The sequence below is a fragment of the Pseudomonas sp. AM8 genome (genome assembly GCF_036346475.1).
Classification (GTDB): domain Bacteria; phylum Pseudomonadota; class Gammaproteobacteria; order Pseudomonadales; family Pseudomonadaceae; genus Aquipseudomonas; species Aquipseudomonas marginalis.
Genome location: NZ_JAOTNX010000001.1, coordinates 791958 through 1022643, shown reverse-complemented (window position 1 = coordinate 1022643; position 230686 = coordinate 791958). Strand labels below are relative to the sequence as shown.

Sequence of the window (230686 nt, the reverse complement as noted above, 5' to 3'; positions counted from 1 at the left end):
CCAGGCTCAATTCGTCGAGCATGACGATGTCGGCGCCCGCCGCCAGCGCTTCGCGCAGTTCGTCCAGGCTCTCCACTTCGATTTCCACCGGCTTGCCGGGTGCAATCTTGTGGGCGGCGCTGATGGCTTGGGCAATCCCGCCGCTGGCAGCGATGTGGTTTTCCTTGATCAGGAACGCGTCATACAAACCGATACGGTGGTTGTGGCAGCCACCGCAGGTCACCGCGTATTTCTGCGCCAGGCGCAGGCCGGGCAGGGTTTTTCGAGTGTCCAGCAGCTTGACCTGGGTGCTGGCGACAAAATCCGCCAGGAACCGGGCGCGGGTGGCGACCCCGGACAGTAACTGCAGGAAGTTCAGGGCAGAGCGCTCGCCACTGAGCAGCGAACGCGCCGGCCCCTCCAGATGGAACAGTGCCTGGTTGGGGCTGACACGTTCGCCGTCGGCCACCTGCCAGTGCACGGCGACCCGTGGGTCCAGTTGGCGGAATACGGCATCCACCCACGCAGTGCCGGCGATGACGGCGGCGTCGCGGGTAATGATGGTGGCCGTGGCCAGCCGTTCGGCCGGGATCAACTGTGCGGTGATGTCGCCGCTGCCGATGTCTTCCAGGAGCGCGCGGCGCACGTTGGCTTCGATTTCGGCGGTGAGGTCGGCTAGACGGAGGTTCGGCATATCAGGCTCCACAAACAAAGTGTCCCGATTATAGGGGCAGCGTGCGTTTGAACCCAGGCTCACCACTCATTTACAGCGCAATGTCAGAGTTTGCTGGCGCAACGGCACTCATTTGCAAGATAATCTCGCGCCTTGCAATTGGCGTCATAGCTTTGACGTCCTGGTGATAACCGGTTATCCACAGCCTTATTGGGCCTGTACCCGATCTTTCCCCAACGCTTTACCGCCGTTTCAGGAGGCCAGGATGCACAATGACGGAAAGGTGGTGCCAATCAACAAGGCACAAGCCACGCCATCGCCGCTCGCGCGCCTGCCGGTGGTGCTGCTGCAGGTTCGCGACAAGGCGGCGCAGCAGTTGCAGCAGGGTTTACAGGAACTGTTCGATAACGCCGACGACACCTTGTTCGAAATGGCCGACAAGGCCCGCAACAACGTGGACCACCATATCTTCTTTGAAGCCATGCGCGACCTGCGCCTCAAGCGCAAGAATTTCGAGCGTGTGTTCATGGAGCGGCTGTTCGAAGCCTTTGGCAACCTGAGGCTGGCGGGCCGTGGTGAACTTCAGTTGGTGCCGGTGGTGTCCTATGACGCGGCCTCAGGCACGTCCAAGGATGACCTGGAAAAAGCCGTCGCGCTTGAAGCCATGCTGGGCCGGGTGCGCCACCGCGACGGTCTGGCGCTGTCGCAACTCACGGCACGCCTGAGTGTCTTGCTCGGCAATCGCCTGGACGACTATGAAAACCCCCTGGGTCCGGCGCTGCTGTGCGAGTTTTTCCTGCGTGCCGGGCGTAGCCTGGGCGTGGAGATCCGCGTCAAGCTGATCATGCTCAAGCTGTTTGAAAAGTACGTACTCAGTGATGCTGACCAACTGTACGGTGAAGCCAATCAGCTGCTGGTCGCGACCGGCGTGTTGCCGGAACTCAAGGCCGCGCCGTCCCGCCGCCCCTGTGGCCGTGCCGCCCGTGATCATCAGCGTGAAGAGGTATTGCCGAGCACCGACCAACACGTCGACGAAAATGGCCAGCAAGCCTTCAGCGCCTTGCAGGCGTTGTTGACCGTCGTGCGCGGTAGCGTGTCGCCTACCCTTGAAGCCAGTGCCGAACCCCAGCCCATCGCCACCCGCGATCTGCTGCGGCTGTTATCCCATTTGCAGCAGTACGTTCCGGAGCCGGAAGCCGAGGATGATTTCGACCTGCGTAACCAGCTCGAGCAGTTGCTTACCCGCGTCAGCGTCAAGAGTGGCAAGTCGCGGGTGGTGGAGGATGCGGATGAAGATGTGATCAACCTGATCGCCCTGCTGTTCGAATTCATCCTCAATGACCGCGCAGTGCCGGACGCCTTCAAGGCCTTGATCGGCCGCCTGCAGATCCCGATGCTGAAAGTGGCGGTGCTGGACAAGAGTTTTTTCAGTCGCCCCGGTCATCCGGCGCGGCGCCTGTTGAATGAAATCGCTACCACCGCCATGGGCTGGAGCCCGGTCGATGACTTCCAGCGCGACAGCCTGTACCTGCGCATAGAGCAGGTGGTTCAGCGTTTACTCAATGAGTTTGTTGAAGACCCGGCGATTTTTTCCCAATTGCTGACTGAATTCACTGCGTTCACTGCCGATGAGCGTCGTCGCAGCGAATTGCTTGAACAGCACACCCGCCATGCTGAAGAAGGGCGCGTGCGCACAGAAGCGGCGCGGGCACGGGTGGCCGAGGTACTGAATCGACGGATGCTGGGCAAGGTTTTGCCGCAGGCGGTGGTGCAGTTCCTGCAACAGGCCTGGAGCCAGGTGCTGTTGCTGGCCAGCCTCAAGCACGGCGAGCAGTCGGTGCAATGGCAAGCAGGGCTGCGCACCATGGATGAGCTGATCTGGAGTGTCAGCCTGCCGGCAGACACTGAAGCCGGGGTGCACTTGCTGGAGCAGTTGCCCGGGTTGCTCAAGGCACTGCGCGACGGGTTGACCAGCGCTGCATTCGACTCCTTCAGCACCCGTGATTTTTTTGTGCGCTTGCAGACCCTGCATGTCCGGCCGCCCGAGGGTGGCGATGGATGGCTCGAAGTGCTTGAACCCTTTGTGTTCAGCGTACTGCCGCTCGATCCCGTCGAGGGCCTGCCGGAGGATGATCCGGACCTGGCCAAGGTGCACCAATTGCGAGTCGGTGACTGGATCGTGTTCCAGCAGGGCCCGGCAGGCACCCTGCGGTGCAAGCTGACGGCGATCATGGCGCCGGCCAACACCTACGTTTTCGTCGGCCGTACCGGGCTCAAGGTTCTGGAGAAAAGTGCGGGCCAACTGGCAATGGCGCTCAAACGTGGCGCGCTGCATCACCTCGACGACGAGCCGCTGTTCGAGCGGGCGCTGGCGGCGGTGGTGGGCAAGCTGCGTCAACTCAATCGCGGCAAGTGATCGCAACCACGGGGTCGAACGCGGCATACTGGTCACACTTAGTCACGTTCAAGGATCCTGTATGCAGTTGGACCCCGCCAGCGGCTGGTGCCAGGGCATTCGCCATTGCCCTTCACCCAACTTCAACGAGCGCCCGGCAGGCGAAATCTCACTGTTGGTGGTGCATAACATCAGCCTGCCGCCCGCGCAGTTCGCTACCGGCAAAGTGCAGGAGTTTTTCCAGAACCGCCTGGACGTCACGGAACATCCCTACTTTGAAGGGATTGCCGACCTACGGGTGTCTGCGCATTTTCTGATTGAGCGCGATGGCACGGTGACGCAGTTTGTGTCCTGTATAGACCGGGCCTGGCACGCCGGGGTCTCGTGTTTCGAAGGGCGTGAGACGTGCAATGACTTTTCCCTGGGCATAGAGCTTGAAGGTACGGATGATTTGCCGTTCACCAACCCCCAGTATGTGTCGCTGATCGACCTGACACGGCAGTTGCTGGCAGCCTATCCAGGTATTACGCCGCAGCGTATCTGCGGCCATAGCGATATCGCTCCGGGGCGCAAGACCGATCCCGGCCCCGCTTTTGATTGGGCGCGCTTTCGCAGCGCCCTGCAGGATGGAGGACACGCACGATGAGTTTTCTGGTGTTGGTGCTGGCCGTGTGGATCGAGAAGTTCTCGGCCCTGCGCCAGCGGTTGCAGCGTGATGGCGGCTGGCTGCGAGAATTGGCCAAGTTGGAGTCGAGCCCGCGCATGGGCAAGCAGCCGTGGCTGATTCTGGTCCTGCTGGTGTTGCTGCCGGTGGCGTTGCTGGCGTTGTTGCTGCTGGTGCTGGAACCGGTGGCCTATGGTTTGTTGGCGCTGCCGGTGCACTTGCTGGTGGTGATCTACAGCCTGGGCCGTGGCGATCTATTGGCTGGGCTGGGGCCATTTCGCGATGCCTGGCGCCGTGGTGACCTGCAGGCGGCCGAACATGTGGCCGAGCGTGACCTGAAGTTGGGCGCCGACAGCGGCGAGCAACTGCTGGAGCGCGTCCAGGGTCATCTGTTGTGGCAGGCCTACCAGAGTTTTTTCGCCGTGATTTTCTGGTACTTCCTGTTAGGGCCGGTTGCTGCGCTGGCCTATCGGCTGCTGGCGCTCGCCAGTGAGCACAGCCAGAACCCGCTGGTGGCCGAGCGCGCCGGGCAATTGCGTCACGCGTTCGACTGGCTGCCGGTGCGCCTGCTGGCGGCCAGTTTTGCGCTGGTGGGCAACTTCGTCGCGGTCAGCCGTGTCATGCTCCACGAGTTGCTGAGCTGGGACATCAGCGCCGCGCAATTGGTGGAAAAAGTCGGTCTGGTCGCCGCTGAAATCCCACCGCCCGTAGTGGGTGCAGACGGTATCAACAGCCTGGATCGCCTGTGGGAACTGCTGCTGCGTGCGGCGGTGCTGTGGTATGCCGCGTTTGCGATCTGGACCGTGCTCCCCTGATTCCTGTGGTGAGCGGGCTTGCCCCGCGACGGGCTGCGCAGCAGCCCCCTGCCACCCTCACTCGTTAACTTTACGTTACAAAACTCCCTTTCAAATTGAGCTATACAGACAGAGCGCCAAATAGTGGCTTTCTGCCGCCGCCCTGCGCCTGAATAAAAATAAAACAAAGGGGAGGTCACCTGTGAAGAGCTTGCTCTATCCCGCCGTCGCGCTGATGAACCGTCTTAGCTTCGGCCTGAAGTTCAGCCTGATCAGCGTGCTGTTCCTGCTGCCGATGCTGGCCACCAACTATTACCTGGTGCGTGATTCCTGGCGCGAATTCCAGGGCACCCGTGTCGAGCTGCAAAGCCTGGATTTGCTCGGCAGCAGCCTGGTCCTGCGCCGTGACCTGGAAACCCTCAATAACCAGGTGCAGATCAACGCAACGCTCGGTCAGTCCGGCAAGGCCGCTGACCTTGAGGGCAAGATCAGCGCCTTGGAGCAGAGCGTGCTCGCCCGTCTGCAAGGCCTCAACCCGATGGCTGCCGAACCTGAGCAAATCGCTGCCTTTGAAGGTAAGCGTGACGAACTGATCACGGCCTTCCAGGCCCAGCAACAGGAAAGCTCGCTGCAGAGCAAAAGTGCGTTGATCGGCAAGTTGCTCAACAAGGCACAGATGCTCAGCCAGATCATTGCCAGCCAGTCCGGCTTGAGCCGCGACCCCCAGAGTGACTTGCGCCAGCTCAGCGAGCTGATCACCAGTGTCACCCCGCAGGTCACCCAGACCCTGGGAGAAGGCCGGGCGATGGGGGCCTACTCCCTGGGCCAGGGTTTTCTCAACTCATCTTCCAGTACCCGCTTCGACGAACTGCTGCAACAGTTGGAAAAGCTCCAGGGCGAATACGCCTTGAAATTGCAGGACGTCCTGGGCTCCAGCAACGCCGCGCACGCGGCGCTCGACAGCCTGGCCAAGGCCAGCAACGCCAGCCTCAAGCACGGCAGTGAATTGTTTGAAGAGCAGGTGGTGATGGCCGAAACCCTTGACGCGCCGTGGCAGGGTTTCTATGACAGCGCCAGCCAATTGATGGAGCACACCTATCAGCTCGATGACGCCACCCTGACGTTCCTCGGGCAGCAGCTGGAGCAGCGCCTGGCGCAGAACCGTACGCACATGGTGGTGCTGGTCTCGGCGCTGACGGCGGTGTTTTTGCTGATCTTCTACCTGTATGCAGGGTTCTACGCGTCTACGCGCACCACGTTACGGCGCCTGGGGGCGATGATGGACAAGGTGGCCGCCGGCGACATGACCGTTACCTTTGTTGCCCAAAGCCGCGATGAGTTGGGCGACCTCGGCCAAGTGTTCAACGGCACCGTGGCGAAAATCCATGATTTGATCGAGCGCGTCGGGCATACCGTCAGCCAGGTCGAGTTGCAGGCCGGCCAAGTGGAAACGGTCTCGGCCCGGAGCAATCAGGCGGTCTCTGGCCAGCGCATGCAGATTGAGCAGGTGGCGACGGCCATGAACCAAATGTCCTCCACCGCCCAGGAAGTGGCGCGCAGTGCCGCGGCGGCGGTCAGCAGTGCCCACAGCGTCAACGATGAAACCGTCAATGGCCGTGGCCTGGTGCAATCCCAGCAGGGCAGCATTGCGCGGCTGGCCTCGGAGATCGACCAGTCGGTTAGGGTGATCAACCAGTTGGCCACCGACAGCCAGTCCATCAGCAGCGTCCTGGAGGTGATCAAGAGCATCGCCGAGCAGACCAACCTGCTGGCACTCAATGCGGCCATCGAGGCCGCACGGGCGGGTGAGCAGGGACGCGGCTTTGCCGTGGTGGCCGACGAGGTGCGAACCCTGGCCCGGCGGACCCAGCATTCCACCGAAGAAATCGAGCAAATGATCAGCCGCCTGCACAGCGGAGTGGCGGCGGCCGTGAAGGCCATGGGCAGCAGCCATGAAATGGCCAGCGGCACCGTGGAGCAGTCGGACAAGGTCCAGCAAGCCTTGGAAAATATCCTCGGTGCCGTGGGCATGATCGTCGATCAGAATCAGCAGATCGCCGCAGCGGTGGAGCAGCAGACCGCCGTTGCCCATGACATCGACCAGAATATCGTCGAAATCAATCGTGCCGGCGAGCATGCTGCCCAAGGCGCGCATCAGACTGAAGCGGCGAGCCGGCAGCTGTCGATACAGGTGATCGAGTTGAAGCAACTGATCGGGGCCTTTCGTGTGTAAGGCGGTGGTGTAGGATTGGTCTTGTGTTGGTGTAGTGCCTGTCCTGATTTCCTGAAGTACCTTTTTTGCGCGGGTGAATGAGTGAAAATTTGTGTCACTCAATCAAGGTCCAAGGGAGGCATGACAATGACCACTGCAGTCGGCGTCAAGGGGCACTGCGCCCATTGCGACATCACGTTCGAACTCAAGCCTTGGCAGTTAAATGCCATCGCCATTGAAGAACCCTTTGATTGCCCGTATTGCCAGCGCGTCCTGGAGCTGAACTGCCCCCGGCAGTTGCGACATTTCAAGGCGCTGGACCATTGGGCGCTGGTACGCCCGAGCATGGCCGTGCTGACGTGCGTGGTGCTGATCGTGGCGCTGGTGACGGAGTGGATTGGCCTGATCAGTGTGGTCGGGCAGCTCAACGTGTCATTGATGGTGCTGCTGGTGCACTTCCTGGTGCTGCGCTATGTCCGTCATCGGCAGCGAATGACCTTGAACCTGCAAGCGGTGACCCCGGTACTACCAATTGAACAGCTCGCACGCATTGCGTGTGCTCGCCTCGGCCAGCGCTAGGGGGCTGGTGCCCATGCGCTCGGCCAGGGCGGTGCAGATCGCCGGCAGGTGCTCCGGGCTGTTGCGCTGGCCCGGGTACATGGCCGGCGCCATGTCGGGGGCGTCGGTTTCCAGTACCACCGCGTTCAGCGGCAGTTGTGCCAGCACCTTATGCATGCGCAGGGCCTGGGGCCATGTGGCTGCGCCGCCCAGGCCGAGCTTGAACCCGAGCTTGATGTATTCGTGGGCTTCTTCCCGGCTGCCGGCAAACGCGTGGATGATGCCGCCCCGTGGCAGGCGGATGCGCTTGAGCGTGGCGATCACGGCCGCGTGGCTGCGGCGTACGTGGAGCAGCGCCGGCAGTTGGAAGTCCACCGCCAGTTTGAGCTGGGCTTCGAACAGGCCCTGCTGGCCTTCGCGATCCAGCTGTTCGAGAAAGTAATCCAGGCCGATCTCACCTACCGCGCAGAGCTGTCGATGGCCGCGCAGGCGGGTCAACCAGTCGCCCAACTCCATCAGGTCGGCGGGCTTGTGCTCATCGAGGTACACCGGATGCAGGCCAAAGGCCGCGAACAAACCGGCATCCGCCCGCACCAGATCCCACAGCCGCTGCCAGTTCTGCTGATACACCCCCAGCACCACCATGCGCCGCACGCCCAACTCACGGCTGTGGACGAGGACTTCCCGGCGATCGCTGTCGAAGTCCGGGAAGTCCAGGTGGGTGTGGGTGTCGATCAGTTCCACGCTCAGGCCTCGTGGATACGCTGCTTGAAGGTCCGGCCGATGGCGTGCACGCCCGGTTGGTACTGTTCTTCTTCAATGGCGGCCAGGGCCAGGCGCAGGGCGGTGTCGGCAATCAGCTGATGTTGCTGGGCCATGGCGTTGACCGGCAGCGGCAGGAAGTCCAGCAACTGGGTGTCACCAAACGTGCCCAGGCGCAGCGGGCGTGACTTGAGCGGGAAGTCATGCAGTGCGTCGAACACGCCTTGCAGCAGCACGTAGGACGTGGTCACCAAGGCGTCAGGCAAGTGCCCCAGTTGATGCAGAAGTTGCTCCATCAGCTGTCGGCCACAGTCGCGGCTGAAGGCTTCGCCGTGTTCGACGATGACCTCGCCGGTGAAACCGTCAAGCGCTTCACGGAAACCGGCCGCACGCTCCTGGCTGATGCTCAGCTCGGGCCGCGCGCCAATCAGCACGATCTGCTTGGGCAACGGTTGCAGCAAGCTGCTGGTCAGTTGCTGGCAGGCCTGGCGGTCGTCGCTGACCACCGAGCAGAACTGGTCCGCCCCCATCACCCGGTCGATGGCAATCACCGGCAAACCCTTGGCTTGCAGCTCGCGGTAACTGTCATCGCTGGCCGGCAGGCAGCTGGCGACGAACAGCGCGTCGCAACGGCGGGCGCGGAACAGTTGCAGCAGTTGGCGCTCGCTGTCGGCTTCATCGTCTGAGCTGGCGATCAGCAACTGATAGCCGCGGGCCCGTGCACCTTGCTCCAGCAGCTTGGCGATGCGTGCGTAACTGGGGTTTTCAAGGTCCGGGAGGATGAACCCCAGGGTACGGGTATGCCGGCTGCGCAGCCCGGCGGCCTGGGGGTTGGGCGTAAAGCCATGGGCTTCGACCACCGCACGCACGCGCTCGACGGTCGCGCTGCTGATGCGTTGCTGTGCGGCTTTGCCATTGATGACATAGCTGGCGGTGGTCACGGACACACCGGCCAGACGTGCGATATCACTGAGTTTCAAACCGGGATTTCCTTGTTTTTTGGAGCTCGCCCCGACATTTTGTCCAATCGTAACCGATTCCTGCACACGACTAATGTCCCAGCTCAAGTGCCGAGTGGTCCTTCAAGGATGCGCAATTAACGCGTAACCTGCCATAAATTCTAGATTAAACGTTTCAGCCAGCGTATTTTTACGACGTTAGCCACTGAGTGCCTACTGCCAATTGACTGCTCAGTCAGCTAGTCCGGAACACCATTACACTGTTTTATTCAAAACAATACCTAGTGCGTCCATCGCACTAACTAGGAGAACGGCATGCTTGAGCTCACTGTAGAGCAGATATCCATGGGCCAGGTGGCTGTGGATAAGTCTGCTGCCTTGCACCTGCTCGCTGACAAACTGGTGGCCGATGGCCTGGTCGCCGAGGGATATCTCAGCGGCTTGCAAGCCCGTGAAGCCCAAGGCTCGACCTTTCTTGGCCAAGGTATTGCCATCCCCCATGGCACCCCCGAAACCCGCGACCAGGTGTTTTCCACCGGTGTGCGCCTGTTGCAGTTCCCCGAAGGCGTGGACTGGGGCGATGGGCAGATTGTGTACCTGGCCATTGGTATTGCCGCCAAATCCGACGAACACCTGCGCCTGCTGCAACTGCTCACCCGCGCCCTCGGTGAAACCGACCTGGGCCAGGCGCTGCGTCGCGCCGGCACGGCTGAAGCCTTGCTGAAACTGCTGCAGGGCGCACCCCAGGAGCTGGCGCTGGACGCGCAGATGATCAGCCTGGGCGTGTCTGCCGATGACTTCGAAGAGCTTGTCTGGAGAGGCGCACGCCTGCTGCGCCAGGCCGATTGCGTCAGCAATGGGTTTGCCGCAGTGCTGCAACAGGTCGATGCGTTGCCCCTGGGTGATGGCCTGTGGTGGCTGCACAGCGAGCAGACGGTCAAGCGCCCGGGCCTGGCGTTTGTTACGCCCGACAAGCCCATGCGCTATCTGGGCCAGCCCCTTAACGGCCTGTTCTGCCTGGCCAGCCTGGGTGAAGCCCATCAGGCCTTGCTTGAACGCTTGTGCGCCTTGTTGATTGAAGGCCGTGGCCAGGAATTGGGGCGCGCCACCAGCAGCCGCGCGGTGCTCGAAGTGCTCGGCGGTGAGCTGCCACCTGACTGGCCCAGCGCCCGCATCACCCTGGCTAACGCCCACGGCCTGCACGCACGGCCGGCGAAGATCCTCGCGCAATTGGCCAAAAGTTTTGAAGGCGACATCCGCGTGCGCATCGTTGACGGCCCGGTAGGCGCCGTGTCGGTGAAGAGCCTGAGCAAGCTGCTGAGCCTTGGCGCCCGGCGTGGCCAGGTGCTGGAATTTGTTGCTGAACCGACGATTGCCGGCGATGCGTTGCCCGCGCTGCTGGCCGCCGTCGAAGAGGGCCTGGGCGAAGAGGTCGAGCCACTGCCGACCGTGAGCGCACAGCCCGAAGCCCTTGATATTGCGCCAGTGATCAGCGCGCCACAGGCCGGCAGCCAGCTCCAGGCCATCGCCGCGGCGCCGGGCATTGCCATTGGCCCTGCACATATCCAGATTCAACAGGTGTTCGATTACCCCTTGCGCGGCGAGTCCTCGGCCATTGAGCGCCAGCGCCTGCAAGATGCCCTGGCCGATGTGCGCCGGGATATCCAGGGCCTGATCGAACGCAGCCAGGCCAAAGCCATCCGCGAGATTTTCATCACCCACCAGGAAATGCTCGACGACCCGGAACTCACCGACGAAGTCGACACCCGTCTCAAGCAAGGTGAAAGCGCACAAGCGGCGTGGATGAGCGTGATCGAAGCCGCCGCCAAGCAGCAGGAATCGTTGCAGGATGCCTTGCTTGCCGAGCGCGCCGCCGACCTGCGCGACATCGGTCGCCGGGTGCTGGCGCAATTGTGCGGCGTTGAAACCGCCCAGGAACCGAGCGAAGCCTACATCCTGGTGATGGACGAAGTCGGCCCTTCCGACGTCGCGCGCCTGGACCCGGCCCGCGTCGCCGGCATCCTCACCGCCCGCGGCGGCGCGACGGCCCACAGCGCTATTGTCGCGCGGGCCCTCGGTATTCCCGCGTTGGTCGGTGCCGGCCCGGCGGTATTGCTGCTGGCCGCCGGCACGCCGTTGTTGCTGGATGGCCAGCGCGGTCGCCTGCATGTAGACCCCGATGCAGCCACCCTGCAACGTGCCACCGTCGAGCGCGATACCCGTGAGCAACGCTTGCAGGCCGCCTCGGCCCAGCGCCACGAACCGGCGCTGACCCGTGATGGTCACGCCGTGGAAGTGTTCGCCAATATCGGCGAAAGCGCCGGTGTGGCCAGCGCCGTGGAGCAGGGCGCCGAAGGCATTGGTTTGCTGCGCACCGAACTGATTTTCATGGCCCACCCCCAAGCCCCGGACGAAGCCACCCAGGAAGCCGAGTACCGCCGTGTGCTCGACGGCCTCGGTGGCCGCCCGCTGGTGGTGCGCACCCTCGATGTGGGCGGCGACAAACCGCTGCCGTATTGGCCGATTGCCGAGGAAGAAAACCCCTTCCTCGGCGTACGCGGTATTCGCCTGACCCTGCAACGCCCGCAGATCATGGAAGCGCAATTGCGCGCACTGCTGCGCTCGGCGGATAACCGCCCGTTGCGCATCATGTTCCCCATGGTCGGCAGCGTGGATGAATGGCGTGCCGCCCGCGACATGACCGAACGCCTGCGCCTGGAAATCCCGGTGGCCGACCTGCAACTGGGGATCATGATCGAAGTGCCGTCCGCCGCACTGTTGGCGCCGGTGCTGGCCAAGGAAGTGGACTTCTTCAGTGTCGGCACCAACGACCTGACCCAGTACACCCTGGCCATCGACCGTGGCCACCCGACCTTGTCGGCCCAGGCCGATGGCCTGCACCCGGCGGTATTGCAACTGATCGACATCACCGTGCGTGCGGCCCATGCCCATGGCAAATGGGTCGGCGTGTGCGGCGAACTGGCGGCGGACCCGCTGGCGGTGCCGGTGCTGGTCGGCCTGGGTGTGGATGAGTTGAGCGTGTCGGCCCGCAGCATTCCCGAAGTGAAGGCGCGGGTGCGTGAATTCAGTCTGAGCGAGGCCCAGGGCCTGGCGCAAAAAGCACTGGCGGTGGGTTCGCCCGCCGAAGTGCGTGCCCTTGTGGAGGCCGTGTAGATGGCAAGGATTCTGACCCTGACGCTGAACCCGGCGTTGGACCTGACGGTACGCCTGGCGCGCCTGGAACCGGGTGAAGTCAACCGCAGCGAAACCCTGCTCACCCATGCCGCCGGCAAGGGCGTGAATGTGGCGCAAGTCTTGGCCGACCTGGGCCATCAAGTGACCGTGGGCGGTTTTCTCGGCGAGGACAATCCCCAAGCCTTCGAGGCGCTGATTGCACAACGTGGTTTTGCCGACGCGTTTATCCGCGTGCCCGGCGAAACCCGCAGCAATATCAAGATTGCCGAGCAGGACGGCCGGGTCACCGACATCAATGCGCCGGGGCCGTTGGTCAGTGAGCAGGCGCAGCAAGCGTTGCTCGACCAATTGACCCGCATTGCGCCGGGCCATGATGCGGTGGTCGTCGCCGGCAGCTTGCCCTGTGGCGTCAGCCCGCAGTGGTTGCAGGGGCTGTTGGAACACCTGAAGCGTCTGGGCTTGAAAGTCGCCCTGGACACCAGCGGCGAGGCGCTGCGTGCCGGTCTCAAGGCGGCCCCGTGGTTGATCAAACCCAATACCGAAGAGCTCGCCGATGCCCTGGGCAATGCCACCAACGTCATCAGCCAACTGCATCAGCAGGGTGTTGAACATGTGGTCGTCTCCGACGGTGCCGCGGGCGTGAGCTGGTACAGCCGGGCCACCACCCTGCATGCCACGCCGCCCAAGGTGACGGTGGCCAGTACGGTAGGTGCCGGCGATTCGCTGCTGGCCGGGATGCTCCATGGTTTGCTTGAGTCTGAAGCGCCTGAACAAACCCTGCGTCGCGCCACGGCAATTGCCGCCATGGCGGTGACACAGATCGGTTTCGGCATCCGCGACGCCGCGCAGCTGGCGCGTCTTGAAAGCGGCGTCGCTGTACGCCCGCTGACAGAACAATAAGAGGGATTGTCATGAAGTTAGCCATTGTTACTGCCTGCCCCAACGGCATGGTCACCAGTGTGCTGTGCGCCCGCTTGTTGGACGCCGCCGCTCAACGCCAGGGCTGGAGCACCAGCGTCGAGGTGGTGGATGTACAGCGCCCGGAGCGCCAGTTGTCCCAGGCCACCATCGACGCCGCCGAATGGGTGTTGCTGGTCAGCAGCACGGCGGTGGATATGCAGCGGTTTGTCGGCAAGCGGGTGTTCCAGAGCACACCGGCCCAGGCGCTGGCGGATGTCGAGGCGGTGTTGCGCCGGGGCGCTGAAGAAGCCCAAGAGTATGTCGTCAGCCAGGCAGCGGCTGCGTCGAAGCATGCCCCGCGCATCGTCGCGATTACCGCATGCCCGACCGGCGTGGCCCATACCTTCATGGCCGCCGAAGCCTTGCAACAGACCGCCAAGCGCCTGGGCTATGACTTGCAGGTCGAGACCCAGGGCTCGGTCGGTGCGCGTACGCCGTTGAGCCCCGAGGCCATCGCCAATGCCGACGTGGTGCTGCTGGCGGCCGACATCGAAGTGGCCACCGAGCGTTTCGCCGGCAAGAAGATCTACCGTTGCGGCACCGGTATTGCGCTCAAGCAATCCGAGGCCACCCTCAACAAGGCCCTGGCCGAAGGCGCGGTGGAAAGTGCGGGCAGCGGTACCGTGGCCAAGAAAGAAAAAACCGGCGTCTACAAACACCTGCTGACCGGTGTGTCGTTCATGTTGCCGATGGTGGTGGCGGGCGGTTTGCTGATCGCCTTGTCATTCGTGTTCGGCATCCATGCGTTTGAGCAGGAAGGCACGTTGGCGGCCGCGCTGAAAACCGTCGGCGACCGCGCCTTTATGCTGATGGTGCCGTTGCTGGCGGGTTACATCGCTTACTCGATTGCCGACCGCCCGGGGATTGCTCCCGGCATGATTGGTGGCCTGCTGGCGGGTACGCTGGGGGCCGGTTTTATCGGCGGGATCTTCGCCGGGTTTCTCGCCGGTTATTGCGTCAAGCTGATCACCCGTGTGGTGAAGTTGCCGCAGAGCCTGGAAGCACTCAAGCCGATCCTGATCATTCCGCTGCTGGCAAGCCTGTTCACGGGCCTGGCGATGATCTACCTGGTGGGACCGCCGGTGGCGCGCATGCTCACGGGCCTGACCGATTTTCTCGCGACCATGGGCACCACCAATGCGGTGCTGCTGGGCATCCTGTTGGGCGGCATGATGTGTGTCGACCTGGGCGGGCCGATCAACAAGGCGGCGTATGCGTTTTCCGTCGGCTTGCTGGCGGCACAGAGCGGCGCACCGATGGCCGCGACCATGGCGGCGGGCATGGTGCCGCCAATCGGCATGGGCATCGCCACGTTCCTGGCGCGACGCAAGTTCGCCCAGACCGAACGCGAGGCCGGCAAGGCCGCGATGATCCTGGGCATGTGCTTTATCTCCGAGGGCGCGATCCCGTTTGCCGCCAAGGACCCGCTGCGCGTGATCCCGGCCAGCATCGCCGGTGGCGCGTTGACCGGGGCGCTGTCGATGTACTACGGCTGCAAACTGGCGGCGCCCCACGGCGGCCTGTTTGTGCTGGTGATCCCGAATGCGATGAACCATGCGCTGCTGTACCTGCTGGCAATCGTTGCCGGTAGCCTGCTGACCGGTTTGGTGTATGCGCTGATCAAGCGTCCGGAAGTGGTGGAGCTTGCTGTCGCACCGGTGTCATAAGCGCATGCTTTAGTGGCCCTTTTGATACTCAAGAGGGCACCTGCATGAGCCACTTCGATCTCGGCCGTCGCCGTGTGATGCAAGCCGTCGGCGCCGGTCTGCTGCTGCCGGGCCTGGCCCCGGCGGTGATCGCGTCGATCAAGGACCGGCCGCAACTCACCGACGGCGTGCAGTCCGGCGACCTGCTCGGTGATCGCGCGATGATCTGGAGCCGCAGCGACCGCCCGGCGCGCATGGTGGTGGAGTGGGACACCCGCAGCGTGTTCAGCAACCCGCGCAAATTCGTCTCGTCCCTGGCCGACAACCGCACCGACTTTACCGCCCGCGTCGAACTCACCGGGCTGCCCGCCGACCAGGCGATTTTCTACCGCGTGCACTTTGAGGACGCCCAGACCGGCGTCGCCAGCGAGCCGTGGTTCGGCCACCTGCGCAGCGTGCCGCAACAACGCCGCGACATCCGGTTTGTGTGGAGCGGCGACACCGTCGGCCAAGGCTTTGGCATCAACCCGGACATCGGCGGTATGCGCATCTACGAAGCCATGCGCCTGCGCCTGCCGGACTTCTTTATCCACAGCGGCGACACCATCTACGCCGACGGCCCGGTGCCCGCGCAGTTGCCCACCGAGGGCGGGCGCATCTGGCGCAATATCACCACCGAAGCCAAGAGCAAGGTCGCCGAAACCCTCGACGAATATCGCGGCAACTACCGCTACAACCTGCTGGATGAAAACGTGCGTCGCTTCAATGCCGAGGTGCCGCAGATCTGGCAGTGGGATGACCATGAAGTGGTGAATAACTGGTCGCCCGGCAAGCAACTCGACGAGCGCTACCAGACCAAGGACATCAACACCTTGGTGGGCCACGCACGCCAGGCCTGGCTGGAGTATTCACCCATGCGCCGGCAAAGCGCGGACGGCGGCGGGCGGATTTATCGCAAGCTCAGTTATGGCCCGCTGCTGGATGTATTCGTGCTCGACATGCGCAGCTATCGCGGCCCCAACGATGACAACCTGGGCGGTGAAAAACCCTTCCTCGGCCGCGAGCAGTTGGACTGGCTCAAGCGCGAACTCAAGGCCTCCCAGGCCCAGTGGAAGGTGATCGCCGCCGACATGCCCATCGGCCTCGGCGTGCCCGACGGCGAAGTCAGCCCCGGCGTACCGCGCTGGGAAGCCATTGCCAACAATGACCCAGGCCCGGCGCAGGGCCGCGAGCTGGAAATCGCCGAATTACTCGGCTTTCTGCGCGCGCAGAAAGTGCGCAACCATGTGTGGCTGACGGCGGATGTGCATTACTGCGCGGCCCATCACTACCACCCGGATCGGGCGGCGTTCCAGGATTTCGAGCCGTTCTGGGAGTTTGTCGCCGGGCCTCTGAATGCGGGCAGCTTCGGTCCGAATCCCTTGGATAAAACCTTTGGCCCTGAGGTGGTGTTCGAGAAGGCCCCGCCTGCGCAGAACACCTCGCCGTTTGCCGGGTTTCAGTTTTTTGGCGAAGTGCAGATTGACGGGCAGACAGCGGAGTTGACCGTGATTTTGCGCGACCTGGATGGGGTCTCGGTATTCGAACAGAAGCTGCAACCCACCTGACTTGAAATGCAATCCAAATGTGGGAGGGGGCAAGCCCCCGATAGCGGTGGATCAGTCAATTCATGGCTCACTGACACACCGCCATCGGGGCATAGGTATCTACACAACTTTGGCTCAACGCTGAACGCCCGGCAGATAGGGCTGTTGTGGCGAGCGGGCTTGTCCCGCGTTGGGCTGCGAAGCAGCCCCAGTAAAGAAGAACGCGGTGTATCAGACACTCTGTAGAGGCTGATTTTGGGGCTGCTTCGCAGCCCAACGCGGGACAAGCCCGCTCGCCACAGGGGAACTCGCCAGTCTCTGGAAATTGTGTAGATACCTATGGCTATCGGGGGCAAGCCCCCTCCCACATTGGATCACATCAATAGACGTCGCGGCGGTAGCGCCCCTGTTCGATCAAGCGCTCCACTGCCTCACTCCCGAGGATGTCGACCAGCGCCTGGTCCACGCCCGTCGCCATCCCCTGCAAGCTGCCGCACACATAAATCGCCGCGCCGTCCGCGAGCCATTTACGCAGGACATCGGCGGATTCGCGTAGGCGATCCTGCACGTAGATTTTCTCCTCCTGATCCCGGGAAAACGCCAGGTCCAGCAGGGCCAGGTCACCACTGGCCAGCCAGCCTTGCAGCTCGTCCCGGCACAGGTAGTCGTGGGCGATGGTGCGTTCGCCGAACAGCAGCCAGTTGCGCTGCTGGCCATCGGCAATGCGCGCCTTGAGCAAGCTGCGCAAACCGGCCAGGCCGGTGCCGTTACCCAGCAGGATCAATGGCACCGGCGCCTCCGGCAGGTGGAAGCCACTGTTACGGCGCAAGCGCAGGCTGATCGCCGAACCAATGGCCGCATGCTCGGTGAGCCAGCCCGAGCCCACACCCAGGCTGCCGTCGGGGTGGCGTTCCTGGCGCACGATCAATTCCAGCACGCCGTCGCTGGCGATCGAGGCGATGGAGTATTCGCGCATGCCCAGGGGCGCGAGCGCGTTCACCAGCGCTTGAGCGTGCAGGCCGACCAGGTGCGCCCGGTTGTCCGGCAGTTGGCGGGTCGCAAGGGCCTGGTTGAGTGTGTGTGGCAGGCCGTCGATCAGCACGCCGTCGGTGCCGATCAGCCCCAGGCCTTCGAGGAAGTGCTCGATGGCCCACGGGCAATTGCGCGGCAGGATTTCCACCAGGTCGCCGGCCAGCCAGTTTTGTTTCGATGGCGATGTGAGGCCCAGCAGGTAGACGTCCGAGCTGGCGCTGCCGGGGTTGAGCAGGGTGCGCTGGCTCAGCGTCCAGTTTTCATACTGGGCGGTCGGCCAGGCGGCGGCGGGTGCCTGGCCCGTCAGCTGTCCAAGCTGTTGTTGCCAGTGCAGCAGGGCGGCACTGTCGCCGCTGTCCACTTCCACCGGCGCGAACAGTGGGTTACCGCCCTGGTGGGTCAGCCAGAAATGCAGGCGCCGGGCAAAGCCACAGAAGTGTTGGTACTGGCGATCACCCAGGGCCAGTACCGAGTAGTTCAGGCCTTTGAGTGACAGATCCTGGCCGAGCACGCTGCGCTCGAAACTGCGGGCGCTGTCGGGCGCTTCGCCGTCGCCGAAGGTGCTGACTACGAACAGCGCATTTTCCGACTGGCGCAAGTCGTCCTGGCTGACACTGCCCAGAGGCTGCACCTTCACCGGCAGGCCGGCCGCCTGCAATTGCCCGGCGGTCTGCCAGGCCAGTTGCTCGGCAAACCCGCTCTGGCTGGCAAAGCCGATCAGCCAGGCCGGGGCATCACTGTGGTTGGCACTGAGGCCTTTGCGCGCGTCGCGCACCTGGCGCTTTTTGCGGCGACGGTCCAGGTACAGCAGCCAGCCGGTGATGAAGAACAGCGGCATGAGCAGCGAGCTGACAGTGAGGATAATGCGCCCCGCCAGGCCGAAATAACTGCCGGTGTGCAGCGCGTAGATGCTGGTGAGTAACTGCGACTTGAAAGTTTTGCCGGCGTACGTGTCATGGGATTTGACCTCGCCGGTGGCCGGGTCCAGGTTGATCTGGTTCAGTGCGCGGTCGTGGGGGGAGTCTTTGAGCAGGTAATAGACGATGGCGGGTTGCCCGGCGACGGCTGGCATGCGGATGTTATAGGCACTCAAGTCTGGGCCGGCGTTGCTGTAGATGCTGCTCCAGATCGCGTCGTAGTTGGCCACCGGTGCCGGGCCTGCGGGCGGTGGGCCGCGCTTGCGCATCCGTTCATTCTGCGGCGCGTCGGACAGCAGTTTGGTCAGGCCCTGGCTGTACCAGTCGTAGGACCAGGACAGGCCGGTCAGCGCCGCCAGCAGGTAGGCCAGCAGGCACCAGGTGCCGAACACCGAATGCAAATCCCAGTTGAAGCTGCGGCCCTTTTTGCGCCAGTCCAGCGTCAGCCAGGCACGCCAGTTGGCGACCTGGCGCGGCCAGCGCAGGTACAGGCCGGACAGGCAGAAGAACACCAGGATCAGCGTGCAGGCGCCGGTGATCTGCCGGCCGGTTTCGCCCATGGCCAGGAAGCGGTGCAGTTGCAGGATAAAACCGAGTACATCCTGGCCGACCGCGTCGCCCATGTAGTCGCCGGTGTAGGGGTCGAAATAGCGCATCTGGCCACGGCGCTCGCCCGGCGGCGGGGTGAAGAACACGCGGGCGGCATTGCCGCTTTCGCTTTCCACCCACATCATGGACACGGCCTTGCCTTCGGTGGCTTCCAGCTTGCGCACCAGCTCGGCGGGCGGCAGCACGCCGGCTTCGCGTTTCTCCACGCTCAACACGCTCGGGTTGAGCGCCCGCAGAATCTCATCCTGAAACGAGACCGCAGCCCCGGTGATCCCCATCAAGGCCAGCACCAGCCCGGCAGTGATGCCGAAGAACCAGTGCAACTGGAACAGGGTTTTCTTCAACACGTCGGACCGCCTCGTCTATCTGAATATGTAGGGCACGGCGCGCATTATGCCGTGGGTTGTCGAGAAACATTCTGTTTGACATGCAAAAGCCCCACGCATCCGATGCGTGGGGCTTTGTGGGCTGCTGACCGTTTAGAAGTGGAAGCTTGTGGACAGCAGCGCCGTGCGGCCCGCCGCCTGGTTGGCGAAGTGCGAGGCGTAGGCTTTGTCGTAGTAGGTCTTGTCTGTCAGGTTCTGCACGTTCAATTGCAGGTCGACGTGTTTGCTCAGCTTATAGCTGGCCATGGCGTCGTAGCGGGTGTAGGAGGGCACATACACGGTGTTGGCCGCATCGCCGTAAACCTGATCGACGTAGAACGCGCCACCGCCGATGGTCAGCTTCGGGGTCAGGTCATAGGTGGTCCACAGGCTGAACGAGTTCTCCGGCGTGTTGGGCATTTGGTTGCCTTTGTTGGAACCGGCCTGGACGACGCCCTGGCGGTTGCCGTTTTTGCCTGGGTCAACCAGTTCGGCTTTCAGGTAGCTGTAGCCGGCGAAGACTTGCCACTGTTCGGTGATCTTGCCGCTGGCGGACAGTTCCAGGCCATCGACCCGCGACTCGCCTGCCGTTTCGTAGGTGTTGGAGTCCACCAGGATGCGGGTGTTTTTCTTCTCTGTGCGGAACACTGCGGCAGACAGGGACAGGCGGTTGTGGAACAGGTCCCACTTGGTGCCCAGCTCGTAGTTGACGGTTTCTTCGGGCTTGAGGTCGCTGGTGTTGATGCCGGTAGGAATCGCATTGCTGTCGACTCCTTCGCCCACCAGTCCACCTGCCGGTGATGCCGAGGTCGCGTAGGAGGTGTAGATGCTGCCGTTCTCCAAAGGCTTCCAGACCAGGCCGGCCTGCCAGTTGAAGAACTGGCTGTCGTCCTTGACCTTGCTGCGCGCCCTGACCGTCGAGGTCGGTACGGCGTTGGTGTTGGCTTCGGTGTCGAAGGTGTCGTAGCGCAGGCCGACGTTCAGCAGCCATTTCGGATCGAGTTCGATGGTGTCGAACACATAGGCGGCACGGCTGGTGGCCTTGGTGTTGGTGCCGTTGTAATTGCGCGCGATGTTGCCGGTCCAGGCGTCGTCCGGATTCGGGTTGCTCAGCGAGGTGCACTGTCCACCCCGGCCGCCGCTGGCCACGGTGCACGTCGGGTTGCTGTTCGGTGTGACGGTGTAACCGCTGACGCGGGTTTCTTCGCCGGTGAATTCCAGGCCGGTGGAGTAGCTGTGCTTGAAGCCAAGCGCCTGGAAATTGCCGAACAGATCTGTCTGGTTGGTGGTGGTCGTGGTGGTGGAGACGCGAGTGTTCGCGCGACGCCACACGGTGCCGAAACGGTTGACGTTGCGTTGGCTATCGTCCGGCTGCGTGAGCACGTAGTCCTGGCCGGTGCTGCCATGGCGCAGGGTGTTTTTCAGCGTCATGTCGTCGTTCAGGTCGTGCTCGATGGAGAACGTGCTGATGTCCGCGCGGGTCTTGCGGAAGTCGCGGTCCTTGAGACCGTAGAAGTTATTGCTGTCGCCGCCGTCGGTGGGTTTGTCGTGCACGTGAGTGGTGGCGGTCGAAGAGCTGTAGCCATACGGAATGCCCGAGTCCGGCAGGTCATTGCTTTCCATATGGTAGTAGCTGAGGTTGACGCGGGTCGGCGTGCCCAGGCCGAAGGTCAGCGATGGGGCCACGCCCCAGCGGTCGTAATTGACCGCGTCACGGCCAGCCACGTTCTGTTCGTGGCTCATCAGGTTCAGGCGGAACGCGGCGCTGTCGTCGAGGAACTGACGGTTCACATCGAGTACATAGCGGCGGGTCTGGTCGGAACCGTAAGTGAAGCCGCCGTTGGTGAAGTCCCGGGCTTGCGGGGTCTTGCTCACCAGGTTGAGGCTGCCACCGGCCGAGCCACGACCGCCGAAGGAGGAGTTCGGGCCTTTGCTGACTTCGATGGACTCGATGTCGAAAATCTCACGGCTCTGGCCGCCGGTGTCGCGCACGCCGTCCAGGTAGGTGTCGCCCTGGGCGTCGAAACCACGGATGAATGGACGGTCGCCCTGGGGGTTGCCGCCTTCGCCGGCGCCGAAGGTAATCCCCGGCACGGTGCGCAGGGCATCCTGCAGCGAGGTGGCGGCGGTGTCCTTGAGGACTTGTTGTGGCACCACGGTCACCGAGCGCGGCGTGTCCACCAACGGCGCGGTGTATTTTTGCGACGAGGCTTTTTCGACCTGGTACGCGGTGTTGTCCTGTTCTTCGCCGGTGATGCTGGTGGCGCCGAGGGCGATGCTGTTGCGCTGGCCTTTTTGTTCAGTGTCTTCGGCCGCCTGCGCCAGATGGGCGACAGAGCTGGCGCTGAGCGCAACGCCGATGGCCGAAGCCAGCATACGGGGTGAGCCAACAGGTGTTTTTGTGGTGGTGCGCGACATGACGTGTCCTTTCCCCAAGGAGGTGAGGCGGCGGAATATAGGGCGAACAAGACTTTCTATCAATTGCGATACATTACTATTCGCACTGAATTTACATTCTTTACACTTTTGCCTTACGGTTTTTACGTTCTCGTTCGTCTCCGGCGTTTTACAGGGCGGATAAGAATCAATACCATTGGCGCCTCTTTGCCTACAGGTATTGCCCCATGCTGCTGCACATTCCCGGCCTGTTCTCTCGCGAGGAAGTGCAGCGCATCCGCCACGCCCTGGAAACCGCCGATTGGGCCGATGGCAAAATCACCGCCGGGCACCAGTCCGCCAAAGCCAAGCACAACCTGCAATTGCCCGAAGGCCACCCGCTGGCCAAGGAGATCGGCGCGGCAATGCTCGAACGGTTGTGGAAAAATCCTCTGTTTATGTCAGCGGCGTTACCGCACAAGGTCTTCCCGCCGCTGCTCAATTGCTACACGGCTGGTGGCAGCTTCGATTTCCATATCGACAATGCCGTGCGCCAGGCCAGGGGCAGCCATGAACGGGTGCGCACGGACCTGTCGTCCACGCTGTTCTTCAGCGACCCGGACGACTATGACGGCGGCGAACTGGAGATCCAGGACACTTTCGGCCTGCAGCGCGTGAAGTTGCCGGCCGGCGATATGGTGTTGTATCCAGGCTCCAGCCTGCACAAAGTCAACGCCGTGACCCGAGGTGCGCGCTATGCCGCGTTTTTCTGGACCCAAAGCCTGGTGCGTGAAGACAGCCAGCGTACGCTGCTGTTCGAGATGGACGGCGCCATCCAGCAATTGAGCCGTGATGTCCCCGACCACCCAGGGCTGATCCAGCTCACCGGCACCTATCACAACCTGTTGCGTCGCTGGGTCGAGGTCTGACATGGGCTTTTTATTGCGCCGCGAAGAAGTGCTCAACGTTGAGCAATTGCAGGGCATGCTCGACGACTCGCCGGTGCGCGCGGCCCAGGCGATTTTGATCGCGGCCAAGGAGGGCGTGGTGGATGCCCAGGCCTTGCTCGGGCAAATCCTGCTGGAAGGCCGCGGTATTGCGCGCGATGAAGCGCTGGCGCTGCGTTGGTTCCAGATTGCGGCGCAGGGCGGGCATTTAATGGCGCGCAATATGGCCGGGCGTTGCCTGGAGCATGGCTGGGGGTGTGCCATCGACGAAGCGGCGGCTGCGCGGGAATACCGCTTGGCGGCAGACGCGGGATTGGATTGGGGCCAGTACAACTATGCCAATCTGCTGGCGACGGGCCGGGGTGTTGCCGAGAACCCGCAGCACGCGCTGGCCCTGTATCGGCAAGCCGCAGAACAGGGGCATGCCAAGTCGATGAACCTGCTGGGGCGCTACCTGGAAGACGCTCAGGTTTGCCCGAGGGACCTGGAGGCGGCTGTGGAGTGGTATCGACGCTCAGCCGAGGCCGGGGATTTTCGCGGGCAGTTCAGTTACGCGGCGGTGTTGGCCGACAGGGGCCAGGTCGAGGCGGCGCTGGAGTGGTTGCGCAAGGCGCTGGCGGGCGGAAATCTCAAGTTCCTGCGAACAGCCCACAAGGCCTTGGCGGCGGCGAGTGATCCGCGGGTTCGAGCGCTGGCCGAGGCCTTCCGCCAACGGGCCGCGAGCCTTGCCTGAGGCATAAAAAAACCCATGACATGTCATGGGCTTCTTGTGTGCGGCCGTCTTACACGTAGAACGACTTCAACGGCGGAAAGCCATTGAACTCAACCGCGCTGTAGCTGGTGGTGTAGGCACCGGTCGACAGCCAGTACAAGCGATCACCGATCGCCAGGTTCAGCGGCAGGCCGTACTTGTAGTTTTCGTACATGATGTCGGCGCTGTCGCAGGTCGGGCCGGCGATGACCACTTCTTCCATCTCGCCTTTCTTCTCGGTCCAGATCGGGAACTTGATGGCTTCGTCCATGGTTTCGATCAGGCCGGAGAACTTGCCCACATCCGTGTACACCCAACGCTCGACGGCGGTACGGGATTTACGTGCAACCAATACCACTTCACTGACCAGGATGCCGGCGTTGGCGATCAGCGAACGGCCTGGCTCGAGGATGATTTCCGGCAGGTCATCGCCGAAGTCTTCCTTGAGGAAGCGGATGATTTCTTCGGCGTAGGTTTCCAGGCTGTTGGTGCGGGTGATGTAGTTGGCCGGGAAGCCGCCGCCCATGTTGATCAGCTTGAGGTGGATGCCGTCTTCTTCCTTCAGGCGCTCGAAGATCACCTTGACCTTGGCGATTGCCGCGTCCCACACGCTGATGTCGCGTTGCTGCGAGCCAACGTGGAACGAAATGCCGTAGGGCACCAGGCCGAGGTCACGAGCGAGGATCAGCAGGTCCATGGCCATGTCGGTCTGGCAGCCGAATTTGCGCGACAGAGGCCAGTCAGCCGTGGTCGAGCCTTCGGTGAGGATACGTACATACACTTTCGACCCCGGCGCGGCCTTGGCGATATTGCGCAGGTCGGCTTCGGAGTCGGTGGAGAACAGGCGCACGCCCTTCTCGTAGAAGTAGCGGATGTCCTTGGATTTCTTGATGGTGTTGCCGTAGCTGATACGGTCGGCGCTGACGCCGCGGTCCATGACCTTGTCCAGCTCGTAGATCGAGGCGATGTCGAAGCTCGAGCCTTTGTCTTTCAACAGGTCGATGATCTCCACGGCCGGGTTGGCCTTGACCGCGTAATACACCTTGGCGAATTCGAAACCGGCGCGCAGGTCATCGTAGGCCTGGCTGATCATCGCGGTGTCGATCACCACGAACGGGGTTTCCTGTTTGTCGGCGAACGCCTTCATTTTGTCAAAAGTGGCGCGCGCGAAATAATCTTCGACGTTGATCGACATGCTGGGAACTCCTAAGGGCAAACTAAATTGATCAATGGGTGCAAATGAACGTCCTCCGTATCCCCACTTTGGTTCGCCTACTTCCCAAGGCATGTCGCCGAAAGCAAAAAGGCCATGGGAATAGTCGCTTCCCTTGGCCTTGCTGTCTCGTCGTCAGTACTTGAGCCGGATGGATCGTTTCCAGCATGGACGTTCGGCGCGAACTTTAGGACGTGAGGGGCCATAGATCAACTAAAAATGTCGCGTTTTTGCACGCGTTCGTCGCGAGACCGCGTGCAGCTACTTATGTAACCGACCGGTGTGACGGATTGATGTTCCCCAAAAGAGGAAATTTGAAGGCGTTTCAGCGCTTTCGAGGCGAAGGAGCAAGTGCCTTCGCCACGAAGGCTAACAGTGTGGGCCAGTCAGCCAACAACCCGTCAGAACGGAATCAGGCTGAAGCTATGGGTCTTCCTAATGTTTGGGTATTGAGTCGTGGAAACGGTAAATGAAACGTTGGTACTGATCTGTACATTCCTTACCGTCAGCGTACCGTTCAATTGCCCCGGACCTGATGTGAAGGTGGCCCCGGATGTGCTTGTACTCCAAGTTGTGGTGACGTTTGGAATCGCGGTGCCGCGTTCGTCCACGAGCTGGGCAGCGATCATCAATGTGAAGTCGTTGCCTTGTTTGACACGCTGTGGATCATCGATTCCACCGATGATCATTTCCGCTGGGGCCCGGGGTTTTTCCCCGGAGATTGGAGTGGCCGATTCTTTCGTACTCATAGGGAGCCTCGTAGGTTCAAGACGTTATGTGCAAGAGCGTTTCGATGTGTCGAGGCGTATTGGAACCTATTCCTAAATACTAGGAACCTGTGAGTTCTGACAGTCTTTAAGGCTTAGTTAGAATGAGATTTGCGCGGCTTATAGCGTCCTGACTCGGCTCATGCACTGCCGGGTTGTGGAAACCTCGAGCAGTGATGGGCCGTTTCAACGTGAATGGGTCTAACTGTGCGTCAGCTCAAGGCTGTTTCAGCCGGCGAAACGATACTGGTCTTGCCCCCACGGGACTTACCGGAACTCAGGTACTCGGCAATCGACTCCTGGGTCACTTCACCCAGGAACACCCGTTCCGCATCCATCACCGGCAACCACGAGCGGTTGAACTCGTACATGCGCGACAACAGGATGCGCAAATGCTCGTCATACGCCGCCGTGGCGTTGAACTCGCGCAGGTACTGGCCGCAAGTGCCGGTCTGACGGTGCAGGTCGCGACGGCGTACATAGCCCAGCGCTTTGTTCTCGGCACAGGTGACGACCACATAACGGCGGTCGGTTTCGTCCATCAGCTCCAGGGCCTCGGCCACCGGGGTTTCCGGGCTCACCGACGGGGCGTTGTCCGCCGCATCTTCAGCCTTCACCAGCAGCAGGCGCTTGAGGGTGCTGTCCTGGCCCACGAAGTTGCTGACGAACTCATCGGCTGGATGCGCCAGCAGGGTGTCCGGGTGGTCGATCTGCAGCAGCTTGCCAGCGCGGAAGATGGCGATCTTGTCACCCAGCTTGATGGCTTCGTCGATGTCGTGGCTGACCATGATCACGGTCTTGTTCAGCGCACGTTGCATCTCGAAGAACTCGTTCTGGATCATCTCGCGGTTGATCGGGTCGACCGCGCCGAACGGCTCATCCATCAGCAGCAGCGGGGCGTCGGCCGCCAGTGCGCGGATCACACCGATACGCTGCTGCTGGCCGCCGGACAATTCACGCGGGTAGCGGTGCAGATACTGCTTGGGTTCCAGCTTGATCATGCTCATCAACTCGCGGGCGCGGTCGTGGCATTTCTGCTTGTCCCAGCCCAGCAGTTTGGGCACGACCACGATATTTTCCTCGATGGTCATGTTCGGGAACAGGCCGATCTGCTGGATCACGTAGCCGATGTTGCGACGCAAGGTCACTTCATCGAGGTCGGTGGTGTCTTCGCCGTTGATCAGGATCTTGCCCGAGGTCGGCTTGATCAGGCGGTTGATCATTTTCAGCGTGGTGCTCTTGCCGCAGCCCGAAGGGCCGAGGAATACGCAAATCTCGCCTTCGTTGACGGTCAGGCTTACGTCGTTCACGGCCGAAACAGTTTTGCCGTTGCTTTGAAAAGTCTTGGTCAGGTTTTGAAGTTCGATCATTTGAGCAGTCCTTTTGGAGTCAGCGAGCGTTGCAGCCATTGCAGAAGCAGGTCGGCGAAGATGGCCAGGAGACTGACCAGCACGGCGCCAACGATCAGCATCGACATGTCGCTGCGGCTGATGGAAGCCAGAATAAGTACACCCAGGCCACCGGCACCGATGGTGGCGGCGATGGTCATGACGCCGATGTTCATCACCACGGCGGTACGCACACCGGCGAGGATCACCGGCACGGCGATGGGCAACTCGACCATGCGCAGGCGCTGGCCGAAGGTCATGCCGATGCCTTTGGCGGCTTCGCGAATGCCCGGTTCAACGCCGGTGAGGGCCAGGTAGGTGTTACGCATGATCGGCAGCAGGGAGTAGAGGAACACGGCGGTGATCGCCGGCATCGGCCCCAGGCCCTGGCCGAATTTTGAGTAGAACGGCAGCAGCAGGCCGAACAGGGCGATGGACGGCACGGTCAGCAGCACCGTGGCGCTGGCTTGCAACGGGCCGGCGAGGGTCGGGAAGCGGGTCATCAGCACGCCGAGGGGCACGCCGACGACAATCGCCAGGATCACCGCGATACCGACCAGGGTGATGTGCTGCAAGGTCAGGTGCAGGACCTGGGCCCAATCAAGATGGGAAAAGGCGTTCAGGAATTCCATGTCTTCTCCTTCTTAGTTGATCGGATGTTGGCGCAGGAAATCGGCGGCAACAGCGGAGGGGCTTTCATGGTCGACGTCGACCCGCGCGTTCAGCCGACGCATGGTTTCGTCGTCGAACAGATTGGCCAGCGGCTTGAGCTCAGCAGCCAATTGCGGGTGCTTGTCGAGGTATTCCTGACGTACCACCGGCGCGGCGGTGTAGTCCGGGAAGTAGTGCATGTCATCCGCCAGCAGCTTGAGCTTGAAGGCGTTCAGACGACCGTCAGTGGTGTAGACCAGGCCCGCAAACACCTGGCCATTACGCAGGGCGGTGTAGACCAGGCCCGCGTCCATCTGCCGGGTGTTTTTGCGCGTGAGGTTCATGTCGTACAGCTTGACCATGCCGGCCAGGCCGTCGGAGCGGTTGGCGAACTCGGTGTCCAGGGCCACCAGGCGGTGTTCCTTGGTATCTGCCGCCATGGCCTTGGTGAGGTCGCTGATGCTGTTGATCTCGGGATGTTCTTCAGCGACTTTCTCCGGCAGTGCCAGGGCGTAGGTGTTACTGAAGCGCGACGGCGACAGCCAGACCAGGCCTTTTTTCGCGTCGAGTTCTTTCACTCGGGCGTAGGACTGTTCGCTGTCGAGCTTCTCATCGACATGGTTGTAGGCCACGAGCGACACGCCGGTGTATTCCCAGATCAGGTCCAGTTGCCCGCTTTCCTGGGCACTGCGCGCCAGGTTGCTGCCCAGGCCGCCGGTCACCCGGGTGTCATAGCCCTTGGTGCGCAGGTACTGGGAGGTGATTTCGGCCAGCAGGGTCTGTTCGGTGAACACCCGCGCGCCAATGCGGATCACGGGTTTTTCGGCAGCTTGCGCAAAACCTGCAAACAGCAGGACGCAGCTCAGTATCAAGGTGATTTTTTTCATGTGTATTCCTTTGCCAAGCCTTAAGACGGACGCAACCCGCGTTCCAGCCAGAGGCGGCTGGCCATGGTCACCAGGCCGTCGAGCAGCAACGCCAGCAACGCGGTGCATGCGGCACCCAGCAGCAATTGCGGCTGATTGTTCAGGGCGATGCCGGGGAAAATCAGGCTGCCCAGGCTGTTGGCACCAATCAGGAACGCCAGCGGCGCGGTACCCACGTTGATCGCCAGGGCCACGCGCACACCGCCGATGATGATCGGCACGGCGCTCGGCAATTCGACGCGAAACAGCACCTGGCGCGGGGTCATGCCGATGCCGGTGGCGGCTTCTTTCAACGAGCCTTGAACGTTTTTGAGGCCTTCGTAGGTGTTGCGCACGATGGGCAACAAGGAGGCGAGGAACAGCGCGAAGATGGCCGGGCCACTGCCGATGCCGAGGACGCCGAGGGCGATGGCCAGTACGGCCAGGGGCGGGACGGTGTTGCCGATGTTGAAGATCTGCATGAAGCGTTCTGCGCGCCCGACCATGTTTGGTCGGCTAAGCAGGATACCGGCGGGGATGCCCACGACGAGGGCGGCCAGCATGGAGACTAGAACCAGGATCAAATGAGCTTGCAGGTAAAACAACAAATCGTCGCGGTACAGTTCGATCGTGTTGATGCCGATCCAGTGGACCAGCAGGGCCAGGAGAGCGACGACAACCACTCCTCCTATCAGCCCTTTGCCATAGCGAATAGCCACAGGCGGACTCCTTTTTTCTTTTGTCGGCGAACACATTTCCGAGCGGCAGTGCCATTCCTGGCTGTCGGCAAATGTGGTCGCGAAAAGCAGCTCGCCAATACCGGCAACGCGGTATCAAATCGAGCCATGAGCGCAGCCTCGTCAGGCTAACTTGCTGATTTTTCAGCCCCTGTTACGAGTGCGGTAGCAGGGGAGTGGACGTCTCTACCTTTTAAAAGGTTCCATACTTGGCAGCATTTAGCCACCCCCAATGGGGTGAACGGTGGTCCGGCACCTGCGGTTTGCGCTATACTCGCCGCCCTTTTTTGACTCACCTGCCAGGCGATTTCCCATGACCCACCAGGCCGCCGAAGTCGCGAAACGCCGCACTTTCGCCATTATTTCCCACCCCGATGCCGGTAAAACCACCATCACCGAGAAGCTCCTGCTGATGGGCAAGGCGATCGCAGTGGCCGGCACGGTGAAATCGCGCAAATCCGACCGCCATGCCACCTCTGACTGGATGGAAATGGAAAAACAACGGGGTATTTCCATTACCACGTCGGTCATGCAGTTCCCGTATCGCGACCACATGGTCAACCTGCTCGACACCCCGGGCCACGAAGACTTCTCCGAAGACACCTACCGCACCCTGACTGCGGTGGACTCGGCACTGATGGTCCTCGACGGCGGTAAAGGCGTCGAGCCACGTACCATTGCGCTGATGGACGTATGCCGGCTGCGCGACACGCCGATCGTCAGCTTCATCAACAAACTCGACCGCGACATCCGCGACCCGATCGAATTGCTGGATGAAATCGAAGCCGTCCTGAAGATCAAGGCCGCGCCGATCACCTGGCCAATCGGTTGCTATCGCGACTTCAAGGGCGTGTACCACCTGGCCGATGACTACATCATTGTCTACACCGCCGGCCATGGTCACGAACGTACCGATGTGAAAATCATCGAGAAGCTCGACTCCGATGAAGCCCGCGCCCACCTGGGTGACGAGTACGACCGCTTTGTCGACCAGTTGGAACTGGTGCAGGGCGCCTGCCATGAGTTCAACCAGCAGGAATTCCTCGACGGCCAACTGACCCCGGTGTTCTTCGGCACCGCCCTGGGCAACTTCGGCGTCGACCACGTGCTCGACGCCGTCGTGAACTGGGCACCGAAGCCGCTGGCCCGTGTCGCCAACGAGCGCACCGTGGAACCGGTGGAAGAGAAATTCACCGGCTTCGTGTTCAAGATCCAGGCGAACATGGACCCCAAGCACCGCGACCGTATTGCCTTCATGCGCATCTGCTCGGGCAAGTACGAAAAAGGCATGAAGATGCGCCACGTGCGCACCGGCAAGGACGTGCGCATCGGCGACGCCCTGACGTTCTTCTCCTCCGAGCGTGAACAGCTCGAAGAGGCCTACGCCGGCGACATCATCGGCCTGCACAACCACGGCACCATCCAGATCGGCGACACCTTCACCGAAGGCGAAGCGCTGGGCTTCACCGGTATCCCGCACTTCGCCCCGGAACTGTTCCGCCGCGTGCGCCTGCGTGACCCGCTGAAATCCAAGCAATTGCGCCAAGGCCTGCAGCAACTGGCGGAAGAGGGCGCCACCCAGGTGTTCTTCCCCGAGCGCAGCAACGACATCATCCTCGGCGCCGTGGGTGTGCTGCAGTTCGATGTGGTCGCCAGCCGCTTGAAAGAGGAATACAAGGTCGAATGCTCCTACGAGCCGATCACCGTGTACTCCGCGCGCTGGATCGATTGCAGCGATAAGAAGAAGTTGGAAGAGTTCTCCAACAAGGCTGTGGAAAACCTTGCAGTCGACGGCGGTGGTCACCTGACCTACCTGGCCCCGACGCGGGTCAACCTGGCGCTGATGGAAGAGCGCTGGCCGGATGTGAAATTCCGCGCGACCCGCGAGCACCACTAAGGTCTGAGCGCCGAAAACAAAATGTGGTAGGGGGCTTGCCCCTCCCCACATTTTTTTCTCCACCAGGCGTTAGATTGGCGAGAACCCGGCATCGGGTCTAGCGTTTATCCACCGACTGCAAAGGAGATCACCGTGCGAAATGCTCAACGCGCCATTCCCCTGGTGTTGCTGGCCGTCCTGGGGCTGACGTCCCTTCCGGCACTGGCGGGCGCAGGAGCGCCGCAGTGGAAAGACACCGGCCCGGTCACCAAGAAAAAGCAGAACGAGGTCAACTCCGGCAGTTGGCAACCCCAGGCCCAGCCTGCGCCCAAGGAAGATGCAGAAAACCCCTATAACGAAGGGGAAGACAGCGAAACCTATGACGACGGCGACAGTTAACCGTGGCCAAAAGAAAGCCCCTCCCACCAGGCTGATGCGCAACCTGACGGGAAGGGCTGTAGAACGCTGTATCACTGCTTACACATTTTTAATCTGATGTTCCGTAGCAGCTGCCGAGCCTTGGCGAGGCTGCGTTCGCGGTGTGTCTGACATACCGCTGACGCAGCCTCGCCAAGGCTCGGCAGCTGCTACGTGGCAGATGTTTTACTCAAGCAACGAACTGCTCCGCGTAGTGGCAAGCCACCTGACGGTTATCCAGCGCGCGCAACTGCGGTTCCTCGCTGCTGCAACGTGCCGTCGCATACGGGCAACGCTTGTGGAACGCGCAGCCAGGCGGCGGGTTCAGTGGATTGGGCAACTCGCCAACGATTTTGATCTTCGGTTTGTTCGGATCCGGATGAATGGTCGGGGTGGCCGAGAGGAGCGCCTGGGTGTACGGATGCAGGGGGCGGGCGTAGATGTCTTCCTTGGGGCCCACTTCCACCGGGCGACCGAGGTACATCACCATCACATCGTCGGCGACGTGCTGCACCACCGCCAGGTTGTGGGAGATGAACACGTAGGCGGTGTTGAATTCCTGCTGCAGGTCCATGAACAGGTTGAGCACCTGGGCCTGGATCGACACGTCCAGCGCCGAGGTGGGTTCATCCGCCACCAGCACTTTCGGTTGCAGCATCATCGCGCGGGCCAGGGCGATCCGCTGGCGCTGACCACCGGAGAACATGTGCGGGTAGCGCTGGTAATGCTCAGGGCGCAGGCCCACTTGCTTCATCATCGCCTGCACTTTCTCGCGGCGTTCGGCGGCGGACAGGTTGGTGTTGATCAGCAGCGGCTCGCCCAGTTGATCACCAACCTTCTGGCGTGGGTTCAACGAGGCATAGGGGCTCTGGAACACCATCTGCACGTCTTTGCGCAATTGCTTGCGCTGGGCCTTGTCGGCACCGGCGACTTCCTGGCCGGCGATTTTCAACGAGCCCGAGGATGGCTCTTCAATCAGCGTCAGCGCACGGGCCAGGGTGGATTTGCCGCAACCTGACTCGCCTACAACCGCGAGGGTCTTGCCGGCTTCCAGTTCAAACGACACACCATTAAGCGCGCGTACCAGCGCATGGCCCTTGAACAGGCCACGGGACACTTCGTAATGCCGGGTCAGGTCGCGGGCAGTAAGAACGACGGCCATTACGCCACCTCCTGGTTCAAGGGGTAGAAGCAGCGCGCAAGGCTGTTGCTTTTCGGATCAAGGCCGGGCCGCTGGGCACGGCAGCTTTCTTGCACATACGGGCAGCGTGGCGACAGCAGGCAACCCTGCGGGCGGTCATAGCGGCCGGGCACGATACCCGGCAGCGTGGCCAGGCGCGTGGCGCCGAGGCTGTGCTCGGGGATTGCCTTGAGCAGCGCTTCGCTGTACGGGTGCGCCGGGATATCGAACAACTGCGGCACCTGGCCGACTTCCACGGCTTGTCCGGCGTACATCACGCACACGCGCTGGGCGGTTTCAGCCACCACTGCCAGGTCGTGGGTGATCAGTACCAGGCCCATGTTCTGCTCTTTTTGCAGGGCCAGGAGCAGGTCCATGATCTGCGCTTGAATGGTGACGTCCAATGCCGTGGTCGGTTCGTCGGCGATCAGCAACTTCGGCTCGCCGGCAATCGCCATGGCGATTGCCACACGCTGGCTCATACCGCCGGACAACTGGTGCGGGTAGGCGTCCATACGGCTGGCGGCGCCTGGGATCTCGACTTTTTCCAACAGCTCGATGGCGCGCTTGCGGGCTTGCTTGCCGGACATTTTCAGGTGCAGGCGCAGCACTTCTTCGATCTGGAAACCCACGGTGTAGCTAGGGTTCAGCGCGGTCATCGGGTCCTGGAACACCATCGCCAGGTCTTTGCCGACGATCTGGCGGCGCTGGCGGTTGCTCAGCTTGAGCATGTCCTTGCCGTCGAAGTTCAGGGCGTCGGCGGTGACGATGCCAGGGTGCTCGATCAGCCCCATCAGCGCCATCATGGTCACGGATTTACCCGAGCCCGACTCGCCAACGATGGCCAGGACTTCGCCCTTGTCGACGGCAATATCGAGGCCATCGACCACCGGCACGGCGGTCTTGTCGCCGAAGCGGACGTTGAGATTCTTGATTTCTAACAGTGACATGGGAATCTCCTCAGGCGGCGTTCTTGAGTTTCGGGTCCAGCGCGTCGCGCAGGCCGTCACCCATCAAGTTGATTGCCAGCACGCTGAGCAAAATGGTCAGGCCAGGCAGGCTCACCACCCACCAGGCGCGTTCGATGTAGTCACGGGCCGAAGCCAGCATGGTGCCCCACTCGGGGGTTGGCGGTTGTACGCCAAGGCCAAGGAAGCCCAGGGCCGCGGCATCGAGGATCGCCGAAGAGAAACTCAGGGTCGCCTGCACGATCAGCGGTGCCATGCAGTTAGGCAGCACGGTGATGAACATCAGGCGGGGCAGGCCGGCACCGGCGAGGCGGGCGGCAGTCACGTAGTCACGGTTCAGCTCGCCCATCACCGCAGCGCGGGTCAGACGTACGTAGGAAGGCAGCGACACGATGGCGATGGCGATCACGGTGTTGATCAGGCCAGGGCCGAGGATCGCGACAATGGCAACCGCCAGCAGCAGCGAGGGCAGGGCCAGCATGATGTCCATCAGGCGCATGATGGTAGGGCCGAGCAGGCGCGGGAAGAAGCCGGCGAACAGGCCCAGCAGGATGCCCGGGATCAGCGACATCACTACCGACGACAAGCCGATCAGCAACGAGAGGCGCGAGCCCTGGATCAGACGCGAGAGCAGGTCGCGGCCCAGCTCATCGGTGCCGAGCAGGAACTGGATCTGCCCGCCTTCCAGCCACGACGGTGGGGTCAGCAGGAAATCGCGGTATTGCTCGCTGGGGTTATGCGGTGCCACCCAGGGGGCGAAGATCGCGCAGAACACGATCAGCAACATGAACAGCAGGCCGGCAACCGCGCCCTTGTTCTTGGAAAAGGCTTGCCAGAATTCTTTGTACGGCGACGGGTACAGCAGGCTTTGATCGACTGCTGACACTTGAGTAGGTGTGGTCATGGTCATGATCTCAGCGCTGGTGACGGATGCGTGGGTTGGCGAAGCCGTAGAGGATGTCCACCACGAAGTTCACCAGGATCACCAGACAGGCGATCAGCAGGATGCCGTTTTGCACCACCGGGTAGTCCCGCGCGCCAATAGCTTCGATCAGCCATTTGCCGATGCCGGGCCACGAGAAGATGGTTTCGGTCAGGACCGCACCGGCCAGCAGGGTGCCGACTTGCAGGCCGACCACGGTGAGTACCGGGATCAGCGCGTTACGCAGGCCGTGCACGAACACCACGCGCGCCGGCGACAGGCCCTTGGCCTTGGCGGTGCGGATGTAGTCTTCGCGCAGCACCTCGAGCATGGATGAACGGGTCATCCGCGCGATCACTGCCAACGGGATGGTGCCGAGCACGATGGCCGGCAGGATCAGGTGGTGCAGCGCATCCCAGAACGCGTCCGGCTCGTCAGCCAGCAGGGTGTCGATCAGCATGAAGCCGGTGCGCGGCTCGATGTCGTAGAGCAGGTCTATTCGCCCGGAAACCGGGGTCCAGCCCAGGCTCACCGAGAAGAACATGATCAGGATCAGGCCCCACCAGAAGATCGGCATCGAATAGCCCGCCAGGGAGATGCCCATCACCCCATGGTCGAACAGGGATCCTCGCTTGAGTGCCGCGATCACCCCGGCCAACAGGCCCAGGACGCCGGCGAACAGCAGGGCGGCCATGGACAGTTCCAGGGTCGCCGGGAAGAGGGCGGTGAACTCGGTCCACACGCTGGTGCGGGTACGCAGGGATTCGCCAAGGTCGCCGTGTGCGAGCTTGCCGACGTAGTCCAGGTATTGCGCGTACAGCGGCTTGTTAAGGCCAAGGCGTTCCATTGCCTGTGCGTGCATCTCGGGGTCGACGCGCCGCTCGCCCATCATGACTTCGACAGGGTCGCCAGGGATCATGCGTATCAACGCAAACGTGAGCAACGTGATGCCGAAAAACGTGGGGATCAATAACCCCAGTCGGCGGGCAATAAAACTAAACATCTTGTGGTGTACCTCAATCAGCCGGTTAGGCAGGTTCGGCACCGTCCTGGTGGGCGGTGCCGAGCGTTTCTCTTATTTACTTCACCTGGGTGGTGGCGAAGTTATTGTTCGTCAGAGGGCTTTGGGTATAACCCTCGACGTTCTTGCGCATGGCGGTGAACATTTTCGGGTACGCCATGGGAATCCACGGTTGGTCCTTGTCGAAAACCTCCAGGGCTTGTTGATAGAGTGCGGCCCGCTGCTGGGGTTCAGCGTCGGCGCGGGCCTTATCGATCAAGTCCTGAAACTCTTTGTTACACCAGCGGGCGTAGTTTTCGCCGTTTTTCGCTGCATCGCAACTCAGGTTCGGCGTAAGGAAGTTATCCGGATCGCCGTTGTCACCGGCCCAGCCGGCGGAAACCATGTCGTGCTCGCCGGCTTTGGCGCGCTTGAGCATCTCGCCCCATTCCATGACCTTGATGTTCACTTTCAGGCCGATCTGCGCCAGATCCGCCTGCATGCGCTGGGCGCCGAGCATCGGGTTGGGGTTGGTCGGGCCACCGCCGTTACGGGTAAACAGTGTGAACTCGGTGCCTTCCGGTACACCGGCTTCCTTGAGCAGGGCGCGGGCCTTGTCCAGGTCGCGTTCAGGGTTTTTCAGCTTATCGTTGAAGCCCAGCAGGGTCGGCGGATACGGCCCGGTGGCGTCCACGGCGTTGCCTTTGCCATACAGGGATTCGTTGTAGCCTTTCTTGTCGAACGCGATGTTGATCGCGTGACGCACCCGCGCGTCGCTCATGTACTTGTGGGTGGTGTTCAGGGCGGTGTATGCGGTGGTCATCGCCGCCAGTTCGGCGACCTTCAGGTTTGGGTCTTTCTTGATGCTGGGAAGGTCGTCGGGCTTGGGATACAGCGCGATCTGGCATTCGTTGGCCTTGAGCTTCTGCAGGCGCACGTTGTTGTCGACCGCAATGGCCAGGATCAACGGATCGGCCGGAGGCTTGCCACGGAAGTACTCCGGGTTGGCCTTGAAGCGCACCTGAGCGTCCTTCTGGTAGCGTGTGAAAATGAACGGGCCGGTGCCGATCGGCTTGCTGTTGAGCTCTTCGGTCTTGCCGGCGGCGAGTAGCTTGTCGGCGTACTCGGCGGAGTGGATGGCGGTGAACGGCATCGCGACATCGGCCAGGAACGGTGCCTCAGGGCGGGTCAGAGTGAAGACCACGGTATGGTCATCGGTCTTCTCCACGCTCTTGAGCAGTTCCTTGAAGCCCATGCTTTCAAAGTACGGGTAGCCCACGCTGGATTTGTTGTGCCACGGGTGTTTCGGGTCCAGTTGGCGCTGGAAGCTCCAGAGCACGTCGTCGGCATTCATGTTGCGCGTGGGTTTGAAGTAGTCGGTGGTGTGGAACTTGACGTCGTCGCGCAGATGAAAGGTATAGGTCAGGCCGTCGTCACTGATTTCCCAGGAAGTGGCGAGCGCTGGCACGATCTCGGTGGTGCCGGGCTTGAAGTCCACCAGGCGGTTGAACATGGTTTCCGCGGCGGCGTCGGCGGTGACGGCGGTGGTGTACAGGACCGGGTCAAAACCCTCCGGGCTGGCTTCGGTGCAGACCACCAGGGGTTTGGCCGATACGCCGATAGCCACGCTTAACAGCGCAGCGGCAACGGCAGCTTGTAGCGGGAGCATTTTCATTCAGAGCCCTCTGCAATCGATGGGACCAGACAAGCGTAGACGGCAGGCTCGTCCTGAGCCTGCCGTCTACCTGGTGCTAGTTAAAGAATGTTGAACGGGATGGTGGTGACCAGACGGAACTCTTTGATGTTGCCGTCAGCCTGTTGTGCGCTGGCGCGGTGAGTCACGTAGGTGCCACGGATGGTGGTGGCCTTGAGTGGGCCGCTCTGAATCGCGTAGGACGTGCCAACCCCGTATTCCTGGTGTTTCTCGCCGTCCATCAGGCGCAGGTCGCTACGCGAAGCGCCGGCTTCACCGTAGGCGGTACCGTTGTAGTGAGTACCGTCGATGCCCCAGCCGCGCGCCGAGTAGACGTTGAACTTCAGGCCCGGCACGCCGTATTCGGCCATGTTGATGCCGTAGGCGATCTGGAAGGACTTCTCGTTCGGGCTGTTGAAGTCGGAGGTCAGGGAGTTGGCCAGGTAGATGCCGTTGGTTTCGTGCAGGTAGTCGAAGTACTCGTCACCGTTAACTTCCTGGTACGAGAAGGTCAGGCTATGGGCCTGGTGGGTCAGCCCCAGGGACAACGAGTAAGTGTCGTTGTCGATGTTGCCCATCTTCTTGCTGCCGGTATCGGTGGTTTTGTAGTAGTTCAGGCCGGTGGTCAGTGCCAGGGTCTGTGCATCACCCAATTCGTGGGTGGCACCGAAGTAGTACTGGTTCCAGAAGTCTTCGACGTTAGCGGCGAATACGCTGGTTTTCAGGCTCTTGAACGGCTGGTAGTTGAAGCCCAGGGTTTTGACCTTGTCGGTTTCCTGGCCATTGCCGTACTCGGAACGGAATTTCGACAGGCTTTGTTCGGTACGCGGCGAAACGCGATCAAAGATGCCGCCCTGGAACGACAAGTTGCTGAACTCTTCGCTGTTGAAGCTCACACCCTCGAAGCTCGAAGGCAAGGCACGGTTGCCGATGGTATCGACGATTCCGCTGCTGAAGTTCTGGCGACCGGCGGTCAAGGTGGTGTTGGACACGCGGAACTTGACGTTCGCCAGGCCCAGTTTGCTCCACTGGCCTACTGCATCGCCGTCGGAGTCAGCCAGGGTACGGTTGGAACCGCCCTTGATATCACGCTTGCTGCGGTCCAGGACCACCGCGTTGTAAGCCGCGACTTCGGTCGCCACACCTACGGTGCCTTGGGTGAAGCCCGAGGAGTAGTTGAGGATGGTGCCTTGTACCCAGTTTGTGCGGTTCGCGTCGGTGCGCGTCTGATTGTGTTTCTCGTAGGAGAAACGCTGGCCACGGAATTTCTTCTCGGTGGAGTACCAGTTACGGGTTGTACCGCCCAGGCTTTGACCGTCGATGAAGCCTTTAGCCTCGCTTTGGGCGCTGGCGCCGGCCAGTGTGGTTGGAACGAAGTCCTGGCTTTGGGTTTCAGCGTAGGCGGTGGCCGTGATGCTGCTGATGGCCAAGGCCAGAAGCGCTGTGCTGCTCAGTTTCATGGGTTGAAGCTCCTTTGGTTCTCTTTTTAATGCCGGTCTTTTTTGGTGATCCGGCTATTGGGTGTGTAACTCGATCAAGCTGTTGCAAACGTTTGCTGTAGGAAAAATCCCAACAAAAGGCTGCGCGTTTGCGAGAGAGCCAACTTCGCTCCCTGCAATCCGGTTATTTTCTTATGGGGTAATGCTGACGCCCGAGAACACGTTGCGGCCGAAGGGGCTTACTTTGAAGCCTTCGACTTTGGCGCTTAACGGCTGGTTGACCGTCGAGTGGGCGACGGGTGTGATCGGCACCTGCTGCTTGAGCAGTTGCTGCGCCTGTTTGTACAGAACAGTCCTTTGTTCGCGGTCGGTCACGACCTTGGCTTGCTTGATCAGCTTGTCGTACGCCGGGTCACACCACATGGAGTAGTTGTTCCCGCCGATGGCGTCGCAGCTGTAGAGGGTGCCCAGCCAGTTGTCCGGGTCACCGTTGTCGCCGGTCCAGCCGATCAGGCTGACATCGTGCTCACCGTTCTTGGTGCGCTTGATGTATTCGCCCCACTCGTAGCTGACGATCTTGACCTTGAGGCCGATCCTGGCCCAGTCGCTTTGCAGCATCTCGGCCATCAGCTTGGCGTTGGGGTTGTACGGCCGTTGCACCGGCATCGCCCACAGGGTGATCTCGGTACCTTCCTTCACGCCGGCGGCCTTGAGCAGTTCCTTGGCTTTTTCCGGGTTGTAGGCGGCGTCCTTGATGCTGTCGTCGTAGGACCATTGGGTCGGCGGCATGGCATTGACTGCCAACTGCCCCGCGCCCTGGTACACGGCGTTCAAGATGCTCTGCTTGTTCACCGCCATGTCCAGCGCCTGGCGCACTTCGAGCTGGTCGAACGGCTTGTGGCGCACGTTGTAGGCGATGTAGCCCAAGTTGAAGCCCGGCTTGGTCAGCAATTGCAGGTTCGGGTCGGCCTTGAGCGCGTCGACGTCGGCCGGGCGCGGGTGCAGGGTGACCTGGCATTCGCCGGCCTTGAGTTTTTGCACGCGTACCGAGGCGTCGGTGTTGATGGCAAAAATCAGTTGGTCCAGCTTGACCTTGCTCGGGTCCCAGTACTGTTTGTTGCCCACATAGCGGATCTGCGAGTCTTTCTGATAGCGCTGGAAGACAAAGGGACCAGTGCCGATCGGCTTCTGGTTGATATCGCTGGGCTTGCCTTCCTTGAGCAACTGCTCGGCGTATTCGGCCGACAGGATGGCGGCAAAGCTCATCGCGATGTTCTGCACGAACGCAGCGTCGACCGAGTTCAGCGTCATCACCACGGTATGAGGGTCGGTTTTCTCGACCTTGGCGATGTTCTTGTTCAGGCTCATCCCGTTGAAATACGGAAACTCGGTGGGGTAGGCCTTGCGAAACGGGTGGTCGGGGTCAAGCATGCGATTGAAGGTGAACAGCACGTCGTCGGCGTTGAAATCCCGCGTCGGCTTGAATTCCTTGTTGCTGTGGAATTTCACCCCTTCACGCAGGTGAAAGGTGTAGGTCAGGCCGTCTTCGGAAATATCCCACTTGGTCGCCAGTCCAGGTACGACGTTGGTCGCTCCCTTTTCAAACTCAACCAGGCGGTTGTACAGCGGCTCGGCCACATCGTTATCGGTGGCGGTGGTGTACTGCGCGGTGTCGAACCCTGCCGGGCTGCCTTCAGAGCAGAACACCAGGCTCTTCTTGTCGGCCGCCTGGCCCATCGTGGCTACAGCCAGCAGGCTGGTGCCAAAAATTGCGGATAGAACGGTGGTATGGCGCATGACGATCCCGATCCTTGTTTGTAGTTGTCATCAGCAAGCAATCACCCTGGCGTAGTGCCAGGGGGACATTACTGATCCCACACACAGCAAGTGCCTTTCCCAGGTTGGAGCCTCTGCTGTCCTACGACGGTATGGGTCGCGGACTGCGCAGTAAATGCGCCAAATTGGACTGACCTTGTAGGCAAAAGAGCTACTTGTCGCAGTTCGCAGCTGTAGGAAGCGGCGATTACGAACGTGGTCTATTTCCTACGGTCGAGGCGGATGCAATAACGGCGACGTTATGAAACGTCGCCGTCATTGGTCCTTACTTGCCGCTTACGCTCACGCCATAGAAGGAGTTCAGGCCAAACGGGCTGATCTTGAAGTCCTGTACGGTGTTGCGCATGGGTTGATACACCGTCGAGTGCGCGATAGGTGTCATCGGGACTGCATCTTTGAGGATATGTTGCGCCTGCTTATACAGCTCGGTGCGTTTGGCGACGTCCGACGTAGCCTTGGCTTCTTTCACGACGCCGTCGAATTTCTTGTCGCACCACTTGGAGAAGTTGTTACCGGCCAGGGAGTCGCAGCCGAACAGCACGTTCAGCCAGTTGTCCGGGTCACCATTGTCGCCGCTCCAGCCAATGATCATGGCCTGGTTCTCGCCGCCTTTGGAGCGCTTGATGTACTCGCCCCACTCGTAGCTGGTGATCTTGACCTTCAGGCCGATCTTGGACCAGTCGTTTTGCAGCATTTCGGCCATCAGCTTGGCGTTCGGGTTGTACGGACGCTGAACCGGCATCGCCCACAGAACGATCTCGGTACCTTCCTTGATACCCGCTTCCTTGAGCAGCGCCTTGGCTTTCTCGGGATCGTACTTGGCGTCCTTGATGGTGGTGTCGTAGGACCATTGGGTTGGCGGCATGGCGTTGACCGCCAGTTGGCCTGCGCCCTGGTAGACGGAGTCGATGATCTGCTGCTTGTTCACCGACATGTCCAGCGCCTGGCGCACGCGCAGGTCAGCCAGCGGGTTGGGCTGGTCGCTGCCCTTGACCTTGTCCATGACGTTGTAGGCGACATAGCCCAGGTTGAAACCGGCCTGGTGCGGCAGTTTCAGGTCCTTGTCTTCACCCAGCGCCTTGAGGTCGGCCGGACGTGGGAACAGGGTGATCTGGCACTCGTTTTTCTTCAGCTTCTGGATACGCACCGACGGATCGGTGGTGATGGCGAAGATCAGGTTATCGATCTTCACGTCCTCAGGTTTCCAGTAGTCCTTGTTGCCGGTGTAGCGAATGTTCGAGTCTTTCTGGTAGCTCTTGAATACGAACGGGCCAGTACCGACCGGCTTCTGGTTGATGTCCTGGGGCGTGCCGTTTTTCAACAGCTGGGCGGCGTATTCGGCCGACTGGATGGAAGCGAAGCTCATGGCCAGGTTCTGGATGAAGGCGGCGTCCACGGTGCCAAGGGTGAACTTGACGGTGTGGGCATCGACCTTCTCGATGTTCTTGATGTTGGTGTCCATCCCCATGTCCGTGAAGTACGGGAACTCGGTGGGGTAGGCCTTACGGAATGGATCGTCTTTGTTGATCATCCGGTTGAAGGTGAACAGGACGTCGTCAGCCGAGAATTCACGAGTCGGCTTGAAGTACGGGGTGGTATGGAACTTGACGCCTTCGCGCAGGTGGAAGGTGTAGGTCAGGCCATCCGGGGACACGTCCCAGCTGGTGGCCAGGCCAGGAACAACGGCGGTGCCGCCGCGTTCGAATTGGCTCAGACGGTTGAACATGGTTTCGGCCGAAGCATCGAAGTCTGTTCCGGTGGTGTACTGGCCTGGGTCGAAACCGGCCGGGCTCCCTTCGGAGCAGAACACCAGGTTAGTCGCCGCTTGGGCGAATGGGGCCGCGGCCATAAGGCCGGCGCTCACTAATAACGGAAGGACTGCGTGTTTAAGCATGTTGGCCTCATGATTTGTTGTCATTTTTGGTGGTGAGGGCGACCTCGTGAGTCGGCCTGCGGATACTTATGCAGGCGCCATACCCATTGCAAGATGCTGAACCGTCGCAAGGCGGAAAGAGTGGTACGAACGTACAGGAATGTCGCAATTATGAAAGTTTTGACATATTTGAGCTTATTTATAGGTTTTTTTCGGTGCAGGAGGTGCACCAGGAAGGGTCAACCGAGGCGTCTGGCGCACTCGGTTGGGGCATTGCTGTTACTTATCTAGACTCACGCCGTAGAACGGTGTCAGCCCAAAGGGGCTGATCTTGAAGTCCTTCACTTCCTTGCGCAGGGGTTGGAAAACCGTCGAGTTCGCAATGGGCGTTATAGGTACTTGTTCCTTAAGAATTTTTTGTGCCTGTTGATACCACTTGATGCGTTGTTCGCGGTCACTGCTGACCTTGGCCTGCTGCACCAGTTTGTCGTAGGCCGGGTTACACCATTTGGCGTAGTTGCTGCCCTTGACCGCGGCACAACTGTAGAGCACGCCGAGCCAGTTATCCGGGTCGCCGTTGTCGCCGGTCCAGCCATAAATCATCGCATCGTGCTCGCCATTTTTGGCGCGCTTGATGTACTCGCCCCATTCATAGCTGACGATATTGGCCTTGATGCCGACTTTCTCCCAATCCTGCTGGATCATTTGGGCCGACATGCGCGCGTTCGGGTTGGAAGCGCGCTGGACGGTCATTGCCCACAGGTTGATGGTAGTGCCCGGTGCAACCCCTGCTTCTTTTAGTAGCGCGCGGGCCTTGGTCGGATCGTGCGGGGCATCCTTGATGGTCGGGTCATAAGACCACTGCGCGGGTGGCAGTGCATTCTGCGCCAATTGTCCGGCGCCCTGGTAAACCGCCTTGATGATCGCCGGCTTGTCGATGGCCATGTCCAGGGCCTGGCGCACCTTGAGTTGGTCCAGCGGTGGGTGGGTCACGTTATAAGCCAGGAAGCCCAGGTTAAAACCGGCTTGCTGCAGCACGCGCAGGTTGGGGTCCTGCTTCATCACCTCGATGTCCGACGGGCGCGGGTAGCCGCTGACCTGGCATTCGCCGGCCTTGAGTTTTTGCAGGCGCGACGCAGCGTCCGGGGTGATGGCGAACACCAGGTTGTCGAGTTTCACATCCTCGGGCTTCCAGTACTGTTTATTGGCCACGTAGCGAATCTGCGAGTCCTTCTGGTAGCGCTTGAACACAAACGGCCCGGTGCCCACCGGCTTCTGGTTGATGTCTTCGGCCTTGCCTTCTTTCATTAGCTGGGCGGCATACTCGGCCGATTGCACGGAGGCGAAACTCATGGCCAGGTTCTGCACGAACGAGGCATCGACGTTGTTCAGGTTGAAACGCACGGTGTGCCCGTCGAGTTTGTCGACGCTCTTGATCGTGGTGTTCAGGCCCATGTCGGTGAAGTACGGCGATTCGGAAGGGTAGGCCTTGCGGAACGGGCTCTCGGCATCCAGCAGGCGATTGAAGGTAAACAGCACGTCATCCGCATTGAAGTCGCGGGTCGGCGTGAAGAAATCGGTGGTGTGGAACTTGACCCCGTCGCGCAGGTGGAAGGTGTAGGTCAGACCATCCTTGGACACCTCCCAGCTTGTGGCCAGGCCCGGTTCGACTTCAGTGCCGCCACGCTTGAATTGGGTCAGGCGGTTGAACACGGTTTCGGCGGACGCATCGAAGTCGGTGCCGCTGGTGTACTGGCTGGGGTCGAAGCCGGCGGGGCTGGCTTCGGAGCAGTAGACCAGGGTACTGGCCGCGTGGGCCGTCGGCATGAAGGCCAGCAGGCCGGCGGCGAGAAGCAGTGGTTTGAAGGCGATTCTTTCCATGGAGACCTCTGAAGTGGCAGTGAGGTAACGCTGCCCGAACGAAAACGGCGGTAACCGAGGTTACCGCCGTTCTGGTTTTTGAGGTAGCCGCAGGGCTAGTTCTGGTCGGTGATAATCGACGTCCTCAGGGTGAATGGCGCGCTTTTATCGATGGCGTATGGATTTGCCGCTTCTTCCAGGTCGTTGCTTTCTCGAATGTGGAACGTTCGCCCCGTGGCGGCGGCGGTATTGGGAATGGGGGCAGCATCTTTGTCCAGATCGAGCAATGTCATTTGGGCTCCGACGGTGACCTGCGCCTCTTTAGTTGTCGGGTCATAGGTGACGATGTAATGGGTGTCCTTGCCTTTGAAACCGACGTGTTCTTGGAGTTGATTCATTTTCAGCTCCACCGATGCTGGGGCGACACTGCCCTGATGAGCGACTTCGGATATGCGCGAGCGCATGTTCGCGTCGGGGATTGCCTCCTCGAACTGCTGCAAGCGCCTACGCAGTGTTTCGCCATCGGCAGTTCCCGTGGCATCCAGTTCAAAAGTGGTGTGCCCTTCGGGCTGCTTTATCCGAACGGTATAACGGTCACGGTTCAGGTCTTTTATAAAGTTTGGCGAATAGTCAGTTGAGCCATATTCGTTGGGTTGCGCCCTTTCGTCGGGGAAAACTTCGAAGTTGTTTTCCTCGACGGTCCAGGACACCGTGAGTTTTCTTTTGAGGACTCCCGCCTCTTCAAGGTTGTTCACCGATTGCTGGTAGGCAGTGTTGCTGTTGTATTTAAAGATCTCATCAAACTTATCGGCACCACTGGTCTTGGGGTCGCCCAGGATTTCGAAGCCGTCTGAAAGTTTTGGCTCTACTTTGAGGTCGTTGCTGGGGTTCGGCGAAGGCGCGCGCTGCCACGGCCACTTGGCTCCGCCATCGGTTTTCATGCGGACCCAGTCGCCCTCGCCGTTAGCGTGCACCGTCATTACCGGCTTACCCGTACCGGGGTCAATGATCTGTACATAGTCATTGCTCAGTTTGAAGTCGCCTTTTATCTCAAACACCTGGCGAATACCTGTCTCGTCGGTATAGCGAATAAACCATTGGTCCAGGCCGGTTGTTGCATCCTTGACCTGGTAAATGCCCTTCGCGTTGCGTACGGCCCTTTCAATGAGCTGCTCACCGTTCGGTACACCATATTGGGTAATGTTGCCCGCTTGGCTGGGCTGCAGGCGGTTACTGCCAGGCAGGGCTCGTGGGCGTTCAATCCACGGGGACTCGTCTGGGGTGGGCGTGAGCGGTTTTTCTCCAGGGGGAATGAAGGGGTCTTCAGCCGAGCCACTGGCGCCCACCGAGAACAGCGTATTCAGCAAGCCATCGAATGCCTTCGATGCACCGTCATTGCGTTCGGCCAGGGTATCGCCGGAGGCTTGTTTTTCCGCCCCAAGCGCCAATTCGGTCAACCCGGTAGCCACAGCGGCGACGGCCACCGGGGCGGCAATAGGCGCCAGCTTTGCCAGCAGGCCCGCCGCCACGGTGATGTCGTTAAGCCAAGTGCCCCGCGTCACCTCGCTGTTGGACTTGATCATTACGTCGGCATCACTGGTCATGCGCTCTTTACTGGCGGACGTCATCGCAGAGAAGACGTCACCCTTGAGGTGTGAGCCGTCACCATTGAACGTCGGGTCTGTCAGTTTTCCATTGGCGAGTTTTTCGAAAGTGCTGTCCAGACCTTCGGTTTTGCTGCCCACGTTGGTAAACCACAATACGGGCATGAACACTTTCGCCAGTTTTTCAATAGTGCCGGGCTCGTGGTCCTGGCGGGCGATCAGTGGGAAATGAGTCATCAAGGATTCGCGCTTTTTCGGGTCCTTGGTTTGGTCGATCACCCATTGATCCAGTTTTTCCAGGGAATCGAACCGCAGAAATGCGGGTTCCGAGCCAGGGATGTAGAGGACCTGGCGGCCACCGTCGGCAGCGCTGAAGCGCACAATATCGTTGGACAAGAAGCCTTTGATATTGAAGGCGTGGGCCTGGACTGCACCTTTTACAGGGGCCTCGGCCTTGAGCTGTTCGACGTTGATCGGTGCATTTTCGTCGAGCGGAAGATTGGACGCCGCGCCCATGACCAAGCGGTAGTCCTCCCGCGTGAACCGATACTCGGGCGCTTGCAGCGCTTGCTCGGCCGGCGGCCTGGCGGCGGCTGTCTTCAGTTGTTTTCGGGCCTGGTAGGCAAACTCGCCTTTGATCGCCGTCTGGTAGTCATTGCTGTGGGTGTTCCAGAAGTCGTCGATTTTTTGTGTCATGACCGATTGGAAGTCGGTTTTCCAGCTCGTATGCATAAGCACCGAAGGGGCCAGCGGGAATTGGTTATGCGCACCGTACCCCCCGGTTTCACTTTTACCGGGGCCGTCTATATATAAACCGGCTTGCGAGTCCAGATTGCCGGGGACCCAGTCGTTTTCAGAGAAGTTTTTCAGCAGTGCATCCGGCAGGCGCAGAGAGGCGGTCGGCTCCTCGCCCTTATGCTCCCAGCCGGTAGCTGTTGAAGCGCTTTGCGAGCCATTGAAACGGTTCAAGTAAAGTGTATCGGCATCCACATGTTTGCCCGTCAGGTTGAAAATGACGGACTCCGCCCATTGTTTTGCTTGTGCACGTACGTTTGGCAGTGTCTCGGCAACCTCCACTGCCAGATGCTTGTAGGCCAATGCCTGAGGTGCATGGGTGTAGAACGTTTCGGCACTGAGCTTGAGTTGTTCAAGGGCTTGCGCCGAGCGCTGGTTGGCGGGGCGTACGGGATCATCCGGCGGGATGGGGTCGAAGGCTTTGTTGTGTTCCAGTCGCCTGATTTGTGTCCGCGCCTCGGCCAGTGATGTGGGAAGGCGCTCACCCTGGAAGTTGGCTACCAGCCCTGCGCGTACTTGAATGTAGTCTTCGCCAAAGCGTACCTGCAACTTCTCAACAGTTCCCGGCGCAATGATTTTGGCCGCCTCAAGAAGCGGGCGGCTGACTTGGCCCCAACCGGAGTTGTCCGTGAGGGAGAACGTTTTCATGTTTCCGTCCGCCATGGCAGTCAGAGTGCCTGTGCGGGGGTTGACGGTTAAAAGCGTGTTCTGGTCGATCTTCTGGTCGCGCATCCAACCTTGAACCACTGGGTGCTGCAACTGCGCCCGATAGACTTCGAGCCACTGGCCCAAATTGCTCTCGGGGGGGACTTTTATAAGCCCGGGATTGTTGCCCAGTACTTTGCTTTGCACCGCTGCCAGGTATTCGTTAAGCAGCGCTGTTTCGTGAGGGGAGGTGGACGGGCCAGGCGTATCTTGTGACGCCCGCGTGACGGCTGATTCGCTGTTGTTTATCGGCCCGCTTGAAACAGGGTCGATGTATTGCCGAATAGGGGAGGTGGTTTTGCTTGAAGGTGCGTACATGGTTTCAGTTCTCGTGAAGTGAATAAGTACTGCCACAGCACTCCCTGTTAGCGTGGGCACTCTTTGCGTAACGAAAACCGGGTGCTTGATTCCGCCGAATATGCCGCTGGATATGACGAGGTCGTGTGGAACAAGCGCAAAAAAAGGCGCAAACCGTGAGGGCTGCGCCTTTGTTTTGTCGAAACCGGGGTTATTGCAACACTTCGATCACCCCATCGGCACTCATGCTCACCTGGCTGGTACCGGCTTCTACTTCTGGTGCCGGCGCCGAATCCATCATGGCGGCTTTCATCATCATCCCTCCACGTGCATAGGGCTGTGGATAACCATTGGTGTTGAAGTTCAGGTTGACGATCTTGTAGCCCTTGCCGCCCAGCGCATCGGTGGCCAGTTGCGCGCGTGCTTTAAACGCGGCGACCGCGTCCTTGAGCAGGGCGTCTTCGCTGGCCTTGCGCGTGGTGTCGGCGATGGCGAAGTCCATGTTTTCCATTTTCAGGGTATTGAGCAACTCGCCGGTGAGTTTGGACAGCGCCGGGAAGTCCGCGCTTTCCAGGCGCAGTTCGGCGCGCTCGCGCCAGCCGGTGATCTTCTGGTTCTTGTTGTCGTAGATCGGGTAGCTGTTACGGCTGCCCTGGCGCAAGGTCACGCCTTGGACTTCGCGCGCCTGGCCCAGGGCCTTGTTCATGGTGGTGGTGATTTCGGCGGCGAGCTTGGCCGGGTCGGCGTTCTGGGACTCGGTGTAGAGGGTGACGATCATCTTGTCGCGGGCCACTTCCTGGCTGACCTCGGCGCGCAGGGAAATCTGGTTGTAATTCAGTGCATCGGCGGCCAGTGCCGGAAGGCTGGCCAGGGCGCTGGCGCTGAGGGTGAGAACAACTGCACTGCGAGTGAAACGAGACATGGAAGCTCCTTAGGGTGTTCGTATCGGTATGACTGTAGACGGTGGTGTCGGGTTCTTCGGGTTTACGAATTAGAAAAAAAGTTTCAAGCGGCAAGCTGCAAGTTAACGGCGAAGAGGTTTCTTGCAGCTTTTGACTTGGGGCTTGCTGCTGCGGCGCCCATGCGTCAAAGAGCCACACACCCAATGCCCGAGGCGCCGCTTCGTTTATACTCCTGCCGATCCGCCTGCAGCGCTCATCGGGAGAGCTCATGCTCGCCGCCGTAAAACTGACTTCCGCCACCCGCCAGAACCTATGGCGCCTGACGTTCATTCGTACCCTGGTACTGGCCGCGCAGGCCGGTTCGGTCGGGCTCGCCTATTGGTTCGACCTGCTGCCGCTGCCGTGGCTGCAATTGGGCGTGACCCTGGGTTTCTCCATCGTGCTGTGTGTGTTTACCGCCATTCGGTTGCGCACCACCTGGCCGGTGACCGAGCTGGAATACGCCCTGCAATTGGCCTGCGACCTGTTTATCCACAGTGTGTTGCTGTATTTCTCCGGCGGTTCCACCAACCCGTTCGTTTCTTATTACCTGGTGCCATTGACCATCGCAGCAGTGACCTTGCCGTGGCGTTATTCGGTGGTGCTGTCGGGTATCGCCCTGACCCTGTACACCCTGCTGCTGGCGCGGTTCTATCCGTTGCAAACGTTCCCCATCGCCCGAGAAAACCTGCAGATCTACGGGATGTGGCTGAGCTTTGCCCTGTCTGCCGCCGTGATCACTTTTTTTGCTGCGCGCATGGCCGAAGAGCTGCGCCGCCAGGAAGAACTGCGCGCCATTCGCCGCGAAGAAGGCCTGCGTGACCAGCAACTGCTCGCCGTCGCCACCCAGGCTGCTGGCGCGGCTCACGAATTGGGCACGCCGCTGGCGACCATGAGCGTGCTGCTCAACGAAATGACCCAGGACCATCACGACCCGGCGCTGCAAGAGGATCTCGGCGTGCTGCGCGAACAGGTCAAGCAATGCAAGCAAACCTTGCAGCAACTGGTACGCGCGGCTGAAGCCAATCGCCGCCTGGCGGTCGAGATGCAGGACGTGACCCAGTGGCTCGACGAAGCCCTGAACCGCTGGCACCTGATGCGCCCCGAAGCCAGCTACCGTTTCCATCTGCTGGGGCAGGGGACCGTGCCGCGCCTGGCGCCACCGCCGGACCTGACTCAAGCTTTGCTCAACCTGCTGAACAACGCCGCCGACGCCTGCCCCGAAGGCCTGGAAGTCCGGCTGGATTGGGATGTGGATGACCTGACGATCAGCATTCGCGACCATGGTGCAGGCGTGCCGCTGGCCATCGCCGAGCAGATCGGCAAACCTTTCTTTACCACCAAGGGCAAAGGCTTCGGCCTCGGCCTGTTTTTGAGCAAGGCCAGCGTGACCCGCGCGGGCGGCTCAGTGAAGCTCTATAGTCATGAGGAAGGCGGTACGCTCACCGAGCTGCGCCTGCCCCGTGTCGCACGAGGAGATATCGATGAGTGACGAGATCCAAGTCGAAGGCGAAGAACTGCCGCACCTGTTGCTGGTAGATGATGACGCCACGTTTACCCGCGTGATGGCGCGCGCCATGAGCCGTCGCGGTTTTCGCGTGAGCACTGCCGGCTCCGCCGAAGAAGGCCTGGCCATCGCCCAGGCCGACTTGCCGGACTACGCCGCGCTCGACCTGAAAATGGATGGCGACTCCGGCCTGGTGCTGTTGCCCAAGCTGCTGGAACTCGACCCGGAAATGCGTGTGGTGATCCTCACCGGTTACTCCAGCATCGCCACGGCCGTCGAGGCCATCAAGCGCGGCGCCTGCAACTACTTGTGCAAGCCGGCGGATGCCGATGATGTGTTGGCCGCATTGCTGTCCGAGCACGCCGACCTCGACACCCTGGTGCCGGAAAACCCGATGTCGGTGGACCGCCTGCAGTGGGAACACATCCAGCGCGTCCTCACCGAACACGAAGGCAATATCTCCGCCACTGCCCGCGCCCTGGGCATGCACCGGCGCACCCTGCAACGCAAACTGCAGAAGCGTCCGGTACGCCGCTGAACCTAAGCTGAACAGCCTGCTTCAGGCCGCACGGAACCCTGAACCGATCACCTATGATCGGTTCAAACGCCTGCCTTCCTCCCTACGAGCCTGAACGATGAATCAGAACGCTGAGTACTCTGCGGTCAATGACGCTGTGCGTGGGCAATTTTTTCGCCGAACCTGGGCGATGATCACGCCTTATTGGCGAAGTGAAGAGAAGGGCAAGGCCTGGTTGTTGCTCGCCGTGGTGATTGGCCTGTCGCTGTTCAGCGTGGCCATTTCCGTGTGGCTCAACCACTGGTACAAGGACTTCTACAACGCCCTGGAAAACAAGGACACCGCCGCCTTCTGGCAACAGATCGTTTACTTCTGCGGTATCGCCACGGTGGCGATTCTCGGCGCGGTCTACCGTCTCTACCTCACTCAGATGCTGACCATTCGCTGGCGTGCATGGCTCACCGAAAAGTATTTTGCCCGCTGGCTTGGCAACAAGAACTACTACCAGCTGGAGCAGGGCGGCTACACCGATAACCCGGACCAGCGGATTTCCGAAGACCTCAACAGCTTTACCCTCAACACCCTGAGTCTTGGCCTTGGGCTGCTGCGCAATGTGGTCAGCCTGGTGTCGTTCTCCATCATCCTGTGGGGCGTGTCGGGCAGTATTGAAGTGTTCGGTATCACCATCCCCGGCTACATGTTCTGGTGTGCATTGGTCTATGCCGGTGTCGGCAGTTGGCTGACCCATCTGATCGGTCGTCGTTTGATCGGCTTGAGCAACCAGCAGCAACGCTTCGAAGCGGACTTGCGTTTCTCCATGGTGCGGGTGCGGGAGAATGCCGAGAGTATCGCCCTGTACAACGGCGAACCTAATGAGCATCAGCGGTTGAGCGCGCGGTTCGGAAAGGTCTGGCATAACTACTGGGACATCATGAGGGTGTCCAAGCGCCTGACGTTCTTCACTGCCGGCTATGAACAGATTGCGATCGTCTTTGCGTTTATCGTGGCTGCCCCGCGCTACTTTTCCGGCAAGATCGAACTGGGCGAACTGATGCAAATCAACTCGGCGTTCGGCAACGTGCAGGGCAACTTCAGCTGGTTTATCAGCGCGTACGCCGACCTGGCCGGCTGGCGCGCGACCAGCGATCGTCTACTGAGTTTTCAGCAGGCCATGCGTGAAAACGAGCAACGCCCAGCTGCCATCGACGTCAGCGCAGAGGGCGAGCGTCTTGTGGTGCAAGGGCTGGGCTTGAACCTGGTGGATGGTCGCCACCTGCTGACCGACGCCAACATGATCGTTGAGCCGGGCCAGCGCGTCATGCTCAGCGGCCGTTCCGGCAGCGGCAAAAGTACCTTGCTGCGCGCCATGGGACATCTCTGGCCGGCTGGTCACGGCAGCATTCGCCTGCCGGCCAGGCGTTACCTGTTCCTGCCGCAGAAGCCCTATCTGCCGATCGGCACACTCAAGGCGGTGTTGAGTTATCCACAGGACGACAGCGTCTATTCGGCAGAACGTTATGCACAGGTCCTGGAAACCTGTCGCCTGCCGCACCTGGTGGGTCGCCTGGATGAAGCCAACCATTGGCAACGCATGCTCTCGCCCGGCGAGCAACAGCGCCTGGCCTTTGCCCGAGCCTTGTTGTTCGCGCCGCAATGGCTCTATATGGACGAAGCGACATCGGCCATGGATGAAGAGGATGAGGCGACGTTGTATCAGGCGTTGATTGATGAATTGCCTGGGTTGAGCATTGTCAGCGTCGGCCATCGCAGCAGCCTCAAGCGCTTCCATGGGCGGCATGTGCGGATCGAGGGTGGGTGGCTTCAAGAGCAACCTGTGGCCTGAGGCCGGACATTGGTCAATGTGGGAGAGGGCAAGCCCCCCTCCCGCAAGAGCGAGGCCAACAAAAAGCCCGGTTGATCAGCGATCAACCGGGCTTTTCTATTGCTTGAAAATAACTTACTTCTTCAAGCCGTAATGCTCATCCAGCATGCCTGGGGCGTTTGGCGTTTTTGGCGCGTAGTCCCGTGGCGGCTCCTGGTTTTCCCGGGGGGGAGTGAGGCGTTCCCGTGGAGTTTGCGGTGCATCGGAATGCAGCGCGGCCAGCAGGCGCTGGCGGGTGATGTCGTCGAGGGCCAGGCGGTTTGCGCCATCGGCGAGGTGATCCTGTACTTCCTGGTAGCTCTGGGTGAGTTTCTTGACCAGGGTCGCGGTGCTGTTGAAGTGGGTAACAACCTCGTTCTGATAACTGTCAAAACGTTCCTGAATGTCATCCAACTGACGCTGCGTGCGGTTAGGCGCGGCATTCGGCAGCAGGCGGGCAACCAGGAATCCAATGGCGACACCGGCAACCAAGGCGAGAGTCGGCAACAACCAAACTAAGAGCGAGTGTTCCACGAGTCCTTCCTCTATAAACGGCTTTGCTTTACGTTAACGGCTCAAACCTGCGCTGTATACCGCGATTAAGCTCGCAATGATGCCATGCACAGACTTTTAGCTAGACGAGTCGACCCTTTGAGAGGTCACGGAGTTCATTCCTTGCTCATGCGTGAAACCCCCGTTTTGATCGATGGCCCGGTAGGCCAATTGGAAGCCCTGTACCTGGATCACCCCGAGCCACGTGGCCTGGCGCTGATCTGCCACCCTAATCCGGTGCAGGGCGGGACCATGCTCAATAAAGTCGTTTCGACCCTGCAACGCACGGCTCGCGATGCCGGGTTGATTACTTTGCGTTTCAATTACCGTGGCGTCGGCGCGAGTGCCGGCACCCACGACATGAGCACCGGTGAAGTGGACGATGCCGAAGCGGCTGCCACCTGGCTGCGTGAAAAGCACCCCGACCTGCCGATCACCCTGCTCGGTTTTTCCTTTGGCGGCTACGTGGCGGCCAGCCTCGGCGGCCGCCTGGAAGCCAAAGGCGAAAAGCTCGCGCACCTGTTCATGGTCGCCGCGGCGGTGATGCGCCTGCGCGATACCGATGTGCTGCCCCACAGCTGCCCGTTGACCCTGATCCAGCCGGAAACCGACGAAGTGGTCGACCCGCAAACCGTCTACGACTGGTCCGCCGCCTTGAAACGCCCCCATGAGCTGCTGAAAGTGGCAGAATGCGGGCACTTTTTTCATGGCAAGCTCACCGATCTCAAGGATCTGGTGCTGCCGCGCCTCTCGAATTGATAGCAGTCTGATAAGCGATTACCCATGACGACTCGTACCCGTATCCTCACCGGCATCACCACCACCGGCACGCCGCACCTGGGCAACTACGCTGGTGCGATCCGCCCGGCGATCCTGGCCAGCCAGGATGCCAATGCCGACTCCTTCTACTTCCTGGCCGACTACCACGCCCTGATCAAATGCGATGACCCGCAGCGCATCCAGCGCTCGCGTATGGAAATCGCCGCGACCTGGCTGGCCGGTGGCCTGGATGTGAACCGGGTGACCTTCTATCGTCAGTCCGACATCCCGGAAATCCCCGAGCTGACCTGGCTGCTGACCTGCGTCGCCGCCAAGGGGCTGCTCAACCGCGCCCATGCCTACAAGGCCTCGGTGGACAAGAACGTGGAGACCGGCGAAGACCCGGATGCGGGCATCACCATGGGCCTGTACAGCTACCCGGTGCTGATGGCGGCGGACATCCTGATGTTCAACGCGCACAAAGTGCCGGTGGGCCGCGACCAGATCCAGCACGTGGAAATGGCCCGCGACATCGGCCAGCGCTTCAATCACCTGTTCGGCAACGGTAAAGAATTCTTCACCATGCCCGAGGCGTTGATCGAGGAAAGCGTTGCCACCTTGCCGGGCCTGGATGGCCGCAAGATGTCCAAGAGCTACGACAACACCATCCCGTTGTTCACCAGCGCCAAGGACATGAAAGACGCCATCTCGCGCATCGTCACCGACTCGCGCGCCCCTGGCGAAGCCAAGGACCCGGATAACTCACACCTGTTCACCTTGTACCAGGCGTTTGCGAGCAAGGCCCAGGAAGAAGAATTCCGCGCCGAACTGCTGCAAGGCCTGGGCTGGGGCGAGGCGAAGAACCGTCTGTTCCAGCTGCTTGATGGTCAGCTCGGCGAAGCGCGCGAGCGTTACCACCAGTTGATGTCGCGCCCTTCGGACATGGAAGACCTGTTGCAGGTCGGCGCCAGGAAAGCCCGTGCCGTCGCCGCGCCATTCCTGGCCGAGTTGCGTGAAGCGGTGGGCCTGCGTTCGTTCGTCGAACAGGCAGCAGCGCCGGTCGCGGTCAAGAAGAAGGCCGCGAAGGCCGCGCGTTTCGTGAGCTTCCGTGAAGACGACGGCAGCTTCCGCTTCCGCTTGTTGGCCGCCGATGGCGAGCAATTGCTGCTGTCGCGCAATTTTGCCGATGGTAAAGCGGCCGGCGCAGTCACCAAGCAACTGCAAAGTGGTGCTGCGCTGGACGTACGCAGCGAGGCCCTGAGCTTCAGCGTATGGCTGGACGGTGCCGCAGTGGCCGACAGCGCCGAGTTCGCCGATGCCGCATCCCGTGATGCCGCCATTGCAGCCCTGCGCATTGCGTTGACCCCAATCGAGGATTAACCCGACCAAGGGTTGATTGCCATTATCCAGGGCCGTCGTTACAGTGACGGCCCGTTTTTGTTGCCTTGCTAACGAAATTATGACGCCCCTAGAACGATACCAAGCTGATCTGAAACGCCCTGAATTCTTCCATGACGCGGCCCAGGAAACGGCGGTGCGTCATTTGCAGCGCCTGTACGACGACCTGGTTGCGGCCTCGCAAAGCAAGCCGGGGATGCTCAGCAAGCTGTTCGGCAAGAAAGACCACACGCCGGTCAAGGGCCTGTATTTCTGGGGCGGCGTGGGCCGGGGCAAGACCTACCTGGTCGATACGTTCTTTGAAGCGCTGCCGTTCAAGGAAAAGGTACGGACACACTTCCACCGCTTCATGAAGCGCGTGCACGAAGAGATGAAGACCTTGCCGGGCGAGAAAAACCCGCTGACCATCATCGCCAAGCGTTTCTCCGATGAAGCGCGGGTCATTTGCTTCGATGAGTTCTTCGTCTCCGATATCACCGATGCCATGATCCTCGGCACCCTGATGGAAGAGCTGTTCAAGAACGGCGTGACCCTGGTCGCGACCTCGAACATCGTGCCCGACGGCCTGTACAAGGACGGCCTGCAGCGCGCGCGCTTCCTGCCGGCCATTGCGCTGATCAAGCAGAACACCGAGATCGTCAACGTCGACAGCGGCGTCGACTACCGTCTGCGTCACCTCGAACAGGCGGAGTTGTTCCATTTTCCGCTGAACGAAGCGGCGCACGAAAGCCTGCGCAAAAGCTTCCGCGCCCTCACGCCGGAATGCACCCAGGCGGTGGAAAACGACAAGCTGATGATCGAGAACCGCGAAATCATCGCCCTGCGTACCTGCGATGACGTGGCCTGGTTCGAATTCCGCCAACTGTGCGACGGCCCACGCAGTCAGAACGACTACATCGAACTGGGCAAGATCTTCCACGCAGTGATCCTCAGCGGCGTGGAGCAGATGAGCGTCACCACCGACGACATCGCACGACGGTTTATCAACATGGTCGACGAGTTCTACGACCGTAACGTCAAGTTGATCATCTCGGCCGAAGTCGAGCTCAAGGATCTTTATACCGGTGGCCGCTTGAATTTCGAGTTCCAACGCACCCTGAGCCGCTTGCTGGAAATGCAGTCCCACGAGTTCCTGTCGCGCGGTCACAAACCTTAAGATCAATGCAGATCAAATGTGGGAGGGGGCTTGCTCCCGATCGCGGAGTGTCAGTCACTGTAGAAGTTGACAGATCCATCGCAATCGGGAGCAAGCCCCCTCCCACATTTACCCTGTGTATACCCCTATTTTATGCGGCTTGCTGAAACTGTTGCCGATATTGATTCGGTGACAGCTCCGTGTGCTGCCTGAACAACCGCGCAAAGAAACTCGCATCGTCGTAACCCACCTCATAACTGATGGTCTTGATGCTCTTGCGGCTGCCCGAGAGCAGGCCCTTGGCCGTCTCGATACGCAGCCGTTGCAGGTAATGCAGCGGCTTGTCGCCGGTGGCGGTCTGGAAGCGGCGCATGAAGTTGCGGATGCTCATGCCGTGTTCCCGGGCGACGTCTTCGAAGCGGAATTTGTCGGCGAAGTGCTCTTCGAGCCAATGCTGGATCTGCAGGATGATCACGTCCTGGTGCAGCTTCTGGCCGCCAAAACCGATACGTCCCGGCGAGTAGCTGCGCTGCACTTCGTAGAGGATGTCGCGGGCCACGGCCTGGGCGATGTTGGCGCCGCAGAAGCGTTCGATCAGGTAGATATACAGGTCGCACGCCGAGGTGGTGCCGCCGGCGCAATACAGGTTGTCGGCGTCGGTGAGGTGCTTGTCCTGGTTGAGCTGGACCTTGGGGAAGCGTTCGCCGAACGCGTTGAAGAAACGCCAGTAGGTGGTCGCCTCCTTGCCATCGAGCAGGCCGGCTTCGGCCAGCCAGAACACCCCGGTGGCTTCGCCGCAGAGTACCGCGCCCCGTGCATGCTGTTCGCGCAGCCACGGCAGCACTTGCGGGTAGCGCGCGCACAGGGCATCGAAGTCATCCCAGAAGGCTGGTAGCACGATAATGTCGGCGTCTTCCAGGCCGCCGTCCACCGGCATGATCACGTCACTGAAGCTGCGCACCGATTTTCCGTCGGGGCTCACCAGGCGTGTTTCGAACGCTGGGGTCAGGCCCAGGCCTTGCTGTTTGCCATAACGCAGGCTGGCGAGATGGAAGAAGTCCTTGGCTTGCATCAGGGTCGAAGCGAATACCCGATCAATGGCCAAAATGCTGACGCGCCGCAATGGCGTGGAGATTTGGTTAGACATAATTTCATTTATTCTTATAGGGGAAAGTGGTCACCAGACGGCTGGATCGTCTTATTTTTTGTCGCATGTGTCCAGTGTCCTGTGACGCCATCGGGGCATAGGCTCTGTGGGCTCGTCCTTGTCCGACAATCCACGCAGGTGACCCATGATTCCGAGAACCTTGTTCAGCCCGGAGCACGAACTCTTCCGCCAGAGCGTGCGCACCTTTCTTGAAAAAGACGCTGCACCGTTTCACGGGCAATGGGAGAAGCAGGGCTACATCGACCGTAACCTGTGGAGCAAGGCGGGGGAGGCGGGGATGCTGTGTTCCCATCTGCCGGAGGAATACGGCGGGCTGGGCGCGGACTTTCTCTACAGCGCAGTAGTGATCGAAGAGATCAGTCGCCTGGGCCTGACCGGCATCGGCTTTTCCCTGCATTCGGACATTGTCGCGCCCTACATCCTGCATTACGGCAGTGAAGCGCTGAAGCACAAGTACCTGCCCAAGTTGATCTCCGGTGAGATGGTCACGGCCATCGCCATGACCGAGCCGGGTGCCGGGTCCGACTTGCAAGGGGTCAAGACCACCGCGGTGCTGGACGGTGATGAGTATGTGATCAATGGCTCCAAGACCTTTATCACCAACGGGTACCTGGCTGAGCTGGTGATCGTGGTCGCCAAGACCGATCCCAAGGCCGGTGCCAAGGGCACCAGCCTGTTTCTGGTGGAGTCCGATACGCCCGGCTTCGCCAAGGGCAAGCGCCTGGAGAAGGTCGGCATGAAGGCCCAGGACACCTCGGAGCTGTTCTTCCAGGACGTGCGGGTGCCCAAGGAAAACCTGCTGGGCCAGGCCGGCATGGGCTTCGCCTACTTGATGCAGGAATTGCCCCAGGAGCGTCTGACTGTCGCGATTGGCGCGCTGTCGTCTGCCGAGGCGGCGTTGCAGTGGACCCTGGAATACACCCGTGAGCGCAAGGCGTTCGGCAAGGCGATTGCCGACTTCCAGAACACCCGTTTCAAGCTGGCGGAGATGGCCACGGAGATTCAGATCGGCCGCGTATTCGTCGACAAATGCATGGCGCTGCACCTGGAAGGCAAGCTGGATGTGCCCACTGCCGCGATGGCCAAGTACTGGGCCACGGACCTGCAATGCAAGGTGCTGGACGAGTGCGTGCAGTTGCACGGCGGCTACGGCTTCATGTGGGAATACCCGATTGCGCGGGCGTGGGCGGATGCGCGGGTGCAGCGGATTTATGCGGGGACCAACGAGATCATGAAGGAGATCATTGCGCGGGCGCTTTGATTTTTGCTGGTCTTGAATGCGTCATCGGGGGCAGGCCCCCGATAGCGCTCTACAGATCAATCAAGGCGCAGGATTCGGATGATCCTTCTGAATCGCCTCAATCCCTTCCAACACCTCTTTCGACAGCTTCAGATCAGCACTGGCGATGTTGCTGTCCAGTTGCTCCAGCGACGTTGCGCCAATAATGTTGCTGGTCACGAACGGTTGTTGGGTCACGAACGCCAACGCCATCTGCGCCGGATCCAGGCCATGCTCCCGCGCCAGTGCCACATAACGGCTGCACGCCGCCTCCGACTGCGGGTTGAAGTAGCGGCTGAAGCGGCTGTACTCGGTCAGGCGCGCCTTGGCCGGGCGTGCGCCACCTTCGTACTTGCCACTGAGCATGCCGAACGCCAGGGGCGAGTAAGCCAGCAGGCCGCATTGCTCACGGATGGCCACTTCGGCCAAGCCCACTTCAAAGCTGCGGTTGAGCAGGTTGTAGGGGTTCTGGATCGATACCGCGCGGGTCCAGCCACGGGCTTCGGCCAGGGCCAGGAATTTCATGGTGCCCCACGGGGTTTCATTGGACAGGCCGATATTGCGGATCTTACCGGCCTTGACCTGCTCGTCCAGGGCTTCGAGGGTTTCCTCCAGCGGGGTGAGGTCGTCTTCGTCCTTGTGCTTGTAGCTCAGTTGGCCGAAGAAGTTGGTGCTGCGCTCCGGCCAGTGCAACTGGTAGAGGTCGATCCAGTCGGTTTGCAGGCGCTTGAGACTGGCGTCCAGTGCCTCGACGATGTGCTTGCGGTTGTGGCGCAGGTGGCCATCGCGGATGTAGTCGATAGTGTTGCCGGGGCCGGCGATCTTGCTGGCGAGGATCCAGTCGCCGCGGTCGCCGCGGCTTTTGAAGTAATTGCCGATATAGCGTTCGGTGGTGGCATAGGTGTCGGCCTTGGGCGGCACCGGGTACATTTCCGCGGTATCGAGGAAGTTGATCCCCGCCGCCTTGGCCCGTTCGATCTGCGCGAAGGCCTCTGCCTCGCTGTTCTGCTCGCCCCACGTCATGGTGCCCAGGGCTATCGCGCTCACGTTCAGATCCGTACGGCCCAGCTGTCGATAATCCATCGGGTACTCCTTCAGGGAAAACAATCATAAAAGCAGGTTGAATTTTTTTTCGCAATCTGCATAATTGCCCACCTCTTTCTGCAGTGGAAGTGATGCGCCGCCTGCCGAAGAATCTTGCCGTTGAACGGACGCGCCGACCCGAGCCCCCGATAGCGTCTGTATCCGGCTGCCTTTGACTTGTCAAAGTAAGCACTATTCAGTAAGATCCGCCGTCTAATTTACAGGGCGGCCCCTGAGGCTATTAAAGAATGACAACTTTTACTGCAAAACCGGAAACAGTTCAGCGCGACTGGTTTGTCGTCGACGCCGCTGGTCAGACCCTGGGTCGTCTGGCCACTGAAGTCGCCAGCCGTCTGCGTGGCAAGCACAAGCCTGAGTACACCCCTCACGTTGACACCGGTGACTACATCGTGATCATCAACGCTGAGCAGGTACGTGTTACCGGCAACAAAGCGCAAGACAAAATGTACTACCGTCACTCCGGTTTCCCAGGCGGTATCAAGTCTTCCAACTTTGAAGGCCTGATCTCCAAGAAGCCTGAAGCCCCGATCGAAATCGCGGTCAAAGGCATGCTGCCGAAGGGCCCACTGGGTCGCGATATGTTTCGCAAGCTGAAAGTCTATGCGGGCGCTGTACACCCTCATGCTGCTCAGCAGCCCCAAGAACTGAAGTTTTAACGGAATAGTTCATTATGTCGGCGACTCAAAATTACGGCACTGGCCGTCGCAAAACCGCAACCGCACGCGTTTTCCTGCGTCCGGGCACTGGTAACATCTCGATCAACAACCGCACTCTGGACAACTTCTTCGGTCGCGAAACTGCCCGCATGGTAGTTCGTCAGCCGCTGGAATTGACCGAGACTGTTGAAAAGTTCGACATCTATGTCACCGTTATCGGTGGCGGTGTAAGTGGTCAAGCTGGCGCAATCCGCCACGGTATCACTCGCGCTCTGATGCAGTACGACGAAACTCTGCGTGGCGCTCTGCGCAAAGCTGGCTTCGTGACTCGTGATGCCCGTGAAGTTGAACGTAAGAAAGTCGGTCTGCGTAAAGCGCGTAAGCGTCCGCAGTACTCGAAGCGTTAATTCGCTTTACGTTCCACAAAAACGCCCAGCCTCCTTACGGAGCTGGGCGTTTTTTATTGGCTGCGATTTATGCACATTTTTCACCGTGACAACTTGCCACATCCGTAGACCCCCTATACTACAAGGCCTGGAGGCGGAGCCCCGGGCAATTCCCTTGTCAGACGTGGGGCTTTTCATTACCATTCGGCAAAATTTTTATAAGTTCAGATTTAATACTTAGTAGACGCCTGATTTAACAGGCCAAAAAGCTGATGGGAGAGGACTGAATGAGCAATGACGGCGTGAATGCAGGCCGGCGTCGCTTCTTGGTAGCAGCCACATCCGTGGTGGGTGCTGCAGGAGCGGTGGGGGCTGCGGTCCCGTTCGTGGGGTCATGGTTTCCCAGTGCCAAGGCGAAAGCCGCAGGTGCACCGGTGAAGGTGAATATCAGCAAGATCGAACCAGGCCAGCAGATGATTGCTGAGTGGCGCGGCCAGCCGGTATTCATTGTTCGTCGTACGGAGGAAATCCTGGGAAATCTGAAAAAGATCGAAGGCCAGCTGTCTGACCCCAAATCTGAGAAATCCGACCAACCCGCCTACGCCAAAAACGAAGCACGTTCGATCAAGCCAGAGATTCTGCTGCTGGTCGGCCTGTGTACCCACTTGGGATGCTCACCCACCTTCCGCCCGGAAGTTGCCCCAGTCGATCTGGGTAAAGACTGGGTCGGTGGTTATTTCTGCCCCTGCCACGGCTCCCACTACGATCTGGCGGGTCGCGTCTACAAGTCCCAGCCCGCTCCCTTGAACCTGCCCGTGCCTCCGCATACCTACGAAACTGACGACCTCATTGTCATTGGCCTCGATAAGGAGAACGCGTGATGAGCAAGTTCATGGATTGGGTCGATGCACGCTTCCCCGCTACTAAAATGTGGGAAGACCATCTCAGCAAGTATTACGCCCCGAAGAACTTCAACTTCTTCTACTTCTTTGGCTCCCTGGCACTGCTGGTGCTGGTCAACCAGATCGTCACCGGTGTCTGGCTGACGATGAGCTACACCCCGTCGGCGGAAGAGGCGTTTGCTTCCGTCGAATACATCATGCGTGACGTCGAGTACGGCTCGATCCTGCGCCTGCTGCACTCCACCGGCGCTTCAGCGTTCTTTATCGTGGTCTACCTGCACATGTTCCGTGGCTTGCTCTACGGTTCGTACCAGAAGCCCCGCGAGCTGGTGTGGGTGTTCGGCATGCTGATCTACCTGGCGCTGATGGCGGAAGCCTTCATGGGCTACCTGCTGCCATGGGGCCAGATGTCGTACTGGGGCGCCCAGGTGATCATCTCGCTGTTCGGTGCCATTCCGGTCATCGGCAACGACCTGACCCAGTGGATCCGTGGTGACTACCTGATCTCCGGTATCACCCTGAACCGCTTCTTCGCCCTGCACGTCGTGGCGCTGCCGATTGTGATCCTGGGCCTGGTGGTGCTGCACATCCTGGCGCTGCACGAAGTGGGTTCCAACAACCCGGACGGCGTTGACATCAAGAAGCACAAGGACGAGAACGGCATCCCGCTGGATGGCATCCCGTTCCACCCGTACTACACCGTGAAAGACATTGTCGGCGTGGTCGTGTTCCTCTTCGTGTTCTGCTCGATCGTGTTCTTTTTCCCGGAGATGGGTGGTTATTTCCTCGAGAAGCCGAACTTCGAACAGGCGAACGCCTTCAAGACACCTGAGCACATTGCCCCGGTCTGGTACTTCACGCCGTTCTACGCGATCTTGCGGGCGATCCCCGACAAGCTCATGGGCGTCATCGCCATGGGCGCGGCCATTGCGGTGCTGTTCGTGTTGCCGTGGCTCGACCGAAGCCCGGTCAAGTCCATGCGCTACAAAGGCTGGCTGAGCAAAATCTGGCTGTGGGTGTTCTGCATAGCATTCGTGATTCTGGGCGTGTTGGGCGTATTGGCGCCGACCCCTGAGCGTACGCTGCTGTCGCAGGTCTGCACCTTCCTGTACTTCGCCTACTTCATTCTGATGCCGTTCTACACCCGGCTCGAGAAGACCAAACCGGTTCCGGAAAGGGTGACTGGCTGATGAAAAAATTATTCGTTGCATTGATGCTTGCGGCGCTGCCGCTACTGTCCTTCGCTGCCGAACACGGCGGCCCGGAACTGGAAAAAGTCGATATCGACGTGTCTGACAAGGCGGCTATGCAAGACGGCGCGCGTACGTTCGCCAACTACTGCATGGGCTGCCACAGCGCCAAGTTCCAGCGTTACGAGCGGGTGGCCGATGACCTCGGTATCCCCCATGAAATGATGCTGGAGAAGCTGGTGTTCACCGGTGCCAAGATCGGCGACCACATGAATATCGGCATGAAGCCTGCCGACGCCAAGACCTGGTTCGGCGCAGCACCGCCTGACTTGACGCTGGTGGCACGTGTACGCGGCACCGACTGGCTCTACGGCTACCTGAAATCCTTCTACGAGGACCCGGCGCGCCCTTATGGCGTGAACAACCGTGTGTTCCCGAACGTCGGCATGCCTAACGTTCTGGTCGGCCTGCAAGGCAAGCAAGTGGTAGGATGCAAGCAGGTTCAGGTCGTCGAAGACGGCAAGAAGCAATATGATCCGTTGACCGGGACGCCTTTGACTCATGAAGCGTGCGATCAACTGAAGATAGAAACCCCTGGTTCGTTGACTGACGAGCAGTTTGACGAGAAGGTCAAGAATCTGGTGACCTTCCTGGCCTATTCGGCCAACCCCGTCAAACTGCAACACCAGCGCATCGGGACGTATGTCTTGCTGTACCTGGCTTTCTTCTTCGTATTCGCTTATCTGCTTAAACGCGAATACTGGAAGGATGTGCATTGATCCAACCGTAAGCAATTGCTGTTAATCTTGCGCGCCCAGCGGCATCTCTAACCCGTAGCGACCTGGACTTTCCAGAGGCTGCAGAGATGCTTTCTGGGCGCGCTCGTTTTTGAGCTTTCCATAATTTCAACAAGCGAGGAGGACCGCCATGGGCGTGACCAATCGGTTGGCCTGTTACTCCGACCCCGCCGACCACTATTCCCACCGAGTACGCATCGTACTCGCAGAGAAGGGTGTCAGCGCCGAGATCATCAGTGTGGAGGTGGGTCGTCATCCGCCGAAACTGATCGAAGTGAACCCTTACGGCAGCTTGCCCACCCTGGTCGATCGTGACCTGGCGTTGTGGGAGTCAACCGTGGTGATGGAATATCTGGATGAGCGTTACCCGCATCCGCCTTTGCTGCCGGTGTATCCGGTGGCCCGTGCCAACAGCCGCCTGCTGATCCATCGGATCCAGCGAGATTGGTGCGGGCTGGTGGATTTGATCCTGGATACCCGCAGCAAAGAAGCCGCTCGGGTGCAGGCGCGCAAGGAATTGCGCGAGAGCCTGACCGGTGTTTCGCCGTTGTTCGCCGATAAACCTTTTTTCCTCAGCGAGGAACAAAGCTTGGTGGATTGCTGCCTATTACCCATACTCTGGCGCTTGCCGATTCTGGGCATTGAACTGCCACGGCCGGCCAAGCCGTTGCTTGATTACATGGAGCGCCAGTTTGCGCGTGAGGCTTTCCAGGCAAGTCTGTCTGGTGTCGAACGCGATATGCGCTAAGGCTTAAGGAGCCGTTGATGAACTCCAGTCGACCTTACCTGGTCCGCGCGCTCTATGAGTGGATTGTGGATAACGATTGCACCCCGCACATGCTGGTCAATTCCGAGTTTCCTGCGGTTCAGGTACCGCAGGGGTTTGCCAGTGACGGGCAGATTGTGTTGAACGTATCACCCAGTGCCGTGCGCCACCTGCACATGGACAATGAAGCGGTCAGCTTCGAAGGGCGTTTCGGCGGTGTGCCGCACACGCTGTACGTGCCGATTGGCGCTATCCTCGGCATCTATGCCCGGGAGAACGGCCAAGGCATGGTGTTCGATCTGGAGTCGCCTTTCGAGGACGACGAAGTGATTGAAGAGGAAGACGGCGATGATGTGCCGCCACCGGATAGCGAGCCACCGCGTCCAAGCGGTCGGCCGAGTCTGAAAGTGGTGAAGTAAGCGGCGTTCGCCTTCGGGTGCGCTGGAAAAATGCCTCGATCCGTATCGAGGCATTTTTTTGCACGCAGGATATGAGTGAAAGTCGCGACTGAACGGTGATCGTACAACCACCATGGGCTATGATGCCTCTTTACCCAACCGAGATAGATGACTCCAAATGGAAAACGCCAGCACCGCCCCTCGTCTTCCCCGCAAGCGCCGCAGCCTTGCCCAGGAATTGGTCACGGTGTTGTCCGAGCAGATCCGCGACGGCCAACTCAAGCGTGGCGACAAGCTGCCCACCGAATCGGCGATCATGGACGCCCATGGCGTCAGCCGCACCGTGGTCCGCGAAGCCATCTCCCGCTTGCAGGCGGCGGGGCAGGTGGAAACCCGTCATGGTATCGGCACCTTTGTGCTCGACACGCCGAGCCCGAGCGGCTTTCGAATCGACCCGGCTACGGTAGTCACTTTGCGTGACGTGCTGGCGATTCTCGAACTGCGTATCAGCCTGGAAGTGGAATCCGCCGGGCTGGCCGCACTGCGCCGTAGCGATGAACAGCTGGCCGCCATGCGCGCGGCCCTCGATGCCCTGAATGAAAGCGCGGCGCACGCCGGTGATGCAGTGGCCTCGGACTTCGCATTCCACCTGGAAATTGCGTTGTCCACCGGCAACCGCTACTTCACCGACATCATGACCCACCTGGGCACCAGCATCATCCCGCGTACGCGCCTGAACTCGGCACGCCTGGCCCATGATGACCACCAGCACTACATGGGGCGCCTGAGCCGCGAGCACGAAGAAATTTATGAGGCGATTGCCCGCCAGGATTCGGATGCGGCGAGGGCGGCGATGCGCTTGCACCTGACCAATAGCCGTGAGCGGCTGCGCCATGCCCATGAAGAGGCGGAGGCGCAGCGCGGTTGAGTTCGTTTCACGGCAGGACTGTTATCGTTAATGGCTTTGACTCTTCGCTTCCCCATTCGGCACGTACCAGGTATCGAACTTGCGTGGTCAAGTTGACGTAGTTCTTCAGGTCGTCGGAGGACAGATAGAGCCTGAGGTCAGCCAGTTTCACAACCTCGTCGTTGTCTGCATCATACCTTCCCGCTGGTGTGAACCTCTTTCTAAGGTTGTCCGATTCAGACTCTGATCCGACAAGCAGGCCTAGTGTGGCGTTAGCCGGAATATCATTCGGCTCGGGAACGGAAAATTCGAATTGTGTGCTTGTCTTCAGGCTCACTTCGGCTGCGTTCGACGAAGTGGAGCCGACAAGGCTTGGGGCTTCATATGGCATGATCGCGTGCTCCTCGGCGTAGAAGTCAGAGAGCCTGACTTCTACGCGGCGTTATCCTCTTCATTGAAGTTCAGCGTAACTGTCAGAACTCACAGTTACGACGAATGGTCGTTAAGGCAACGGCGTATTCGGCTTGTAATCCTTAAGCAGCAAATACGTACTCCACCCCCACCAATCATTGGTCCAGTGCTTGTCGTTGAGGTCATTCACGTCCTTGCGTCGCAGCACCTTGTCGCCCTCCATCTTGAACAGCGGCGAAAAGTTATTCGCCGGGTTCTGCGCGGCATTCAGATCCGGCACATACAGCGGTGCCTTGAAGTTGGCCGGGGAGGGCGCAACGCCACTGATGAAGGTTTCGAAGATCTCATCAGCGGATGCCTGAACGGCGCGTTTGACCGGTGCCCGATTGGCTGCGTCGATACTGTCGAAATAGCGTTTGTCGCCATAGGCATGCCACTCGTCACCCATGGCATTGCGCACCTTGAGCCCGAACTTGCTGTCTTCATCGTGCATGAAGCGGCTGATCAGCGAGCCCAGTTCGCCCGGAGTGACGACCGCCGCCAGCTGTTTGCGCGGCACGCGCAGGTGGCCGGCAGAAAATAGATCGGTCAAGAAGTGATCGGCAAAGCCGTTCATGGCGTAGGCCAGTTCCAATGCCTGATCGGTACCGGTCTGGTGGGCCACTACAGCCTGTTGCAAGGCGGCTGTATGCCCCGCCAGGTAGGCCGCCATCGCCCATTCGCCGAAGTGGTCGGCGTTGTCCGCCGCCAGCTTCAGGTAGCGTCCAAGTGGGATCAATGCCGACACCGCGCTGCCGCCACCGGTGATGCGGTTCCATTCCTCGGACAATGTATCACCCAGGGCATCATAGGCTTCATGGGCTTGCTTGCCGTCCTTGATCGCCTGGTTGACCGCGTTGATCTCTTTTTGCATCACCGCCAGGATCTTCGGCGCTTCGTCCCGCGAGGCCGGCAGCACGGCCAGTGAGTTGAACGCGGCGCTGAAACGTTGCATACGATCGGCAGGTGAGGTGCCCTCGTTGATGGGCTGGCCGGGGATACCATAAAAGTCACCGCCCAGGGCGATCACTTGGCCGTAGGTGAGTGCCAACCCGTTGGGCAGGTGCAGTTCGACTTGCCGCGCGGGGATTGCCGGGGCGTCCTTGCTGAAGCGCAACAGCGTATCGTCGCCGATGGCGGTGTGTTCACCGCCTTCGAAGCGCAGGGTAGGTGGTTTTTTTGCGGGTGCTGCGAGTTCAGGACCTGACATGTTAGCTCCTTGCTATGTCGTAGGAATCTTCCTTGATTGCTGTATGTATATACAGTTATGCCGAGCATAGAGGAATAATTTCCTACGTCAAGAACACCGCTGCCCAAGCCTTTCAACTCCCTCAAGTGCACAACGCCGATGAATTGCAGTTGACGAAATTATTTATAGTTGTACGATGACGTACGACATCAACAAAACCAACAACCTTTCAATAGAAAGTCTTCGCCCAGGGTGTTCGAATAATGAATCCACAAGAACTGAAGTCCATCCTCTCCCACGGTCTGCTGTCTTTCCCGGTGACCGATTTCAACGCCCAGGGTGACTTCCACCAGGCGGGCTACATCAAGCGCCTGGAATGGCTGGCCCCCTACGGCGCCACTGCTTTGTTCGCAGCGGGCGGCACCGGTGAGTTTTTCTCCCTCGCCGCCAGCGAATATTCCCAAGTGATCAAGACCGCCGTTGATACCTGCGCTACCAGCGTGCCGATCCTCGCCGGTGTCGGTGGTTCGACCCGCCAGGCCATCGAGTACGCGCAAGAAGCCGAGCGCCTGGGCGCCAAAGGCCTGCTGCTGCTGCCGCACTACCTCACCGAAGCCAGCCAGGATGGCGTTGCCGCCCACGTTGAAGCGGTGTGCAAATCGGTCAAGATCGGTGTGGTGGTCTACAACCGCAACGTGTGCCGCCTGACCGCTCCGCTGCTGGAACGTCTGGCCGAGCGCTGCCCGAACCTGATCGGCTACAAGGATGGCCTGGGTGACATCGAGTTGATGGTGTCGATCCGCCGCCGTCTGGGCGATCGTTTCAGCTACCTCGGCGGCCTGCCGACCGCAGAGGTCTACGCCGCTGCCTACAAGGCCCTGGGCGTACCGGTGTACTCCTCGGCGGTGTTCAACTTCATCCCGAAAACCGCGATGGATTTCTACCACGCCATTGCCAAGGACGATCACGCCACCGTCGCCAAGATCATCGACGACTTCTTCCTGCCGTACCTGGACATCCGTAACCGCAAGGCCGGTTATGCCGTGAGCATCGTCAAGGCGGGTGCAAAAATCGTCGGCTATGACGCAGGCCCTGTGCGCACGCCGCTGACCGATCTGCTGCCGGAAGAATACGAAGCCCTGGCCGCGCTGATCGACAAGCAAGGTCCGCAATAAATTATCCACAAGGCCGCTGAGCAATCAGCGGCCTTTTGCGTCAGGAGAAGATTCGTGTCCCAAGTAAAGCGTTTTGAGAACTACATCAACGGTGAATGGGTTGCCGGCGCCGACTACTGCGTCAACCTCAACCCGTCGGAGTTGTCCGATGTCATTGGTGAATACGCCAAGGCCGACGTCACCCAGGTCAACGCCGCCATCGACGCCGCCCGTGCCGCATTCCCGGCCTGGTCCACTTCCGGGATCCAGGCTCGCCACGATGCCCTGGATAAAGTCGGCAGCGAAATCCTCGCCCGTCGCGAAGAACTCGGCACCCTGTTGGCCCGTGAAGAAGGCAAGACCCTGCCGGAAGCCATCGGCGAAGTGACCCGCGCCGGTAACATCTTCAAGTTCTTCGCCGGTGAATGCCTGCGGTTGTCCGGCGACTACGTGCCGTCGGTACGCCCGGGCGTCAACGTGGAAGTCACCCGTGAAGCCCTCGGTGTGGTCGGCCTGATCACCCCGTGGAACTTCCCGATCGCCATTCCCGCCTGGAAAATCGCCCCGGCCCTGGCCTACGGCAACTGCGTGGTGATCAAGCCGGCTGAACTGGTACCGGGCTGCGCCTGGGCCCTGGCGGAGATCATCTCCCGGGCCGGTTTCCCTGCCGGTGTGTTCAACCTGGTAATGGGCAGCGGCCGTGTGGTGGGCGATGTGCTGGTCAACAGCCCGAAAGTCGACGGCATCAGCTTCACCGGCTCCGTCGGTGTGGGTCGCCAGATCGCTGTCAGCTGCGTATCGCGCCAAGCCAAAGTGCAGTTGGAAATGGGCGGCAAGAACCCGCAGATCATTCTCGACGACGCCGATCTCAAGCAGGCCGTCGAGTTGTCGGTACAGAGCGCGTTCTACTCCACCGGCCAGCGTTGCACGGCGTCCAGCCGCCTGATCGTCACCGCCGGTATCCACGACCAGTTCGTCGCGGCCATGGCCGAGCGCATGAAGTCGATCAAGGTCGGCCACGCGCTGAAAAGCGGCACCGACATCGGCCCGGTGGTTTCCCAGGCTCAACTGGACCAGGACATGAAGTACATCGACATCGGCCAAAGCGAAGGCGCGCGGCTGGTGAGCGGTGGCGGCCTGGTCACCTGCGACACCGAAGGCTACTACCTGGCGCCAACGCTGTTTGCCGACAGCGAAGCCGCCATGCGTATCAGCCGTGAAGAGATCTTCGGCCCGGTCGCCAACGTCGTGCGCGTGGCGGACTACGAGGCGGCACTGGCCATGGCCAACGACACCGAGTTCGGTTTGTCGGCGGGCATTGCCACCACGTCGTTGAAGTACGCCAACCACTTCAAGCGCCACTCCCAGGCGGGGATGGTGATGGTCAACCTGCCGACCGCAGGTGTGGATTACCACGTTCCATTCGGTGGCCGTAAAGGCTCGTCCTATGGCTCGCGGGAGCAAGGTCGCTATGCCCAGGAGTTCTACACCGTGGTGAAAACCAGCTACATCGGTTCGTAATACGCAACACCCAGTGGGGGCCGGAGGCCTGCCGGTCCCCACGACAAAAAACAGAAAACCATTACCCGCAAAAAAAATAATTAGTGGGAGTACTTCTACATGCAAGCGACCAAGCCGACCCATGTCCGCTATTTGATCCTGCTCATGCTGTTCCTGGTGACCACGATCAACTATGCCGACCGGGCCACCATTGCAATCGCGGGCTCCAGCCTGCAAAAAGACCTCGGCATCGACGCGGTCACCCTCGGTTATATCTTCTCCGCATTCGGTTGGGCCTACGTGGCCGGGCAAATCCCCGGCGGCTGGCTGCTGGACCGATTCGGCTCGAAAAAAGTCTATGCCCTGAGCATCTTCACCTGGTCACTGTTCACCGTGCTGCAAGGCTATGTCGGTGAGTTCGGTGTCTCCACCGCAGTGGTTGCGCTGTTCATGCTGCGCTTCATGGTGGGCCTGGCCGAGGCGCCGTCCTTCCCGGGCAACGCGCGCATTGTTGCCGCCTGGTTCCCGACCGCCGAGCGCGGTACGGCCTCGGCGATCTTCAACTCGGCGCAGTACTTCGCCACGGTGTTGTTCGCGCCGCTGATGGGCTGGATCGTCTACCGCTTCGGCTGGCAGCACGTGTTTATCGTGATGGGCGTGATCGGCATCGTGTTCTCGCTGATCTGGCTGAAAGTTATCCACAGCCCGCGCCAGCACCCGATGATCAACGAAGCCGAGCTCAATCACATCGCCGCCAATGGCGCGATGGTCGATATGGATCAGGACAAGGGCAAGGGTAAGAAAACCGACGGTCCGAAGTGGGATTACATCCGTCAGTTGCTGACCAACCGCATGATGCTTGGCGTGTACCTGGGCCAGTACTGCATCAACGGCATCACCTACTTCTTCCTGACCTGGTTCCCGGTGTACCTGGTGCAGGATCGCGGCATGACCATCCTCAAGGCCGGTTTCATCGCCTCGTTGCCGGCGATCTGCGGGTTTATCGGTGGCGTGCTGGGCGGGGTGATTTCCGACTACCTGCTGCGCAAAGGCCATTCGCTGACGTTCGCCCGCAAGGCGCCGATCATTGCCGGTCTGCTGGTCTCCAGCAGCATCATCGCGTGCAACTATGTAGACGTTGAATGGATGGTGGTGGGCTTCATGGCCTTGGCCTTCTTCGGCAAGGGCGTCGGCGCACTGGGTTGGGCGGTCGTGTCCGACACCTCGCCGAAACAAATCGCCGGTCTCAGTGGCGGCTTGTTCAACACCTTCGGTAACCTCGCGTCGATCACCACGCCGATTGTCATCGGCTACATCATCAGCACCACCGGCTCGTTCAAGTGGGCCCTGGTGTTTGTCGGCGCCAACGCGCTGGTGGCGGTGTTCAGCTATCTGGTCATCGTCGGCCCGATCAAGCGTGTAGTACTCAAAGAGCCGCCAAGCAAGGGGCCTGAGTTGACCAACCTAACCGAAGCGCATTCCTGAGAGGCCCCGTGATGCAGTTGATTGAACATGCCGACTCGCCGCGCTCCATCCGCCTGCACGAGCGCGACAACGTAGTGATCGTGGTCAACGACCAGGGCGTACCGGCCGGGACCGAGTTCCCGGACGGCCTGGTGACCGTGGATTTCATCCCCCAGAGCCACAAAGTGACCCTGGAAGACATCCCCGAAGGCGGTCAGATTATTCGCTACGGACAGACCATCGGTTACGCCCTGGCGCCGATTCCGCGCGGCAGTTGGGTCCAGGAAGATCAACTGCGCATGCCCACCGCGCCACCGCTGGACAGCTTGCCGCTGTCCACCGAGGTGCCTGAAGCCCAGGCACCGTTGGAGGGGTTTACCTTCGAGGGCTATCGCAACGCCGACGGTACCGTGGGCACGCGCAATATCCTCGGCATCACCACCACGGTGCAGTGTGTGACGGGCGTGCTGGACCATGCGGTCAAGCGCATCAAGGACGAATTGCTGCCCAAGTACCCTCACGTCGATGACGTGGTGGCGCTGACCCACAGCTACGGCTGCGGGGTAGCGATCACCGCGACGGATGCCTACATCCCGATCCGTACCGTGCGTAACCTGGCGCGCAACCCGAACCTGGGCGGCGAAGCCCTGGTGATCAGCCTGGGCTGCGAGAAATTGCAGGCCGGGCAGGTGATGCACGACAACGACAGCTCCGTCGACCTCAGCGAGCCGTGGCTGTATCGGTTGCAGGATTCCAGCCATGGCTTTACCGAGATGATCGAGCAGATCATGGACTTGGCCGAAGTGCGTCTGAAGAAGCTCGACCAGCGTCGCCGGGAAACCGTGCCGGCGTCCGAGTTGATCCTGGGCATGCAGTGCGGCGGCAGTGATGCGTTTTCCGGCATCACCGCCAACCCGGCGCTGGGCTATGCCTCGGATTTGTTGCTGCGGGCCGGGGCAACGGTGATGTTTTCCGAAGTCACCGAAGTGCGGGATGCCATTTACCTGCTGACTTCGCGCGCAGAGACGAAGGAAGTTGCCGAAGAGTTGGTCAGGGAAATGGACTGGTACGACCGTTACCTGGCCAAGGGTGAAGCGGATCGCAGTGCCAACACCACGCCAGGCAACAAGAAGGGCGGGCTGTCGAACATTGTCGAGAAGTCCCTGGGCTCCATCGTCAAGTCCGGCAGCAGCGCGATCAACGGCGTGCTGGGCCCGGGCGAGCGCTTCAAGAGCAAGGGCCTGATCTTCTGCGCGACACCGGCCAGTGATTTTGTCTGCGGCACCCTGCAACTGGCGGCGGGGATGAACCTGCATGTGTTCACCACCGGGCGTGGTACCCCTTACGGGCTGGCGATGGCCCCGGTGGTGAAGGTCTCGACGCGTACGGAGCTGGCGCAGCGCTGGCCGGACCTCATCGATATCGACGCCGGGCGCATTGCCACCGGGCGCGCGACCATCGAGGAGTTGGGCTGGGAGTTGTTCCACTTCTACCTGGACGTGGCCAGCGGTAAGAAGCAGACCTGGGCGGAACATCACAAGCTGCATAACGACATCACCTTGTTCAACCCGGCGCCGATTACCTGATTGTGGTGAGCGGGCTTGCCCCGCGCTGGGTGGCGAAGCCGCCCTAAACTCAGGACTTTCAACTCTAACTGAAGGAACTCAGTGCCTGAGATGGGGCGGCTTCGCCACCCAGCGCGGGGCAAGCCCGCTCACTACAGGGATCTGGACCAGACTAACCGGGTTGTAGTGGCTTATCATTAGCCACCTGACGACGTTCACCAAGGTTCTCCCCGGCATGCTGGCTATTTTCCTCACCACCCTCACCATCACTGCGCCGGTATTCGCCATGCTGTTCCTGGGTGTGCTGCTCAAGCGCATCAACTGGATCAACGACAACTTTATCCACACGGCTTCGTCCCTGGTGTTCAACGTCACCATGCCGGCGCTGCTGTTCCTCGGCATCCTCCACGCCGACCTGCACTCGGCGCTCAAGCCGGGGTTGCTGATCTATTTTGCCGTCGCCACGCTGCTGAGCTTTGCCCTGGCCTGGGGCTGGGCGATTTTTCGCTGCAAGCGTGAAGACCGAGGCATCTACACCCAGGGCGCGTTTCGCGGCAATAACGGAGTGATCGGCCTGGCCCTGGCGGCCAGCATGTACGGCGACTACGGCATTTCCCTCGGCGCGATCCTCGCGGCGCTGGTGATCCTGTTCTACAACACCCTGTCGACCATTGTGCTGGCGGTGTACAGCCCGGTGATCAAGTCCGACCCGTGGAGCATCTGCAAAAGTGTGGTAGCCAATCCGCTGATCATCAGCGTGATCGTGGCGGCGCCGTTCGCGTATTTTCAGATTGGCCTGCCGGGCTGGCTGGAAAAATCCATGCAGTACCTGGCGGACACCACCTTGCCGCTGGCATTGATCTGCATTGGCGGCACCCTGTCCCTGGCGGCGCTGCGCAAGAGCGGCAATATGGCGCTGAGCGCGAGCTTGATGAAGATGGTCTGGCTGCCGGTGGTCGCGACCCTGGGCGCGTGGCTGCTGGGCTTTCGCGGGCCGGAGTTGGGGATCCTGTTCCTGTACTTCGGTGCGCCGACCGCCGCGGCGAGCTTCGTGATGGCCAGGGCGGCCGAGGGCAATCATGAACTGGCGGCGGCGATTATCGTGATCACCACGCTGATGGCGGCAGTGACCACGAATATCGGGATTTTCGTGTTGCAGGCGGGTGGCTGGATCTAGCCTTCTTTCTGATAGGTGTCGATGACTTCCTGCGCCGCCCGAAACGCATCAATCGCCGCCGGTACGCCGGCATACACCGCGCAATGCAGCAGCGCTTCGCGAATTTCCTCCACAGTACAGCCATTGTTCAACGCGCCACGCACGTGGCCCTTGAGCTCCTGGGGGCACTTGAGTGCGGTGAGGGCGGCGAGGGTGATCAGACTGCGCGTCTTCAGCGGCAAGCCTTCGCGGGTCCACACGCTGCCCCAGGCATGTTCGTTGACGAAGTCCTGCAGCGGCTGGGTGAATTCGGTGGCGTTGCCCAGGGCGCGGTCGACGAACACATCGCCCATCACCTGGCGACGCATTTCAACCCCGGGCTTTTTCTGATCGGTCATTGCGATTCCCTCTTGTGTTGGCGGCGCCAGGCTCGCAGCGTGCTGAACAACAGGAAAGCCACCAGCACTGGCAGGACGTAATACAGCATCAGTTGTTCAAGCTTGTTGGCCAGGGGCATGCCGGTGGTGAACGACATCACGTGCAGCCCATACGCCAGGTACAGGCCCAGCAGTACCAGGCCTTCGGCGCGGGTGACGCGGTAGCCGGTATAAAACACCGGCAGGCACAGCACCACCACGCCGAGCATCACCGGCAGGTCAAAGTCCAGGGCGTTGGGCGACACCGACAGCGGCGAAGGCGCGAGCAACGCGGTCAGCCCCAATACGCCCAGCAGGTTGAACAGGTTGCTGCCGATCACGTTGCCCACGGCAATTTCCCGCTGGCCGCGCAGGGCGGCAATCAGTGAGGTGGCCAGGCAGGGCAGTGACGTGCCGACGCCGATCAGCGTAAGGCCGATGATGCGCTCCGACAGGCCCAGGTCAGCCGCCACATCCACCGCCGCGCCGAGCAGCAAGTGCCCGGCCAGCACGAGGATCAACAACCCGCCGAGCATCTGCAGCACACTGCTCAGCCAGGGCGCCCGGGCGACGGTATCCAGGGTGCGCGGGCGGCGCGAATGGCGGGTCTGGTAATGCAGCACGCCGAGGTAGGCCAGCAGGGCAATCAGCAGCAGCAGGCCATCGACCGGCGTCAGTTCTTCATTGGCCGCCAGGGTAAACACCAGCAGTCCGGCGAGGATCATCACCGGAATATCCAGGCGCACCAGCTGCCGCGAGACGCGCAGGGGGATGATCAGCGCCGACAGGCCCAGGGTCACGAGGATGTTGAAGATGCTGCTGCCGATCACGCTGCCCACGGCAATGTCGGTATTGCCGGCCAGGGTGGCCTGCAGGCTGACGGTCATCTGGGGCGCGCTGCTGCCGAAGGCGACGACCGTAAGACCGATGATCAGCGGCCGCACCTTGAGGCTGGCGGCCAGGCGCACGGCGGCGCGCACCAGGATCTCGGCGCCGAGGATCAGCAGCACCAGGCCGCTGACCAGTTCGAGCAGGCTCCAGGGCGAGAGGGCGGTTAATCCGAAAATGGCCAGGGCTCCGTCTTCAATTGCTCAGGGCTTGCACGCGAACCCGCGCAGTGCCGCTGCCCAGCATACCCAGTTGCTCGGCCGCCTTGCGTGATAGATCGATCAAGCGCCCACGGGTATGCGGGCCGCGATCGTTGATGCGGACCACGACGGATTTGTCGTTGTCGAGATTGGTGACCTTGACCTGGGTGCCGAAGGGCAGTCGCCGGTGGGCGGCGGTCAGGGCGTTCTGGTTGAAGGGTTCACCGCTGGCGGTTTTCTTGCCATGGTGCCTGGCGCCGTAATAAGAGGCGGTGCCGGTTTCGTCGTAGCCGTTGGGGTCGATGAGGCCGCTGGCGCAGCCGGCCAGCAGTGAGAATAGAGCCCATAGGCCTAATAGACGCTTCATTATCAAGGTGCCCCCATCACAAATGTGGGAGGGGGCTTGCCCCCGATAGCGGTGATTCAGTCAAAACAGCAGTGACTGACACTCTGCTATCGGGGGCAAGCCCCCTCCCACAGGGAGTCCGAGTCAGGCATGAAGTCTCGCCCGGACCATTCATCGCAATCAGCCTTCGAGCTTGCTTTTCAGCAGTTCGTTCACCTGTTGCGGGTTGGCCTTGCCTTTGGAGGCTTTCATCGCCTGGCCGACAAAGAAACCGAACATCTTGCCGCGCTTGGCTTCGTCTGCCGCACGGTACTGTTCGACCTGCTCGGCGTTGGCCGCCAGCATTTCATCCAGCACGGCCGAGATGGCGCCGCTGTCGGTGACTTGCTTGAGACCGCGTTTCTCGATGATCTCGTCGGCGCTGCCTTCACCGCTGGCCATGGCTTCGAACACGGTCTTGGCGATTTTGCCGGAGATGGTGTTGTCCTTGATGCGCAGCAGCATGCCGCCCAATTGCTCGGCCGACACCGGTGCTTCGTCGATCTCCAGGCCCTGTTTGTTCAGCAGGCTGCCCAGCTCGACCATCACCCAGTTGGCCGCCAGCTTGGCGTCACCGGCAATGCTCACGACCTTTTCGAAGTAGTCGGCTTGCTCACGGCTCGAAGCCAGCACGCTGGCATCGTAGATCGACAGGCCGAACTGCGCCTGGAAGCGCTCGCGTTTTTGCGGCGGCAACTCCGGCAGGGTGGCGCGGATGTCATTGAGGAACGAATCCTCAAGCACCACCGGTAACAGGTCCGGATCGGGGAAGTAACGGTAGTCGTTGGCTTCCTCTTTGCTGCGCATGGCGCGGGTTTCGTCTTTGTTCGGGTCGTACAGGCGCGTTTGCTGGATCACCTTGCCGCCGTCCTCGATCAATTCGATCTGGCGCCGCACTTCGGTGTTGATCGCTTTCTCGATAAATCGGAACGAGTTGACGTTCTTGATCTCGCAGCGAGTGCCGTACTCGGCCTGGCCTTTTGGCCGCACCGACACGTTGCAGTCGCAACGCAGCGAGCCTTCGGCCATGTTGCCGTCACAGATGCCCAGGTAACGCACCAGCGCGTGGATGGTCTTGACGTAGGCCACGGCTTCCTTGGCGCTGCGCATGTCCGGCTCGGACACGATCTCCAGCAGCGGGGTGCCGGCACGGTTCAGGTCGATACCGGTGGCACCGTTGAACTCTTCGTGCAGGCTCTTGCCGGCGTCTTCTTCCAGGTGCGCACGGGTGACGCCGACACGCTTGATGGTGCCGTCTTCCAGCGGGATGTCCAGGTAGCCCTTGCCGACGATCGGCAATTCCATCTGGCTGATCTGGTAGCCCTTGGGCAGGTCCGGGTAGAAGTAGTTCTTGCGCGCGAACACGTTGTGCTGGCCGATCTCGGCGTCAATCGCCAGGCCGAACATCACCGCCATGCGCACGGCTTCCTGGTTCAGCACCGGCAGTACGCCAGGCATGCCCAGGTCTACCAGGCTGGCCTGGGTGTTGGGCTCGGAGCCGAACGTGGTGGCGCTACCGGAGAAAATCTTCGATTGGGTGGCGAGCTGGGTATGAATCTCCAGCCCGATCACAACTTCCCATTGCATAGTGTTCTCCTCAGAAGCCGGTAGGGGTGCGAGTGTGCCAGTCGGTGTTCAACTGGTACTGGTGCGCCACATTGAGCAGGCGGCCTTCCTGGAAGTACGGGGCGAGCAATTGCACGCCCACCGGCAGGCCATCGACGAAACCGGCAGGCATGGACAAGCCCGGCAGGCCCGCGAGGTTGGCGGTGATGGTGTAGAGGTCTTCCAGGTACTCGGCAATCGGGTCGCCGGTCTTGGCGCCGATCTTCCAGGCCGGGTTCGGCGTGGTTGGGCCGAGGATCACGTCGACTTCTTCAAAGGCAGCCATGAAGTCGTTCTTGATCAGGCGTCGGATCTTTTGCGCCTTGAGGTAGTACGCGTCGTAATAGCCGGCGGACAGGGCGTAGGCACCGACCATGATCCGGCGTTGCACTTCGGCACCGAAGCCTTCGCCACGGGAGCGTTTGTACAGGTCGGTCAGGTCCTTCGGGTTCTCGCAGCGGTAGCCGAAGCGCACGCCGTCGAAACGCGACAGGTTGGAAGAGGCTTCTGCCGGCGCGATCACGTAGTAGGCAGGAATCGCATGCTGGTTGTTCGGCAGGCTGATTTCCTTGATCACGGCGCCGAGCTTTTCCAGCTCCTTGACGCTGTTGTGCACCAATTCGGCAATGCGCGGGTCGAGACCGGCGCTGAAGTATTCCTTCGGCACGCCGATGCGCATGCCCTTGAGCGAAGCATTGAGGCTGGCGCTGTAGTCCGGCACCGGTTCATCGATGCTGGTGGAGTCCTGGGCGTCGAAGCCTGCCATGCCTTGTAACAAAATCGCGCAGTCTTCGGCCGTTCGGGCCAGTGGGCCGCCCTGATCGAGGCTGGAGGCGTAGGCGATCATGCCCCAGCGGGAAACCCGACCGTAGGTCGGCTTCAGGCCGGTGAGGTTGGTGAAGGCCGCCGGCTGGCGGATCGAGCCGCCGGTGTCGGTGGCCGTGGCGGCTGGCAGGAAGCGCGCGGCAACGGCCGCAGCCGAACCACCGGACGAACCGCCGGGCACGTGTTCCAGGTTCCACGGGTTCTTCACCGCGCCGTAGTAGCTCGACTCGTTGGCCGACCCCATGGCGAATTCGTCCATGTTTGTCTTGCCCAGGGTCACGGCCCCGGCAGCGGCCAGCTTGGCGACCACGGTGGCGTCGTAGGGCGCCTTGAAGTTGTCGAGCATCTTCGAGCCGCAGCTGGTGCGCACGCCCTGGGTGCAGAACAGGTCCTTGTGGGCGATCGGTGCGCCCAGCAGGGCACCGTTTTCACCGTTGGCGCGGCGTACATCCGCGGCCTTGGCCTGGCTCAGGGCCAGCTCTTCGGTGAGGCTGATGAAGCTGTTGACCTTGGGGTCCAGCTCGGCGATGCGCGCAAGCAGGGTCTTGGTCAGCTCTTCGGAAGAAAACTTTTTGTCGGCGAGACCGCGGGCGATCTCGGCCAGAGTCATGTGATGCATGAAAGGCTCTTTCCCTTTAGTCGATGACTTTCGGAACCAGGTACAGGCCGTTTTCGACCGCTGGCGCGATGGACTGGTAGGCCTCGCGATTATTGCGCTCGGTCACGACGTCTGCGCGCAGGCGCTGGCTGGCTTCCAGCGGGTGAGCCAGGGGCTCGATGCCGTCGGTATTCACGGCCTGCATTTGGTCAACCAGCCCGAGAATGCTGTTCAGGGCTGCGGTGGTCTGTGGAAGATCGGCTTCATTCAGGCCAAGCGAGGCCAGATGAGCGATTTTTTCCACGTCGGAGCGTTCAAGCGCCATGGGAATCTCCAGTGGAAAACAGAACGGAGGCTGTCCGTGTGTTAGATTGTCGGAACACTACCGCATTTCTACGGTCTTACGGCCGCGATTGTGGGGGTTGGTGCACAGAAAGTCGGCCAATTTAGCACATTGGCGCCTTGCCCAAAATCCCTGTCGTTGTTAGAGTTTGCCGCACTTTTTTACCCACGCGTTGCCTAGGGTCCTTTCCCCATGTTCAAGAAACTGCGTGGCATGTTTTCCAGCGATCTTTCCATTGACCTGGGCACTGCCAACACCCTTATTTACGTGCGCGAGCGCGGTATCGTCCTGAATGAGCCGTCGGTTGTGGCCATTCGGACCCATGGTAATCAGAAAAGTGTCGTTGCCGTCGGCACCGAGGCCAAGCGCATGCTCGGCCGAACACCAGGTAATATTGCTGCCATTCGTCCGATGAAAGACGGCGTGATCGCCGACTTCAGCGTCTGCGAAAAGATGCTGCAGTACTTCATCAACAAGGTTCACGAAAACAGTTTCCTGCAGCCCAGCCCTCGTGTGCTGATCTGTGTTCCGTGCAAATCCACCCAGGTGGAGCGTCGTGCCATCCGTGAATCGGCCCTTGGCGCCGGTGCCCGCGAAGTGTTCCTGATCGAAGAGCCGATGGCTGCTGCGATCGGTGCCGGCCTGCCGGTTGAAGAAGCGCGCGGTTCGATGGTGGTGGATATCGGTGGTGGTACCACTGAAATCGCCCTGATTTCCCTGAACGGTGTGGTGTATGCCGAATCCGTACGCGTAGGCGGCGACCGTTTCGACGAAGCGATCATCACTTATGTACGTCGCAACTACGGCAGCCTGATCGGCGAATCCACCGCCGAGCGCATCAAGCAGGAAATCGGTACCGCTTACCCGGGCGGCGAAGTTCGCGAAGTCGATGTTCGCGGTCGCAACCTGGCCGAAGGCGTTCCACGTGCCTTCACCCTGAACTCCAATGAAGTGCTGGAAGCTCTGCAAGAGTCCCTGGCCACCATCGTTCAGGCTGTGAAGAGCGCCCTGGAGCAATCGCCGCCGGAGCTGGCTTCCGACATCGCCGAGCGAGGCCTGGTGCTGACCGGTGGTGGCGCCCTGTTGCGCGACCTCGACAAGCTGCTGGCCCAGGAAACCGGCCTGCCGGTGATCGTCGCCGAAGACCCGCTGACCTGCGTTGCCCGTGGCGGTGGTCGTGCACTGGAAATGATGGATAAACACACCATGGACCTGCTCTCCAGCGAATAAGATCGTTGGTTGCACCATGTTTCGCCCGCAGGCAGCACTTTGCAGTGCTGCCTGTTGGCGTTTATCTTCTTCAATCTGCATCCAGGCCGGTTAGATGCCGTATGAATAAAGAGAACATTTGCCTGGGAGGAGCGGCCTATTAAACCGCTTTTCGCCAAAGGCCCCTCATTGGGCGTGCGCTTATTGGTGCTGGTCGTGCTTTCGGTCGCATTGATGGTGGTCGATGCCCGCTTTGCGCTGCTCAAGCCGGTGCGTAGCCAAATGTCGCTGGTGTTGATGCAGACTTACTGGATCACCGACCTGCCGCAACGTCTCTACCAGGGCGTGGCCAGCCAATTTGGCAGCCGCACCGAACTGGTTGCCGAGAACGAAAAACTCAAGACCGAAAACCTGCTGTTGCAGGGGCGCATGCAAAAGCTGGCAGCCCTCACCGAGCAGAACGTTCGGCTGCGCGAGTTGCTTAACTCTTCTGCGTTGGTCAACGAAAAGGTCGAAGTGGCCGAGTTGATCGGCATGGACCCCAACCCCTTTACCCATCGCATCATCATCAACAAGGGTGAGCGCGACGGTGTGGTCCTTGGTCAGCCGGTACTGGATGCTCGGGGACTGATGGGGCAGGTCGTCGAGCTGATGCCCTACACCTCGCGGGTCCTGCTGCTGACGGACACCACCCACAGCATTCCGGTGCAGGTCAACCGTAACGGCTTGCGCGCGATTGCCAGCGGTACCGGTAACCCTGAGCGCCTGGAATTACGTCACGTCGCGGATACGGCCGACATCAAGGAAGGCGACCTGCTGGTCAGCTCCGGCCTGGGCCAGCGGTTCCCGGCAGGCTATCCGGTGGCAACGGTCAAGGAAGTGATCCACGATTCCGGCCAGCCCTTCGCCATTGTGCGTGCCGTGCCCACTGCCGCCCTGAACCGCAGCCGCTACCTGTTGCTGGTGTTCAGCGACAACCGTACTCCGGAAGAACGCGCCAACGACGCCGCCCAGGCCCAGGAAGCGGAAGACAAGAAGAACGGCACCGCGCCGATCATTCCTGCGACCGTGCCCAAGCCTCAGTCGACTACCCCCGCTGTACCGGCGGCAACTCCGGCAGCTACTGCGCCTGTGGCCACACCGGTCAAGCCTGCGGTCCATAGCGTGCACCCGGTGAAACCGACTGCAGCGAAACCGCCGGCCACCACGCCTGCCACTACGACGCCCGCTGCGAAGCCTCCAGCCGCAGCCCCGGCCACCACACGGCAGAGGGAGGAATAATGGCCGGTACTCATTCGAGCAATGGCTGGATCGTCTGGCTGACATTCGCCATCGGCTTGCTGCTCAGCGTTTCGCCGCTGCCGCAGTTCATGGAGATCCTGCGTCCGCTGTGGCTGGCATTGCTGCTGGCATTCTGGTCGCTGAACCTGCCGCATAAAGTGGGCATGGTCACGGCCATGTTCCTGGGCTTGGCGGAAGATGTGCTGTATGGCACCTTGCTGGGCCAGAACGCGTTGATCCTGACCCTGATCACCTTCCTGGTGCTGTCGTTGCAGCAGCGCCTGCGCATGTTCCCGATGTGGCAGCAATGCCTGGTGATCCTGGTGATCTTCGGCCTGGCGCAGTTGGTACAGTTGTGGCTCAGTGCCTTGACCGGCAACCGCCAGCCAACCCTGGCGCTGGTGTTGCCGGCCCTGGTCAGTGCGCTGTTGTGGCCTTGGATCAGCTTCGGCCTGCGTGGGTTACGTCGTCGCTATAAAATCAATTGAATGGATTGCGAGGCTCTGCCTGGTTATCGAACCCTACAGGGAGAGTCTGCAATGAATTCGCTATATCTGGCCTCGGGCTCCCCGAGGCGGCGTGAACTGCTGACCCAGATCGGTGTGCCTTTCACCGTGGTCAGCGCCGCCATTGATGAAACCCCTCTTACAAACGAAACCCCTGTTTCCTACGTCGAGCGTCTCGCTCGCGGTAAGGCCGCAGCGGGTTTTGCTGCGCTCGGGCAACGCTCGGCCGCCTGCGTCCTGGGCGCCGATACCGCAGTGATCGTGGACGGCAAGATCCTCGGCAAGCCCGTAGACCAAGCCGATGCGTTGGCGATGTTGATGGCACTGGCGGGGCGTGAACATGAAGTTCTGACTGCGATTGCCCTGACTGACGGCCAGCGCTGTGAAACCCGATGTGTAAGCAGTCGTGTACTTTTCCGTGGGATTTCTGTCGAGGAGGCTACAAGCTACTGGCACAGCGGCGAACCCCAGGACAAGGCGGGCGGCTATGCTATCCAAGGGCTTGGCTCGGTGTTTGTGGCCGGGCTCAATGGCAGCTATTCCGCCGTGGTAGGCCTGCCGGTGTGCGAAACCGCGCAACTGCTTGCCCAATTCGGCATACCCTGTTGGCAAAACCTTACCGCGCGCTGAACGCGTTACTCCAGCGCCCAGCCTTACAGCGATCGGTCACTATTGTGAAAACGCCTGAACGAGACCCAGCCATGAGTGAAGAGATTCTGATCAATATCACGCCGATGGAATCGCGCGTGGCGGTGGTAGAGAACGGTGTTCTGCAAGAAGTGCATGTCGAGCGCACCCAGAAACGCGGGATCGTCGGCAATATCTACAAGGGCAAGGTGGTGCGGGTGTTGCCGGGGATGCAGGCGGCATTTGTCGATATCGGCCTGGACCGGGCAGCATTTATCCACGCCTCGGAGATTTCCCTGCGCGAAGGGCCGGCGGTGGAAAGCATCAGTGCCTTGGTGCATGAAGGGCAGAGCCTGGTGGTGCAAGTCACCAAGGACCCCATCGGCTCCAAGGGCGCACGCCTGACCACTCAACTGTCGATTCCGTCGCGCTACCTGGTGTATATGCCGCGCACCGCCCATGTCGGCATTTCCCTGAAAATTGAAGACGAAGCCGAGCGCGAGCGCCTGAAAAAGGTGGTCAGCGACTGCGTGGCCGCTGAAGGTATCAAGGAAGCGGGCGGCTTTATCCTGCGCACCGCAGCCGAGGGCGCCGGTGCCGACGAAATCCTCATGGACATTCGCTACCTGCGGCGCCTGTGGGACCAGATCGGCGCACAGATCAAGACCATCGGCGCGCCGAGTGTGATCTACGAAGACCTGGGCCTGGCCCTGCGTACCTTGCGCGACCTGGTCAGCCCCAAGATCGAGAAAATTCGCATCGACTCGCGGGAAACCTTCCAGCGCACCACGCAATTTGTTGCCGAGCTGATGCCGGAAATTGCCGATCGCCTGGAGCATTATCCTGGCGAACGGCCGATCTTCGACCTGTATGGCGTCGAGGACGAAATCCAGAAAGCCCTGGAGCGCAAGGTGCCGCTCAAGTCCGGTGGCTACCTGGTGGTGGACCCGGCGGAAGCGATGACCACCATCGACGTCAACACCGGCGCGTTCGTAGGCCATCGCAACCTTGAAGAGACCATCTTCAAGACCAATCTCGAAGCGGCCACGGCGATTGCTCGTCAACTGCGCCTGCGTAACCTGGGCGGCATCATCATCATCGACTTCATCGACATGGAAGATGAAGAGCACCAGCGCCAGGTGCTGCGCACGCTCGAAAAACAGCTGGAGCGCGATCACGCCAAGACCAATATCATCGGCATCACCGAGCTGGGCCTGGTGCAGATGACCCGCAAGCGCACCCGCGAGAGCCTGGAGCAGGTGCTGTGCGAGCCCTGCAGCAGTTGCCAGGGCCGCGGTAAGTTGAAGACTCCGGAAACGGTTTGCTACGAGATTTTCCGGGAAATCCTCCGAGAGGCACGGGCCTACCAGGCCGAAGGTTATAGAGTGCTTGCCAACCAGAAAGTGGTCGACCGCCTGCTGGATGAAGAGTCCGGTAACGTGGCTGAGCTGGAGGGGTTTATCGGGCGTACGATTCGCTTCCAGGTCGAAACCATGTATTCCCAGGAACAATATGACGTGGTGCTGCTCTGATCCCCATTCGCTTTCTTTTTACGCGACTCGCAGACCTTGATCTGCAGTCCGACTACTGCCTTGAGGGTCGCCTGACATGGAGCGTCTGACACGCTTTTTTGCCGCTTTGACCCGTTGGGGCCTTGGGCTGTGCGCCTTGCTGCTGGTGTTGGCGGCGGTGTATGTGAGCCTGGGGCGTGAATTGACCCCGCTGGTGGCCGAATACCGCGCGGAAATCGAAGCCAAGGCCCAGGCTGCGGTGGACATGCCTGTGCACATCGGCAGCCTTGAAGGCCGCTGGAGCGGTTTTGCGCCCGTGTTGCTGGCCCACGACGTAATGGTCGGCGAGGGCAGCAGTGCCTTGCGCCTGGACCAGGTCGAAGTGGTGCCGGACATGTGGGCCAGCCTGATGGCGCGCGAAGTGCGTATTGCGCACCTGGAAGTCAGTGGCCTGCAACTGAGCGCCAAGGAAGACAAGGACGGCCATTGGGCGCTGCAAGGCTTGCCGATACAGGACGACCAGCCGCTGGACCCGGAGCAATTGCTCAAGCGCATGCAGATGGTCAAGCGCGTATCGCTGCTCGACAGCCAGGTCACCCTGCAACCGTTCGACCAGGCGCCGCTGACCCTGACGTATGTGGGCTTGAGCCTGCACACGGGCGTCACCCGCCAGCGCCTGGACGCTCGCCTGACCTTGCCCGACGGCCAGCCCCTGGCCCTGAGCCTGCGCAGCCGCATTCGCGCGAGCCAGTGGAAGGACGCGGAAGTCGAGGCGTACCTGAGCCTGCCGCAGAGCGACTGGGCCAAGTGGATCCCCGCCAGGCTGACCCAGCAGTGGAAACTCACGCAGTTCAAGGCCGGCGGTGAGTTCTGGCTGAACTGGGGTAAAGGCACGGTGCAACGTGCGGTCGTGCGCCTCAACTCGCCGCAGGTGAAGGGCAGCTACGACGAACGCAAGCCGGTGCATATCGAAAACCTTGCACTCACGGCCTATCTGCAACGCAGCGATACCGGCTTGAAGGTGTTGTTTGATTCCCTGGCGATGAACCTGGGCGAGACCCGATGGGAATCGCGCCTGCAATTGCAGCAGACCCTGGCGACCGACACGGCCCAGGAAGCCTGGAAGCTGCAGGCTGACCGCCTCGACCTGACCCCCATCACACCGTTGCTCAACGCCCTGGCGCCACTGCCGGAAGGCGTCGCCAAGACCGTCGAGCACCTGAAGGCCACCGGCCTGCTGCGTAATGTGCTGGTGGATTTCCGTCCTCAAGACACCACCGATCAAAAAGTCAGCTTTGCCGCCAACCTGGAACGGGTCGGGTTTGACGCCTACTTCGGTGCGCCGGCCGCACGCAACGTTTCCGGCAGCATCAGCGGCGACCTGGGCCAGGGCGAGTTGCGCATGGACAGCAAGGATTTTTCCCTGCACCTCGATCCGATCTTCGCCAAGCCCTGGCAATACCTCCAGGCCAATGCACGCCTGACGTGGAAGCTGGATAAACAAGGCTTCACCCTGATCGCCCCGTATATCAAGGTGCTGGGGGAAGAGGGCAAGATCGCCGCCGATTTCCTGATTCGCCTGCATTTCGACCATAGCCAGGAAGACTATATGGACCTGCGGGTCGGTATGGTCGATGGCGATGGACGCTTTACCCCTAAATACCTGCCGGCCGTACTGAGCCCCGCGTTGGATGAGTGGCTGCGCACGGCAATTCTCAAGGGCGCGGTGGACCAGGGGTTGTTCCAGTACCAGGGCTCGCTGAACCACGATGCGTTGCCCGCCGCGCGCAATATCAGTCTGTTCTTCAAGGTGCATGACGCCGAACTGGCGTTCCAGCCGGGTTGGCCCCATGTGAACAAGGTCAATGGCGAAGTGTTTGTCGAAGAGACGGGCGTACGCATCCTGGCGAGCAAGGGGCAGTTGCTCGACACCAAGGTCAAGGACGTCTACGTCAATATTCCCCACGCGCCGTCCGGCAAGGAAAGCCATCTGCTGCTTACCGGTGGTTTTGCCGGTGGCCTGGGCGATGGGCTGAAGATTCTCCAGGAAGCGCCAATTGGTACGGCCTCCACCTTCGCCGGCTGGAAAGGCGAGGGAGACCTGCAGGGCTCGCTGGATCTGGACGTTCCGCTGGTCAAGGGCATCGAGCCCAGGATCGTGGTGGATTTCCAGACTGACAAGGCACGCCTGCAATTGGCGGAACCGCCTCTGGACCTGACGCAGCTCAAGGGTAATTTCCGCTTCGATAGCGCCAAAGGCTTGAGCGGCGAAAAGATTACCGCCCAGGCATTTGACCGGCCGATCACCGCGCAGATCTTTGCCGATGGCAAGCCAGGCAATATCAGCACCCGTGTCGCTGCCAAGGGGCAGGTGACGGTCAAGCGTCTGACGGATTGGTTGAAAGTCAGTCAGCCGTTGCCGGTGTCCGGTGATATTTCGTATCAGTTACAGCTCAACCTGGACGGTGCCGACAGCCAACTGATGGTCAGCTCCAACCTCAAGGGCGTTGCGGTGGACTTGCCGGCGCCGTTCGGCATGCCGGCCAGCCAGGGACGTGACAGCGTATTCCGCATGACCTTGCAGGGGGCTGAGCGCCGCTACTGGTTTGATTACGGTGAGTTGGCCAACTTCACCTTTGCCGCGCCGCCGGACAAACTCAATGACGGCCGTGGCGAGTTGTTCCTTGGCGATGGCGATGCCGTGCTGCCAGGCGCCAAGGGCTTGCGCATCCGTGGCGTACTCTCGGAGCTGGATATCGACCCGTGGAAAAAACTGGTGAACCAGTATGCTGGCAATGACCCAGGTGGCAGTGCCAAGCAGCTGCTGAGCGGTGCCGAATTCAAGATTGGCAAGCTCACCGGCCTGGGTACCCAGTTCGATCAGGTTAACCTGCAGTTGGATCGAAAGCCCGCTGCCTGGGGCTTACAGTTCGACAGCCAGCAGGCCAAGGGGGCGGTGAACCTGCCGGATGCCAAGGGCGCGCCGATTGCGGTCAACCTGCAATACGTGAAGCTGCCGGCGGTGGACCCGACGGTACAGGCTGATGAAAATGCACCGGACCCGTTGGCCAGTATCGATCCCAAGGATATTCCGGCGCTGGATATCGCCATTGACCAGCTGTTCCAGGGGCCGGACCTGATTGGCGCCTGGTCACTCAAGATCCGGCCAACGGCCAAAGGCCTGGCCTTCAATACGCTGGACCTGGGCCTCAAGGGCATGCAACTCAAGGGCGCCGGCGGATGGGAAGGTGTCCCGGGTGACAGCAGCAGTTGGTACAAGGGGCGCCTGGACGGCAAGAACATCGCCGATGTACTCAAAGGCTGGGGCTATGCGCCCACGGTCACCAGCGAGGATTTCCACCTGGATGTGGATGGGCGGTGGCCGGGTTCGCCGGCCTGGGTCGGGCCTAAACGTTTCTCCGGCAGCCTGGATGCGACGTTCCGTAAAGGTCAGTTTGTCGAGGTGGAAGGTGGCGCCCAGGCGCTGCGGGTATTCGGCCTGCTCAACTTCAACTCCATCGGGCGCCGCCTGCGCCTGGACTTCTCCGACCTGCTGGGCAAGGGCTTGAGTTATGACCGGGTCAAGGGCCAATTGGTCGCCAGCAATGGCGTGTTCGTGACGCGCGAGCCGATCACCATGACCGGCCCGTCGAGCAACCTGGAGCTCAACGGCACACTGGACCTGGTGGCTGACCGTGTCGATGCGAAGTTGCTGGTGACGTTGCCGGTGACCAACAACCTGCCGATTGCCGCGCTGATCGTGGGCGCGCCGGCGATTGGTGGCGCACTGTTCCTGATCGACAAGCTGATCGGTGACCGTGTTTCGCGTTTCGCCAGCGTGCAATACAAGGTGGAAGGCCCATGGAAGGATCCAAAAATCACCTTCGACAAGCCCTTTGAAAAACCAAACTGAGAGCCTGTGGAGTAGCATGGCCCCATGCCTTTTACGGAGTATCGGCCCATGTCCTTTGCAGTAATCCAAATGGTCAGTCAGAGCGATGTGCTGGCCAACCTGGTCCAGGCCCGGCGCTTGTTGGAACAAGCGGCGGCCGGCGGTGCGAAGCTGGCGGTGCTGCCGGAAAACTTTGCCGCCATGGGCCGCCGCGACGTGGCGGATATCGGCCGCGCCGAGGCGCTGGGTGAAGGTCCGATCCTGCAATGGTTGAAACAGACCGCCCGCGACCTCACCTTATGGATAGTGGCTGGCACACTGCCGTTGCCGCCCAAGGATCAACCGCACGCCAAATCCAATGCCTGCTCGCTGCTGATCGATGATCGCGGCGAAGTCGTCGCCCGTTACGACAAGCTGCATTTGTTTGATGTTGACGTGGCGGACGCCCGGGGTCGCTATCGGGAGTCCGATGACTATGCTTTCGGGAGTAACGTGATGGTGGCGGATACGCCGGTCGGCCGTTTGGGCCTGACGGTGTGCTACGACTTGCGCTTCCCCGAGCTGTACAGCGAGCTGCGCGCGGCGGGGGCTGAATTGATTACTGCGCCCTCGGCCTTTACCGCCGTGACCGGTGCCGCCCACTGGGATGTGCTGATTCGTGCACGGGCCATCGAAACCCAGTGTTACCTGCTGGCGGCCGCCCAGGGCGGTGTGCATCCAGGGCCACGGGAAACCTATGGTCATGCGGCGATCGTCGACCCATGGGGCCAGGTGCTGGCACAACAGGATCAAGGCGAAGCGGTGTTGCTGGCCGAACGCGATAGCAGTGAACAGGCGTCGATACGGGCGCGCATGCCGGTGGTCAACCATCGGCGCTTTTTCTCGCAGGGCGCCCAGCGGCCTGCTTCAGAACGATGAATTTAAGGCCAAACCTATGAGCGAGTTGTTGTCCTCAGTCAGTGAACACCTCCTGGCACCCGGTGGCGTGACCATCGAAAGCTTGCAAACCGTGCTCGGCGATCTGGCCGGGCCAGGCATCGATGCCGCCGACCTGTATTTCCAGGGGCAGATCTCCGAGTCCTGGGCCCTGGAAGATGGCATCGTCAAGGAAGGCAGTTTCAATCTTGACCAAGGTGTAGGCGTCCGCGCGCAATCAGGTGAAAAGACCGGTTTTGCCTACAGTAACGCGATCACCCTGGAGGCGTTGGGCCTGGCCGCACGTGCTGCGCGTTCGATCTCCCGTGCCGGCCAACATGGCACGGTACAGGCGTTCAGTACCCAGGACGTGGCGCAGTTGTATGCGCCGGACAACCCCCTGGAAGTGATCAGCCGCGCGGAAAAGGTCGAGTTGCTCAAGCGTATCGATGCGGCCACTCGCGCCCTGGACCCGCGTATCCAGCAGGTCTCCGTGAGCATGGCCGGTGTGTGGGAACGCATCCTGGTGGCGTCCACCGACGGGGGGCTGGCGGCGGACGTACGGCCGCTGGTGCGTTTCAATGTCAGCGTGATCGTCGAGCAGAACGGCCGCCGCGAGCGTGGCGGCCACGGCGGCGGCGGGCGTACCGACTACCGTTACTTCCTCACCGACGACCGTGCCATGGGCTATGCCCGTGAGGCTTTGCGCCAGGCGTTGGTGAACCTGGAAGCCATTCCTGCGCCGGCCGGCACGCTGCCGGTGGTGTTGGGCTCGGGCTGGTCCGGCGTATTGCTGCACGAGGCCGTGGGCCATGGCCTGGAAGGCGATTTCAACCGCAAGGGCAGTTCCGCCTACAGCGGGCGCATGGGCGAGATGGTTGCGTCCAAGCTCTGCACCATTGTCGATGATGGCACCCTGGCCGGTCGCCGCGGCTCGCTGAGCGTCGATGATGAAGGCACGCCGACCGAATGCACCACCTTGATTGAAAACGGTGTGCTCAAGGGCTACATGCAGGACAAGCTCAATGCCCGCCTGATGGGCGTTGCGCGCACCGGTAATGGCCGTCGCGAATCTTATGCGCACCTGCCGATGCCACGCATGACCAACACCTACATGCTCGGTGGCGAAAGCGACCCGGCGGAGATCATCGCCTCGGTGAAGCGTGGCATCTACTGCGCCAACCTCGGCGGCGGCCAGGTGGATATCACCAGCGGCAAGTTCGTGTTCTCTACCAGCGAGGCATACCTGATCGAAGACGGCAGGATTACCGCGCCGGTCAAAGGGGCAACGTTGATTGGCAATGGCCCGGAAGCCATGAGCAAGGTGTCGATGGTCGGCAACGACCTGGCCCTGGACAGTGGTGTGGGCATGTGCGGGAAAGATGGGCAGTCGGTGCCGGTAGGGGTCGGCCAGCCAACGCTGAAAATTGATGCGATCACCGTGGGTGGCACGGGGTCGTAAGGGGGGAGCTTCGGGTGGCTAAGACCGCCACCCGGGGACGGGCATCAACGCAGACCGCGTTGAGTCTCGTCCAGCTCACGGATGTATTTGAAGATTTTACGGCTGGTGGCCGGCGCCTTGTTATGCGCCTGCTCGTGCTGGGCCTGACGGATCAGGGAGCGCAGTTGCTGGCGGTCCGCGTCCGGGTAGTCCAGCACGAATTTCTCCAGCACCGCGTCATCGCCCGAGATCAGGCGGTCACGCCAACGTTCCAGGTTATGGAAACGTTCGTTGTACTGGCGAGTGGAGGCATCGGTTTGATCAAGCAAGGCGAGAATGGCGTCAGTGTCCTGATCGCGCATCAGCTTGCCGATAAACATGATGTGTCGTTTACGCGCGATATTCGCGGTGTGCTTGGGTGCGTCCGCAAGCGCCCGGCGCATTTCGTCGGTCAGTGGCAGTTTTGCAATCAAGTCTTTCTTGAGCGTTGTAAGGCGCTCGCCCAGGTCAACCAGAGCATGCAGCTCACGTTTGACCTGGGTTTTGCTTTTCTCCCCATCGAGGGAGTCGTCGTAAGAATCAACCATGGTGGCAGTCCGCAAAGAAACGCCGCCATGATAACCAGTCGGGGGCCGCTTGTCCGGCCCGGTCGCTCGATGGCCTTAGCCGAAAGCAGAATTTGAGTGGAGAAAACCATGAGTGCAGCCCAAAGCGTCGGTCCGCAAGCGTTACCGGCCCTGCAGGAACAAGTCGAGCAGATCCTTGCCGAGGCCAAGCGCCAGGGGGCCAGTGCCTGTGAAGTGGCGGTGTCGCTGGAGCAGGGGTTGTCGACGTCGGTACGTCAACGGGAAGTGGAAACCGTCGAATTCAACCGTGACCAAGGCTTTGGCATCACCTTGTATGTGGGGCAGCGCAAAGGTTCGGCCAGTACGTCGGCCAGCGGTCCGGAGGCCATACGCGAAACGGTTGCCGCGGCATTGGCGATTGCCCAGCACACTTCCGAGGATGAAAGCTCGGGCTTGGCCGATAAGGCGCTGATGGCCAAGGACTTGAAGGATTTCGATCTGTTCCATGCCTGGGACATCACGCCCGAACGGGCCATCGAGCTGGCGCTGACCTGCGAAGCGGCGGCGTTCGATGCCGATGCCCGCATCAAGAACGCCGATGGCACCACGTTGAACACGCATCAGGGCTGTCGCGTCTACGGCAACAGCCACGGGTTTATCGGCGGGTATGCGTCCACGCGCCATAGTCTGAGCTGCGTGATGATCGCCGAGGCCAATGGCCAGATGCAGCGTGATTACTGGTACGACGTAAGTCGTCAGGGTGAGTTGCTGGCAGACCCGGTCAGCATTGGTCAGCGTGCCGCACAACGTGCCGCGAGCCGCCTGGGCGCGCGCCCGGTGCCGACGTGTGAAGTGCCTGTACTGTTTTCGGCGGAGCTGGCAGGCGGTCTGTTTGGCAGTTTCCTGGGGGCCATTTCTGGCGGCAACCTGTATCGCAAGTCTTCGTTCCTTGAAGGGGCGATTGGCCAGACGTTGTTTCCCGATTGGCTGACCATTGATGAGCGTCCGCACTTGATGCGGGCCATGGGCAGTTCGGCGTTCGATGGGGACGGCCTGGCCACGTATGCCAAGCCGTTCGTCGAAAACGGGGAGCTGGTGTCTTACGTACTCGGCACCTACTCAGGCCGCAAACTCGGCCTGCCAAGCACTGCCAACGCCGGTGGCGTGCATAACCTGTTCGTGACCCATGGTGATGAAGACCAGGCGGCGCTGTTGCGTCGCATGGGACGTGGTCTGTTGGTGACCGAATTGATGGGCCATGGCCTGAATATGGTCACTGGGGATTATTCCCGTGGCGCGGCGGGCTTCTGGGTGGAAAACGGTGAGATTCAGTTCGCCGTCCAGGAAGTGACCATCGCCGGCAACATGCGCGATATGTTCAAGCAGATCGTTGCCGTGGGAAATGACCTGGAGCTGCGCAGCAATATTCGCACAGGCTCGGTGCTGATCGAGCGGATGACTGTCGCAGGCAGCTAATCCCGCTACAGCGGCACAAAAAGGCGCGCCCTCTTACGGAGGGCGCGCCTTTTTTGTGGCCGTGTTTCAGGGGGATTGAGGTGCTGCTCTTGTTTTGATTCTCAATATCATTTAATAATAAATATCATTAACGGATGAGTGTGGATCATGAGTTCTGTCCTGCATGAGGATCCTTACCTGGAAAGCTGGCGCTGGATGAGTCGCCAGATTCGCTGTGGTCTGGATCCCAATGAGCCTCGCCTGATCGAACATTACCTCAATGAGGGCCGATACCTGGCGTGCTGTACCGCGACCCATCCGTGGACCATCGCTGAAACCTCATTCCGCCTGCTGATCGACACCGCCAGCGATATTGCACTGCCGTGGCATTGGCGATCCCTGTGTCTGGATCAAGCCTGGCGCCCACTGCGCGACCTGGAAAAACTCTCTCACTGTGCCTGCCGCCTCAAGCGCTGGCAGACCTTTGCCTGGCAATTGGCGACCTGCGAACTGCTTCCCTCCATTTCCGTTTCTGACCTGGTGCAAGGATCTTCCGATGAGTAACACCCGTATCGAACGCGACAGCATGGGCGAACTGCAAGTCCCCGCCGAGGCCTTGTACGGTGCGCAAACCCAGCGCGCGGTGAACAACTTTCCGATCAGCCACCAACGCATGCCGGCGCAATTCATTCGCGCACTGATCCTGGCCAAGGCGGCGGCTGCCAAGGTCAACGTCGACCTCAAGCAGATCAGTGAAGGGCAGGGCAAAGCCATCGTCGATGCCGCCCAAGGCTTGCTCGAAGGCGATTACATGCGGCACTTCCCGGTGGATATCTTCCAGACCGGTTCCGGCACCAGTTCGAATATGAATGCCAACGAAGTGATTGCGACGCTCGCCAGCCGTTTGCTCGGCGAAGCGGTCAATCCCAACGATCATGTGAACTGCGGCCAAAGCAGCAACGACATCATTCCGACCACCATCCATGTCAGTGCTGCGCTGGTGCTGCACGAGCAAACGCTGCCGGCCCTGCTGCACCTGGTGCAGGTGATCGAGCAGAAAGCCGAAGAGGTTCACCCATTCATCAAGACCGGCCGCACGCACCTGATGGACGCCATGCCCGTGCGCATGAGCCAGGTGCTCAATGGTTGGGCCCAGCAACTCAAGGCCAACATCGGCCATATGCAAGATTTGCTGCCGAGCCTGCAGGCTTTGGCCCAGGGCGGTACGGCGGTGGGCACCGGGATCAACGCGCACCCGGAATTCGCCGCGCGTTTCAGTCAACAGCTCAGTAGCCTGGCGGGTGTGAAATTCACCCCCGGCAAGAACCTGTTCGCGCTGATCGGCTCCCAGGACACTGCTGTCGCCGTCTCCGGCCAGTTGAAAGCCACCGCCGTATCGCTGATGAAAATTGCCAATGACCTGCGCTGGATGAACTCCGGCCCGCTGGCCGGCCTGGGGGAAATCGAACTGGAGGGCCTGCAGCCGGGGTCTTCGATCATGCCAGGCAAGGTCAATCCAGTGATTCCGGAAGCGACCGCCATGGTCGCTGCACAAGTCATCGGCAATGACACGGTGATCACCGTTGCCGGCCAATCCGGCAACTTCGAATTAAACGTGATGTTGCCGATCATTGCCCAGAACCTGCTCAGCAGCCTCGAGTTGCTGGCCAATTCCAGCCGTCTGCTGGCAGACAAGGCCATCGCCAGCTTCAAGGTCAACGAAGCCAAGCTCAAGGAAGCGCTGTCGCGCAACCCGATCCTGGTCACCGCACTCAACCCGATCATTGGTTACCAAAAGGCCGCTGAGATTGCCAAGAAAGCTTATCAGCAGGGCCGTCCGGTGATTGAGGTGGCCCTTGAGCACACCGACCTGCCCCGTAGCCAACTGGAAGTCCTGTTGGATCCGGAAAAACTCACGGCTGGCGGCGTGTAATCACCGACCCTGCTTTGGAGGCTCACCATGGAGCACTGGAAACGCACGATCGAACGGGCCAATCGCTGCTTTATGCAGGGCGAATTGGTTGACGCTCGCGAGGCCTATCTGCAAGCCCTGGCCCTGGCTCAAGTGCTGTTCGAGCGCTGGGCGAATGCCGACGAAGCAGTGGCGGCCTGCGTCATTTCCCATCACAACCTGGCGGATTTGCACCTGCGCCTGAATCAGCCCGAGGAAAGCGCCGAATACCTCTGCGCTATTCACCAGCGCTTGCTCCAGGCCATGCAGGACGTGCGCCTGAGCCCGCAGCTGCGGGAAGCGGCCCTGCGCCAGAGCAGTAAGACTTACGTCGAACTGTTGAATTTCATCAGCGATCACGGTGAGTACCCGCGCACCCATCGCTTGCTGGGCGGTACTGCGGTGCAGCCGACCACGTCTCAATACGGAGCACATTGATATGACCTACACCTTGCCTGCCTTGCCCTATGCCTACGATGCCCTGGAACCGCATATCGATGCGCAAACCATGGAGATTCACTACACCAAGCACCACCAGACCTACATCAATAACCTCAATGCGGCGGTCGAGGGCACCGAGTTTGCGGGCTGGCCTGTAGAGAAACTGGTGTCCAGCGTGCAGCAACTGCCGGAAAAACTGCGTGCGGCCGTCATCAACCAAGGCGGTGGCCACGCCAACCATTCACTGTTCTGGGCGGTGATGTCGCCTCAAGGTGGCGGCAAGCCCGACGGCGCGTTGGGAAAAGCCGTAGAAGAGCAACTCGGCGGTTTCGACAGTTTCAAGGAAGCCTTCACCAAAGCCGCCTTGACCCGTTTCGGCAGCGGTTGGGCGTGGTTGAGTGTCACTCCGCACAAGACGCTGATAGTGGAAAGCAGCGGCAACCAGGACAGCCCGTTGATGAATGGCAACACGCCAATCCTCGGCCTGGACGTCTGGGAGCATGCTTATTACCTGCGCTACCAGAACCGTCGCCCTGAATACATCAATGCGTTCTACAGCGTCATCAACTGGCCGGAAGTTGCCGCACGCTATCAGGCCGCGTTGGCCTGACATTCACCTCGATAACAAGATCTAAGGCCGACTATGGGCACTGAAACACTGGCGATCAGCAGCGTGCGAATGTTTCGTTATGCGTTTGGCTCGCTGCTGCTATTGGCAGGTACTGCATTGCTGGTGGCCCACGGGCTGGCCTGGCTGGATCTGGAACCGCGCATCATGCGCGCTTTGCAGGGCGGGGCGATTTGCGCGCTTGGCACGGCGCTGGGGGCGGTTCCGGTCTTGGTGATTCGGCGGATGCCGGTGGCGTTGAGCGATACCTTGTTGGGCTTCGGTGCCGGTGTGATGCTGGCGGCGACCGCGTTTTCGCTGGTCGTGCCGGGAATTGCTGCGGCCGAAGCCCTTGGTCTTTCGCCCTGGGGTGCAGGTGGGCTGATCAGCTTCGGCATCATGCTGGGGGCATTCGGTTTGTATCTGGTGGACCGCAAGGTCTCCGGCGCCAGTCCGGAAATGTTGGTGGGCACACCGGATAAACCGGTGATTCCACCGCGTATCTGGCTGTTCGTGTTTGCCATCATCGCCCACAACATCCCCGAAGGCATGGCGGTTGGCGTCTCAGCCGGCGGCGGCATGCCGGATGCCGATAGCTTGGCCATGGGCATTGCTTTGCAGGATGTGCCCGAAGGTCTGGTCATTGCGCTGGTATTGGCTGGGGCAGGGATGTCGCGGATCAGGGCGTTCCTGATCGGCGCCGCGTCAGGCTTGGTGGAGCCGGTGTTCGCCGTGCTTTGCGCCTGGCTGGTGACCCTGGCCGAGGTGCTGTTACCGTTGGGCCTGGCACTGGCCGCTGGCGCGATGCTGTTGGTGGTCACCCACGAAGTGATCCCGGAGTCGCGCCGCAACGGTCACGAAAAACTCGCGAGCCTGGGGTTGTGCATGGGGTTCTGCTTGATGATGGTGATGGATACCGCCTTGGGGTGAGGCCTCAGCGGGGATAGGGGTTACTACTCACCCTCATCAAAGAAGTTGTTGATCAGCGCTACCAGGGCGTCCATTGCTTCCTGCTCTTGCTCGCCCTCGGTGCTCAAATGAATCTTGGTGCCCTTGCCGGCCGCCAACATCATCATCGCCATGATGCTTTTGCCATCGACCATGCTCTCCGGTGTACGCCCGGCGCGGATCTGGCAAGGGAACTGCCCGGCAATACCGACGAATTTGGCCGAGGCGCGGGCATGCAGGCCCAGCTTGTTGATGATTTCAATTTCCAGAGCGGGCATCGCGGGGGTGTTCCTTTCAGCTAAGGTCGCGGTGGCGAACCTGGACGTTCTTGAGGGTTTGTTGCAGCACCTGGCCCAGGCGCTCGGTCAGGTAGACAGAGCGGTGGTGACCGCCGGTGCAGCCGATGGCAATGGTGACATAGGCTCGGTTGCTCGCGGCAAAGCGCGGCAACCATTTGAGCAGGTAGCTGGAAATGTCCTGGAACATCTCCTCCACATCCGGTTGCGCGGCCAGGTAATCGGCCACAGGCTGATCCAGCCCCGACTGGTCGCGCAGTTCCGGCTTCCAATAAGGATTGGGCAGGCAGCGCACGTCGAACACCAGGTCGGCATCCACCGGCATGCCACGCTTGAAACCAAAGGACTCGACCAGAAATGCAGTGCCAGGCTCCGGCTGGTTCAGCAGGCGTAGCTTGATGGCATCGCGCAACTGGTACAGGTTGAGGCTGGTGGTGTTGATCTTGAGGTCAGCGAGGTCAATGATCGGCCCGAGCAGCTTGGTTTCATCCTCGATGGCTTCGGCCAGGGAGCGGTGTGGGCTGCTGAGGGGGTGACGTCTACGGGTCTCTGAGAAGCGCTTGAGCAGGGTTTCTTCGTCGGCGTCCAGATATAGCACATCGCAATGAATGTGTTTGGCACGCACCTCTTCGAGCAATTCCGGAAAACGCGTGAGGTGGCTCGGCAGGTTGCGGGCGTCAATCGAAACGGCGACCAGAGGTTGTGCCAACTCGGTATGGATCAGTGCCCGCTCCGCCAATTCCGGGAGCAGGCCGGCGGGCAGGTTGTCGATGCAATAGAAGCCGTTGTCCTCAAGGACGTTGAGGGCGGTACTTTTACCCGAGCCGGAGCGGCCGCTGACGATGATCAAACGCATGATTACTGCCCGTTTTGCTCATCCAGGACAACTTGATACAGCGCCTCGTTGCTACTGGCACTGCGCAGTTTGTCGCGTACTTCCTTGCGGTCGAGCATGCTTGCGATCTGCCGAAGCAGTTCCAGGTGTGCATCGGTGGCGGCCTGTGGGACCAGCAGAACAAACAGCAGGTCTACCGGGGCGCCGTCGATCGCGTCGAAATCGATAGGTGCGTCCAGGTGCAGCAGGGCGCTGACAGGTGACTCGCAGCCTTTGAGGCGGCAGTGGGGAATGGCGATGCCGCTGCCAAAACCGGTGGAGCCGAGTTTTTCACGGGCAATCAGAGCCTCAAAGACATCTTGCATCTCCAGCTCAGGCACTTGGCTGCTGATCAGGTTGGCAATTTGTTCGAGGGCTTTCTTCTTGCTGCCGCCCGGCACGTTCACGAGGGAACGGCCGGGGGTCAGGATGGTTTCAAGTCGGATCATGGGGGGAGAGTTAACGACCTGTGCCCTGAAGCAGGCTCAGATTCTTTTCCTTATGCTTTTTGAGTTGGCGGTCAAGCTTGTCTGTGAGCAAGTCGATTGATGCATACATGTCTTCATGTTCGGCATTGGCGACCACTTCTCCACCGGGTATCTGAAGAGTCGCTTCGATTTTCTGCTGAAGCTTGTCGACCTTCATGATGACCTGCACGTTGGTGATCTTGTCGAAATGACCCTCAAGCTTCCTCAGCTTCTGCTCGACGTAGTCGCGTAGTGGAGGGGTGACTTCTACATGGTGTCCACTGATGTTGACTTGCATACAGCTTCTCCTTCGTTGCCAGTGCATAAAGCGGCGGGTAGGAATACCCACCACTGGAACGCTGTGGCCCGCCCGTCACATCAAACGCTTACGCTCGCTGGAAGGCGCGATCCCAAGGGACTCGCGGTACTTGGCGACGGTTCGACGGGCGACCTGAATGCCTTGTGCCTCCAGTAAACCAGCGATCTTGCTGTCACTCAACGGCTTTTTCTGATTTTCCGCAGCAACCAGTTTTTTGATGATTGCGCGGATCGCCGTGGACGAGCATTCGCCGCCTTCGGATGTGCTGACATGACTGGAGAAAAAGTATTTCAGCTCATATATGCCCCGTGGGGTATGCATGAATTTTTGTGTGGTCACCCGGGAAATCGTCGATTCGTGCATGCCCACCGCTTCTGCGATGTCGTGCAGGACCAGCGGTTTCATCGCCTCGTCACCATATTCCAGGAAGCCGCGCTGATGCTCGACGATCTGGGTGGCCACTTTCATCAGGGTTTCGTTGCGGCTCTGCAGGCTCTTGATGAACCAGCGCGCTTCCTGCAACTGGTTGCGCATGAAGGTGTTGTCGGCGCTGGTGTCGGCACGGCGCACAAAACCGGCATATTGCGGGTTGACCCGCAGGCGCGGCACCGACTCCTGGTTCAGTTCCACCAACCAGCGCTCGTTGTCCTTGCGCACGATCACGTCGGGAACGACGTATTCGGCTTCGCTGGACTCGATCTGCGAGCCTGGACGCGGGTTGAGGCTTTGCACCAGCTCGATGACCTGGCGCAGGTCGTCTTCCTTGAGCTTCATGCGCCGCATCAACTGGCTATAGTCGCGGCTGCCCAGCAGGTCGATATAGTCGGTGACCAGGCGCTGGGCCTCGGCGAGCCATGGGGTCTTGGCGGGCAGCTGGCGCAGTTGCAGCAGCAGGCATTCGCTCAGGGTGCGGGCACCGATGCCGGCGGGCTCGAACTGTTGGATGCGGTGCAGGACCGCTTCGATTTCGTCCAGCTCGATGTCCAGTTCCGGGTCGAAGGCCTCGAGAATCTCTTCGAGCGTCTCGTCCAGATAACCCTGGTTATTGATGCAGTCGATCAGGGTCACGGCGATCAGGCGATCGGTGTCCGACATCGGCGCGAGGTTCAGTTGCCACAGCAGATGGCTCTGCAGGCTCTCGCCGGCGGAAGTACGGGTGGTGAAGTCCCACTCGTCATCGTCATTGCTGGGCAGGCTGCTGGCGCTGGTCTGGTAGACGTCCTCCCAGGCGGTGTCCACCGGGAGTTCGTTGGGAATGCGTTCGTTCCAATCGCCTTCCTCAAGGTTATCCACCGTGGGGGCGGTTTCCTGGTAGGAGGGTTCCTGTACGTCGGAATTGGGTTTTTGCTCGATGTTGTCGGCCAATGGGTCTGCATTATCGAAGTCGTCGCCTTCTTCCTGGCGTTCGAGCATCGGATTGGACTCCAGGGCCTCCTGGATTTCCTGTTGCAGGTCCAGGGTCGACAATTGGAGCAGGCGGATGGCCTGTTGCAGCTGCGGTGTCATCGTCAGCTGCTGGCCCATTCTCAGGACTAGCGATGGTTTCATGGCAGGGGCTTAACACCTTATTCGCCGGCGCAATGCGCCATCCACGACAGGGCGCGTGAGCGCCAAACATAAGCAAATTATATGCCTGATATCGGGGGCTTTGCCTAGAGCGCGGTAACAATAAAAATCCGGAGGTTTTCATTGACTCCCGCGCATCGGGCAAACGACCTGCCGCCGCCTTGTTTTTGCAGGCGGCCTTACAGGCGGAACTCGTGACCCAGGTACACTTCCTTGACCAGTTCGTTGGCCAGGATGGTGGCAGAGTCGCCTTCGGCGATCAGCTGGCCATCGTTGACGATATACGCGGTTTCGCAGATATCGAGGGTCTCACGCACGTTGTGGTCGGTGATCAGTACACCGATGCCCTTGGCCTTGAGGTGGTGGATGATCTGCTTGATGTCGCCGACCGAGATGGGGTCGACGCCGGCAAACGGTTCGTCCAGCAGGATGAACTTGGGGGCAGTGGCCAGGGCGCGGGCGATTTCCACGCGACGACGCTCACCACCGGACAGGCTCATGCCAAGGTTGTCGCGAATGTGGTTGATGTGGAATTCCTGCAGCAGGCTTTCCAGTTCTTTGCGGCGACCGTCACGGTCGAGTTCCTTGCGGGTTTCAAGGATGGCCATGATGTTGTCGGATACCGACAGCTTGCGGAAGATCGACGCTTCCTGCGGAAGATAGCCGATACCGGCACGGGCGCGGCCGTGCATTGGCTGGTGGCTCACATCCAGGTCGTCGATCAGTACGCGACCTTGGTCCGCCTGGACCAGGCCGACGATCATGTAGAAGCAGGTGGTCTTGCCGGCGCCGTTGGGGCCAAGCAAGCCGACTATCTGGCCGCTGTCGATCGACAGGCTGACGTCGCGCACGACCTGACGGCTTTTATAGGCCTTGGCCAGATGCTGGGCTTTCAGGGTTGCCATTACTCGGCCTTCTTCTTCGGCTGGATAACCATGTCGATGCGTGGGCGTGGCGCGGTGACCTTGCTGCCATTGGCGCGGCCGGCGTTGGCGATCTGCTTCACGGTGTCATAGGTGATCTTCTCGCCTTCCGTGGAGTTGCCATCGGGGCTGAGTACCTTGGCCTGGTCGATCAGCACGATGCGATTCTGCTGGGCGTGATACTGGATGGTCTTGCCGTAGCCCTTCATCGGGCCGGTGTCGGTAGCCGACTGCTTCTGTTCGAAGTAAGCCAGGTTGCCCACCGAAGTCACTACGTCGATATCGCCCGCCTGGGTGCGCGTCAGAGTCACCGTGTTGCCGGTGATCTTCATCGAGCCCTGGATGATGATCACGCCGCCGGTATAGGTGGCGACGCCTTGCTTGTCATCCAGCTGCGCATCGTCAGCCGAGATGTGGATCGGTTGCTGGCTATCGTTCGGCAGAGCCCAGGCGCTCACGCTTCCCAGTGCTGCGCCCAGACCGAGCAAAATAGGGAGAGTTTTAACGAGCCTCATACTGTCCTCTTACGTTCGATAGCAGGTGTATCCTGCTTTCTTTCAAATACGCTTTCATTCCCTTGCCAGTCGATACACCGCCAGCGCCGTCGATTCTAACGTCTTGCTCGGTCTGCGCATATTGCTTCTGTGGGAATACGGTCATGCGACTGCTGGTAATCACGGTGTCACGGTTTTTGGCGTCAGTGCGCGCAACGCGTACCGAGTCAATCAGTTCTACCTCGGTGCCGTCCGGGTTGACCTCGCCACGCTTGCTCGTGACATGCCATGGGAACTCGGTGCCGCGGTACAGGTTCAGGTCCGGGTTGGTCAGCAGGGTGACTTCGGTGGCCTTCAAATGCTCGACTTTGTCCGAGGTCATCTCGTACTGCACCTTGCCGTCGGGCAGGAACTGCACGCTGTAGGCATTGGTTGCGTAATAGTCGATAGCCCCTTCTTCAACCTGCGCTGCAGGCTGGTCGAGGAAGCGCCCCGGGCTGATATTCCAGTAGCCCACCGCGAGAAACAGCGCGGCGATGACTCCGAATAGCAGGAAGTTGCGAATCTTTTTACTCAGCATAAAACGCTCTATAGGTAGGCGGCGTGGGCCGCTTCAAGACTGCCCTGGGCTCGCAGGATCAGTTCACAGAACTCGCGGGCGGCACCTTCGCCGCCACGGGCGGTGGTGACGCCATGGGCGTGCTCGCGAACAAACGTCGCCGCATTGGCGACGGCCATGCCCAGGCCCACTCGGCGAATGACCGGCAAGTCGGGCAGATCATCGCCCAGATAGGCGACCTGCTCATAGCTTAGGTTGAGTTGGCCAAGAAGCTCGTCCAGAACCACCAGTTTATCCTCGCGGCCCTGATACAGGTGAGGAATACCGAGGTTTTGTGCGCGGCGTTCCACAACGGGGGTTTTTCTGCCGCTGATAATCGCCGTTTGCACGCCCGAAGCCATCAGCATCTTGATGCCCTGGCCGTCGAGGGTATTGAACGTCTTGAATTCGCTGCCATCTTCGAGAAAGTACAGGCGGCCATCGGTCAGCACGCCGTCAACGTCGAAAATCGCCAGTTTGATGTGTTTGCCGCGTTGCAACAGGTCGCTGTTCATTTACATCACTCCCGCACGCAGCAAGTCGTGCATGTTCAGGGCGCCAACCGGGTGGTCGTCGCTATCGACCACCACCAGCGCGCCGATCTTGTGGTCTTCCATGATCTTCAAAGCTTCGGCCGCCAGCATTTCAGGGCGTGCAGTCTTGCCATGGGGGGTCATCACGGCGTCGATGGTCGCGGTGCGGATATCGATGGTGCGGTCCAGGGTGCGGCGCAGGTCACCGTCAGTGAATACCCCGGCCAGGCGCCCGTCGGCTTCCAGGATCACGGTCATGCCCAGGCCCTTGCGGGTCATTTCCATCAGCGCGTCCTTCAGCAGGGTGCCGCGCTGGACGTGGGGCAATTCCTCGCCCGAATGCATGACGTTTTCCACTTTCAGCAGCAGGCGGCGGCCCAAGGCACCACCCGGGTGGGAAAATGCGAAGTCTTCAGCGGTGAATCCACGGGCTTCCAGCAGCGCCACGGCCAGGGCGTCGCCCATGACCAGGGCGGCGGTGGTGGAGGAGGTCGGCGCCAGGTTCAGCGGGCAGGCCTCGTGGTCCACGTGAACATTCAGGTTCACGTCGGCGGCCTTGGCCAGGGTGGATTCCGGGTTGCCGGTGAGGCTGATCATCTTGATGCCCAGGCGCTTGATCAGCGGCAGCAGGGTCACGATTTCGTTGGTGGTGCCGGAGTTGGACAGCGCCAGGATGATGTCATCCTTGGTGATCATGCCCATGTCGCCGTGGCTGGCTTCGGCCGGATGCACGAAAAATGCGGTAGTCCCGGTGCTGGCCAGGGTGGCGGCGATCTTGTTGCCGACGTGGCCCGATTTGCCCATGCCAACCACGACAACACGGCCCTTGCTGGCCAGGATCATCTCGCAGGCGCGTACGAAATCTGCGTCGATATGGGCCAGCAAGCCTTCTACGGCTTCAACTTCGAGGCGGATGGTGCGTTGCGCGGATTGAATAAGGTCGCTGGATTGGCTCATGTCTGAAGTCGTATAGCCTGACGAAAAGTCGGCGATTATAGCGGTAATGATCAATTCCCTCACGCAAGTTCGTCAGGCTTTATTCAACGAATGCCTGAGATCGATCCTCAGTAACATAGCCAGCAACGTTTTTTCCCTGTCCTTAAACTGAACTAGCGCAGTTCCGGCCTTGGGCGCCCTGTACCAGCAGTGATATAGTTCGCCGCCAGTTCGGTCCGCCCAGCCCATGTGGCTATCTATATGCGTCACCGTTGCAAACGTTTGTCGCATGCATGGTGTCTGAGTGAGAGGCTGCATCCCAAGGAGTTTAGATGAGTGCCGATAACGCCTACGCGGTCGAGCTGAAGGGACTGACCTTCAAGCGCGGGACGCGCAGCATCTTCAATAACGTCGATATTCGCATTCCCCGCGGCAAGGTCACGGGCATCATGGGTCCGTCCGGTTGCGGCAAGACCACGCTGCTGCGTCTGATGGGCATGCAATTGCGCCCCAGCGCCGGTGAAGTATGGGTCAACGGCCAGAACCTGCCGACACTGTCGCGCAGCGATCTGTTCGATGCGCGCAAGCATATGGGGGTGCTGTTCCAGAGCGGTGCGCTGTTTACCGACCTCGATGTGTTCGAGAACGTGGCATTTCCGTTGCGGGTGCATACCCAGCTGTCCGATGAAATGATTCGTGACATTGTGTTGCTGAAATTGCAGGCCGTGGGCCTTCGCGGCGCCATCGACCTGATGCCCGACGAACTGTCCGGCGGCATGAAGCGCCGCGTGGCCCTGGCGCGCGCCATTGCCCTCGACCCGCAGATCCTCATGTACGACGAGCCCTTCGTCGGCCAGGATCCGATTGCCATGGGCGTGCTGGTACGCCTGATCCGTCTGCTCAACGATGCCCTGGGTATCACCAGCATCGTGGTCTCCCACGACCTTGCAGAAACCGCGAGCATTGCCGATTACCTTTATGTAGTCGGCGATGGCCAGGTGCTGGGGCAGGGTACGCCTGAAGAACTGATGAACGCCGACAACCCGCGTATTCGCCAATTCATGACCGGCGATCCCGATGGCCCCGTGCCTTTTCACTTTCCGGCAGCGGATTACCGCTCAGACCTTCTGGGGAAGCGCTGATGCGCAAGACATCTCTTATCGAGAAGGTTCGCCTTTTCGGTCGATCCGGTATCGACGTCGTCGAAGTGCTGGGCCGCTCGACGATTTTCCTGTTTCACGCGTTGCTCGGCCGCGGTGGCATTGGTGGCGGCTTCGGCCTGTTGATCAAGCAGTTGCATTCGGTGGGCGTGATGTCCCTGGTGATCATTGTGGTCTCCGGGGTGTTCATCGGGATGGTGCTGGCGTTGCAGGGCTTCAATATCCTGTCCAGCTACGGTTCGGAGCAGGCAGTGGGGCAGATGGTTGCCCTGACGCTGCTGCGTGAGCTGGGGCCGGTCGTGACTGCGTTGCTGTTCGCCGGGCGTGCAGGTTCTGCGTTGACCGCCGAAATCGGCAACATGAAGTCCACCGAGCAGTTGTCCAGCCTGGAAATGATCGGCGTGGACCCGCTCAAGTACATTGTTGCCCCGCGCCTGTGGGCCGGCTTTATTTCCCTGCCGTTGCTGGCGATGATCTTCAGCGTGGTCGGTATCTGGGGCGGCTCGTGGGTGGCGGTGGACTGGCTGGGCGTCTATGACGGCTCCTACTGGGCCAACATGCAAAACAGCGTGACCTTCAGCGGTGACGTGCTCAACGGCATCATAAAGAGCATCGTCTTCGCCTTTGTAGTGACCTGGATCGCCGTATTCCAAGGCTATGACTGTGAGCCCACTTCAGAAGGGATCAGTCGCGCCACCACCAAGACCGTTGTGTACGCCTCGTTGGCAGTACTGGGCCTTGACTTCATTTTGACCGCCTTGATGTTTGGAGATTTCTGATGCAAAACCGCACTGTGGAAATCGGTGTCGGCCTTTTCTTGCTGGCTGGCATCCTGGCTTTACTGTTGCTGGCCCTGCGAGTCAGCGGCCTTTCGGCCAGCCCCACCGCCGATACTTATAAACTTTACGCGTACTTCGACAATATCGCCGGTTTGACTGTCAGAGCTAAAGTGACCATGGCCGGTGTGACCATCGGCAAGGTCACGGCAATCGATCTGGATCGCGACAGCTTCACCGGGCGAGTGACGATGCAACTGGACAAGAAGGTAGATAATCTGCCGACCGACTCCACTGCATCTATCCTCACTGCGGGTCTGCTGGGCGAGAAGTACATCGGTGTCAGCGTGGGCGGGGAAACAGCCCTGCTCAAGGATGGCTCGACCATCCACGACACGCAGTCGTCGCTGGTACTTGAAGACCTGATCGGTAAATTCCTGCTCAATACGGTCAATAAAGACGCCAAATGAGGAATCTGTACATGATCTCTACCTTGCGACGTGGCCTCCTGGTACTGCTGGCAGCGCTGCCGTTGATGGCCAACGCAGCGGGTTCTGCGCACGAACTGGTGCAGGACACTACCAACAGGATGTTGGCTGACCTGACTGCCAATAAAGAGCAGTACAAGCAAGACCCGAGCAAATTCTACGAAGCACTGAATACCATCGTCGGCCCGGTCGTCGATGCTGAAGGTATTTCGCGCAGCATCATGACGGTCAAATATTCGCGCAAGGCCACCCCTGCGCAAATGCAGACGTTCCAGGAAAACTTCAAGCGCGGCCTGTTCCAGTTCTATGGCAACGCTTTGCTTGAGTACAACAACCAGGGCATTACCGTCGCTCCCGCCGGGGATGAGTCGGGCGACCGCACCAGTGTCAACATGAGTGTCAAGGGCAACAATGGTGCCGTCTACCCTGTGCAGTACACGCTGGAGAAGATCAATGGCGAGTGGAAACTGCGCAATGTGATCATCAATGGCATCAACATCGGCAAGCTGTTCCGTGACCAGTTCGCCGACGCCATGCAGCGCAATGGCAACGACCTGGACAAAACCATCAATGGTTGGGCCGGTGAAGTCGCCAAGGCCAAGGAAGAGACCGATAAAGCCGCTGGGAAACCTGCGCAATGACCGAGTCGGCTGTTCGTCTCGGCGACGCGGGCGAGCTGTTCCTCAGCGGCGTGCTGGATTACCGCACCGGGCCTGACCTGCGCAAGCAGGGCCAGGCGCTGATCAAGGCCAGCACGGCCCCTGCGCTGGTGCTGGATTGCTCGGCGGTAACCAAGTCCAGCAGTGTTGGCTTGTCGTTGCTGCTGTGTTTCATGCGCGATGCCGATGCGGCCAAAAAGTCGGTCACCCTTCGTGCATTGCCCGAAGACATGCGTGAAATCGCCGAAGTTTCCGGTTTGACCGAGCTGTTGGCGCATCCTTAATACACATTATCGATAAAGCCCCCCGTCAGAGTCCTGCTATCCGGGGTTCGCAGGCGCGGGGCTTTTTTGTATGATGTGCGACCCGTGCGCACTGGGCGCCGATAGAGGTTGATCATGCAGGCCCTAGAAGTTAAGAGCTTTCTCGAAGGAAAGCTGCCGGATACGAACGTAGAAGTTGAAGGCGAAGGCTGCAACTTCCAGCTGAACGTGATTAGCGATGAACTGGCGGCACTCAGCCCGGTCAAGCGTCAGCAGCAGATCTATGCCCATTTGAACCCGTGGATCACCGATGGCAGCATCCACGCGGTCACTATGAAATTTTTCAGCCGCGCGGCCTGGGCCGAGCGCACCTGAGCCCCCAAGGCGTCGAGATTCTTATGGATAAATTGATTATTACCGGCGGTGCCCGCCTTGATGGCGAGATTCGCATTTCCGGTGCGAAAAACTCTGCCTTGCCGATCCTGGCTGCGACCCTGCTGTGCGATGGCCCTGTGACCGTGGCCAACCTGCCGCACCTGCACGACATCACCACCATGATCGAGCTGTTTGGTCGCATGGGTATCGAGCCGGTAATCGACGAGAAGCTGTCCGTCGAAATCGATCCGCGCACCATCAAGACCCTGATCGCCCCGTACGAACTGGTGAAGACCATGCGTGCGTCGATCCTGGTACTGGGCCCGATGGTCGCTCGTTTCGGCGAAGCCGAAGTCGCATTGCCTGGCGGTTGCGCCATTGGCTCGCGTCCGGTGGACCTGCACATCCGTGGCCTCGAGGCCATGGGCGCGACCATCGACGTCGAAGGCGGCTACATCAAGGCCAAGGCGCCGGAAGGCGGCCTGCGTGGCGCCAACTTCTTCTTTGATACCGTCAGTGTGACCGGTACCGAGAACATCATGATGGCTGCTGCTTTGGCAAACGGCCGCAGTGTGCTGCAAAACGCTGCGCGCGAGCCTGAAGTGGTCGACCTGGCCAACTTCCTGATCGCCATGGGCGCCAACATCACCGGCGCCGGCACCGACACCATCACCATCGACGGTGTGAAACGCCTGCACCCGGCCACCTACAAAGTGATGCCGGACCGTATCGAGACCGGTACCTACCTGGTTGCTGCCGCCGTCACCGGTGGTCGCGTCAAGGTCAAGGACACCGATCCGACCATCCTGGAAGCGGTCCTGGAAAAACTGCGCGAAGCCGGTGCCGAAATCACCACCGGTGAAGACTGGATCGAGCTGAACATGCACGGCAAGCGGCCAAAAGCCGTTAACGTGCGTACCGCTCCGTACCCGGCGTTCCCGACCGACATGCAGGCGCAGTTCATCTCCTTGAACGCCATTGCCGAAGGTACCGGTGCCGTGATCGAGACCATCTTCGAAAACCGTTTCATGCACGTGTACGAACTGCACCGCATGGGCGCGAAGATCCAGGTCGAAGGCAACACTGCCATCGTGACCGGCACCGAGAAGCTCAAGGGCGCGCCAGTCATGGCCACCGACCTGCGCGCGTCGGCCAGCCTGGTGATCTCGGCGCTGATCGCCGAAGGCGACACCCTGATCGACCGCATCTACCACATCGACCGTGGTTACGAGTGCATCGAAGAAAAACTGCAGATGCTCGGCGCGAAAATCCGCCGCGTACCGGGCTAGTCCCTCTGCATTGTAGGAGCGAGCTTGCTCGCGAAGAACTCGTGGGCACCGCGTTGAGTCTGAATAAACGCGTTATCGTTGACGTTTTTCGCGAGCAAGCTCGCTCCTACAGACACTGGTTTGTTTCAAATCGAGGCTGTCATGGCCTCGATCTGTGTCTGGCGCCGTTTGCGACCGGACAGCAATAGCCTGATGAAGGACTGACGTTTCCCATGTTGACCATCGCACTGTCCAAGGGCCGCATCCTTGACGACACTTTGCCGCTTCTGGCTGAAGCGGGCATCGTGCCGACCGAGAATCCGGACAAGAGCCGCAAGCTGATCATCCCAACGACCCAGGACGACGTTCGCCTGCTGATCGTACGGGCTACCGACGTGCCGACCTATGTTGAACATGGCGCGGCCGACCTCGGTGTCGCCGGTAAAGACGTGTTGATGGAATACGGCGGCCAAGGCCTGTACGAGCCGCTGGACCTGCGCATTGCCCTGTGCAAGCTGATGACCGCCGGCCGTGTCGGTGATGTCGAGCCTAAGGGCCGCCTGCGCGTGGCCACCAAGTTCGTCAACGTCGCCAAGCGCTACTACGCCGAGCAAGGCCGCCAGGTCGACATCATCAAGCTCTACGGCTCGATGGAGCTGGCGCCGCTGATCGGCCTGGCCGACAAGATCATCGACGTGGTCGACACCGGCAACACCCTGCGTGCCAACGGTCTCGAACCACAGGACTTTATCGCCGACATCAGCTCTCGGCTGATCGTCAACAAAGCGTCGATGAAGATGCAGCACGCCCGTATCCAGGCGTTGATTGACACCCTGCGCAAGGCAGTGGAGTCTCGACACCGCGGTTGACTCACCCGCGTAGCTGAAAAGCTGCGCCCGTCTATCCGCCTCATAGCCAGAATTCTCAGGTGCCCAAGCGGAAACGACTGCTAGTTTAGGGCGCCTGAGTTTTTGCCAATTCTATTGAGGCCCTCGCTATGACCACGTCCACTGCAATTGCCCGACTCAACGCTGCCGACCCGGATTTCGCCCATCATCTGGATCATCTGCTGAGCTGGGAAAGCGTGTCCGACGACTCGGTCAACCAGCGGGTCCTCGACATTATCAAGGCCGTGCGCGAGCGCGGTGATGCGGCGCTGGTGGATTTCACCCGGCAGTTCGACGGTCTGGACGTCAAGTCCATGTCCGACCTGATCCTGCCCCGCGAACGCCTGGAACTGGCCCTGACGCGCATCACCGCGCCCCAGCGCCAGGCCCTCGAAGTCGCCGCGACCCGAGTGCGCAGCTACCACGAAAAACAGAAGCAGGACTCCTGGAGCTATACCGAGGCTGACGGCACCGTACTGGGCCAGAAGGTCACGCCCCTGGACCGTGCCGGCTTGTACGTGCCGGGTGGTAAGGCCTCGTACCCCTCGTCGGTGTTGATGAACGCGATTCCCGCCAAGGTGGCCGGCGTCACCGAAGTGGTCATGGTGGTACCGACCCCGCGCGGTGAAATCAACGAACTGGTACTGGCTGCCGCCTGCATTGCCGGTGTCGACCGCGTGTTCACCATCGGCGGTGCCCAAGCGGTTGCCGCCCTGGCTTATGGCACCGAAAGCGTGCCGAAGGTCGACAAGGTGGTCGGCCCCGGCAACATCTACGTGGCCACTGCCAAGCGCCACGTGTTCGGCCAGGTCGGTATCGACATGATCGCTGGCCCTTCGGAAATCCTCGTGGTGTGCGACGGCCAGACCGACCCGGACTGGATCGCCATGGACCTGTTCTCCCAGGCCGAGCACGATGAGGACGCCCAGGCGATCCTGGTCAGCCCGGACGCCGAGTTCCTCGACAAGGTCGCCGCCAGCATCAATAAGCTGCTGCCGACCATGGACCGTGCCGAGATCATCGAGAAATCGATCAATGGCCGTGGCGCGCTGATCCTGGTGCGTGACATGGAGCAGGCTATCGAAGTGGCCAACCGTATCGCGCCGGAGCACCTGGAGCTGTCCGTGGCCGATCCACAGGCCTGGCTGCCGTCGATTCGCCATGCGGGTGCGATCTTCATGGGCCGCCACACCAGCGAAGCCCTGGGCGACTACTGCGCCGGCCCCAACCACGTCTTGCCAACCTCTGGCACCGCGCGCTTCTCGTCGCCGCTGGGGGTGTATGACTTCCAGAAGCGTTCGTCGATCATCTTCTGCTCGCCACAAGGCGCGTCCGAGTTGGGCAAGACCGCCTCGGTGCTGGCCCGTGGTGAATCCCTGAGCGCCCACGCCCGTAGCGCTGAGTATCGAATCCTGGAAGAGGGGAAATAACACATGAGCAAATTCTGGAGCCCCTTCGTCAAGGACCTCGTGCCTTACGTGCCCGGCGAGCAACCGAAGCTGACCAGGCTGGTCAAGCTCAACACCAATGAAAACCCCTACGGCCCGTCGCCCAAGGCGCTGGCTGCGATGCAGGCCGAGTTGAACGACAACCTGCGCCTGTACCCGGACCCCAACAGCGACCTGCTCAAGCAGGCCGTGGCCAAGTACTACGGGATAGACGCCGGCAAGGTGTTCCTCGGTAACGGCTCCGATGAAGTCCTGGCACACATCTTCCACGGCCTGTTCCAGCACGAGCTGCCGTTGCTGTTCCCGGATATCAGCTACAGCTTCTATCCGGTGTACTGCGGCCTCTACGGCATCAAGTCCGACCCGGTGCCGTTGGACGAGCAGTTCCAGATCCGCGTAGCGGACTACACCAGGCCCAACGGCGGGATCATCTTCCCCAACCCGAACGCGCCCACCGGCTGTGTGCTGGCGCTGGACGCCGTGGAGCAGATTCTCAAGGCCAGCCCGGATTCGGTGGTGGTGGTCGATGAAGCCTATATCGACTTTGGCGGCGAAACAGCCATCAGCCTGGTGGACCGCTACCCGAACCTGCTGGTGACCCAGACCCTGTCCAAATCGCGCTCACTGGCCGGTTTGCGCGTGGGCCTGGCCGTGGGCCACCCGGACCTCATCGAGGCGCTGGAGCGGGTCAAGAACAGCTTCAACTCCTATCCGCTGGATCGCCTGGCGATTGTCGGCGCGGCGGCGGCGTTCGAGGACCGGGAGTACTTCGAGAAGACGTGCCGGTTGGTCATCGACAGTCGCGACCAATTGGTCGCGCAACTGGAAGGCAAGGGCTTTGAAGTGCTGCCGTCAGCAGCCAACTTCATCTTTGCCCGCCACCCACGGCACGACGCAGCCGGCCTGGCGGCCAAGCTGCGTGAGCAAGGGGTGATCGTGCGGCACTTCAAACAGGAGCGGATTGCCCAGTTCCTGCGGATCAGCATCGGTACGCCGGAGCAGAACCAGGCGCTGATCGATGGGTTGGGTGAGCTCTAAGCCACACTGAAGATCAAAAAATGTGGGAGGGGGCTTGCCCTAATGCCAGTCAGTTAAGCGTACATCGCCTCCTGTAGGAGCGAGCTTGCTCGCGAAAAACGTCAACGATAACGCGTGCTTCCTGAATGAACGCGGCGCCTGTGAGTTTTTCGCGAGCAAGCTCGCTCCTACAAAAAGCCTTAACTGACTGGCATTAGGGCTTGCCCCCTCCCACATTAGGTTCTGCCATATGTGTTAGAGCAGCGGCTCATCCGGCTTCTTGTTCTTCCAGCCATCATTGCCCGGCAGCAACAGGTTCAGGCCAATCGCTACCACCGCACACAGGGCAATGCCTTTCAGGCCGAAGTCATCCGGACCGGTCCCGGTTCCCACCAGCACCCCACCAATCCCGAACACCAGGGTCACCGACACAATCACCAGATTGCGCGCTTCACCCAGGTCGATCCTGTGGCGGATCAAGGTGTTCATCCCCACCGCGGCAATCGAGCCGAACAGCAGGCACAGGATCCCACCCATCACCGGCACCGGGATGCTTTGCAGCAGTGCGCCGAATTTGCCGATGAACGCCAGGCTGATGGCAAACACTGCCGCCCAGGTCATGATCTTCGGGTTGTAGTTCTTGGTCAGCATCACCGCGCCCGTCACTTCGGCGTAGGTGGTGTTCGGCGGGCCGCCAAACAGGCCGGCGGCCGTGGTGGCGATCCCGTCACCGAGCAGGGTGCGGTGAAGGCCAGGCTTCTTCAGGTAGTCGCGACCGGTCACGCTGCCCACCGCAATCACGCCGCCGATATGTTCGATCGCCGGGGCCAGGGCCACTGGGACGATAAACAGGATCGCCTGCCAGTTGAACTCCGGCGCGGTGAAGTGGGGCAGGGCGAACCACGGGGCGGCGGCGATCTTCGCCGTGTCGACCACGCCGAAGTAGAACGCCATGGCAAAGCCCACCAGCACGCCGGAGATGATCGGCACCAGGCGGAAGATACCCTTGCCGAACACCGCGACGATCAACGTGGTCAGCAGCGCCGGCATCGAGATCATCATCGCCGTCTGGTAATGAATCAACTCGGCGCCGTCGCCGGATTTACCCATCGCCATGTTCGCGGCAATCGGTGCCATGGCCAGGCCGATGGAAATGATCACCGGGCCGATCACCACGGGTGGCAGCAGGCGGTCGATGAAACCGGTGCCTTTGATCTTCACGGCCAGGCCGAGGAAGGTATAGACAAAACCGGCTGCCATCACCCCGCCCATGGTCGCTGCGAGGCCGAACTGGCCCTTGGCAAGAATGATCGGGGTAATGAAGGCAAAGCTCGACGCCAGGAAGACCGGCACCTGCCGCCCTGTCACCAGTTGGAACAACAGCGTGCCCAGGCCGGCGGTGAACAGGGCGACGTTTGGATCAAGACCTGTGATCAGTGGCATCAACACCAGCGCGCCAAATGCTACGAAGAGCATCTGTGCGCCAGACAGGATCTGGCGCCAAAGCGGGTCGTTGAATTCATCCTGCATGCTCACGCGTCCTTCTGCTTGGTGCCGAAGATCTTGTCACCGGCATCGCCCAGGCCTGGGATGATGTAACCGTGTTCGTTCAGGCGCTCATCGATGGAAGCGGTGTAGATCTGCACGTCCGGGTGGGCTTTCTCGACGGCGGCGATGCCTTCGGGCGCGGCCACCAGCACCATGGCGCGGATGTCCCGGCAACCGGCTTTTTTCAGCAGGTCGATGGTGGCAACCATGGAGCTGCCGGTAGCGAGCATCGGGTCGATGATCATGGCCAGGCGCTCGTTGATTTCCGGTACGAGTTTTTCCAGATAGGTGTGGGCCTGCAGGGTTTCTTCGTTGCGGGCGACGCCGACGGCGCTGACCTTGGCGCCCGGGATCAGGCTGAGCACGCCTTCGAGCATGCCGATACCGGCACGCAGGATCGGCACCACGGTAATTTTCTTACCGGCGATTTTCTCGACCTGGACAGTGCCTGCCCAACCTTCGATGTCGTAGGTTTCCAGGGGCAAATCTTTGGTGGCTTCGTAAGTGAGCAGCGCTCCAACTTCCTGAGCAAGCTCACGGAAATTCTTCGTGCTGATGTCGGCACGGCGCATAAGGCCGAGTTTGTGTCGGATCAGCGGGTGGCGGATCTCGCGAGTGGGCATGGGAAAGGCTCCGGCGGCGGGCAAAAAAACCGGCCTAGATTAATCTATCCGAGGGTGTTGTCCTATAGACATCTAGTACGTTAGTCCATTAAGGCTTGCTCGGAGCGCATGAGAAGCGTACCTTCGCCCGCTTTTCTTGCCACAGCACCCCTTGGAGAGCGCCATGTCCGCTGATCTCGAGCATATCCGTCAAATCATGCGCGAGGCTGACTGCCTGTACACCGAAGCGCAAGTCGAAGCAGCGATCGCTAAGGTTGGCGCACACATCACCCGCGAAATGGCCGACACCAACCCGGTGGTCTTCTGCGTGATGAACGGTGGCCTGATCTTTGCCGGCAAATTGCTGACTCACCTGCAGTTCCCGTTGGAAGCGTCCTACCTGCACGCCACTCGCTATCGCAACGAAACCAGCGGTGGCGACCTGTTCTGGAAAGCCAAGCCGGAAGTTTCGTTCATCGACCGCGATGTGCTGATCATCGACGACATCCTTGATGAGGGCCACACCCTGGGCGCGATCATCGACTTCTGCAAACACGCTGGCGCACGTAAGGTGCACACCGCCGTGCTGATCGACAAAGACCACGACCGCAAGGCCCGTCCCGAGTTGAAAGCCGATTTCGTCGGCCTGCCGTGCATCGATCGCTACATCTTCGGTTACGGTATGGATTACAAGGGCTACTGGCGCAACGCCAATGGAATCTACGCCGTCAAAGGTATGTAACCTATGACTCGCTTTCTTGATCAGACGCTGTTTGCCGAGTTGGCCGAGAAAGCGGGCGCCAGCCCCCGTGGCCGGCATCATCACAACTTTCATCAGATGGAAGAACCGTGCCATCGCCTGGCCGTGGGCCTGCAGCCCGGCACGTATGTGCCGCCACATCGGCACTTGAGCGCGGATAAGGCGGAAACCTTGCTGGTCCTCCAGGGTCGCTTGGGCTTGCTGGTGTTCAGCGACACCGGCGAGGTGCTCGCCAAGCGCGTGATGCAGGCCGGCGGCGAATGCTCGGGCGTCGACCTGCCGCCCGGCGTGTTCCATGGCCTGGTGGTGCTCGCCCCCGACACGGTGATGTTCGAGTGCAAGGCCGGGCCTTATCGGCCGGTGGGCGAAGGCGAACTGGCCGATTGGGCGCCCCGTGAAGGCGACGCCAATGTGGCCGAGTATCAACGCTGGATGCTTGCCCAGTTCGATTGAGCTACAGTGCTGGGCCACCTCTTGCGGAGCGGCCCATGAGCCTGTTGATACGCACCTGCGCCGCCCTGGCGTTGACCCTCAGTCTGCCGCTGGCTGCGGCGCCTGCGCCGATGCATGCGCAGTTCCTGCCGCCGGACGATCTGACCCTGCGCGCCGAAACCCCTGACCAGCAGCAACTGCTGCAAGTCACCGAATATGCGGTGGTGGTGGGCAACCAGCGTCAATCCACGCAACAACCGATCCCGGTGACCTCGCCGCTGATGATCCGTCTCAAGGGCAAGTCCCTGAACAAAGGCGCGACTATCAGCCAGGTGGTGCTCAACTTCGATGCCGAAAGCAAAAGCTTGAAAAAGCCGGTCTACGATGACAAGAGCAAAACCTTGACCCTGTCCTACCCGGTGGCCCAGTACCGAGTGATTGTCGACCTGCTGCGCAATGACGCGGTGTATGTGCAGTTCCTCAGTTACGCCAACGGGCATGTCTGGGCGGATTTGCATACCGGTGCCGTACGTGCCAAGTAGCAAGAGCGATGAATATCAAAATGTGGGAGGGGGCTTGCCCCCGATAGCGTTATGTCAGTCAAAGGTAGTGAGCCAGACACACTGCAATCGGGGCAAGCCCCCTCCCACATTGGTTCTCCAGCGCTTTCGAAGCCTGCGTCTCACAGGTAGACTTCAAACCCCGTGTAAATGTCTGCTGGCTGGAGTCGGTAATGCGTAAAGATAAGAAACAGGTGATTGGTGACGAGATCGGCGACGACCAGATCAAGTTGTTCCTGGACTTCGAGCCGGTTGACGCGACTTCCCCGTCCCTGCACAAACTGATCAAGGCCTACCGTGGCCTGCGTATCGACGACTTCGAACGCTTCCTGGTTTTCTTCAAGGCGGCCGGTTTGGACCTGGATGGCAAGGATGAGCACGGCCAGACCTTTGTCGACCTGATCAAGGACCAGCGCAACGCCGCCGACTATATCGAGCTGATCGACAACGCCCGCGGCTGATTATTCCCGGCCACAAAAAACGCCCCGTTCTCATCGCGAGAACGGGGCGTTTTTGCTTTTTACTGTAGGAGCGAGCTTGCTCGCGAAAAAACAGAGAACGCCGCGTTAAACCAGATGCGCTGCGTTATCGTTAACGATCTTCGCGAGCAAGCTCGCTCCTACCGGTCTCGGCGGCAGATTCAACCAGTTCGAGGCTGATGTTGTTCTGCGTATTGATCTTGCGATACAGCTCGGCATCAGTCTCCAGGACCTTCTCCCGTGCCGGGAAGATCTCGTGCAGCTTGGTCGCCCACTCACCGGCAGTTTTCTGCGGGAAGCACCGCTCGATCAGTTCCAGCATGATCGACACGGTCACCGAAGCGCCTGGGGACGCACCCAGCAGTGCTGCCAGTGAGCCATCTTTAGCCGCGACCAGCTCGGTGCCAAATTGCAGCACGCCGCCTTTCTTCGGGTCTTTCTTGATGATCTGCACCCGTTGGCCGGCCACTTCCAGGCGCCAGTCTTCGGCTTTCGCTTCGGGGTAGAAGCGACGCAGGGACTCCAGGCGCTGCTCCATGGACTGCATCACTTCGCTGACCAGGTACTTGGTCAGGTCCATGTTGTCGCGGGCCACGGCCAGCATCGGGCCAATGTTGCCGGCGCGAACCGACAGCGGCAGGTCGAGGAACGAGCCGTGCTTGAGGAACTTGGTGGTGAAGCCGGCGTAGGGCCCGAACAGCAGGGATTTCTTGCCGTCGACTACGCGGGTGTCCAGGTGCGGCACGGACATCGGCGGCGAGCCCACGGCGGCCTGGCTGTAGACCTTGGCCTGGTGGTGCTTGACCACTTCCGGGTTGTCGCAACGCAGCCACTGGCCGCTGACCGGGAAACCGCCAAACCCTTTGCTTTCTTCGATACCCGAGGCCTGCAGCAGCGGCAGGGCCGCGCCACCGGCGCCGAGGAACACGAACTTGGCGTCCACTTCGCGGCTGTTGCCGCTGTTGACGTCCTTGATGCTCACGGTCCAGCCTGCGCCGTTACGCTTGAGGCCGGTCACGCGCTTGCTGTACTTGACCTGAGCGTCCGGGGAGCTGGTCAGGTGAGTGAGCAACTGGTTGGTCAGGGCGCCGAAGTTGACGTCGGTGCCGTTCATCACACGGGTGGCCGCGATTTTTTCGTCGAGCGGGCGCCCCGGCATCATCAGCGGCATCCACTCGGCCATTTCGCTGCGGTCTTCGGTGTAGTGCATGTCCGAGAACGCATGGTGCTTGCTGAGGGTTTCAAAGCGCTTCCTGAGGAACTCCACGCCTTTTTCGCCCTGCACGAAGCTCAGGTGCGGCACCGGGCTGATAAAGGACTTGGACGAGCCAAAGGTGCCCTTCCTGGTCAGGTAGGCCCAGAACTGCTTCGACACCTCGAACTGGGTGTTGATGTGCACGGCTTTCTTTATGTCGATGGAGCCATCGGCGGCCTGGGGCGTGTAGTTCAGCTCACACAGCCCGGCGTGGCCGGTACCGGCGTTGTTCCACGGGTTGGAACTTTCCGCGGCACCCGAGTCCATCAGCTCAACGACTTCCAGCTTGAGGCCGGGGTCGAGCTCTTTGAGCAGTACGGCCAGGGTGGCACTCATGATGCCGGCCCCTACCAGTACTACGTCGACTGCTTCGTTATGCGCCATTTAACGCGTCTCCAAAATCTGCAGCACCAAATTGACGGCATGGCTGCCAGGAGTGACGGGGCGTTTCACGTGTTGCCCCAGGTTACCCATGGCCAGGATCGCCATGTCCGTTTCGCAATTCCTTGCACATTCAGCACACGCTTCCTGCCCGGCCTGATCTGCCTATGAACGCATTCATGGGCGCCTGTGGCAATTCGACTTATGGTCAAAGCGTGCGATTCGTGCAATCAATCCGTAGCGGACAGGCTCAAGCTCCGGTGTTTGCGGAGTACTCGGGCCTGTGTGGTTGGGCTGTTCCAGACGCTGATGGTGCTTGTACAAACGCCAAACTATTCATTTGCTCGCCACACTCTTGTGAAGTTGTGAAAACCCGTTTTTTTCACGCTCTTTTGAAGACGTGAACCTCAAAAAAGGGCTGCCCCGGCCTGGCACCTGGCCCGCAAACCTCTGCCGACACGCGGCAAAACGGGCAAACAACTCAAGTGGCCGAGCGCAATGGCAGCTCTGGCAGATTCGGTAAAGGCGGGTGGTTTGCAAAGGAAACAGCAAGCGCGCCAGCTTCACAGGATCTGTGTGGGCGGCTCTCTGTGGGCGATTCTTGGGGTTAATACCGAGGCATTAACGATGCTGCGAGGCCCGATCAGGAGACGTCCTTATAATCGGGGGGAGATTGTAGCGAAGAACGCCGGGGAAATGGGCGGGTTTTATGACTTTTATTAGGCGTTCGGTCAGGCGGCCAACGCCTGGTGACGTAGCGACCGCGCAGGGCGTGGGCTTACACGGGCGCGAGCCGGCAACGGATGATGCATCCAGCTCAGGCGAATTTCTTCGATTTCCACCCAGCCTTCGCCGACGGGAGGCTGGCAGCACGCTTTGAACGCCTGGCAACGGCCTTGCGCATCGAGCAGGGCGAACTGGCGAAGGGCGGGCTTGCGCGTAAACAGCGACCAGAGAAAATGCATGGCGATCAACCTCCTGAGATTGAGGCCAAGCATGCCTGCTTCGGATGACGAGCCCATGTAACGGCTATGACATATCGGTGACATCGAACCGCAGGCGACGCCCCGGGTCACAGGTTGTAACTGACGCTAGTTCCCTGCAGGGGCGCCCCGCTATACTGCCGGCCTGTCGGTACCTGATTTCTGGAGAGAAGCGCATGTTGCAACGCCTGTTGTTCGGTTTGATCACTGTGACCAGCTTGACCCTGGTTGGCTGCGCCAACAGCCCGCAGCAACTGACCCCGGAACCGAAAATCACCACGCAGCTGGCCCCGGTGGGCCATGGCCAGCCGGTGTCGGTACGGGTGGTGGACGGTCGTCCGTCGCCGACACTCGGTTCGCGCGGTGGCCTGTACCCGGAAACCGCCCTGGTGTCGGTGAACGCTCAAGACGTGCTGCCCAAGCTGCAAGCCCAGGCGGAAGCGGCCGTGCGCCTGCTGGGTTTCACCCCCAGCCCCAACGCGCCGGGCGCTCCGCAGTTGACGATCACCCTGGCCGAGTTGAAGTATCAGTCGCCTAAAGACGGTCTTTACGTGACCGAGGCGTCCATTGGCGCCACCTTCAAGTCCGACGTCACCGCCGGCACCCGTCGCTACAGCGGCCGTTACGGTGCGTCGCTGAACCAGCGCTTCGGCATGTCGCCTAACCAGGAAACCAACACCAGGCTGGTCAGCGACGTCCTGAGCGATGCCTTGACCCGCCTGTTCAAGGACCCAAGCATCGGTTCATTGCTCAGCTCGCAGTAATCGCTCAAACAAAAAAAACCGGGCTCAGCGATGAGTCCGGTTTTTTTATGCCTTCAGTTTCACGCGGCCGTGTCGATACAAAAGTCCAGCATGCTCACCCCCGTCAACAGATCGGCCTCGGGCAAGTCCGCATGCTGGTGCCCGCCAAGGGCGCAATACACCAGCCAGTGGCGGTCCTGCACGTTGAACGCCAGGCCGCCGATCAGCGCCTCCTGCTCGTCGCTTTGGGCAATCAGATACAGCCGATCCTGGTTGTGCGCGTGCAGCATGACAAGCTCCTGAATGTTCGAAGGGCAACAGAGTGGCTTGTTAAGGTGACGTTCAGGTGACGGCGTAAATTACTGGATACATTAGCCGTCCATGGGAGATGGAGCGGTTTTGGTGCTCGAGGCCACTACCGTCAAGGTTTGTATCTGAACCGATACCCACAGACTGTTTCATCGAGGTTTGCGATGGCGCTGCCCGCACTATTGATCAATGCCGTGGCTTTATCAGTGGCCTGCCCAGGCGCTGCGCTGCTGTTCATCACCCGCCTGCGCGAGCAACGCGCCATGGCTGAACTGACGGCGCAAAGTGAAGATCGCGCAATCGACCAGCCCATGCTGTTCCTGGATGTGCGCACCGAGCGGGCGCACCGTGTGGCTTACCGCATCGGGTTCGCCTGCCTTGGACTGGCGCTGGCTACTTCCTGGCTCAGCACCCGAATCTAAAAAAACGCAGAACCAATGTGGGAGGGGGCTTGCCTCCTCCCACATTTTCTTGATCGGTGTTTACAGCGGGATTCCAGCCTTGACCCGATACTGATTGCGCACTGGCGTCGCGTATTGCACCACCAGGAAAGGCCGGTGCTCGGCCGGGCAGTCGTTCAGGCGCCGCTCCCACTCCGCCTTCGCCTTGGCCAGTTCATCGGCCGGGAACACGTCGGCCGCCTTCGGCACCTGCAACTGCGGGTCGGCATCGCTCCACTGGGCGTACGCCAGGTAGTGCACCGGGAACAGCCGGTAGCCGCCGAGAATCTGCCGATCCATTTCCACGGCCAGGACCTTGGTGTCTTCGAAACGCTCGGTAATCGGCGGCGCGAAGTTGATATGTACGCGGCCTTTGTAGCCGGTGATGCCCAGCGCAATGCTGACGTCATCCTCGCCTTGCGCCTTGACGTAGGTGCCGGTGGTGGCGCGGATATACAGTTCGCGGGCCTTGGCGGCATCGCACGGGTCGTACTCGTAGCTGATGGACACCGGCGTCAGGTTGAGTGACTGGATCACTTCGGCAAACGGCTCGTCCTTGCGGCTGACATGGAACATCTTGAGGATCGCCGACTCGGTGCGGTCATCCCCGTCCTTGGCGCGGCCTTCGGCCTGGGCGATCCAGATCGACTGGCAGTCGTTGCGGATCGAATGGTTGATATAGGCCGACAGCAGGTTGAACGCCGCCATCTTCTCCTTTCGCCCGGTGATCGAACGGTGCACGATGAAGCTCTTGTTCAGGCGCATCAGGTCACTGACAAACGGCTTTTGCAGCAGGTTGTCGCCGATGGCGATCCGTGGCGTCGGCAGGCCGGCGTGGTAGACGGCATAGTTGACGAAGGCCGGGTCCATCACGATGTCGCGGTGGTTGGCCAGGAACAGGTAGGCGGTGCCGGATTTGAGCTGTTCGACGCCGGTGTAGGTCACGCCGTCGGTCGCCCGGTCAATGGTGTGGTCGACGTAATACTCGACTTTGTCCTGAAGCGTGGCCACGGTGGTGACACCGGCGAACTCGCGGCGCAGTTTGCGCGCGATCATCGGCTTGAGCAGCCAGCCCAGGGCGCCGGCAAAGCGCGGGAAGCGGAAGTGGGTCAGGATGTCCAGAAAGGCCTTGTCACTGAACAGCCGGGCCAGCACTGCCGGGACTTCGCTGTCGTTGTAAGGTCGGATGGTATCGAATTCGCCCATCATGCTCTCTTGTTAGAAACGGCTAGGGTAAGTAAAGGAAATACCAGGGAGCGTCCGGGCAATTGGCCCGGCCGGAAAATAGCCCTGTAAATAGACCGGCGATTATACGCACAAGTCACCTGGGAGACTGCGATGCTGGAAACTGCTCTGTACGATTGTCCTTATTGTGGTGAGGCGGTAGAGACCGCGGTGGATTTATCCGGCGGTGATCAGACATATATCGAGGACTGTCAGGTGTGTTGCCGACCGATCATTTTCAACCTGCAGGTCCATGGTGAAGAGTGGATGCTCGAAACCCGCAGTGAAAACGAATAACAGGTACGCCCATGCAGCGAATCTACGAACCGGAAAACCTGATGGAAGGCGAGTTGCTGCAGCAAATGCTCGCCAGCGAGGGCATCGAGGCGCACCTGGTAGGGCGCCATTTGCTCGGCGGCACGGGGGAGTTGCCGATCTTCGGCCTGCTGGGGCTGGAAGTGGACAACGACCGGGCGGCTGAAGCCCGCGAGCTGATTACCGCCTATATCGGTGCGCAACCCCTGCCCGGCGACGAACCCGACAGCTTCCCCGACGTATTGGTCTGTTAGGCTGTCGGTCGGTTTACCCAAGAGTCGTGTTGCCCCATGTGTGGACGTTATGCCCTGTTTCGCTGGAACCCTACCTTTGCTGCCCTGCCGGGCTTTCCGGCCGACCAGCAGGCCCAGTGGAACATTTCCCCGAATGATTCGGTGCTGATCCAGCGCCTCAATGACGGCCAGCGCACCCTGGCACGGGCGCGCTGGGGCCTGACGCCGCCCTGGCTGACTGACCTTTCCCGCACCCCGGCCCATGCCCGTGCCGAAACCCTGGCCGAGCAACCGATGTTTCGCGAAGCGTTTCGCCAGCGCCGTTGCCTGCTGCCCGCCAACGGCTTTTACGAATGGCGCGGCACCCAGCGCAAGCGTCCGTACTGGCTGACGCCGGGGGAGGGCTCGACCCTGTTTTTTGCAGCGATCTGGGAGGCGTACCCGGTGCAGGAGCAAGTGTGGCTGAGTACGGCAGTGGTGACCCAGGCCGCCCAGAGTCAGCGCCGGCCGTTGATTCTGGACGTGGCGGGTCAGGCCGCCTGGCTCGATCCCGAGACGCCCTTGCATGTGTTGCAAGGCTTGCTGGCCAGTGAGCCGGTCCCATTGCGTGAGCGAGTCCTGGCCAACATGGTCAATGATCCCAAGCTCAACGGGCCGGAGTGCCTGACCCCGGCCTGAGCCTGAGGCCGGTTGCTCACTGAGGTTGCCGGGCGTGTGAGATGTGTCCGAAATTCATCGGTTACACGTCTGTTGTATCTGGCGCCGATACAAATGAGCGCCTACGATACGCGCCATGTTTTCAGGGCGTCTTTTCAGGGAGAGTGTATTGATGAAGAAATCATTGGCCGTAAGTGTATTGGCGGCAGGCGTGTTGCTGGCCGGGTGTCAGTCGGTCAACACCACCAGCGGCGGCGCGGTCGGGGTTGAGCGCAAGCAATATATGTTCAGCATGCTGTCGAGCCAGGAAGTCGACCAGATGTATGCCCAGTCCTACCAGCAGACCCTGGGCGAGGCCAGCAGCAAAGGCCAGTTGGACAAGACCAGCGCCAATGCCAAGCGCGTGCAGGCGATCGCCAATCGCCTGATCGCCCAGGCGCCGACCTTCCGCCCGGATGCGGCGCAGTGGAAGTGGGAAGTGAACCTGATCAAGAGCGATGAGATGAACGCCAACTGCGGGCCTGGCGGCAAGATCTTCGTGTACAGCGCGTTGATCGACAACCTCAAGCTCACCGACGATGAACTGGCCGCGGTGATGGGCCATGAAATCGCCCACGCCTTGCGTGAGCATGGCCGCGAAGCCATGTCCAAGGCCTACGGCATCGAGATGGCCAAGCAGGGCGCCGGTGCGTTGTTCGGCCTGGGCCAGGACAGCCTGGCGCTGGCCGATACCGTGGCCAACTACGGCATGACCTTGCCCAACAGCCGCAGCAATGAAAACGAAGCGGACCTGATCGGCCTGGAACTGGCGGCCCGTGCCGGCTACAACCCGAACGCGGCGATCACGCTGTGGAACAAGATGGCCAAGGCTTCGGAAGGCGCACCGCCGGAGTTCATGAGCACTCACCCGGCCTCCGACAGCCGGATCGCCTCGTTGCAGGCAGCGATTCCGAAGGTGATGCCGCTCTACCAGCAGGCCAAGAAGTCCTGATCGACGCCGTGTAGGAGCGAGCTTGCTCGCGAAAAACGTCAACGATAACGCGTGTTGCCTGAATAAACGCGGCGCCGGTGAGTTTTTCGCGAGCAAGCTCGCTCCTACAGGCATCAGGGCAAACCATCTTCCGTGTTTGGCTTATATCCAGCCACTGCTCTGCATGGCCTTGTACACCGCCACAATCGCCAGGACAAAGAACGCTGTAGCCGCCAATCGGCGAATCAATGTCAGCGGCAGTTTCTCCGCCGCAAAATTCCCCGCCAGAACCACCGGCACGTTGGCAATCAACATGCCCAGGGTGGTGCCGATAATCACCAGCCACAGTTCCGGGTACTGCGCCGCGAGCATCACCGTGGCGATCTGGGTCTTGTCCCCGATTTCCGCCAGGAAGAATGCAATCAGCGTGGTCAGGAACGGCCCGAACTTGCGCGTGGTGCTGGCTTCGTCGTCGTCGAGTTTGTCTGGCACCAGGGTCCACAGCGCGGTGGCGCAGAAGCTGGCCGCGAGAATCCAGTGCAATACCGCATCCGAGAAGAAACTCCCGAACCAGGCCCCCACGGCACCGGCGGCCGCATGGTTGGCCAGGGTTGCAGCGACGATGCCGGCGATGATCGGCCAGGGCTTGCGAAAGCGTGCAGCAAGGATGAGCGCGAGCAGTTGCGTCTTGTCGCCGATTTCGGCCAAGGCAACGATTGCGGTAGGAACGAGCAATGAATCCAGCATCAGGTAGGTTTCCAGGGGCGGGTCGACACGGCTATGACACGTACAGCCTTCCCGCCCCGGGTAAGGTGTGCGTGTCATAGGTCTTGTCAAACCCCGGTCCGTCTGTGCGGACTCCTGGGTCGCATACGCCATGGCCTGTTGACCAAGTATGTTGACGTATGCCGGACGAGCGTGGCGCTCGTGGGAGACTACTCCCCTAGGACGGAGCGGATTCTGCCTAGGCAAAATCCATTCGGCAAGCGTTCTTTTTCAAACCGCCATCAGCCGCGCTTGGCACGGTAGATGCGAAAACCATTGCCTTCGGCCTTGACCGCACACACGCCCAGATGCTCTTCGATCAACGGCTGGTACTTCAGGAAGCTGTTAGCCACCAGGCGAAGTTCGCCACCTTTTGCCAGGTGTTTCGCCGCTTTTCGCAGCAGGTTCTCCGTGGCGAAATAGTCGGTGTGCACGCCGACATGAAACGGTGGGTTGCTCAAGATTGCATTCAACCCCATCGGCGCAGCGTCAATGCCATCACCGGTCAGCACATCGGCTTCCAGGCCGTTGGCGGCCAGGGTCAGGCGACTGCTGGCGGCGGCGAAAGCATCCACATCCAGCATCGTTACGCTGTTGTGCGGGTAGCGACGTTTGACCGCCGCCCCCAACACGCCGGCGCCGCAACCGAAGTCGAGCAAATGGCCGCTCGGCAGTTTGTCCAAGTGTTCCAGCAACAGCTCGGTGCCGCGATCCAGACGGCCGTGGCTGAATACACCCGGCAGGCTCACCACCTTGAGCGGGCCTTCGGCCAGCGGCACATCGAACACCTGCGCCAGGCTTTCCAGCTCGACCGCTTGCGGGGCGTTGGCCACGGTGATTTGCCACAGCTGGCAATGCCGCGCGCTGTCGAGCTTGCGCGGTTTGCCATACGGGGCCATTTGCCTGGCGGCGCTTTCGATACCGCCTTTTTTCTCGCCTACCAGGAACAGCTCGGCGCCGGGCAGTCGCGCTGCCACTGCGTTGAGCAGGTAATCGGTGAGGTCCTTGGACTTGGGCAGGAAGATCACCGCCGCATCGAACCCGCGCTCGGGCGCATTCACCCCAAACTGGCTGCGCTCCGGGAAGCGCGCGTCGAGCGCCGCCTGGTCGCCGGCATGCCAGCACCAGCCGTGGGCGTTGGGCAGGCGACCCAGCAGGTCGTCGGCGGGCAAGCCCACCAGCAGCAGGTTGCCTTGAAAAAGTTCGGCCTGACGAAGCAGTACTTCACTGCGCGGATCCATGGTCTGCTCCTTGAAAAGGGGCGCAGTTTATCAACTGACGACGCGCAGCGGGGCGCCGCTGAAAAAGCCCCGGGCGTTTTCCGCCAGTTGGCCGACGATACGCTGCCGCGCTTCGCGACTGCCCCAGGCGTTGTGGGGTGTGACGATCAGTCGAGGAATATTGCCGGCCAGCAGCGGGTTGCCATTGACCGGGGGCTCAACACTCAGCACATCGGTCGCCGCGCCGCCCAGGTGGCCGCTGCGCAAGGCATCGGCCAGGGCCTGCTCGTTGATCAAGCCACCGCGCGCGGTGTTGACGATAAACGCGCCGGGCTTGAGCAGCGCCAGTTCACGGGCGCCGATAAAGTCCCGGGTGTGTTCATTGAGCGGGCAGTGCAAGGTGAGTGCGTCCACCTGCGCGAGCAATTCATCCAGCGGCACGCGGTCGGCACGGGCGGGGCGCCCGGGAATCGCGCCGAGTAGCACGCGCATCCCGAAGGCTTCGGCCAGGCGCGCCACGGCACTGCCCAATTCGCCATGGCCCAGCAGGCCGAGGGTCTTGCCTTCCAGCTCGACAATCGGGTGGTCCAGCAGGCAGAACTGCTGGGCCTCTTGCCATTTGCCGGCGCTCACATCGCGCTGATAGTCCTGCAGCCGCGTCGCCAGGTTGAGCAACAGCATGATCGTGTGCTGCGCCACCGACGGTGTGCCGTAGCCCTGGCAGTTGCTCACGGTGATGCCATGGGCGCGGGCGGCTTCCAGGTCGATGTTGTTGGTGCCGGTGGCCGATACCAGGATCAACTTGAGTTCCGGGCAGGCCCCCAGGGTCTCGCTGTTGAGCGGGATTTTGTTACTGATCGCCACCTGCGCGCCTTGCAAGCGCTCGACCACATTCTGCGGTGTGGTGCCCGTCAACAACTGCAAGTCGCTGAAGTTGCCGTGCAGCTCTCTGAGGTCGAGGTCTCCCAGGTCCAGGGACGGGTGATCAAGGAAGACGGCGCGGCGATTGTTCGTCATCAACTGTACCTTTTGCGACAGGGTTCGAAGGCGTAATCTGCCGAGCCTACCAGATGAAATAATCCGTTACTTAATGGAGTGAGTATGTACGCCGCCGAGTTTTTGACCGTAGCCCTGATTCACCTGTTGGCGGTGGCCAGCCCCGGCCCGGATTTCGCGGTGGTGGTGCGTGAGAGCGTGACCCACGGCCGCCGCGCCGGAACCTGGACTGCGTTGGGCGTGGGCTCGGCGATTTTCCTGCACGTGGGCTATTCGTTGCTTGGCATCGGCCTGATCGTGTCCCAGTCCATCGTGTTGTTCAACGCACTGAAATGGGCCGCCGCCGCCTACCTGCTGTACATCGGCTTCAAGGCCCTGCGCGCCAAACCGGCCAAGCCTGCCGTCGAGGGCGAGTTGCACCGCGAAGCGGGCGAGCGTACCCCGCGTGGCGCGTTTACCGCAGGCTTCGTCACCAACGGCCTGAACCCCAAGGCGACGTTGTTCTTCCTGTCGCTGTTCACCGTGGTGATCAACCCGCACACACCGCTGGCGATCCAGGCCGGCTACGGCGTGTACCTGGCGGTGGCGACGGCGTTGTGGTTCTGCCTGGTGGCGATGTTGTTCAGCCAGCAGCGCGTGCGCGCCGGGTTTGCACGGATGGGGCATTGGTTTGATCGGACCATGGGAGCAGTGTTGATTGCGATTGGGGTGAAGTTGGCGTTTACCAGCGCGAAATAAACGCTGTTCTCAAGTAAACACAATCCAGTGTGGGAGGGAGCAAGCCCCCTCCCACATTTGACCTCCATTGTCCCTGAATAATGGCTCAAAGCTAGCATTCCCCAGCCTCTGCAAATCATTCCTTTGGCTGATTTAGCTGAAACATAACCTCTCTACAGTGCAGGTCTTCAAGCCAAGACCGTGCAGTCATAAAAGGGATTCGTATGTTGCAGACCCGTGTTATTCCGCCCGCCGAAGGTGCGTATCAATACCCGCTGTTGATCAAGCGCCTGTTGATGTCCGGTACCCGTTACGAAAAGACCCGGGAAATTGTCTATCGCGACAAGCTGCGCTACACCTACCCGACCTTGATCGAGCGCGTCGCGCGCCTGGCCAACGTGCTCACCGAAGCCGGGGTCAAGGCCGGTGACACTGTGGCGGTGATGGATTGGGACAGTCATCGTTACCTGGAATGCATGTTCGCCATCCCGATGATCGGCGCGGTGATCCACACCATCAATGTGCGCCTGTCGCCGGAACAGATTCTCTACACCATGAACCACGCCGAGGACCGCTTCGTGCTGGTCAACAGCGAGTTCGTGGGGCTCTACCAGGCCATTGCCGGGCAGCTCACCACCGTGGACAAGACGCTGCTGCTCACCGACGGCGAAGCCAAGACCGCCGAGTTGCCCAACCTGGTCGGTGAGTATGAAACCCTGCTGGCCGCCGCCAGCCCGAAGTACGATTTCCAGGACTTCGACGAACACTCCGTCGCCACCACCTTCTACACCACCGGCACCACCGGCAACCCCAAGGGCGTTTACTTCACCCATCGCCAACTGGTGCTGCACACCATCGGCGTGGCGACCATCATGGGCAGCGTCGACAGCGTGCGCCTGCTGGGCACCAACGACGTTTACATGCCGATCACGCCGATGTTCCACGTGCATGCCTGGGGCCTGCCGTATGTGGCGACCATGCTTGGCCTGAAGCAGGTCTACCCCGGCCGCTACGACCCGGAATACCTGGTAGAGCTGTGGCGCAAGGAGAAGGTCACCTTTTCCCACTGCGTGCCGACCATCCTGCAAATGGTGCTCAACGCCAAGGCTGCCCAAGGCATCGATTTTGGCGGCTGGAAAATCGTCATCGGCGGCAGTGCGCTCAACCGCACGCTGTATGAGGCGGCAAAGGCCCGTGGGATTCAGCTCACCGCGGCGTACGGCATGTCCGAGACCGGCCCGCTGGTGTCCTGCGCCCACCTCAACGAGGAGCTGATGGCCGGCACCGAGGACGAGCGCATCACCTACCGCATCAAGGCCGGTGTGCCTGGGCCATTGGTGGAAGCGGCGATCATGGACACCGAGGGGAATTTCCTGCCCGCCGACGGCGAGTCCCAGGGCGAGTTGGTCCTGCGCGCGCCGTGGCTGACCGAGGGCTATTACAACGAGCCGCAGAAGGGCGCCGAGCTGTGGGCGGGCGGTTGGATGCACACGGGCGACGTGGCCACCCTCGATGCATTTGGGGTGATCGATATCCGCGACCGCATCAAGGACGTGATCAAGACCGGCGGCGAGTGGATCTCCTCCCTGGCCCTCGAAGACCTGGTCAGCCGTCACCCGGCGGTACGCGAAGTAGCGGTGGTGGGCATCGCCGACCCGCAGTGGGGCGAGCGCCCGTTTGCGTTGCTGGTGGTGCGTGATGGCCATGAGATTGGGGCCCGCGAGCTCAAGGAACACCTCAAGCCTTTTGTCGAACTGGGCCATCTGAGCAAGTGGGCGATTCCGAGCCAGATCGCCGTTGTTACGGAAATTCCCAAGACCAGTGTCGGCAAGCTCGACAAAAAACGTATCCGTATTGACATCATTGAATGGCAGGCCAACAACAGCACCTTCCTGTCCACCCTCTGAGCTGATTTGCCGTGCCCTCGTGGCACGGCGATGCTCTATCTCGCGCCTTCACTTGTGATTTGCCAATTTTCAGCCATCCTTGCCGCGTCGGCCTTCGCCGACATGGCGAAAGGGCTGTGGCAGACGGGTTGGTGATGCAAATCACACTTTAGAGGGATCAAGCGATACCCCCTGCTGGCTATAGTCCCACCCAGAGTTTTTCAAGGATGCATCGCTTCGGGCCATGGAGGTTCAGTTGCCAGGCGGCATTGGAATCGTTGTATTCCGGCCGTTACAAGCATCACAGAACAAACTCACTGCCATAACAATAATGCACATGGAGTAGCGTCGATGACCTCAGTAAACCAGTTCTGGCGCCGGGCAAGACTGCCCCTGGCCGTCAGTCTCGCCTCTACGCTCGCCGGGCCCGCATTCGGCGTCAGTTTCAATATCGGTGAAATCGAAGGGAGTTTTGACTCGTCGCTGTCTGTGGGGGCGAGCTGGTCGACAGCCAAGCCCAACCAGGACCTGATCGGTGCCAACAACGGCGGCAACGGTCTGTCACAGACCTCCGATGACGGCCACTTGAACTTCAAGCGTGGCGAAACGTTCTCGAAGATTTTCAAGGGCATTCATGACCTGGAGTTGAAATACGGCGACACCGGCGTGTTTGTGCGCGGCAAGTACTGGTATGACTTCGAACTGCAGGATGAGAGCCGCGAGTTCAAGGACATCAGCAACAACAACCGCAAAGAGGGCGCCAAGTCTTCTGGCGGGCAGATTCTCGATGCGTTTATCTACCACAACTACTCCATTGCCGATCAGCCCGGCAACGTGCGGTTCGGTAAGCAGGTAGTGAGCTGGGGTGAAAGTACTTTCATCGGTGGTGGCATCAACTCCATTAACCCGATCGATGTGTCTGCATTCCGTCGTCCGGGCGCCGAAATCAAGGAAGGTTTGATTCCGGTCAACATGTTCTACGTGTCGCAGACCCTGACCGATAACTTGTCGGCGGAAGCCTTTTATCAGTTGGAATGGGACCAGACCGTTACCGATAACTGCGGCACTTTCTTCTCTCAGCCTGATGTTATTTCCGATGGCTGCAGTGACAATTTGCGAGTATTGAACAGCCGTCGCTTCCTACCCGCCGGAGTACTGCCAGGGCTCGCCGCAAATGGCGTCGACGTTAACAACGAGGGCGTATTGGTGCGTCGCGGCCCGGATCGTGATGCGCGCGACAGTGGTCAGTTCGGTGTCGCGTTCCATTACAACTACGAGCCTCTGGATACAGAGTTCGGCGCTTACTTCATGAACTACCACAGCCGCGCTCCGATCTTCAGTGCCCAGGGCGCCCCGCAATCGAAATACACCGGCGCAACGCCAGGTGTGCCTGGTCAATTGCGTCCGCTGGTGGTCGCGGGTAACTCCAATTATTTCGTTGAGTACCCAGAGGATATTCGTCTCTATGGCTTGAGTTTCTCCACCACCCTGCCCACGGGGACTGCATGGAGCGGCGAGTTTAGCTACCGCCCCAATGCCCCGGTCCAACTGAGCACCACCGACATCCTGTTTGCCGGTGTGAAGCCTATTGGTGGGCCGGTCCTCGGCAATGCGTCGTTGCTCAACGGGGCTCCGGGCCAGGACTTGCATGGTTATCGTCGTAAGGAAATCAGCCAGTTCCAAACGACATTTACCCACTTCTTCGACCAAGTCATGGGCGCTAGCCGTTTGACCCTGGTGGGTGAAGTAGGTGTAACCCATGTGGGTGGTCTGGAGAGCAAGTCGGATGTGCGCTACGGTCGTGACCCTGTCTTCGGCCCTGGTACGCTGCCGAATAATGCCTGTGCGGCGTTGAACACGTCTACGGCTCAAGGCGCCGGCCTGGCAAATGCCAACGGGCTGAACACTAACTGCAACAACGATGGCTTCACCACTGCCACTTCCTGGGGGTATCGCGGTCGGGCTATCTGGGAATACCCGGACGTTTTCGCCGGCGTAAACCTCAAGCCAAACGTGGCATGGTCCCATGACGTCAAGGGGTACTCCCCGGGTCCTGGCGCCAACTTCGAAGAGGGCCGCAAAGCCGTCAGTCTGGGCCTGGATGCCGAATACCAGAACACCTACACCGCCAGCCTGAACTACACCAACTTTTTCGGTGGTGATTTCAGCACGGTGAATGACCGCGACTTCGTCGCCCTGAGCTTCGGCGCCAACTTCTAAGCACACTGTATTTTCAGGAAGACCAGAACATGAAAATAACCAAAAGTCTGTTGCACGTGGGTGTGCTTGGGCTGTCGATCCTGGCGAGCAATGTCATGGCGGCAGTGTCGGCGGATGAGGCCGCCAAGCTGGGCACGACCCTGACGCCGATGGGCGCGGAAATGGCCGGTAACGCGGCCGGCACCATCCCGAAATGGTCGCCGATGCCGACCAACGCCGGCGCTGTGGATGCCAAAGGTTTCCTCGCCAACCCGTACGCCAGTGAGCAACCGCAGTTCACCATCACCGCGCAGAACGTCGAGCAGTACAAGGACAAGCTGGCACCGGGGCAGTACGCGATGTTCAAGCGTTACCCGGAAACCTTCAAGATGCCGGTCTACCCGACCCATCGCGGCGCTACCGTACCGGCCGATGTGTTCGCCTCCATCAAGAAGAACGCCACCACCACCAACCTCGTGTCTGGCGGCAACGGCCTGGAAAACTTCGAAACCGCCATACCGTTCCCGATCCCGAAAAGCGGCGTGGAAGTCATCTGGAACCACATCACCCGTTATCGCGGTGGCAGCGTGACCCGCCTGGTGACCCAGGCCACGCCGCAAACCAACGGCTCCTACAGCCTGGTGTACTTCCGCGACCAGTTCGTGTTCCGCGACAAGATGAAGGACTTCGACCCGAAGAACCCGGGTAACGTGCTGTTCTACTTCAAGCAGCAAGTGACCGCCCCGGCACGTCTGGCCGGTGGTGTGCTGCTGGTGCACGAAACCCTGGACCAGGTGAAGGAGCCGCGTTCGGCGTGGGTCTACAACGCCGGCCAGCGCCGCGTGCGCCGGGCGCCGCAAGTGTCCTATGACGGGCCGGGTACCGCCGCCGACGGCCTGCGTACCTCCGACAACCTCGACATGTACAACGGTGCGCCGGACCGCTACGACTGGAAACTGGAAGGCAAGAAGGAAATCTACATCGCCTCCAACAGCTACAAGATCGATGATCCGAAGCTCAAGTACGCCGACATCATCAAGGCCGGCCACATCAACCAGGACCTGGCACGCTACGAGCTGCGCCGTGTCTGGCACGTGGTCGCGACCTTGAAGGAAGGCCAGCGCCACATCTACGCCAAGCGTGACTTCTACATCGACGAAGACACCTGGCAAGCCGCAGTGATCGACCACTACGACGGCCGTGGCCAACTGTGGCGTGTCGCCGAAGCCCATGCCGAGAACTACTACGACAAGCAAGTGCCGTGGTACGCCCTGGAAACCCTCTACGACCTCCAGTCCGGCCGCTACCTGGCCCTGGGCATGAAGAACGAAGAAAAGCAGGCCTATGACTTCGGCTTCACCGCCACCACCAGCGACTTCACCCCGGCGGCCCTGCGCCAGGACGGTGTTCGCTAAGCTGCACGAGTAACTCAAGGTGGGAGGGGGCTTGCCCCCGATAGCGATGTGACAGTCAGCGCAGCATTGACTGATCCGCCTCTATCGGGAGCAAGCCCCCTTCCACTTTTTGTTTGCGGCGATATTTCTTGTCTCAGTTCTTTTTCAGGCAAATGTTGCAAAGATCTACAAACCCGCCGCTTTTACCGCTAGTCTGCGGACATCTGCAATGCCGACAACAGCCTTCTACAAGAGCCCGGCGATGACTGATCTGTCCCGAATCCAAGGGCCTGCCAGCCGGGTAATCCCGACCCTGGAAGGTCGCTTCTACAGGCCCCCGCTGCCTGATGGCTACGTGCTGCGCCCGCGCCTGTGTGAACGGCTGGGCGCCGGCCTGGAGGGGCGGTTGCTGCTGGTCTGCGCACCGGCCGGGTTCGGCAAGAGTTCGTTGGCGGTGGAGTTCTGCCAGGGCCTGCCGGCTCACTGGCACAGCCTGTGGCTGGGCCTGAGCCCACGGGACAACGACCCAGGGCGTTTTCTTGAGCGCCTTCTCGAAGGGTTGCAGCACTACTTCCCGGCACTCGGCACCCAATCCCTGGGCTTGCTGAAAATGCGCCAGCGTCACCAACCCTTTGCGTTTGAAGAGTGGCTCGACGGCCTGCTCGATGAGCTGACCGTGCACCTGTCCACCCGTGCGCCATTATTACTGGTGCTGGATGACTACCATCTGGCCCAGGGACCGGTGCTGGACCGTTGCCTGCAATTTTTCCTCAACCATTTGCCCGATGGCCTGGTGGTGCTGGTCACCAGTCGCCAGCGCCCGGACTGGCATCTGGCGCGCTTGCGGTTGTCACGGCATTTGCTGGAGTTGCACGAGCAAGACCTGCGCCTGACCCATGCCGAATCCCAGGCGTTGCTGGATCGCCACAGCAGTTCCTTGAGTGGTGAAGCCCTCGACAACCTCATCCGCCGCAGCGAAGGCTGGGTGGCCGGCCTGCGATTTTGGCTGCTGGCGGCTTCCGAAGCCGGCAATGAGGGCGCCTTGCCGCAAAGCCTGCACGGTGGGGAAGGGCTGATCCGCGACTACCTGCTGGAAGAAGTGATCGACTGCCTGCCTCCCGAAGTGCAGGCGTTCCTGTTCGACACCGCGCCCCAGGAGCGTTTTTGCAGCGAGCTGTGCGATGCCGTGCGCGAAGCCCATGACAGCGCCGAGATCCTGCGTTACCTGCAAGCCCACCAGGTGTTTCTGGTGCCGTTGGACGAGCAGGGGCACTGGTACCGTTATCATCATTTGTTCTCCGACCTGCTGCGCACCCGCCGCGCGAGCAGCAATGTATTGCCGGCCGCCAGCCTGCACCTGCGCGCTTGCCGTTGGTTCAACGCCCAGGGCTTGATCGACGAGGCGGTGGAGCAGGCGTTGCGCGCCGGGCACCTCGACGTGGCGGCCAACCTGGTGCAGAACCTGTCCGAAGAACAACTGCTGGCCGAGCAGAATGTCGGCATGTTGCTGCGCTGGAAAATGGACTTGCCCGACAGCCTGCTGATTAGCACGCCGCGCCTGATTGTGCTGTACAGCTGGGCATTGGGGTTGGCCTGCCAGCTGGATGCGGCGGAGGAATTATCCGCGTACCTCAGTCGCTTCCTGCCGGCGCCCTCGGCCACTGCACAGCGCTCGATGCTGGCCCAGTGGCTTGCGCTGAGCGGGATTATCGCCCGGGGCCGCGGGGATCGTGAATTGACTCAGCGCTATTGCAGCGAGGCGTTGGAAAGCCTGCCGCAACGGCGTTACGGCCAGCGTCTGGTGTGCCTGTCGACCCTGTCCAACCTGGCCATCGCCGATGGTGATTTGTGGCGCGCCCGTGGCCTGAACCGCGAATCCCTGGAACTGGCGCAGCGGGTCGGCAACCCGCTGTTCGAGGCCCTGGCCCATTACGACCGTGCACGGGTGCTGCAGGCCCGTGGCGAAATCCTGCGCGCGCTCGATGAGGTGCGCCAGGGCCTGCAGCGCCTGCACGGCCTGGCACCGCAGCGACTGTATGCGGTGCGTGCGCGGCTGTCGCTTTACGAAGGCTATTTGCTGTTGATGCGCAACCAGCCCGAAACCGGCATTGCCCTCCTGCGCGCAGGCCTGGCCGAGGCGCGGGCCTGCCGCGATATCAGCGTGCTGATCGGCCATTGCGTGATCGCCAGCTTCGAAGGGCGGCGCCATGACTTTCCCAAAGCCTTCGCCGAACTCGCCGAAGCCGAGCGCCTGATGCATATCTGGGATGTGCCGCCGATCTACTACCTGGCGATGATTACCCTGATCAAATGCGAACTGTGGCTGGCCCAGGGCCGCACCGACCTGGCGGATGCCTGGCTGACGCGCCTGGGGCAGACTTACCACGGCGAACAGGCCGCCGCTGCACCGGAATTCCACCCGCACTTGCCGCAACATATCGGGCTGCAACAAGCCGCCCTCGATGCCGTGCGCCATCAGCCCCAGGCGGCGCTGGAGCGGCTCGAAGCACTGGCGCAACAGGCCCACGACAGTGGGCGCCAGATGATTGCCCTGATGGCGCTGACCCAGCAGAACCAGTTGCTGCTCGAGTGCGGTCAGGAAGCCAGGGCGCGGCCGGTGCTGGCCCAGGCGCTTGAGGCGGGCGCCGGGGGCGCGTTACAGCCGTTCCAGCGCTTGTTGGACGGGCATCCGGACTGGATGCGTGAGCAATTGGGCAAGGACCCGCAAGGTGTGTTGCACCAGAGCCTGCTCGCGCTTCTCCCGGCGGTCGTGACGCCCGAGGTCACGACTGGCCACGAAACCCTGAGCACGCGCGAGCTGGCGGTCCTGCAACTGATCGCCCAAGGCTGCTCCAACCAGGAAATCAGCAACCAGCTGTTTATCTCCCTGCACACCGTCAAGACCCACGCCAGCCACATCAACAGCAAACTTGGGGTGGAGCGACGCACCCAGGCCGTGGCGCGAGCCAAGGCCATGGGCTTGCTGGCGTAAGTGCCGGACGGTTTACGGTGTCGTCGGGCACTGGCCGGCTGACCTGTCGACCGCCTGGCTGACCTGCGCGGCAAAGCGCTTGAGATTGTTTTGATGGGCGAGCACCACGTTGTCAATGCTCGGCCCGGCGGGCGACTGCAACGTGGTCCGGCAGGTCAGCGGTGGGCGCTCGGTGCCACCGGCCGGGCGCAGGCGCCATTTGACGTCGAGCAATGCGTATTGGCCGGGTACGGAGTCAAAGCGCTGCACTTCAAGACGCAACAACATCGATTGTCGAGGGTTGCTGTTGGCCAATTGGTCGACCAGCGCACTCCTCAGCTCATCCGCGAGGCTCGCAGCCCACCACTGGGTTTCCAGGATCGCCACGCCGCTGTCGCCCTGGCGAATCACGATCTGCGGTCGGTCGACCTGGGGTGGAACGGTGATGCTTTCGATCCGGATGCTGCCCGCGTCGGCCCCAGTGGCCGTATTCCAGTGCGCCGGTGTCAGCGTATGAAAGGTAATCGGAGTACTGCTGCACGCCGCCAGCAACAGCAGCATGCCGACCACTGTGATTTTCAACGGAAACGTCATGGCGCTTGCTCCAGGGGTCATTTGCGCGGAGGTCCTTGCAGGTCCAGGGGCGCGGCGTTGTCGGGGCGTCCGCGAATCAGCGATTCCGGGTGACGGCCCAGGTAGTCCGACAGCTCGCGCAGGGAGCGCGACATGCGCCCCAGTTCATCCAGGGTCTGGGTCAGTTGCTCGCGCTGCGGTGAATCCTCGGCCAGGGTGGAACTGGCCGATTGCAGGGTCTTGCTCACGTCAGCCAGGGTGTTCTGCACGCCGGGCAGGGTCTTGGCATTGAATTGGGTCAGGCCTTTGCGCAGCTCGACCAGGTTGCTGTCGAGGTTGCCGGCAATACGTTCGATCGGCAGTTGGTTGATCTTGTTGACGATGCTCTCGAGTTTTTCCTGCAGTTGCTCGAGGTTGCCGGGAATGGTTGGAATGCTGACCGGGCGCAGGCTGGGGTCAAATTTGACCTTCTCGGCTTTCGGGTAGAAGTCCAGCGCGATGTATAACTGGCCGGTCAACAGGTTGCCGCTGCGTGCCTGGGCGCGCAGGCCATTTTCGATGAACGAGCCGATCAGCCGTACGCCGGCGGCCTCATCGTTGGGGTCATGGTTCATGACCTTGAGCAGTTTGGTGTGGGCCTGTCCGAGCAACTGTGGATAGATCACGATACCGACGTTGAGTGGGAAGCTGCGTTTACTGGCATCGAAGTCGAGGTTGATCGATACCACTTTGCCAAACTCGACGCCGAGGAACTCCACCGGCGCCCCGACCTTGAGCCCGCGCAATGCCTGGTCGAAGCGCAGGGCCATGTATTGCCCCTCGCCATTGGGTGGGGCGAGGGCGCTGTCCTGGTCGTCGAAGAGCTCAAAGGTACGTGCCTCGTCGGCCGGTTTGTCGTTGGGGCTGTACGGCGGCGCCCGAAAGGCGATACCACCGACCAGCATGGACGAAAGCGATTCGGTCTTCAGCGCGAAGCCATTGGCGCCGACGCTCAGGTCAACCCCGCTGGCATTCCAGAAACGCGTGTTTTCGGTGACATAGGCATCATTGGGCGCATGCACGAACACCTCGACATTGACACCCTTGCCTTCGGCATCCAACTCGTAGGCCACCACCTGGCCGACCTCGATTTTGCGGTAGTACACCGGTGAGCCGATATCCAGCGAACCGAGGGTCTGCGTGTGCAGCGTGAAACGCTTGCCCGGTTCGCCGTAGGTGATGGGCGGCGGGTTTTCCAGGCCTTTGAACTGCTTGGCACGGGTCTCCGATTGGCCGATGTCGGCACCTATGTAGTCGCCGGAGAGCAGGGTGTCGATGCCGGATACGCCGCCGGCGCCGATACGCGGGCGTACCACCCAGAACTGCGAATCGGCGCGGGTGAAGCTTTCGGCCTGCTTGGCCAGTTGAACCGTGGCGTTGACGCTTTTCTGGTCGTCGCTCAAGGCGACGTCGGTCACCTGGCCGATCACCACGTTGCGGTACTTGACCTCGGTTTTGTTCGCGGTCAGACCGCTGCCGGTCTTGAAATTGAGGGTGATGGTCGGGCCCTGCTGGAGGACGCTGTGTACCACCAGCGAAATCCCCACCAGCACCGCGACGATCGGCACGATCCACACCAGCGAAACGCTGAAGCGCCGTGTCTTGATTGCAGGCGATCCTGGGGCTTGCGGGGTGTCAGTGGGATGTGACGTCATCCGCGGTCTCCTTGTTGTGTGGGGTTTCCCAGATCAGCCTCGGGTCGAAGCTCATGGCGGCCAGCATGGTAAACACCACCACCAGGCCGAAAAACAGGATACCCAGGCGCGGCTCGATGGTGCCTAGGGCCTGGAACTTCACCAGTGCGGCCACCAGCGCGACCACGATGACATCCAGCATCGACCAGTAGCCAATCAGTTCGACGAAGCGGAACAGCTTCGAACGTTCCTTGCGTGCCCAAAGGCTATTGCGCTGCACGGTGACCAGCAGCAGGGCCAGGGACACAAACTTGATGCCGGGCACTGCGATGCTGGCGATGAAAATAATCAGCGCAATGTCCCACGCGCCGTGCTGCCAGAACTCCAACACCCCACTCATGATAGTACTGTCCGCCCCCGAGCCGAGCATGGTGGTGTTCATCACCGGCAGGAGATTGGCCGGCACATAGAACGCCAGCGCGGTGAGCATGTAGGCCCAGGTGCGCCTCAGGGAACTGACCTTGCGCCGGTGCAAGGGCGCGCCGCAGCGCTCGCATTCGTTCGGCCCGTCGCGCATGTCGCAGGACAATCCGCAGCTGTGACAGAGGCACAGGCCGAGCTCGCTGGCCGTCGGCGGTGTGTTCATACGCTGTCCCACAGGTCGCGCACATCACGCCCGGCAATGCGGATCAGCAACAGGCTGAGCACGGCCAGGGCAAACAGGCCGGTGCCGGGGATCACATCAAGCATGCCGGCCAGCTTGAACACCGCCACCATTGCCCCGAGCAGACACACCTCCAGCATGCTCCAGGGCCTGAGTGCCTCCAGCCAACGCATGCACAATCGGAACGCCGGTGAGCGCTTGCCCGCGAGGGCGAAGCTCAAGACCCACATCAGCAGCAGTAACTGGAACACTGGCGCGATGATGATGGAAATGGCCGCCACCAACGCGATAAACGTGATCGGCCCCAGGCTCAGCGCTACCACCGAGTCCCATAGCGTGGCGCTGCTTTTCAGGCCTTGCAGGCTGATACTCATCACGGGATAGAAATTGGCGAACGTCCACAGCACCGCAGCCGTCAGCGTCAGGGCGAGACGCTGTTGCACGGTCAGGCCGTTGTAGCGCTGGAGCACGCCTGCGCAACGTATGCAGTGGGCTTTTTGATGTTTGGCGAGCGTGACTTTTTCGTACACGCAGTCGCAGTGCTCGCAGATGATCAGTTGATTCGCCATGGGGCTCGCTCCAACGCGGCATGCTTGTGGGGGCCTGGATTGTTTTTCGATGGCGCTGGCAAGCTTAGCAGTCGCTGCTCTTCAGGTCTGGCGCCTCGTCAACCATACTGTGCGGAATATGCCATAGAGCCCGCAGGAGCACCGATGAATATTGAAAAAGCCGCGCTGATCCGCGAAACCTTCCCGGTCGGCCCGTTGCAGTGCAACTGCACGATCATTGGCGACCCCATCACCAAAAAGGCCATCGTGGTCGACCCGGGTGGCAACCATGAGTTGATCCTGGCACGTCTCGATGCGCTGGGCCTGAAAGTGGTGAGCATCATCCACACCCATGCCCATCTCGATCACTTCCTGGCCTCGGGGCAATTGAAGGAAAAGACCGGTGCCACCCTGCATCTGCACAAGGAAGACCAGTTTCTCTGGGACAACCTGAAGATGCAGTGCCAGATGTTTGGTGTGCCCTACACCCCGGTGCCGTCGCCGGATCGCTGGCTGGCCGATGATGAGGCGTTGGCCTGCGGATGCGGTGTTGCGCTGCATACACCGGGGCACACGCCAGGTTCGATGAGCTTCTGGTTTGCCGATGCCAAACTGCTGATTGCCGGGGACACGCTGTTTCGGCGCGGCGTAGGGCGTACGGATTTGTGGGGTGGGGACCAGGCGACGATCGTGCGTTCGATCAAGCAGCGGCTCTACACGCTGGACGAAGGCGCGACGGTGGTGACCGGTCATGGCCCGGATACGCGCCTGGGTGACGAGATGCGTGAGAACCCGTTTGTGCGGGCGTGAAAGGAAGTGTTCAAACGGCAATCCGCTGTAGCAAAAACTCAGGCCGCGTTCAGCGTGTGTCTGCTACGGTTTCTGTCGTAGCGCAAGTCCCGAACGTTTTGTTACAGCTCGGGGCGCGCCCACGGAATTTTTACCGTTTGTCGCGTTCCAAACTCGGCACGGGTCCATTGCCAATGTCCTTTGCACCACAGAATGCAAAAAGTAGGAGCTCCCTTCATGTTCACTCCGCGTCGTCTGCTTGTTGTTGCTACCGCCGTAGCCCTGTTGTCCGGCTGCGCTTCACCTAATCCTTATGACGGCAGCAGCCAGGGACAGGCGAATAATGAATCCAGCGGTATGAGCAAGACCGCCAAGTACGGTGGCCTGGGTGCCCTGGCCGGTGCATTGGCGGGTGCTGCCATCGACCATAACAACCGTGGCAAGGGCGCGCTGATCGGTGCGGTGGTTGCGGGTGCCGGCGCTGCGGGTTATGGCTACTACGCCGACCAGCAGGAAAAGAAACTGCGCGAGAGCATGGCCAATACCGGGGTTGAAGTTCAGCGCCAGGGCGACCAGATCAAGCTGATCATGCCGGGTAACATCACGTTCGCCACCAACTCGGACGCGATCTCCAGCAGCTTCTACCAGCCGCTGAACAACCTGGCCAACTCCCTCAAGCAGTTCAACCAGAACACCATCCAGATCGTCGGCTACACCGACAGCACCGGCAGCCGCCAACTGAACATGGACCTGTCCCAGCGTCGTGCCCAGAGCGTGGCCAACTACCTGACTTCCCAAGGCGTCAACGGTGCGAACCTCAGCGCGCGCGGTGCCGGCCCGGATAACCCGATTGCCAGCAACGCCGACGTGAACGGTCGTGCGCAGAACCGTCGCGTAGAAGTAAACCTCGGCCCGATCCCCGGCCAGCAGTACGGCCAGCCTGGCGCGCAGCAACAGGCGCCGCAGCAGAACAACCAGTTCCAGGGCAACCCGTATCAGCAATACCAATAAACGCTGACCACTAAAAAGGGCGCCATGCAGTCAATGCATGGCGCCCTTTTTGTCGCCGGATATTTTACAGGTGGAACCGGCTGACGAGGGTGTTGAAAGACGTCGCGAGGTTCGACAACTCTTGGGTCGATGCATTGGTCTGGTGCGCGCCGGCTGCTGTTTGTGTCGACAGGTCCTGGATATTCACCAGGTTGCGGTCGACTTCACGCGCCACATGGGCCTGTTCTTCCGAGGCTGTTGCGATCACCAGGTTGCGCTCGTTGATCTGGGAAATTCCCTCGGCGATCTGTTCCAGCGCCTCGCCCGTGGCCTGGGCCAGGGTCTGGGTGTCGTTGACCAAGGCCTGGCTTTTGCCCATGGCGCCTACGGCCTGGTCGGCACTGCTTTGCACAGCATTGATCATGCTTTCGATCTCTCCGGTCGAGGCCTGGGTGCGGGCGGCGAGGGCGCGTACTTCATCCGCGACCACGGCAAAGCCGCGACCTTGCTCCCCGGCCCTGGCAGCCTCGATGGCGGCATTGAGGGCCAGCAGGTTGGTCTGCTCGGCAATGCCCCGAATCACGTCCAAGACCTTGCCGATATCACGCACCTGGCCGGCCAGGTCCTTGACCATGGTGGTCGACGTGTCGATCTCGCCAGTGGCGTGGTTGATCGCGGTGACAGCCTTGCGCGCCTGGTCGCGGCCGTTGGTGGCCTGTTCACTGGTGGTGCGGGAAGCCTCGGAGGTGGACACCGCATTACGCGCCACTTCTTCTACCGCTGAGGTCATCTCGGTCACCGCCGTCGCGGCTTGCTGGATCTCGTCGTTCTGGCGAACCAGGCTGCGGCTGCCGTTATCGGTAACCGCTGTGAGTTCTTCTGCGGCAGACGCCAATTGGTCAGAGGCGCTGGCAATTTGCTGGATCGTTTGCTTCAAGCTCGATTGCATATCGCCCAGTGCGCTCAACAGTTGGCCGGTTTCGTCGCGGCTGGTGCTGACGATGGCCTGGGTCAGGTCGCCATCGGCAATGCGTCGTGCGCTGGTCACGGCCGTGGCAATTGGGCGGCTGATCAAGCGGCTGATAAACAGGCCCAAAAGGATCGCCGCAATAAACGCCAGCACAATGCCCGAGTACAGGGTTTTCTTCGCCAAAGATTCTTGCACCGTTGCATCCGTTGCGTTCTCTGCAACCTGGCGATCATTGGAGTCGACCATGATGGTCAGCTCATCCATCACGGTTCGATAGTTTTTTTGCAGGTCACCGAACAGCAGCGTTCGCGCCTTATCCAGCTCATGCGCATTCAGCAGTGCGATGTACTGCTGGACCATGGCTTGATACACCGGCCAGTCACGCTCCATTTTATCGCCGGCTGCGCGCTCATCATCCGCCAGAGGGCGCTGGCGATAGAGGGTAAATGCCTTCTCGCTTGCCAGTCGATTGGCGTTCATCGAGGCGATGAATTCGTCTTTCACCGACTGGGATGCATCGCTGGCGTGGGCGATATACAGGCGATACAGATCGCGACTTTGCCCCACGGCTTTGATCTTGGTCTGAGCGCTGTTGGCGATGGCGACCAGGTTGTTGTTGAACACCGACCTGAGGCTTTCCGACAGCGCAGATACCCCCCGGCTACCCAGCACGCCCACGCCCAGGGTAATCAGGGCGCAGAGTGAAAAGGAGGTGATCAGTTTGGTTGAGAGTTTTGCATCGTTAAGCCAGCTCATCGGTTCGTCCTGGGAGATGCTGATGGATTCATCAACGAAGTGAGGGCCGGCACCTCGGCGGTGACGGCAGTTGTCGTACCTCTATCGACAGCGTTTTACAGGACTGAAGGCTAAATGACAGCACACACGTTCAAGCATCACGAAAATTTAAAGAAATTCGTCTGTTTTTTTCAAAAATATCATTAACGTGACCACGAAGAATTCCGGTGATGCTTCGAAAGCATTGATTTAGACGCGTCTGAATGGATGCTCGACTGATGTCATTTGGCCTTTAAATTTGTTGCCAAATATTGCGTCGCGTGAAATATTCGCGGCGTGCTGTCATATGACGTCCTATGACATCTCGAATTTTCGATGATTCACAGCAACGTGTGAGTCCTCGAAAGTCATGAATACAGTGCTTAAGGTAAAAGTCATGCCGCGTAAAACGGGTAGGGGAACAAGCACTAGGTATGTGCTGGCGAGCGTGCTCACGCTTGTCGCGTGTATCGCCAGCAGTGCTCAGGGCCAGGCGCTGGATGACTCTTCGTCACCCGGCAAGCGCCTGGCGATCGCAGCGGATTGCGTGGCGTGTCACACCGCGCCAGGCGGCCAGCCTTTTGCGGGCGGCTACCCGCTCAGCTCGCCGATGGGGGTGATTTATTCGACCAATATCACCCCGTCCAAATCTGCGGGTATCGGCGGCTATACCGCTGAGCAATTCGCTCGTGCGGTAAGGGACGGCGTCACGCCGAATGGCACGCACCTCTATCCAGCAATGCCTTACACCTCCTACGCGAAGATGACCGATGCCGATGTAGCGGACCTCTACCACTACTTCATGCACGAAGTGCAGCCCGTCGACGCCACGACACAGAAGACCGATCTGGACTTCCCGTTCAACATCCGCGCGTCGATGCTTGGCTGGAATGCGTTATTCCATAGCCAGAAGCGCTTCACCCCGGATCCCGGGAAATCCGCCGAAGTGAACCGTGGCGACTACTTGGTTAATGCCCTGGCCCACTGCGACACCTGCCACACCCCGCGCAATGTGCTGATGGCGGCCGATAACAGCAAGCCACTCGCCGGTGGCGCATTGGGCAGTTGGTACGCGCCCAACATCACTTCTGACAAAACCAGCGGCATCGGCGCCTGGTCCAGCGATGATCTGGTAGCTTACCTGCGTACCGGCCATGTGGAAGGCAAGGCGCAGGCCGCCGGGCCAATGGCCGAAGCGGTCGAGCACAGCCTGCAACATCTGGACGATGTCGACCTCAAGGCCATCGCCGCTTACCTGCTGCAAACCCAGCCGATCAACACCGGTGAGACCAAAGCTCGGCATGAGTTCGGCCAAGCCTCCAGCGATGAGTTGACCCTGCGCGGTGGCAAACCCGAAGACAACCCTGGCTGGCATATTTTCAGCGGCACCTGCGCCAACTGTCACCAGGCCAATGGCCAGGGCACCCGTGAATACCCGTCGCTGTTCCACAACACCGCCACCAGTCGCAGCGACAACCTGATCGCCGCAATCGTCTATGGCGTGCACCGCGAGGTGGATGGCGTGGCTATCGACATGCCGGCGTTCGGCCCGGATGCGTTGTTTACCGATCGCCTCAATGACCAGCAGATTGCCGACGTGAGCAACTATGTGCTGTCCCGCTACGGCAATGATGCGCAGAAGGTGTCCGCCGCCGATGTGGCTCAGGTTCGCGCGGGTGGCCCCAAGGCGCCGTTGGCGGTGATGGCCAAGTTCGCGCCTTCGGCGATCATCCTTGCCTGCATCCTGATTGCCTTGGCGGTGATCCTAATTGTCCGTCGCCGACGTCTGGAGGTTTGAACCATGGACTCATCAATCAATGCACTCTCACGCCGCAGCTTGTTGCGCGGCTCGGTCACGTTGGGGTTGACCGCGCTGGTCAGCGGCCTGGTGCCCTGGCAGTCGGTTATGGCGGCCGCTCAGTCGGACGCCGACTTTGCGGCCCTGTCGCAGTTTCTGGTCAGTCGTCCGGTCAACGCGGTTCTGGCGGCTCGTTACTACGCGGCCCTGGATAAACGTGCGCCGAACTTTTCGACCCATGTGATCGCCCTCAAGCAGTTGATCGCCGAACGTGGCCTCAAGCATGTCGATGATTACCTGGCGCTGGCCGATGCCGATCCGTCGTTGAAGATAACGGCTACCAGCATCATTTCGGCCTGGTATCTGGGTATCGTCGGCGAGCCGGCCGACGCGGAACTCGTCAGCTACAGCGAAGCGCTGATGTACCGGCCCACTCACGGCACTCTCATCATCCCCACTTACGGTGGCGGCCCGGACTCATGGGGCCCCAAACCTAAAGCGCCACAGGACTTCAAACTATGAGCAAGGCTGATTTCGATGCCGACGTAGTCATCATCGGCTCCGGTGTCATGGGCGGGCTGATTGCCACCGGCTTGGCCAAGGCGAACAAGTCGGTGATCGTTCTTGAGGCCGGCCCTCGGGTCAATCGCCGCGATGTGGTGGAAACCTTTCGCAATGCGCCGGTCAAGCTGTCACTGGCCAACGCCAAACTGCAGGGCGCAGGTTCGCCGTACCCGAGCCTGCCCCACGCGCCGTCGACCTATGGCGATTACCTGCAGCAGGTCGGCCCGGTCAAATACAACACCTCGTATTTGCGGGTGGTGGGTGGCACCACCTGGCACTTCGGCTCATCGTTATGGCGCATGTTGCCGAACGATTTTCGCCTGAAATCGTTGTATGGCCAGGGCCGCGACTGGCCGATTAGCTACGACGAGCTGGAACCGTTCTACGCCCGCGCCGAAACTGAGCTGGGCGTCTCCGGCGTCGACGGCCAGGACGAGAGCGGGCAGGGCGGTGAGGCTTACCCGCCGCGTTCGATCCCGTACCCGATGGAAGGCCTCAAGCCCAGCTATATGTTCACGCGTCTTTCGGAAATGCTCGGCAAGGGCGGCTATAACCCGATCCTGGAGCCCAACGGCCGCGCGACCCGTCCGTACGGCAAGCGACCGCCGTGCGCCGGCAATAACAACTGCAACCCGGTGTGCCCGATTGCCGCCAAGTACGACGGCTCGATGCACATCGACGAGGCCGAGCGTCATGGCGCCAAGGTTCTGGAAAACTCGGTGGTGTATAAGATTGAGGCGGGGGAGGACGGCAAGATCACTGCTGTCTGGTACATGCGCCCCGACAAGTCGACCCACAAGCTGACGGCGCGTTATTTCGTGTTGGCCGCCTATGGCATCGAATCGCCGAAGCTGTTGCTGATGTCGACCTCCGACAAATACCCTAATGGCATTGCTAACTCGTCCGACCAGGTGGGCCGCAACCTGATGGACCACACTGGCATCAGCATGAACGTCATGACCAAGGAAGACATGTGGCCCGGAGAGGGCCCCACTCAACTACTGGTGTACCTGAACCGTCGCGACGGTGCGTTCCGCAAGGACTACCCCGGCTACAAGATCAAGGTCCGCAACACCGTGCCGACGTCGCAAATCACTTCCAACCTGATCGCCAAGGGCGTGCTGGGTTCCAAGCTGGATGAGCAGATTCGCCTGCAGTCCGCACGCTCACTCAACTGGGCGGTGGACTTCGAGACCTTGCCGCTGCCGGAAAACCGCGTCACCCCGAGCAAGACCAAGTTCGATGCCATAGGCCTGCCGGTGCCGGAGATCTATTACAGCGTTCCAGCCTATTGGCATGCCGGTAAAGAGAAGGCCCTGGAGGACTTCAAGCAGTTCGCCAAGCTGCTGGATGCGGATATCCTCAGTACGGACGTCGGTTTCCAGAACCGTCAGCACATCATGGGCACGACCATCATGGGTGATGACCCGAAGGACTCGGTGGTTGACCGGGATTGTCGCAGCCATGATCACGCGAACCTGTTTATTGCGGGCACCAGCGTGATGCCGTCGTCATCCTGCGTGAACCCGACGCTGACCGGTGCCGCCTTGAGCATTCGTATCGCCGACGTGCTGGTGAGTGAAGTCTGAGTCACCAGGCCGCTCGATAAAAAAGCCCCCTGACGCCAATGGCGCAGGGGGCTTTTTTTGTACGGGATTTATATCAGTCGATGTATTCGAACACTTTCACAATCTTCTGTACGCCCGAGACGCCCTGCACCAGGTTGGCTGCACGCGTGGCTTCGGCCTGGGTCAGCAGGCCCATCAGGTAGACGATACCGTTATCGGTGACGACTTTGATCCGCGAGCCGGGAATCGCGTTGTCGGTCAGCATCTGTGCCTTTATCTTGGTCGTCAGCAGGGCATCGTTGCTGATGGCCAGCAGGGTGATCGGGTCCATGACCTGCAATTCGTTGTGGACCTTCTTGACCCGCTGTACGGCCGAGGCTGCCTGTTCGGCCTGGGCCTTGAGGTCGGCGCGTGGCGTTTGGCCTGCGAGCAGTACCACGCCGTTGAAGCTGGTCACGACGATGCGTGAAGCACCGTTGCCCAGGTCCGTGGCGGCTTTGGCAATGTTGACTTCGACCTTGGTTTCGATCAGCGAGTCGTCAATCTTGCTGCCGAAGGTGCGGGTGCCCTTGTCATCCTGAATAGGGGTGTCACGTGTCGCAGTGATTGCCGTGCTGCAGCCGCTGATGCCGAGGCACAACGTAATGGCCAAAAGGCCGAGGCGGTTAACGGTCATTCTTCACTCCCAAACAGTTGGCTGTCGATCAGATCGCACAGGCAATGGATCGCCAGCAGGTGGACTTCCTGAATACGTGCGGTGACATTGGCCGGGACGCGAATCTCCACATCTTCGGGCAGCAGCAGCGAGGCCATGCCGCCGCCGTCGCGTCCGGTCAATGCTACGACAATCATTTCGCGATCATGTGCGGCCTGGATCGCTTGAATAATATTCGCCGAGTTGCCGCTGGTGGAGATCGCCAGCAGCACATCGCCTGGTTGGCCCAGGGCGCGGATCTGCTTGGAGAAGATTTCGTTGTAGCTGTAGTCGTTGGCGATCGAGGTGATCGTCGACGAATCGGTGGTCAAGGCGATGGCCGGCAGGCTCGGGCGCTCACGTTCGAAGCGGTTGAGCAGCTCGGACGAAAAATGCTGGGCATCGCCGGCCGAACCGCCGTTGCCGCACGAAAGCATTTTGCCTTCGTTGAGCAAGGCATTGACCATGACCTGACTGGCTTGCTCGATGTGCGGTGCAAGTACGTCCATCGCCTGTTGCTTGGTGTCGATGCTGGCCTGGAAAAGCTGGCGAATTCTGGATTGCATGTCCATCTGTGTGACCTTAAGTAGCGCGGCTGTTTGGCACAGGAATGTGCAGCCCGCAAAGCAAAGAGCAAAAGTGTGTGGTGAAGATGTCCGGTGAATCAGCTGTCGAAGGCATTTTGCAGCCAGTTCAGATCAACCTGACCAGACGGTGTGCTTTCCATGGCAACCACATCGAAACGGCAGGGGGCGTCGGCCCAGCGATGCTCTTCTTGCAGGAAAAACTGCGCAGCGAGTATCAGCTTCTGACGCTTGCGCCCGTCGATACTGGCGAGCGCGCCACCCCATTGTGCGTGTTTTCTGTAGCGGACTTCGACGAATACTACTGTATCGCCGTCAAGCATGACCAGATCAAGCTCGCCGCGTTTACACAACCAGTTCTGCGCCAGCAGGCGCAGACCCTGTTGTTGCAAGTGTTTCAATGCTTGAAGTTCGGCATCCTTGCCGCTTTGTGCAGTAGACCGCTCCGGCATCAGCGCGGGGTGTCCGGCAGGCGCTGGATCTCGCCACCAACGAACTTCGCCCATGGCATCTGGCGATCGACGCGCTGGTTGGTGCTGATGCCCAGGTTGCCCGAGAGGCCGTCAATGCGTGTATCCGGCAGTGCCTTCAACTGGCCCAGGCGCGGGGCCAGGCGGTAGGCGTCGACGCCCATCGCATACAGGCGGCCAAGGCTGCCGTTGGCTTGCGGCCATTGTGCGGCAACCTGGTTACGCAGCGGGTCGGTGGTGTTGAGCAGCCAAGGGGTTTCGCAGAACATCACGTTGGTCATGTCCAGGTATTGGTTCTTGTCACCGCTGGCGCTGAATACGTGGGACGTGGCGTACACCGGCACATCACCGGCGTACTGGAAGTTCAGGGTCGGCTTGATCTGCTGGGCCAGTTGCGGGGTAACGGCCAGGAAGATGAACTCGATGTCCTGGCGACGTGACGGCTGGGCCGCTACGTCTGTGCCCACTGTGCTTTGCAGGCTCTTGGCGCGGCCTTCGCTTTTACGCAGTTGGAACAGGTCGGCAATTTGCTGGGCGAGGGCGACCGGCTGGTCGACATACTCGACACCGACAACCGTGCCACCGTTGGCTTCCCAATCCTGGCGGAAGGCCTTGTAGACACGCTCGCCCCACTCGCCACGGGGCACCATGGCAGCGGCGCGGTGCAGGCCATCGGCACGGGCGCGGCGCGACACTTCGCGGGCTTCGTCTTCAGCGGCCAGGCCGAACTGGAACAATTGCGCCGGGCCCTGATCGGTCTCGCTGTAGTTCAACGCCAGCGTGGTGATCGGTAGCTGAGGGCGCGTGCTGAGCTGCTTGACCAATGGCTTCTCCAGCGGACCAACTACCAATTGCACGCCTGCAGCCTGGGCCTTGGCATAGAAGTCGTCGATGGAGGCCAGGCGCGAGCTGTCATAGAACTCGATGACCGGTGGCTTCTGCCCGGCTTGTTCAGCCTGGTAGTGCGCCGCCATGAAACCTTCGCGCAGGGCCTTGCCGACGGAGGCCAGCGGGCCTTCCTGGGGCAGCAGCAGGGCGATCTTGTTCAAGGGCTGGCTGGCCAGCTCCTTGAGCTTGGTCAGCGGGGTTGGCAGTTGCACGGCGGCCGGGTGGCCCGGGTTCTGTGCGCGCCAGGTGTCTATGGCGGCCTGCTGTTGCTCAAGCGTACCGGCGCCCTTGACCGCTTGGGCCAGGGTAATCCAGCCGTCCAGGGTCGGGTTGCCGCTGGCTTGCAGTTGTTCCGCAGGCAGTGCGGCAATCAAGGTCCAGATGGCTTCGTGATTGCTTTTGGCGGCATCGCCGCTGAGCAGTGGCGCCATGGCGACGCGCTCGCGGGCAGCGGCCAGGGTCTGGCCATCGGCTTCATAAGCGCGGGCGTGCACGGTGCCAGTGCGAATCTGCTGTTCGGTCGGCAGCTCCTTCAGGCTTTGCAGGCTCGGATGGTTCAAGGCGGTCAACGCGGCCTTGGGCTGGTTGCGCGTCATGGCCAATTCGGCAGCCAGGGTGCTGGCAAAGACTTGCGCGGCTGGCTTGAGGACATCCAGGGACACTTGCGCAAGAATCTGCGACGAGCGGCCAGGGTTGTTCTGGCGGTAGGCCATGTCTGCCGCACTCAGGCGCAGCAACGCGGCCTTTTCTGGCGTCTTGGCGGTGGTGGCCTGTTCGAGCAGTTGCTCGATACTGGCGTCCGGGGTCCGTGGAAGGTCGCCAAGGCTGGACGAGGGCGAGCTGGCGCAAGCGGCCAGTAAGGCAGCGAGGCAGAGGGCGGAGAGCAGCCGCAGGCAAGCGATCATGTAAGTGTTCCTGATACCGATCAAATTAGCGTGGAATTGTACCCAAGCACTGGCCCAGGCGCGATGTTACTGGCGTGAAACCGTCGATTTAGGTCGTGCAAGTGGTGCGATCAGCCATGCACGGCTGAAAAGCCATCGGCCGTGATGGCATATTTTCAAGGCGCCTACGCGCTACAATATGGCTTTTGCCAACCATCGAGGTGTGCGCTTTGACTGCTCCAGGTCCTTTGAATTCCACGGCAGGCTCGCTTTTTGTCGTGGCGACGCCCATTGGCAATCTGGACGACATCAGTGCCCGGGCGCTGAAAGTGTTGCGCGAGGTTAAATTGATTGCGGCGGAAGACACTCGACACTCCCAGCGTTTGATGCAGCATTTTGGTATCAGCACGCCATTGGCGGCTTGTCACGAGCATAACGAGCGCGAAGAAGGCAGTCGCTTTATCGTGCGGTTGTTGGCGGGCGACGATGTGGCGCTGATCTCGGACGCGGGTACGCCGCTGATCTCCGACCCTGGGTACCATCTGGTCCGCCAGGCGCGTGCCGCAGGTATCAATGTAGTGCCTGTTCCTGGAGCGTGCGCGCTGATCGCTGCATTGTCGGCGGCAGGCCTGCCGTCGGACCGTTTTATTTTCGAAGGTTTCCTGCCGGCCAAGGCCGTGGGGCGTCGTGCGCGTCTACAGGCATTGAAAGAGGAGCCGCGCACGCTGATCTTCTACGAAGCGCCTCATCGTATTCTTGAATGCCTGCAGGATATGGAGCTGGTGTTCGGCGGCGAGCGCCTGGCCCTGCTGGCCCGTGAGCTGACCAAAACCTTCGAAACCCTCAAGGGCCTGCCGCTGGAAGCGCTGCGCGCGTTCGTCGAGGGCGACAGTAATCAGCAGCGCGGCGAGTGTGTGGTGTTGGTGGCGGGCTGGACCGCGCCGGAAAATGAAGAGGCCGTCGGCAGCGAGGCCATGCGTATCCTCGACCTGCTGCTCAAGGAGATGCCCCTCAAGCGCGCTGCGGCGTTGGCGGCGGAAATCACCGGGGTACGCAAGAATGTGTTGTATCAAGTCGCGCTGGATAAACAGAAAGCCGAATAGTTCCGGGGGTAAACCGGTATTCCGTCCGAACGTGATGGCAATGCTGCACTTTTAATACTTGTCCTGAGGCCGTCGTGCCGTTAACCTGCGCGGCGGAGAGTCGATTGGACAGTCGCTGCCCTCTATGAAAATTAGGGGGGGGAGGAAAGTCCGGGCTCCATAGGGCGAAGTGCCAGGTAATGCCTGGGAGGCGTGAGCCTACGGAAAGTGCCACAGAAAATAACCGCCTAAGTACTTCGGTGCCGGTAAGGGTGAAAAGGTGCGGTAAGAGCGCACCGCACGACTGGCAACAGTTCGTGGCTAGGTAAACCCCACTTGGAGCAAGACCAAATAGGGTCCCAAGGCGTGGCCCGCGCTGGGACCGGGTAGGTTGCTAAAGATGTCCAGTGATGGCCATCGTAGACGAATGACTGTTCAAGACAGAACCCGGCTTACAGATCGACTCTCCACCTTTTTCCTTCTGTCCGAATCTCGGGCAGAAAACCGGTAGTAACGCAAGAATCCCTCCCTGCCAAATCATTGGCAGATGCATCTTCGTAATACCAAAAAAATCTTACTCTTAATAAATCACTTTAACTTTGATCTGTAGCTCTTTGAGCTATTTGTGCTTGTCGAGCCAAAAACACCGCCGAACTCTGGTTTCTCCTCCTTTTACGCTCCTAAATCTCCGATCTGTAAGGCTTTTCCTTGAATCCGCGCCTTGACGGTGTGGTGGGCGCATTCCTATAGTGTGCGCAAGTGGCGGAAAGTGGCACAAAGTGGGTTTTTTGAACGTAAAACGCTAAAATTTGGAGAAACGCATCTGTGTTTCGCGGAGCTAACGCTATCAGTCTCGATGCAAAAGGCCGTCTCGCCATGCCGAGCCGGTATCGTGACGAGCTGATTTCGCGAAGTTCCGGACAGTTGATCATCACAATCGATGCCGTTGACCCTTGTTTATGTGTTTACCCCCTCGATGAGTGGGAGTTGATTGAGACCAAGTTGCGTGCCTTGCCTTCATTGCGTGAAGAAAACCGCCGTCTGCAGCGTTTGCTGATTGGTAATGCCGTCGACCTCGAGCTCGATGGCAGTGGTCGTTTCCTGGTGCCCCCGCGTTTGCGCGAGTACGCCAAGCTGGATAAGCGCGCAATGCTGGTCGGCCAACTGAACAAGTTCCAATTGTGGGACGAAGATGCCTGGGATGCTGTTTCTGCAGCTGACCTGGCTGCTATTCAACAACCGGGCGCCATGCCTGATGAACTGCGTGATTTGATCCTGTGACTATTGATAGCGGCTTTAACCACATCACCGTACTGCTTGACGAAGCCGTTGAGGCTCTCGCCGTACGCGCGGATGGCTGCTATCTGGACGGTACCTTTGGCAGGGGCGGGCATAGCCGGTTGATCCTCAGCCAGCTCGGGCCCGACGGCAAGCTCCTCGGGTTCGACAAAGACCCCCAAGCGATTGCCACCGGGCAAGCGCTAGCGGCCGAAGACGGCCGCTTTGTCGTTGTGCAGCGCAGCTTTGCCGAGCTCGGTGCCGAAGTCGCCGAGCGCGGCATGGCGGGCAAGGTGGCTGGGGTTTTGCTCGACCTGGGCGTGTCTTCGCCGCAGCTCGATGACCCGGAGCGCGGCTTCAGCTTCATGAACGACGGCCCCCTCGACATGCGCATGGACCCTACCCGTGGTGTCAGTGCCGCGCAGTTCATTGCCACTGCGCCGGTGGAAGAAATCGCCCGTGTGTTCAAGGAATACGGTGAAGAGCGCTTCGCCGGCCGCATGGCCCGTGCCGTGGTGGAACGTCGCGAAATCCAGCCGTTCGAGCGCACCGCCGACCTGGCCGAAGTGCTGAAAGTCGCCAACCCCGCGTGGGAAAAGGGCAAGAACCCGGCGACCCGCGCGTTCCAGGGCCTGCGTATCCACGTCAACAACGAATTGGGCGACCTGGAGGCTGGCCTCGAGGCTGCCCTCGAGGCGCTGGAAGTAGGCGGTCGCCTGGTGGTGATCAGTTTCCACTCCCTGGAAGACCGCATCGTCAAGCTGTTCATGCGCCGCCTGGTCAAGGGCGAGTCCGACAACCTGCCGCGCAACCTGCCGGTACGTTTCGAAGCCTTTGTGCCGAAAATCAAAATCCATGGCAAAGCGCAGTTCGCTTCCGAAGCCGAACTCAAGGCCAACCCACGTTCCCGTAGCGCCGTCATGCGCGTCGCGGAGAAGCTGCGGTGAGCAAGCTTTTCGCCAAGCCCCTCCCGGGCGGCAGCTTCTTTATGTTGCTGCTGTTTGTCGGCGTGCTGGTGTCCGCAATTGCGGTGTCCTACAGCGCCCATTACAACCGCCAACTGCTCAATACCCTCTATGGGGAATTGAGCGTGCGTGACAAGGCGCAGGCGGAGTGGGGGCGGTTGATCCTCGAGCAAAGCACCTGGACGGCCCATAGCCGTATCGAAGTGCTGGCCACCGAACAGCTGAAAATGCACATCCCGGGCGCGGCCGAAGTGCGCATGGTGGCGCCATGATGAAGCTTGAAGGCGCACTCTACCCATGGCGCTTCCGCCTGATGCTCGGCTTGCTGGCATTGATGGTGGGTGCGATTGCCTGGCGGATCATCGACCTGCAAGTGGTCGACCGTGACTTCCTGATCGGCCAGGGCGATGCCCGTAGCCTGCGTCATATCCAGATCCCTGCGCACCGTGGCCTGATCACTGACCGTAACGGCGAGCCGTTGGCGGTGAGTACGCCGGTGACCACCCTGTGGGCCAACGCCAAGGAATTGCAGGTTGCCAAGGACAAGTGGCCGCAACTGGCTGCCGCCCTGGGCCAGGATCCGAAAGCCTTGGCTGAGCGCCTCGAGGCCCAGGCAAATAAAGAATTTATCTACCTCGTTCGCGGCCTTACCCCCGAACAAGGCCAGCAGGTGCTCGACCTTAAAGTCCCCGGTGTCTACGGCATCGAGGAGTTCCGTCGTTTCTACCCTGCCGGTGAAACCACTGCCCATATGGTCGGCTTTACCGACATTGATGATCATGGTCGTGAAGGTGTGGAACTCGCCTACGATGAATGGCTGGCCGGGGTACCGGGAAAACGACAGGTCATCAAGGATCGGCGCGGCAGGTTGATCAAGGATGTCCAAGTCACTAAAAACGCCAAGGCCGGAAAGCCCTTGGCGTTGTCGATTGACCTGCGCCTGCAATATTTGGCCAACCGTGAGCTGCGTAACGCGATCATCGAGAACGGTGCCAAGGCCGGCAGCCTGGTGATCATGGACGTGAAGACCGGCGAGATCCTCGCCATGGTCAACCAACCGACCTACAACCCGAACAACCGACGCAACCTGCAACCGGCGATGATGCGTAACCGCGCGATGATCGACGTGTTCGAGCCGGGCTCGACCATGAAAGCCATCTCCATGAGTGCCGCCCTGGAAACCGGACGCTGGAAACCCAGCGACAAGGTCGAGGTGTATCCGGGTACGTTGCAACTGGGCAAATACACCATTCGTGACGTGTCCCGTACTGAAGGCCCGGTGCTGGATTTGACAGGTATCCTGATCAACTCCAGTAACGTGGGCATGAGTAAGGTCGCCTTCGATATCGGTGGTGAAACCATTTACCACCTGGCGCAGAAGATCGGCCTGGGGCAACCCACCGGCCTGGATTTCCCGGGTGAGCGCGTCGGCAACCTGCCCAACTACCGCGACTGGAAAAAAGCCGAGACCGCCACGCTTTCCTACGGCTACGGCCTGTCGGTGACCGCCATCCAGCTGGCCCATGCCTTCTCCGTGCTGGCCAATAACGGACGCATGGTGCCGTTGAGCCTGATCCACGTCGATGAAGCGCCGAAAGCCACCCAGGTGATCCCGGAAAACGTCGCCAAGACCATGCAGGGCATGCTGCAACAAGTGATCGAAGCACCGCGCGGCGTATTCCGTGCCCAGGTGCCGGCGTATCACGTGGCGGGCAAGTCCGGTACCGCGCGTAAGACGTCGGTGGGCACCAAGGGCTACGCCGAAAACTCCTACCGCTCGCTGTTCGCCGGCTTCGGCCCAATGAGCGATCCGCGCTACGCCATCGTCGTTGTGATCGATGAGCCGAGCAAGGCCGGTTACTTCGGTGGCCTGGTATCGGCACCGGTGTTCAGCAAAGTAATGTCCGGCACCCTGCGCCTGATGAACATCACCCCGGATAACCTGCCGCCGACCCAACAAGCGAATGCCGGACCACCGGCCGCTGCAGTAAAAGCCAATGGAGGGCGCGGCTGATGTCTCTTAGCCTGAACAAGATTTTTGCCCACGCCGGCCGCGATCTGCTGATTCGCGAGTTGACCCTGGACAGCCGTAACGTGCGCGCTGGCGACCTGTTCCTGGCGGTGCCGGGCGGCAAGTACGATGGCCGTGCGCACATCGCCGACGCGCTGCAGCGCGGCGCGGCTGCCGTGGCCTATGAAGTCGAAGGCGCCACGGTGCTGCCGATCACCGACGTGCCGCTGATCCCGGTCAAGGGACTGGCCAAGCAACTGTCCGATATTGCCGGGCGTTTTTACGGCGATCCGAGCCGCCACCTCAATCTGGTGGGCGTGACGGGTACCAACGGCAAGACCAGCGTGACCCAATTGGTCGCCCAGGCCCTTGACCTGCTGGGCCAGCACTGCGGCATTGTCGGCACCCTGGGTACCGGTTTTTATGGCGCGCTGCAAAGCGGCCTGCACACCACGCCGAACCCCATCGCCGTGCAAGCGACCCTGGCCGACCTGAAAAAGGCCGGTGCCAAGGCGATTGCCATGGAAGTGTCGTCCCACGGTCTGGACCAGGGCCGCGTTACCGCCCTGGCCTTTGATGTGGCAGTGATGACCAACCTGTCCCGCGATCACCTGGATTATCACGGCACCATGGAGGCGTACGCCGCCGCCAAGGCCAAGCTGTTTGCCTGGAATGACCTCAAGTGCCGGGTGATCAACCTGGACGACGCTTTTGGTCGCCAACTGGCGGCCCAAGACAGCGAAGCGCGCCTGATCACCTACAGCCTGGAAGACGCCGGCGCGTACCTGTATTGCCGCGAAGCCCAATTCAATGACGAAGGCGTGCGCGCCACGCTGGTCACGCCTCAGGGCGAGCACCACTTGCGCAGCACCCTGCTCGGGCGTTTCAACCTGAGTAATGTACTTGCCGCCATCGGCGCGCTGCTCGGCCTGGATTACGCACTGGACGAGATTCTCAAGGTGCTGCCGAAGCTCGAGGGCCCGGCCGGTCGCATGCAGCGCCTGGGTGGCGGTACGCAGCCGCTGGTGGTGGTTGACTACGCCCATACCCCGGATGCGCTGGAAAAAGTCCTCGAAGCCTTGCGCCCTCACGCCAAGGGCAAGTTGCTCTGCCTGTTCGGCTGTGGCGGTGATCGTGATCGCGGCAAGCGGCCGTTGATGGCCGAGATCGTCGAACGCCTGGCCGATGGTGTGCTCGTCACCGACGACAACCCGCGCAGCGAAGACCCGAGCCGGATTTTCGATGACATTCGCACCGGCTTCAAAGACGCATCCAAGGCCACCTTCGTCGCCGGTCGCGGCGCGGCAATCGCCCAGTTGATCGCCAGCGCCAGCGCTGACGACGTGGTTGTGCTGGCTGGTAAGGGGCACGAGGATTACCAGGAAATCAACGGCGAGCGTCATGCCTTCTCCGATCTGGTCGAGGCCGATCATGCCTTGACCGCCTGGGAGGTCGCCCATGCTTAAGGCGATGACGTTCAGTGAACTGACCCAGGCCTTGTCGGCACGCGTACTGTCGAGCGATTGCAGCTTCAGGGGTGTGAGCATCGACAGCCGTGCGATCCAGCCGGGGCAACTGTTTGTCGCCCTGGCCGGTCCGCGTTTCGACGGTCACGACTACCTGAACGAAGTCGCCGCCAAAGGCGCCGCAGGTGCCTTGGTGCAGCGCGAAGTGGCTGATTCCACCTTGCCGCAACTGCTGGTCGCCGACACCCGCCTGGCCCTCGGCCAATTGGGGGCGCTGAACCGTGCCGCTTTCGATAAGCCCGTTGCCGCCATCACCGGCTCCAGCGGCAAGACCACGGTCAAGGAACTGCTCGCCGGTATCCTGCGTACGCGCGGCCCCGTGCTGGCCACCCGTGGCAACCTGAACAATGATTTCGGCGCTCCGCTGACCCTGCTCGAACTCGCCCCGGAACACACCGCGGCGGTGATCGAACTGGGTGCATCGCGCATCGGCGAAATCGCCTACACCGTGGCGCTGACCAAGCCCCACGTCGCCATTATCAATAACGCCGGTACGGCCCACGTCGGCGAGTTCGGTGGCCCGGAAAAAATCGTCGAGGCCAAGGGTGAAATCCTTGAGGGCCTTGATGCATCGGGCACCGCAGTCTTGAACCTGGACGACAAGGCCTTCGAGACCTGGCGTGTACGCGCCGCCGGTCGCAAGGTCCTGACGTTTGCCGTGCTTAACGCCGCAGCTGATTTCCATGCCTCCGACATCACCGTCGATGCCCGTGGCTGCCCGTCCTTCACGTTGCATACCCCGCAAGGTAGCGAGCACGTGCAACTGAATTTGCTCGGCAACCATAACGTCGCCAATGCCTTGGCCGCTGCGGCTGCGGCTGGCGTCTTGGGCGTGTCGCTGTTCGGTATCGCCACGGGCCTGGGCGCGGTGCAGCCGGTCAAGGGCCGTACTGTTGCGCAACTGGCGAACAACGGCATGCGTGTGATCGATGACACCTATAACGCCAACCCGTCGTCCATCAATGCCGCTGTCGACCTGCTCAAAGGCTTCGACGGGCGCAAGGTGCTGGTGTTGGGCGATATCGGCGAGTTGGGCGACTGGGCTGAACAAGGTCATCGCGAAGTCGGGGCCTATGCCACCGGTAAAGTCGACGCCCTCTACGCCGTCGGCCCGAACATGGCCCATGCCGTGGCTGCCTTCGGCCCCGGTGCGCGCCATTTCGCCACCCAGGCCGAGTTGATCCAGGCACTGGGCGTGGCAGAACAAGACAAACACACAACCATTTTGATCAAGGGATCGCGCAGCGCGGTGATGGAAAACGTCGTCGCGGCCTTGTGTGGCTCAAGTACGGAGAAACATTAATGCTGCTGCTGCTGGCTGAGTATCTGCAACAGTTCCACAAAGGCTTCGCGGTCTTTCAGTACCTGACCCTGCGCGGGATCCTGGGTGTGCTGACCGCGCTGTCTTTGTCGCTGTTTTTAGGGCCGTGGATGATCCGCACCCTGCAGAACCTGCAAATTGGTCAATCGGTTCGTAATGACGGCCCGCAGTCGCACCTGTCCAAGTCCGGCACCCCGACCATGGGCGGTGCGCTGATCCTGTCGTCCATCGGTATCAGCACCTTGCTGTGGGCCGACCTGCACAACCGCTACGTATGGGTGGTGCTGCTGGTGACCTTGCTGTTCGGCGCCATCGGCTGGGTCGATGACTACCGCAAGGTGATCGAGAAAAACTCCAAGGGGCTGCCAAGCCGCTGGAAGTATTTCTGGCAGTCGGTGCTCGGCCTTGCCGCCGCGATCTTCCTCTACACCACGGCGCCAAGCGCAGTGGAAACCACCTTGATCATCCCGATGCTCAAGGACGCCAGCATCCCGTTGGGCATCGGCTTCGTGGTGCTGACCTACTTCGTGATCGTCGGCTCCAGCAACGCGGTGAACCTGACCGACGGCCTCGACGGCCTGGCGATCATGCCGACGGTGATGGTAGGCGGCGCGCTGGGTATCTTCTGCTACCTGTCGGGTAACGTGAAATTCGCTGAATACCTGCTGATCCCCTACGTACCGGGCGCGGGTGAGCTGATCGTGTTCTGCGGCGCCTTGATCGGTGCCGGCCTGGGGTTCCTGTGGTTCAACACCTACCCCGCACAAGTCTTCATGGGCGACGTCGGCGCACTGGCGCTGGGCGCGGCCCTGGGCACCATCGCGGTGATCGTTCGCCAGGAAATCGTGTTGTTCATCATGGGCGGCGTGTTCGTGATGGAAACCCTGTCGGTGGTCATCCAGGTGGCGTCCTTCAAGTTGACCGGGCGCCGCGTGTTCCGCATGGCGCCGATTCACCACCACTTTGAACTCAAGGGCTGGCCTGAGCCGCGTGTGATTGTCCGTTTCTGGATCATCACCGTGATTCTGGTCCTGGTCGGCCTTGCCACCCTGAAACTGAGGTAGAAACGAGTGTCCCTGATCGCTTCAGACCACTTCCGCATCGTTGTCGGCCTCGGCAAGAGCGGCATGTCCCTGGTTCGCTTCCTGGCGAACCGGGGCACGTCGTTTGCCGTGGCCGATACGCGGGAAAATCCACCGGAGCTGGTCACGCTGCGCCGTGACTACCCGCACGTGGAAGTGCGTTGTGGCGAGCTGGATGTTGAGTTTCTGTGCCGCGCCGATGAGCTCTACGTGAGCCCCGGCCTGGCCCTGGCGACACCGGCCCTGCAAGCCGCAGCGGCCCGTGGCGTGAAGCTGTCCGGCGACATCGACCTGTTTGCACGCAATGCGAAGGCGCCGATCGTGGCCATCAGCGGTTCCAACGCGAAAAGCACCGTGACCACCCTGGTCGGCGAGATGGCGATGGCGGCCGGCAAGCGCGTGGCCGTGGGCGGTAACCTCGGCACGCCGGCGCTGGACCTGCTCAGCGACGACGTCGAGCTGTACGTGATGGAACTGTCGAGCTTCCAGCTGGAAACCACCCACGACCTGGGTGCTGAAGTGGCCACCGTGTTGAACGTCAGCGAAGACCACATGGACCGTTACAGCGGCCTGCCGGCGTACCACCTGGCCAAGCACCGGATCTTCCGCGGCGCCAGGCAATTTGTGGTCAATCGCCAGGATGCGCTGAGCCGTCCGCTGATGGGCGAGGGCATGCCGTGCTGGACCTTCGGCCTGGGCAAACCCGACTTCAAGGCCTTCGGCATTCGTGAAGAGAACGGCGAGAAGTACCTGGCCTTCGAGTTCCAGAACCTGATGCCGGTGCGCGAGCTGAAAATCCGTGGCGCCCATAACCAATCCAACGCCTTGGCCGCGTTGGCGTTGGGGCACGCCGTGGGCTTGCCGTTCGACGCCATGCTGTCGAGCCTGCGCACCTTCGGCGGCCTTGAGCATCGCTGTCAGTGGGTTCGCGACCTGGACGGCGTCAGCTATTACAACGACTCCAAGGCCACCAACGTGGGGGCCGCATTGGCCGCCATAGAAGGCCTGGGCGCCGATATCGAAGGCAAACTGGTGCTGATCGCCGGTGGCGACGGCAAGGGTGCCGATTTCAAGGACCTCAAGGCACCGGTGGCTGCCCATTGCCGCGCCGTGGTGTTGATGGGCCGCGACGCCGATTTGATCGCCGCCGCGCTGGGCGATGCCGTGCCACAGGTGCGCGCCACCTCCCTGGACGACGCCATTACCCAATGCAAAGCCCTGGCCCAGCCAGGCGATGCGGTGCTGCTGTCGCCGGCGTGCGCCAGTTTCGACATGTTCAAGAACTACGAAGAGCGCGGCCAGTTGTTCGCCCGCACCGTGGAGGGCTTGGCATGAGCATTGACTTCAGAAACATCATCAAGCCGTACCCGTCGCCGATCATTACCGGGCGCGGCATCGACCTTGATTTCCCGATGCTCGCCGGTTGCCTCGCGCTGCTGGGCCTGGGCCTGGTGATGATCACCTCGGCTTCTTCCGAAGTGGCCGCCGTGCAATCGGGCAATACCCTGTACATGATGATCCGTCACCTGGTCTACCTGATCATCGGCCTGGGCGCGTGCATCGTCACCATGATGATTCCCATCGCTACCTGGCAGCGCCTGGGCTGGCTGATGCTGATCGGCGCGTTCGGCTTGCTGATCATGGTGATCCTGCCCGGCATTGGCCGCGAGGTGAACGGCTCGATGCGCTGGATTGGCTTCGGTGCGTTCAACGTGCAGCCGTCGGAAATCGCCAAGGTGTTCGTGGTGATCTACCTGGCCGGTTACCTGGTGCGTCGCCAGAAGGAAGTGCGCGAAAGCTGGATGGGCTTCTTCAAGCCATTCATCGTGCTGCTGCCCATGGCCGGCCTGTTGCTGATGGAGCCTGACTTCGGCGCCACCGTGGTGATGATGGGCGCGGCGGCGGCGATGCTGTTCCTCGGCGGCGTGGGCTTGTTCCGCTTCAGCTTGATGGTGGTGCTGGCAGTGGCTGCGGTGACCATCCTGGTACAGGCGCAACCGTACCGGATGGCGCGTCTGATCACCTTTACCGACCCCTGGTCCGACCAGTTCGGTTCCGGCTACCAATTGACCCAGGCCTTGATCGCCTTCGGTCGCGGCGAATGGTTGGGCGTGGGCCTGGGCAACAGCGTGCAGAAGCAGTTCTACCTGCCGGAAGCGCACACCGACTTCGTGTTCTCCGTACTCGCCGAAGAACTCGGCGTGGTCGGCTCGCTGTGCACCGTCGCCCTGTTCGTGTTCGTGTGTGTACGCGGCATGTACATCGGCCTGTGGGCCGAGAAGGCCAAACAGTATTTCGCCGCCTATGTGGCCTACGGCTTGTCGTTCCTGTGGATCGGCCAGTTCCTGATCAACATCGGGGTGAACGTCGGCCTGCTGCCGACCAAGGGCCTGACCTTGCCGTTCCTCAGTTACGGCGGCAGTTCGTTGGTGATCTGCTGCGCCTGTCTTGGCTTGTTGCTGCGTATCGAGTGGGAGAGTCGAACCCACCTGGGCAGCGAAGAGATGGAGTTCAGCGAAAGCGACTTCGCCGAGGAGCCGACCCATGGGCGCTAACGTGCTGATCATGGCCGGCGGCACCGGGGGCCATGTGTTCCCGGCCCTGGCGTGCGCGCGGGAATTCCAGAACCGTGGCTACACCGTGCACTGGCTGGGTACACCGCGCGGCATCGAAAACGAGTTGGTGCCGAATGCGGGCTTGCCGTTGCACCTGATCAACGTCACGGGCCTGCGCGGCAAGGGCAAGTTGTCCCTGCTCAAGGCACCGTTCGTGTTGCTCAAGGCGGTGTGGCAGGCGCGCAAGGTCATCCGTGAATTGCAGCCGGTGTGTGTGCTCGGCTTCGGTGGTTATGTTACCGGCCCCGGTGGCGTCGCCGCCAGGCTTGCCGGCGTGCCGGTGATCGTGCACGAGCAGAACGCCGTGGCCGGTACCGCCAACCGTTTGCTGGTGCCGTTGGCTGCACGGGTGTGCGAGGCGTTCCCCAACACCTTCAGTGTGTCGGATAAGCGCCGTACCACCGGCAACCCGGTGCGCACCGAGCTGTTTATGGATATCGCCCGCGAAGCACTCGCAGGGCGCAAGGCGCACCTGCTGATCCTGGGCGGAAGCCTGGGTGCCGAGCCGCTGAATAAATTGCTGCCGGAAGCCGTGGCGCAACTCCCTGTGGAATTGCGCCCGGAGATCTTCCACCAGGCCGGCAAGAACCACGATGAAGTCACCGCCACGCGTTATCGCGACGCCGGTGTGGCGGCCAATGTGCAGCCCTTTATCAAAGACATGGCCCATGCCTATGGCTGGGCCGACCTGGTGGTCTGTCGCGCGGGTGCGTTGACCGTCAGTGAACTGGCTGCTGCCGGTCTGCCGTCCTTGCTGGTGCCCTTGCCCCACGCCATCGACGATCACCAGACCCGCAACGCCGAATATTTGGCCGGGGAGGGCGCTGCCTTCCTGCTGCCGCAAAGAACGACTGGCGCCGCCGATTTGGCCGCACGCCTGACCGAGGTTTTGATGCAACCGGAACGACTCAACAACATGGCGAGCACCGCAAGCCGCCTGGCCAAACCTGACGCAACCCGCACCGTGGTCGATATCTGCCTGGAGGTGGCCCATGGTTGAGAATCAGAAAGCCATGCCACAACCGGAAATGCGCCGCATCCGTCGCATCCACTTCGTCGGTATCGGCGGCGTGGGCATGTGCGGCATCGCCGAAGTGTTGCTGAACCTGGGCTACCAGGTGTCCGGCTCGGATTTGAAAGAGTCGCCGGTCACCGAGCGCCTGAAGTCCTTTGGCGCGCAGATATTTATCGGTCACCGCGCCGAGAACGCTGCCGAGGCTGACGTGCTGGTGGTGTCCAGCGCCGTGAACACCTCCAACCCGGAAGTGGCCACTGCTCTTGAGCGCCGCATTCCCGTGGTGCCACGCGCCGAGATGCTCGCCGAGCTGATGCGCTATCGCCACGGCATCGCCGTCGCCGGTACCCATGGCAAGACCACCACCACCAGCCTGATCGCCTCGGTGTTCGCCGCCGGTGGCCTGGACCCGACCTTCGTCATCGGTGGCCGCCTTAATGCAGCCGGTACCAATGCCCAGCTTGGTACCAGCCGCTACCTGATCGCCGAAGCCGATGAAAGCGACGCCAGTTTCCTGCACCTGCAACCGCTGGTCGCTGTGGTCACCAACATCGACGAAGATCACATGGCCACCTACGACGGTGACTTCAACAAGTTGAAGAAAACCTTCGTCGAGTTCCTGCACAACCTGCCGTTCTACGGTCTGGCCGTGCTCTGCCTGGACGACCCGGTGGTGCGTGAAATCCTGCCCCAGGTCAAGCGTCCGACCGTGACCTACGGCTTCAGCGAAGACGCCGACGTGCGCGCGATCAATGTGCGCCAGGAAGGCATGCAGACCTACTTCACCGTGCTGCGTCCCGACCGCGAGCCGCTGGATGTGTCGGTGAACATGCCGGGCAACCACAACGTATTGAATTCCCTGGCGACCATCTGCATCGCCTCCGACGAGGGCGTCAGCGATGAAGCCATCGTCGAGGGCCTGTCGCGCTTTGCCGGTGTCGGCCGACGCTTCCAGGTCTACGGCCAACTGTCGGTGGAAGGCGGTGACGTGATGCTGGTGGATGACTATGGTCACCACCCGACCGAAGTTGCCGCGGTGATCAAGGCCGTGCGCGGTGGCTGGCCGGAGCGTCGCCTGGTGATGGTCTACCAGCCGCACCGCTACAGCCGCACCCGCGATTTGTACGACGATTTCGTCAATGTGCTGGCCGATGCCAACGTGCTGCTGTTGATGGAGGTCTACCCGGCCGGTGAAGAACCGATCCCGGGCGCCGACAGCCGCAAGCTGTGCAACAGCATCCGCCAGCGCGGCCAGTTGGACCCTATCTACATCGAGCGCGGTGTGGACCTGGCGCCGATCGTCAAGCCGCTGCTGCGTGCCGGCGATATCCTGCTGTGCCAGGGCGCCGGTGATATCGGCGGCCTTGCGCCTAAGTTGCTGGCGAGCCCGCTGTTTGCGGCCGCCAAGAAGGGGGCGTCGAAATGACCGCTGACTACGGCTCCCTGTTCTCCACCGTCACGCCAGCCGACTTCGGCCGCGTGGCCGTGCTGTTCGGCGGCAAGAGCGCCGAGCGCGAAGTGTCGCTCAAGTCCGGCAACGCCGTGCTCGAAGCGCTGCAAAGTGCCGGCGTGAATGCGTTCGGGATCGACGTGGGCGATGACTTCCTCGCCCGCCTGCAGGCCGAGAAGATCGACCGTGCCTTCATCATCCTGCACGGCCGTGGCGGTGAAGACGGCAGCATGCAGGGCCTGTTGGAGTGTGCCGGTATCCCTTACACCGGCAGCGGCATCCTCGCTTCGGCACTGGCCATGGACAAGTTGCGCACCAAGCAGGTGTGGCACAGCCTGGGTATTCCCACCCCGCGTCACAGCGTTCTGTGCAGCGAAGACGATTGTATTTCTGCAGCCAAGGAACTGGGCCTGCCTTTGATCGTCAAACCTGCCCATGAAGGCTCCAGTATCGGCATGGCTAAAGTGAACTCGGCCGCCGAATTGATCGACGCATGGAAAGCGGCAAGTACCTACGATTCGCAAGTGTTGGTGGAACAGTGGATCCAGGGTCCCGAGTACACCATCGCCACCCTGCGTGGCCAGGTATTGCCGCCCATCGCATTGGGCACGCCCCACACCTTTTACGACTACGACGCCAAGTACCTGGCCTCCGATACCCAGTACCGGATCCCGTGCGGCCTTGACGCAACCAAAGAACAGGAATTGATGGACCTCACGGCGAAAGCCTGTGAGGCGTTGGGTATTGCCGGTTGGGCACGGGCAGACGTGATGCAGGATGACCAAGGGAATTTCTGGTTCCTGGAAGTCAACACCGCACCGGGCATGACCGACCACAGCCTGGTACCGATGGCCGCTCGCGCAGCCGGCCTGGATTTCCAGCAATTGGTGCTGGCGATTCTGGCCGCCAGCATCGAGCCAAGAGGCTAAGGACATGAAAGGCGCATCGCTTCGTCATCAGCCCCCACAAGCACCGAGCCGCAAGCCGGTGCCACGGGGTGCCAGTCGAATGGTGGCTAAAGAGCCGATGTCGGCGCGCCTGCCGAAAGCCAACTTTGGTTTCCTCAAGGCGCTGTTCTGGCCGGTGATGCTGGTGGTGCTGGGCTTCGGCACTTACGAGGGCGCGCAGCGTCTATTGCCCTATGCCGACCGGCCGATCACCAAGATCAGCGTACAGGGCGATTTGAGCTACATCAGCCAGCAAGCGGTGCAGCAGCGTATCGGCCCGTTCCTGGCGGCGAGCTTCTTCACCATTGACCTGGCGGGTATGCGCCGGGAGCTGGAACAGATGCCGTGGATCGCCCACGCCGAAGTCCGCCGCGTCTGGCCGGACCAGGTGACGATCCGCCTGGAAGAACAGCTCCCCGTGGCCCGTTGGGGCGATGAGGCGCTGTTGAACAACCAGGGCCAGGCGTTCACCCCGCGTGAGCTGGCCAATTACGAGCACCTGCCGCAGCTGTTCGGGCCGCAGCGGGCGCAGCAGCAAGTGATGCAGCAGTACCAGGCCTTGAGCCAGATGCTGCGGCCAATGGGCTTCTCCATTGCACGCCTGGAATTGCGTGAACGGGGTAGCTGGTTTTTGACGACCGGGGCAGGCAGTTCCGGCCCGGGCATCCAGTTGTTGCTGGGACGCGACCGCTTGGTGGAAAAGATGCGCCGCTTCATCGCCATCTATGACAAGACCTTGAAAGAACAGATTACGAACATTGCGAGCGTCGACCTGCGTTACGCCAACGGCCTTGCCGTCGGCTGGCGTGAACCGGCTGCGCCCACGGCAGCGCAACCCGCTGTCGCGAAGAATTAAGAAGAGGCAGGACCCATGGCAAACGTGCAAAGCGGCAAAATGATCGTCGGTCTCGATATCGGCACCTCCAAGGTGGTGGCGCTGGTGGGCGAGGTCGGGGAAGACGGCACGATCGAAATCGTCGGTATTGGCACGCATCCGTCCCGTGGCCTGAAGAAGGGCGTGGTGGTCAACATCGAGTCCACCGTGCAATCGATCCAGCGCGCCATCGAAGAAGCGCAGCTGATGGCCGGTTGCCGGATTCACTCGGCGTTCGTCGGCGTGGCGGGCAACCATATCCGCAGCCTGAACTCCCACGGCATCGTGGCGATTCGCGACCGCGAAGTCAGCGCCGCCGACCTTGAGCGCGTCCTCGACGCCGCCCAGGCCGTGGCGATCCCGGCTGACCAGCGCGTGCTGCACACCCTGCCGCAGGACTACGTGATCGATAACCAGGAAGGTGTTCGCGAGCCCCTGGGCATGTCGGGCGTACGTCTGGAAGCCAAGGTCCACGTGGTGACCTGTGCCGTCAACGCCGCGCAGAACATTGAAAAATGCGTGCGCCGCTGCGGCCTGGAAATCGACGACATCATTCTCGAGCAGCTTGCCTCCGCGTATTCGGTACTGACCGACGACGAAAAAGAGCTTGGCGTATGCCTGGTGGACATCGGCGGCGGCACCACCGACATCGCGATCTTCACCGAGGGTGCTATTCGTCACACCGCCGTGATCCCGATTGCCGGCGACCAGGTGACCAACGACATCGCCATGGCGCTGCGTACACCGACCCAGTACGCCGAAGAAATCAAGATCCGCTACGCCTGCGCCCTGGCCAAGCTGGCCGGTGCCGGTGAAACCATCAAGGTGCCGAGCGTGGGCGACCGTCCACCGCGTGAGCTGTCGCGCCAGGCCCTGGCCGAAGTGGTCGAGCCGCGCTACGACGAGCTGTTCACCCTGATCCAGGCTGAACTGCGTCGCAGCGGCTACGAAGATTTGATCCCGGCCGGCATCGTGCTGACCGGTGGCACCTCGAAGATGGAAGGCGCGGTCGAACTGGCCGAGGAAATCTTCCACATGCCGGTCCGCCTGGGTGTTCCCCATGGCGTCAAAGGCCTGGGCGACGTGGTGCGCAACCCGATTTATTCCACCGGTGTGGGCTTGCTGTTGTACGGGCTGCAAAAGCAGACCGACGGCATTTCCCTGTCGGGCCCGAGCAACCGTGACAGCTACCGCAGCGACGACGAGGCCAAGGCGCCGTTGTTCGAGCGGTTGCAGGCTTGGGTTAAAGGCAATTTCTAAAGATTTACCGCAACACCGTTTCAAGTAGTAGGCGAAAAAACTAGAGAAAACGAAAGGAGAGGGAACATGTTCGAACTCGTAGACAACATCCCCGCCAGCCCGGTCATCAAAGTGATCGGTGTCGGCGGTGGCGGCGGCAACGCTGTCAACCATATGGTCAAGAGCAACATTGAAGGCGTTGAATTCATCTGCGCCAACACTGACGCCCAGGCGCTGAAAAGCATCGGCGCGCGGACCATCCTGCAATTGGGCACAGCCGTGACCAAGGGCCTCGGTGCCGGCGCCAATCCGGAAGTCGGCCGTCAAGCCGCCCTGGAAGACCGCGAGCGTATTGCCGAAGTGCTGCAGGGCACCAACATGGTGTTCATCACCACGGGCATGGGTGGCGGTACCGGTACCGGTGCAGCGCCGATCATTGCCGAAGTGGCCAAGGAAATGGGGATTCTGACGGTTGCGGTCGTGACCCGTCCGTTCCCGTTCGAAGGCCGCAAGCGCATGCAGATCGCCGACGAAGGTATCCGTCTGCTGTCTGAAAGCGTCGACTCGTTGATCACCATTCCCAACGAGAAGCTGCTGACCATCCTGGGCAAGGACGCGAGCCTGCTGTCCGCGTTCGCCAAGGCTGACGATGTACTGGCCGGTGCCGTTCGCGGTATCTCCGACATCATCAAGCGCCCGGGCATGATCAACGTCGACTTTGCCGACGTCCGTACTGTCATGAGCGAAATGGGCATGGCGATGATGGGCACTGGCTGCGCCAGCGGTCCGAACCGTGCACGCGAAGCCACTGAAGCGGCCATCCGCAACCCGTTGCTGGAAGACGTGAACCTGCAAGGCGCACGCGGCATCCTGGTGAACATCACCGCCGGTCCTGACCTGTCCCTGGGTGAGTACTCCGACGTGGGTAGCATCATCGAAGCCTTCGCTTCCGAGCACGCCATGGTCAAAGTCGGTACCGTTATCGATCCGGACATGCGCGACGAACTGCACGTGACCGTGGTTGCTACCGGCCTGGGCGCAAAAATCGAGAAGCCTGTGAAGGTCATCGACAACACCCTGCATAACAGCCAGGCCAGCCACGCGAGCCAAGCGGCTGCCGCTCCAGCGCCTTCGCGCCAGGAACTGCCGTCGGTGAACTACCGTGACCTGGATCGTCCGACCGTGATGCGCAACCAGGCTCAGGCCGGTGCTGCGGCGTCCCGTAGCCCGAATCCGCAAGATGATCTGGACTACCTGGACATCCCGGCATTCCTGCGTCGTCAGGCTGATTAATGGAATGTATCAGGGCTATGAAGGTGATTGGTGTTCAGCAAAGGTCTGGTCTGCTATTATCGCCAGCCTTTGTTGATACCAGTTCGCAATTTGCGCTGAAGCGGTCCAAGCCATGATTAAACAACGCACCCTGAAGAATATTATTCGTGCCACAGGTGTAGGTCTGCACTCCGGGGAGAAGGTATACCTGACCCTCAAGCCTGCACCTGTCGACACCGGCATCGTGTTTGTGCGTGCCGACCTGGACCCTGTGGTGCAGATTCCTGCTCGCGCGGAAAATGTTGGCGAAACCACGATGTCGACCACGTTGGTCAACGGTGACGTCAAAGTGGACACGGTGGAGCACTTGCTCTCGGCCATGGCCGGTTTGGGCATCGATAACGCCTACGTCGAGCTCTCCGCGTCCGAAGTCCCGATCATGGATGGCAGCGCTGGACCCTTCGTATTCTTGATTCAATCTGCCGGCCTGGAAGAACAGGACGCAGCCAAGAAGTTCATACGCATTCTGCGGGAAGTGACAGTAGAAGACGGCGACAAGCGCGCCACCTTCGTCCCGTTCGAAGGCTTTAAAGTGAGCTTTGAGATCGATTTCGATCACCCGGTATTCCGTGACCGCACCCAGAGTGCAAGCGTGGATTTTTCCAGCACTTCGTTCGTAAAAGAAGTCAGCCGCGCCCGTACCTTTGGTTTCATGAGTGACATCGAGTACCTGCGCAAGCACAACCTCGCACTCGGCGGCAGCGTTGAAAACGCCATTGTGGTCGACGCGGATGGTGTACTGAACGAAGACGGCCTTCGCTATGAAGACGAATTCGTGAAGCACAAGATCCTCGATGCAATCGGTGACCTCTACCTGCTGGGCAATAGCCTGATAGGCGAGTTCAAAGGCTTCAAGTCGGGCCACGCCCTTAACAACCAGCTGCTGCGCAAGTTGATTGAGCAGACAGACGCTTGGGAAGTCGTGACCTTCGAAGATGCCAGCACCGCACCGATCTCTTACATGCGTCCCGTTGCGGCGGTGTAAGTCACAACTCTCTTTCTTTAGTTTTTAAAGGCTGCCTTCGGGTGGCCTTTTTTTATGTGCCTGTGGCGCGCCTCCCTCGTTCCCATGCGCAGCGTGGGGGCGATCATCACCCCTCACTGGCATCCACAATCCGATTGCGCCCCGTGTGCTTGGCCTCATACAACGCCCTGTCCGCACTGAGCAGCAAAGCCTCCAGGGACATCCGGCTGCGCTTGTCCCGGGTGCTCATGCCGATGCTTGCCGTGATCGGCTGCTCATCCCCCGCTACCCGTGGTAAATGTTCGATGCTGCTGCGGATATGCTCGGCGATGACCCACGCGCCCTTGGCGTCCGTATTGGGCAGTACAACCGCGAACTCCTCGCCGCCGTAACGTGCCGCGAGGTCGGCAGGGCGGCGGATATTGGCGCTGATCACCTGGGCCACCGTGCGCAGTGCTGCATCGCCACCATGATGGCCGTGGCGGTCGTTGAAGGCCTTGAAGTGGTCCACGTCGATCATCAGCACGGTCAGTGGTTCGAGCGAACGTTGCGCCCGGTCCCATTCAAGGCGCAGGCGTTCGTCGAGAATGCGGCGGTTGGCCAGGCCGGTCAGGGCGTCGGTGGCTGCCAGTTCTGACAGGACGCGCTCTGCGCGATAACGGCGGCGCAGTTCCCGGCGCAGCATCCAGGTCAGCCATAACAAGCCGATACACAGGATGCCCGTGGCGCCACTGGTCAGCAGTGCGGCGCGCTTCCAGGGGGCGAATACATCTTCACTGGACAGGGCCACTACCACGATCAGCGGCAGGTCTCCGACATTGGTGAACGTGTACAGGCGCTCCTTGCCGCTGATGGCAGAGATGGCCTGGAAGGTGCCACTGCCTTCACGCAGTATCCTCTTGAAATTCGGTCGCTCGCTCAGGTCCTTGTCGATCATGTCGCTTTCGAGCAGCGGCTGCTGGGCCAATAAAAAGCCTTTTTTATTAAGCAGGTTAACGCTGCTGCTGTTGCCGATGGTGACGGTGTTGAACAGCTGGTCGAAATAGGCCAGGCGCATGGTCGCGACCGCAACGCCAGCAAACTCACCGTTAGGCCCCGACACACGCCGGCTGAATGCCATGCGCCAGACCTGATCGCAGTCGCAATGAATCTTGAACGGCCGGCTGATATACAAGCCGGCCTGGGCGTCCTTGGTATGCACCTGGAAGTAATCGCGATTGGCAAAATTGCGCGGGGTGGGCTGCAGGGTGGAAGAATCGGCGATCACCGCACCATTGGCGTCCAACAACAGCACTTCACCCTTGAAAGGTGCGGCAGTGGACAAGTCAAACTGCACCAGGTGCTGGATATTCGCCGCAACCTGGGCCAGGTCTTCGCGTTGTTTGGCGGCAATCAACCCTTTGAGTGCCAGGTCGTAGAGCTCGACGTTACGCAGCACATCGGCGTTGATCAGTTGGGCAATGTTGGTGGTTGAGCGCGTAGCGGCCTGCAGGGTGCTGGCGTGTTCGCGGATCAGCAACGCTGCGACGATGACCACGATCAAGACAACAGTGATACCGCTGCCCAAAACCATTAACAGTTCTGGGCGTGCGGGCAGGATACGGACATGGCGTTGGCTCATCGGGCAGACTTCAGCGATGTGGATGCTGGCAGTTTAGTTCTACCCGATGAAAATTAAATACTCGGTTAAAAAGAAAGATCTACGCGTTAGAACACGTTGATCGGGTAGTCGACGATCACCCGGTATTCATCCACATCCCGGTCTACCGCCGAGTAGCCATGACTGCCGCGATTGGTCGCCCATTGCAGGCGCACGGCCAAATCCTTGGCCTTGCCACCCTGCACCACATACTTCAAATCGATATCCCGTTCCCAGTGCTTGGCGTCCTTGCCGTCAGCGCTGTACCAGGCACTGTAGCCACGGCTTTGCGGGTCGACTTTGGTCAGATCGGTCTTACCGCTGATGTAGGACACCGCCGAGGTAAGGCCAGGCATGCCGAGGCCCGCGAAGTCGTAGGCGTACTTGAGCTTCCATGAGCGCTCATTGGGACCGTTGAAGTCCGAGTATTGCTGGGAGTTGTCCAGGTACACGCTGTCGCCCTGGCTGATGTAGTCGAACGGCGTGTTGCCGTTGACCCGCTGGTAGGCGGCGGTGACGCTGTGGTGACCCACGCCGACGGTGAAGTGCAGGCTGTAGGTGTTGTTGTCGATATCCCCGAGCAGCGACTGGCCGGTGTCCTGGCTGTGGTAGTAGTGCAGGCCCGGGTTGAGGCTGACCAGGTCGTTCAGCGCGTAGGTGTAGTCCAGGTCGTAGTAGTACTGGTGCCACACGTCCTTGAGTTCGGAAGCGTACAGGTTGCTGGTCACTCCCGGGATGCCGCTGAACGACACGCCCGCCCAATTCATGTGCTGGCTGTCAGCGTTGCTCGGCAATGCGCCATAGCTGGTGCCGATGCGTCGGTGGCCGCTCTGGTTGTAGAGCTTGGTGAAGCTGGCCTGGCCGCCTTCGAGCATCCAGCCGTCGAAACTGTGGTTGCTCAGGCTCACGCCACGGAAAGTCTGCGGCAGCATGCGCGTCATGCCGCCGGCGATCACCGGGTTGTTGAGGAACAGGTCGCCGGCCTTCAACTCGGTATCGAAGGCGCGCATCTTCAAGGTGCCCCCTGCGGTGGAAAACGAACCGGGCGCTTTGCCGCTGCCGTCAGTGCTGCCGTAGGGAAGGATGCTGGAACCGTCGGTGCCGCCACCGCCGTCGAGCTTGAGGCCGAGCATGGCGTGGGCGTCCAGGCCGAAGCCGACGGTGCCCTGTGTGTAGCCGGATTCGAAGGTGCCTATAAAACCCTGGCCCCATTCCTTGCTGTCATCGGTGTGGATGTCGCGACGGTCGCGGTTCATGTAGTAGTTGCGGGTGTTGATGTCGAGGTGCGAGCCTTCGACGAATCCGTCGGCGGGGGTGGTGTCTGCCGCGTGGGCAAGGGGAACGATCGTTGCTGCAATCGCGAGGAATAACGGGGTGAACGTCAGCGAGTTCTTCACCGGTGGAGCTCCTTTGGTCAATCGAAAACGGCCAGTGTCGTGGGGGTGTGCCTGGCCTTTTTTTAGCGCAAAAAAAAGCCGCTGAAGTCAGCGGCTTTAAGACAGATTCCCAGTGTAGAGCCCTGGAAATAAGTCGAGGGAAATTCGGGTAAGCGGGTCAGCTGCCTTTGCCGTCGCGCTCATCGATGCGTCAAATTAACGCAGGCGAGCGCTGCGATACAGAGTGTAACAAGATAATGACTGTTGCCAAAACAGCAACAGTGATGCTGGGGCCATGGGGGAGATGTCTAGACCGGCAGAGTGATGCCAAAGGTATTGCCGCTGACATCGCTACGCACGAACACATCGCCGCCATGCATCAGCGCAATCGCCTTGACGATCGCCAGCCCCAAACCGTGATTCGCCCCGCTGTTGCTGCGCGACGCATCCACCCGATAGAAACGTTCGAACAGCCGGGGCAGGTGTTCGCTGGCAATCACATCGCCAGGGTTGGTCACGCCGATGGCTACCTGATGCTCCAGCACTTCAATGTTCACGTCGATCACCTGCCCGGGCGCGGTGTGCTGCACCGCATTGCTCAGCAGGTTGATCAGCGCGCGGCGCAGGTGGGCTTTTTCGATCTGTACCTGGGCGTCGCCGTGGACCTGCACCCGGACCTGGGCGTCTTCGAGGATGAAGTCCAGGTAGTCGAGGGTGGTGGCTACCTCGTCGGCCAATGAGCTTTCAATCAGCTTGGTGGCCTTGCTGCCCTGGTCGGCGCTGGCGAGGAACAACATGTCGTTGATGATCGAGCGCAGGCGTTCCAATTCCTCGAGGTTGGATTGCAGCACCTCGAAATAATGCTCGGCCGAACGCCCGCGCGTCAGGGCGACCTGGGTCTGGCCGATCAGGTTGGTGAGCGGTGAGCGCAGTTCGTGGGCGACGTCGGCGTTGAACGACTCCAGGCGCGAGTAGGCCTGTTCCACGCGGTCCAGGGTGGAGTTGAACGAGTTGACGAACTGGCTCAGCTCCGGCGGCAGCGGTGACAGTTGCAGGCGCCCGGAGAGCTTCGGCGGCGCCAGCTTCTGTGCTTCATCCGAGAGTTTGCCCAGCGGCTTGAGGCCAATGCGCGACACCCAGAACCCCAGCAGCGCCGCCAGCGCCACGCCGACCAGCGCCAGGCTGACCAGTGCCACCAGCAGATGGTGCTGGGTCGCGCGGAAGTTCTCAGTGTCGATGGCGATCATGAAACGCAGCGGCGGGCGTTGGTCCTTGGCCGGGAACTGGCTCACCAGCACTTTGAACGGGTATTCGCGCCCCGGCAGGTGCAGGTCGCGCTTGCCCGTCGGGCCTTCGGCGAAGGTGCGGATCCGCGCATCGGGGTTGCCGTACTCGTAGTTCGGATCGCTGCTGACGACCCAGAAGCGGATACGCTTGTCTTCCTCACCCAATAATTTGAGCTTGGCTTGAATCTTCACCCAATGGTCCGGCGTGCCGAAGCGGTTCACAGAGGATTCCAACACGCTGTAGCGCGCATCCAGCTCCGCCCCTGGCAGCAAGCCCAGGCTGCGATCCACCTGCTGATACAGCGCGCCGCCGATCAACAGGAATATCAGCGCCGCCACCAGGGTGAACATGCTGCTGAGGCGCAGCGCAATGGAATTAGCCGACACTGCGATTCTCCAGCACATAACCCATGCCGCGAATGGTGTGCAGCAGCTTGTGTTCGAACGGCCCGTCAAGCTTGGCGCGCAGGCGCTTGATCGCCACTTCCACGACGTTGGCGTCACTGTCGAAATTGATGTCCCAGACCATTTCTGCAATCGAGGTCTTGGAGAGGATCTCGCCCTGGCGCCGCGCCAATACGCTGAGCAGCGAGAACTCCTTGGCGGTCAGGTCCAGGCGCACGCCATTGCGGCTGGCCTTGCGGCTGATCAGGTCGATCCACAGGTCGGCAACGGTCACTTGCACCGGCTCGTGGCCGCCGCTGCGGCGGGTCAGGGCTTGCAGGCGCGCCACCAGTTCGAGGAAGGAAAACGGTTTGCCAAGATAATCGTCGGCGCCTTCGCGCAGGCCGCGGATACGGTCTTCCACGCGCTCGCGGGCGGTCAGCATGATCACCGGTGTCTGTTTGCGCGCACGCAACGCCCTCAGCACGCCAAAGCCATCGAGGCCGGGCAGCATCACGTCGAGCACGATCACCGCGTAATCGTTCTCCAGCGCCAGGTGCAGGCCCTCGACGCCCTCGCGCGCCACATCGACGGTGTAGCCTTGCTCCGTCAGGCCTCGGTGCAGGTAATCGGCGGTTTTTTCTTCATCTTCAACAATCAGTACGCGCATGAGCCTTTTGCTCCAGGGCGGTGCCTTGGCCTCAGTGTGTGGTCGCCAGCTCGGCACCTGGCTTGGGCCGGTGGAAAAATTTCTCAAGGTACAAGTATATGACCGGTGTGGTGAACAGCGTCAGCGCCTGGCTCACCAGCAAGCCGCCGACCACCGCGATGCCCAGGGGCTGGCGCATTTCCGCGCCAGGGCCAGCGCCGAGCATCAACGGTACCGCGCCCAGCAGAGCGGCGAGGGTGGTCATGATGATCGGCCGGAACCGCGTGATGCAGGCTTCATAGATTGCCTCTTCCGGCGGCAGCCCGCGTACCCGCTGGGCGTCCAGGGCGAAGTCGATCATCAGGATGCCGTTCTTCTTCACGATGCCGATCAGCAGCACCAGGCCGATCAGCGCCATGATCGAAAAGTCCTGGCCCATCAGCGACAGCATGATCAGCGCGCCCAGCCCCGCCGAGGGCAAGGTGGAGATAATCGTCAGCGGGTGCACGAAGCTCTCATACAACACACCCAGAATGATGTAGACAGCCACCAGCGCCGCGAGGATCAGCCAGGGCTGGCTGGCCAGCGAACTCTGGAACGCCTGGGCCGCGCCCTGGAAGTTGCCGATGATGGTGGTTGGCATGCCGATTTCATTCTTGGCCTGGTTGAGCATGATCACCGCGTCACCCAGCGCCACACCGGGTGCCAGGTTGAACGACAGGTTGGCGGCGGGGAACATGCCGTCATGGCTGATGGACAGAGGTCCCACGGTCGGTGGGTCGACCTTGGCCACTGCCGACAACGGCACCATCTCATTGGTCAGCTTTGATCGCAGGTAGAAGTAGTTCAGGCTTTCGGCCTTGCCGCGCTGTTGGCTGTCCAGCTCCAGCACCACCTGGTACTGGTTGATCTCGGTCTGGAACTCGTTGATCTGGCGCTGGCCGAAGGCATCGTAGAGCGCCTGGTCGACGTCGGTGGCGGTCAGCCCAAAGCGCGCGGCGGCCTGGCGATCAATGCTGATATGGGTGATGCTGCCGCCCAGTTGCAGGTCGTTGGACAGGTCGCGAAACGCCGGGTTGGTGCGCAGTTTTTCGGTCAGGCGCTGGGTCCAGGTGTTGAGTGTCGGGCCGTCGTTGCTCTTGAGTACGTACTGGTACTGGGCGCGGCTGGGGCCGGAGCTGAGGTTGATGTCCTGGCCCGCGCGCAGGTACAGCACGATGCCCGGCACTTTCGCGAGCTTGGGCCGGATGCGGTCGATGAACTGGCTGGCGGACACGTCGCGATCACCGCGGTCTTTCAAGGCGATCCAGAAGCGCCCGTTGGCGATGGTCTGGTTGCTGCCGGTCACGCCCACCGAATGGGAAAACGCCTGCACCGCCGGGTCATCCTTGACGATCTCGGCCAGGGCCTTGTGCTTGGCGACCATGTCCGGGTATGACACATCGGCCGCCGCTTCGCTGGTGCCGAGCACAAAACCGGTGTCCTGTACCGGAAAGAAGCCCTTGGGGATAAACACGTAGCCGGCCACGGCCAGGGCCAGGGTCACCACGAATAGCGCGGCCATGCTGCGCTGATGGGCCAGCGCGCGACGCAGGTTGCGCGCGTAGCCGGCCAGCAGGCGTTCGCTGAAGCCGGGTTTGTCGTGGGCGGGATGGGTCGGGGCGCGCATGAACAGCGCGGCCAATGTCGGTGCCAGGGTCAATGAGACCACCACCGAAATCAGGATGGTCGAGGTGGCCGTCAGCGCGAACTCCTTGAACAGCCGTCCGACCACACCGCCCATGAACAGCAGCGGAATAAACGCCGCCACCAGCGAGAAGCTGATGGACACCACGGTAAAGCCAATCTCGCCGGCGCCCTTGATCGCCGCTTCGCGCTTGTCGAGCCCCGCTTCGAGGTGGCGGTGAATGTTCTCCACCACCACGATGGCATCGTCGACCACAAAGCCCACGGCGATCACGATCGCCACCAGGGTGAGGTTGTTCAGGCTGAAGCCCATCAGGTACATCAACGCAAAACTGGCGACCAGCGACACGCCGAGCACGCTGGACACAATCAGTGTCGCCGACAACTGGCGCAGGAACAGCGCCATCACCGCCACCACCAGCAGGATGGCGATCAGCAGGGTGACTTCCACTTCATGCAGGGACGCGCGGATGGTCTTGGTGCGGTCGGTCAACACGCTGACCTGCACCGACGCCGGCAGCATGCCTTGCAGGCGCGGCAGTTCGGCCTGGATGCGGTCCACCGTCTCGACAATGTTGGCGCCGGGCTGGCGCGAGATCACCAGGTTGACCCCCGGAGTGTCGCCGGACCAGGCCTGCACGTAGGCGTTTTCCGAACCGTTGATGACTTTGGCGATATCGCGCAGTTGAACGGGGGCGCCATCCTTGTAGGACACAATCAGTCGGGCATAGTCCTCCGGGTGAAACAGCTGGTCGTTGGTCGACAGGGTCGACACGCTGTTCTCGCCGTAGATCGCACCCTTGGCCAGGTTGAGGCTCGATTGCTGGATGGCCAGGCGAATATCGGCCAGGGTCAGGCCGATGGCCGCGAGTTTGTCGGGGGACGCCTGCACACGGATCGCCGGGCGTTGCTGGCCGGTGATGTTGATCTGGCCGACCCCGTCGATCTGGCTGATCTGCCGCGCCAGCAGGGTTTCCACATAGTCGCTCAACTCGGTGCTGGGCATGCTGTCGGAGCTGACACTGAGGATCAGCACCGGGCTGTCCGCCGGGTTGACCTTCTTCCAGGTGGGCAGGCTCGGCATGTCGCTGGGCAGCTTGCCGGATGCGGTGTTGATCGCTGCCTGCACTTCCTGCGCGGCGGTGTCGATGCTCTTGTCGAGGGTGAATTGCAGGGTCAACAGGCTTGAGCCCAAGGCACTGCTGGAGGTCATCTGGGTCATGCCGGGGATGGCGCTGAACTGCACTTCCAGCGGCGTCGCTACCGAGGAGGCCATGGTGTCCGGGCTGGCGCCAGGCAGTTGTGCGGTGACCTGGATCGTCGGAAATTCCGCCTCCGGCAGTGGCGCGATGGCCAGGCGCGGAAAGGCAATGACCCCGAGCAGCACCAGGGCGAAGGTCAGCAGCAGGGTGGCGACCGGGTGGTCGACGCACCAGGCCGAGGGCGACCGGCTGCCGTTCATGGCTGCACCTTGGCGTCGACGGTCTGGATCACCTGCGGTGGCTCCTTGAGCACCTCCACCTGGGCACCGGCCTTGAGCCGCGACTGGCCATCACTGACCAGTACATCACCGGCCTGCACGCCCTTGATAATGTTGACGTCGCTGTTCTGATAGGTGACTTGCACCGGCACCACATCGACCTTGTCACCGTTGACCCGGTACACGAAGTGCGAATCCAGGCCGCGTTGCACCACGGTCGGCGGCACCACCAAGGCATTTTTGTCGAGGGCGGTCTGGATCTTGATGGTCACCAGTTGTCCCGGCCACAGGCGTTGCGAGGCGTTGTTGAACTCGGCCTTGGCGCGCAGGGTGCCGGTGGTGGAGCTGATCTGGTTATCGATCAGGCTCAAGTGGCCTTCGCCGAGCAGGTCGCCGGTCTGGCCGTCGGTGTCGGCACCCAGGTAGGCGTCGACGCTGGCCTTGGCAGGCGCGGCGATCAGGCCTTGCAGGGTCGGCAGCATCTGTTGCGGCAAAGAGAACTCAACGGCAATCGGGTCGATCTGGGTCACGGAGAACAGGCCCTGGGTATCGCTGGTGCGCAGGAAGTTGCCTTCATCCACATTGCGAATACCGACGCGGCCACTGACCGGTGAGCGAATCTGGGTGTAGGACAGCTGGACCTGGGCTGCATCGATGGCGGCCTGGTTACCTTGGACGGTGGCCTTGAGCTGGTTGACCAGGGCTTGTTGCTGGTCGTAGGTCTGCTTGGACACGCCGTCGTCGACGCTCAATTCCTTGTAGCGCTTGAGGTTGACCAGCGCCACCTGCAACTGCGCCTGGCTCTCGCCCAGTTGCGCCCTGGCCTGGTCGAGGCTGGCGCGGATCGAGCGATCATCGATTCTGGCCAGCAAGTCGCCGGCCTTGACCCACTGGCCTTCCTTGACCGGCAATTGGGTGAGAATGCCGTCGACCTGCGGGCGAATGACCACACTGTGCAGGGATAACACCGTGCCGATGCCGCTGACAAAGCGTGGAATGTCCTGCTGCGCTACGCTCACCACCCGCACCGGGATCGCGGTGGGTGCCGCCAGTCTGGCCTTGGCTGGGCGGGTCAGCGCCCAGGCTGCAACCGCCACGAGCACGAGTACACCCACGATCAGGGCAGTTTTTCGTTGAATGTGCATGGGTGAGGCGCCGGGGCAAAGGATGGGGAGAGTGAGCGGTCTTTATAGCCCTTCAACCCGGTCAGCACGGTGACGGCTAACTGACAGCGCTGTCAGCAAACTCCGACCATTCGTACCGGTGGTGGTTAAAGATCTGAAGCTCGCAGGTATACTGCGCGCCAGTGTGGCCCGCAAGCCGGCCCCGCATCATTTTTTGCACGCCCCGGAGCTTTCATGACTTCCCCGACACAACCCCCTGTTGAAGCGACCGACATCGTCGATCCGGCCAGCGCCGAAGGCGTTGAAAAAGCCGAGATCCCGGCGTTCAAGTTTCCGTTCAAGCCGGGTGAGTTGGCTGGGGCCAGGAATGCGGCCCAACCGTGGTACAAAAACGGCGCCAAGAACGGCCATACCAAGTCGCCAGGCATGGCACCGCCGGGTACTCGTCGTTCGATGGGTAAACGCTGAGATTAACAAGTCGCACATCGTGTCGATTATTGCCTACAGCCTCTGCTGAAATTTCTGATTGTAGGCCTACGACCGTTTCTTGAAAGCTTGCACAGCCTTTGCTCTGCCCCTGTGATTTCAGGGGGAAGCAGGGCGATGCTGGTCTTTCCGGAAAAGGACGTCTCCCTTGGCTCTGATACACATCTGTGTAGTGCTTGCCCTGTTGCTTGCGGCGGATGCCTCTGCGGCCGATGATCCATCGCAGCGTGAAATCCGTTTCGCCGTTGCTGCACAGTTCCCCCCGTTCCAGAGCCGCGACCCGCAAGGGCAGTTGGTCGGCTTGAATATCGAGTTGGGCAACGCCCTGTGCGTGCAGTTGAATGCACGCTGCATCTGGGTCGACCAGGTGCTTGCCGAAGATTTCATCTCCCTTGAAGCCAGGAAATTCGACGCGATCATGGGGATAGCGCCGACGTCGCAACGACAACGCTGGGTGGGCTTCACCGATAACCTCTACCCCTTCACCACGCGCCTGGTGGCGCGCCGGATGTCCAACTTGCAGCCGCGGGTAAAGTCGCTCAAGGGCAAGCGTGTCGGCGTGTTGCTGGGAAGTAATCGTGAGGCTTTTGCCCGCTCGATGTGGGCGCCAAATGGCGTCATCGTCAAGAGCTTCTGGCTCAACAATGAATTAGTCAGCAGCCTTAAAGCCGGCGAGATTGATGCGACCCTGCAAGGCACGGTAGAAATTCGTGAAGCCTTGCTCGACACCGAAGACGGCCACGATTTCGACTTCGTCGGCCCTGCCATTTCGTCCGAGCTTTTGGGCGATGGTGTGGCCATCGCAGTGCGCAAACCTGACACCGCATTGCGCAACGAACTTAACTGCGCCCTTGAACAACTGAAGCAGAGCGGCGAGTACCAGCGGATCATCCAGCCCTACCGCCTTGACGCCGTTCCTGCCGAGCACTGATCGACCGCCGCACGAGGCGGCCTTTAAGGTCTACGCCGCCCGCAGCGAGATAAACGCATAGTTGGCCGGCACCTCGGTGGCAATCTGCGCCCCGGCATCCAGCATCTGCTCGGCGATGTCCATCCCCGAGACATGAAACACCCACTCACTGGCCACGGACGGCTGGTCCACCGCCAGCTCAATCGCCTGGGCAAACGCGCTCATGTCCGGCAGGTACGCGGTAAATCCATCCCCCTTGAGCGCCGTGGTGCGAATGCCGAGCAAGGCGCACACCGCCTCCTTGGTCTGCACGTCGTCTCGGTCGGCCTGGCGCGAGCGTTGGATCAGCTCCACCAGTTCCTGGTCCATCAATTCACCCCCGACGATCAACGCCGGGCCCTGTTCCCAGGATTCCGGCGGGCAATCCTTGGCGGCGGGGTTGAGCGGGATATGGGGGTTGATCTCCATCGGGTAGATGCGGCACACCAACGGGCGGCGCTCGTAGATGCGGCATAGGTTGTCTGCGTCAAGATTCCGGCAGCGCCCGGCGTTGTAGGCGGCAAAGGTGATTGCCACAAACGCCGCGGTGTTGCCGCTGGGCACCACCACCGAACGGCGCTCGGCATGTTCGCGCTGCTGCTGAGGCAGGCCCAGGCCATTGCTCAGGAAACCCTCCACCAGAACGATGACGTTACCGCCGTCAGCCGCCCATTGGCGGGCTTCCTGGAGGGTCAGGGGGACGTGGTGATCGCTGCAGCATTTGCCGCAACCGACGCAGGAAAAATGGGTGTTCATGGCGGATCTGTCACCAGGCTAGGTCAGAGGGCACACAGGAACAGTGACGGGTTTTTACCTCTATCCACCGTTGTGCTGCTCTGGAAGCAAGTTATGCGCCAGCGCCTGTCAGTCCTCGGCGACCACATCCCGCAACACAAAGACCATGCCCGCGCTTTCGTACAGTTGTCGGGCGCGCCGGTTGCTCTCCAGCACCTTGAGGTCGACATAGGGTTCGCCACGCTGCTTGAACACCTGGAAGCAGTGCAGCAGCAACGCGCGGCCCAAGCCTTGGCCTTGAGCGCAAGGATGCACGGACAGGTTCTTGATAAACGCGCTGGTCCAGCACTGCGCCACGCCGAGAATGCCATCGCCATTGCTGGCCACCAGGCACAGCGTGGGATCGAATTCGGCGTCGCTGACAAACAGATGCTGCCAGGCGTGCAGATGAGGAACGCGGCCTCCCCCTTGCTCCTGGGTCATGCGCAGCACCGCATGGATCGCCGGGGCCAGCTCGTCGCGGTAGTGATCCAACTGCGTATGGGCCGGCCATTGAGGGGCAGGCAGGCTGCCGGTGAGGTCGCGGCGCAGCAGTTGGAAATGCTCCGCCACCGGTTACAGCCCCTGTTGCGCCACGGTCTGGGCGGCGACCACCAGGCATTTGGTCAGTTCGGGCGAGGAGAACTTGGTCAGCACCGCGTTGGCACCGGCCAGGCGCGCCTTTTCGCTGTTCATCGCGCTGTCCAGGGAGGTATGCAGCAGTACGTAAAGATCCTGGAAGTCCGGGGTTTCGCGCAGGGTGCGGGTCAGGGCATAACCGTCCATTTCGGACATCTCGATGTCCGACACCACCACATTGATCTGCGCGGCCGTGCCTTGCAGTTCCAGCAGCACATCGATGGCTTCCTTGGCGCTGCGCGCGGTGTGGCAGGTCAGGCCAAGGTTGCGCAGGGTGTGTACCGACTGCTGCAGGGCGACCTGGCTGTCATCCACCACCAGGATCCGCGCATTGCCGAGCACTTCCGCCTCTTCCATGGTCAGGTCGGTAGGCGCCGCTTCAATCGGCGCCGGGGCGATGCCATGGATGACTTTTTCGATGTCCAGCACCTGCACCAGGCCGCCTTCCACCTGGGTCACCCCGGTGATGAACGCACGGTTGCCGCCGGAGCCGTAGGGCGGTGGACGGATATCGGTGGTCAGGCAATGCACGATCTTGCTCACGGCCTGCACATGCAGGCCCTGCTTGGAACGGCTCACGTCGGTGACGATCAGGCAGCCGCCGTTCGGGTCTTCCAGGGGCATTTCCCCCAGGGCGCGACTCAGGTCGATCACCGCCAACGAATTGCCACGCAGGGTGGCGATGCCTTTGACGTGGGGATGAGACTCCGGCAGCTTGGTCAGCGGCGGGCAAGGGATGATCTCGCTGACTTTCAGCAGGTTGATGGCCATCAGCTTGCCGCTGCGCAAGGTAAAGAGCAGAAGCGAGAGTGAGTCTGCGCGGGCTTTGGTGGTGGACATAAAAACCTTCTGTGGATCAGGGATGACGAACTTCTATTGAAGGTTATCGACTCGGGAGAGCCAGGCTTTAACCCGATTTTTTGTCGGGCTGGGCCCGTGTCAGCCCTTCCACACCTGCGGGTTCACCAGGTCCTGCGGGCGCTGGCCCAGCAGGGCGCTGCGCAGGTTGTCCAGCGCGCGGTTGGCCATGGCTTCGCGGGTTTCATGGGTCGCCGAACCGATATGCGGCAGGGTCACCGCGTTGCTCAGTTGGAACAGCGGCGACTCGGCCAACGGCTCCTGCTCATACACATCCAGCCCGGCACCGCGAATGGTCTGGTTTTGCAGGGCCTGGATCAGCGCCGGTTCGTCCACCACCGGACCACGGGAGATATTGATCAGAATCGCGCTGGACTTCATCAGACCCAACTCGCGGGTGCTGATCAGGTGGCGGGTCTTGTCGCTCAACGGCACCACCAGGCAGACGAAATCCGCCTCGGCCAGCAACTGGTCGAGGCTGCGCAATTGCGCGCCCAGTTCCTGTTCCAGCTTGGTCTTGCGGCTGTTGCCGCTGTACAGGATCGGCATATTGAAGCCCAGGCGCCCACGCCGGGCCACGGCCGCGCCGATATTGCCCATGCCAACGATACCGAGGGTCTTGCCATGCACGTCACAGCCAAACAGCGGCGCGCCGACGCTGGCTTTCCATTGGCCGGCCTTGGTCCAGGCGTCCAGCTCGGCCACCCGGCGCGCGCTGCTCATCAGCAGGGCGAAGGCCAGGTCGGCAGTGCTTTCGGTCAGCACGTCGGGGGTGTTGGTGAGCATGATCCCGCGCTCGTTGAAGTACGGCACATCGTAGTTGTCGTAGCCCACCGACACGCTGGACACCACCTCCAGCTTGCCCGCGCCTTCGAGCTGCGCGCGGCCCAGCTTGCGACCCACGCCGATCAAACCGTGGGCGTGAGGCAGGGCTTCATTGAATTGAGCGTTGATGTCGCCCAGCTTGGGGTTGGGCGCGATCACGTCGAAATCCTGTTGCAGGCGTTCGATCATTTGCGGGGTGACACGGCTGAAGGCGAGGACGGTCTTTTTCATTGCAGGCGGGCTCATCGACTACGGAAGAATGCCAAGCACGCTAACATTCCTGCCGGCAATTGTCAGGACACCGCCCCTCCCACATTTAAAGACGTGTATCGCCTGGTAGAAATCAGTTCGCCAGCCGTGCACCGCTGAGGCTGCCGCTCAACTCATACGCCACCAGCTCCGCCTGGTGCGCCGCCAGGATCTCCGGCAACGAACCGCGCAGGTATTCCACCCAGGTCTTGATCTTCGCATCCAGGTACTGGCGAGACGGGTAGATGGCGTACAGGTTCAGCTCCTGGGAGCGATAGGTGGGCATGACTCGCACCAATGTGCCGTTGCGCAGGCCTTCGATGGCCGCATACACCGGCAGCAGGCCGACGCCCATGCCGCTGGTGATCGCGGTTTTCATCGCGTCGGCGGAGTTGACCAGGAACGGCGACGTATTGATTGCCACGCTTTCCTGGCCTTCAGGGCCGTTGAAGGTCCACTTGTCCAACTGGATCACCGGGCTGACCAGGCGCAGGCAGGCGTGGTTTAGCAAATCCTGGGGCCGTTGCGCGCAGCCCCTGGCCTTGACGTAGTCCGGCGAGGCGCAGGCGATGCTGTAGGTGATGCCCAGGCGCTGGGAGACGAAGCCCGAGTCCGGCAGCTCGCTGGCCAGCACGATGGACACGTCGTAGCCCTCGTCCAACAGGTCCGGCACGCGGTTGGCCAGGGTCAGGTCGAAGGTCACGTCTGGGTGGGTGCGGCGGTAGCGGGCGATCGCGTCGATGACGAAGTGCTGGCCGATACCGGTCATGGTGTGCACTTTCAGCTGCCCGGCGGGGCGGGCGTGGGCGTCGCTGGCCTCGGCTTCGGCTTCTTCGACGTAGGCCAGGATCTGCTCGCAGCGCAGCAGGTAGCGTTTACCTGCCTCGGTGAGGGCAATGCGGCGGGTGGTGCGGTTGAGCAAGCGGGTTTGCAGGTGGGCCTCAAGATTGGAGACCGCGCGCGAGACGTTGGCGGTGGTGGTGTCCAGTTGCGCGGCGGCGGCGGTGAAGCTGCCCGCTTCGGCCACGCAACTGAAGGCGCGCATGTTTTGCAAAGTGTCCATGGAGAGTTCTCAGGGGAGATGCCAAATTGTGACAGAAAGTTACGCCGTCCAGTGATCCCTACCAACGGATTATCGCTTGAACGGTAACAAAGATTCACAGGAATGCCAGCTTATCGTCCTCCATGCCGCCGCCTAGAATTGCGCCACCTCCCCCCGCAACACCACCTCAGGAATTCGTTCGCCGTGCCGCGTCGCATCAGCAGAGAGCTGAAGACTCTCATTAACCGAGCGCTGAAGGCTCTCAGTGTTTGCGCTTTATCGTTAGCAATCAGCGGCTGCATCGGAACCGGAGGAATCGCCCCCCAAGGCCAGGCCCTCAATGCCACTACCCTGGCCACCGACGAAGCGATCCGCAGCGCCGTCCAGGATGCCCATTGGCCCACCGCACAATGGTGGCAGGCCTACGGCGACCCCCAGCTCAACCGCTGGGTCGAACTCGCCACCCAAAACAGCCCGAGCATGGCGATGGCCGCCGCGCGGGTGCGGGAAGCGCGGGCCATGGCCGGGGTTGCCGAGTCGGCCGAGTCGCTGCAGATCAACGCTGATACCACCCTCAAACGCCACAATTGGCCGAAGGATCAGTTCTACGGCCCGGGGGAATTGAGCGGTGCCAACACCTGGGACAACAATGCGTCCCTGGGGTTGAGCTACGCCCTCGACCTGTGGGGCCGCGAAAGCAACGCCACCGAGCGTGCCGTCGACCTGGCCCACATGAGCGCGGCCGAAGCCCGCCAGGCCCAGCTTGAACTGCAGAACAACGTGGTGCGCGCCTATATCCAGCTGTCGTTGCATTACGCCAACCGCGATATCGTCGCGGCGACCCTGGCCCAGCAACAGCAGATCCTCGACCTGGCCAACAAACGCCTGGACGCCGGGATCGGCACCCATTTCGACGTGAGCCAGGCCGAAACGTCGCTGCCGGAAACCCATCGCCAATTGGATGCCCTGGACGAGGAAATCGCCCTGAGCCGTAACCAGCTGGCGGCGCTTGCCGGTAAAGGCCCGGGGGAGGGGGCCACGTTGCAGCGTCCGACGCTGTCCCTTGCCGCACCACTGAAACTGCCCTCGAGCCTGCCCGCGCAATTGCTCGGCCAGCGCCCGGATGTGGTTGCCAGCCGTTGGCAGGTCGCGGCGCAAGCCCGTGGCATCGATGTCGCCCACGCCGGTTTCTACCCCAACGTCGACCTGGTCGGCAGCCTCGGCTACATGGCCACCGGCGGCGGCATGCTGGCGTTTCTCGCCGGCAAGAAATTCAACTACAGCGTCGGCCCGGCGATCAGTTTGCCGATCTTCGACGGCGGCCGCCTGCGTGCCGAGCTGGGGGAAGCCAGCGCCGGCTATGACATCGCCGTGGCGCGCTACAACCAGACCCTGGTCAATGCGCTCAAGGGCATCAGCGACCAGTTGATTCGCCGTGAGTCCATGGACAAACAAGCAGCATTTGCGGCGCAGTCGGTGGCCTCGGCGCAGAAGACCTACGACATCGCGATGATCGCCTACCAGCGCGGCCTGACCGATTACCTCAATGTACTCAATGCCCAGACCCTGCTGTTTCGCCAACAACAGGTCGAGCAGCAGGTCCAGGCCGCGCGGCTTGGCGCCCATGCCGAACTGGTGACCGCACTGGGTGGCGGTCTCGACGCCGGCAAAGACCTACCGCAGGACGCCAAGACCCTCCCGAGCAAGACCCCGGCGGCGCTTGCCATGTTTGATCACTGAATAGTTTGGTCACTGAGTAGGATTTAATGACTCCGATGCCTGCACCGCTGCGCTGGCTGCATTCCCTTGAGTGGCGCCGTGGTTTTTTCGACTGGGCACGCAGCGACGGCGTGACCTGGGTGTACATCTTCAAGGTGCTGATCGCCGCGTTCCTCACGCTGTGGCTGGCCATGCGCCTGGAGCTGCCGCAACCACGCACCGCGATGATCACCGTGTTTATCGTGATGCAACCGCAGAGCGGCCAGGTGTTCGCCAAGAGCTTCTATCGTTTCCTCGGCACCCTGGCGGGGTCGGCGGTGATGGTGGTGTTGATCGCGTTGTTTGCGCAGAACACCGAGTTGTTCCTGGGGGCGCTGGCGATCTGGGTCGGCATTTGCACCGCTGGCGCGACACGCAACCGTAACTTTCGCGCCTACGGCTTCGTGCTGGCCGGTTACACGGCAGCGATGGTCGGCCTGCCGGCCCTGGCCCATCCGGACGGCGCCTTTATGGCGGCGGTGTGGCGGGTGCTGGAAATCTCCCTGGGGATCCTGTGTTCCACCCTGGTCAGCGCGGCGATCCTGCCGCAGACCTCCAGTGCAGCGATGCGCAACGCGCTCTATCAGCGCTTTGGCGTGTTCGCGCTGTTCGTCACCGACGGCCTGCGCGGGCGCAGCCAACGTGAAGGGTTCGAGGCCAGCAACGTGCGCTTTATCGCCGAGGCCGTGGGCCTGGAAGGGCTGCGCAGCCTCACGGTGTTCGAAGACCCGCATATGCGCCGGCGCAACGGTCGGCTCAGTCGCCTCAACAGCGAGTTCATGGGCATCACCACGCGCTTCAATGCTTTGCACCAGTTGCTCGAACGCCTGCGCACGGATTCCGCGGATCATGTGGTGGCGGCGATCAAACCGGGCCTGCAGGACCTCGCCGAAGTCCTCGACGGCTTCTCCGGCCGTGCCCTCACCAGCCCCGATGCCGCGCGCCTGGTCAACCAGCTCAGCGCCTACAAGGACAGCCTGCCCGCCAAAGTCCGCAGCCTGCGTGCGACCTTCCAGGAGGGCAATCCGAGCGAGGCCGAACAGCTGGATTTTCACACCGCTTATGAACTGCTCTACCGCTTCGTCGATGACCTGCACAACTACGCGCAAACCCACGCCTCCCTGGCCGATCACAGCCATGCACGGGAGCAATGGGACGAAACCTTCAGCCCCAAAACCAACTGGCTGGCCTGCGCCGCCTCGGGGATTCGCGCGTCGTTCATCCTGATTGTGCTGGGCAGTTACTGGGTGGCCACGGCCTGGCCCAGCGGTGCCACCATGACCTTGATCGCCGCTGCCACCGTCGGCCTGTCCGCCGCCACGCCCAACCCCAAGCGCATGGCGTTCCAGATGGCCTGCGGCACCTTGATCGGCGCGTTGGTGGGCTTTGTGGAAATGTTCTTCGTGTTCCCGTGGATCGACGGCTTCCCGCTGCTGTGCGTGATGCTCGCCCCGGTGATCATCCTCGGCGCGTTCCTCGCCTCACGCCCGCAATATGCCGGTGTGGGCGTAGGCCTGCTGATTTTCTTCAGCACTGGTTCGGTGCCGGACAACCTCACGGTCTACAACCCCTACATCTTTATCAACGACTACATCGCCATGATCATTGGCATGCTGGTATGCGCGGCGGCGGGGGCGATCATCCTGCCGCCCAACAGCCGCTGGCTGTGGCGGCGCCTGGAGCAGGACCTGCGCGAACAGGTGGTGTATGCCATCAGCGGCAAGCTCAAGGGGTTGGCGTCGAGTTTCGAAAGCCGCACCCGAGACCTCCTGCACCAGGCCTACGGCCTCGCTGTCGGCCAGCCGCAAGTGCAACGCGACCTGCTGCGCTGGATGTTCGTGGTGCTGGAAGTCGGCCACGCGATCATCGAGTTGCGCAAGGAACAGGCGATCCTGCCGGTACACCCGGCCTATGCCGAATCCCAGCCGTGGCGCCAGGCGATCCGGGTCATGGGGCGTTCGTTGGTGCGCCTGTTCCTGCAACCCAGCGCCAGCAACCTGGAGCGTGGCCTGATCGCCGTCGACCACGCGATCAGCCGCGTGCAGGCCACCGACGAACCCTTCGCCCCGCACTTCGATACCTCGGCCCTGCGCCGGGTGAAAAGCTACCTGCACTTTATCCGCACCTCGTTGCTGGACCCGCAATCACCGCTGGCGGCCCTCAAAGGAACCCCGAATGCCTCGTGAAATCGCATTCCACGGCATCTATATGCCGACCATGACCCTGATGTTCCTGATCGCGGCCGCGTTGGCCTGGGCCCTGGACCGCTTCCTGGCCGGCTTCGACCTGTACCGGTTTTTCTGGCACCCGGCGCTGCTGCGCCTGAGCCTGTTCGTTTGCCTGTTCGGCGCCCTGGCGCTGACCGTCTACCGTTGAGAATGCCCCGATGAAAAAGTTTTTCAGCCTGCTCGCGACCTTGCTGGTACTGGCTTTGGCGATCTGGATTGGCCGCACGTTGTGGGTGCACTACATGGAAACGCCGTGGACCCGCGACGGCCGCGTGCGTGCCGACATCATCAACGTCGCCGCCGACGTCACCGGCGAAGTGGTCGACGTGCCGGTGCGCGATAACCAGTTGGTGAAAAAGGGCGACCTGTTGATGCAGATCGACCCCGAGCACTACCGCATCGCGGTCAAGCAGGCGCAGTCCCTGGTCGCCTCGCGCAAGGCCACCTGGGAAATGCGCAAGGTCAACGCCCACCGCCGCGCCGACCTCGACGCCCTGGTGATCTCCAGGGAAAACCGCGACGACGCCAGCAACATCGCTGACTCGGCCCTGGCCGATTACCAGCACGCACTGGCACAACTCGAGGCGGCCGAACTCAACTTGAAACGCACCCAGGTCGTGGCAGCGGTGGACGGCTACGTCACCAACCTCAACGTGCATCGCGGCGACTACGCGCGCATCGGCGAAGCCAAGATGGCCGTGGTGGATATGAACTCGTTCTGGGTCTATGGCTTCTTCGAAGAAACCAAGCTGCCCCATGTGAACGTCGGCGACAAAGCTGACATGCAGTTGATGAGCGGCGAGACGTTGAAGGGGCACGTAGAAAGCATCTCCCGCGGCATCTACGACCGCGACAACCCCGAGAGCCGCGAATTGATCGCCGATGTGAACCCGACCTTCAACTGGGTGCGCCTGGCCCAGCGGGTGCCGGTGCGGATTCACATTGATGAAGTGCCGCAGGGGGTGTTGTTGGCGGCGGGGATTACCTGCACGGTGATTGTCGATAGCGTGCCCTAGCCGAATAAGCACCTTAGCTGGCCTACACCCTTTTCATCGATACCCAAGACGTTCGCACCGGCAATGATTCGCTGGTCACCCCGTTCGGTCAGCAGCACAGGGGGGGATCTGGGTTCGGACTGCATGTCGTTGTAACCCTGGTTGTTGAAGGCCAGATCCAGCGCGCCGTGGGTTTTGAATTGAGCGATGTAGATCCAGTTGCCGGTTGACGCCGTCACCAGGTTGCCTGTGCTGGTTTGCATGATGCATTGCCAGCCATTGTCGTGGTTGCTGTCGAATTGGCTGACCAGGGGTTTACCGTTATTGAACAGTTGGTGCACGGCGCCGTTTGGGGTAATGGCCTGCATGAGACCTTTTGTGCTTTCCGCGCCGCCCTGCCCAATTTGGCCGGCGCCAACAAGACTGTTGTCCGCGCGCTCGGTCAGAGCGTTGAAGGTGGTGTGATCCTTGATACTGTCCATGGGATGAAACCCCGGCGTCTTGGGACTGCCAAAGCCGGCGTCCGGGCTGCCGTCAGGGTTGAGGCGGGCAAACAGGGCGGTCTTGAGGGGGGGGATAAACCGGGCATGTCCAACAAACACTATTTTGTGATCACTGCCCTGGCTGATACACGCGTTGACCGCCGTGGCCACATTGGAGCCGGCAAGTTTGAACTCCAGCCTGCCAGTTTTGTTGAAGCTTTCGTCCAGTGCACCATTGGGCTGCAGGCGAAACAGCACACCCACTGTCTGGTCCGGATTGTCGTGGGCTACATAGTTGGCGCTCACTAAAATACGTCCGTCACTCTGGACGTGTACTGTCGCTGATTCTCCTATGAGTTCTTCGTAGTCCTTGGTGGGCAGAATGCGCCGCCCTTGCTCGGCAAAATTCGTGTCGGGCTTACCTTCGCTGTTGAAACGTGCAATCACCAAGTTCGCCCAGCCATTGGATGCACTGCGCCATGTCCAGCCCAGCATCAGGATGTTGCCGGCCGATTGTACGGTCAGCCTTGAACCACCGGCCGGTAGCGAGGGTAAAAAATCACCGATGACCAGCCCGTTCGTTCCAAACGATTTATCAAGGCTGCCGTCGGCGTTCAGGCGGCCCAAGCCGTATAGGTACTGGTCGTCGTGGTTTCTATACACGCTGGCGCTGAACAAAAGCTTGCCACCCTTTGCGGTTGCAAGTCCTCCGAAGCGAAAGCGAACGTTCAGATCACCATGATCTTCGAGGATTTTTTCCAGGGCTTGCACCCCTCCAATACCGAATTCGGGATCCAGCGTGCCGGGTTGCGTCTTTGAGGGTTTTTTGGACTTACGCATCAACGCATCCCTTCTTTGGTTGGAGAGGAAAGTCTGCCCCCTGGATACAACGTGTGCTCAAACCCTGCGACGTTTTCAGTCTGGTCTTGGTGTAATACCGCGTCTACTGTCAGATCTGACAGGTGCTAGTTGGCCATTATTGGCTGCGCGCCTGAGGCACAAAAGTCTCATGCAGATGACGCCACAGCAACGCACCGCTGGCCTGTTTCTCAAACACCACGGTCGCACGGCGATCCGTCTGTGTGCCGCTGGCATCGATCTGATGTTCGCGATAAGTCACCGTTGCGCCGCGCGCATGCCGGTCAATCCCAGCCATTTCACTCAAGGTGATCTTCAACCCCGGGCGCATGCCGCCCAGGCGAGTGAACAGCGCGTTGACCCCGGCTGCATTGACGCGTGTGCCGGTGGCGGGGGCGATCATGCTGAACTCGGGCGAGAAGCGCGCAAGCAGGCTTTGCAGGGTGCCTTCTGGCGCAACCCCGGCAAACCATTGCTCGATCTCGACGTGGGTCTGGATCACTTCTTCAAAAAAATCGCTGTAGTCGATCATTTACAAACTCCCATTCAAACCAAAGCGTTTTTTCAACACGGCTTCCAATAATCCCTTGGGCAACAACGCGGCCATCAACGGCAACGCCCGGCTGCCATTGCCCGAGCGCAACAGGCGCGGCGGCTGTGGTTGTTGCACGGCCTTGAGCACATCCGCTGCAAACACGCCGGCCGGGGTGGGCTTGTCCTGAGAGGCCTGGCTGCGTGCGCGAATGCCCTCGCGCAACGGCCACCACGGCGATTTTTCGTTGATTAACAGCTCGGCCTGGGCGCCGGCGTTTTTGGCAAAACTCGTATTGATGGCGCCGGGCTGGACCTCCATCACCCGCACCCCAAACGGTGCCAGCTCCATGCGCAGTGCATCACTCAGCGCATGCACCGCCGCCTTGGAGGCGCAGTAGGCGCCGGCAAACGGCGTGACCAGCACGCCGGAAACGCTGCCGATATTCACCACCAGCCCTTTGCGCTTGCGCAGGGCAGGGAACAGCGCCTGGGTCACGCCGACGATGGAAAATACGTTGGTCTCGAACTGGCGCTGCATCGCCTCGGTGCCGCCATCGAGCAGCGGGCCCATGGCGCCGTAGCCGGCGTTGTTGATCAGTACATCCAGCTCTCCCAGTTGTTCGGCCAGGCGCTGTAAAGCGGCACTGTCATTGACGTCGAGTTCGACGGCATTGAAATCCGCGGCGGCGAGGGCGGTGACGTCTTGCGGGCGGCGGGCGCTGGCCCACACGTTGAAACCGGCGGATTTGAAGGCCTCGGCCAGGGCGCGGCCAATACCGCTGGAGCAACCGGTGATGAGTACGTTGGGCATGGATCAGTCCTTTGTCAGTCCGAGAAGCTGCCTTGCAGATGCTCGGCGCGAAATTCCAGGGTTTGCGCGCGGTAGCCGGGGCGCAGGGGCGGGGTCGGCAGGCAGTCGTCCCAAGTGGCGCCGGCCTGCAACTCGCCGGGGCCGCGATAGCGCGGGGCAGCATAGACGTTGTCGGCCAGGTTGACCGTATCGCCCGGCGCATAGGCGGCGACGCGCCAGCGCAGTTCGGTGAGGGGGACGTCGTTGCCGTTGTTCAGGGTCAGCTTGAGCGGTCGGTCAGCCGGGCATTCCTGCGGGGCGTAGGTGATGCGCAGTTCCAGGCGCGCCAGTTGCGAGGCTTCGCGGTTGTCCAGCCACACCACCCACACCGCGACAAGACCCAGGCCGACGGCAGCGGCCAACGATACCGGCAATGCCTTGGCCGGGTAGCGCAGCAGGAGGATCAGCCAGGTGATGATCAGTAGAACGCCGAAGAACATGGAGACCACCTCGAATAGGGAACGAGCATCCTAACTTAAGCGTAGGTGGGATTGGCTACCTTGAGTGCTGTGGTGGGCGTGCCGACCTCATCGTGGGCTTGCCCCCGATAAGCATAAGTATCTACACAACTTCAGTAGGATAACGCGTAGCAGCTGTCGAGCCTTGGCGAGGCTGCGTTTGCGGCGCGTCTGACACACCGCCGACGCAGCCTCGCCAAGGCTCGACAGCTGCTACGCAGGGGGCTCGGCTCAAGATGTGTAGATACTTATGCCCCGATAAGGCCCTCACCGCCAGCGCAAATCCCAAACAAAAAGCCCCCACCCAACCCACTGCGGATAGGGGACGCAATGGGCTGGGTGAGGGCTTCTTGTACGACTGTTTTACTGCGCGATAGTTTTCACCGAAACGCCGCGTTCAACCGGCGTCGAGCGCCCGTAGATATCTTCAAACCGCTCGATATCGTCTTCGCCCAGGTAGCTGCCAGATTGCACTTCGATGATCTCCAACGGGATCTTGCCCGGGTTGCGCAGGCGGTGCACCGAGGCGATCGGGATGTAGGTGGACTGGTTCTCGCAGAGCAGGAACACGTTCTCGTCACAGGTGACTTCGGCGGTGCCGCTGACCACGATCCAGTGTTCGGCGCGGTGGTGGTGCATCTGCAGCGACAGGCACGCGCCCGGCTTGACCGAGATGTGCTTGACCTGGAAGCGGCCGCCCATGTCCACCGAGTCGTAGGAGCCCCACGGACGATAGACTTCGCAGTGGTTCTGGGTTTCGCTGCGGCCCTGTTCGTTGAGGGTGTTGACCATCTGCTTGACACCCTGGACCTTGTCCTTGTGGGCAATCATCATCGCGTCCTTGGTTTCCACCACGACGATGTTTTCCAGGCCGATCACCGATACCAGCTTGCCGTTGCCGTGGATCATGCAGTTCTTGCTGTCCTGGATCACCACGTCGCCCTTGGTGACGTTGCCGTTGGCGTCTTTATCGTTGACCGCCCACAGCGAGGCCCAGCAACCCACGTCGCTCCAACCGGCGCTCAACGGCACCACGCAGGCGCGCTGGGTTTTTTCCATCACGGCGTAGTCGATGGAGTTGTCCGGGCAGCAGGCGAAGGTGGCTTCGTCGAAGGTCACGGTGTCGGCATCTTGCACGCTGCGCTCCAGGGTCAGCACACAGGTGTCGTAGATGTCCGGATCGTGCTTTTTCAGCTCTTCCAGGAAGCGGCTGGCGCGGAACAGGAACATGCCGCTGTTCCAGAAGTAACCGCCGCTTTTGACGAACTCGACGGCACGTTTTTCATCGGGTTTTTCCACGAACTGCTGTACGCGGCTCACGCCTTCGGGCAGCAGCGAATCGTTGGTGGACTTGATGTAGCCGTAGCCGGTTTCCGGACGGGTCGCCGGCACGCCGAACAGCACCATCTCGCCACGCTCGGCGGCCACGGTGGCCAGGGCCAGGGCGCGTTGCAGGGCTTTCTGGTCGTCGATCACGTGGTCGGCCGGCAGCACCAGCATCAGTTCATCACGGCCTTCGTTGACCAGCATCATCGCGGTGAGGGCCACGGCCGGCGCGGTGTTGCGGCCGAAGGGTTCCATCAGGATGCGTTGGCACTCCAGTTTACGGTTGGCCAGTTGCTCGTTGACGATGAAGCGATGGTCCTTGTTGCAGACCACGATCGGGGAGTCCATGCCTTCGAACACCAGGCGTTCCAGGGTTTGCTGGAACAGCGTGTGCTCGCCGGTCAGGGCCAGGAATTGTTTTGGGAACTGTTTACGGGAAAGCGGCCAAAGACGTGAGCCGCTACCACCGGAAAGGATTACTGGGATCATGTGTTTCTCCTTGAATCAATTTGGGTCAGAGCTACGAAGGTTTGTCGTTTCACTCTTGTTTTTGTCTCGTGTCCGGGTCGGCCGCAGCCGACCCGGAAAATTCATTCAGCGGGTCGACACCGGGCGTTTTACCCAGACTGGCGAAATGCTCGAACCCGAACCGGTGACGTACAGCACCGCTGCCTCACCACGCTCCAGGGCCACTGGCTTCACGTCGCCGACTTTCTTGTCGCCGTCATACAACGCCAGGCTCACCTTCACCGGGTTGATTTCACGTTCGCCACGGCCTTTGGCGGCCACCGACTTGACCACGTCGGTCTTGCCGTCGGCGGTTTTCAGGGTCAGGGCCTTGTCGCTGAGGTTCTGCACGCGCACCAGGGATTTCTGCTTGTTCTTGAACGGCGGTTCTTCGATCAGCTGTGGCTGGCCGCTGTTGTTGTTGACCAGGGTGTAGTAGTGGTCCGGGGCGAGCTTGACCGGCACGGTCTGGCTGCCGACCTTGGCGCTGTAGTCGCCGCCGGGCATGAAGCTGAAGTCGCTGCTGGCCAGCGGGGCCACGTCGCTGAGGTTGGTGCTGCCGACAGTGGCGCTGACTTCCTGGTTGGAGGCGTTGTAGATCCGCACGAAGCTTGAGCCTTTCGGTGCGACTGGGCCGTACAAGGCAGCGTCACCGGCGAAGGCGGACAGGGATACCAAGCTCATACCGGCAGCCAGGGCCAGAGTCTTAGCGAGACGACGCGGAGTAGTAGTGAAAGTCATGTGAGTTACCTCTCTTTCAGTTTTGCGCCCGGTCGGGCGTCTCGGATTTTGGGTTTTTAGCTGGGGTGTTCAGTGCCATGTTTTGTTGGCGCGAACCGGCTTGTTTAAGTTGCGCAACCCACGATGGGTCGGCATCACCGATTTCGTTGTTCACGGGCAGATAACGTTCAGGAAACTCCCAGATCAGCACCTGTGGCGGGCTGTTCTTGAAGTCGTCACTTTTCAGGTAGCTGAGCATCGGCAGGATCGGGCCGTGGCCGTCTTCGGCGTAGCTGACCACGTCGCTGCCCAGGGCTTGCTTGAGGGCGCCGACGAAGTTCCAGTTGGGGTTGGCGCTGTAGCTGGTGCCCACCAGCGCCACCGGGGTTTCGCTGTCGCTGAACAGCGCGTCGTCGCCTTTGGTTTCGGCCAGGTGCGTGACGCGTTTTTCCAGCGGCTCTTTCGGTGGCATCAGGTTTTCGAACAGCGGGTCCAGGGGCAGGAACAGACGCAGGTCGCCTTTATGCGGCTCGGTCTTCTCGGCCTCGGTGACAAAACGCTGCGGCTCGCCGTGGAGCGGGGTCTTGTCGGCGATGGTTTTAGCCAACTGCTTGGCGGCGATTTCGGCGCCGTCCGGGGTCCAGTGGGTGTCGGTGCGCAGGAACACCTGCTTGCCGCCCAGCTTGGCCTGTTGCAGCGGGCCGAGCAGGTCCGGGGCGATGATCTTGTCGGCAGCGACACGGGCGTGGAAGTCCTGGTACAGGTTGGCGTGGATGCTTGCCGGTTTCACTTCACCCAGGTGTTCCGGGTACAGGCGCACCTTGGCCGGCACGATCGCCATCACCAACTGGATGCCCTGGGCCTTGAGCTTCTGGCGCACGCCTTCGACCAGCGCGTAGTTGTCCTCAAGGTTCTGGTCTTCGTTGACGGCGGGGTTGAACTCCTCGTCGCTGTACAGCCAGTGATCGCGGCCCAGCACCACGCCAGGGCGGCCTTCATTGAACAGCTTGTAGTCCAGCGCGGCCCAGAGGTTGGTGCCCAATCGCTTGATCGGGAACTCCTCGTCGTAATGGGTCTCGACGGCCTTGGTCCAGCGACCGTTGAGCACGGTCGCGTCGGCGTTGGTGCGAAAGCCCAGGAAGCTGCGCAGCGACCAGGCGCCCAGGGCCAGCAGCAGCACCAGGAACAGGCCGATATAGAGGACGCGTAATGAACGGGTCATGGTCGGCTCCCTCAGAATTGGAAGTAAAGGAACGGCGAGAAACTCTGCGCCGACAGTTTGAGAATCGACGCCACGAACAGCAGCAGCACTGCAGCGCGCATGGCGTAGCGTGGCCAGTCAGCAGTCCAGTAGGCCGGTTGCACGGCAGCGTCACGGCCAACGGTGAAACCTGGCTCGTGGATGCTGCCCGGGTTGTCGCCCGGCACGGCCTTGATCAGGCTCGGGTCGGCCGGCTTGGTTTTCTCGGCAGGGCGGTTGGTGTAGAAGTCGCGCAGGCCGAAGAACGCCAATGTTGCGTACGCCACCACCAGGGTCGCGACTTGCAGGCCGGTGAGGTTGGCGCGGTTGAGTTCCGACAGCGACCACTCGCCGAAGCTGAACATCGCACCGTACATACGGCCGGCGACGTGGAGGTTTTCGGCGCGGAAGATCACCCAGCCCATCACCACCAGCAGGAAGGTGAAGGCCCAGCGCAGGACATTGAAACTGCGCGGTGCGGTGTTGAGGCCGATGGCTTTTTCAATCGCCAGCCACATGCCGTGCCAGGCACCCCACACGATGTAGGTGATGTTCGCACCGTGCCACAGGCCACCGAGCAGCATGGTCAGGAACAGGTTGCGGTAGGTGGTCAGCGTGCCTTTACGGTTGCCGCCCAAGGTGATGTACAGGTAGTCACGCAGCCAGGTGGACAGGCTGATGTGCCAGCGCCGCCAGAACTCGGTGATCGACTGGCTGATGTACGGCTGCTTGAAGTTTTCCATGAAGCGGAAACCCATCATCAAGCCCAGGCCGATGGCCATGTCGCTGTAGCCCGAGAAGTCGAAGTACAACTGCGCGGTGTAGGCCAGTGCGCCGAGCCAGGCATCGCCGGTGGTGGGGTTTTGCAGGGCGAAGCAATGGTCGGCCACTACCGCCAGGGTGTCGGCGATGAAGACCTTCTTGATGAAGCCCTGCATGAACCGCGTGCAGCCCTCGGAGAATTTGTCGAGGGTGTGGGTGCGATTGTTGAACTGGTCGGCCAGGTCGCGGAAACGCAGGACCGGGCCGGCGATCAGGTGCGGGAAGATCGCCACGAACGCCGCGAAGTCGATGAGATTGCGGGTCGCCGGGGTATCGCCACGGTACACGTCGATGATGTAGCTGATGGACTCGAAGATGTAGAACGAGATCCCGATCGGCAGCAGCACGTGGGTGAGGATGAACGGCTCCAGGCCGGCCGACTTCATCATCACGTTGATGCTGTCGACGCCGAAGTTGGCGTACTTGAAGTAGCCGAGGATGCACAGGTCGACCACCACGCCCAGCAGCAGCCAGCGCTGGGCCGGCTTGGTGCGCACGCCGGCGGCACCGACCTTGAGGCCGATCCAGTAGTTCCACAGCGTGACGGCGGCGAACAGCGCCAGGAAGTCCACTCGCCACCAGGCGTAGAACACGTAGCTGGCCAACAGCAGCAGCAGGTTGCGATAGCGTTGCCCGCTCAAGTAGTACAAGCCGAGAAAGATCGGCAAGAACAGAAACAGGAACACATTGGACGAGAAAACCATCCCGATCTCTCCATGTTTAACCAACAGTCAAGGGCCAGAGCCCCCCCAAACCCCCCACAACTTCATGGGCGGCGATGCAGCTTTTGTAGTGAGCGGGCTTGCCCCGCGCTGGGTGGCGAAGCCGCCCCAAAACCCTACACCGCGGTATGCCTGGCACACGGCGGCGGATCGATTAGGACTGCTTCGCAGCCCAGCGCGGGGCAAGCCCGCTCACTACAGGTAATCCATTCAGCCTTAGCTACCTTTGTTGCCTTTTTCATGCGCCGGGTCGTACACCTTGGTCAGGTCACCCCCCAGGCGGAAGGTCTTGAACGGTTGCATCCCGTGCTTGCGCTCGATCACATCCGGTGCGCAGGTGTAGAGGGTGCAGAAGGGTTCGAGCCAGGCGAATTTCATGTCCTCCTTGAGGTCCTTCATGTCCTGCTCTTTGCCGTTCTTCTGTTCGAAGATCTCCGGGTCCTTGACCCCGGCCAGCACTTTGTCGCCCAGGCGCTTGAGTGCGCTGTTGTTTTCCTGGCGCAGGTCGACACCGTTGACCAGGGCAAAACTGGCGATCATCGCCAGCGGCGGCAGGGCGTAGTTGTGGTACGACAAGGCGCGTTGCTGACGCTTCAATTCGTTGGGCAGGAAGCCTTGGTCGTCGACCTGGTTCACGCCGACCTTGTATTCCTTCACGGCCCAGTCAAACAGGTCGCGACGGTTGGTGGCGATGGAGGTTGCCATCACCGACCAGGCGGCCCAGTAGGAGTGGTTGTTGGTTTTTTCCAGCGGCAGGTTGTCCCAGTCGCTCACCACCTGATCGGCCAGTTTGTTGAACCAGGCTTCGATCAGTTGCGATTCCTGCGGGTGGTTGGCCAACGGGTGCGAGTCGGAGAACTTCAGGCGTACATAGGCCGACGCCATGCTGCCCAAGGCCCATTTGCGCATGGACTTGCCGGTGTGGTTGAAGTCCTTGGACATCAACGCGTCGGCCTTGGCCCACGACACCAGCCAGTTCAGGGTGCATTCGAGCTGCTCCGGGCGACCGTCGCGCATGAATTGCATCACGCGCTTGCTGGTGTCTTTTTCCAGCTTGGTGATGTCGGCGGTGCTGTCGCGAAAGGCTTTTTCCGACTGCACGTTCAGGGTCGAACGGGCTTTGTCGGAACCTTCGTACTTGCTGCGAAATTGCAGAGGCCCGGTGTAGGGCGTCGGCATGGTGTCGCAGTTTTCCTTGAAGTCGCCGGTCTTGAACGCTTCAATCGGTGCGAAGTAGCCCTGGGGCGGACGCAGCGGGGCGGCGGCGTTGGCTGCACCGGCGAAGATCGCCAGGCCCAGCAACGATGGAATCAATAACTTCTGCATAAGTAACCTCATTGCACGCTTATTTCACGGCGTCGAGGCGGTCTGTTGACCGCCCGCTGGGAATACGTTGCGTGTGCAAATTTTCGCTTCGACCTTCTGCGCGGCAGCGCCCGCTTCGGGGCCCTGCACTTCCACGGCCAGCAAGTTCTGCGAGGCCCAGTCTTCATCGGTGCGCAGTTCAAAGGCGAAACGCCCGTCTGTATCGGATGTTTCGGGTTTCTCGATCTTGATGTCCTCGTGGCGCCCGTTCATGTACCAGAGGGTGGCTTGCAAGGTTTTCACCGACGGGTCGGCGAAGCGGATATCAACCTGATGGTTGGCGTTGCGCAGGTCTTTATTCGAACTGTTAACCATCAATTCGTTCTTGCCGGGTTTCAATGTTGTGCTCGCACTCATCTGCGCGGTCTTGCCTTCGCAGCCGTTGTCGAGCAGCGCCATCATCTGGCGGTAGATGGTCTCCTGGTCCAGGCGATAGAGCGGCGAGAATTCCCAGATAAGGATTTTCGGCGGGCTCTTCTGGAATTCGTCGCTGCCCAGGTACTGGATCATCGAGCCTTCCAGGCCACCGCCGGGGAAGGCGACGTTGAGGATGTCGGCGCCGATTTCTTCTTCCAGGAACCCGGCAAAGTTGTAGTTCTTGCCACTGTGGCTGGTGCCCACCAGGGTGATCTGCGGGTTGCCCGAATCGCCGAACAGGTCGCCGTCGCCGGCTTCGCCTTTCGGCTCGGTGGTGAACTGGTCCATGTACTGGATCGCGTAGCTGGTGCCGCACAATTGCCCGGCCATGTTGTGCAGGGTGCCGGTCTTGCCCATGCGCCCGGAGCGCTTGGTCTCGAATTCGCGCTTGGGAATATCGGCAAACTCAGGCATTGCACGCACCTTGGCGCCGACGATTTTCGCCGTGCGCTGGGCGCCGTATGGAGTCCAGTGCTGGTCGCCGCGGAAGTAGAAGTCGTGGGCGGGCAGTTCGTCCGGCAGTTGCTCATTGGTCAACGGTGACAGGTCCGGCACCACGTAGCCCATCTTGGCGAAACGGCCGAGCATGGTCTTGTAGTTGCCCAGGGCCTTGTCGAAATCGAACGAGGCTTTTTCCGCGGGGTTGAGCTTGTTGCGGTTCACCAGGCCACGGGTCGGCTGGTAGACCACCACCAGTTCCACGCCCTTGGCCTTGAACGCGTCGTGCAGTTGTTGCATGCGCTTGTAGCCGGCCGGGCTGGTGTCGAATTCGGTGCGCAGGTCTTCCTGGGTACGGAACAGCCAGTCGCCCTGGGCTTGCACCAGAGTGGTGAAGTTCTGCTGGTAGCGCGTGGTGTAGTTTTTCGCGTCATGGGCGGCCGGGCACAGGCTGCAGCAGGGTTCGGCGGTGAAGGTCGGGGCCTTGATTTCGTCGGCGCGCACGCCCTGGCTGGCTGCGAGCAGGCCGAGGGTCAGACCCGAGAGGCTCAGCAGTTTGATCATGTGTGGGTGCATAAGGGTCATCCTCAGTCCTGCATTTCGGTCTGGCGTTCGACAGGGTCGATCAGCACGGCTTTCTGCTGGCGCACCAGCAGGTCGAGAATTTCTTCCTGACGATCGCCCAGCACGCCGGAGAAACTGATGCCGCTGGATTTGGTCGGCGCCAGCATCGATACGCGGTACAGCTCGATACTCAGTGGCGAGTCGATGGACAGCGGCCCGCTGCCGTTACCCGCCAGTTCACCGCCGACCACGATCAGCGAGACCTTGGCGTCGAACGGGTCGAGGGCGATGTCGCGGTCGGTGTCGGTCAAATCCTTGATGTGGCCGTACACGCCGGTCAGGCCGTTGGCCATCGAGGTGTTTTCGTACAGCTTGATGTTCACGCTGTTACGCACGCGGATGCCGTGGCGACGGTTGCTGATCACTTTGTTGCCCCACAGCAGGTTGTCGCCGCTCTCATAGAGGGTGATGCCGTCGGTGTGGTTGCGGTAGATCTCGTTGTCGGCGATCAGGTTGTTCACGCTGTTACGGTCGATCACCAGGCCCGAAAGCTTGTTGTCGTAGCTGCGGTTGTTGAAGATGAAGCTGTCGTTCACCTCACGGGAAATGATGATGCCGTGCTTCTTCTTGGTGCCGTAGACGGTGTTGTCCGCGATGATCAGGCCGTGGGAACGGTCATGGGGGTCAATGCCGTAGACGATGTTGTCTTTGTAGGTATTGCCCTTGATCACGAAGCCCGTGGTCTCGTAGCAGTAGAAGCCGTACCACATGTCCGAGAACTCGGAATCGATGATCCAGCCGGTCGGCTCAGGGCGCTTGAGCACCTTGGCCATGTTCGGCGTGTACTGGGAAATACTCACCCCGTACGACTTACTGTTGGCATAGCCGAAGCTGGCCATCTTGGTCTTGGAGACGTAAGTCTCGGTGCCGCCCCAGGCCAGCAGGAACGGGCGGAATTCCTTGGGCGACTTGAACAGCGCCGGGCCGTTGGCTTTTTCGTCCCAACCGGTGATCTTGGTGTCACGCACAAACAGCTGGCCGTCGTTGATCAGGAACGAACCGGCTTGCTGGGACAGGCGCAGTTCCTGGGTGTTTTTATCGATGTCCAGGATGCCCTTGCGCCCGACCACGATCGGCAACTTGGCCAGGAACACGCCCGGCGAGGTTTCGCTGAAGTACTGCTTGGGCACTTTGCCGAGCAGGTCCTTGAGGTTCATGTAACCGTCGTCGACAAAGATCGCCTGGGGAATACCGTGCTGGCGCACCACCCATTCGGCCATCTTGTTGTCGCCGCCGATAAAGTCCTTGAGGGCGTCTTCCTGCATCATGCGGCGGATGCTGATCTTGCCGGGCCTGGTGCGTACGATCTTCTTTTCCATCGCTGCGGCGGTATAACCCGACAGATCAGGCAGGGCCGGCTTGGCCATTTCCAGCGGCGCGGTCGGCGGGCTGGAAATGGTGTAGGTCTTGGCCTGTTGCAGTTCCTTGGCGATGGTCGGCGCCTTGGCCGCCGTATCGGCAAACGCTGTGGCGCTGGCCATCAGCATTGCCGCGACGAGTAGGCTTTGAGCATTCATTGCGCAGGCTCCCATCAGAATTTCCAGATCACGTCGACAAACGCGCGATGCATGTACGAGTCGACCTGGCTGCCATAGGCATCACCTGGCTTGAACACACCGGCACGGAACCGCACCAGGGCTGATGGCTCGTCAACCGACTGGCTGAGCGCGGCCGGCAGCAGGCCGGTCTTGAAGTACTTGGTGACTACAAGGTCCATCTCCTGGCCCAGGTCTTTCTTGCCGTCTTCAAGGGGCAGGGAAGTGCTGGACAGGATCGCGCCGGTCACGTCATCGGTGTTGTTCTGCACGGCGTCGATGCCATTGCTGCCCACCGGCTTGTTGCCGTCGACGCGCCAGAACTTGTGGTACACCAGGCTGGCGTCGTAGTCCTCACGCAGCTGCCAGGAACCGAACAGGCTCATGGACTGCATGTTGTTCATCTCGCCACGAAACGCTTCGCCGAAACGGTGCACGCGGGACTGGGTGCCGGTCCAGTTCGAACGGTTGCTTTGCAGGCCGTTCTGCTCGTACTCGGCACTGGCGCGGGCATAGGCCGCACCCACTTGCCATTGCGGGTCCAGACGCAGGCGAATACCCAGATCGGTCGCCCAGCCACTGACGTCATCGCTGCGCTTGGCCTCTGTCGGACGGGTGCCGTCGGTATTCAAGGCATTGACCGAGTCGCGGTCGCCTTTCATGCCGGTGATGCTGGCCCAGTAGTTGACGGTGTTGGTGTTGCGCCAGTTGTAGGCGTCGCTGTTGGCTTCGATGCCGAGCCAGGTCAGGTCGCCGTTCTCGCGCTTGTCCAGGGAGTCGGTGGCGACGCCCGGTTCCGGGTAGTCGAGCTTGCCGTTGTCATGGGTGTGGTGGCCACGCAGGCCGATCCACTGGCCCGGCGTCCACTGGTAGGACGCGTCGGCGTAGAGGTGCTGACGGTCCTTATCCTTGGGCGACAGTTCCTTGAGGTCGGTACGGTATTCGCTGAAACGTTCGGCGGCGCCGACGTTGGCCTTGAGCAGGGTGGTGTCGAAGGTCCAGTTCAGCGCTTCGATGTTGGTGTCGCGCCATTGGCCGTCGTCATTGCGCAGGCGTTGGCGACCGAGCTTGAGGATCTCGCCGGGGTAGGGCGTGAAGCCGCTGTAGCCGACCCAGAACTCGCGCATGGCCAGGTAGTTTTTCTTGGTCTTGCGGTCGTTGTTGGTGGTTTGCTGGTTTTCGTCATCCGCCGACTGTTGCAGGGTGTCGGTCTCGATGATGTCGCTCGAAGCCACCGCCTGGCCCATGGCGTAGGCGCTCCAGTTGCCGCTTTCGCCGTAGATCCACGGGCGCAGGTCGAGGCCGATGCCGTTGACGTCGCCGCCTTTCTGGGTGCCGAGGTCGCGGTCATCTTCGGACTGGCCGGTGACTTTGACTTCCAGGCCGAAATTCTTGGCTTCGGTCAGCGCGGCCAGGGTCGGGCACGACCACAGCAGGGCGAAGGTCAGGCCGATGCCGGCCTGCACGAATGGATTGAGCTTCATAGGGATTCCTCGCCGTCTTCTTCTTCCAGGGCGTGCAGTTGCAGCGTGCTCTGGGCCAGGGTGCCGCGGGCGGCCAGTTCCTGTTGCACCAGGCGTTGGCCTTGGGCGCGTTGTTCCGGTGTGAGCGGGGCTTCGAGCTGCGTGGCCAGGTCATTGGCCTCTGGCGTGCCCTGGGCTTTGGCCAATTGGCTGAAGACATAGGCATTCAATGGGTCGGGCTTGGTGCCCTTGCCTTGGGAAAACAATTGGGCGATGGCGAAGTCGGCGCTGTTCTGGCCGTTGCGCGCAGCGGTCAGCAGGTGGTCCAGGGCTTTTTGCGAATAGACCTGGCCCAGGTAACCACGGCGGTAGATCTGACCGAGGTAGTAGTCGGCAGCTACTTCGCGGCCCACGGCTTTCTGGAAGTGCGCTTCAGCCGCCTTGGCGTCCGCCGGCACCCACTTGCCTTCGTAGTAGAGCTTGCCCAGCAACAGCTCGGCGCGCGGCTGGTCGGCGGCGCGGCCGTTGTCCAGGTATTTCATCATCTGGTCGACGTCGCCCAGTTCGGGGAAGTCGTAGAGCAGTTGCGCCAGGCTGACCCAGGAAGCCGGGTAGCCGGGGGCGATTTTTTCCAGCAGGGCCTGGGCGGTTTTCTCGTCGGTCTTGCCCAGCGTGGCGTCGCCCAATACGCGGGCGACGCTGTCGACGCGTTGTGCGGTGACGGTGCCGCGGCTGTAGCCGGCTTCCATCTGCTTGAGCAGTTCGGCCTGTTTTTCCGGCTGGGCTTTTTTCTGGTAGACCGTGGCCAGCTCGACATAGCAGATATCGGTGGTGTTCAGCGCGGCCTTGCAGATGCGCTCCACATCATCCAGATGCTGGTCGTAGGTGTCCTGGGTGCGATACAGCAGGACCTGGGCCAGGCCGGCTTCCGGGTAACCGGCGGCCTGCCACTTGCTGATCTGCTGCTGGGCATTCACGTTGGGGAAGCTGTGGGGGTATTGCAGGTACAGCATCGCCAGCGGGATCAGGGTGTTGCCTTCGCCATTGGCAAAGGCTTTTTTCAACAGGCCTTCGGCTTCATGGTGTTCGGCTTCGGTGGAGCCCGGCTTGGCCACCAGCAGGCGACCGAGGCGGGCCTGGGCACGCGGCGAGGTATCCGCCGCGGCACGGTAAGTGGCCTCGGCCTGTTTGATTTGCGCCGGATCGCGGGTGCCTACCTGGATATCGGCCAGGCCCACCTGGGCCTCGCTGTAACCCAGTTCTGCCAGTTGCTGGTAATTCTGCTGCGCGGTGACGGTGTCGCCACGCTTGAGCGCTTCATTGGCCAGGCGTTGGTCGGGCAGGCCGGCACAACCGGCGAGGGCGATGGCCAGCGCCAGGGGCACCGGCAGGGTTCGAAGGGCGCTCATGATTAAAGACCCGCAGCCATGGCTTTATCGATCAGCCAGTTCAGGGATGGGCCACGGTCGCTGGTCACTTCCACCGGGCGGCCGGCGTAGGCGCTGTCCAGAGGGGCGTCAGGTTTGATCTGTACACGGATGTCGGAGGACAGGTCGGCGCTGTTCAGGCTGGTGCTGCTGACGATGGTGCCGGTGCGGGTCTGTTCTTCGTCGGCCACCTGGAAGCTCACCGGGGTGCCTGGGCGCACGTCACCGAACTGGCGATAGGTAAAGCGAGCTTCGACGTTAGCCTGGCTGCCGCGTGGCACCAGTTGGAAGATCACGTCGCCTTTGCTGGCGTACTGGCCGTCGGCGACCAGTTGCTGGGCGACCACGCAATCGCACGGCGAGGTGAGGGTGCCGGTCATTTGCTTGCCGAACAGCTCTTCGACCTTGGCCGGCTGCAGCTGGTCTTCGTCCAGGTGGCCCTTGAGCACATCCAGCATGCTGGTGCTGAAGGTCGCCAGTGGTGCACCTTTGGCCGCCACCGCGTCACCTTTGAGCAGGCTTTGCACGGTGCCGTCGCGGGGCATGGTCACGTTCATGCCGGGCACGCTGACCAGGCCCGCCTGGGCGTGGCTGACGAAGTACATGCCGTACACCGATTTGAACACGAAGCCGAAGGCTGCCAGGCCGACGAGGAAGATCGCCAGGCTGAACGTCACGGCGCGCAGGCGACCGAAGGCGCTCATGTTGCTGCCGCTGTCCTTGACCTTGCGCGCCTTGGTGAAGTTGTCGCGTTGCAGGGTCGCCAGCACGTCACCCATGGTCACGATGTCGCCGGACAGGTGCGAGGTGATCAGGTGGCGCAGGGTGGAGATATCCTGGGCGTCGAGGTTCTGGAACTGGCAACCGGTGCGGCCGCTCTGGCGGTCGTAGGAGCGGATCTGCAGCTCCACATCCATAGCCAGGCCGAGGTTATCGATGACGAATTGCAGGCGACCCTTGTGCACTTCACCCACGGTCAAGGGCTGGGTGGCGGTGAACGCCAGGCCGCCGGCCGAGAGGTCGATCACCCGTGCTTCGGTCTGGGTGCGGTCGGTGTTGAAGAAGCGCAGCTTGGCCGGGATTTTGACCCGGGCATGTTGGCGCTGGGCTTCGGATTCGTGGACAACGTTGGCGTTTACTTGGCTGTTCATGACGGTGTAATTCCTTGGTTAATTCAGGCTTGGCAGGGTCAGACCATCATCAGCAACACGGCAACGAAGATGCTGCCGGCGGAGAAGGTCATGGTCCGAGACGACCAGGTGTTGAACCAACGTTGAAAGCTGGCCAAATCGCGGGTCAGTTTGGTGTCCTGGCGGGTCCAGGACTGTTGATCAAGGCGGAAGAACACGTAGATCTTCACCAACGCGCCCATGATCTGGTTGTAATAGAGAATCGCCGGGTAAGCCGGGCCGATCTTGTGGCCGGAGCACGACAGCAGCAGGGTCAGGATCAGGCGGGTGATGCCGATCCACAGCAGGTACGCGAGGATGAACGCGCCGCCGTACTTGAAGGTGGCGATGATTGCCACGGTCAGGCCGAGCAGGGAGGTCCACATCGACACGCGCTGGTCGAACAACACGATGCTGGTGAACAGGCCCAGCCGGCGTACACCCAGGCCCAGGGCGCGGGAGTTCTGGCGCAGGTTGTTGCCGTACCAGCGGAACATCAGCTTGCGGCTCGCTTTGATAAAGCTCTTTTCCGGCGGGTGTTCCACGGTGTGGATCGCGGCGTCCGGCACGTAGAAGGTGTCGTAGCCCAGGCGCATCAGGCTGAACCAGCTGGACTTGTCGTCACCGGTGAGAAACTTGAAGCGGCCCAGGCGCCAGTGCTGCAGCGAGTCGCTTTCCACGTCGGCGATAAAGCCCGGGTCAGTCACGACGTTGGCGCGGAACACCGACATGCGGCCGGTCATGGTCAGCACGCGCTTGGACAGGGCCATGGAGCACATGTTGATGTGGCGCTGGGCGAAGCGCAGTTTGTGCCACTCGCTCATGATGTAGCCGCCGCGCACTTCGCAGAATTCGTTGGTGGTCAGGCCGCCGACGTTGCCGAACAGCTGGAACCACGGCACGGTCTTGCGCACCACGCCTTCGGCGAGCACGGTGTCGCCATCGATCACGGCGACCACCGCGCGGTCGTCCGGCAGGTGGCGGGAGATGGCGCGGAAACCGAAGGCCAGGCCGTCGCGCTTGCCGGTACCGGCGATACGCACGAAGTCGAGCTTGACGTGGTCCGGCGGGTTCATGCGTTCCCAGAGGCTCTTGACCAGCAGCTCATCGGACATTTCCACCAGCGAGCAGACCACGGTGGTGGGGAAGCCGCATTCGATGGCCTCGCGAATCACCGAGCTGTAGACCTGCGCGGTGGTCAGCGCATCGATACGGAAGCTGGTGACCATCAGGAACACGTGGGACGGGTCGGCAGCCTTGCCCAGCTTGCGCACTTTACGGCGCAGGTGCGGGTAGACCACATACAGGAACAGCATGCCGCGAAAGAAATGCGTAGCACCCATCGAGTAGCGCCAGATACCGACGGCGCCAATCAGGAAAATAAAATTCTTCGACTCGGAGTCGAACGTACTCGCCGGCAACAGCAGGGCGAGACCCATCAGCAGGCTCAGAAAGAACAGCCAGCCGGCGGATTGGAGCAGTACGTGTTTTAACTTGGACATAAGCGTCATCCGAAGGTGAAGAAGGCTTCGAGCTGCAAGCGCTGGGGATTGGTACGCCTGCAGCTCGAAACTTACCGTTGCTGTTACCAGCAAATGCCTTCGGTACGGCCTGTCGTACTGGTGGCCTTGGACATGAAGCCCACCAGGTCGATCACTTGCTTGCCGTGCGGTGCGTTCTGCGCCAGGGCACGGAACTTCTCGTCGCGGTTGCCGAGGATGATCACGTCGGAGTTGTTGATCACATCATCGAAGTCCGAGTTGAGCAGGGACGACACGTGGGGGATCTTGCCTTCGATGTAGTCCTTGTTTGCACCGTGGACACGGGCGTACTCGACGTTGCTGTCGTAGATGCTCAGGTCGTAGCCCTTGCCGATCAGCATTTCCGCCAGCTCGACCAGTGGGCTTTCGCGCAGGTCGTCGGTACCGGCCTTGAAGCTCAGGCCCAGCAGGGCGACTTTGCGTTTGTCGTGGCCGGCGACGATGTCGAAGGCGTTCTGCACCTGGGATTCGTTGCTGCGCATCAGCGAGTTGAGCAGCGGCGCTTCCACGTCCAGGGAGCCGGCGCGGTAGGTCAGGGCGCGCACGTCTTTAGGCAGGCAGGAGCCGCCGAACGCGAAGCCTGGGCGCATGTAGTACTGGGACAGGTTGAGGGTCTTGTCCTGGCAGACCACTTCCATCACTTCGCGACCGTCGACGCCGACCGCCTTGGCGATGTTGCCGATCTCGTTGGCGAAGGTGACCTTGGTGGCGTGCCACACGTTGCAGGTGTACTTGATCATCTCGGCTACGGCGATGTCCTTGCGGATGATCGGTGCGTCGAGTTCTTCGTACAGCGACTGCAGGACATCGCCGGAGGCTTTGTCGAATTCGCCGATAACGGTCATCGGTGGCAGGTCGTAGTCGGCGATGGCGGTGGATTCGCGCAGGAATTCCGGGTTGACCGCAACACCGAAGTCGACGCCGGCTTTCTTGCCGGAGCAGTCTTCGAGGATTGGGATCACCACGTTGGCGACGGTGCCCGGCAACACGGTGCTGCGTACCACGATGGTGTGGCGGGTGGTCTTGTCACGCAGGACAAAACCGATCTCGCGGCATACCGATTCGATGTAGTTGAGTTCCAGGTCGCCGTTCTTCTTGCTCGGCGTACCGACGCAAATCATCGACAGGTCAGTATCACGGATGGCTTCGGCGAAGTTGGTGGTGCCGCGCAGTCGACCGTTTGCGATGCCCTGGCTCAACAGTTCGCCCAGACCCGGCTCGACGATCGGCGATTTGCCGGCGTTGATCAGGTCGATCTTTTCCTTGGAGATGTCTACGCCGACCACTTCGTGGCCACGGGCAGACAGGCAACCGGCACACACTGCGCCAACGTAACCCAAACCAAATATGCTGATGCGCATCGCAATTACCTCTGTATTTAAATCATGCCATTAGATGGCCGGAGTTCATGTTTGCAAACGTCACAAATGCCGCGAAAGTTGGGCGAATAGACGCCGACTTGCCGCGTACAGGCATGTTGAATAACGAGTGACTAACTATTGCACTCAAGTTGTGCGCAACTTGGCCTTGTTATTGGGGCCTGCCCTGAAATGCAGCCAGCCTTCCTGGGAGAAGGGCCTGGCGCCAGTGCCGCAGGGCCTTGATAGAGGCTATAAGCCTTTACATATCAATGCCTTGGGTTGTCTCACTGACCCATTAGGGTAAGCACAGCCTTGGCCTTATAGTTCGTGGCAATGGATCCTTATCGCCGCTCTCAACTAATCGGTTGGTAATGTGACCACTGAGTCAAAGTTGAATATGACAACTTCGCTACTTCCGTTGGTCCGCCTTGTAAGTCATCTCCTACAGAAACAGAGAATTTCGTTACCGGTGGTATGAGCGGCGCTTCAGGACGAAGTTCCTGGCCGCTCATCCTGTTTCCCGAAATTTCTTGAAATATAGGTAAAGATGGCACTGGTACTATATTGATAGCACTTGCTATTTGGACCAGTAGTTACGGGTAGTTGGCGCGAAGGGATAGTTTTGTGCCACTAGTGTTTTAAAAAAGTGGTGCCACTACGAAAAAAAATCGCAAATGTCGAGTGAAAGAAATGTTAGGGATGTGTCGGGATATTTTTTGACGTCAAATAAATGACGATTCTTGGCGTGAAGCGCGGACAAAATGTGGGAGGGGGCTTGCCCCCGATGTCAGTGCATCAGTCGATAGATTCGTGACTGAACCACCGCAATCGGGGGCAAGCCTCCTCCCACATTTGGATTTCATTGTCTGAAAGAGGCGGGTACGGCCTTATTCCGGTGCATGATCGCGCAGGAACACCAGATTGTCCGGCTTGGACTGCTCCGCATTGAAGCGGTAACCCTGCACATCGAACTGCTTGAGCCTGGTCGGATCGTTGATGCGCTCTTCGATCACGAAGCGGCTCATCATGCCCCGGGCCTTTTTCGCGTAAAAGCTGATGATCTTGTACTGGCCGTTCTTCAGGTCCTTGAACTCGGTGTTGATGATCCGCGCGTTCAGGGCTGTGCGCTTGACCGCCGAGAAGTACTCGTTGGAGGCCAGGTTGAGCAGTACGTCGTCGCCTTGTTCGGCCAGGGCTTCGTTCAGCCACTCACTGATGCGCGTGCCCCAGAAGGCGTACAGGTCCTTGCCACGGGCGTTGGCGAGTTTGGTACCCATCTCCAGGCGATACGGCATCATCAGGTCCAGGGGGCGCAGCAGGCCGTACAGGCCCGAGAGCATGCGCAGGTGGTCCTGGGCGTAGCTGAAGTCGGCATCGCTGAAGGTCTCGGCGTTGAGGCCGGTGTACACGTCGCCCTTGAACGCCAGCAAGGCCTGCTTGGCATTCTCCGGGGTGAAGGCCGGGTTCCAGCTGCCGAAGCGGGCGGCATTGAGGCCACCGATCTTGTCGGACACGTGCATCAATTCGCTGATCTGCGCCGGGCTCAGTTCGCGCAGTTGCTCGATCAGCGCCTGGGAATGGTCCAGGTACTGTGGCTGGGTAAAGCGCTGGGTCACCGCTGGGGTCTCGAAATCGAGGGTCTTGGCGGGGGAAATCACCATCAGCATGAAGTCGTCTCCTGTAAATCGTGCGGGGATTCTAGGGGCTGGGGCGATTTGACTCCACCTATGATGGCGATAGACGCGATCCGCTATGATGGCCGGTGACTCTGGAGAGGGAGACCCTGTGTGCGAATAGCGCTTTTGTTGTCGGCGTGCCTGCTGTGCCTGAATGCCCAGGCGGCGCCGGTGGATGTAGCCAGCCTGGACCGTGGCACCTGGCCGGAAAAACTCAGCAGTCCCGCGCTGTTCGATGTGGCCTCGCGTGCGGAAATCCTGATGTTCGCCCACAGCCTGCTGGCCAGTGAATCCCAGGATGAAACCGCACTCAAGCAGCGCCTGGGCTTGAAGATCATCAACCTGGCGGCCATCGACGACCTGCGCCGCGAGCTGTGGCAGCGCCTGCTGGAGAACTACACGTTCGCCCAGCAGAGCTGCGAAGTCGACGCCTCGTTCTGCTACCTGGTGGAGAGCATGGACGACCTGCGGGAGCAGGCCGGCAAGCTGGCGATCAGCGAAGACTCTTTCTATATAGGCTGGGCTGCACCCAGCCATGCCTTCCATGAGCGTTATCTGGACGAACTGCTGCGCAAGGCCGCGCTGTTTCCGCAGATCAGCAGCGAAGTCGCGCGCTTTGGCGACCATGAACGCAACGGCGACGAGTTCAACGACCGCCTGTTCCTGCTGACCTTCGACGGCGGTCCGGCACCGGTCAGCGGCAATACCGACTGGCTCGCCGACTACCTGCGCAAGCAGAAGATGAACGCCACCTTCTTTGTCCTCGGCAGCAGCCTGCAAACCCGTGTGGAGCGCAGTTCCGCCGCTGAGGTGGAGGCGTTGTACCAGGGCCAGTGCGTCGGCACCCAGGGCTGGCAGTACCGTTCCCACAGCCATTGGGTGGACTGGCAGAGTTCCATCACCCGCAGCGCGCAGTTGGTGCAGAACCTGATGCCGGAAAACTACGTGCCGCTGTTCCGCCCGCCTTACGGGCAGCGGCGCGCGGACAGCCAGGGGTTCTTCCAGTCCCAGGGCTTGCAGGTGGCGTTATGGGACATCGATTCCCAGGACGAGCCGGGCAAGCTCAAGGCCGATGAGTCGGCGCAACGGGTGCTGACGTTGATGCTGTTGTGGCGCAAAGGCGTGATTGTGTTTCACGACACCCAGGACAAGGCGCGGGTAGCACTGCCGATGTTGCTGCAGGCAACGGCGCAGAGTGGGCTGGGTTGGCAGGACTGCCGGGAGGCGTTTCGTTAAAAGGATGAAGTGCCCGGCCCTGTTGGGTGCGAGGCATTTTTACGCTGATTTTGTGCGACATTTCGATGCAGGCGGACTTCCGACTTTAACGGTGCATGGGGCACTCGGCTAGTGCTATTCGTCATCCTGAAAAATAAACTTCAAAAAAGCGTCAAAGTACTTTTTCCTGTCATGGGTTTTGCGGTATTACGAAGTCAGATCGCCGAAACCTGCAACACAGGTGGCGTCTTCCAAGACTCCTCATGTGGGCACTGCGCTTGACGTCACTCAGGTGCAGTCGGTGGTCGAATCGAGGCGCAGCACTGTTGTGGTATTGCGTCGACTGGCTCCCACAAAGGTGACCGAGTATGGATGATCATGGACGTAACCCTTCTTCCGACCAGCCAATCCTTTATGTGCTTGATACCAATGTACTGATCCACGATCCAAACGCACTGCTTAACTTCGAAGAACACCACGTCGCCATCCCGATGATCGTGCTTGAGGAGCTCGACAAACTCAAAAGCGGGCACCACAGCGTGGCTGCCGAATGCCGCCAGGCCATCCGCCTGATCGACAAGACCCTGGGCGAAGCGTCACCCGAGGACGTTGAGGTCGGCGTGCCGATCCAGCGCGGCAAAAGCGGGCCCAAGGGCTTGCTGTCGATCCTGATGAGCAAGCGCAGCGAGCCCAACAGCCTGCTGCCCGAAAACCTGAACGACAACAAAATCATCAACCAATTGATCGACCTGCACGCTCGCGACAAGGACCTGCGCGTGGTGCTGGTGACCAAAGACATCAATATGCGCCTCAAGGCACGAGCGTGTGGGATCGCTGCCGAGGACTACAGTACCGACCAACTGGTCGACGACGTGTCGATGCTGTCCCGTGGTTATCACATGATGACCGGCTCGTTTTGGGACCGTGTCAGCAAGGTCGAAACCCGTCAGGACCATGGCCGTACCTGGCACCAGGTACAACTGATCGACAATCTGCCGGCCGTGCATATCAATGAATTTATCGTCGACGAACAGGGCTTCGTGGGCTGGATCAAAGAGATCCAGGTCGACAAGCTGCTGATCCTCGACCTGCATCAGGAACCCCTGTTGCACCAGGAAGCCTGGGGCCTGAAACCGCGTGACATCTACCAGAGCCTGGCGCTGTATGCGCTGCTCGACCCGGACATCCACCTGGTCAACCTGACGGGTGCTGCCGGTTCCGGTAAAACCATCCTCGCCCTGGCTGCCGCCATCGAGCAGACCATGGTGACCAAGCGCTATCGCCGCATCATCGCCACCCGCTCCGTGCAGGGCCTTGACCAGGAAATCGGCTTTTTGCCCGGTACCGAGGCGGAAAAAATGGAGCCGTGGCTGGGGGCGATCACCGACAACCTCGAAGCCTTGCACATGGATGACGAAAACACCCATGGCAGCGTCGACTACATCCTCAGCAAAGTGCCGTTGCAGTTCAAATCCCTCAACTACATCCGAGGTCGCAGCTTCCAGCAGAGCCTGATTTTGATCGATGAATGCCAGAACCTGACCCCGCACCAGATGAAAACCATCATCACCCGTGCCGGCGCCGGTTCCAAAGTGGTGTGCCTGGGCAACCTGGCACAGATCGACACCCCTTACCTGTCCGCGACCAGCTCCGGGCTGACCTACCTGACGGAACGCTTCAAGGATTTCCCGAACGGCGTGCATATCGCGCTGCAAGGGGTGCCTCGCTCGATTCTGGCTGAATACGCAGAGTCGCACCTGTAACCGTTGGAGCGGCGGTGCGTCGCACCGCTGCTCCCACATTTATTGTGTGTTGGGTTTACAATCGCCGCTCCTGATCAGGAGTATCCCTGTGCTGACTCATCTCGATTCCCAAGGTCGCGCCCATATGGTCGACGTCACCGACAAGTCCGTGACGTTCCGGGAGGCGGTGGCCGAAGCGCGGGTGCGCATGCTGCCCGAGACCCTGCAAATGATTGTCGACGGCGCCCATCCCAAGGGCGACGTGTTTGCCGTGGCCCGCATCGCCGGGATCCAGGCGGCGAAAAAAACCAGTGATTTGATCCCCCTGTGTCACCCGCTGATGTTGACCGGTGTCAAGGTCGAACTGAGTACCGATGGCGCAGACTCGGTGCACATCGTCGCGCGCTGCAAGCTGTCCGGGCAGACCGGCGTAGAGATGGAAGCGTTGACGGCGGCCAGCGTCGCGGCACTGACGATCTACGACATGTGCAAGGCCGTGGATCGCGGCATGACCATCGAAAACATTCGCCTGCTGGAAAAGCTTGGCGGTAAGAGCGGGCATTTCAAGGCGGATGGACAATGAGCATCAACGTACTGTTTTTCGCGCGTTACAGCGAAAAAATAGGCCTGGATTCACTTGAGATGGAAGGCGACTTCGCCACGGTCGATGCCGTGCGCCAGGCGCTGGCCGCTGATCCGGGCTTTGAAGTGCTCAACGAAACCAGCTTGATGTGTGCTCGCAACCAGGAGCTGTGCGCTCTCGACGAGCCGTTGCAGGCCGGTGATGAAGTTGCGTTCTTCCCGCCCGTGACCGGAGGCTGAACATGGCCATTCGTGTACAGGTCGAATCGTTTGACGCCGGTGCCGAGGTCAACGCGATGCACGCGGCGAATGTGGGCGTGGGCGCGGTGGTGAGTTTTGTCGGCTATGTGCGCGACTTCAACGAGGGGCGCGAGGTGTCTGGCATGTTCCTCGAACACTATCCGGGCATGACTGAAAAAGCCTTGGCCAAGATCGCCGTCGAAGCCGAGCAACGCTGGCCGCTGCTCAAGCTCGAAGTGCTGCATCGTATCGGTGCGCTGGAGCCCGGCGAGCCGATTGTGTTCGTGGCCGCCGCCAGTGCCCATCGCCAGGCCGCGTTCGATGCCTGTGCGTTTGTGATGGATTACCTGAAAACCCGTGCGCCGTTCTGGAAGAAGGAAAATACCAGCGAAGGCGCGCGCTGGGTGGAAGGGCGAGACAGCGACCACGCTGCGGCGGATCGCTGGAAATAGCCAGCCGAACACAGAACCAAATGTGGGAGGGGGCTTGCTCCCGATGGCGGTGGATCAGTCAACAGAGATGTTGAATGTGCCACTGCCATCGGGAGCAAGCCCCCTCCCACATTTTTTATCGCATTTCAGCTTACGGGCGTTTGCGTTCTACAGCCCGCAGCAAGTGCGTCGGCGGTGTCTCGCAACTGATCTTGCGCCCCAGCAGCGTTTCGATGGAAGGCAACTGATACGAGTCATCCTCCCCGGCAAAGCTGATCGACACGCCCGCAGCCCCCGCACGGCCGGTACGGCCGATGCGGTGCACGTAGTCGTCCGGCACTTCCGGCAGGGTGAAGTTGATCACGTGGCTGATGCCGTCGATGTGAATCCCGCGCCCGGCCACGTCGGTGGCCACCAGCACGCGGATCTTGCCTTCGCGGAAGCCTTCCAGGGTCTTGATGCGCTTGTGTTGCGGCACATCGCCGGACAGCTGCGCGGCATTCACGCCATCGCGCACCAGGCGTTCTTCGATGCGGCGCACTTCGTCCTTGCGGTTGGCGAACACCATCACGCGTTCCCAGCCGTTGTCGTTGACCAGGTTGTAGAGCAGCTTGTACTTGTCGGCACCGGCCACGGCATAGATGTGCTGTTCGACGTTTTCGCTGGCGACGTTCAGCGCTTCGATCTCGACGATCGACGGCTCGGTCGTCCACTGCTTGGCGAGGTTCATCACGTCTTCGGTAAAGGTCGCGGAGAACAGCAGGGTCTGACGCTCGGCCTTTGGCGGGGTCTGGCGAATGATCTGGCGCACTTGTGGGATGAAACCCATGTCGAGCATGCGGTCGGCTTCGTCCAGCACCATCACTTCGACCATGTCCAGGTGCACGTCGCCGCGCTGGTTGAAGTCCAGCAGGCGGCCAGGAGTCGCCACCAGGATGTCGCAGTGGCGGGCTTCGAGGTGCTTGAGCTGCTTGTCGAAGTCCATGCCGCCCACGAACGTCATCACATTGAGACCGGTGTACTTGGTCAGGTCGGCGGCGTCCTTGGCGATCTGCACCACCAGTTCACGGGTAGGCGCGATGATCAGCGCACGCGGTTCACCCATGTAGCGTTCTTTCGGCGGCGGCGTTTGCAGCAGCTGGGTGATGATCGAGATCAGGAACGCGGCGGTCTTGCCGGTACCGGTCTGGGCACGGCCGATGGCATCTTTGCCGGCGAGGGTAAAGCCCAATACCTGCGCCTGGATCGGCGTGCAGTACGGGAACCCCAGGTCCTGGATGGCGTGCATCAGTTCCGGGGCCAGGTCAAAATCGTGGAAGCGGGTCTTGCCTTCCTGGGGCTCGACGACGAAGTCTTCGAGTTTCCACGGGATCACCGGCGGTTTGGGCGCGCGTTCCCGGCGAGGCTTGGGGGCGGGTGCGGCTTGCGTCTCGAGTTTTGCCTGTTCGGGCGGTGTCACCGTCGGCGTCTTCGGCTGGGCGACAGGTGCAGTCCGGCCTGGCTGTTGACCGTCATTGCGGCTGCCGGAGGTGGGGACAGGAGCACTGGGAACAGGCGCGAGCGGCTCAGCCTCGCTTTTGCCGAACATCTTCTTGAGTGCTTTGAGCACGGTGATCTCATTAATTGGTTAAGGAATGTACGCCGGCCAGTGTAATGCAAGAATCGGGCGCGGCGTAGTGCGTCTGTCATACGGCTACATAAACGTGGGGTTCACCCCAGGCGAGCGGTCAACCAAGTCCCTATATCGTGTATCTCCTGGGGTAACACTTCGTGGCCCATTGGGTATTCCTGCCATGTCACGGTGACACCACGGGTTTTCAGATGCTCGTAGGCGCTGCGGCCCATGGCGTTCTGTACCACCTCGTCGTACTGGCCGTGCAGGCATAGCGTTGGAATGCGTTGTTGGCTGGCCGACAATTCAAGCTCATCGCTGAAGGTGGGCGCGTAGGTGGAGAGGGCGATGACGCCGCCCAATGGCCCCTCCCAATTCAGGAACGCGGTGTGGAATACCACGGCGCCACCTTGGGAAAAGCCCGCGAGGAAAATCCGCGAAGCGTCTATTCCGGTTCTCTTCTGTGCTTCGATCAGATCGGTCAGCATTTTTGCCGACACCTCCAGCTCTTCCAGGCTGATCGAGCGGGCCGGGCTCATGGCCTTGATGTCGTACCAACTGGGCATCTCGTAGCCACCATTGATCGTCACCGGACGGGTCGGTGCCTGGGGCAATACAAAGCGGGTGGACAGCAAGCTTTCCTGCAGCGCCTCGGCCACCGGCAGGAAGTCGTAGCGATCGGCACCCAGACCATGCAACCAGATTACGCAGGCGTCTGCGGGCTTGGCGGGCTGAAGAATCAAGGGTTCGGTCATGTCTGCTCCATATATGTGCGCGCGCTCCGATTGGGTGCGTCGTAACGGTGCGCGACAGGTTGATCTGTTAAGAGAATGTCGCAAGGTTGAATCTTTTTCCATTGACGAGGGGCTGAAACGACTCAGCCGCCACTCTGGTACGCGCCTTGCTATGTGTAGGTCGATGTCAGAACTTTCCTGGGACGGTAACACTATCAGTGACTGCCGCTTTCAGGATAGCCGCTGGAATTACCGCGAAAGCCTCATGCCGCTTGACCCCAAAAAAAGCCAACACGGGTCGATATCGCCTCATAAGGGTGCGCTGAGGTTGGAGCTTCGACACAACAAGAGCAACTGGAGGTTTGAATGAAGGTATTGAAATCCACCCTGGCCATCGTTAGCGCGGCGGCTGTACTGGGTGTCAGTGGTTTCGCCCAGGCTGGCGCCACTCTGGACGCCGTGCAGAAGAAAGGCTTTGTGCAATGTGGCGTGAGTGACGGCTTGCCGGGCTTCTCGGTACCGGATGCCAGCGGCAAGATCCTCGGGATCGATGCTGACGTTTGCCGCGCCGTGGCCGCTGCCGTTTTCGGCGACGCCACCAAGGTCAAATTCAGCCAGTTGAACGCCAAGGAGCGTTTCACCGCGCTTCAATCCGGCGAAGTCGACATCCTGTCGCGCAACACCACCATGACCAGCTCCCGCGATGCGGGCATGGGCCTGAAATTCCCGGGCTTCATCACTTACTACGACGGCATCGGCTTCCTGGTTAACAACAAGCTGGGTGTCAAAAGTGCCAAGGAACTGGACGGTGCAACCATCTGCATCCAGGCCGGTACCACCACTGAGCTGAACGTTTCCGACTACTTCCGTGGCAACAACCTCAAATACACCCCGATCACCTTCGACACCTCCGATGAAAGCGCCAAGTCGCTGGAATCCGGTCGTTGCGACGTACTGACCTCCGACAAGTCCCAACTGTTCGCCCAGCGCAGCAAGCTGGCCGCGCCGAAGGACTACGTGGTTCTGCCGGAAACCATTTCCAAGGAACCGCTGGGCCCGGTCGTGCGTAACGGCGATGACGAGTGGCTGGCCATCGTGCGCTGGGTGGGCTACGCCATGCTCAACGCTGAAGAAGCCGGCATCACGTCCAAAAACGTTGAAGCTGAAGCCAAGTCCACCAAGAACCCGGACGTTGCGCGTCTGCTCGGTGCTGACGGCGAATACGGCAAAGACCTGAAAGTGAAGAAGGATTGGGTCGTACAGATCGTCAAGCAAGTCGGTAACTACGGTGAAGTGTTCGAGCGCAACCTGGGCAAGAGCACCCCGCTGGAAATCGACCGTGGCCTGAACGCGCTGTGGAACGCTGGCGGCATTCAATACGCACCCCCTGTGCGCTGATCGCTGATGGTTCTGTCACCCGGTGGGCCAACCGCCGGGTGATGTTCTGTTCCATTCTTTCTGGGGCACTTCATGCAAAATCAAATCGGCGCACCAAAGCAGAAGCTCAGCTTCAGCGATCCCAAAGTGCGTGCGTGGCTCTTCCAGATCATCACGATTGTGGCGGTGGTCTCGCTGGGCTGGTACCTCTTCGACAATACCCAGACCAATCTTCAGCACCGGGGCATTACCTCGGGTTTCGACTTTCTTGAGCGCAGTGCCGGCTTCGGCATCGCGCAGCATCTGATCGACTACACCGAATCGGACAGTTATGCCCGCGTCTTTGTGATCGGGCTGCTCAACACTTTGCTGGTGACCTTTATCGGGGTGATCCTGGCGACCCTGCTGGGCTTCATCATCGGTGTGGCGCGCCTGTCACCGAACTGGATGATCAACAAGCTGGCGACCGTGTATGTGGAAGTGTTCCGCAACATTCCGCCGCTGCTGCAGATCCTGTTCTGGTACTTCGCGGTGTTCCTGACCATGCCGGGACCGCGCAACAGCCATAACTTCGGTGACACCTTCTTTGTCAGCAGCCGTGGCCTGAACATGCCGGCAGCGCTGGCCGCTGACGGGTTCTGGCCGTTTGTGGCCAGTATCGTGGTTGCCATCGTGGCCATCGTGCTGATGGTGCGTTGGGCCAACAAGCGTTTTGAAGCGACCGGCGTACCCTTCCATAAGTTCTGGGCGGGCCTGGCGCTGTTTATCGTGATCCCGGCGCTGTGTGCCTTGATCTTCGGCGCGCCGCTGCACTGGGAAATACCAAAGCTTTCAGGTTTCAACTTTGTCGGCGGTTGGGTACTGATCCCTGAACTGCTGGCGCTGACCCTGGCGCTTACCGTGTACACGGCAGCGTTTATCGCCGAGATCGTGCGTTCGGGCATCAAGTCCGTCAGCCACGGCCAGACCGAAGCTGCGCGCTCCCTGGGCCTGCGCCCTGGGCCGACGCTGCGCAAGGTCATCATCCCGCAAGCCCTGCGGGTGATCATTCCGCCGCTGACCAGCCAGTACCTGAACCTGGCGAAGAACTCGTCGCTGGCCGCCGGTATCGGTTACCCGGAAATGGTTTCGCTGTTTGCCGGCACGGTGCTCAACCAGACCGGCCAGGCCATCGAGGTTATTGCCATCACCATGAGCGTGTACCTGGCGATCAGCATCAGCATTTCCCTGCTGATGAACTGGTACAACAAGCGCATTGCGCTGATCGAGCGGTGAGGAAACGCACATGAGTTCGCATACTTTCAAACCTGATATGCCGCCGCCGAGCAAAGTCTTCGGACCGATGGCCTGGATGCGCGCCAACCTGTTCTCCAGTTGGCTCAATACCCTGCTGACGCTGTTGGCGTTCTACCTGATCTACCTGGTGGTGCCGCCGATCCTGCAGTGGGCCATTCTCGATGCCAACTGGGTCGGTACCACCCGCGCTGACTGCACTAAGGAAGGCGCGTGCTGGGTGTTTATCCAACAGCGCTTCGGGCAGTTCATGTACGGCTATTACCCCGGCGACCTGCGCTGGCGTGTGGACCTGACCGTGTGGCTGGCCATCGTCGGCGTGGCGCCGTTGTTCATCTCGCGTTTCCCACGCAAGGCGGTCTATGGCCTGAGCTTCCTGGTGCTGTACCCGATCATCGCGTACTTCCTGCTGCACGGCGGGATCTTCGGGCTCACCAACGTGGCCACCAGCCAATGGGGCGGCCTGATGCTGACCCTGGTCATCGCCACTGTCGGCATCGCCGGTGCCTTGCCGCTGGGGATTGTGCTGGCCTTGGGGCGGCGCTCGAACATGCCGGCGATTCGTGTGGTCTGCGTGACCTTCATCGAGTTCTGGCGCGGCGTGCCGTTGATCACCGTGCTGTTCATGTCCTCGGTGATGCTGCCCTTGTTCCTGCCCGAAGGCATGGGCATCGACAAGCTGCTGCGGGCGTTGATCGGCGTGATCCTGTTCCAGTCGGCCTACGTGGCCGAAGTGGTGCGCGGTGGCTTGCAGGCGATTCCCAAAGGTCAGTACGAAGCGGCTGCGGCGATGGGCCTGGGTTACTGGCGCAGCATGGGCCTGGTGATCCTGCCGCAAGCCCTGAAGATGGTGATCCCGGGCATCGTCAACACGTTTATCGCGTTGTTCAAGGACACCAGCCTGGTGATCATCATCGGCCTGTTCGACCTGCTCAACAGCGTCAAGCAAGCCGCCGCCGACCCTAAATGGTTGGGTATGGCCACCGAAGGCTATGTGTTTGCCGCCCTGGTGTTCTGGATTTTCTGTTTTGGTATGTCGCGCTATTCCATTCATTTGGAACACAAGCTCGACACAGGCCACAAGCGTTAGGAGTTGATGTTATGAGCGAAGCGATCAAACAGCCTGTGAGCCCTGAAGGCATTATCCAGATGCAGGGCGTCAACAAGTGGTATGGCCAGTTCCATGTGTTGAAAGACATCAACCTCAACGTCAAGCAGGGCGAGCGTATCGTGCTGTGCGGCCCGTCGGGTTCGGGCAAGTCCACCACCATCCGTTGCCTCAACCGCCTGGAAGAGCACCAGCAGGGCCGCATCGTGGTCGATGGCGTGGAGCTGACCAACGACCTCAAGCAGATCGAAGCAATCCGCCGTGAAGTCGGCATGGTGTTCCAGCACTTCAATCTGTTCCCGCACCTGACCATCCTGCAGAACTGCACGCTGGCGCCGATGTGGGTGCGCAAGATGCCCAAGCGCAAGGCCGAGGAAATCGCCATGCACTACCTGGAGCGTGTGCGCATCCCGGAGCAGGCTCACAAGTTTCCGGGGCAACTGTCCGGCGGCCAGCAACAGCGCGTGGCGATTGCCCGTGCCCTGTGCATGAAGCCGAAAATCATGCTGTTCGACGAGCCGACCTCGGCCCTCGACCCGGAAATGGTCAAGGAAGTACTCGACACCATGATCGGCCTGGCCGAAGACGGCATGACCATGTTGTGCGTGACCCACGAAATGGGCTTCGCGCGCACCGTGGCCAACCGCGTGATCTTCATGGACAAGGGCGAGATCGTCGAACAGGCGGCGCCGAATGACTTCTTCGACAACCCGCAGAATGACCGGACCAAGCTGTTCTTGAGCCAGATCCTGCATTGATCGATGCCTGAAAAAATAAACCCGGCTTGGCCGGGTTTATTTTTGTCTGTTCAGGAGGCCTTGAGCGCCTCCTGCCCTGTGTTTGCGGTATGGGTGAAGCCCCGCAGGTCAGCGCCTTCGGCCAATACCCTGGCGTCGGCGAGGAGGTGAGGGTAACGGTCCAACAATCGCATCAATAGAACCAGTGGCTTCGGTGGCAGAAGCTCACCGCGTTCATAACGTGAAAAAGCGTTGTGACCGCCACCGGACAACAGTTGCACGGCTTCTTTCTGCGTAAGGTGCAGCTTGCGACGGATGCGTTTCATCTCGTTGCCGATCATTGTCCGCGCGGTACGGACCAGTTCATCGCTGGCGGCGCTATAGCGGTCGGAGCTGTCAGGGTCATGCATGCCGTCGCCGCACAGTTGGCATTCCCAGCCAGACAGGTCATCGACACGCCGTTCCATGCCGTTGACACGGAGGGTTTCGCTGCGGCTTTCGAAGCGCGTCATGGCGTCGGGTGCACCGCAAATGAAGCAATGTTGAGTGTTCATGAGCTCTTCTTCTTGAAGGAGATCACTGGAGGGTTACCGGCTGTGCAGTAAGTGACCTTGATGTAAATCTCCAGACCGTGTGAATTGATGTGGTACACGTCCTGCCACACCCGGTGATCGGCATACGTGGTCATCGATTTGTACAACATCCTGTTTTGTAGTTCGAAAACGACCTCTTGCATCTCGTTGATATTCAGGCCGAGCCGCGCGCCTGTTTGCTTTGCTGCGAGCGTAAATGCCCGGCCTCCAAGCCGCCTGACATCCGCCTTGATCACCGCCAGATCGTAATGAGGTGTGTACTTTTCCATAAGACACCTGAGCTGAATAATTACCCTTTGAGGGTAATTTTACCAATCGAAAATACTGCTCCTTTTGCTGCCTAAGAACCGTAGTGCGTTGCCTTTGTAGGCAACTCTGAATAGGCTGTAGGAAAATTCATCCTATGATTGGACGAAAGCCTGCATCCCATGACAGACATCGCCCCCTTGATCAAACGCTCCCTGGTGGACCAGGCCCTTGAGCAATTGCGCTGGCGTATCAGCGAAGGCCGGTGGGCCATCGGCGAACGCCTGCCCACCGAGCCGGAGCTGGCCGCCGAACTGGGCATCAGCCGCAACACCGTGCGCGAGGCCATGCGCGTGCTGGCGTTTTCCGGGTTGATCGAGATCCGCCAGGGCGACGGCAGTTACCTGCGCTCCATGACCGACCCGCTGGGGGCCATGCGCGCGTTATCCCACTGCACCTTGGAGCAGGCGCAGGAGACGCGGCAGATACTGGAAGTGGAGGCCGTCGGGCTCGCGGCGGTGCGCCGTACCGAAGCCGACCTCACCGCTTTGCATGAGGCACTCAAGGCCAGCGCGGTGCTGTACCACGGTGACCTCGAGGCCTATATCAGCGCCGACCTGCTGTTCCACAAACGCCTGGTGGACGCCGCGCACAACCCGGCATTGAGCGAGCTGTACCAGTACTTTTCCGCCATCGTCGGCGCGCAGTTGCGCCAGACCCTGAACATTTCGCCGCGTCGCCAGGCGGTGTTCGACCTGCATATCGCCCTGCTCGAAGCCGTGGAACACCAGGACCCGGAACGCGCCAAATCCCTTTGCCGGCAGTTGATCAATGAACCCTGAAACCAAGCGTACGAGCGAGTTGGACGAACTGTTGATCGACGCCGAGGCCGACGACGAAGTGGTGCAAAGCAGCCACCCGGTGGTGAGTCGCCCCTGGTTGTTGCTGCTGGGCCTGATTCTGGTGGCCTTGAACCTGCGTCCGGCGCTGTCGAGCGTGGCGCCATTGCTGGCCGACGTCTCCAGCAGCCTGGGGTTGTCGGCGGCCAAGGCCGGTTTGCTCACCACCCTGCCGGTGTTGTGCCTCGGCCTGTTCGCACCCACGGCGCCGATCCTGGCCCGGCGGTTTGGCGCCGAGCGGGTGGTGTTGGGGATTTTGCTGACCCTGGCCGCCGGCATCATCCTGCGCAGCGCTTTTGGCGAAGTGGGCTTGTTCGCCGGCAGCCTGATCGCCGGTGCGAGCATCGGCATCATCGGCGTCTTGCTGCCGGGCCTGATCAAGCGTGATTTCGCCAGGCAGGCCGGTGCCATGACCGGCGTCTACACCATGGCCCTGTGCCTGGGCGCGGCGTTGGCCGCCGGTGCCACGGTGCCGCTGAGTCATTACTTCGGTGACCGCTGGACCATTGGCCTGGGCTTCTGGATTCTGCCGGCGTTGGCGGCAGCGTTGTTCTGGTTACCGCAGGTCGGCCGCAAACACGCTACCCACCAGGTCGCCTATCGAGTGAAGGGCCTGCTGCGTGATCCGTTGGCCTGGCAGGTCACCTTGTACATGGGCCTGCAATCGTCCCTGTCGTACATCGTGTTTGGCTGGCTGCCATCGATCCTGATCGGCCGTGGCCTGAACGCCACCGAAGCCGGGTTGGCACTGTCGGGCTCCATCATTGTGCAGCTGTTGAGCTCCCTGGCCGCACCCTGGCTGGCGACACGCGGCAAGGATCAACGCGTGGCCATCGTCGTGGTGATGCTGTTGACCCTGGGCGGCCTGTTCGGTTGCCTGTATGCGCCGCTGGACGGTCTGTGGGGCTGGTCAATTGTGCTGGGCCTGGGGCAGGGCGGCACGTTCAGTCTGGCACTGACCCTGATTGTGCTGCGCTCGCGTGATGCCCATGTGGCGGCCAACCTGTCGAGCATGGCCCAGGGGATTGGTTACACCTTGGCCTCCCTCGGCCCTTTGGCGGTGGGGCTATTGCACGATTGGACCGGCGGCTGGGCCGCCACCGGCTGGATTTTTGCGCTGCTGGGCGTGGGCGCGATCACCGCCGGCCTGGGCGCCGGGCGTGCACGGTATGTGCAGGTCAGCAGTGAGAAGCTTTAGAGATACACCACTTCAAGCGTCGCCGAGCCATCGAGTGGGGTATCGCGGCTCAGGTCAAGGTTCTGCCGGGCATTGATCACGGCTTCGACCTTGACCGTGCTGATCAGCTCCTGGATCGCCGAGGGCCCGGCGGTGCTGCCTTCGGCGGTGGTGAACCCCAGGTAACTGTTGGCCCCGATATCGATAGGGTTGAGGTTGGCGGTGCGCCAGGCCAGGCCACCGGTGGTGGACTCGGTGCCGTACAGGGGGGTGGCGCTGTCTGCCTGGGTGCTACGCGGGTCGAAGCTCATGGAATAGAGGCCGATGCGATTGCCACTGTGGTCCAGCCCCAACCCGTAGTAAATCTCGCTATTGACCGTGGCAGTGCCATCGCGATTGTCACGCATGCGCAAGGCAAAGCGGCTCGGCGCGTTGCAGCCAATGCTGACTTGCAGATGTTTGATCGGCAGTCGTGTGCCTCTGTCGAGGTTCAGGTCCTGCTGGGAAATCTTGCCGTAGTCGATCAAGCCGCCAGCGGACAGCAGCGGCGTGCAGGCGACGGGCGTGATCCTGCCCTTGACGATCAGCTCCACGGTCGACGCCGCCAGTGCCGGCGCGGTCGAGGGCAGCAATAGCAGTGAAGAAAAAACCAGGCAGTACTTGTTCATTCAGCGGATTCCAGTGATTAGAGGTAGATGATTTCAAGGGTGCCGGAACCATTGATGTGCACCACCGTGCGCAGGTCCATGGACTGGGTGGGCGCCAGGTACGCCTTGATACGCACGGTGCCGGCCAGGTTCTGCAGGGCAATGGGGCCGCGGGTGTTGCCGGCGCTGTCGGTAAAACCCATGAGGCTGTGGGCGGCGATGGGAATCTGCCGCGCACTGGAGGTGCTCCAGGCCTTGCCGCTGCTGGTGGAGTCGGTGCGGTAGAGCGTGCGGTAGGCGTCGGCGGTGAAGTCTGCCGGGTCGATGTTCAGGTAGTAGCGGCCGATCTTGTTCCCGCTGTTGTCCAGGTCCAGGCCATAGGCGGTTTCATCGGTGCCGCCGGTGGCGGTGCCGGAGCGGTTGTCGTGCATCAGCAGGGCAAAGGGGGTGGGCGCGTCGCAATTGACAGAGAACTGCAAGGTGCGGGTGGGCAGTGGGTTTTCGTGGGTGGGGCTCAGATCTTTCGCCAGCAACGTGCCGTAATCCACCAGGCCACCGTTGGACAGTTGAGGTTTGCACGCGGCGGGGGCGAAGTGGGCGCGCAGATTCACTTCGCGCGCGCTATGACGGCCATGGAACGTCCCGGAGGCTTCCCAGGTGGTGGCGTCCGTGACCCGTGTGGCGGCGATGTCGGCGAAGGCGCTGAAGGTCAATTGCACGGAAAAATGCTGGCCGTTGAGTAGCGTCTCGCCGTTGACCGGTGCGATGCCGTGGCCTGTGCGCCAGTTCAGCAGCGCGCCACGGGCCACTGGCGGCTGGCCGAGTGCGGGGATCAATCCCAGCTCCACGGCGGTGCCGTCCAGCACCGCGTCGCTGGCCTGGATCGCGTAGCTGCCATGCTCGGTGAACCGCAGCCGCTGCGAAGTGGCCGCCAGCGCCTGATAAAACAGGCTCATGTCGGTCGGCTGCGCGCAGCTCACATTCAGGCTGACGCGGCGCTCACCCAACGGGCGCTCAAGGGTGCTGTCCTGTTGTGCGATACGGCTCATCAGGCCGAAATCCAGCAGCGATTCATTGAGGTTCAGTTGGCACTCGTCCTCGGCAAGGGCGTTGCTGGCGACTATCAGCAGCATCACGCTCATGGCCAGGCGGGACAGGGTAGAAGCGGTATTCATGGTGAGGGTCCTCATGATTTATCGCAGCGTGCGGACGCGGTTTCGAAATACACCTGGGGGTCGCTCTTTTCCGGCAACTCGAAGCGCAGGGCACAACGCGTCATGCCAGGGGCGCTGACCCACAATTGCGGTTGCTCCAGCACATTGGGCAGGAACACCTGGCCGCCGTCCTGGACCAGGGTTACGAACTCCCCGCCAGCGGTACTGACGGACGCCCCGCGCGGCAGGGGTGTGCCCTGTTCGGTGCGCGCGTGCAGCAATACCCGACGTGTGCGGGTCACGCCAAATTCGACCCGATCCACGGCCCCGCGCCCGGCGGCGATCATTGCCAGGCCGTTGTTGATATCCGCATTGCGTGGCAGCGAGCGGGTCTGGACTTCCACCGGGCTGCGGCCGTAAGCGCTGACCTGCGGCACCACGGCCTGGCCTTGCCAGTCGGTCCACACCGGCCCGCTGGGGGTGCTCAGTTTGATGCCGCTGATGTCGCCCACCGATGCCACGGCGAAGGTGTCGCGCACTGGGTAGGGCGATAATGTGACGCCGCCGCCATGCATCACCACACCGCCTCGGGCGCTGCCTTGGTAGCTCGAACGCTCGGCGTCGGAGCGGCTGTAGCTGAAGTCCAGTTGGCTATAGCGCGGCAGGGCGGAGAGGCCCAGCGTGGTTTCCACCTGTCGATCGCGGGTGTCGTGTTCGGCACTGACGCGGTAGCTCAGTTGATCGTCGATCTGCTCACTCAAACCCAGCCCGGTGCGGTTTTCGCCACCGGAGTTGCGCACCCAGCCGCGGGCCCGGCGGCTCTCGCCCAAGGGCACGCTGATGTTCAGGTACACCGCATTGTCTTGTTGCTGGCGGCCGCCCATCTGCCATTCGCCGCTGGCCGACAGCGACACCCCGCGCACGCTGGTGCCCCAGGAGACCAGGCCCCGGCTGCTGCTGTCGCCATCAAAGCTGCTGGAGCGTGAAGCCCCCGCACTGAACGCGCCCAACCACGGGTGGGACCATCCCAACGTCGCGCTTTGTTGATCGCGATAACGCGAGCGCCGTTGCTGAGTGGTCTCGGGTTCGTAGGTGGCTTCTTCCAGCTCCCGATAGCCCGCCGTGCGCCAGGAATTGGCCACGCTGAACGACCACTGATCATTCAGGCGCTGGGCCCATGACAGGTCGGTCTGCAGCCCGCGAACCTTGTCCCGTGCCTGGGTATCGGCGAGTTGGCTGGACAGCTGGATTTGACTGTCCAGCCACGGCAGCCAGCCCAGGCTCAACCCGCCCGCGCGGTATTCGCTGGACGCCAGCACGCCGCTGCCCAGGGACAGTTGCGGGTGCACGGCGCCGGTCCAGCCTGCGCTGACCACCCAAGGGTCATCGCCCTGGGCATTGCCGATGTTGCGCACGCGCCCCGCTGCGACCGAATAGCCCGGTGCTGGCAAACCAAGGCCGAGCATGGCCGCCGGGACGGTGAAACGCCGCTCGCCACCGCTGCTTTCGCGGACGGTGACTTCGACGTCGGAGCGCGAGTTCAAACGGCGCACGTCCGTCAGGGAAAACGGCCCGGCGGGGACCACTGTGGAGTGAATCAACGCGCCGTTCTGCCGCACCTCGACCTGCGCCGGGCTGTTGGCGATCCCCTCGATGGTCGCGCCCTGGCCCTGCTCTTGAAGGGCCTGTTCGGTGAGGACCTGCACCCCGGTGATCTGCGCGCCGGACAGCACTGGGTTGTAGAGGTTGATCTGCCCGAGTTGCAGCACGGCCTGGTGGCTGGCGAACGTGCGCTGGGCGTAGGCCTCCAGGTGCGTGCTGCGCGACAGACCGTCCTGCCAGGTCTGTACCTGGCGGCTGCGCACGATCCAGTCGCCGGCGTTGAAGCCGACTTCGGTATTGGCCGAGCCGAAACGGCTGTCACCGTCACCGAAGCGGTTGTAGAACCCGGTGAGGTCGTAATTGAGCAAACCGGCAACCCCACCGGTTTCATAGCCTGAGACGTCTTGTTGCGCAGGCCGCAACGCCTCGGTCGGCACCACCAGCGACACCGTCAGGCTGGCCGGGTCGGGCTCCACCAGGCTTTGTGGGTAGCGTTCCAGAAAGTCATGGCAGGGGCCGTCATCTGCGGGGACGATCAGGTTGGCGGCGTCCAGCAGGGCGCGGTCAAAACACAGTGCCCCCTGCTGATCAAACCCCACCTCCAGCCGCCCCCGGCGCTGGCCGTTGACCCGCAGGCTGACAGCATGTCGGCCTGCGGCAAAGCGCGGTGCGTCGAGCAACAGGCTGGCCAATTGTGGATCAATGCCCCGCTGGTGCAGGGTCGTGGCATCAAACCCCGGTCGTGCTTCGGCCCAGGATGCTGCGGGCCAGAGCACACACGCCAACAGCATGGCCGGGCGAGTGATGCGGGCAGGTGTGTCGGGCACGGCTTCGCCGTCACGGTCGCTAAATACTGTTTTCACGAAAGGCACTCAAGTGATGGGCGTCTGTGCGCCCTGGTGACGGTCTTCGAGCCGTCACTTCGTTATGCAGGCGCCGGGCGCCTGGTGTATGCCGTCAGGTCAGAGGGGCTTCGTAGGCGGCTACCGCAAAGCCATAC

General features: G+C 61.0%; 209 protein-coding genes, 1 other RNA gene, 2 pseudogenes and 1 riboswitch (2 of these 213 only partly in view). Of the genes and pseudogenes, 113 read left to right on the top strand and 99 right to left on the bottom strand.

The features are described from left to right. Nucleotides 1-673: the 5' portion of a carboxylating nicotinate-nucleotide diphosphorylase gene (gene nadC, locus V3W40_RS04890; RefSeq protein WP_027604881.1), read on the bottom strand. 176 nt of this gene lie to the left of the window's left edge; 673 of the gene's 849 nt are visible here — the first part of the coding sequence; it begins with the start codon at nt 671-673; its stop codon lies off the left edge, out of view. Between the two features lie 244 nt (nt 674-917). Here nadC and V3W40_RS04885 point away from each other — a divergent pair, with 244 nt between their 5' ends. The 6 genes and pseudogenes from V3W40_RS04885 to V3W40_RS04865 all read left to right on the top strand — a co-directional run bounded on the left by V3W40_RS04885 (nt 918) and on the right by V3W40_RS04865 (nt 7296). Beyond that, nucleotides 918-3068, top strand: a complete 2151-nt coding sequence (locus V3W40_RS04885) for a DUF1631 domain-containing protein (RefSeq protein WP_330214541.1) — start codon at nt 918-920, stop codon at nt 3066-3068. A 61-nt stretch (nt 3069-3129) separates the two neighbouring features. Continuing rightward, nucleotides 3130-3693, top strand: a complete 564-nt coding sequence (gene ampD / locus V3W40_RS04880; RefSeq protein ID WP_065924088.1) for a 1,6-anhydro-N-acetylmuramyl-L-alanine amidase AmpD — start codon at nt 3130-3132, stop codon at nt 3691-3693. Continuing rightward, nucleotides 3690-4526: a regulatory signaling modulator protein AmpE gene (ampE, locus tag V3W40_RS04875; RefSeq protein WP_330214540.1), complete on the top strand. Its 837-nt coding sequence runs from the start codon at nt 3690-3692 to the stop codon at nt 4524-4526. Before ampD ends, ampE begins: the two co-directional genes overlap by 4 nt. Nucleotides 4527-4740: 214 nt before the next feature. Continuing rightward, nucleotides 4741-5880, top strand: a pseudogene (locus V3W40_RS34665) (HAMP domain-containing protein); the annotation flags it as partial. A 117-nt stretch (nt 5881-5997) separates the two neighbouring features. Further along, complete coding sequence (locus V3W40_RS34660) at nt 5998-6738, top strand: methyl-accepting chemotaxis protein (RefSeq protein WP_442962820.1); 741 nt, start codon at nt 5998-6000, stop codon at nt 6736-6738. Between the two features lie 126 nt (nt 6739-6864). Further along, a complete protein-coding gene (locus V3W40_RS04865; protein WP_065924091.1) occupies nt 6865-7296 on the top strand; it encodes a hypothetical protein in 432 nt (143 codons plus the stop codon). On the opposite strand, the gene V3W40_RS04860 is transcribed toward V3W40_RS04865, so the two are convergent. Further along, nucleotides 7243-8019 carry a TatD family hydrolase gene (locus V3W40_RS04860; protein WP_330214538.1) on the bottom strand — a complete coding sequence of 259 codons (777 nt, stop codon included), beginning with the start codon at nt 8017-8019 and terminating at the stop codon, nt 7243-7245. The two genes, V3W40_RS04865 and V3W40_RS04860, sit on opposite strands and share 54 nt — an antisense overlap. Before the next feature lie 2 nt (nt 8020-8021). Then, complete coding sequence (gene cra, locus V3W40_RS04855; RefSeq protein ID WP_065938491.1) at nt 8022-9017, bottom strand: catabolite repressor/activator; 996 nt, start codon at nt 9015-9017, stop codon at nt 8022-8024. A gap of 294 nt (nt 9018-9311) precedes the next feature. On the opposite strand from cra, the gene ptsP reads away from it, so the two are divergent. From ptsP to V3W40_RS04835, 4 genes are read left to right on the top strand one after another with little or no spacing between them, the layout of a single operon-like run. Then, nucleotides 9312-12170: a phosphoenolpyruvate--protein phosphotransferase gene (gene ptsP / locus V3W40_RS04850; protein WP_137212604.1), complete on the top strand. Its 2859-nt coding sequence runs from the start codon at nt 9312-9314 to the stop codon at nt 12168-12170. Next, complete coding sequence (gene pfkB, locus V3W40_RS04845; RefSeq protein ID WP_065924095.1) at nt 12171-13091, top strand: 1-phosphofructokinase; 921 nt, start codon at nt 12171-12173, stop codon at nt 13089-13091. Nucleotides 13092-13102: 11 nt separating this feature from the next. Then, nucleotides 13103-14818 (top strand): PTS fructose-like transporter subunit IIB, encoded by a 1716-nt coding sequence (locus tag V3W40_RS04840; protein WP_330214537.1) that lies wholly within the window; start codon nt 13103-13105, stop codon nt 14816-14818. Between the two features lie 44 nt (nt 14819-14862). Then, nucleotides 14863-16404, top strand: a complete 1542-nt coding sequence (locus V3W40_RS04835; protein WP_330214536.1) for an alkaline phosphatase D family protein — start codon at nt 14863-14865, stop codon at nt 16402-16404. A gap of 358 nt (nt 16405-16762) precedes the next feature. Here V3W40_RS04835 and V3W40_RS04830 read toward each other — a convergent pair whose 3' ends face one another. Next, complete coding sequence (locus tag V3W40_RS04830; protein ID WP_330214535.1) at nt 16763-19288, bottom strand: sulfite reductase flavoprotein subunit alpha; 2526 nt, start codon at nt 19286-19288, stop codon at nt 16763-16765. A gap of 132 nt (nt 19289-19420) precedes the next feature. Further along, on the bottom strand, nt 19421-21724 hold the full coding sequence (locus V3W40_RS04825; protein WP_330214534.1) for a TonB-dependent receptor: 2304 nt from the start codon (nt 21722-21724) through the stop codon (nt 19421-19423). Between the two features lie 206 nt (nt 21725-21930). Between V3W40_RS04825 and V3W40_RS04820 the strand changes: the two genes are divergently transcribed. Both V3W40_RS04820 and V3W40_RS04815 read left to right on the top strand, forming a co-directional pair. Beyond that, the gene (locus V3W40_RS04820) at nt 21931-22611 is read left to right on the top strand and encodes a Fe2+-dependent dioxygenase (protein WP_065947104.1); all 681 of its coding nucleotides are present in this window, start codon (nt 21931-21933) and stop codon (nt 22609-22611) included. Nucleotide 22612: 1 nt separating this feature from the next. Further along, complete coding sequence (locus tag V3W40_RS04815) at nt 22613-23362, top strand: tetratricopeptide repeat protein (protein ID WP_137212599.1); 750 nt, start codon at nt 22613-22615, stop codon at nt 23360-23362. A gap of 49 nt (nt 23363-23411) precedes the next feature. Here the strand turns inward: V3W40_RS04815 and V3W40_RS04810 are convergent, their stop codons facing one another. From V3W40_RS04810 to V3W40_RS04785, 6 genes are all read right to left on the bottom strand, one after another. After that, nucleotides 23412-24575: a type III PLP-dependent enzyme gene (locus tag V3W40_RS04810; RefSeq protein ID WP_014716890.1), complete on the bottom strand. Its 1164-nt coding sequence runs from the start codon at nt 24573-24575 to the stop codon at nt 23412-23414. 419 nt (nt 24576-24994) lie between these two features. Beyond that, nucleotides 24995-25342, bottom strand: a complete 348-nt coding sequence (locus V3W40_RS04805; protein ID WP_330214533.1) for a hypothetical protein — start codon at nt 25340-25342, stop codon at nt 24995-24997. A gap of 230 nt (nt 25343-25572) precedes the next feature. Then, entirely contained in the window at nt 25573-26730 is a 1158-nt protein-coding gene (locus tag V3W40_RS04800) for an osmoprotectant ABC transporter ATP-binding protein OsmV (protein ID WP_137212597.1), read from the bottom strand. Continuing rightward, nucleotides 26727-27380 carry an ABC transporter permease gene (locus V3W40_RS04795; protein ID WP_330214532.1) on the bottom strand — a complete coding sequence of 218 codons (654 nt, stop codon included), beginning with the start codon at nt 27378-27380 and terminating at the stop codon, nt 26727-26729. Before V3W40_RS04795 ends, V3W40_RS04800 begins: the two co-directional genes overlap by 4 nt. 12 nt (nt 27381-27392) lie before the next feature. Next, the gene (locus V3W40_RS04790) at nt 27393-28286 is read right to left on the bottom strand and encodes a glycine betaine ABC transporter substrate-binding protein (RefSeq protein WP_330214531.1); all 894 of its coding nucleotides are present in this window, start codon (nt 28284-28286) and stop codon (nt 27393-27395) included. Between the two features lie 20 nt (nt 28287-28306). Next, a complete protein-coding gene (locus V3W40_RS04785; protein ID WP_442962817.1) occupies nt 28307-29059 on the bottom strand; it encodes an ABC transporter permease in 753 nt (250 codons plus the stop codon). Between the two features lie 295 nt (nt 29060-29354). Here V3W40_RS04785 and V3W40_RS04780 point away from each other — a divergent pair, with 295 nt between their 5' ends. Both V3W40_RS04780 and V3W40_RS04775 read left to right on the top strand, forming a co-directional pair. Continuing rightward, nucleotides 29355-30938, top strand: a complete 1584-nt coding sequence (locus V3W40_RS04780; protein ID WP_053131660.1) for a peptide chain release factor 3 — start codon at nt 29355-29357, stop codon at nt 30936-30938. Between the two features lie 132 nt (nt 30939-31070). After that, nucleotides 31071-31316 (top strand): hypothetical protein, encoded by a 246-nt coding sequence (locus V3W40_RS04775; RefSeq protein ID WP_098480378.1) that lies wholly within the window; start codon nt 31071-31073, stop codon nt 31314-31316. Between the two features lie 208 nt (nt 31317-31524). On the opposite strand, the gene V3W40_RS04770 is transcribed toward V3W40_RS04775, so the two are convergent. From V3W40_RS04770 to V3W40_RS04720, 11 genes are all read right to left on the bottom strand, one after another. Next, nucleotides 31525-32496 (bottom strand): peptide ABC transporter ATP-binding protein, encoded by a 972-nt coding sequence (locus V3W40_RS04770; RefSeq protein ID WP_017138288.1) that lies wholly within the window; start codon nt 32494-32496, stop codon nt 31525-31527. Next, nucleotides 32496-33464: an ABC transporter ATP-binding protein gene (locus V3W40_RS04765; RefSeq protein WP_065938502.1), complete on the bottom strand. Its 969-nt coding sequence runs from the start codon at nt 33462-33464 to the stop codon at nt 32496-32498. Before V3W40_RS04765 ends, V3W40_RS04770 begins: the two co-directional genes overlap by 1 nt. 10 nt (nt 33465-33474) lie before the next feature. After that, a complete protein-coding gene (locus V3W40_RS04760; protein ID WP_027604858.1) occupies nt 33475-34386 on the bottom strand; it encodes an ABC transporter permease subunit in 912 nt (303 codons plus the stop codon). Nucleotides 34387-34396: 10 nt separating this feature from the next. Next, nucleotides 34397-35407, bottom strand: coding sequence for an ABC transporter permease subunit (locus V3W40_RS04755; protein ID WP_137212592.1), 1011 nt, complete (start codon nt 35405-35407; stop codon nt 34397-34399). A 76-nt stretch (nt 35408-35483) separates the two neighbouring features. Then, entirely contained in the window at nt 35484-37079 is a 1596-nt protein-coding gene (locus tag V3W40_RS04750; RefSeq protein WP_027604857.1) for an ABC transporter substrate-binding protein, read from the bottom strand. Nucleotides 37080-37159: 80 nt separating this feature from the next. After that, nucleotides 37160-38557, bottom strand: coding sequence for an OprD family outer membrane porin (locus V3W40_RS04745; RefSeq protein ID WP_330214529.1), 1398 nt, complete (start codon nt 38555-38557; stop codon nt 37160-37162). 171 nt (nt 38558-38728) lie between these two features. Then, nucleotides 38729-40273: an ABC transporter substrate-binding protein gene (locus V3W40_RS04740; RefSeq protein WP_370671244.1), complete on the bottom strand. Its 1545-nt coding sequence runs from the start codon at nt 40271-40273 to the stop codon at nt 38729-38731. Nucleotides 40274-40637: 364 nt separating this feature from the next. Next, the gene (locus tag V3W40_RS04735; RefSeq protein ID WP_092488981.1) at nt 40638-42266 is read right to left on the bottom strand and encodes an ABC transporter substrate-binding protein; all 1629 of its coding nucleotides are present in this window, start codon (nt 42264-42266) and stop codon (nt 40638-40640) included. Nucleotides 42267-42524: 258 nt separating this feature from the next. Then, complete coding sequence (locus tag V3W40_RS04730) at nt 42525-44126, bottom strand: ABC transporter substrate-binding protein (protein ID WP_065947108.1); 1602 nt, start codon at nt 44124-44126, stop codon at nt 42525-42527. 95 nt (nt 44127-44221) lie between these two features. Next, on the bottom strand, nt 44222-47563 hold the full coding sequence (locus V3W40_RS04725; protein WP_330214528.1) for a dermonecrotic toxin domain-containing protein: 3342 nt from the start codon (nt 47561-47563) through the stop codon (nt 44222-44224). A 154-nt stretch (nt 47564-47717) separates the two neighbouring features. Next, nucleotides 47718-48428: an SIMPL domain-containing protein gene (locus V3W40_RS04720; protein ID WP_330214527.1), complete on the bottom strand. Its 711-nt coding sequence runs from the start codon at nt 48426-48428 to the stop codon at nt 47718-47720. Between the two features lie 248 nt (nt 48429-48676). Here V3W40_RS04720 and V3W40_RS04715 point away from each other — a divergent pair, with 248 nt between their 5' ends. The 3 genes from V3W40_RS04715 (at nt 48677) to V3W40_RS04705 (ending at nt 52314) form a co-directional block, all read left to right on the top strand. Continuing rightward, nucleotides 48677-49939: an ATP-binding protein gene (locus V3W40_RS04715; protein WP_027604851.1), complete on the top strand. Its 1263-nt coding sequence runs from the start codon at nt 48677-48679 to the stop codon at nt 49937-49939. After that, nucleotides 49932-50492 carry a response regulator transcription factor gene (locus V3W40_RS04710; protein WP_010565532.1) on the top strand — a complete coding sequence of 187 codons (561 nt, stop codon included), beginning with the start codon at nt 49932-49934 and terminating at the stop codon, nt 50490-50492. The genes V3W40_RS04715 and V3W40_RS04710 overlap by 8 nt, the downstream gene beginning before the upstream one ends. Nucleotides 50493-50589: 97 nt before the next feature. Further along, complete coding sequence (locus tag V3W40_RS04705) at nt 50590-52314, top strand: ABC transporter ATP-binding protein/permease (RefSeq protein WP_330214526.1); 1725 nt, start codon at nt 50590-50592, stop codon at nt 52312-52314. A gap of 114 nt (nt 52315-52428) precedes the next feature. Here V3W40_RS04705 and V3W40_RS04700 read toward each other — a convergent pair whose 3' ends face one another. Next, entirely contained in the window at nt 52429-52866 is a 438-nt protein-coding gene (locus V3W40_RS04700; RefSeq protein ID WP_003171734.1) for a YhcB family protein, read from the bottom strand. Nucleotides 52867-53013: 147 nt separating this feature from the next. Here V3W40_RS04700 and V3W40_RS04695 point away from each other — a divergent pair, with 147 nt between their 5' ends. From V3W40_RS04695 to zapE, 3 genes are all read left to right on the top strand, one after another. Beyond that, on the top strand, nt 53014-53643 hold the full coding sequence (locus tag V3W40_RS04695) for an alpha/beta hydrolase (protein ID WP_065924314.1): 630 nt from the start codon (nt 53014-53016) through the stop codon (nt 53641-53643). Nucleotides 53644-53667: 24 nt separating this feature from the next. Then, a complete protein-coding gene (locus V3W40_RS04690) occupies nt 53668-55023 on the top strand; it encodes a tryptophan--tRNA ligase (protein WP_065924313.1) in 1356 nt (451 codons plus the stop codon). A 79-nt stretch (nt 55024-55102) separates the two neighbouring features. Continuing rightward, the gene (zapE, locus tag V3W40_RS04685; RefSeq protein WP_053131627.1) at nt 55103-56197 is read left to right on the top strand and encodes a cell division protein ZapE; all 1095 of its coding nucleotides are present in this window, start codon (nt 55103-55105) and stop codon (nt 56195-56197) included. A gap of 130 nt (nt 56198-56327) precedes the next feature. On the opposite strand, the gene V3W40_RS04680 is transcribed toward zapE, so the two are convergent. Next, complete coding sequence (locus tag V3W40_RS04680) at nt 56328-57248, bottom strand: GlxA family transcriptional regulator (RefSeq protein WP_169899207.1); 921 nt, start codon at nt 57246-57248, stop codon at nt 56328-56330. A 220-nt stretch (nt 57249-57468) separates the two neighbouring features. On the opposite strand from V3W40_RS04680, the gene V3W40_RS04675 reads away from it, so the two are divergent. Continuing rightward, entirely contained in the window at nt 57469-58605 is a 1137-nt protein-coding gene (locus V3W40_RS04675; protein WP_065924312.1) for an acyl-CoA dehydrogenase family protein, read from the top strand. A gap of 60 nt (nt 58606-58665) precedes the next feature. Here V3W40_RS04675 and V3W40_RS04670 read toward each other — a convergent pair whose 3' ends face one another. Then, on the bottom strand, nt 58666-59706 hold the full coding sequence (locus tag V3W40_RS04670) for an NADP(H)-dependent aldo-keto reductase (protein ID WP_330214525.1): 1041 nt from the start codon (nt 59704-59706) through the stop codon (nt 58666-58668). A gap of 248 nt (nt 59707-59954) precedes the next feature. On the opposite strand from V3W40_RS04670, the gene rplM reads away from it, so the two are divergent. From rplM to V3W40_RS04630, 8 genes are all read left to right on the top strand, one after another. Then, nucleotides 59955-60383 carry a 50S ribosomal protein L13 gene (gene rplM / locus V3W40_RS04665; RefSeq protein WP_003171742.1) on the top strand — a complete coding sequence of 143 codons (429 nt, stop codon included), beginning with the start codon at nt 59955-59957 and terminating at the stop codon, nt 60381-60383. Between the two features lie 14 nt (nt 60384-60397). After that, nucleotides 60398-60790 carry a 30S ribosomal protein S9 gene (gene rpsI / locus V3W40_RS04660; RefSeq protein WP_003171743.1) on the top strand — a complete coding sequence of 131 codons (393 nt, stop codon included), beginning with the start codon at nt 60398-60400 and terminating at the stop codon, nt 60788-60790. Nucleotides 60791-61056: 266 nt separating this feature from the next. Next, nucleotides 61057-61650, top strand: a complete 594-nt coding sequence (gene petA, locus V3W40_RS04655) for a ubiquinol-cytochrome c reductase iron-sulfur subunit (RefSeq protein ID WP_027604843.1) — start codon at nt 61057-61059, stop codon at nt 61648-61650. Beyond that, nucleotides 61650-62861, top strand: coding sequence for a cytochrome b (locus V3W40_RS04650; RefSeq protein ID WP_003171746.1), 1212 nt, complete (start codon nt 61650-61652; stop codon nt 62859-62861). The genes petA and V3W40_RS04650 overlap by 1 nt, the downstream gene beginning before the upstream one ends. Continuing rightward, nucleotides 62861-63640, top strand: a complete 780-nt coding sequence (locus V3W40_RS04645; RefSeq protein ID WP_027604842.1) for a cytochrome c1 — start codon at nt 62861-62863, stop codon at nt 63638-63640. Before V3W40_RS04650 ends, V3W40_RS04645 begins: the two co-directional genes overlap by 1 nt. A 148-nt stretch (nt 63641-63788) precedes the next feature. Next, nucleotides 63789-64406, top strand: a complete 618-nt coding sequence (locus V3W40_RS04640) for a glutathione S-transferase N-terminal domain-containing protein (RefSeq protein ID WP_027604841.1) — start codon at nt 63789-63791, stop codon at nt 64404-64406. A 17-nt stretch (nt 64407-64423) separates the two neighbouring features. After that, entirely contained in the window at nt 64424-64843 is a 420-nt protein-coding gene (locus V3W40_RS04635; protein WP_065924310.1) for a ClpXP protease specificity-enhancing factor, read from the top strand. 157 nt (nt 64844-65000) lie between these two features. Further along, nucleotides 65001-65750 (top strand): FadR/GntR family transcriptional regulator, encoded by a 750-nt coding sequence (locus V3W40_RS04630; protein ID WP_053131606.1) that lies wholly within the window; start codon nt 65001-65003, stop codon nt 65748-65750. Nucleotides 65751-65757: 7 nt separating this feature from the next. Here V3W40_RS04630 and V3W40_RS04625 read toward each other — a convergent pair whose 3' ends face one another. After that, nucleotides 65758-66120 (bottom strand): hypothetical protein, encoded by a 363-nt coding sequence (locus tag V3W40_RS04625; protein WP_330214524.1) that lies wholly within the window; start codon nt 66118-66120, stop codon nt 65758-65760. Between the two features lie 111 nt (nt 66121-66231). Next, nucleotides 66232-67389, bottom strand: a complete 1158-nt coding sequence (locus V3W40_RS04620; protein ID WP_330214523.1) for a phospholipase — start codon at nt 67387-67389, stop codon at nt 66232-66234. 242 nt (nt 67390-67631) lie between these two features. On the opposite strand from V3W40_RS04620, the gene kdgD reads away from it, so the two are divergent. The 5 genes from kdgD to V3W40_RS04595 all read left to right on the top strand — a co-directional run bounded on the left by kdgD (nt 67632) and on the right by V3W40_RS04595 (nt 74228). Continuing rightward, nucleotides 67632-68543 (top strand): 5-dehydro-4-deoxyglucarate dehydratase, encoded by a 912-nt coding sequence (kdgD, locus tag V3W40_RS04615; protein WP_027604837.1) that lies wholly within the window; start codon nt 67632-67634, stop codon nt 68541-68543. A 54-nt stretch (nt 68544-68597) separates the two neighbouring features. Next, nucleotides 68598-70043 carry an aldehyde dehydrogenase family protein gene (locus tag V3W40_RS04610; RefSeq protein ID WP_027604836.1) on the top strand — a complete coding sequence of 482 codons (1446 nt, stop codon included), beginning with the start codon at nt 68598-68600 and terminating at the stop codon, nt 70041-70043. A 99-nt stretch (nt 70044-70142) separates the two neighbouring features. Next, nucleotides 70143-71507 (top strand): MFS transporter, encoded by a 1365-nt coding sequence (locus tag V3W40_RS04605; RefSeq protein WP_027604835.1) that lies wholly within the window; start codon nt 70143-70145, stop codon nt 71505-71507. Between the two features lie 11 nt (nt 71508-71518). After that, nucleotides 71519-73072, top strand: a complete 1554-nt coding sequence (gene garD, locus V3W40_RS04600) for a galactarate dehydratase (RefSeq protein ID WP_065924307.1) — start codon at nt 71519-71521, stop codon at nt 73070-73072. Between the two features lie 214 nt (nt 73073-73286). Beyond that, complete coding sequence (locus V3W40_RS04595) at nt 73287-74228, top strand: AEC family transporter (protein ID WP_027604833.1); 942 nt, start codon at nt 73287-73289, stop codon at nt 74226-74228. On the opposite strand, the gene V3W40_RS04590 is transcribed toward V3W40_RS04595, so the two are convergent. From V3W40_RS04590 to gatC, 6 genes are all read right to left on the bottom strand, one after another. Continuing rightward, complete coding sequence (locus tag V3W40_RS04590) at nt 74225-74605, bottom strand: carboxymuconolactone decarboxylase family protein (RefSeq protein ID WP_065924306.1); 381 nt, start codon at nt 74603-74605, stop codon at nt 74225-74227. The genes V3W40_RS04595 and V3W40_RS04590 overlap by 4 nt on opposite strands. Next, a complete protein-coding gene (locus tag V3W40_RS04585) occupies nt 74602-75648 on the bottom strand; it encodes a calcium/sodium antiporter (protein ID WP_065924305.1) in 1047 nt (348 codons plus the stop codon). The genes V3W40_RS04590 and V3W40_RS04585 overlap by 4 nt, the downstream gene beginning before the upstream one ends. A gap of 58 nt (nt 75649-75706) precedes the next feature. Next, nucleotides 75707-76078: a septal ring lytic transglycosylase RlpA family protein gene (locus V3W40_RS04580; RefSeq protein ID WP_065924304.1), complete on the bottom strand. Its 372-nt coding sequence runs from the start codon at nt 76076-76078 to the stop codon at nt 75707-75709. A 159-nt stretch (nt 76079-76237) separates the two neighbouring features. Beyond that, nucleotides 76238-77683: an Asp-tRNA(Asn)/Glu-tRNA(Gln) amidotransferase subunit GatB gene (gatB, locus tag V3W40_RS04575; protein ID WP_065924303.1), complete on the bottom strand. Its 1446-nt coding sequence runs from the start codon at nt 77681-77683 to the stop codon at nt 76238-76240. Nucleotides 77684-77693: 10 nt separating this feature from the next. Continuing rightward, complete coding sequence (gene gatA, locus V3W40_RS04570; RefSeq protein WP_330214522.1) at nt 77694-79145, bottom strand: Asp-tRNA(Asn)/Glu-tRNA(Gln) amidotransferase subunit GatA; 1452 nt, start codon at nt 79143-79145, stop codon at nt 77694-77696. A 16-nt stretch (nt 79146-79161) separates the two neighbouring features. Next, nucleotides 79162-79449 carry an Asp-tRNA(Asn)/Glu-tRNA(Gln) amidotransferase subunit GatC gene (gene gatC / locus V3W40_RS04565; protein WP_003171764.1) on the bottom strand — a complete coding sequence of 96 codons (288 nt, stop codon included), beginning with the start codon at nt 79447-79449 and terminating at the stop codon, nt 79162-79164. A gap of 210 nt (nt 79450-79659) precedes the next feature. Here gatC and mreB point away from each other — a divergent pair, with 210 nt between their 5' ends. The 8 genes from mreB to tldD all read left to right on the top strand — a co-directional run bounded on the left by mreB (nt 79660) and on the right by tldD (nt 90870). After that, complete coding sequence (mreB, locus tag V3W40_RS04560; protein ID WP_002555108.1) at nt 79660-80697, top strand: rod shape-determining protein MreB; 1038 nt, start codon at nt 79660-79662, stop codon at nt 80695-80697. Between the two features lie 138 nt (nt 80698-80835). Further along, entirely contained in the window at nt 80836-81957 is a 1122-nt protein-coding gene (mreC, locus tag V3W40_RS04555; protein ID WP_137212587.1) for a rod shape-determining protein MreC, read from the top strand. Then, a complete protein-coding gene (gene mreD / locus V3W40_RS04550) occupies nt 81957-82445 on the top strand; it encodes a rod shape-determining protein MreD (RefSeq protein WP_027604826.1) in 489 nt (162 codons plus the stop codon). The genes mreC and mreD overlap by 1 nt, the downstream gene beginning before the upstream one ends. A 51-nt stretch (nt 82446-82496) precedes the next feature. Further along, complete coding sequence (locus tag V3W40_RS04545) at nt 82497-83093, top strand: Maf family protein (RefSeq protein ID WP_027604825.1); 597 nt, start codon at nt 82497-82499, stop codon at nt 83091-83093. A 71-nt stretch (nt 83094-83164) separates the two neighbouring features. Next, nucleotides 83165-84622: a ribonuclease G gene (rng, locus tag V3W40_RS04540; RefSeq protein WP_010213134.1), complete on the top strand. Its 1458-nt coding sequence runs from the start codon at nt 83165-83167 to the stop codon at nt 84620-84622. Nucleotides 84623-84698: 76 nt separating this feature from the next. Further along, nucleotides 84699-88514, top strand: a complete 3816-nt coding sequence (locus V3W40_RS04535) for a YhdP family protein (protein ID WP_330214521.1) — start codon at nt 84699-84701, stop codon at nt 88512-88514. A gap of 48 nt (nt 88515-88562) precedes the next feature. Then, nucleotides 88563-89411 carry a carbon-nitrogen hydrolase family protein gene (locus V3W40_RS04530; RefSeq protein ID WP_330214520.1) on the top strand — a complete coding sequence of 283 codons (849 nt, stop codon included), beginning with the start codon at nt 88563-88565 and terminating at the stop codon, nt 89409-89411. Nucleotides 89412-89427: 16 nt separating this feature from the next. Further along, nucleotides 89428-90870 carry a metalloprotease TldD gene (gene tldD, locus V3W40_RS04525; protein WP_065924298.1) on the top strand — a complete coding sequence of 481 codons (1443 nt, stop codon included), beginning with the start codon at nt 89428-89430 and terminating at the stop codon, nt 90868-90870. Nucleotides 90871-90914: 44 nt separating this feature from the next. On the opposite strand, the gene yjgA is transcribed toward tldD, so the two are convergent. After that, complete coding sequence (gene yjgA, locus V3W40_RS04520) at nt 90915-91436, bottom strand: ribosome biogenesis factor YjgA (RefSeq protein WP_017138246.1); 522 nt, start codon at nt 91434-91436, stop codon at nt 90915-90917. 108 nt (nt 91437-91544) lie between these two features. Between yjgA and pmbA the strand changes: the two genes are divergently transcribed. From pmbA to V3W40_RS04490, 6 genes are all read left to right on the top strand, one after another. Further along, nucleotides 91545-92891, top strand: a complete 1347-nt coding sequence (gene pmbA, locus V3W40_RS04515) for a metalloprotease PmbA (protein ID WP_065924297.1) — start codon at nt 91545-91547, stop codon at nt 92889-92891. Between the two features lie 147 nt (nt 92892-93038). Further along, complete coding sequence (locus V3W40_RS04510; RefSeq protein ID WP_027604820.1) at nt 93039-93434, top strand: hypothetical protein; 396 nt, start codon at nt 93039-93041, stop codon at nt 93432-93434. Continuing rightward, nucleotides 93427-94803 carry a class II fumarate hydratase gene (locus tag V3W40_RS04505; RefSeq protein ID WP_330214519.1) on the top strand — a complete coding sequence of 459 codons (1377 nt, stop codon included), beginning with the start codon at nt 93427-93429 and terminating at the stop codon, nt 94801-94803. The genes V3W40_RS04510 and V3W40_RS04505 overlap by 8 nt, the downstream gene beginning before the upstream one ends. A gap of 27 nt (nt 94804-94830) precedes the next feature. Next, entirely contained in the window at nt 94831-95259 is a 429-nt protein-coding gene (locus tag V3W40_RS04500) for a hypothetical protein (protein WP_024073462.1), read from the top strand. A gap of 1 nt (nt 95260) precedes the next feature. Further along, the gene (locus tag V3W40_RS04495; protein WP_323145736.1) at nt 95261-95872 is read left to right on the top strand and encodes a superoxide dismutase; all 612 of its coding nucleotides are present in this window, start codon (nt 95261-95263) and stop codon (nt 95870-95872) included. Nucleotides 95873-95905: 33 nt separating this feature from the next. After that, nucleotides 95906-96799, top strand: a complete 894-nt coding sequence (locus V3W40_RS04490; protein WP_065924294.1) for a ZIP family metal transporter — start codon at nt 95906-95908, stop codon at nt 96797-96799. Between the two features lie 23 nt (nt 96800-96822). On the opposite strand, the gene V3W40_RS04485 is transcribed toward V3W40_RS04490, so the two are convergent. The 10 genes from V3W40_RS04485 to V3W40_RS04440 form a co-directional block, all read right to left on the bottom strand. Beyond that, nucleotides 96823-97095 (bottom strand): HPr family phosphocarrier protein, encoded by a 273-nt coding sequence (locus V3W40_RS04485; protein ID WP_027604815.1) that lies wholly within the window; start codon nt 97093-97095, stop codon nt 96823-96825. 16 nt (nt 97096-97111) lie between these two features. After that, nucleotides 97112-97969, bottom strand: coding sequence for an RNase adapter RapZ (gene rapZ, locus V3W40_RS04480; protein WP_027604814.1), 858 nt, complete (start codon nt 97967-97969; stop codon nt 97112-97114). A gap of 2 nt (nt 97970-97971) precedes the next feature. Beyond that, nucleotides 97972-98436: a PTS IIA-like nitrogen regulatory protein PtsN gene (gene ptsN / locus V3W40_RS04475; protein ID WP_330214518.1), complete on the bottom strand. Its 465-nt coding sequence runs from the start codon at nt 98434-98436 to the stop codon at nt 97972-97974. Nucleotides 98437-98446: 10 nt separating this feature from the next. After that, nucleotides 98447-98752 carry a ribosome hibernation-promoting factor, HPF/YfiA family gene (gene hpf / locus V3W40_RS04470; protein ID WP_027604812.1) on the bottom strand — a complete coding sequence of 102 codons (306 nt, stop codon included), beginning with the start codon at nt 98750-98752 and terminating at the stop codon, nt 98447-98449. Between the two features lie 75 nt (nt 98753-98827). After that, nucleotides 98828-100321: an RNA polymerase factor sigma-54 gene (locus tag V3W40_RS04465; RefSeq protein ID WP_065924292.1), complete on the bottom strand. Its 1494-nt coding sequence runs from the start codon at nt 100319-100321 to the stop codon at nt 98828-98830. 197 nt (nt 100322-100518) lie between these two features. Continuing rightward, a complete protein-coding gene (gene lptB, locus V3W40_RS04460) occupies nt 100519-101244 on the bottom strand; it encodes an LPS export ABC transporter ATP-binding protein (RefSeq protein ID WP_016974288.1) in 726 nt (241 codons plus the stop codon). Then, nucleotides 101244-101777: a lipopolysaccharide transport periplasmic protein LptA gene (gene lptA, locus V3W40_RS04455; protein WP_330214517.1), complete on the bottom strand. Its 534-nt coding sequence runs from the start codon at nt 101775-101777 to the stop codon at nt 101244-101246. The genes lptB and lptA overlap by 1 nt, the downstream gene beginning before the upstream one ends. Next, entirely contained in the window at nt 101764-102336 is a 573-nt protein-coding gene (gene lptC, locus V3W40_RS04450) for an LPS export ABC transporter periplasmic protein LptC (protein ID WP_065924291.1), read from the bottom strand. Before lptC ends, lptA begins: the two co-directional genes overlap by 14 nt. A gap of 8 nt (nt 102337-102344) precedes the next feature. Beyond that, entirely contained in the window at nt 102345-102869 is a 525-nt protein-coding gene (locus tag V3W40_RS04445; protein ID WP_330214516.1) for a KdsC family phosphatase, read from the bottom strand. Next, nucleotides 102870-103844 carry a KpsF/GutQ family sugar-phosphate isomerase gene (locus V3W40_RS04440; protein ID WP_027604806.1) on the bottom strand — a complete coding sequence of 325 codons (975 nt, stop codon included), beginning with the start codon at nt 103842-103844 and terminating at the stop codon, nt 102870-102872. It abuts the gene before it with no gap. A 311-nt stretch (nt 103845-104155) separates the two neighbouring features. Here V3W40_RS04440 and V3W40_RS04435 point away from each other — a divergent pair, with 311 nt between their 5' ends. The 10 genes from V3W40_RS04435 to hisC all read left to right on the top strand — a co-directional run bounded on the left by V3W40_RS04435 (nt 104156) and on the right by hisC (nt 112185). Continuing rightward, on the top strand, nt 104156-104965 hold the full coding sequence (locus tag V3W40_RS04435; RefSeq protein ID WP_003171811.1) for an ATP-binding cassette domain-containing protein: 810 nt from the start codon (nt 104156-104158) through the stop codon (nt 104963-104965). Beyond that, nucleotides 104965-105762 (top strand): lipid asymmetry maintenance ABC transporter permease subunit MlaE, encoded by a 798-nt coding sequence (gene mlaE, locus V3W40_RS04430; RefSeq protein ID WP_330214515.1) that lies wholly within the window; start codon nt 104965-104967, stop codon nt 105760-105762. Before V3W40_RS04435 ends, mlaE begins: the two co-directional genes overlap by 1 nt. Beyond that, a complete protein-coding gene (gene mlaD, locus V3W40_RS04425) occupies nt 105762-106229 on the top strand; it encodes an outer membrane lipid asymmetry maintenance protein MlaD (RefSeq protein WP_003171814.1) in 468 nt (155 codons plus the stop codon). Before mlaE ends, mlaD begins: the two co-directional genes overlap by 1 nt. A gap of 11 nt (nt 106230-106240) precedes the next feature. Further along, nucleotides 106241-106888 carry an MlaC/ttg2D family ABC transporter substrate-binding protein gene (locus V3W40_RS04420; RefSeq protein WP_065924288.1) on the top strand — a complete coding sequence of 216 codons (648 nt, stop codon included), beginning with the start codon at nt 106241-106243 and terminating at the stop codon, nt 106886-106888. Further along, nucleotides 106885-107190: an STAS domain-containing protein gene (locus tag V3W40_RS04415; protein ID WP_330214514.1), complete on the top strand. Its 306-nt coding sequence runs from the start codon at nt 106885-106887 to the stop codon at nt 107188-107190. The genes V3W40_RS04420 and V3W40_RS04415 overlap by 4 nt, the downstream gene beginning before the upstream one ends. Before the next feature lie 114 nt (nt 107191-107304). Beyond that, nucleotides 107305-107544, top strand: coding sequence for a BolA family protein (locus tag V3W40_RS04410; protein WP_027604803.1), 240 nt, complete (start codon nt 107305-107307; stop codon nt 107542-107544). Nucleotides 107545-107567: 23 nt separating this feature from the next. Continuing rightward, on the top strand, nt 107568-108833 hold the full coding sequence (gene murA / locus V3W40_RS04405) for a UDP-N-acetylglucosamine 1-carboxyvinyltransferase (protein ID WP_024073479.1): 1266 nt from the start codon (nt 107568-107570) through the stop codon (nt 108831-108833). A gap of 212 nt (nt 108834-109045) precedes the next feature. Beyond that, a complete protein-coding gene (gene hisG / locus V3W40_RS04400; RefSeq protein ID WP_003188599.1) occupies nt 109046-109681 on the top strand; it encodes an ATP phosphoribosyltransferase in 636 nt (211 codons plus the stop codon). A gap of 128 nt (nt 109682-109809) precedes the next feature. Next, nucleotides 109810-111129, top strand: coding sequence for a histidinol dehydrogenase (gene hisD, locus V3W40_RS04395; protein ID WP_065924286.1), 1320 nt, complete (start codon nt 109810-109812; stop codon nt 111127-111129). Between the two features lie 3 nt (nt 111130-111132). After that, nucleotides 111133-112185, top strand: a complete 1053-nt coding sequence (gene hisC / locus V3W40_RS04390) for a histidinol-phosphate transaminase (protein ID WP_065924285.1) — start codon at nt 111133-111135, stop codon at nt 112183-112185. Between the two features lie 234 nt (nt 112186-112419). On the opposite strand, the gene V3W40_RS04385 is transcribed toward hisC, so the two are convergent. Both V3W40_RS04385 and upp read right to left on the bottom strand, forming a co-directional pair. Further along, nucleotides 112420-113694 (bottom strand): uracil-xanthine permease family protein, encoded by a 1275-nt coding sequence (locus V3W40_RS04385; protein WP_330214513.1) that lies wholly within the window; start codon nt 113692-113694, stop codon nt 112420-112422. A gap of 2 nt (nt 113695-113696) precedes the next feature. Next, a complete protein-coding gene (gene upp / locus V3W40_RS04380; protein WP_027604798.1) occupies nt 113697-114335 on the bottom strand; it encodes a uracil phosphoribosyltransferase in 639 nt (212 codons plus the stop codon). 163 nt (nt 114336-114498) lie between these two features. Between upp and V3W40_RS04375 the strand changes: the two genes are divergently transcribed. The 4 genes from V3W40_RS04375 to V3W40_RS04360 all read left to right on the top strand — a co-directional run bounded on the left by V3W40_RS04375 (nt 114499) and on the right by V3W40_RS04360 (nt 116527). Beyond that, nucleotides 114499-115056, top strand: a complete 558-nt coding sequence (locus V3W40_RS04375) for a hypoxanthine-guanine phosphoribosyltransferase (RefSeq protein WP_027604797.1) — start codon at nt 114499-114501, stop codon at nt 115054-115056. Between the two features lie 3 nt (nt 115057-115059). Continuing rightward, nucleotides 115060-115527, top strand: coding sequence for a WbuC family cupin fold metalloprotein (locus V3W40_RS04370; RefSeq protein ID WP_330214512.1), 468 nt, complete (start codon nt 115060-115062; stop codon nt 115525-115527). Between the two features lie 35 nt (nt 115528-115562). Continuing rightward, nucleotides 115563-116048 carry a hypothetical protein gene (locus tag V3W40_RS04365; RefSeq protein ID WP_330214511.1) on the top strand — a complete coding sequence of 162 codons (486 nt, stop codon included), beginning with the start codon at nt 115563-115565 and terminating at the stop codon, nt 116046-116048. A 191-nt stretch (nt 116049-116239) separates the two neighbouring features. Next, on the top strand, nt 116240-116527 hold the full coding sequence (locus V3W40_RS04360) for a PA4642 family protein (protein ID WP_027604794.1): 288 nt from the start codon (nt 116240-116242) through the stop codon (nt 116525-116527). A 130-nt stretch (nt 116528-116657) separates the two neighbouring features. Here V3W40_RS04360 and mqo read toward each other — a convergent pair whose 3' ends face one another. Continuing rightward, the gene (gene mqo / locus V3W40_RS04355) at nt 116658-118184 is read right to left on the bottom strand and encodes a malate dehydrogenase (quinone) (protein WP_330214510.1); all 1527 of its coding nucleotides are present in this window, start codon (nt 118182-118184) and stop codon (nt 116658-116660) included. 728 nt (nt 118185-118912) lie between these two features. Beyond that, complete coding sequence (locus tag V3W40_RS04350) at nt 118913-119146, bottom strand: hypothetical protein (protein ID WP_065924281.1); 234 nt, start codon at nt 119144-119146, stop codon at nt 118913-118915. A 194-nt stretch (nt 119147-119340) separates the two neighbouring features. Between V3W40_RS04350 and V3W40_RS04345 the strand changes: the two genes are divergently transcribed. Then, on the top strand, nt 119341-119928 hold the full coding sequence (locus V3W40_RS04345) for a YajG family lipoprotein (RefSeq protein ID WP_065924280.1): 588 nt from the start codon (nt 119341-119343) through the stop codon (nt 119926-119928). 59 nt (nt 119929-119987) lie between these two features. On the opposite strand, the gene V3W40_RS04340 is transcribed toward V3W40_RS04345, so the two are convergent. After that, entirely contained in the window at nt 119988-120197 is a 210-nt protein-coding gene (locus tag V3W40_RS04340; RefSeq protein ID WP_027604790.1) for a hypothetical protein, read from the bottom strand. A gap of 183 nt (nt 120198-120380) precedes the next feature. Here V3W40_RS04340 and V3W40_RS04335 point away from each other — a divergent pair, with 183 nt between their 5' ends. Beyond that, entirely contained in the window at nt 120381-120638 is a 258-nt protein-coding gene (locus V3W40_RS04335; protein WP_065924279.1) for a hypothetical protein, read from the top strand. Nucleotides 120639-120698: 60 nt separating this feature from the next. Here V3W40_RS04335 and V3W40_RS04330 read toward each other — a convergent pair whose 3' ends face one another. Beyond that, a complete protein-coding gene (locus tag V3W40_RS04330; RefSeq protein WP_174562722.1) occupies nt 120699-121862 on the bottom strand; it encodes a 1-acyl-sn-glycerol-3-phosphate acyltransferase in 1164 nt (387 codons plus the stop codon). Nucleotides 121863-121994: 132 nt separating this feature from the next. Between V3W40_RS04330 and V3W40_RS04325 the strand changes: the two genes are divergently transcribed. The 4 genes from V3W40_RS04325 to V3W40_RS04310 all read left to right on the top strand — a co-directional run bounded on the left by V3W40_RS04325 (nt 121995) and on the right by V3W40_RS04310 (nt 124076). Beyond that, nucleotides 121995-122177, top strand: coding sequence for a CPXCG motif-containing cysteine-rich protein (locus tag V3W40_RS04325; protein WP_027604787.1), 183 nt, complete (start codon nt 121995-121997; stop codon nt 122175-122177). A gap of 11 nt (nt 122178-122188) precedes the next feature. After that, nucleotides 122189-122449, top strand: coding sequence for a putative signal transducing protein (locus V3W40_RS04320; protein ID WP_027604786.1), 261 nt, complete (start codon nt 122189-122191; stop codon nt 122447-122449). Between the two features lie 36 nt (nt 122450-122485). Beyond that, a complete protein-coding gene (locus V3W40_RS04315; protein ID WP_141605524.1) occupies nt 122486-123106 on the top strand; it encodes an SOS response-associated peptidase in 621 nt (206 codons plus the stop codon). A 151-nt stretch (nt 123107-123257) separates the two neighbouring features. Further along, nucleotides 123258-124076, top strand: coding sequence for a M48 family metallopeptidase (locus V3W40_RS04310; RefSeq protein ID WP_027604784.1), 819 nt, complete (start codon nt 123258-123260; stop codon nt 124074-124076). A 141-nt stretch (nt 124077-124217) separates the two neighbouring features. On the opposite strand, the gene V3W40_RS04305 is transcribed toward V3W40_RS04310, so the two are convergent. The 3 genes from V3W40_RS04305 to V3W40_RS04295 form a co-directional block, all read right to left on the bottom strand. After that, nucleotides 124218-124802 carry a TMEM165/GDT1 family protein gene (locus tag V3W40_RS04305; protein ID WP_005784895.1) on the bottom strand — a complete coding sequence of 195 codons (585 nt, stop codon included), beginning with the start codon at nt 124800-124802 and terminating at the stop codon, nt 124218-124220. Nucleotides 124803-124890: 88 nt separating this feature from the next. Then, nucleotides 124891-125012: riboswitch (yybP-ykoY riboswitch) on the bottom strand. 50 nt (nt 125013-125062) lie between these two features. Then, nucleotides 125063-126061, bottom strand: a complete 999-nt coding sequence (locus tag V3W40_RS04300) for a class I SAM-dependent methyltransferase (protein WP_065924275.1) — start codon at nt 126059-126061, stop codon at nt 125063-125065. A gap of 30 nt (nt 126062-126091) precedes the next feature. Beyond that, nucleotides 126092-127057: a 2-hydroxyacid dehydrogenase gene (locus V3W40_RS04295; RefSeq protein ID WP_330214509.1), complete on the bottom strand. Its 966-nt coding sequence runs from the start codon at nt 127055-127057 to the stop codon at nt 126092-126094. 84 nt (nt 127058-127141) lie between these two features. On the opposite strand from V3W40_RS04295, the gene V3W40_RS04290 reads away from it, so the two are divergent. From V3W40_RS04290 to V3W40_RS04270, 5 genes are all read left to right on the top strand, one after another. Further along, nucleotides 127142-127774, top strand: a complete 633-nt coding sequence (locus V3W40_RS04290; RefSeq protein ID WP_065924273.1) for a LysE family translocator — start codon at nt 127142-127144, stop codon at nt 127772-127774. A gap of 203 nt (nt 127775-127977) precedes the next feature. Then, on the top strand, nt 127978-129660 hold the full coding sequence (locus tag V3W40_RS04285) for a fatty acid--CoA ligase (protein WP_330214508.1): 1683 nt from the start codon (nt 127978-127980) through the stop codon (nt 129658-129660). Nucleotides 129661-129990: 330 nt separating this feature from the next. After that, a complete protein-coding gene (locus tag V3W40_RS04280) occupies nt 129991-131859 on the top strand; it encodes a DUF1302 domain-containing protein (RefSeq protein WP_065924271.1) in 1869 nt (622 codons plus the stop codon). A 29-nt stretch (nt 131860-131888) separates the two neighbouring features. Continuing rightward, the gene (locus V3W40_RS04275; protein ID WP_065924270.1) at nt 131889-133253 is read left to right on the top strand and encodes a DUF1329 domain-containing protein; all 1365 of its coding nucleotides are present in this window, start codon (nt 131889-131891) and stop codon (nt 133251-133253) included. A 241-nt stretch (nt 133254-133494) separates the two neighbouring features. Continuing rightward, nucleotides 133495-136224, top strand: coding sequence for a LuxR C-terminal-related transcriptional regulator (locus tag V3W40_RS04270; protein WP_330214507.1), 2730 nt, complete (start codon nt 133495-133497; stop codon nt 136222-136224). A 12-nt stretch (nt 136225-136236) separates the two neighbouring features. Here V3W40_RS04270 and V3W40_RS04265 read toward each other — a convergent pair whose 3' ends face one another. From V3W40_RS04265 to V3W40_RS04250, 4 genes are read right to left on the bottom strand one after another with little or no spacing between them, the layout of a single operon-like run. Then, a complete protein-coding gene (locus tag V3W40_RS04265) occupies nt 136237-136797 on the bottom strand; it encodes a PqiC family protein (protein WP_065938550.1) in 561 nt (186 codons plus the stop codon). 17 nt (nt 136798-136814) lie between these two features. Beyond that, on the bottom strand, nt 136815-138470 hold the full coding sequence (locus tag V3W40_RS04260) for a PqiB family protein (RefSeq protein WP_098480362.1): 1656 nt from the start codon (nt 138468-138470) through the stop codon (nt 136815-136817). Further along, a complete protein-coding gene (locus V3W40_RS04255; RefSeq protein ID WP_330214506.1) occupies nt 138451-139095 on the bottom strand; it encodes a paraquat-inducible protein A in 645 nt (214 codons plus the stop codon). The genes V3W40_RS04260 and V3W40_RS04255 overlap by 20 nt, the downstream gene beginning before the upstream one ends. Continuing rightward, a complete protein-coding gene (locus tag V3W40_RS04250; RefSeq protein ID WP_027604773.1) occupies nt 139092-139682 on the bottom strand; it encodes a paraquat-inducible protein A in 591 nt (196 codons plus the stop codon). The genes V3W40_RS04255 and V3W40_RS04250 overlap by 4 nt, the downstream gene beginning before the upstream one ends. A 144-nt stretch (nt 139683-139826) precedes the next feature. Between V3W40_RS04250 and V3W40_RS04245 the strand changes: the two genes are divergently transcribed. Together V3W40_RS04245 and V3W40_RS04240 are read left to right on the top strand one after the other, a co-directional pair. Then, nucleotides 139827-140471 carry an MBL fold metallo-hydrolase gene (locus V3W40_RS04245; protein WP_330214505.1) on the top strand — a complete coding sequence of 215 codons (645 nt, stop codon included), beginning with the start codon at nt 139827-139829 and terminating at the stop codon, nt 140469-140471. Between the two features lie 216 nt (nt 140472-140687). Then, nucleotides 140688-141461, top strand: coding sequence for an OmpA family protein (locus tag V3W40_RS04240; RefSeq protein ID WP_053131457.1), 774 nt, complete (start codon nt 140688-140690; stop codon nt 141459-141461). 64 nt (nt 141462-141525) lie between these two features. Here V3W40_RS04240 and V3W40_RS34655 read toward each other — a convergent pair whose 3' ends face one another. Together V3W40_RS34655 and V3W40_RS34650 are read right to left on the bottom strand one after the other, a co-directional pair. Then, complete coding sequence (locus tag V3W40_RS34655; RefSeq protein WP_407003260.1) at nt 141526-142389, bottom strand: methyl-accepting chemotaxis protein; 864 nt, start codon at nt 142387-142389, stop codon at nt 141526-141528. Then, a pseudogene (locus V3W40_RS34650) lies at nt 142381-143166 on the bottom strand (MCP four helix bundle domain-containing protein); the annotation flags it as partial. The pseudogene V3W40_RS34650 and the gene V3W40_RS34655, both read right to left, overlap by 9 nt. 415 nt (nt 143167-143581) lie before the next feature. On the opposite strand from V3W40_RS34650, the gene V3W40_RS04230 reads away from it, so the two are divergent. The 3 genes from V3W40_RS04230 to V3W40_RS04220 are packed head-to-tail and all read left to right on the top strand — an operon-like array spanning nt 143582 to nt 147135. Further along, the gene (locus tag V3W40_RS04230; protein WP_330214503.1) at nt 143582-144982 is read left to right on the top strand and encodes a cytochrome c; all 1401 of its coding nucleotides are present in this window, start codon (nt 143582-143584) and stop codon (nt 144980-144982) included. A 3-nt stretch (nt 144983-144985) separates the two neighbouring features. Further along, complete coding sequence (locus V3W40_RS04225) at nt 144986-145504, top strand: sugar dehydrogenase complex small subunit (protein ID WP_315336774.1); 519 nt, start codon at nt 144986-144988, stop codon at nt 145502-145504. Continuing rightward, nucleotides 145501-147135: a GMC family oxidoreductase gene (locus V3W40_RS04220; RefSeq protein ID WP_330214502.1), complete on the top strand. Its 1635-nt coding sequence runs from the start codon at nt 145501-145503 to the stop codon at nt 147133-147135. Before V3W40_RS04225 ends, V3W40_RS04220 begins: the two co-directional genes overlap by 4 nt. Nucleotides 147136-147208: 73 nt before the next feature. On the opposite strand, the gene V3W40_RS04215 is transcribed toward V3W40_RS04220, so the two are convergent. The 4 genes from V3W40_RS04215 to V3W40_RS04200 form a co-directional block, all read right to left on the bottom strand. Then, nucleotides 147209-147790, bottom strand: a complete 582-nt coding sequence (locus V3W40_RS04215; RefSeq protein ID WP_027604770.1) for a BON domain-containing protein — start codon at nt 147788-147790, stop codon at nt 147209-147211. Further along, complete coding sequence (locus V3W40_RS04210) at nt 147787-148380, bottom strand: phosphoheptose isomerase (RefSeq protein ID WP_007904374.1); 594 nt, start codon at nt 148378-148380, stop codon at nt 147787-147789. The genes V3W40_RS04215 and V3W40_RS04210 overlap by 4 nt, the downstream gene beginning before the upstream one ends. Before the next feature lie 92 nt (nt 148381-148472). Beyond that, nucleotides 148473-148844, bottom strand: a complete 372-nt coding sequence (locus V3W40_RS04205) for a YraN family protein (protein WP_065924262.1) — start codon at nt 148842-148844, stop codon at nt 148473-148475. Then, on the bottom strand, nt 148844-150655 hold the full coding sequence (locus V3W40_RS04200; protein ID WP_027604768.1) for a penicillin-binding protein activator: 1812 nt from the start codon (nt 150653-150655) through the stop codon (nt 148844-148846). The genes V3W40_RS04205 and V3W40_RS04200 overlap by 1 nt, the downstream gene beginning before the upstream one ends. Nucleotides 150656-150864: 209 nt before the next feature. Here V3W40_RS04200 and rsmI point away from each other — a divergent pair, with 209 nt between their 5' ends. From rsmI to lpxC, 18 genes are all read left to right on the top strand, one after another. Beyond that, entirely contained in the window at nt 150865-151737 is an 873-nt protein-coding gene (gene rsmI / locus V3W40_RS04195; protein WP_027604767.1) for a 16S rRNA (cytidine(1402)-2'-O)-methyltransferase, read from the top strand. Between the two features lie 96 nt (nt 151738-151833). Continuing rightward, nucleotides 151834-152187, top strand: an RNA gene (gene rnpB, locus V3W40_RS04190) — RNase P RNA component class A. A 354-nt stretch (nt 152188-152541) separates the two neighbouring features. Beyond that, nucleotides 152542-152997, top strand: a complete 456-nt coding sequence (gene mraZ, locus V3W40_RS04185; RefSeq protein WP_003171868.1) for a division/cell wall cluster transcriptional repressor MraZ — start codon at nt 152542-152544, stop codon at nt 152995-152997. Further along, a complete protein-coding gene (rsmH, locus tag V3W40_RS04180) occupies nt 152994-153941 on the top strand; it encodes a 16S rRNA (cytosine(1402)-N(4))-methyltransferase RsmH (RefSeq protein ID WP_010213048.1) in 948 nt (315 codons plus the stop codon). The genes mraZ and rsmH overlap by 4 nt, the downstream gene beginning before the upstream one ends. Then, nucleotides 153938-154231, top strand: a complete 294-nt coding sequence (gene ftsL, locus V3W40_RS04175; protein ID WP_003216203.1) for a cell division protein FtsL — start codon at nt 153938-153940, stop codon at nt 154229-154231. Before rsmH ends, ftsL begins: the two co-directional genes overlap by 4 nt. Continuing rightward, nucleotides 154231-155973 carry a peptidoglycan D,D-transpeptidase FtsI family protein gene (locus V3W40_RS04170; protein WP_162844256.1) on the top strand — a complete coding sequence of 581 codons (1743 nt, stop codon included), beginning with the start codon at nt 154231-154233 and terminating at the stop codon, nt 155971-155973. The genes ftsL and V3W40_RS04170 overlap by 1 nt, the downstream gene beginning before the upstream one ends. Continuing rightward, nucleotides 155973-157436: a UDP-N-acetylmuramoyl-L-alanyl-D-glutamate--2,6-diaminopimelate ligase gene (locus V3W40_RS04165; RefSeq protein WP_065924259.1), complete on the top strand. Its 1464-nt coding sequence runs from the start codon at nt 155973-155975 to the stop codon at nt 157434-157436. Before V3W40_RS04170 ends, V3W40_RS04165 begins: the two co-directional genes overlap by 1 nt. Then, the gene (locus V3W40_RS04160; RefSeq protein ID WP_330214501.1) at nt 157429-158799 is read left to right on the top strand and encodes a UDP-N-acetylmuramoyl-tripeptide--D-alanyl-D-alanine ligase; all 1371 of its coding nucleotides are present in this window, start codon (nt 157429-157431) and stop codon (nt 158797-158799) included. The genes V3W40_RS04165 and V3W40_RS04160 overlap by 8 nt, the downstream gene beginning before the upstream one ends. Further along, on the top strand, nt 158799-159881 hold the full coding sequence (gene mraY, locus V3W40_RS04155; protein ID WP_330214500.1) for a phospho-N-acetylmuramoyl-pentapeptide-transferase: 1083 nt from the start codon (nt 158799-158801) through the stop codon (nt 159879-159881). The genes V3W40_RS04160 and mraY overlap by 1 nt, the downstream gene beginning before the upstream one ends. 6 nt (nt 159882-159887) lie before the next feature. After that, nucleotides 159888-161234 carry a UDP-N-acetylmuramoyl-L-alanine--D-glutamate ligase gene (murD, locus tag V3W40_RS04150; RefSeq protein WP_330214499.1) on the top strand — a complete coding sequence of 449 codons (1347 nt, stop codon included), beginning with the start codon at nt 159888-159890 and terminating at the stop codon, nt 161232-161234. Next, complete coding sequence (gene ftsW, locus V3W40_RS04145) at nt 161231-162454, top strand: putative lipid II flippase FtsW (RefSeq protein WP_065924256.1); 1224 nt, start codon at nt 161231-161233, stop codon at nt 162452-162454. The genes murD and ftsW overlap by 4 nt, the downstream gene beginning before the upstream one ends. Beyond that, a complete protein-coding gene (murG, locus tag V3W40_RS04140) occupies nt 162444-163514 on the top strand; it encodes an undecaprenyldiphospho-muramoylpentapeptide beta-N-acetylglucosaminyltransferase (RefSeq protein ID WP_065949002.1) in 1071 nt (356 codons plus the stop codon). The genes ftsW and murG overlap by 11 nt, the downstream gene beginning before the upstream one ends. Then, nucleotides 163507-164955, top strand: a complete 1449-nt coding sequence (gene murC, locus V3W40_RS04135; RefSeq protein WP_074843928.1) for a UDP-N-acetylmuramate--L-alanine ligase — start codon at nt 163507-163509, stop codon at nt 164953-164955. The genes murG and murC overlap by 8 nt, the downstream gene beginning before the upstream one ends. After that, a complete protein-coding gene (locus V3W40_RS04130) occupies nt 164952-165908 on the top strand; it encodes a D-alanine--D-alanine ligase (RefSeq protein WP_330214498.1) in 957 nt (318 codons plus the stop codon). The genes murC and V3W40_RS04130 overlap by 4 nt, the downstream gene beginning before the upstream one ends. A gap of 4 nt (nt 165909-165912) precedes the next feature. Further along, a complete protein-coding gene (locus V3W40_RS04125) occupies nt 165913-166782 on the top strand; it encodes a cell division protein FtsQ/DivIB (protein ID WP_027604758.1) in 870 nt (289 codons plus the stop codon). A gap of 15 nt (nt 166783-166797) precedes the next feature. Then, complete coding sequence (ftsA, locus tag V3W40_RS04120; protein WP_027604757.1) at nt 166798-168060, top strand: cell division protein FtsA; 1263 nt, start codon at nt 166798-166800, stop codon at nt 168058-168060. Nucleotides 168061-168126: 66 nt separating this feature from the next. After that, nucleotides 168127-169332: a cell division protein FtsZ gene (ftsZ, locus tag V3W40_RS04115; protein ID WP_017526184.1), complete on the top strand. Its 1206-nt coding sequence runs from the start codon at nt 168127-168129 to the stop codon at nt 169330-169332. 112 nt (nt 169333-169444) lie between these two features. Next, nucleotides 169445-170356, top strand: coding sequence for a UDP-3-O-acyl-N-acetylglucosamine deacetylase (gene lpxC, locus V3W40_RS04110; protein ID WP_003171886.1), 912 nt, complete (start codon nt 169445-169447; stop codon nt 170354-170356). A 106-nt stretch (nt 170357-170462) separates the two neighbouring features. On the opposite strand, the gene V3W40_RS04105 is transcribed toward lpxC, so the two are convergent. From V3W40_RS04105 to V3W40_RS04080, 6 genes are all read right to left on the bottom strand, one after another. Beyond that, a complete protein-coding gene (locus V3W40_RS04105) occupies nt 170463-171956 on the bottom strand; it encodes a sensor domain-containing diguanylate cyclase (RefSeq protein WP_330214497.1) in 1494 nt (497 codons plus the stop codon). 86 nt (nt 171957-172042) lie between these two features. Further along, nucleotides 172043-173371: an OprD family porin gene (locus tag V3W40_RS04100; RefSeq protein WP_330214496.1), complete on the bottom strand. Its 1329-nt coding sequence runs from the start codon at nt 173369-173371 to the stop codon at nt 172043-172045. Between the two features lie 287 nt (nt 173372-173658). After that, nucleotides 173659-175023 (bottom strand): heavy metal sensor histidine kinase, encoded by a 1365-nt coding sequence (locus V3W40_RS04095; RefSeq protein ID WP_065948998.1) that lies wholly within the window; start codon nt 175021-175023, stop codon nt 173659-173661. Beyond that, nucleotides 175013-175690 (bottom strand): heavy metal response regulator transcription factor, encoded by a 678-nt coding sequence (locus tag V3W40_RS04090; protein WP_024073527.1) that lies wholly within the window; start codon nt 175688-175690, stop codon nt 175013-175015. The genes V3W40_RS04095 and V3W40_RS04090 overlap by 11 nt, the downstream gene beginning before the upstream one ends. 31 nt (nt 175691-175721) lie before the next feature. Beyond that, nucleotides 175722-178817: a multidrug efflux RND transporter permease subunit gene (locus V3W40_RS04085; protein WP_330214495.1), complete on the bottom strand. Its 3096-nt coding sequence runs from the start codon at nt 178815-178817 to the stop codon at nt 175722-175724. Beyond that, on the bottom strand, nt 178814-179980 hold the full coding sequence (locus tag V3W40_RS04080; protein WP_330214494.1) for an efflux RND transporter periplasmic adaptor subunit: 1167 nt from the start codon (nt 179978-179980) through the stop codon (nt 178814-178816). The genes V3W40_RS04085 and V3W40_RS04080 overlap by 4 nt, the downstream gene beginning before the upstream one ends. Nucleotides 179981-180193: 213 nt before the next feature. On the opposite strand from V3W40_RS04080, the gene V3W40_RS04075 reads away from it, so the two are divergent. Further along, the gene (locus V3W40_RS04075; RefSeq protein ID WP_027604750.1) at nt 180194-180427 is read left to right on the top strand and encodes a hypothetical protein; all 234 of its coding nucleotides are present in this window, start codon (nt 180194-180196) and stop codon (nt 180425-180427) included. 166 nt (nt 180428-180593) lie between these two features. After that, the gene (locus V3W40_RS04070; RefSeq protein ID WP_330214493.1) at nt 180594-181376 is read left to right on the top strand and encodes a transporter substrate-binding domain-containing protein; all 783 of its coding nucleotides are present in this window, start codon (nt 180594-180596) and stop codon (nt 181374-181376) included. 30 nt (nt 181377-181406) lie between these two features. Here V3W40_RS04070 and V3W40_RS04065 read toward each other — a convergent pair whose 3' ends face one another. From V3W40_RS04065 to V3W40_RS04045, 5 genes are all read right to left on the bottom strand, one after another. Continuing rightward, nucleotides 181407-182150 (bottom strand): YkgJ family cysteine cluster protein, encoded by a 744-nt coding sequence (locus V3W40_RS04065; protein WP_330214492.1) that lies wholly within the window; start codon nt 182148-182150, stop codon nt 181407-181409. 108 nt (nt 182151-182258) lie between these two features. Then, entirely contained in the window at nt 182259-182741 is a 483-nt protein-coding gene (locus tag V3W40_RS04060) for a GNAT family N-acetyltransferase (protein WP_065924246.1), read from the bottom strand. 3 nt (nt 182742-182744) lie between these two features. Further along, on the bottom strand, nt 182745-183647 hold the full coding sequence (locus V3W40_RS04055; RefSeq protein WP_027604746.1) for a chemotaxis protein CheV: 903 nt from the start codon (nt 183645-183647) through the stop codon (nt 182745-182747). A gap of 99 nt (nt 183648-183746) precedes the next feature. Further along, nucleotides 183747-184721, bottom strand: a complete 975-nt coding sequence (locus tag V3W40_RS04050; RefSeq protein ID WP_065924245.1) for a 2-hydroxyacid dehydrogenase — start codon at nt 184719-184721, stop codon at nt 183747-183749. A 112-nt stretch (nt 184722-184833) separates the two neighbouring features. Then, entirely contained in the window at nt 184834-185802 is a 969-nt protein-coding gene (locus tag V3W40_RS04045) for a LysR family transcriptional regulator (protein ID WP_330214491.1), read from the bottom strand. A 183-nt stretch (nt 185803-185985) separates the two neighbouring features. Between V3W40_RS04045 and V3W40_RS04040 the strand changes: the two genes are divergently transcribed. The 4 genes from V3W40_RS04040 to V3W40_RS04025 are packed head-to-tail and all read left to right on the top strand — an operon-like array spanning nt 185986 to nt 190783. Next, nucleotides 185986-187521, top strand: a complete 1536-nt coding sequence (locus tag V3W40_RS04040) for an efflux transporter outer membrane subunit (RefSeq protein ID WP_330214490.1) — start codon at nt 185986-185988, stop codon at nt 187519-187521. 26 nt (nt 187522-187547) lie between these two features. Continuing rightward, nucleotides 187548-189725 (top strand): FUSC family protein, encoded by a 2178-nt coding sequence (locus V3W40_RS04035; RefSeq protein ID WP_330214489.1) that lies wholly within the window; start codon nt 187548-187550, stop codon nt 189723-189725. Next, nucleotides 189715-189915 (top strand): DUF1656 domain-containing protein, encoded by a 201-nt coding sequence (locus V3W40_RS04030; protein WP_027604741.1) that lies wholly within the window; start codon nt 189715-189717, stop codon nt 189913-189915. The genes V3W40_RS04035 and V3W40_RS04030 overlap by 11 nt, the downstream gene beginning before the upstream one ends. Nucleotides 189916-189925: 10 nt before the next feature. Beyond that, nucleotides 189926-190783 carry an HlyD family secretion protein gene (locus V3W40_RS04025; protein ID WP_330214488.1) on the top strand — a complete coding sequence of 286 codons (858 nt, stop codon included), beginning with the start codon at nt 189926-189928 and terminating at the stop codon, nt 190781-190783. On the opposite strand, the gene V3W40_RS04020 is transcribed toward V3W40_RS04025, so the two are convergent. The 17 genes from V3W40_RS04020 to yaaA form a co-directional block, all read right to left on the bottom strand. Beyond that, nucleotides 190780-192084 carry a hypothetical protein gene (locus tag V3W40_RS04020; protein ID WP_330214487.1) on the bottom strand — a complete coding sequence of 435 codons (1305 nt, stop codon included), beginning with the start codon at nt 192082-192084 and terminating at the stop codon, nt 190780-190782. The two genes, V3W40_RS04025 and V3W40_RS04020, sit on opposite strands and share 4 nt — an antisense overlap. 136 nt (nt 192085-192220) lie before the next feature. Continuing rightward, entirely contained in the window at nt 192221-192634 is a 414-nt protein-coding gene (locus tag V3W40_RS04015) for a DUF4440 domain-containing protein (protein WP_065924239.1), read from the bottom strand. Then, the gene (locus V3W40_RS04010; RefSeq protein ID WP_330214486.1) at nt 192635-193447 is read right to left on the bottom strand and encodes an SDR family oxidoreductase; all 813 of its coding nucleotides are present in this window, start codon (nt 193445-193447) and stop codon (nt 192635-192637) included. It abuts the gene before it with no gap. Nucleotides 193448-193461: 14 nt separating this feature from the next. Beyond that, the gene (locus V3W40_RS04005; RefSeq protein ID WP_027604736.1) at nt 193462-193926 is read right to left on the bottom strand and encodes a hypothetical protein; all 465 of its coding nucleotides are present in this window, start codon (nt 193924-193926) and stop codon (nt 193462-193464) included. A 381-nt stretch (nt 193927-194307) separates the two neighbouring features. Beyond that, the gene (locus V3W40_RS04000; protein ID WP_330214485.1) at nt 194308-195759 is read right to left on the bottom strand and encodes a mannose-1-phosphate guanylyltransferase/mannose-6-phosphate isomerase; all 1452 of its coding nucleotides are present in this window, start codon (nt 195757-195759) and stop codon (nt 194308-194310) included. Nucleotides 195760-195864: 105 nt separating this feature from the next. After that, complete coding sequence (locus V3W40_RS03995; RefSeq protein ID WP_027604734.1) at nt 195865-196518, bottom strand: alginate O-acetyltransferase AlgF; 654 nt, start codon at nt 196516-196518, stop codon at nt 195865-195867. A 16-nt stretch (nt 196519-196534) separates the two neighbouring features. Next, nucleotides 196535-197719: an alginate O-acetyltransferase gene (locus tag V3W40_RS03990; protein ID WP_330214484.1), complete on the bottom strand. Its 1185-nt coding sequence runs from the start codon at nt 197717-197719 to the stop codon at nt 196535-196537. Nucleotides 197720-197730: 11 nt separating this feature from the next. Continuing rightward, nucleotides 197731-199263: an MBOAT family O-acyltransferase gene (locus V3W40_RS03985; protein WP_065938586.1), complete on the bottom strand. Its 1533-nt coding sequence runs from the start codon at nt 199261-199263 to the stop codon at nt 197731-197733. Nucleotides 199264-199497: 234 nt separating this feature from the next. Beyond that, on the bottom strand, nt 199498-200607 hold the full coding sequence (locus V3W40_RS03980; protein ID WP_330214483.1) for a mannuronate-specific alginate lyase: 1110 nt from the start codon (nt 200605-200607) through the stop codon (nt 199498-199500). A gap of 24 nt (nt 200608-200631) precedes the next feature. Continuing rightward, a complete protein-coding gene (locus V3W40_RS03975) occupies nt 200632-202077 on the bottom strand; it encodes an alginate O-acetyltransferase (RefSeq protein WP_074845124.1) in 1446 nt (481 codons plus the stop codon). An 11-nt stretch (nt 202078-202088) separates the two neighbouring features. After that, nucleotides 202089-203657: a mannuronan 5-epimerase AlgG gene (algG, locus tag V3W40_RS03970; protein WP_253493351.1), complete on the bottom strand. Its 1569-nt coding sequence runs from the start codon at nt 203655-203657 to the stop codon at nt 202089-202091. Then, nucleotides 203657-205144, bottom strand: coding sequence for an alginate export family protein (locus V3W40_RS03965; protein WP_330214482.1), 1488 nt, complete (start codon nt 205142-205144; stop codon nt 203657-203659). Before V3W40_RS03965 ends, algG begins: the two co-directional genes overlap by 1 nt. Next, entirely contained in the window at nt 205141-206532 is a 1392-nt protein-coding gene (gene algK, locus V3W40_RS03960) for an alginate biosynthesis TPR repeat lipoprotein AlgK (RefSeq protein ID WP_027604727.1), read from the bottom strand. The genes V3W40_RS03965 and algK overlap by 4 nt, the downstream gene beginning before the upstream one ends. A gap of 2 nt (nt 206533-206534) precedes the next feature. Further along, nucleotides 206535-207701 (bottom strand): alginate biosynthesis protein Alg44, encoded by a 1167-nt coding sequence (locus V3W40_RS03955; protein ID WP_065924230.1) that lies wholly within the window; start codon nt 207699-207701, stop codon nt 206535-206537. Nucleotides 207702-207739: 38 nt separating this feature from the next. Continuing rightward, nucleotides 207740-209221, bottom strand: a complete 1482-nt coding sequence (gene alg8, locus V3W40_RS03950; RefSeq protein ID WP_161985711.1) for a mannuronan synthase — start codon at nt 209219-209221, stop codon at nt 207740-207742. Nucleotides 209222-209304: 83 nt separating this feature from the next. Next, nucleotides 209305-210621, bottom strand: a complete 1317-nt coding sequence (locus V3W40_RS03945) for a nucleotide sugar dehydrogenase (protein WP_065924229.1) — start codon at nt 210619-210621, stop codon at nt 209305-209307. An 887-nt stretch (nt 210622-211508) separates the two neighbouring features. Further along, nucleotides 211509-212288, bottom strand: a complete 780-nt coding sequence (yaaA, locus tag V3W40_RS03940; RefSeq protein WP_330214481.1) for a peroxide stress protein YaaA — start codon at nt 212286-212288, stop codon at nt 211509-211511. 120 nt (nt 212289-212408) lie between these two features. Between yaaA and V3W40_RS03935 the strand changes: the two genes are divergently transcribed. The 5 genes from V3W40_RS03935 (at nt 212409) to moaE (ending at nt 216528) form a co-directional block, all read left to right on the top strand. Next, nucleotides 212409-213533, top strand: coding sequence for a polysaccharide deacetylase family protein (locus V3W40_RS03935; protein WP_137211538.1), 1125 nt, complete (start codon nt 212409-212411; stop codon nt 213531-213533). Between the two features lie 347 nt (nt 213534-213880). Beyond that, nucleotides 213881-215275, top strand: coding sequence for a PhoH family protein (locus V3W40_RS03930; RefSeq protein ID WP_005785025.1), 1395 nt, complete (start codon nt 213881-213883; stop codon nt 215273-215275). An 88-nt stretch (nt 215276-215363) separates the two neighbouring features. Next, nucleotides 215364-215837: a cyclic pyranopterin monophosphate synthase MoaC gene (moaC, locus tag V3W40_RS03925; protein WP_330214480.1), complete on the top strand. Its 474-nt coding sequence runs from the start codon at nt 215364-215366 to the stop codon at nt 215835-215837. Beyond that, entirely contained in the window at nt 215834-216076 is a 243-nt protein-coding gene (gene moaD, locus V3W40_RS03920; protein ID WP_065938595.1) for a molybdopterin converting factor subunit 1, read from the top strand. Before moaC ends, moaD begins: the two co-directional genes overlap by 4 nt. Nucleotides 216077-216078: 2 nt before the next feature. Next, nucleotides 216079-216528: a molybdopterin synthase catalytic subunit MoaE gene (gene moaE, locus V3W40_RS03915; protein ID WP_330214479.1), complete on the top strand. Its 450-nt coding sequence runs from the start codon at nt 216079-216081 to the stop codon at nt 216526-216528. A gap of 130 nt (nt 216529-216658) precedes the next feature. Here the strand turns inward: moaE and rhlB are convergent, their stop codons facing one another. Further along, nucleotides 216659-218122: an ATP-dependent RNA helicase RhlB gene (gene rhlB / locus V3W40_RS03910; protein WP_137211537.1), complete on the bottom strand. Its 1464-nt coding sequence runs from the start codon at nt 218120-218122 to the stop codon at nt 216659-216661. 95 nt (nt 218123-218217) lie between these two features. Beyond that, nucleotides 218218-218874, bottom strand: a complete 657-nt coding sequence (locus V3W40_RS03905; RefSeq protein WP_027604717.1) for an alpha/beta hydrolase — start codon at nt 218872-218874, stop codon at nt 218218-218220. Between the two features lie 345 nt (nt 218875-219219). Here V3W40_RS03905 and V3W40_RS03900 point away from each other — a divergent pair, with 345 nt between their 5' ends. The 4 genes from V3W40_RS03900 (at nt 219220) to V3W40_RS03885 (ending at nt 223389) form a co-directional block, all read left to right on the top strand. Beyond that, nucleotides 219220-220251, top strand: coding sequence for an amino acid ABC transporter substrate-binding protein (locus tag V3W40_RS03900; RefSeq protein ID WP_065875000.1), 1032 nt, complete (start codon nt 219220-219222; stop codon nt 220249-220251). Nucleotides 220252-220323: 72 nt separating this feature from the next. Then, the gene (locus V3W40_RS03895; protein ID WP_065924224.1) at nt 220324-221505 is read left to right on the top strand and encodes an amino acid ABC transporter permease; all 1182 of its coding nucleotides are present in this window, start codon (nt 220324-220326) and stop codon (nt 221503-221505) included. Nucleotides 221506-221515: 10 nt separating this feature from the next. After that, nucleotides 221516-222613, top strand: coding sequence for an amino acid ABC transporter permease (locus V3W40_RS03890; RefSeq protein WP_027604714.1), 1098 nt, complete (start codon nt 221516-221518; stop codon nt 222611-222613). 11 nt (nt 222614-222624) lie between these two features. Continuing rightward, nucleotides 222625-223389: an amino acid ABC transporter ATP-binding protein gene (locus V3W40_RS03885; protein ID WP_003171943.1), complete on the top strand. Its 765-nt coding sequence runs from the start codon at nt 222625-222627 to the stop codon at nt 223387-223389. Between the two features lie 50 nt (nt 223390-223439). On the opposite strand, the gene V3W40_RS03880 is transcribed toward V3W40_RS03885, so the two are convergent. Both V3W40_RS03880 and V3W40_RS03875 read right to left on the bottom strand, forming a co-directional pair. Continuing rightward, a complete protein-coding gene (locus V3W40_RS03880) occupies nt 223440-223922 on the bottom strand; it encodes a type II toxin-antitoxin system MqsA family antitoxin (protein WP_065924223.1) in 483 nt (160 codons plus the stop codon). Then, nucleotides 223919-224230 (bottom strand): type II toxin-antitoxin system MqsR family toxin, encoded by a 312-nt coding sequence (locus V3W40_RS03875; RefSeq protein ID WP_065924222.1) that lies wholly within the window; start codon nt 224228-224230, stop codon nt 223919-223921. The genes V3W40_RS03880 and V3W40_RS03875 overlap by 4 nt, the downstream gene beginning before the upstream one ends. Before the next feature lie 159 nt (nt 224231-224389). Between V3W40_RS03875 and V3W40_RS03870 the strand changes: the two genes are divergently transcribed. Both V3W40_RS03870 and V3W40_RS03865 read left to right on the top strand, forming a co-directional pair. Continuing rightward, complete coding sequence (locus V3W40_RS03870; RefSeq protein WP_027604711.1) at nt 224390-225049, top strand: FadR/GntR family transcriptional regulator; 660 nt, start codon at nt 224390-224392, stop codon at nt 225047-225049. After that, on the top strand, nt 225039-226304 hold the full coding sequence (locus tag V3W40_RS03865; RefSeq protein ID WP_330214478.1) for a CynX/NimT family MFS transporter: 1266 nt from the start codon (nt 225039-225041) through the stop codon (nt 226302-226304). Before V3W40_RS03870 ends, V3W40_RS03865 begins: the two co-directional genes overlap by 11 nt. On the opposite strand, the gene V3W40_RS03860 is transcribed toward V3W40_RS03865, so the two are convergent. The 4 genes from V3W40_RS03860 to V3W40_RS03845 form a co-directional block, all read right to left on the bottom strand. Further along, nucleotides 226301-226951, bottom strand: coding sequence for a DUF1120 domain-containing protein (locus tag V3W40_RS03860; protein ID WP_065924220.1), 651 nt, complete (start codon nt 226949-226951; stop codon nt 226301-226303). The two genes, V3W40_RS03865 and V3W40_RS03860, sit on opposite strands and share 4 nt — an antisense overlap. A 17-nt stretch (nt 226952-226968) precedes the next feature. After that, on the bottom strand, nt 226969-228105 hold the full coding sequence (locus V3W40_RS03855) for a DUF1120 domain-containing protein (protein WP_330214477.1): 1137 nt from the start codon (nt 228103-228105) through the stop codon (nt 226969-226971). Between the two features lie 11 nt (nt 228106-228116). Continuing rightward, nucleotides 228117-230549: a fimbria/pilus outer membrane usher protein gene (locus V3W40_RS03850; protein ID WP_330214476.1), complete on the bottom strand. Its 2433-nt coding sequence runs from the start codon at nt 230547-230549 to the stop codon at nt 228117-228119. Between the two features lie 94 nt (nt 230550-230643). After that, a protein-coding gene (locus V3W40_RS03845) for a fimbria/pilus chaperone family protein (RefSeq protein ID WP_065924218.1) crosses the window boundary here: on the bottom strand, nt 230644-230686 show its end. The gene runs 659 nt beyond the window's last position; only the last 43 of its 702 coding nucleotides appear in the window; its start codon lies off the right edge, out of view — the gene reads right to left on this strand; it ends in the stop codon at nt 230644-230646.

Bases quoted from the DNA above. Each gene is read 5' to 3' on its own strand.
- V3W40_RS04885 (WP_330214541.1), top strand. From the start codon at position 918: ATGCACAATGACGGAAAGGTGGTGCCAATCAACAAGGCACAAGCCACG.
- ampD (WP_065924088.1), top strand. From the start codon at position 3,130: ATGCAGTTGGACCCCGCCAGCGGCTGGTGCCAGGGCATTCGCCATTGC.
- ampE (WP_330214540.1), top strand. From the start codon at position 3,690: ATGAGTTTTCTGGTGTTGGTGCTGGCCGTGTGGATCGAGAAGTTCTCG.
- V3W40_RS34660 (WP_442962820.1), top strand. From the start codon at position 5,998: ATGCAGATTGAGCAGGTGGCGACGGCCATGAACCAAATGTCCTCCACC.
- V3W40_RS04865 (WP_065924091.1), top strand. From the start codon at position 6,865: ATGACCACTGCAGTCGGCGTCAAGGGGCACTGCGCCCATTGCGACATC.
- ptsP (WP_137212604.1), top strand. From the start codon at position 9,312: ATGCTTGAGCTCACTGTAGAGCAGATATCCATGGGCCAGGTGGCTGTG.
- pfkB (WP_065924095.1), top strand. From the start codon at position 12,171: ATGGCAAGGATTCTGACCCTGACGCTGAACCCGGCGTTGGACCTGACG.
- V3W40_RS04840 (WP_330214537.1), top strand. From the start codon at position 13,103: ATGAAGTTAGCCATTGTTACTGCCTGCCCCAACGGCATGGTCACCAGT.
- V3W40_RS04835 (WP_330214536.1), top strand. From the start codon at position 14,863: ATGAGCCACTTCGATCTCGGCCGTCGCCGTGTGATGCAAGCCGTCGGC.
- V3W40_RS04825 (WP_330214534.1), bottom strand. From the start codon at position 21,724: ATGTCGCGCACCACCACAAAAACACCTGTTGGCTCACCCCGTATGCTG.
- V3W40_RS04820 (WP_065947104.1), top strand. From the start codon at position 21,931: ATGCTGCTGCACATTCCCGGCCTGTTCTCTCGCGAGGAAGTGCAGCGC.
- V3W40_RS04815 (WP_137212599.1), top strand. From the start codon at position 22,613: ATGGGCTTTTTATTGCGCCGCGAAGAAGTGCTCAACGTTGAGCAATTG.
- V3W40_RS04810 (WP_014716890.1), bottom strand. From the start codon at position 24,575: ATGTCGATCAACGTCGAAGATTATTTCGCGCGCGCCACTTTTGACAAA.
- V3W40_RS04805 (WP_330214533.1), bottom strand. From the start codon at position 25,342: ATGAGTACGAAAGAATCGGCCACTCCAATCTCCGGGGAAAAACCCCGG.
- V3W40_RS04800 (WP_137212597.1), bottom strand. From the start codon at position 26,730: ATGATCGAACTTCAAAACCTGACCAAGACTTTTCAAAGCAACGGCAAA.
- V3W40_RS04795 (WP_330214532.1), bottom strand. From the start codon at position 27,380: ATGGAATTCCTGAACGCCTTTTCCCATCTTGATTGGGCCCAGGTCCTG.
- V3W40_RS04790 (WP_330214531.1), bottom strand. From the start codon at position 28,286: ATGAAAAAAATCACCTTGATACTGAGCTGCGTCCTGCTGTTTGCAGGT.
- V3W40_RS04785 (WP_442962817.1), bottom strand. From the start codon at position 29,059: ATGTGTTCGCCGACAAAAGAAAAAAGGAGTCCGCCTGTGGCTATTCGC.
- V3W40_RS04780 (WP_053131660.1), top strand. From the start codon at position 29,355: ATGACCCACCAGGCCGCCGAAGTCGCGAAACGCCGCACTTTCGCCATT.
- V3W40_RS04770 (WP_017138288.1), bottom strand. From the start codon at position 32,496: ATGGCCGTCGTTCTTACTGCCCGCGACCTGACCCGGCATTACGAAGTG.
- V3W40_RS04765 (WP_065938502.1), bottom strand. From the start codon at position 33,464: ATGTCACTGTTAGAAATCAAGAATCTCAACGTCCGCTTCGGCGACAAG.
- V3W40_RS04760 (WP_027604858.1), bottom strand. From the start codon at position 34,386: ATGACCACACCTACTCAAGTGTCAGCAGTCGATCAAAGCCTGCTGTAC.
- V3W40_RS04755 (WP_137212592.1), bottom strand. From the start codon at position 35,407: ATGTTTAGTTTTATTGCCCGCCGACTGGGGTTATTGATCCCCACGTTT.
- V3W40_RS04750 (WP_027604857.1), bottom strand. From the start codon at position 37,079: ATGAAAATGCTCCCGCTACAAGCTGCCGTTGCCGCTGCGCTGTTAAGC.
- V3W40_RS04745 (WP_330214529.1), bottom strand. From the start codon at position 38,557: ATGAAACTGAGCAGCACAGCGCTTCTGGCCTTGGCCATCAGCAGCATC.
- V3W40_RS04740 (WP_370671244.1), bottom strand. From the start codon at position 40,273: ATGGGCCAGGCGGCCGACAAGAAGAGCCTGGTGTTCTGCTCTGAAGGC.
- V3W40_RS04735 (WP_092488981.1), bottom strand. From the start codon at position 42,266: ATGCTTAAACACGCAGTCCTTCCGTTATTAGTGAGCGCCGGCCTTATG.
- V3W40_RS04730 (WP_065947108.1), bottom strand. From the start codon at position 44,126: ATGGAAAGAATCGCCTTCAAACCACTGCTTCTCGCCGCCGGCCTGCTG.
- V3W40_RS04720 (WP_330214527.1), bottom strand. From the start codon at position 48,428: ATGTCTCGTTTCACTCGCAGTGCAGTTGTTCTCACCCTCAGCGCCAGC.
- V3W40_RS04715 (WP_027604851.1), top strand. From the start codon at position 48,677: ATGCTCGCCGCCGTAAAACTGACTTCCGCCACCCGCCAGAACCTATGG.
- V3W40_RS04710 (WP_010565532.1), top strand. From the start codon at position 49,932: ATGAGTGACGAGATCCAAGTCGAAGGCGAAGAACTGCCGCACCTGTTG.
- V3W40_RS04705 (WP_330214526.1), top strand. From the start codon at position 50,590: ATGAATCAGAACGCTGAGTACTCTGCGGTCAATGACGCTGTGCGTGGG.
- V3W40_RS04695 (WP_065924314.1), top strand. From the start codon at position 53,014: ATGCGTGAAACCCCCGTTTTGATCGATGGCCCGGTAGGCCAATTGGAA.
- V3W40_RS04690 (WP_065924313.1), top strand. From the start codon at position 53,668: ATGACGACTCGTACCCGTATCCTCACCGGCATCACCACCACCGGCACG.
- zapE (WP_053131627.1), top strand. From the start codon at position 55,103: ATGACGCCCCTAGAACGATACCAAGCTGATCTGAAACGCCCTGAATTC.
- V3W40_RS04680 (WP_169899207.1), bottom strand. From the start codon at position 57,248: ATGCAAGCCAAGGACTTCTTCCATCTCGCCAGCCTGCGTTATGGCAAA.
- V3W40_RS04675 (WP_065924312.1), top strand. From the start codon at position 57,469: ATGATTCCGAGAACCTTGTTCAGCCCGGAGCACGAACTCTTCCGCCAG.
- V3W40_RS04670 (WP_330214525.1), bottom strand. From the start codon at position 59,706: ATGGATTATCGACAGCTGGGCCGTACGGATCTGAACGTGAGCGCGATA.
- rplM (WP_003171742.1), top strand. From the start codon at position 59,955: ATGACAACTTTTACTGCAAAACCGGAAACAGTTCAGCGCGACTGGTTT.
- rpsI (WP_003171743.1), top strand. From the start codon at position 60,398: ATGTCGGCGACTCAAAATTACGGCACTGGCCGTCGCAAAACCGCAACC.
- petA (WP_027604843.1), top strand. From the start codon at position 61,057: ATGAGCAATGACGGCGTGAATGCAGGCCGGCGTCGCTTCTTGGTAGCA.
- V3W40_RS04650 (WP_003171746.1), top strand. From the start codon at position 61,650: ATGAGCAAGTTCATGGATTGGGTCGATGCACGCTTCCCCGCTACTAAA.
- V3W40_RS04645 (WP_027604842.1), top strand. From the start codon at position 62,861: ATGAAAAAATTATTCGTTGCATTGATGCTTGCGGCGCTGCCGCTACTG.
- V3W40_RS04640 (WP_027604841.1), top strand. From the start codon at position 63,789: ATGGGCGTGACCAATCGGTTGGCCTGTTACTCCGACCCCGCCGACCAC.
- V3W40_RS04635 (WP_065924310.1), top strand. From the start codon at position 64,424: ATGAACTCCAGTCGACCTTACCTGGTCCGCGCGCTCTATGAGTGGATT.
- V3W40_RS04630 (WP_053131606.1), top strand. From the start codon at position 65,001: ATGGAAAACGCCAGCACCGCCCCTCGTCTTCCCCGCAAGCGCCGCAGC.
- V3W40_RS04625 (WP_330214524.1), bottom strand. From the start codon at position 66,120: ATGCCATATGAAGCCCCAAGCCTTGTCGGCTCCACTTCGTCGAACGCA.
- V3W40_RS04620 (WP_330214523.1), bottom strand. From the start codon at position 67,389: ATGTCAGGTCCTGAACTCGCAGCACCCGCAAAAAAACCACCTACCCTG.
- kdgD (WP_027604837.1), top strand. From the start codon at position 67,632: ATGAATCCACAAGAACTGAAGTCCATCCTCTCCCACGGTCTGCTGTCT.
- V3W40_RS04605 (WP_027604835.1), top strand. From the start codon at position 70,143: ATGCAAGCGACCAAGCCGACCCATGTCCGCTATTTGATCCTGCTCATG.
- garD (WP_065924307.1), top strand. From the start codon at position 71,519: ATGCAGTTGATTGAACATGCCGACTCGCCGCGCTCCATCCGCCTGCAC.
- V3W40_RS04595 (WP_027604833.1), top strand. From the start codon at position 73,287: ATGCTGGCTATTTTCCTCACCACCCTCACCATCACTGCGCCGGTATTC.
- V3W40_RS04590 (WP_065924306.1), bottom strand. From the start codon at position 74,605: ATGACCGATCAGAAAAAGCCCGGGGTTGAAATGCGTCGCCAGGTGATG.
- V3W40_RS04580 (WP_065924304.1), bottom strand. From the start codon at position 76,078: ATGAAGCGTCTATTAGGCCTATGGGCTCTATTCTCACTGCTGGCCGGC.
- gatB (WP_065924303.1), bottom strand. From the start codon at position 77,683: ATGCAATGGGAAGTTGTGATCGGGCTGGAGATTCATACCCAGCTCGCC.
- gatA (WP_330214522.1), bottom strand. From the start codon at position 79,145: ATGCATCACATGACTCTGGCCGAGATCGCCCGCGGTCTCGCCGACAAA.
- gatC (WP_003171764.1), bottom strand. From the start codon at position 79,449: ATGGCGCTTGAACGCTCCGACGTGGAAAAAATCGCTCATCTGGCCTCG.
- mreB (WP_002555108.1), top strand. From the start codon at position 79,660: ATGTTCAAGAAACTGCGTGGCATGTTTTCCAGCGATCTTTCCATTGAC.
- mreD (WP_027604826.1), top strand. From the start codon at position 81,957: ATGGCCGGTACTCATTCGAGCAATGGCTGGATCGTCTGGCTGACATTC.
- V3W40_RS04545 (WP_027604825.1), top strand. From the start codon at position 82,497: ATGAATTCGCTATATCTGGCCTCGGGCTCCCCGAGGCGGCGTGAACTG.
- rng (WP_010213134.1), top strand. From the start codon at position 83,165: ATGAGTGAAGAGATTCTGATCAATATCACGCCGATGGAATCGCGCGTG.
- V3W40_RS04535 (WP_330214521.1), top strand. From the start codon at position 84,699: ATGGAGCGTCTGACACGCTTTTTTGCCGCTTTGACCCGTTGGGGCCTT.
- V3W40_RS04530 (WP_330214520.1), top strand. From the start codon at position 88,563: ATGTCCTTTGCAGTAATCCAAATGGTCAGTCAGAGCGATGTGCTGGCC.
- tldD (WP_065924298.1), top strand. From the start codon at position 89,428: ATGAGCGAGTTGTTGTCCTCAGTCAGTGAACACCTCCTGGCACCCGGT.
- yjgA (WP_017138246.1), bottom strand. From the start codon at position 91,436: ATGGTTGATTCTTACGACGACTCCCTCGATGGGGAGAAAAGCAAAACC.
- pmbA (WP_065924297.1), top strand. From the start codon at position 91,545: ATGAGTGCAGCCCAAAGCGTCGGTCCGCAAGCGTTACCGGCCCTGCAG.
- V3W40_RS04510 (WP_027604820.1), top strand. From the start codon at position 93,039: ATGAGTTCTGTCCTGCATGAGGATCCTTACCTGGAAAGCTGGCGCTGG.
- V3W40_RS04505 (WP_330214519.1), top strand. From the start codon at position 93,427: ATGAGTAACACCCGTATCGAACGCGACAGCATGGGCGAACTGCAAGTC.
- V3W40_RS04500 (WP_024073462.1), top strand. From the start codon at position 94,831: ATGGAGCACTGGAAACGCACGATCGAACGGGCCAATCGCTGCTTTATG.
- V3W40_RS04495 (WP_323145736.1), top strand. From the start codon at position 95,261: ATGACCTACACCTTGCCTGCCTTGCCCTATGCCTACGATGCCCTGGAA.
- V3W40_RS04490 (WP_065924294.1), top strand. From the start codon at position 95,906: ATGGGCACTGAAACACTGGCGATCAGCAGCGTGCGAATGTTTCGTTAT.
- V3W40_RS04485 (WP_027604815.1), bottom strand. From the start codon at position 97,095: ATGCCCGCTCTGGAAATTGAAATCATCAACAAGCTGGGCCTGCATGCC.
- rapZ (WP_027604814.1), bottom strand. From the start codon at position 97,969: ATGCGTTTGATCATCGTCAGCGGCCGCTCCGGCTCGGGTAAAAGTACC.
- ptsN (WP_330214518.1), bottom strand. From the start codon at position 98,436: ATGATCCGACTTGAAACCATCCTGACCCCCGGCCGTTCCCTCGTGAAC.
- hpf (WP_027604812.1), bottom strand. From the start codon at position 98,752: ATGCAAGTCAACATCAGTGGACACCATGTAGAAGTCACCCCTCCACTA.
- V3W40_RS04465 (WP_065924292.1), bottom strand. From the start codon at position 100,321: ATGAAACCATCGCTAGTCCTGAGAATGGGCCAGCAGCTGACGATGACA.
- lptB (WP_016974288.1), bottom strand. From the start codon at position 101,244: ATGGCAACCCTGAAAGCCCAGCATCTGGCCAAGGCCTATAAAAGCCGT.
- lptA (WP_330214517.1), bottom strand. From the start codon at position 101,777: ATGAGGCTCGTTAAAACTCTCCCTATTTTGCTCGGTCTGGGCGCAGCA.
- lptC (WP_065924291.1), bottom strand. From the start codon at position 102,336: ATGCTGAGTAAAAAGATTCGCAACTTCCTGCTATTCGGAGTCATCGCC.
- V3W40_RS04445 (WP_330214516.1), bottom strand. From the start codon at position 102,869: ATGAACAGCGACCTGTTGCAACGCGGCAAACACATCAAACTGGCGATT.
- V3W40_RS04440 (WP_027604806.1), bottom strand. From the start codon at position 103,844: ATGAGCCAATCCAGCGACCTTATTCAATCCGCGCAACGCACCATCCGC.
- V3W40_RS04435 (WP_003171811.1), top strand. From the start codon at position 104,156: ATGAGTGCCGATAACGCCTACGCGGTCGAGCTGAAGGGACTGACCTTC.
- mlaE (WP_330214515.1), top strand. From the start codon at position 104,965: ATGCGCAAGACATCTCTTATCGAGAAGGTTCGCCTTTTCGGTCGATCC.
- mlaD (WP_003171814.1), top strand. From the start codon at position 105,762: ATGCAAAACCGCACTGTGGAAATCGGTGTCGGCCTTTTCTTGCTGGCT.
- V3W40_RS04420 (WP_065924288.1), top strand. From the start codon at position 106,241: ATGATCTCTACCTTGCGACGTGGCCTCCTGGTACTGCTGGCAGCGCTG.
- V3W40_RS04415 (WP_330214514.1), top strand. From the start codon at position 106,885: ATGACCGAGTCGGCTGTTCGTCTCGGCGACGCGGGCGAGCTGTTCCTC.
- V3W40_RS04410 (WP_027604803.1), top strand. From the start codon at position 107,305: ATGCAGGCCCTAGAAGTTAAGAGCTTTCTCGAAGGAAAGCTGCCGGAT.
- murA (WP_024073479.1), top strand. From the start codon at position 107,568: ATGGATAAATTGATTATTACCGGCGGTGCCCGCCTTGATGGCGAGATT.
- hisG (WP_003188599.1), top strand. From the start codon at position 109,046: ATGTTGACCATCGCACTGTCCAAGGGCCGCATCCTTGACGACACTTTG.
- hisD (WP_065924286.1), top strand. From the start codon at position 109,810: ATGACCACGTCCACTGCAATTGCCCGACTCAACGCTGCCGACCCGGAT.
- hisC (WP_065924285.1), top strand. From the start codon at position 111,133: ATGAGCAAATTCTGGAGCCCCTTCGTCAAGGACCTCGTGCCTTACGTG.
- V3W40_RS04385 (WP_330214513.1), bottom strand. From the start codon at position 113,694: ATGCAGGATGAATTCAACGACCCGCTTTGGCGCCAGATCCTGTCTGGC.
- upp (WP_027604798.1), bottom strand. From the start codon at position 114,335: ATGCCCACTCGCGAGATCCGCCACCCGCTGATCCGACACAAACTCGGC.
- V3W40_RS04375 (WP_027604797.1), top strand. From the start codon at position 114,499: ATGTCCGCTGATCTCGAGCATATCCGTCAAATCATGCGCGAGGCTGAC.
- V3W40_RS04370 (WP_330214512.1), top strand. From the start codon at position 115,060: ATGACTCGCTTTCTTGATCAGACGCTGTTTGCCGAGTTGGCCGAGAAA.
- V3W40_RS04365 (WP_330214511.1), top strand. From the start codon at position 115,563: ATGAGCCTGTTGATACGCACCTGCGCCGCCCTGGCGTTGACCCTCAGT.
- V3W40_RS04360 (WP_027604794.1), top strand. From the start codon at position 116,240: ATGCGTAAAGATAAGAAACAGGTGATTGGTGACGAGATCGGCGACGAC.
- mqo (WP_330214510.1), bottom strand. From the start codon at position 118,184: ATGGCGCATAACGAAGCAGTCGACGTAGTACTGGTAGGGGCCGGCATC.
- V3W40_RS04350 (WP_065924281.1), bottom strand. From the start codon at position 119,146: ATGCATTTTCTCTGGTCGCTGTTTACGCGCAAGCCCGCCCTTCGCCAG.
- V3W40_RS04345 (WP_065924280.1), top strand. From the start codon at position 119,341: ATGTTGCAACGCCTGTTGTTCGGTTTGATCACTGTGACCAGCTTGACC.
- V3W40_RS04340 (WP_027604790.1), bottom strand. From the start codon at position 120,197: ATGCTGCACGCGCACAACCAGGATCGGCTGTATCTGATTGCCCAAAGC.
- V3W40_RS04335 (WP_065924279.1), top strand. From the start codon at position 120,381: ATGGCGCTGCCCGCACTATTGATCAATGCCGTGGCTTTATCAGTGGCC.
- V3W40_RS04330 (WP_174562722.1), bottom strand. From the start codon at position 121,862: ATGGGCGAATTCGATACCATCCGACCTTACAACGACAGCGAAGTCCCG.
- V3W40_RS04325 (WP_027604787.1), top strand. From the start codon at position 121,995: ATGCTGGAAACTGCTCTGTACGATTGTCCTTATTGTGGTGAGGCGGTA.
- V3W40_RS04320 (WP_027604786.1), top strand. From the start codon at position 122,189: ATGCAGCGAATCTACGAACCGGAAAACCTGATGGAAGGCGAGTTGCTG.
- V3W40_RS04315 (WP_141605524.1), top strand. From the start codon at position 122,486: ATGTGTGGACGTTATGCCCTGTTTCGCTGGAACCCTACCTTTGCTGCC.
- V3W40_RS04310 (WP_027604784.1), top strand. From the start codon at position 123,258: ATGAAGAAATCATTGGCCGTAAGTGTATTGGCGGCAGGCGTGTTGCTG.
- V3W40_RS04305 (WP_005784895.1), bottom strand. From the start codon at position 124,802: ATGCTGGATTCATTGCTCGTTCCTACCGCAATCGTTGCCTTGGCCGAA.
- V3W40_RS04300 (WP_065924275.1), bottom strand. From the start codon at position 126,061: ATGGATCCGCGCAGTGAAGTACTGCTTCGTCAGGCCGAACTTTTTCAA.
- V3W40_RS04295 (WP_330214509.1), bottom strand. From the start codon at position 127,057: ATGACGAACAATCGCCGCGCCGTCTTCCTTGATCACCCGTCCCTGGAC.
- V3W40_RS04290 (WP_065924273.1), top strand. From the start codon at position 127,142: ATGTACGCCGCCGAGTTTTTGACCGTAGCCCTGATTCACCTGTTGGCG.
- V3W40_RS04285 (WP_330214508.1), top strand. From the start codon at position 127,978: ATGTTGCAGACCCGTGTTATTCCGCCCGCCGAAGGTGCGTATCAATAC.
- V3W40_RS04280 (WP_065924271.1), top strand. From the start codon at position 129,991: ATGACCTCAGTAAACCAGTTCTGGCGCCGGGCAAGACTGCCCCTGGCC.
- V3W40_RS04275 (WP_065924270.1), top strand. From the start codon at position 131,889: ATGAAAATAACCAAAAGTCTGTTGCACGTGGGTGTGCTTGGGCTGTCG.
- V3W40_RS04270 (WP_330214507.1), top strand. From the start codon at position 133,495: ATGACTGATCTGTCCCGAATCCAAGGGCCTGCCAGCCGGGTAATCCCG.
- V3W40_RS04265 (WP_065938550.1), bottom strand. From the start codon at position 136,797: ATGACGTTTCCGTTGAAAATCACAGTGGTCGGCATGCTGCTGTTGCTG.
- V3W40_RS04260 (WP_098480362.1), bottom strand. From the start codon at position 138,470: ATGACGTCACATCCCACTGACACCCCGCAAGCCCCAGGATCGCCTGCA.
- V3W40_RS04255 (WP_330214506.1), bottom strand. From the start codon at position 139,095: ATGAACACACCGCCGACGGCCAGCGAGCTCGGCCTGTGCCTCTGTCAC.
- V3W40_RS04250 (WP_027604773.1), bottom strand. From the start codon at position 139,682: ATGGCGAATCAACTGATCATCTGCGAGCACTGCGACTGCGTGTACGAA.
- V3W40_RS04245 (WP_330214505.1), top strand. From the start codon at position 139,827: ATGAATATTGAAAAAGCCGCGCTGATCCGCGAAACCTTCCCGGTCGGC.
- V3W40_RS04240 (WP_053131457.1), top strand. From the start codon at position 140,688: ATGTTCACTCCGCGTCGTCTGCTTGTTGTTGCTACCGCCGTAGCCCTG.
- V3W40_RS34655 (WP_407003260.1), bottom strand. From the start codon at position 142,389: ATGCAATCGAGCTTGAAGCAAACGATCCAGCAAATTGCCAGCGCCTCT.
- V3W40_RS04230 (WP_330214503.1), top strand. From the start codon at position 143,582: ATGCCGCGTAAAACGGGTAGGGGAACAAGCACTAGGTATGTGCTGGCG.
- V3W40_RS04225 (WP_315336774.1), top strand. From the start codon at position 144,986: ATGGACTCATCAATCAATGCACTCTCACGCCGCAGCTTGTTGCGCGGC.
- V3W40_RS04220 (WP_330214502.1), top strand. From the start codon at position 145,501: ATGAGCAAGGCTGATTTCGATGCCGACGTAGTCATCATCGGCTCCGGT.
- V3W40_RS04215 (WP_027604770.1), bottom strand. From the start codon at position 147,790: ATGACCGTTAACCGCCTCGGCCTTTTGGCCATTACGTTGTGCCTCGGC.
- V3W40_RS04210 (WP_007904374.1), bottom strand. From the start codon at position 148,380: ATGGACATGCAATCCAGAATTCGCCAGCTTTTCCAGGCCAGCATCGAC.
- V3W40_RS04205 (WP_065924262.1), bottom strand. From the start codon at position 148,844: ATGCCGGAGCGGTCTACTGCACAAAGCGGCAAGGATGCCGAACTTCAA.
- V3W40_RS04200 (WP_027604768.1), bottom strand. From the start codon at position 150,655: ATGATCGCTTGCCTGCGGCTGCTCTCCGCCCTCTGCCTCGCTGCCTTA.
- V3W40_RS04170 (WP_162844256.1), top strand. From the start codon at position 154,231: ATGAAGCTTGAAGGCGCACTCTACCCATGGCGCTTCCGCCTGATGCTC.
- V3W40_RS04165 (WP_065924259.1), top strand. From the start codon at position 155,973: ATGTCTCTTAGCCTGAACAAGATTTTTGCCCACGCCGGCCGCGATCTG.
- V3W40_RS04160 (WP_330214501.1), top strand. From the start codon at position 157,429: ATGCTTAAGGCGATGACGTTCAGTGAACTGACCCAGGCCTTGTCGGCA.
- mraY (WP_330214500.1), top strand. From the start codon at position 158,799: ATGCTGCTGCTGCTGGCTGAGTATCTGCAACAGTTCCACAAAGGCTTC.
- ftsW (WP_065924256.1), top strand. From the start codon at position 161,231: ATGAGCATTGACTTCAGAAACATCATCAAGCCGTACCCGTCGCCGATC.
- murG (WP_065949002.1), top strand. From the start codon at position 162,444: ATGGGCGCTAACGTGCTGATCATGGCCGGCGGCACCGGGGGCCATGTG.
- murC (WP_074843928.1), top strand. From the start codon at position 163,507: ATGGTTGAGAATCAGAAAGCCATGCCACAACCGGAAATGCGCCGCATC.
- V3W40_RS04130 (WP_330214498.1), top strand. From the start codon at position 164,952: ATGACCGCTGACTACGGCTCCCTGTTCTCCACCGTCACGCCAGCCGAC.
- V3W40_RS04125 (WP_027604758.1), top strand. From the start codon at position 165,913: ATGAAAGGCGCATCGCTTCGTCATCAGCCCCCACAAGCACCGAGCCGC.
- ftsA (WP_027604757.1), top strand. From the start codon at position 166,798: ATGGCAAACGTGCAAAGCGGCAAAATGATCGTCGGTCTCGATATCGGC.
- ftsZ (WP_017526184.1), top strand. From the start codon at position 168,127: ATGTTCGAACTCGTAGACAACATCCCCGCCAGCCCGGTCATCAAAGTG.
- lpxC (WP_003171886.1), top strand. From the start codon at position 169,445: ATGATTAAACAACGCACCCTGAAGAATATTATTCGTGCCACAGGTGTA.
- V3W40_RS04105 (WP_330214497.1), bottom strand. From the start codon at position 171,956: ATGAGCCAACGCCATGTCCGTATCCTGCCCGCACGCCCAGAACTGTTA.
- V3W40_RS04090 (WP_024073527.1), bottom strand. From the start codon at position 175,690: ATGCGCGTACTGATTGTTGAAGATGAAGAAAAAACCGCCGATTACCTG.
- V3W40_RS04085 (WP_330214495.1), bottom strand. From the start codon at position 178,817: ATGAACGGCAGCCGGTCGCCCTCGGCCTGGTGCGTCGACCACCCGGTC.
- V3W40_RS04080 (WP_330214494.1), bottom strand. From the start codon at position 179,980: ATGCACATTCAACGAAAAACTGCCCTGATCGTGGGTGTACTCGTGCTC.
- V3W40_RS04075 (WP_027604750.1), top strand. From the start codon at position 180,194: ATGACTTCCCCGACACAACCCCCTGTTGAAGCGACCGACATCGTCGAT.
- V3W40_RS04065 (WP_330214492.1), bottom strand. From the start codon at position 182,150: ATGAACACCCATTTTTCCTGCGTCGGTTGCGGCAAATGCTGCAGCGAT.
- V3W40_RS04055 (WP_027604746.1), bottom strand. From the start codon at position 183,647: ATGTCCACCACCAAAGCCCGCGCAGACTCACTCTCGCTTCTGCTCTTT.
- V3W40_RS04050 (WP_065924245.1), bottom strand. From the start codon at position 184,721: ATGAAAAAGACCGTCCTCGCCTTCAGCCGTGTCACCCCGCAAATGATC.
- V3W40_RS04045 (WP_330214491.1), bottom strand. From the start codon at position 185,802: ATGGACACTTTGCAAAACATGCGCGCCTTCAGTTGCGTGGCCGAAGCG.
- V3W40_RS04035 (WP_330214489.1), top strand. From the start codon at position 187,548: ATGACTCCGATGCCTGCACCGCTGCGCTGGCTGCATTCCCTTGAGTGG.
- V3W40_RS04030 (WP_027604741.1), top strand. From the start codon at position 189,715: ATGCCTCGTGAAATCGCATTCCACGGCATCTATATGCCGACCATGACC.
- V3W40_RS04025 (WP_330214488.1), top strand. From the start codon at position 189,926: ATGAAAAAGTTTTTCAGCCTGCTCGCGACCTTGCTGGTACTGGCTTTG.
- V3W40_RS04020 (WP_330214487.1), bottom strand. From the start codon at position 192,084: ATGCGTAAGTCCAAAAAACCCTCAAAGACGCAACCCGGCACGCTGGAT.
- V3W40_RS04015 (WP_065924239.1), bottom strand. From the start codon at position 192,634: ATGATCGACTACAGCGATTTTTTTGAAGAAGTGATCCAGACCCACGTC.
- V3W40_RS04010 (WP_330214486.1), bottom strand. From the start codon at position 193,447: ATGCCCAACGTACTCATCACCGGTTGCTCCAGCGGTATTGGCCGCGCC.
- V3W40_RS04005 (WP_027604736.1), bottom strand. From the start codon at position 193,926: ATGTTCTTCGGCGTTCTACTGATCATCACCTGGCTGATCCTCCTGCTG.
- V3W40_RS04000 (WP_330214485.1), bottom strand. From the start codon at position 195,759: ATGATCCCAGTAATCCTTTCCGGTGGTAGCGGCTCACGTCTTTGGCCG.
- V3W40_RS03995 (WP_027604734.1), bottom strand. From the start codon at position 196,518: ATGACTTTCACTACTACTCCGCGTCGTCTCGCTAAGACTCTGGCCCTG.
- V3W40_RS03990 (WP_330214484.1), bottom strand. From the start codon at position 197,719: ATGACCCGTTCATTACGCGTCCTCTATATCGGCCTGTTCCTGGTGCTG.
- V3W40_RS03985 (WP_065938586.1), bottom strand. From the start codon at position 199,263: ATGGTTTTCTCGTCCAATGTGTTCCTGTTTCTGTTCTTGCCGATCTTT.
- V3W40_RS03980 (WP_330214483.1), bottom strand. From the start codon at position 200,607: ATGCAGAAGTTATTGATTCCATCGTTGCTGGGCCTGGCGATCTTCGCC.
- V3W40_RS03975 (WP_074845124.1), bottom strand. From the start codon at position 202,077: ATGCACCCACACATGATCAAACTGCTGAGCCTCTCGGGTCTGACCCTC.
- algG (WP_253493351.1), bottom strand. From the start codon at position 203,657: ATGGGAGCCTGCGCAATGAATGCTCAAAGCCTACTCGTCGCGGCAATG.
- V3W40_RS03965 (WP_330214482.1), bottom strand. From the start codon at position 205,144: ATGAAGCTCAATCCATTCGTGCAGGCCGGCATCGGCCTGACCTTCGCC.
- algK (WP_027604727.1), bottom strand. From the start codon at position 206,532: ATGAGCGCCCTTCGAACCCTGCCGGTGCCCCTGGCGCTGGCCATCGCC.
- V3W40_RS03955 (WP_065924230.1), bottom strand. From the start codon at position 207,701: ATGAACAGCCAAGTAAACGCCAACGTTGTCCACGAATCCGAAGCCCAG.
- alg8 (WP_161985711.1), bottom strand. From the start codon at position 209,221: ATGTCCAAGTTAAAACACGTACTGCTCCAATCCGCCGGCTGGCTGTTC.
- V3W40_RS03945 (WP_065924229.1), bottom strand. From the start codon at position 210,621: ATGCGCATCAGCATATTTGGTTTGGGTTACGTTGGCGCAGTGTGTGCC.
- yaaA (WP_330214481.1), bottom strand. From the start codon at position 212,288: ATGCTGATGGTGATTTCCCCCGCCAAGACCCTCGATTTCGAGACCCCA.
- V3W40_RS03930 (WP_005785025.1), top strand. From the start codon at position 213,881: ATGGATGATCATGGACGTAACCCTTCTTCCGACCAGCCAATCCTTTAT.
- moaD (WP_065938595.1), top strand. From the start codon at position 215,834: ATGAGCATCAACGTACTGTTTTTCGCGCGTTACAGCGAAAAAATAGGC.
- moaE (WP_330214479.1), top strand. From the start codon at position 216,079: ATGGCCATTCGTGTACAGGTCGAATCGTTTGACGCCGGTGCCGAGGTC.
- V3W40_RS03905 (WP_027604717.1), bottom strand. From the start codon at position 218,874: ATGACCGAACCCTTGATTCTTCAGCCCGCCAAGCCCGCAGACGCCTGC.
- V3W40_RS03900 (WP_065875000.1), top strand. From the start codon at position 219,220: ATGAAGGTATTGAAATCCACCCTGGCCATCGTTAGCGCGGCGGCTGTA.
- V3W40_RS03895 (WP_065924224.1), top strand. From the start codon at position 220,324: ATGCAAAATCAAATCGGCGCACCAAAGCAGAAGCTCAGCTTCAGCGAT.
- V3W40_RS03890 (WP_027604714.1), top strand. From the start codon at position 221,516: ATGAGTTCGCATACTTTCAAACCTGATATGCCGCCGCCGAGCAAAGTC.
- V3W40_RS03885 (WP_003171943.1), top strand. From the start codon at position 222,625: ATGAGCGAAGCGATCAAACAGCCTGTGAGCCCTGAAGGCATTATCCAG.
- V3W40_RS03880 (WP_065924223.1), bottom strand. From the start codon at position 223,922: ATGAACACTCAACATTGCTTCATTTGCGGTGCACCCGACGCCATGACG.
- V3W40_RS03875 (WP_065924222.1), bottom strand. From the start codon at position 224,230: ATGGAAAAGTACACACCTCATTACGATCTGGCGGTGATCAAGGCGGAT.
- V3W40_RS03870 (WP_027604711.1), top strand. From the start codon at position 224,390: ATGACAGACATCGCCCCCTTGATCAAACGCTCCCTGGTGGACCAGGCC.
- V3W40_RS03865 (WP_330214478.1), top strand. From the start codon at position 225,039: ATGAACCCTGAAACCAAGCGTACGAGCGAGTTGGACGAACTGTTGATC.
- V3W40_RS03860 (WP_065924220.1), bottom strand. From the start codon at position 226,951: ATGAACAAGTACTGCCTGGTTTTTTCTTCACTGCTATTGCTGCCCTCG.
- V3W40_RS03855 (WP_330214477.1), bottom strand. From the start codon at position 228,105: ATGAATACCGCTTCTACCCTGTCCCGCCTGGCCATGAGCGTGATGCTG.